A 230,686-nucleotide genomic window follows, 5' to 3' on the forward strand; every position below is an offset into this window, starting at 1 on the left:
GGGGCTGTACTCACGAGCGATCTCCGCCGAGTACGACGGCGAATGGACCTACGACACGGAATGGCGCTCTGACCAGGGGAGACGACCGACACCAGCCTGGATGGCCGCGATCCTCAAAGGGCACGACCAGGTGGCGCACGGGCTGGCGATCGACGCGCCCGTCCTGGTGCTGCTCTCGGCGAGGTCCTCGATGCCGACCCGCTGGACCGAGGAGACGCAGCGCACCGACACGGTGCTCGACGTCGTCGGCGTGGCGCGCCGGGTGCCAAATCTCGGCCCGGTGACCACATTGGTGCGGGTGGACGGCGCGTTGCACGACGTCACGCTCTCGGCGGCACCGGTGCGCGACGTGGTGTGGCGCGAGACGGCGCGCTGGTTCAGGGGCTACGTCGCGCCTGACGTGGTCCGGCGGGACGCGGCCGAGGACATCCTTCCCCGCATCCCGTGGTGGCGCGGCGTCGTCGCACGCATCGCGCCCCGCCGGAGCAGCGCGGCGGTGTGACGTCACGCCGCCGGTGCCACGTCGTCCCTCCGCGTCGCCCTGCCCTGCCTTGGCAACCTCGCCGACGTCAGTGCCTCGGGTCCCCGATCGCGGCCAGGAAGAGCGGCCAGGACGTGTCGGTGTGGGCGATGCGCAGCAGGTAGGGGCGGTCGACGGTCATCTCGACCTGGCCGAGCGGCATCGATGTCTCGGCCATGCCGAGTTCCGTGACGGCGGCGGCGACCGTGCCCTCCGCGTCGACCTGCAGCACCACCTGCTGGAACGCCTGGGTCAGGGCGAGATCCTGGTCCGAGATCCCGGACAGGTCGGGCAGCTGGTACAGCTCACCGAGACCGGCGTCGTAGAGGGCGGCGCACAGGTCGACGGGGCCCGTCTCGACGTCGAGCGAGGGCATCGTCAGTTCGACCGGTCGCGGTTCGGCGGAGGTGAGGGCGGCATCCAGGGCGGCCCAGGTGTCGGCGTCGGGCGCGGCCGGGGCACCGTCGCCGGACACCGCGGTCGTGTCGGGCGGCAGGAGCACGTCCGCGTGGAACCCCTCGGTGTACGGCAGGCGTGCGGCTTGCCAGCCGTCCTGCGAGGTGTACGGGACCCCGAGCGTGCCCCAGACGGCCTCGGCCTGGATCCCGGTCCCGTCGTCGAGGGTGAACGGTTCGGCGTCGCGCGTCTCGGTGAAGGGCTGCTGCCATCGTGCGGCCAGCAGGACGGCGTTCTGCAGCACGAGCCGGAGGCTCGGTTCGGGCGTGATGGCGCTCTCGTCGATCAGCCCGCCGGTGTGCTCGTTCGTCCAGGCGTCGAGGATCGCCTTGCCCTCGTCACCGCCGAGGTCTGTGTGCTGCACGCCGGCGCCGAAGCCCTCGGCCAGGGCGTCGAGGTAGCTGTCCAGCGGGGTGAGCTCGTCGTCGATGACCGCCTGGTTGGCCAGGTGGAGGACGGGAGGGTCCGGAAGCTCGTCGTCCTGGACGACGGCGGGATCGCCGTCGTACTCCCCGACGGCCCGGGACAGCGCGTTGAACGCGTCGGTGCGGTCGTCGCCGCCCGCGCCGAGGGCTTCGTCGAGAGCGGCGAGCGTGCTGGCGTCGGCGCCCTCCGTGAGCATGGCCAGGGCGACGGCGAGCGACGCGGGGGAGGCGACGGCGTTGGGGCCGTCCGGACTCGTGCAGTCGGAGCCCGCGGGCGGAGCGGCCGGGCCGACCATGACCCGGCCAAGCTCGTCCGTCGCGGCGACGACGTCGGGAACCGCGGAGGCGTCGGCGACCGTGACGGTTTTGCGCTCGACGTCGGAGCGCACGGTCCCCGCGTCGGGGTTGGCGCCGCCACATGCCGCCAGCGTGAGGGAGAGCGGGAGAAGTGCGACGACGGCGACGCGTGCGGCGGGTCTGCGTGAGGTGCGGTACATCAGAACCTCCTGGGGTGACGGGCGTGCCGGCGGTCGGGCCGGTGCCGCACCGAACCTGATGAGGGGCCCGTGTCCGGGCCGCCACGTGCCCGGGCCGCCACGTGGCGACCAGCGACCGGCCATCGTGTTTCACCAGGTTTGTGTCCCGTCGGGACGCACGCTTGCAGGACGAGACCGCGGAGGCCGGGCCGCACGGCTTGAGACCGTGCCACCCGGGACCGCGCTGCCCGAGGTCGTGCCATCTGGGATCGCGCCGCCCGAGGCCGTGCCACCTGAGGCCGCGCCACCCGGGACCGCGCCGCCCGCAGCCCGCGACCCGAGGCCGCGTAGCCCGGGACCGCGCGGCCCGAGGGTTCAGTTCCCGAGGAAGAACGTCGTCGCGACGAGTGCCAGCGCGACCGCCGGCAGGATCAGCGCCGGCCAGGCCCGTCGCCGCGCGGCGACCACGATCGCCGCGACGAGGAACGGCATGCTCACGATCCGGCTGATGGCGTACGCCGGATCCAGTTCCGCGAACCGGTCGAGGAGCACTCCGGTGATCAGGACAGCGCCGGCGAGGGCGATCATGTTCGTGACCGTCAGGACCTCGCCCTTCGGCTCGGCGTAGGGCCCGTCGTCGGGGTAGTCGGTCACAGTTCTCCTCTGTAGTGAACGTCCAGGTCAAAACAGGTGACGATGGTTCACGGACAGTGTTCGGCCTCTCGCCTGCCGGGTCAAGGAAAGTCGTGCGGTCCACTGGTGCGCCGGCACGAGGATCGTTCCATGTCTGGAGCGATCCCGGCAGGGGCGGCAGGAGGCGGTGCCGAGGCAGGCGCGATGTCAGGCGCCGTCGCGGCGGGTCCTGCTGATGACCACCCCGCCCAGCAGGCAGGCGATCAGCCCGAGCACGACCGCAGCGATGGATCCGACGATCCCGTTTCCCGTCCCTGGGCCACCACCGGCGGTCGCCGTGAACACCGCGCCTGAGACCATCGTGACGAGGCCGAGCACGACGGCTGCGATCGCGCCGCGGCGTCCCTCGCGGCGACGGGCGACCGCCCCGCCGCCGATGACGGCCGCGGCCAGCGCGACCAGGGCGGCGATGGTGGGACCGACACGGCCGGCGGTCAGGCCGTAGACCGGCGCGGCGGTGTCGACCGCCGTCGTGAGTGCTGCCAGCGCTGCGCTGCTCATGATCTTCTCCTCGCGGTGGGGTGCGGTGTCACCGGCAAGCCTGTCGTTCCCGGGCACGCTGGTCGTCCCGCCACCGCGGTCACTTTCCGCTGCTGCGCACGGCCTACGTGCCCGGTGCCGAGGTCGTCGCGCGACGCCATGTACCGCGGATGCGGTACGGGACGGTTACCGCACGTGGCCGATTCCCCCACGGCGGCTTGCGGCTAATGTGCGAGAGCATGAGCGCACCGCGATTCCAGTTCCCGCCCCGGGTCCGGGACTGGATCGTCGCGCTCGGCGTCGCTGGTGCGCTGCTCGCCACCGCGTTGTCGGAGGAGCGTCCGTCCGGTCCGGCGGACCTGGCCGGCTACGCACTGCTGACGTCCAGCGGACTCCTGCTGGCCGCCGGGCGCAGGGCTCCCGTCCTCGTCCTGGTCACCACGGGACTGTGCGCACTGGGACAGCAGGCGCTGGGACTCGATGTACCGGCCGTCGCGTTCCCCTTCGCCATGTACGCGGCGATGCGTGCGGGCCACCGCCTGGTCTCCGTGCTCGCGGCCGTGGCCATGCTGGTGACGCTCCCGCTCGCGGTGCTGGCCGCGGGGCACGACCTGACCTCCGCCCTGGAGCAGTCCCGCGGCGCGCTCGAGATCGCCTGGCTGTTCGCGGCCGGGGCGGCCGGAGAGGCACTTCGCCAGGCGGAGCGGCGAGCCGACGAGGCGGAGCGCACTCGCGAGGAGGTGGCACGACGCCGGGCGGACGAGGAGCGACTGCATATCGCGCGCGAGCTGCACGACTCGCTCACCCACCAGATCTCGATCATCAAGGTGCAGGCCGATGTCGCCGTCCATGTGGCGCGTCGTCAGGGCGAACGGGTGCCGGACGCGTTGCTGGCGATCCAGGACGCCGGGCGCGAGGCCTCCCGGGAGCTCCGTGCCACGCTGCACGCCCTGCGCGACGACGACACCGCACCGCCGCGCGGGATCGACCATGTCCCCGACCTGGTGGAGAAGTCCCGAGCGATCGGCCTGGACGCGGCGCTGGTTCTCGAGGGCGACAGGCGTGACCTCCCCGCTGCTGTGGACCGCACCGCATACCGGGTGGTCCAGGAGGCGCTCACCAATGTCGCCCGGCATGCCGGCGCCACGACGGTGCGTGTCCGCGTCGACGTGTCTCCCGAGAACCTGGTGGTCCAGGTCGACGACGACGGCCGCGCGGATCCGGGCGTACCTCCGGTACTGGGGGTGGGCCTCCTCGGGATGCGGGAGCGGGTCGCCGCGCTGGGCGGACGGGTACGCGCCGAGCCTCGTACCGGGGGAGGATTCACGGTCCGGGCGGAGCTCCCGGTCCGTCCGTCGCCGACGGTGACCGGTATGGACACTGCCGTTCGCGCGGAGCCCGCCCCGTGATCCGGGTGCTGCTGGCCGACGACCAGCCGCTCCTGCGCAGCGGCTTCCGGGCGCTCCTCGAGACCGAGGCCGGGATCGAGGTCGTGGGGGAGGCCGGTGACGGCGACGAGTGCGTCGAACTCGCGAGGCGGCACCTGCCGGACGTCGCGCTCGTCGACATCCAGATGCCGGGCACGGACGGGATCGCCGCCACCCGCCGTATCGCCGCGGACCCCGACCTGTCCGGCGTGCACGTCGTCATCCTGACGAACTACGGATTCGACGAGTACGTCCTCGACGCGCTCCGTGCGGGCGCGGCCGGTTTCCTGGTGAAGGACATCGAGCCGGAGGATCTGCTCCACGCGGTCCGCGTCGCCGCGCGCGGCGACGCCCTCCTGGCTCCCGGGATCACCCGCAGGCTGATCGACAGGTACGTCACCCAGCCGCTGCCGCGCGACACCGCGCACGCGTTGCGGCAGCTGACGAACCGCGAGCGGGAGGTCGTCGTCCTCGTCGCGCAGGGACTGTCCAACGATCAGGTGGCCGAGCGTCTCGTGATCAGCCCGACAACCGCGAAGACGCACGTCAACCGCGCGATGACGAAGCTCCACGCGCGAGACCGCGCCCAGCTCGTCGTCGCGGCGTACGAGTCCGGACTGATGGCTACCGGGAGATCCTGAACCCGCATCCGCCTGACTCGGCGCCGACCAGGCATCATTGCCCCTATGAAGGTCTCCCGTCGTTCCGCCGTGCCCCCGTTCGCCGTCATGGAGGTTCTCGCCGCCGCGAATGCGCGCCGCGCCGCGGGTGCGGATGTGCTGAACCTCTGCGCCGGGGAGCCGTCCACCGGCGCGTCCGACGTCGTCCGTGAGCGTGCTGCCGAGGTGCTCCGCACCGGTGACATCGGCTACACCGAGGCACTCGGCGTCCCGGCCCTCCGCGTGGAGATCGCCCGGCACTACGGCCGCTGGTACGACATCGAGGTCGACCCCGGCCACATCGCCGTGACCACCGGGTCGAGCGGCGGGTTCCTGCTCGCGTTCCTCGCCGCGTTCGACGTCGGGGACCGGGTGGCGCTCGCTCGACCGGGCTACCCGGCCTACAAGAACATCCTGTCCGCGCTCGGGTGCGAGGTGATCGAGCTCGACTGCGGACCTGAGGCCCGCTACCAGCCGGGGGTCTCCCAGCTCATGGAGGCCTACTACGAGGGCGGGCTGGACGGCCTCGTGGTCGCCAGCCCGGCCAATCCCACCGGGACGATGATCACGCCGGACGAGCTGGACGCCGTCGCCGAGTGGTGCGCGTCGCACGAGGTCCGGCTGATCAGCGACGAGATCTACCACGGCATCGCGTACTCCGACGAGGTCACGCAGGCCACCGCGGCGCGGTACGCGGACCGGGGCGCCGTCGTCGTGAACTCGTTCTCCAAGTACTGGGCGATGACGGGCTGGCGCCTCGGCTGGCTCGTGCTGCCCGAGGAACTGGTCGCGCCGGTGGGTGCGCTGGCCGGGAACGTGGCGCTGTCGCCGCCCGCGCTCGCGCAGCAGGCGGGGATCGCGGCGTTCTCCGAGGAGGGGTACGCGGCCGCCGCGGAGAACGTGGCGCGGTACGCCGACTCGCGCGCTCTGCTGCTCGACCGGCAGGCGGAGCTGGGCTGGGACCCGGTGGCCCCGGCCGACGGCGCGTTCTACTTCTACGGGAACATCGCCGGGTTCGGCCTGGACTCGGTCACGTACTGCGAACGCCTGCTCGCGGAGGCGAACGTGGCGATCACGCCGGGCCTGGACTTCGACGGCGTGGGCGGGCGCGACTGGGTGCGGCTGTCGTTCGCGTCGGCGCCCGACGTCGTCGCCACGGCGGTGGACCGTATCGCCGCCTGGCACAAGACGCTCTGACGTGTCGATCCGTCTCGCCACCTTCAACATCCAGCACGGGCTCGGACGCGACGGCCGCGTCGACCGTGGGCGGCTGGCGGACGCCGTGCGCGCCCTGGATCCGGACATCCTGGCGCTGCAGGAGGTGGACCGGTTCCAGCCGCGCAGCGGGTTCGCCGACCAGGCACGGATCTGCGCGGAGGCGATGGGTGCCGTCGACCATCGCTACGTGCCCACCGTGGCGGGCTGGATGAGCGTCCCCGGCCTGCGATGGCGAGCGCGGGGGCAGGAGCGCTACCCCGCCTACGGGATCGCCCTGGCCTCACGGTTTCCCGTGCGGGCGTGGCGGAAGTGGCGGCTTCCGATGGCGAGCCGGTGGGTCGGGCCGGCGCAGCTGGGAATCGATGAGCCGCGCGCGGCCGTCGCGGCCGACGTGGAGACGCCGTCGGGCGGCATCACCGTGTGTGCCACGCACCTCAGTTCCCGCCTGGGCAACGCGTGGGCGCAGCTGCCGTGGCTGCGGGACGCCCTCGGGGCCGCGCCCCGGCCGCTCGTTCTGATGGGTGACCTGAACCTGCGCGACGGGGCGCCGGCCGAGGTGACCGGATGGCGGCCGCCGGCCGGGACGCGCACGTTCCCGGTCGGCGAGCCCCGCTTCCAGATCGATCACGTCCTGGTCGACGACGACGGTGCCCTGCGGGCGGACGGAGCGGCCCGTGCGCTGGACACGGGCGTGTCCGACCATCGAGCCCTGGTGGTCGACATCAAGCTCCCGCCGCACGACTGAGGTGCGACCCCAGGTCAACCGGGGTACGACCCCCCGGTTCAGCGGAGCGTCGACCGCACCGCCGACTGCGCGTCCATCGTGGGGGCGATGGCGGGGATGTCGGAGCCCTCGTCACGGGCCTTGCGGCCGCGTGCGCGGGCCACCATGAACAGCGCGTTCCCGCCGATCGCGATGGCCGCGATGTTCGACGCCGCCGACGGCCAGACTCCGTTGAGGGCGGCGACCGCCATGAGGATCGACGCCGCGGACACGTTGGTCGCCTGGAAGGCGATCGAGTCGGGACGCCATTTGCCCTGGCTCACCATCGCGTACGCAACGAGTCCAGCAACAGCACCGACCCACCCGAGGGCCGTGACGACGGTGGTCATGAGCGAGAGCACAAAGCACCTCCCGAATCGATTCGATAAGTGGTGGTCAAACCCCAACGACGACTGACGCTAGGGGGTGGTTCTGTGTGCCACCTGACGGGCACGTGTGAACTGGCGGCGCCGGGCGATCGGAGATGATCACGGACCGGTGCCACGGACCATTCTGAACCCTTCAGCGCCTTCAGCACAATCGAATGTTCGTGCACTCCCGGGTGTAGCATTGCTACATGGCTGCAGACCCTCGTCGACTCGCGTTCCTCTTGGCGGTACACCGTGCAGGCGGGGTCCTCGCCGCGGCCGATCTGCTCCACGTCACGCCATCGGCGGTGTCCCAGCAGATCGCCCGGCTGGAGGCCGAGGAGGGCATCTCCGTCCTCGATCGCGGCCCGCGCGGCGTCACGCTCACACCGGCCGGACGCGTCCTCGCCGAGGCCGGCGAGCGGATCGAGTCGGAACTCATCGAGGCACGCCAGGCGATCGCCGCCCTGGGCGAGGAAGTCACCGGGCGCGTGAAGATCGGCGCCTTCCAGACGGCGATCCGCGCCGTCGTCGCCCCGATGCTCGCACCCCTCGCCGAGAAGTTCCCCGGGATCGAGGTCGACGTCAACGAGCACGACCCGTTCGAGTCGGTCCGGAAGCTCCGCGCGGGCGACCTCGACGCCATCATCCTGGACCGGGACGTGGACATGGACGCCCCCGCACCCCGCGGCGTCCACGAGATCCCGCTGCTCGAGGAGCCGTGGTGCATCGTCGTGCCGCCCGGAACCGCCGAACCCGAACGGCTCGACGACCTCCCCGGCCTGCCCTGGGTGGGACCACTCGCGGACATCGCGGCCGACCGCGCGCTGCGCCGGCTCGCCCGCACACTCGGCACGGAGATCACCACCCGGCACTCCTACTACGACTTCGACACGGCGCTCGCGCTGGTCGCCGCCGGGCAGGGCATCGCGATGCTCCCCGCCCTCGCCCTGAAGGAGGAGGACGTGCCCGACGGCGTCACCGTGGTCCGGCTCGCCGGCCTCGGGTCCCGCCGGCTCGTCGTCCGGCATCGTGTCGGACGTCACGAACCGAGCCCCGCCGTACGAGCCGTCGTCGACGAGATGGTCGAGGCCGCACGCGGCATGACCCCCTGACCGTCCCGGACCGGCGCAGCCACCTCCTACCATCGGCGGCATGGACGTTTCCGTGGTCGGCGCGACCGGCGACATCGGCCGGCAGATCTGTACCCAGCTCATCGCCGACGGCCTGCTCACCCACACCTCGCGCCTCCAGCTCGTCGGCCGTCCCGACGGCGCCAGCGCCGCCACCGTGCACGGCCTGCGCGCCGACCTGATCGACGCGTTCGACGAGCGTGCCCCGCTGCTCGACGTCGCGCTGTCACCGCAGGACGTCGTGGCCGACGTCGTCATCCTCGCCGCAGGACGCACCGCACCCGCCCAGGTCGGCGCGAACACCGACCGCAGCGCGCTCGCACAGGACAACCGCGCCGTCTTCGAACAGTACGCCGACGCACTCGCCACCCATGGCTCCGGGCGCGAAGTCGTGGTCGTCGTGTCCAACCCGGTAGAACTCGGCGTCGCAGTGCTCGCCGAACGCCTCGGCCGCCACCGCGTGATCGGCATGGGCGCATGGCTCGACTCGCTGCGCTTCCAACGCGAGATCGCGATGTCCCTCGGCGTACGCCGACACCGCGTCGACGGGTACGTCGGAGGCCAGCACGGCGAGCAGGCCGTACCGCTGTGGTCCACCGTCCGGATCGCCGGACTCTCCCGGTCCGAACGCGCCACGGCCGTCGCACGCCTCCGGCAGGGCCGCACCCTGGACACGTTCTTCCAGGAGGTCGGTGGCGCCCGCAGGCAACTCGACGCCGCCTCGGCCGACCACGTGGGCGAGGCGTTCACCCTGGTCGACAGCTTCCCGCCCGACGTCCGCACCGTCGCACGCTCCTTCATGACACACACCAGCGGCGCCAAGACCGCGACCGGCACGGCCGCCGCCACCGTCGACCTCGTCGAAACCCTGCTCGACGGCCGGCAGATCGTCGTCGCCGGACAGGTGGCGCTCGCGGACGAGATCCTCGGGGACGACGGCGAACCCGTGCCCGGCCGGGTGCTCGGCGTCCCGGTCATCCTGGGACCGGACGGCTGGACGCGGGTGATCCTGGACCCGCTTCCCGGCGACGAGATCCGGGCTCTCGCGGAGTCGGGCCGGACCATCGACGCCATGCTGGACGCCCTGGACATCCCGGATCTGCGCACCGCCTCCCGCCGAGGCGCGAGCCCGCACGAGGTACCGGCCACCGAGGTGGCGGAGGGCGGACGAGCCGGTGATCCGATCAGGCGCTACGACGTCGAGGTCGAGGTCACCGACGCCTCGGATCCTGGCGTCGTCGCCACTCTGACCGGTGTCTTCGCCGACCGCGGGGTCGTGGTCGACGCCGTGGCGACGAACCCCCGCGGCTCGGTCGGGATCTCGTTCCGCGCACCGGCACGCCTGGCGCGTTCACTGGTCCGCACGCTGGAGCGCCTCGCGATGGCACGGAAAGTCGTAGCACACCGCGCGGACTAGACGTCGCGTCACATCGCGCTCCCGGCCCCCAGTAGGCTTGACCTACAACTGAATCGACGGCCCGGGGTTCCGACGTGTTCGTGTCCCTGGACCGTGCCGCCATCAGCCGCGACGGGAGAGTCCGGGTCGTGGCGTCGTCGCCCCTGTGGACGACGACGTCGGAGCCCGGCGCCGAAGGAGCAAACCCTCCCCGGGAATCTCTCAGGCCCCCTGTACCGTCGTGGCGAGGCAACTCTGGAAAGCGAGCCGCTTCGCGACCCGGTCACCGCCGGGCCATGAAGCCTCCACCGACGGTGCAAGCCGGCGCGCCCCGTTCCCGCGAGGGAGGGCGGACCGGCAAAACTCTCAGGTCGATGCCCGCCCCGTACCGGGGCCGGTGTCCGATGACAGAGCGGGGAGGGACCCCTTTCGTTGTCCCTCACGCCCTCCGGACCGCAGGAGCCTGCCCGTGAACCAGCACCACCCGGTATCGGCCGTCTTCGCCGACCGGCATCTCGGTCCGCGTGGCCGTGAGACCGCCGCGATGCTCGACCAGCTCGGTTACGACACCGTGGACGCCCTCGTCGAGGCAGCCGTCCCCAAGTCGATCCGCACGCAGCGCCCGCTCGGCGTCCCCGAGGCGCGCGGCGAGGCCGAGGTGCTCGCCCACCTGCGCGAGATCGCCGGCCAGAACCAGGTCAAGCACCAGATGATCGGCCAGGGCTTCTACGGCACCCACACTCCCGCCGTCATCCGCCGTAACGTGCTCGAGTCGCCCGCCTGGTACACGGCGTACACCCCCTACCAGCCGGAGATCAGCCAGGGCCGTCTCGAGGCGCTCCTCAACTTCCAGCAGGCCGTCGAGGACCTGACGGGCCTGGAGATCGCCAACGCGTCCCTGCTCGACGAGGCCACCGCCGTCGCCGAGGCCGTCGCCCTGATGTGGCGGGCATCGCGCGCCAAGAGCGGCTACGTCGTCCTCGACGCCGACCTCTTCGGCCAGTCGCTCGCCGTCGCCCGCGGCCGCGCGGAGGCTATCGGCCTCCCCGTCGTGGTCACCGACCTGAGCCAGGGCCTGCGGGCCGGTCTCGACCCGCACCGGTCCCAGGGCACGCTGCCCGACGGCGACCTCGTGGGCGTCGTCGTGCAGCAGGTGGGCGCGAGCGGCCGCATCCTCGACGCGCGTGACGTCGTCGCGGAGGCTAAGGACGCGGGCGCATTCGTCACCGTCGCCACGGACCTCCTGGCCCTGACCCTCCTGGTCAGCCCGGGCGAACTCGGCGCGGACATCTCGGTCGGCTCCGCGCAGCGCTTCGGCGTCCCCCTCTTCTACGGCGGCCCGCACGCCGCCTACATGTCGGTCCGCAAGGGCCTCGAACGCCAGCTTCCCGGCCGCTTGGTCGGTGTCTCGGTCGACGCCGACGGCGCCCCGGGGTACCGCCTCGCCCTGGCCACCCGCGAGCAGCACATCCGCCGCGAGCGCGCGACGTCGAACATCTGTACGGCCCAGGCGCTCCTGGCCATCGTGGCCGGCATGTACGCCGTCTATCACGGCCCGGAGGGCCTGAAGGCCATCGCGGAACGCGTCCACGCCCACGCGTCGACGATCGCCGACACCCTCCGCACAGCAGGCATCGAGATCGAGCACACCCACTTCTTCGACACCATCCGCGCCGTGGTCCCGGGCAAGGCCGCCGAACTCGCCTCCGCAGCAGCGGAAGCGGGCTACAACATCCACGTCCCGGACGCCAACCACATCCAGCTCTCCTGCGACGAGACCACCACCTCAGCGGATGTCGAGTCCGTCACCCACAGCCTCCTCACCACCCTGGGAAAAACCGCGCCGACAGCCGCAACCGCCACCCACGGCCCTTCCACCCCCCTGGGAGGAAACGCGACAACCGAGGCCGGGAGCGAGGAGGTCCCCTCCGCGACCGTATCCCCGAACGGAGGGCCCCCTGGGGCCCGTGAGTGTGTCGCGGAGGGGACCTCCCCGCTCCCGGCCGAACTCAGCCGAACAACCCCCTACCTCCAGCACCCGATCTTCCACACACACCGTTCCGAAACCAGCCTCATGCGCTACATGCGCAAACTCTCCGACAAGGATCTCGCGCTCGACCGCACGATGATCCCCCTCGGCTCCTGCACCATGAAGCTCAACGCGGCCGTCGAGATGGAGTCGATCTCCTGGCCCGAGTTCGCGAACATCCACCCGTACGCCCCGGCCGACCAGGCCGAGGGATACGCCGAGCTCATCTCCGCCCTGGAGTCCCAGCTCGCCGACATCACGGGTTACGCGGCCGTCTCGGTCCAGCCCAACGCGGGTTCCCAGGGCGAGTTCGCGGGTCTGCTCGCGATCAAGGAGTATCACCGCTCCCTCGGCCAGCAGGCCCGTGACATCGTGCTGATCCCGGCGTCCGCGCACGGCACGAACGCGGCGTCCGCCGCGCTGGCGGGCCTGCGCGTCGTGGTGGTGAAGACGGCCGACGACGGCGAGATCCTGCTCGACGACCTGCGCGCGAAGCTGGAGCAGCACGGTTCTCAGGTCTCGGCGATCATGATCACGTACCCGTCCACGCACGGTGTCTACGAGGAGCATGTACGGGAGGTATGCGATCTGGTGCACGGCGTCGGCGGCCAGGTGTACATCGACGGCGCGAACCTGAACGCGCTGGTCGGGCTGGCCCGGCCGGGTGAGTTCGGCGGCGACGTGTCGCACTTGAACCTGCACAAGACGTTCTGCATCCCGCACGGTGGTGGCGGGCCGGGCGTCGGGCCGGTGGCGGTGGCGGAGCATCTGGTCCCGTTCCTGCCGGGGAACCCGGTGGCGCCGTCGTCGGACGTCGTGGACGGCAGCGGGACGCGGGTGACCCCGATCAGCGGCACGAACCACGGTTCGGCCGGCATCCTGCCGATCTCCTACGCCTACCTCGCGCTCATGGGCCCGGACGGCCTGACCGAGGCGACCAAGGCGGCGGTGCTCACCGCCAACTACGTGTCGTCGCGGCTCGCCGACCACTTCCCCACGCTCTACACCGGCCCGAGCGGCCTGGTGGCGCACGAATGCATCCTCGACCTGCGCGATCTCACGGCACGGACCGGCGTGACGGCCGCCGACGTCGCCAAGCGCCTCCAGGACTACGGCTTCCACGCGCCCACGCTCGCGTTCCCGGTGGCAGGCACGCTCATGGTGGAGCCGACGGAGTCGGAGGACCTGGCGGAGCTGGACCGATTCGTGGACGCGATGATCGCGATCCGCGCGGAGATCGACGACGTCGCCGCGGGGCGCTGGGCCGTCGAGGACTCGCCCCTGCGGGGCGCGCCGCACACGGCGGCTTCGGTCAGCGCGACCGAGTGGGACAAGCCGTACTCCCGCGAGACCGCCGCGTACCCGCTGCCGGGCCTGCGCCACGACAAGTACTGGCCGCCGGTGCGTCGCATCGACGACGCCCACGGCGACCGCAACCTGGTGTGCTCCTGCCCGCCGGTCGAGGCTTTCGAGGGGAACTGACATGACCGACAAGAAGACGCCGCTCTACGAGGAGCACGTCGCGCTCGGGGCGAACCTGACCGAGTTCGGCGGGTGGCAGATGCCGCTGCGCTACACCTCGGATCTGGCGGAGCACCGCGCGGTGCGCGACGCCGCCGGGCTGTTCGACCTGTCCCACATGGGCGACATCGGCGTGCACGGTCCCGACGCCGCCGCCTTCCTCGACCACGCCCTGGTCGGCGCGATCTCCCAGGTCAAGCTCCTGCGCGCGCGGTACTCGATGATCTGTGACGACGACGGCGGCGTGCTGGACGACCTGATCGTGTACCGCACGGGCGAGTCCGAGTACTTCGTGGTGGCGAACGCCGCGAACACGGATGTCGTGCTGGAGGAGTTCCGGCGGCGCGCGGCCGGGTTCGACGTCGGGGTGACGCCTGTCCCCAGCGCGCTGCTCGCGGTCCAGGGCCCTCGCGCCGAGGAGATCCTGCGGGCCACCGAGGGGTTCGAGGAAGACCCCGAGGCGTCCGGCGGTGTCACGCTCGAGAACCTCAGGTACTACGCCTGCGCGCCGATGCGGTTCCGGGACGAGGCCGTCGTCGTCGGCCGCACCGGCTACACCGGCGAGGACGGCTTCGAGATCTGGGTCTCTCCCGACCGTGCCGTCGAGCTGTGGCGTGCGCTGCTCGCCGCCGGCGAGCCGCTCGGGCTGGTCCCGGCCGGGCTGTCGGCGCGCGACTCGCTGCGGCTCGAGGCCGGGATGCCCCTGTACGGGCACGAGCTCGACACGACGACGACGCCCTTCGAGGCCGGCATGGGCCGGGTCGTGCGCCTCGACAAGGAGACCGCGGACGGCGAGCCGTTGCCCTTCGTGGGGCGGGACGCACTCGCGTCGCGCAAGGGCGCGCAGCCCGCGCGGGTGCTCGTCGGCCTGCGCGGTGAGGGCCGCCGCCCGGCCCGCGCCGGGTACGACGTCGTGCGCCGCGGCGCCGACGGGACCGCGGGGGTGAAGGTCGGCTCCGTGACGTCGGGCGTGCCGTCACCCACGCTCGGGTACCCGGTCGCGATGGCCTACGTGACCCCGGAGGTGTCCGCCGAGGGCACCGAGCTGGCGGTGGACGTGCGCGGGCGGACCGAACCGTTCGTCGTCGTCCCGTTGCCGTTCTACCGTCGTACCAAGTGATCCCGAGCCACCCACGAGCAAGGAGCCCTCATGGCTGACTATCCCGCCACGCTGAAGTACACCAAGGAGCACGAGTGGGTGGACGGCGAGTCCCCCGCGACCGTCGGTATCACGCCGTACGCCGCCGAAGCGCTCGGCGACGTCGTCTTCGTGGAACTGCCGGAGGTCGGCGCCACGATCGAGCACGGCACCGTGGTCGGCGAGATCGAGTCCACGAAGTCCGTCTCCGAGCTGTACGCGCCGGTGAGCGGGACCGTCACGGAGGTGAACCAGGCGGTGATCGACGACCCCGAGCTGGTGGGCTCGGCTCCCTTCGAGGCGGGCTGGCTGTTCAAGGTCGACGTGAGCGGTGCCGGCGAACTCCTCAGCGCCGAGGAGTACGCGACGCACGCGGGCATCTGACCTGAGAAGAGTGCACTGGAAGGCTCGTGCGGTTCCCGCACGGGCCTTCCCTGTTGTGTTGCGAGAAGGTCACGAAAAAACTGCCTCGACGAAGTCGCGTCACAAAAGCCGTCCTGCGGGCTCTCTACCGGTAGCAGCACCCCTCAAGGCCGTAGCCCCAGACGCGGCCGCTGCACAGGAGGAGAACGCATGAGCATGGTTGTGGCCGACCGTCCCGCTCTGACCCGTCGTGAGCGCGTCGTGCTCGAAGGCCTGATGAACAAGGACGAGACCCTCGAGCAGATCGCGGACACGCTGTTCGTCACACGCAACACCGTGAAGTCGCAGGTGCGGAGCCTCTACCGCAAGCTCGGCGTGTCCAACCGGGCCGCCGCGGTGGAGCGCGCCGAGCGCCTCGGTCTCAACGACGACTGACCAGGCAGACCGTCAGCCTGGTGCCACCCTTCGCGGTGGCGTCCGTGTACCCAGGGCGGACGCCACCACGGCGGCACCGTCTGCCGAGGCTGACCTCCGTGGCGAGCCGTGCCAGGATGCTCCGCATGGCCGCCCCGATCCTGGTGGTCGCCGCCGCACTGGTGGACGACCTCGACCGTCCCGCACGTCTGCTCGCCGCCCGCCGCACGCGCCCGGTGGCGCTGGCGGGCCGCTGGGAGTTCCCCGGCGGCAAGGTGGATCAGGGCGAGGCGCCCGTCCAGGCGCTGCACCGCGAGCTGCGGGAGGAACTGGGTGTCACGGCCGAGCTCGGCCGTGAGGTTCCCGGGCCCGACGACGGCGCCTGGCCCCTCACGGATCGCTACCGGATGCGCCTGTGGCTCGCGCGGATCACCTCGGGGCGCCCGGAACCGCTCGAGGACCACGACGAGCTGCGCTGGCTCACGACGGCGGAGCTGAACGACGTCGACTGGATCGAGGGAGACCTGCCGATCGTGGCCGCGCTGCGCGACCACCTCACGCAGCAGTAGTCGGCTTCGCCCGCCGGGCGGCCGCGATCCTGTGCCCGAGCGGCACGAACGCGCCGTCCATGAGGACGGGCACGACGTCGGTCACATCCGTCTCGGACGCCATCATCACGTCCTCGTCGAACCCGCTGTCGACCAGCTCCCGCCCGCTCACCGAGCCCAGCAGCAGGTCGGCAGGCTCGGACGTGCCCTGCCACATCGCGATGGCCGCGCCGGTCTCGGCCGAGACGCGGGTGACGTCGTCGGGCAGCATCTCCGTCAGCCGCGCGGCGATCGCACCGGCGGCGAGCTGGTCCTCCAGCGCGGGGCGCATCGCGTCGTCGGACCAGTACTCACCGGCGGGCACGAGGACGATGTCGTGCTCCGGGTTGGCATCCAGGTGAGCGGCGGCAAGTCCCGCGACGGCGGAGGCGTTGCGCAGGCAGCCGACGATCATGAGCGCACCACGGCTGCCGATCGTGTGGGCGATCATCGACCCGTTCGGCGAGGGGAGCACGACACGCTCGGCGTCGAGGTCGCGCAGCGACGCGGGGGACAGGCTCACGCCCTCCTCGGCGCGCGGTCCGGCGAGCACGGCCCGCATGGTGCGGGCGAGTCGCGTCGCCCCCGCCACGTCCCGATAGGGGAACGGGTAGACGCCGGCGCCCGCCTCGCAGGCGACCGTCACGGAGGTCGAGAAGGAGAGGACGTCGATCACCACGACGAGCGACTGGCGCGCTCCGGACTCGGTCAGCGCGCGGGCGCCGGCCAGTCCCCAATCCGTGCGGACCCGGGCCGGGCGCTGGTCGTGTGGTGAAGCGTTCACGGACGCATCGTAGAGCCTCCAAGAGTGGTTCAGGTACCGGCATCCCAGGAAAATCGGTCACGATTCCGCGCGGTGTGGTCAGGCCTGCGGTGACGAGGCCTCGACGAGCCGTACTCGTCCTGCCGGTCTCACCGTCGTGCCCGGGATGCGTGTCGTGCGGCGAGCAGCGCGGTGAACAGGACGACGTACCCTGCCACCAGCCAGGTCATGACGTGGTCTGGTCTGCTGGTTCGAGTTCGTGGGTGGCCAGGCGTGCATGAGGGCTACTACCGGGGCGCCGTCTGCCACGGAGCCATCCAGATGCTGATCGCGCCGACCGGGCGCAGGATCACGGCTTCGGGCCTCCCTCGGACGCCGTTAGGCTTGGTGTCCATGACGAACTTCCAGGTTGCCCACCGTGACAAGCAGGAGCCGACGGCGGCCCTCCTGGTGCGTGTGATCGTGTGCTTCGCCCTGTTCCTGGGCGGCCTCGCCCTGATCGGCGTGGGGAGCCACGGTGCGCCGTCCGAGGATCTCGGCAGCGCGCTCACCTTCACCGCGGGAATCCTTCTGGTCTGCCTGGCCTTCGGCCTCCCGATGCTGGGCGCCCACGAACGCTGACACGTACCCGTCGCGGGCGCCCGTCCGTCACAGGCGGGTGAGCCGGATCGCGTCCGCGACGACGTGGGCCACGTCAGGACGGCTACATTCCGGCGACATCCCACCGACGTCATACTCTGGTGTGATCCCTCCGTCGTCACGGCCACGAGGTTGGCGTCGCCGGCACGAGGTTGCCTGCCGCGGATCTCGGACGATGCGCGTGAACCTCGTGCCGGCGCCGCCGACCTCGTGCCGGCGCCGCCTCTAGACGGACGCCCGGACCTCGCGGGCCGCGGCGACCAGGTTCGTCAGCGACGCCTTCGTCTCCTCATAGCCGCGCGTCTTCAGACCGCAGTCTGGGTTCACCCACACGAGCCGCGGGTCGATCTCGGACGCGGCGAGCTTCAGCAGGTCCGCGACCTCGCCGTCGGACGGGACACGGGGGCTGTGGATGTCCCACACCCCCGGCCCGATGCCGCGCGCGTAGCCGGCCGAGGCGAGGCCCGGCACGATCTCCATCCGGGACCGTGCCGCCTCCACGGACGTGACGTCCGCATCGAGGTCGTCGATGGCACCCACGATGTCGCCGAACTCCGAGTAGCACAGGTGCGTGTGGATCTGTGTCGAGGGGGCGGCGCCCGACGTCGTCAGCCGGAACGACCGCACCGACCAGTCGAGGTACGCCGGCTGCGCCGCGGCGTCGAGCGGCAGGAGCTCGCGCAGTGCCGCCTCGTCCACCTGCACGATGGCGATGCCGGCCGCCTCGAGGTCCGTGACCTCGTCACGCAGCGCGAGCGCAACCTGGTTCGCCGTGTCGCCCAGCGTCTGGTCGTCCCGCACGAACGACCAGGCCAGGATCGTCACCGGGCCGGTCAGCATGCCCTTGACTGGCTTGTCGGTCAGCGACGCCGCGTACGTGGCCCACGGCACCGTGATCGGCTCCGGGCGGGACACGTCGCCCCACAGGATCGGCGGACGGACGCACCGCGACCCGTACGACTGCACCCAGCCGTGCACGGTGGTCGCGAACCCGGCGAGGCGCTCGGCGAAGTACTGCACCATGTCGTTGCGCTCCGGCTCGCCGTGCACCAGCACGTCGAGTCCGAGCTCTTCCTGCAGCGCGACGACGCCGGCGATCTCCTCACGGATCCGCGCCTCGTAGTCGGCGTCCGGAAGGTCGCCGCGCGTCCAGGCGGCGCGGGTCGTGCGGATCTCCGTCGTCTGCGGGAACGAGCCGATCGTCGTGGTCGGCAGGAGCGGCAGGTCCAGGCGCTCGCGCTGCGCGGCGGCGCGGTCCGCGTAGGAGGCGCGCGCGAAGTCGGCGTCGGACAGCCCCGCGAGCCGGTTCCGCACGTCGGGGACGACGACGCCCGCCGCGTCGGCACGCCCGGTGACGGCCGCCGTCGCCTCGGCGAGCTGCGGCTCCACGGCCCCGCGACCTTCCTGCAGCCCGCGCGCGAGCGTGACGACCTCCCCGACCTTCTGGTCGGCGAACGCCAGCCATCCCGCCAGTGCCGGATCGAGCCGCGGCTCGTCGTCGACGTCGTGCGGGACGTGCAGCAGGGAGGTGGACGTGCCGACGGCCACGGCTCCGGCGCCTGTCGCCTCCCCGAGGGACTCAAGGACGTCGAGCCGCGCGGCGAGGTCGGCGCGCCAGATGTTGTGACCGTCGATCACGCCCGCGACCAGGGTCTTCGACGCGAGGCCGGCGACAGCGGACGGCGCGGTCCCGCGGATCAGGTCCAGCGCGATCGCCTCCACGCGGGTCCCGGCGAGCAGCTCCAGCCGGTCGCCCGAAGCGCGCCGCAGGTTGCCGAACGGTGCCGCGACGAGGATCTGCGGGCGCTCGTCCCCGGGCGCCGGGGCCGTGAGCGTGTCGTACGCCCGGCGGACGGCGTCGGACACCGCGTCGAACGGGACGCCGATCAGGTCGCTGACGAGCGCGGGCTCGTCGAGCTGCACCCATGGCGCTCCGGCGGCGGCCAGCGCGGCCAGCAGCTCGCGGTAGGCGGCGACGACGTCGTCCAGCCTGCTCAGCGGGGAGAAGCCCTCCGGCGCGCCGTCCTCGGGCTTGCTGAGCAGCAGATACGTCACCGGCCCGACGATCACCGGGCGCGTCACGACGGGTGTGCCGCCGTCGGACGGCCGGGCCGCCTCGACGAACTCGCGGACGATCCGGTCGTCGGCGAACCCGATCGGGGTGTCCGGACCGATCTCGGGGACGAGGTAGTGGTAGTTCGTGTCGAACCACTTCGTCAGTTCCAGCGGCTGCTGCTCCGCCGTTCCGCGCGCGAGCGCGAAGTACGTCTCGGCGGGCACCCCGTGCGCATCAGCATCGGCCACATCTCCGGGGTGCGTCACCCCGTCGAAGCGGGCCGGCACGGCACCCAGCGTGGCGGTGATGTCGAGGACCTGGTCATAGCGGGAGAACGAGTTCGGGACCGCGCCCGTGTCCGCGGCCAGGCCGAGGTCCACGAGGCGCCGTACCGTGGCGAGGCGCAGGTCGTGGGACGTTCGCTCCAGCTCGTCGGCTGTTGTCGTGCCCCTCCAGTACGACTCCAGCGCACGCTTGAGCTCGCGCCGTCGTCCGATCCGGGGATAGCCGAGCACGGTGGCGTGCGGGAAGTCGGGCAGGGTCTTGTCAGTCATCTCAGCTCCATCGCACCTGGCATTGAGCACCGTGCCCCGGGACGGGAGTGGTTGCTGCGGCGTCGTCGAGCCAGGTCTCTCGGCCGCTCTGGATGGTTGTACATGCCTCCGCGGAGGCGGGACCTCGGTGTGTCGCGCGGGCTGTCACGCCCTGCGCGACCTCAGGCCGAGGCGGTCGTGAGGCCCACGCCGGACAACAGGTCCAGCGCCGGCCGATGCTTGTTGAACGTGTAGACGTGGATTCCGGGCGCGCCCGCGTCCAGGACGGCCTGGGCGAGGCGCACCGTGTGCTCGATGCCGCGCTCGTGCTGGGCCTCGGTGTCGGGCGAGCCGTCGTCGAGCCGCAGGCCGTCGAGCTCCGCGAGCAGGGCCGGCGGCGGCACGACACCCGTCAGCTCCTCCACGCGGCGCAGGCGGCGTGGCTCGGACGCGGGAATGATCCCCGCGAGGATCGGGATCGTCACCCCGGCCCTGCGGGCCGCCTCCACGAAGCCCGTGTACGACTCGGCCTCGTAGAAGAGCTGGGTGATCGCGAAGGATGCACCCGCCTCCTGCTTCTCCAGGAGACGGACGACCTCCTGCTCACGCGTGGTGCCCGCGTCGGCGTTCCCGTTCGGGAACGTCGCCACCGCGATCGTGAGCGGCTTGGCCGCCCCGCGCAGCGCGGTCGCCGGGCTGGCGGCGCAGCGGCGTTCCTCGACGTCGCGCAGCAGCCGGACGAGTTCGATGCTCGAGTGCACGCCGTTAGCCGGCGGACGCCAGTCCGGCTGGTCCTTGGGCGGGTCGCCGCGGAGCGCGAGGAACGTGCGCACGCCGGCGTCGAAGAAGTCGTCGATCACCTCCGACACGTCCTCGCGGGACGCGCCGACACAGGTCAGGTGGGCGACCGGGAGGACCGGCGTGCCCTCCAGGAGCTTGGTCACGACGTCGCGGGCCGTGGCGCGGTCGCCGCCGCCCGCTCCGTAGGTGACGGAGATGAAGTCGGGTTGCGTCGCGACGAGCCGGCGGGCGGTCTCCCAGAACTTGGGCGCCACGTCCGGTCGACGCGGCGGCATGAGTTCGAACGAGATCGTCGGCCGACTCGGGTGCGGCGTCTCGACAGCCATAGGTGATGCTCCCATCGCGCCTGGCGTTAGCACCTTGTCCGCTCCGGCGCGGAGCGACAGGTTGCTGCGGTGTCATCGAGCCAGGACTCTCGACCGCTCTGGATGGCGAGCCCTCATCGTCACACATGCCCGCCATGCGATCCAGATTCGGCTCACGTGCTGAGATGCAGGTGCCCGCGCCGGTGTCGTGGCGCCCGGCGAGAGGGCCGCCACAGGCCGTAGGGTGGCAGTCATGGACAACGAAGAGCGCCTCGCCGTCTTCATCGACTACGAGAACCTGGCGCTCGGCGCCCGGGAACACCTGGGCGGCATGCAGTTCGACTTCGGTCCCATCGCCGACGCGCTCGCCGTGCGCGGACGGGTAGTGGTACGCCGCGCGTACGCGGACTGGTCGTACTTCGACGAGGACCGCCGCGCCCTCACCCGGCACCAGGTCGAACTCATCGAGATGCCGCAACGCATGGGCGCCTCCCGGAAGAACGCCGCCGACATCAAGATGGTGGTCGACACCATCGAGATGGCCTTCGAGCGCGACTACATCTCCACGTTCGTCATGTGCACCGGTGACAGCGACTTCTCGCCCCTGGTCCACAAGCTGCGCGAGCTGAACAAGCGCGTCATCGGGGTGGGCGTCGAACTCTCCACATCGCGCCTGCTGCCCGCCGCCTGCGACGAGTTCCTGTTCTACGACCGCCTGGAGGGCGTCGACGTCCCCGACGAAGGGCCCACCCCGAAGGCGGCGAAGACCCGTGCCCGACGACGGACCGCGGCGTCCGCGCCGAGCGCGCCGACCGGCGACGGCGAGAAGCAGGAGCCCGCCGCGACGGGCAAGGCCACCGGAACGGCAGCGGGCCGGAAGCGGAAGACCAAGGAGACGCCCCCGCCCGAGCCCGAGCCCGTCGTCGTCGTCGACGAGGACAGCGACGAACAGGTGGGCGAGCCGCCCACCATGGAGGTGCGGGTCGCGCAGACGCTCAAGGACCTGCAGGCGTCGTCGTCCGACTCCGTGACCGCGTCCATGCTCAAGCGGACGCTCGTGCGCAAGGACCCGACATTCAGCGAGTCCGACTACGGCTTCCGAACCTTCGGCGAGTTCCTGCGGTTCCTGGCGGACCGCGGGTTCGTGGTGCTGTCGGACGGGCCGTCGAAGGGCGACCCCGAGATCTCGCTCCCCGAAGCCGGAGACGCCGACGCCGCGTTCACGCTGCTGCGATCCGTCGTGCACGGAGCAGGCGGCAGCGCGGCACTGTCCGGACTGAAGAACGCCGTGCGGAAGGAGCGGCCGGACTTCTCGGAGAAGGCGCTCGGCTACCGTGGGTTCCTGCAGTTCGCCAAGGCGGCACAGGCCTCCGGCACGGTCGACCTGGCCTGGGACGACGACGCTGACGACTACCTGGTGACCACACGCTGACAAGGCCTTGGTCACATCCGGCGGTGATACCCGAGTCACCGCGAGGGTGAGGAAGCGGTGCACAATGTGCGGGTGACGTACCGGGTGCTGAAACTTATCGTGTCGATCCTGTCGCTCGTGCTGCTGCGGCCGCGCGTGACGGGCATCGACAACATCCCGCGCAAGGGCCCGGTCATCTTCGCGAGCAACCACCTGTCGTTCATCGACTCCGTGATCATCCCGATCACCGTCCCCCGCCACGTGACATTCCTGGCCAAGAAGGAGTACTGGACCGGAAAGGGCGTCAAGGGCGCGCTGTCCCGCTGGTTCTTCACCACCATGGAGCACATCCCGGTGGACCGTAACGACCCCCGTGCCGGCCAACGCTCCCTGGAGGACGCACTCGCCGTCCTCGAGAAGGGCGGCGCGTTCGGGATCTACCCGGAGGGCACGCGGTCGCGCGACGGCAAGCTGCACAAGGGACACACCGGCGCGGCCTGGCTGGCACTCACCGGGAAAGCGCTCGTGGTACCCGTCGGGCTGAAGGGGACCGACAAGGTCAAGCCCATCGGCAAGATGCCGCGCCTCGGCCGCGTCGAAGTGCACTTCGGCGCGCCGATCGACCCGTCGCGGCAGATCGAGACCGGAACGAAGCCGGCCAAGGCGCGGCGCGAACTCACCGAAGAGGTCATGACCGCGATCCAGAAACTCAGCGGACAGGAACGCGTCGACTGACCGCGCAGTCCGGGGCCGCCGGGCTCAGCCGGCCCGTGCGAGAGGCACGACTCGAACCAGCGTCGTCGACGTGGTGCGACGCGTCGTCCCTCGGCAGGGGGACATGCGTCGACACCGGATTCCGGCGCCGGCAGTCAGTCCACGTCCGCGGCCTTCGTGACAGCCGGGCACGTCGCCAGGTGATCGTCCACGAGCCCGCACGCCTGCATCGCGGCGTACATCGTCGTCGGCCCGACGAAACGGAAGCCCTCCTTCTTCAAAGCCTTGCTGAGCGCCTTCGACTCCGGGGTCTGGGCCGGGACCTCCGTCCACAGGGCGGGGCGCTCGCGGCCGGCGCCGTCCGGCGCGAACGACCAGAACAGTTCGTCGAGGGTGCGGTCGGCGGCATGGAGTGCGACGAGGACCCTGGCATTCGTCACGGTCGCCTCGATCTTCATGCGGTTCCGGATGATGCGCGCGTCCGTGAGGAGCCGTTCGACATCCCGCTCGGAGAAGGCGGCGACCGCCTCGGGGTCGAACTCGTGGAACACCTCGCGGAACGCGGGGCGCTTGCGCAGCACGGTGATCCATGACAACCCGGACTGAAAGCCTTCCAGCGCGATGCGCTCGAAAAGCTCCGCCTCGCCGTGCACGGGCAGACCCCACTCCGTGTCGTGGTACGCCTCGTACAGGGGATCGCCATCGCCGAAGCATCTGGCGCCCGCCGGCTGCTGCGGGACGGGTGGATCGTTGCGGTCCGTCGTGAGCTCGGTCATGGGGCAACTCTGCACCGGGACACCGACACCCAGCCGCGGTTATCCACAATCGCCAGGTCAGGGGCCTGCGGACGCGGCGTCGGGGGGCATGTCGGTGTCCGGTGTGATGCTGTGTGCATGAACGACTCCAGCAGCGCCGAGACCAACGAGGACTTCCAGAAGCGAATCCTCAAGAAGTACCTGCGCTCTGCCCGCGAGGCCCTCGTCTGGAAGGTCGAGGACCTGTCCGAGCGAGAGGCACGATGGCCGCGTGTCCCGAGCGGAAACAACCTCGCCGGCCTGGTGAAGCACCTGGCGAACGTCGAGGCCGGGTACCTCGGCGATGTCGTCGGCCGGCCCTGGCCCACTCCGGAGGAACTCGTCCCCGAGGACGCGATCGAGGCGGACCCGCAGGCCGACTTCTACCTCACCACGGACGAGACGCTCGCCGGGACGATCGACCTCTACAGGCGCGTGTGGACGTTCACCGAGCAGAACATCGACGACCTGCCGCTCGACACCCCGGGCATCGTCCCGTGGTGGCCCGACAACACCGACACCACGCTCTTCCGCCTCATCGTGCACACGCTCGAGGACCTGTCCCGCCATGCGGGGCACGCCGACATCCTCCGCGAGCAGCACGACGGCGCGGTCGGGCTGCGCCAGGGGAACACCAACATGCCGGACTGGGAGCAGGACGGGCCCGCAGCCTACGTCGAGAAGCTCAAGGAGATCGCGAACCGGTACCCGGACGACGCCTGAGCGACCGTGCGGATGGCCGCGGTGGTACGTGCACGTCACAGCCGGAACACTGGGTTCATGCACCGTCGTGACCGAGCGCTCCTGGCCGTCGGCGCTGTGCTCGCCGTGTCCCTGGTGACGGTTGGCCTGGTCGGGGGTGTGCACGAGAACCGCGCCGCGGAGGCGGAGCGTGCGGCCGGGCATGAGGAGGCCCGGGCCGCCGTCGTACAGCTCATCGCGGAGGGCGAGGCGGTACGTGCCGAGCTCGGTGCGCGCATCGTCGAGGGCCGCCGCGCGGCCGCCGCTGCCGCTGTCGATGGCGGGACCGCCGATGCCGACACCGCTGACGGCGGGACGGCTGATGGCGGGACCGCCGATAGCGGCACCGCTGATGCCGAGACCGCCGACGCCGGCGAGGCCGACGGCACCGGAGTGCTGCAGGCGCTGAACGAGACGCTGTCCACGGCCGAGGCGCACCACGTCGCTCCCGGGCCGGAGGTCCCGGACGCGACCGCCACGATCGAGTCCATCACGATGGCCCGCGCCGCGGCGGAGGACTGGGTCGGTGAGCTGCGCTGGATGTCGGACGAGCTTGCCCGCAACATTCGTGAGGTCGAGCGGGCTCGGGTGAAGCGGCGGTCGGTCCGGCGGCGAGGAACGTGTGCGGCACGGGACTACCCGACGCCGGTCCGGCGGATCGACCGGGGGCGAGGGCTTCGGCGGGTCGAACACGACGGACGGCCCGTGGGCGCCGGGTAGCCGGACGGCGCGAGACAATGGGCAGGTGCAGTGCCCACACTTCGACGCCGGCCGCTGTCACTCGTGCACCCTCCTGGAGACTCCGTACGCGACTCAGGTCGCGGAGAAGCAAGCTCACGTGTCCCGCCTCCTGGAGGGCGCGACCGCGCCGTCGGGCCGTGCCCAGTCCGGCCCTGCGACGACGATCGACTGGCTGCCGCCGGTGACGGGACCGGAGTCCGGCTTCCGCAACAAGGCGAAGATGGTGGTCAGCGGCACGGTCGACGAGCCGGTGCTCGGCATCCTCGACCGGGTGGGGCACGGCGTGGACCTCACCGACTGCGGTCTGTACCCGCCGGCCCTCCAGGCCGCCTTCGCGCCGCTGGCGGAGTTCATCCGGCGCGCGGGCCTCGAACCGTACCGCGTCTTCGGGCCGACTACGGCGGAGCGGGCGCGCAGCGGGAAGTCCCGCAAGGCCACGGCCGAGCGCGGTGAACTCAAGTACCTGCTGGTCACGATCTCGCCCGACGGCGAACTCATGGTCCGGTTCGTCATGCGTTCCACCGAGTCGCTCGCCCGCATCCGCAAGCACCTGCCGTCGTTGCGGTCCGCGCTCCCGAACCTGGCGGTCGCCACGGTCAACGTCCAGCCCGCCCACGCGGCGGTCCTTGAAGGCGATCGCGAGATCGCGCTGACGGACTCCGAGGCGCTGACGATGCGGGTGGACGGGATCCCGCTGGGCCTGCGGCCGCAGAGCTTCTTCCAGACGAACACCCGGGTCGCAACGGAGCTGTACCGGCAGGCACGCGAGTGGGTGGACGCCGTCGGCCCGGCGAGCCTGTGGGACCTCTACTGCGGGGTGGGCGGGTTCGCGCTGCACTGCGCGGCGCCCGGTAGGTCGGTCACGGGCATCGAGCTGAGCCGTGAGGCCGTCGCCGCGGCGTCGGCGACCGCCGTCGGCCTCGGACTCCGCGACGTGCGGTTCGAGGCGGGCGACGCGCGCGACGTCGTCGGGCGGCTCGCGGCGGACGCGCCGGAGATGGTGATCGTCAACCCACCCCGCCGCGGGATCGGGGCGGGCCTGGCGAGTGCCCTGGACGGTTCCGCCGTCGGCCACGTCCTGTACTCGAGTTGCAACGCCACCACGCTCGCCACCGATCTGTCGCACATGCCGGGCCTCCGGCCTGTCCGGGGCGTCCTGCTCGACATGTTTCCGCAGACCCAGCACTACGAGGTGCTGCTCCTGCTGCGGCGGCAGTAGTCAGCGCGCCGCCGCCTCGGCCACAGACCGCGCGTCCGGCATGGACACCGTACCCAGCCGGAGCATCGGGGGCGCCGCCTGCTGGAGCCAGTACGACTCCCGGACGTCCGTGAACGCGCGCGCACACTCCGCGCAGTCGACCAGGTGGTCCTCGAGCTCGCGGCGACGCCCTGGCAGCAGGCGGTGCCGGATGTAGTCGTGCATGGCACCGCGGGTGATCCGGCACCCGGCCGGGTCAAGCGGCGTCACGCTCGCGAGCCCGGGAACGGGCCTGTTCCCGGTCGGCCGCTGCCCGCGCCGTGCCGTGGCGGGCAGGCCGGCGGGGCGCGCAGCCGGTTCGATGGAGGGCGGAAGCTCCGAGCGTGCGGACCCCTGTGCGGTTCGCGCTGCCGGTCGAGGAGATTCCTCGCGGACGACGGCGGTCGTGGCCGGGGCCGTCCGTTCGGTCGTCGATGCCTCGGTGGCGGCGTCGATGGCGGCGTGATGCCAGAAGTCCACCGGGCGGTCGACGACTCCGTGCGCGGCGATCTCGCGGCACAGCTGTTCGAGGCCGCTGCTCGTGGCCAGTTCCGGGTCTGCCTCGGGCACCTGCCGTGACACGGCGAACACGACAGCCCGCCGCTGTGCGGCCAACTCGCTCAGATCAGTGCTGATCAGCGTGTGCAACCTCGTCCTCCAAATCCGCGGGGTGCCACGCTACCGGTCAGCGGCGTAGCACCACCGCCATGGTGGCACCTTGGTGTCCACGCATGGAAGCTTCGTCTGAAATATCGGAGATATCACTGGGAACGGTCCATCTCAGCGAGGTGCCACGCGACCCACCGGTGGGCGCACGAAGGGCCCGGGACCGATACCGGTCCCGGGCCCTTCGGTGATGATGCGGTCGGTCAGTTGCCCTGCAGGCCACCCGTGAGGTCGTCGACCGCCTCCGTGCCGCCGCCGAGCGCGTCGGCCAGATCGTTGAAGACCGGGAGGTTCACCACGTCGCCAAGGACGGGGACATCCTCCAGGCCGCCGATGACGTCCTGCAGGCCGCCCTCCAGGCCACCGAGGGGGAGCTGGCCGATCGCGTTGCCGAGACCGCCCGGGGGTTCCTCGGCGGGGGGGTCGGGCTGGCCGCCGCCCCCGTTGCCCGGGTCGCCGCCGTTCCCGTTGTTCCCGCCGTTGCCCGGTTCATCGCCGCCGCCACCACCGTTGCCCTGGCCGTTGTTGCCGGGTTGTTCCGGCTCAGGCTGCGGGGCCGGGGCGGGCGGGTCATCCGGTGCGGGATCCGGATCGGCCGCAGGATCGGTCGGGTCGGAGGGCTCCTCCGGCGACGACCGGTCCAGCGGCGGCGGGAACTCTTCCCGGGGCTGCGTGTCCTCGGGCGGGTCGCTCGGCGGGTCGGTCTCCTCGTCCGGTTCGGCCTCGGGCTCGGGATCCTCGGCGTCGGTCGCGGGATCGGCGTCGTCGTCGGCTCCGTCTCCTGTTCCGCCGCCGCCATCGCCCGTGCCGCCTCCGTCGCCGCTCCCGCCTCCGTCATCCGATGACGCCTCTGCCTGGGTGTCGGGCGTGGTCGCCATGTAGGCCCACGCACCGCCCGCGAGAGCGAGCAGCGCCAGGACGCTCGCGGCGACCGCCATCTGCTTCGCGTCCGGCCGCTTCTTCCGGGGATTCTGCTTCCTCGCCAAGGTGGCCGCCGTGCTCACGGCCGCTCCGCCGAAGAAGATCGCGACGAGGTGCTGGCCCAGCTCGCGGAGCATCCACGAGACCTCGCGGACGTCGACGAACGCGCGCGTGCAGTCCGCGCAGGTGTCCATATGCAGTTCGAGTCGCTTCGACCGCCGGGGAAGCAGGCGGCCCTTGAGGTAGTCGTGCATCGCGGCACGTGTGGTGCGGCACTCGGGCTCGTTGACCCGGTTCGCGTGCGCGGCCGCGAAGGCGCCGGCGAGTCGTTCCTCGGCGCGGCGCAGGCGCATCGTGACCGCATGGGGACGGACCCCGAGGTCGCCGGCGATGTCGGTGACCGCCATGTCATCGACGTGCCGGTTGAAGAGCAGCTTGCGATCGTCGTCGTTGAGGTCGCTGAGGGCGTCCCGCAGCATCGCGACGTCGGCCTCGCGCTCCACGTCGAGCTCTGCCCCGGCCACGGCCGGAGTGATATCGGCGAGAGCCATGTCCTCGACGGGGACGGCGCGGCCGGCCTCGCGGGTGATCGAGTACGCCTCGTTGAGCGCGGCGCGACGCCAGTAGGCAGCCGGGTCCGCGATCTCTCCGTCGTTGTTGACGATGCGGATCATCTTCTCGAGGGCGCGGCTCGCGGCCTCGTCGGCATCGACGCCGGGGACGCGCGCGGCGACCGATCGCACCACGTTGGGGCGGTGGATGACCCAGTCATCGATCTGTACGTCAGTGGTGGTCACCGATGCTCGCCCCCTTCAGCGCGTCGACCGTCGACACCGGATACGCCCGTACATGTTCCCACCGAGGTGGTGGGTGAATGCAAGCCCCTTGGCGGGATATATGGAGGCACGTCGTATTCCTTGAGCATGTCTGGGGTCATCCTCGCTGTCGATATTGCTGTTGTTGGAATGGTTCGTGACTCATTGCCGGTGGAACGCTTCGTAGACGGCGTCGACCCCGCGCGGTCCGGTGGTCGCGTTGAGGACCGCAAGAGCGACCTCACAGGCGGCCGCACACAGATCCGAGGCTCCCCAAGCGTCCGCCAGCCGGTACAGGCTGACGGCGTCGCCATCCGAGTAGGCGCGCAGATACTGCGCACCGAGCCGGACGAGCTCGGTGTGTTCGGTGCTTGTCATGTGCCCCTGACGCTCGAGGGGGTCGAATGTCACAGCACTCCAGCCATTTTGTCGGGGAGTATTGCTTGTCTGTCTGGGTTTGGGGCGGTTCTGCCAGCTGAGTGTGCCCGACAACACAGGAACTCGCCTCCCGAGCCCGTGGTGCTGGAGTGTGATGCAGGTCACACCGGACATTGGCGAGAGTGCTGTGACATCCGGGCCGCCCGCGCGTCTTTCCACCGACGCGAAGGTTCGGACCGCGCTGGGGGCGGGCCGAGCCTGGCTCGTCGCCGGGGCCGGCGTCGATCGGAGTGTGCTGGGAGCATGCCGATCGACGCCGACTCTGCACCTCCGGCCGAGCGCCGGATCGAACTGCGCAAGGGGCGGTTCGATCCGGCGCTCGTGTCCACCCGCACCCTGCCGCGACCCCCGCGAGTTCCGTCAGGCATGAGGTTGCTTGCGGAATCACGCGGCGAAGTGAAAGCAGCCTCATGGCCACTCCCGCCGCGCACGGTCGGCCGCCCACTCTCGCCGCCCATCTCGCCGCCCACTCCCGCCGTGCGCGGTCAGCTCTGCCCGGAGAGGGAGCGCTACCTCGCGTCGCCGGCGCCGGCGCCGGCCCGCACGTCCGCGTCGCCGGACCTCGCCTCCACAGGATCGGTCGCGCCGTTGCGCTCGGCGCGCAGGGCCGCCAGCTCGGCACGGACCGCCTGGATCTCCGTCATGAGCGCGGCGTTGGAGGCGTCGTCCTCCTTGTCGTGCTCGACGAGCTCCTCCTCGAGGCTCTCCATGCCGCTCACGATGACGGCGATGAACAGGTTCAGCACCGCGAAGCTGACGACGAGGATGAAGAGCACGAAGAAGATCCAGGCCAGGGGAATCCCGTCTTCACCGCCCATCACGTCGGCCGCCATGTCGGGCCACGCCTCGCCCGTCATCACCTGGAACAGGCTGAACAGCGTGGTCCCGAGGTTCCCGAAGTGCTGTGGCGCGACCACCCCGAACAGCTCCGTCGCGATGACCGCGGACACGTACAGCACCAGCATGAGCAGCGCGCCCACCGAGCCCATGCCGGGCACGGCGGCGACCAGGCCGTTCACCACGCGCCTCATGGACGGCACGGCGTCGATCACACGGAGCGCCCGCAGGATGCGCAGCGCGCGAAGGGCCTGGAGCGGACCTGTCGCGGGAATCAGCGCGATGCTGACGACCGCCAGGTCGAACAGGCTCCACGGATCGGTGAAGAACCGTCGGCCGTGCGCGAAGATCCGCAGCGCCAGCTCGGTGACGAAGATCCACAGCATCACGTGGTCCACGACGCGGAGCGCCGCGTCGATCCCCTCGTCCGCGATCGAGGTCTCCAGGCCGAGCACGACCGCGTTGGCGATGATCACCACGAGGATCCCGCGGGTGAACCACGTCGCCTCGACAAGGTTCCGCACGTGTCCGCGAATCGCCTGCACCTGTCTCACTCCGCTTCTCTGCCGGTCATCGGTCCGTTGGCCACGCGCAGCCTAGCGTTCCGGAGGCGTCCGGCATGACCGGCCATGGTGAGATTTGTGCCTCATGCAACGAATCGCCGTACACAGTGGGCGAAAGCGGCGGTTCAGTGCCAAGGTAGGTGCCGCAACACCCACTCTCACTGGAGGACCATCACCATGGGTTTCATTCCCTTCCTCATCCTCGGTCTGCTGGCCGGCATCATCGCGCGCATCATCCTGCCGGGCAAGCAGAAGGGCGGCTTCTGGCTGACCCTGCTGCTCGGTGTCCTGGGCGCCATGCTCGGCGGCTGGCTGGGCGGCCTGATCTTCAACATCTCGTTCGACCAGTTCTGGTCGTGGCAGTCCTGGCTGTTCTCGGTCATCGGCGCCCTGATCGTCATCGGCGTGTTCGAGATGATCTTCAACCGGAAGAAGGCCTGACGGCTGCTGTCAGCGAGAACCACTGACACGGGCGAGGGCCCGGGCCTAGGTTGGTGCGCATGTCACAGTGCGTACCGAGGGTCCGGGCCCTCACCGTGTCCGCGCTCGCCACGGTCGTTCTCCTGACCGGCTGCACAGCCGCCGGCGGCGGGAACACCGACCGGCCAGGCTCCGTGCCCGACGACGTCGCCGCGGACCTCACCGTCACGCTGCGGCAGGCGCGCCTCGACTACGCGGATCGCGTGGTCGAGATCGAGGTGGCCAACACGTCCGACACCGACCTCGTCCTGCTCGGCGGCGTGCTGGAGAGCGACAGCTTCGGCCCGTCGACCGAGACCGACGCGCGACCGTTCCGTCCCGAGACCCTGGCCGTCGGTGGGCGGCGGGGCATCTACGTCCAGCTCGGCGAGCCCACGTGCCCGCACGACCCGGCCGAGGACGCCGTCGTCGGCTCCGGACTGCGTGCCGCGGTGACCGTCGCGCTCGGCAGTCGCGGCGACCACGGCGAGCCGACCACCGTCGAGGTGCCGATCTCCGACGACGGCGGCCACCTGGCCCGCAACCTGGCGCAGGACTGCGCCGCCGCCGCGGTCGCCTCCGGCGTCACGCTCACCCAGGGCGCCGGCGTGCGCACCGAGCGCCGCGCCGGCGAGACCGTCGCGGTCCTCACCCTGACCGTCCGACCGGTCGACGGCGGTCCTGACGTCCGGATCACCCGGATCGACGGCTCGACCCTCATCGACCCGGCCGACGGCGAGGCGTGGACGGGCCGAGCCCTGGCGGGTCAGGACGACGGCGTCCTCGAGCTGGCCCTCGTGCCCACGCGCTGCGACCACCACGCCGTGTCCGAGGACAAGCGCGGCACATTCCTCCCCGTGCACGCGACGGTGGCCGGCGCGGCGCAGCCCGTCGTCTACGTCCCGATGCCCGACGCCGCGAAGCGCGACCTCTTCGAGTACATCGCGGACTACTGCGACTGGCCGTGACGTCCGCGGTAGGCGTCCTCGCCGAACAGTCGGTTGGTTCGTTTCCATCGCACCGATGCAGGCACAAGCGACTGCTCGGCGGCGCGGGACGGAGCCACCTGACGGGTGGCGGAGGCCGGACGGGGCCTGGCGTCAGCCGATGATCGGGGCGCTCTCGGGCCTGCGGTAGAGCCGTTGCCGACTGCGCAGCGCGAGTGCGGTACCCAGCGTGATCGGCCCGAGGCGGCCGATGAACATCAACGGGACCAGCGCGAGCTGGTTGAACCAGGCGAGATCGGCGGTGATCCCGGTGGACAGACCTGTCGTGGTGAACGCCGAGGTGACCTCGAACAGGATCTCGGCCACGCTGATGTTCGGCGTCGTCGCGGTGATCCACAGGGTCGGCACGACGATGATCGCGACCCCGAGCAGCGCCACCGTGAGGGCTTGGCGCTGCGTGCCGAGCGCGATCCGCCGGTCGAAGACGTTGACGTCGGGCTCGCCCCGTAGCTCGGACCAGATGACGATGCCGAGCACCGCGAAGGTGGTGACCTTGATGCCACCCGCCGTGCCCGCAGACCCTGCGCCGATGAACATCAGGATGATCGTGCCGAGCCAGGTCTCGTGGTGCATCTGCGAGGTGTCCAGGGAGTTGAACCCGGCGGTGCGCGGCATCACGGCCTGCGTGAACGCCGACAGGATCTTCTCCCCGGCGTTGAGCGGGCCCATCGTCCCCGGGTTGTCCCACTCCGTGACCAGGAAGAACAGCGTCGCGCCGACGAGCAGGACGCCCGTCATCCACAGGGTGATCCGGGAGTGCGTGCTCCAGCGGCGGGGCCGGCGGCGGGCTCGCAGCGCGCGCATCACCTCGACGATCACGGGAAGGCCGATGCCACCCAGGACCACGGCGAAGCTGATCGGGAGGTTGACCCACGGATCACCGACGAAGCCGATGAGCGAGTCGCTGAACAGAGAGAACCCGGCGTTGTTGTAGGCGGAGACCGCGTGGAAGACGCCCTGCCACACGGCCGTTCCGAGCGGCATGTCGTAGGTGACGAGGAATCGCATGACGAGGACGGCAGCGCACACACCCTCCACGACGAGCGCGATCTTGATGACCCGCGTGAGCACACCCCGCACGTCGCCGAGGCCGACGCTCCGGGTCGACGCGGCCGCCACGAGACGCGAACTCAGGTCCAGTCTGCGCGTCAGCAGGATGCCGAGCAGGGAGGCCAGGGTCATCACGCCGAGCCCGCCGATCTGGATGAGCACGGCGATCACGGCCTCGCCGAAGCCGGACCAGAACACCGGCGTATCGGTGACGATCAGCCCCGTCACGCACGTCGCCGACGTCGCCGTGAACAGTGCCTCGACGAACGTCGCGCGCTCACCCTCGGCGGCGATCGGCAGCGAGAGCAGCAGCGTCCCGACGGCGATGGTGGCCAGGAAGCCGAGCGTGACCATCTGCCCGGGACGACGACGGAGCGCCGCGGCGCTGCTCACTTCCCGCGAGGGGCGGGACTCGCTGTATCGCACGAGTCACGACTCTAGTCGCGGCCGACGGCAGGTGGACGACCGACCCGGCGTGCCGCCGTCGTCCACCGGATGCCGGGCGATGCCGATGCGGGACGCCGGTGAACACGGGACGACGACGAGCGCCGCGGACCGTCAGGCAGAGGAGCCGACGGCGCCGCGGCGCTCGCGATGCAGTATGCGTGCCGGACGCGACCGCGTCAGGCCACAGGTGTCAGATGACGCGGATGAAGACGGGGTTGTTCTGCCACATCTCGGTGTAGCGGCCGGGAAGCCCGGTCTGGTACCACTCCATGACCATCCCGTTGCCCGCGTACAGGGCCACGTGCCCGGGGCTCCAGACGATGTCGCCGGGCTGCGGGTCGTAGACCTGGTAGCCGGAGTTGAGCATCGCCGAGGAGGAGTGCGGCAGCGGGATGCCGTACAGGCCGTACACGTACTGGATGAAGCCCGAGCAGTCGAAGGCGCCGGGGGTGGAACCGCCCCAGACGTACGCACCCGAGAGGTAGTTGTAGGCCGTGTTCGTGATCTGGATGTTGAGCGGCGTGGGCGGGGGCTCGGGCGCCGGGGTCACCTCGACGAGTCCCTCGACCTTGGTGCTGCCGTCGGCGGTGACGGTGGCACCCTCCACGTCGAGCTTGACGTTGTGTCCGACCGAGACCATCCCGGCCTGACCGACCGCCTGGCCGGCGGTCTCCTTGAGCGCGTCCAGGTTCAGGCCGTCCATCTTCGCGGAGGTCTTGACGTCGCTGGATGCCGGGGCGGCGTGGGAGGTCGTGGCGAAGGTCGAGACCAGGACACCGCCGGCGGCGACGGCCAGGGCACCGCGGCGAGCGGCCGTGCTCGCGTTCTCGGAGGCGGTGCGGGCAATGATCGTGAGGGGGGTTGTGGCCTTGCGGTCCGCGCGATGGCGTCCGCGCTGGGTGGCGTTGGTCACCGTTGTTCTCCTGTACCCGCCTACGAAGTGAGCTGTCGGGTTCGGGTGGGAGATGCTCACCCGGCCGAGCAGATGTGGGGGTCCTGCTCGGCTTCACCCCTAGGACGTCGGCCCTTCGGAACTCCTGCGAGTTCCGCCGGTCCACCGTCCGGAGATGGTTCCCCCGTCCCTGCCATGGTCATCCTGGGTCACGATGCGGTGGCAGGGCTCGGCGTCCGCCTCGTGACTTCACCCGTTCAGGCGAAGCGTGACTCAAGGTACACACCTTCGGCGGAAAAGTCACGAACGTGTCACGCAGAGTGGGAATCGGCGCAGGATGGCCATTTTTGCCGGAAATTTCACCCGGTTCGGCGACACCTGTCACGCCGGTTCCGCTACGGTGCGCGCCATGTCCAACGGCGCGACCGACACGGTGACCGCAACGCTCACGTCGAACGACCTCCCCGCACGGGTCTCCGGATGGTGGATCCTGCCGATCAGCGCCGTCCTCTGGTGGGCCGTCGGCTTCCTGCCATGGATCCTGCACGAGGTGTCCCAGGCCCTCGGCATCCAGTCGGCCTCGCTCGAAGAGATCGACGCGTTCACGCCGATACCGCTCGCGGCCGAGGATGCCGTCGCCTCCCTGGTCACGATGAGCGTCATCGGAGGGGTGCTGGCCGGGGCGAGCGCGCGGCTCGCGCGGCACCGCGGAGGCGGGGCCGTGGCCGCTGTGTGCGGGACGTTGCTGGCGCTCGCCGCCGCGGGCGGGGGCGCCTGGTGGCAGGTCAATGCGGCCGACGGGGCCGACGAGGCCAAGGCCGACGCCCTGCTGGCCATCGCCGTGTGCGGGACGGTCCTGGGCCTGGTGCTCGGTCTGCTGGCCGCGCTGGCCCCGGCTCCGGTGCGCGCGGCGGCGTTCGCTCTGCCGGTCGTGCTCGCCGACGGATGGTTGTGGGGGCTGCTGCCCGGGCACTCGGCCGTCCCGCAGGGGACCTGGTGGATCTTCGCGGTGGCGCTCGGCATCGCGCTCGGGCTCGGTGTGGACCGCAACCCGTTGCAGATGCTCGGCTGGCTGCCCGCGGCCGGGCTCGTGTGGGTGCTCCAGGCCGCCGGACCCGTGCTCGACGCCGTGAGCGGGTACTTCGTACCCGGGGCGGCGCCGCTGTCGATCCCCGTGGTTCTGGACGCCGCCTGGGATCCCCTGCACCGGACGACGTTCTCCGCCGACGGGCACGATCTCGGTGGCTGGGTGGTGGGCCTGCTGCTCGGTGTCGCGGTCGCCGGGCTACGGCTGACCCGGGGGGCGGACGACGACGAGGAGGACTTCGACGAGCTTCGTGCCTTCGCGCCGAGGTGACGGGCCGGCCATACGGCCCGTCACCTCGGCTCCCACTCGGCGCACCGTCTCTGCGCTGCGCGTTTCCTCTCCGGCCTACGCGCTTCGTCGCGTCAGACCACCCGGACGAAGGTCGGGTTGGCCTGCCACATGGCGCGGTAGCTCAGCGGGGTGCCGTAGCTGATGGCCTCGACCACCATGCCGTTGCCGGCGTAGATGGCGATGTGGCCGGGTGTCCAGACGAGGTCGCCCGGCCGTGCCGCAGCCGCGGACACGACCGTGCCCGAGCCGCGCAGGGCCGACGACGAGTGCGGGAGCGAGACGCCGACCTGCGCGAAGGCGTACTTGACGAGCCCGGAGCAGTCGAAGCCGCCCGGGGACTCGCCCCCGTAGACGTACGGCGTGCCGACGAACTGCATGGCGATCGACACGGCACGCGCGCCGATCGATCCGTCCCCCGCTGGGACAGCCGCCTCCGTCCCGGCCGGCTCCGGCTCGGGCTCCGGCTCCGGCTCCGGTGCCGGCTTCACCTTGACCACGGGGGTCGTGACGTCGAGACGTGCATCGGGCGCCACCCTCACTGCCGGCGCCGTGTCGATGTGGGTACGCGCGGCGTTCAGGGCCTCGAGGTCGAGTCCCGTGACGCGCTCGTAGCGGGCGTTGCCCTCAGGAGTCGCGGCCGCCGTGCTCGACAGCGTCGTCGCGATGATCCCCGATGTCGCTGCGACGAGCGCGCCCTTGCGGGCGGCGTCCGCCGCGGTCTTCGACAGTGCAGTAAGCGGGGTATTGGGAGTGTGGTCGGCGCGGTGTCGACCGCACCTGACGTTGGTACTCACCAGTGGTTCTCCGAATCGCACCTAGGGTCTCCGGGCGCCGCGTACAGCTCACTACGGCTACCCGTGGCTGCGTCGTCCTATGACGCAACGGACTTGACGCTAGGTGAAGAAATCGTGCTTGTCTCGACCAGGCATGTGGTGACGCGGAATAACTTGACAAGGTCGGCCCTGTAACTTTTCGACCGTGATCGACACGCAGGTCGGTCCGGACATTCCAGGCGAGTCTCACCGCGACACAAGGCGTTGGACGTCGCACCCGTGTCACTTTCCGGCGTGTCGCGAAGATAGGTTTCCGGTATGCACGAGGAGTCAGAAACGTCATCTTCCAGCGCCCATGTCCGACGGCGGCGGACATGGGCCGGCCGTGCCCTGATCGCAGCCCTGGCCTCGGGCGTCGTCCTCGCGGTCCTCGCGATCCTCGTGTTCCGGGGCGTGCTCTGGCCCAACCGCCTGTTCGCCGCCGGGTACGACGTGCGTGGTATCGACGTCTCGCACCACAACGGAACGATCGACTGGGAGCGGGTCGCCGGGCAGGATGTCGACTTCGCCTACATCAAGGCCACGGAGGGGTCGGGCCACGTCGACGCTCGCTTCGCCGAGAACTGGGTCGGCGCGCGGGACGCCGGCCTGCCGGCCGGTGCCTACCACTTCATGAGCTTCGAGAGCCCGGGGGAGGACCAGGCGGCGAACCTCGTGGACACGGTTCCCCCGGAGCCGGACGCGCTGGCGCCCGTCGTCGACCTGGAACCGTACGGCGAGTACATGGGCGACCTGCCGCCGGCCGACGACGTCCGCGCGATCCTCGACCCGCTGCTCGCCGAGATCGAAGAGCACTACGGGCACCCCGCGACCATCTACACCACGACCGAGGCGTACGACGCCTACCTCGCCGGACGCTACCCCGACAACCCGGTGTGGATCCGCGGCGTCGTGCTGCCGCCCCGCCTCTCGGACGGGCGGGACTGGACGATCTGGCAGTACTCGCACCGCGACCGGCTGGAGGGCGTCGGCACCGACTCCGGGGCGGAGCCGTACGTCGACATGAACGTCGTGGACGGCACCCTGGCGCAACTCGCTACGGGAGCACGTCCCTGATGTCTGCGAGGAGTGGCTTGAGCAGCGTGGTCCGGCGGGTCCGGACGACGTGCTCCGTCACGGTCGCGACGCGTTCCAGCAGCGCGAGCGAGGTGGTCAGGCGGGGGTCCGGTGCGGGCTGCGGCACGTGGTGACCGGTGTCTGACAGCGTGTGGGACCACTGCTGGGCGGCCCCGGTCAGCATGGACGCGAGGTCGTCACGCTCGACGGGGCGTGCGGACATGGCGTAGGCGATCGCGGCGCGGTGCAGCCTGTTGCGCGCCTCGCCGACTCGGCGGCCCTCGCGGGCCTTCTCGAAGAATCCACCCGCGCTCGCCCGTGCGAGCACCGGCTGCAGCTGGGGCGCCTTCTCGATGACGATCGGACGTGGATCAAGCGGCACCTCGTAGCGGAGTCCGGCGGGAACGTCGGTGCCGGACAGGGACAACTCTGGGGCGGTCGTCATGGTTCGTTCCTGTTCTCGTGCATTCCATAATGCCCGTCGACAGGGGTTTATCAAGGAGCGCGGCCGCCCGCCTGTTGACGCGCCGCCCGCATCGCGCGGCGCCGCGATCGTGCGTTGGACGCAATCGAGAGTTCGCGCAGGTAGGCGCGTTGCCGCGCCGCCAGCTCGCGCGCCGCCACCTCCCGCGCGATCCTCATGCGTCGGCGCCGGGCATGTCGTCTGCCGTGGCCGGGCGTACCTCTCGCGCGGCGGCGATGATCGTCTCGCGCAGCATGGCCAGTGCGGCGTCCACGGCGGCCTCGCACCAGACGTCGGCGGGCCGGTCCACGGCGCCGTCGGCCACGATGCGTGCGCACAGCGTCGCGAGCCCGCGGCTCGCGGCGACCTCGGGGTCGACGAACGGCACGCGGCGCCTGACCGTGTGCACGACGGCGCGACGGTGGGCGGCCCAGGAAGCGATGTCCATCAGGTTGGTTGTCATGCACCTCAGACGCACGACACGCCCGGATGTCACACCACTTCGAGAACCGGGTGAAAATCAGGATGCGGTTCTGCCGCCCGAAGTCTGGTAATACTGCGCATGTGGCACTTTTGCCACGATGTACACCAGGCGGCCGGGTGTCGGCCCGGCCTCCTGTCACCTTCGAGAACGGATACCCATGTCCCTGCGCACGCGCACCGTCGTCCCCGTCGTTCTGCTCTTCACCGTCGCCGGCCTGACGAGCTGCAGCACCAACCCGGTCACCTCGCCGCCGGCGGAGGACACCGAGCAGCCGGCGCACGGCCAGGAGGACGTGCACTGGGCCTACGGCGACGGCGACCACGACCCCGCCCACTGGGGCGAGCTCGACGACGCCTTCGCGCTGTGCGCCGACGGCTCCCGCCAGTCCCCGGTCGACCTGCCGGCCGAAGCACCGGACTCCGACGACGAGATTCACCTCGAGATCGAGGACACCGAGGGCGTGGTCGCCGACACGGGACACACGTTCCAGCTCACCGTCGGTGAGGGCGACGGCACGAGCCTCACCTACGACGACGAGGAGTACCACCTGGTCCAGATGCACTACCACGTTCCGTCCGAGCACACCGTCGAGGGCGACCCGGCCGACGTCGAGTTCCACTTCGTGCACCAGAGCGAGGACGGCGGCGTGCTCGTCCTCGGCCTGATGGCGGAAGAGGGCGAGGCGACCCCCGCCATGCAGCCGTTCATCGACGCGGTCAACGCCGGTGACGAGACCGACACGGACGAGGAGGCCGACACCGACGACGAGGGGACCGAGACGGCACTCGACCTGTCGACGATCCTCCTCGACGACTCCTCCGCCTACTCCTACGGAGGCAGCCTGACCACCCCGCCGTGCACGGAGGGCGTGCACTGGCTCGTGCTCGAGGAGCGGATCACGCTCTCGCCCGAGCAGCTCGAGGTCCTGACCGACGCCGAGGACCACAACGCGCGTCCCACCCAGCCCCTCGGGGACCGCGAGATCGAGGGCACCGACGTGACGACCGACGGCGAGTGAACGGCGAGTATGAGGCAGCGCCCACCCGCGCGACCTCCGACCTCGGACCCACGCGTCTGACGGGCGGGACCACGGCGCGGCGCCGTGGTCCCGCCCCGCATACTCTCGCCGTATGGACGAGCGCAAGCCGCGGTGGACCCGTCGCACCCTCGACTGGCTCCGCACCGAGGTGGGCAGCGCGCTACTGCTCGTCGGCGTCGGCGTCGTCGTCGTGGCGCTGGCCTGGGCCAACTCGCCCTTCTCCGACGCCTACCAGCACCTCTGGGAGCTCCCGGTCCACGTCGACGCCGGTGACCTGCGCTTCGACATGGACCTGCACCACTGGGTCAACGACGGCCTCATGGTCCTGTTCTTCTTCGTCGTCGGACTCGAGGTACGCCAGGAACTCGCCGTCGGGGCCCTGCGCCAGCGCAACCGCCGCCTCGTCCCGCTCGTCGCCGGAGCCCTCGGGGTCCTCGCACCCGCGGGCATCTACCTCGCGATCGCCGGCCGCGACGCCCCCGCGGGCTGGGGCGTCGTCATCGGCACCGACACCGCCTTCCTCCTCGGCGTCCTCGCGCTCGTCGGCCCCGCGATGTCCAACCAGCTGCGCATCTTCCTGCTCACCCTCTCCGTCGTCGACGACTTCATCGCCGTCACCGTCATCGGCATCGTCTACTCCGACGACGTCCGGCTCGCCCCCCTCGCACTCGCCGCCGCCTGCCTCCTCGCCCTGTGGCTCCTCGGCCGGGCCCGCGAATGGCGCAGCACCCCCTACGTCCTGGTCGTCGTCGTCCTCTGGGGCGCGACCGTTCAGGCCGGAGTCCACCCCTCCCTCGCCGGCATGCTCGCCGGCCTCCTCGTCCCCGCCGCCACCCCCGTGCGCGAGGACGTCATCCGCGCCAAGCACCTGTTCCGGACCTACTGGCAATCGCCCAACGCCGGCGTCGCCCGCGACGTCGGCCTCGGACTCGCCCGATCCATCTCCGTCAACCACCGCCTCCACGAGCAACTGCGCGCCCCCGTGTCCCTCGTCGTCGTCCCCGTCTTCGCCTTCGCCAACGCCGGGATCGACCTGCGCGGCGGCGCACTCGGCGAAGCCTTCGGCTCCGCCGTCCTCTGGGGAGTCGTCGCCGGACTCGTCATCGGCAAACTCGCCGGCATCAGCCTCGGGGCCTGGGCCGCCGTCCGCGCCGGCCTCGGGAAGCTGCCCGACGGCGTCGGCCCCGGCAGCGTCGTCGGAGGCGCGGCCCTCTCCGGCATCGGCTTCACCGTCTCCCTCCTCATCGCCGACCTCGCCTTCGACGACGAAGCCGACGCCCAGGCCGCCGCCATCGGCGTACTCGTCGCCATGGTCCTCGCCACGCTCGTCGGCGCGCTCGCCTTCCGCATCGCCCGCGTGCGCTTCGGCGAGCACAGTGCCGACCTGCCCGTCACCCTCACGCCCGACGTCGACGTCGAACGCGACCACCTGCGCGGAGCCGCCGGAGCGCCCTACACCGTCGTGGAATACCTCGACTTCCAGTGCCCCTTCTGCGCACGCGCCACCGGGATGGGGAAAGACCTCGCCGACCACTTCGGCGACCAGATCCGGTACGTCGTCCGCCACCTCCCCCTCGAGGACGTCCACCCCCAGGCGTTCGGCGCGGCGCTCGCGGCGGAGGCCGCGCACCGGCAGGGGGCGTTCTGGGAGATGCACGACGTCCTCTTCGCCAACCAGGCCCGGCTCGAACCCGAGCACCTGCGCGGCTACGCCGTCGACCTCGGCCTGGACCTCGAGCGGTTCGACGCGGACCTGGCCGACGAGACGCTGGCCGACCGGGTGCGGGCCCACGCCGAGAGCGCCCGGGCGAGCGGCGCCCAGGGGACGCCGACGTTCTTCCTCAACGGCATCCGCAACCAGGGGTCGCACGACGCCCGGACGCTCATCGCGGGCCTGGAGGAATCCCTCCCGCAGGCGGCGGCACGACGGCGGTCCTGACCGTCGCTCGCGGACATCCCGGTTCCAGGGGTATCGCTTGAGTGTCGGTATCGGAATAATCGCCGGGTCAGGCAGGCAGATGACCGCGACGAGGGGAAACGTATGACTGTCACTTTCCGGCCGGACGACGAGTACGCGGTCCTGCACCGCATGAACTTCTGGGGCAGGCCCGGGTACAACAACGCGCTCGGGCACACGGCCTCGTGGGAGTACCGGAACGGCGTGGGGTGGTCGGTCCCCCGGCCCGCCGACGGCGAGGCCCCGAGGCGGGTCGAGGTCACCTGCGCGGTCTGCAAGAAGTCGCTGGTCTACCGCGTGCACTCCGCCGCGGACTCGGAGCGCCGGCGGCGGAACTACGGATGGTTCGCCCTGGCGGGCCTGCTCCTGATCCCGGCGGGGATCGTGCTGGTCACGGTCGGGGCGAACGAGGTCGACGCCGGCAACGACGACTGGACGGCGGCGGCCATCGCCGGAGTGCTCGTGGTCGTGCTCGGCATCGTGATCGCCCAGTCGTTCAACCTCGTACGGGAGGGCTTCGTCGGCGTGACGGGCTCGGGGGAGCCGTCCCCCGGATTCGCGAAACACGAGGTCAACGGGACCCGGAAGACGCCCTACCCGAACCCGACCTGTCAGAAGTGCGGCCACGAGGAGCCGTACCCGTGCGGCCTCGGCTTCACCGACGAACAGGTCGAGGCCCGGTATGCGCAGGCCGTGGCGCAGCTGGAGCGGCACGTCCACAACGCGCACGTCCGTGTCGTGCGGCACGAACTCCGACGGCGCGGGCGGTTCTGACGGCGCGGGAACTCCGACGGCGCTTCGGCCCGATGGGCAGGAGCGACCGGCGACCGTGAGCGGCCCGGCGAACCCCGTGGCTCGCCGGGCCGCTCCTGGCCCGGACGACCTGCCACGGCATGCGCTGGTGAACGTCCACGTACGTGGACATCGCGACGGTGTCCACGTACCTGGACATCATGAGTGGGGAGAGTGGGTCAGTTCAGGGACTGGAGTTCGATGTCGGGCATGTCGAGATGCCGTCACGCGAGTTCGTCGGCGATGCGTAGTAGGAGGTGGCGGGCGTCGTTGCCGGTGAGGGCGGCGGCTTGCATGGACTCGAAGACGGTGATGTAGGTCTGGGCTTCGGGGCCGGTGTGGCGGTGTTCGCGGGAGGTGGTCTCGACGCAGACGAGGTCGTCGAACATCTCGAACATGTGCAGGGGCATGTATTCGATGCGGGTTCCGAGCGGCAGGATGCTCAGGCGGGTGGTGGGTAGGCCGATGGCGGACTGGAGGCGGTCGATCTGGGCACGCATGACGCCGGGTTCGACCAATCCCCAGCGCAGCACGGGTTCGGCGATGACGAACTCGAACCGGCGGCCGGGTTCGTACAGGAATTTCTGGCGGGCCATGCGGGTGGCGACGGCGTCGTCGATATCGGGTACCGGGACGTCGTTGAGGCGAGAGACCGAGGTCAGCACGGCTCGGGCGTAGTCCGGGGTCTGGAGCATGCCGGGAACGATGGCGGTGTGGAACTCGCGGATCAGGGTGGATCGCTCGACGAGCGCGTTGTAGCCGGCCTGTACCGGGCTCTGTCCACGGTGGGTCCTTTGCCGGAAGGTGTGTTGGTCCTCGCGGGCTTGGTCGAGCAGGCCGAGCAGAGAGCTGCGGTCCGCTGGTGTGCCATCGGTCGCCGCGACCCATGCGGTGATGTCGGCCGGTGAGGCGTTCTGTCGGGCGAGTTCGATGCGGGAGACCTTGGACTGCTGCCAGCCGAGTCGCTCGGCGAGTTCCTTGCCTTGCAGACCGGCCTGCTCACGCAGGGCGCGCAGCTTGCGGCCCAGCGTGAGCAGGTGATCCGGGTGTTGCGGTGAGCTCATTCCTGTCCTGCGGCGCGCAGCGCGAGACGCCACCACGTGCGCGCCTTGTCGATCTCGGCGGGATCGGTCACGAGGTAGTTCGTGGCGACTCCCGGGGTCGGATATGTCATGCGGAGCAGACGGACGTCGTCCAGCAGCCACCAGTCATCGGGGCCCACAGCGGGCAGGAGATCGGCAGCGCGTGCCTGCTCCGGGGTGATGTAGTGCATGACCTCCCCGGTGTCCTCGTTCCACTTGCCCACCCAACGGACCCACCGCTGGTAGTCCGTGGGCGGGTCCTGATGGATCCGTACCCGCTCGAACCGGCGCCCGCGTCCGGTCAGGTCGCGGATCTGGTCGAACCAAGCCGCCAGGCTGGGCACCTGCGTGGGAGGCTGCTCGTCACCCGCGAGGAACGCGGCCAGATGGTCGGCTTCGTAGTCCATCGCGTAGGCGGGCTGCTGCTCCAGCCGGTACGCGGTCGACTCGATGCCGGCGAGCAGGCTCCCGAACTCGTCCCAGTCGATGCGGCGGGCGCTCAGAGGGCACCTCGCAGACGGTCGAGCACGTTCGCGGGCACGAACACACCATCCTCGCCGTCCGCGAGTTGGCGCAACTGAGCGCGGGTCGCGTCATCGAGCTTGACGCCCTGGACGACGTAGCCACCGTCGGCCTTGTACAGCGCGGGGCACCCGCCACCGCCAGAGTTGGTGTCCTTCCACATGAACTCGATCTCCATCGGTCCTCCATGGGTTGGTCCTGCTGGCATTCAGAGTCTTCCAGGACGGAAGGCTCGTGGCAATTGTCCTCGAACGGCCAAGAGATGTATTGCAGTTTGCGCCTATGCGCGCAATTGGACACCACCACACGCCCGGTGATGGGACGCTCGTGGACATGACAACCGCCGCTGGCGACGCCTCGCTCCCGATCCGTCACGTGAGCGAATCTGCGTGCTGCATGCGTGGCTGCGACCAGATCGCCGAACTGGGCGAGGCGTTGTGCTGGCAGCACGGAGGCGGCGAGTGGGTGGAGCAGCTCCGGGAGCGGCAGGCATGACGACCGGGGCAGAGGCGGACGCCACGCGGGTCCGGGTGCGCATCACCACGGGCCGGTTCGCGGGGCGGTCGGGTCTCCTGGTGGGCTCGGGGCCGGAGAGGGCGACGGTGGATCTGGGCGTGCCGGTCGATGGCGGAAGCGGCGTCGTGGTCGTGCCGGCCTCAGCGGTCCAGGCGGACGATCAGGCGTCGAAGTCGTAGCGCAGGACGTAGGCGGACGCGTCGGCGGTCATGATGTTGACCTCGACGGGTGTGCCGTCATGGGTGACCGCGGTCCTGGTGACGATGTAGACCGGGTCCTGGCCGGTCTTTGGGCTGGTCCAGTGGGAGGTAGGCGGCGGTGGCGTCGTCGGAGATCTTGTTGCGGGGCCATCGGGTCGCTTGGGGGTCCAGGGCTTCGGTTGCTCTGACCTGGTGGATCAGCTCGGCTGGCCCTGATTCTTCGAGGAGGGTCAGGATGTCGGGCCAGTCGTGGAGCTTGAAGGGGTCGACAGCTCGTGCGGCGCCGTCGGTGAGGGCGGCGGCGCGTCGTACCTGGGCCAGGGGGATGTGGCCGGTGAGGGCGTGCTGTGCCGCATCGGGTTCGGTGGCGGCGATCCAGTAGCCGCCGGGGGTGTTGCGGGCTGCGAGTTCGGCGTGCTTCATGCGCACGAGGGCTTGGGGCTTGGCCGGGTGGTTGTCGGGCAGGGCGTCGGCGGCGGCGCGTTCGGTGCTGGCGGTGTGGCTGATGCGCTGGTCGCTGATGATCTCCAGGCCGGTGGTGGTGTCGATGACGACGGTGACGTCGCCCAGGACGAGGTAGTGCAGTGCGTCAGCGTCGATGTGGATGATCGCGACGGCGGCCGACGGAGTGCCGGGATGGGTCAGGTCGCAGGTGTCGCGGTGGAGGTCGGCGGTTCGGGCGATCGCTTCGGCCAGCGCGCCTTCGGGGCCGATGTCGGCGTGCTTCTTGATGGCCTCGGCCAGGTGCTGGGCGAACCAGGCGACGCCGTGAACGCAGCCGCTGTCGGTTCTCTCGGTAGCGCCATCGAGTAGTACGAGCGTGTTGTCGCCGACGGCGGTGCTGTCCTCGTTGGCGGTGTCGGGGGATCCGGGCTGGGTGGCGATCTGCGCGTGCATGTCAGGAGCCGTCGGGCCGGTACAGGGGCGTGATGCGTTCGTGTGAGGTGATCTTGCGGTCACCGTCGGGTTCGAACGTGCTGGCGATGATGGTGGAGAAGCGCCTGGTCTTGAGTTCCTTGTAGAGCTCTTTGAGGTTGTCGGCCACGAACTGTGCGGCTCCGAGGGTGCCCTGGGCGTGGATGCCGGCGATGTACAGGAAGGTGCCCTTGCCGTCGGGCCGGGGCAGCCTGCCGAGGTAGGCGTAGTCGGTGGCCTGTCCGCTGTCGCGAGGTGATCGGTACTCGGTGCCCGTCGTCAGGTCGATCAGGTACCAGCCGTCCTGGTCGTTGGCGAACCGTAGGTGCGGGTCGGCGCCCATCACCTGCCCGACGAACGGCAGCAGCCTCGGGCTGGTCAGCACCACGAGGTTCGGGCGGTTCAGGTCCACCATGCCCGGCGGCGGGACCAGTTCACGCTCGGAGTCCAGGCCACTGGCTTTCGCGGCTGCGGCCAGCACTTCGTGCGCGCCGAGGGTTTCCGCGGAGAGCATGTTGCTCGGGTCGCTGCGCCCGATCTCCTGCTTGGCGCCGATCGCGAACGTCAGCTGTCCGGTGCCGAAGAACGCACGCTCGGGCCGGGAACCGGCTGACAGCATCATCGAGACGCGCGAGCGGGAAATGCCCAGCAGTTCGGCCAGCTGGGACTGCGTCCTGCCCGCCTCAAGCAGTTCGATCAGCGCTTCACGCCGCAGCCGTGCCAGTTCCTGCGCCACCGCCTGGGTCTCGTCGATCAGCGCCGAGACGGCCTTGGCCCGTTCCTCGGGATCGCTGATCTCAGCAACGGACGCGATGTCCAGCATCAGCCCTCCACCAGTCAATAGGGACTTCACCAGCCTACCCGTGTCAACCCGGGATGGACGAGGCTGTCATCTCCCGGCAACTCGATGTGTTCATAGGGGTTGACACTCTCAGTTCACCATGGTGTCGTAAGTCATACCCAATAAGTGGTCGAGTTAATACGGGTTGACAGCTTGCTCGGTGAGAGGGGAAGGCCATGGACGACATCGTGAACGAGCTGACGGTGTGGATGGTCGTGTACACGGCCATCGGCGTCGTCCTGGTGTGGCGGGCCGTGATCCTGTGGTCCCGCTGACCGACCCCGCCCCGCGCCCGGTCGCGGTCGGCTATGTGTCCGCATCCGCCCCAGCAATGCTCGACCGTCAGCGTGAGGTCGTCACTGCGTTCGCGCGGGCCGAGGGGTACGCACTCGCGCAGATCGTGACCGACCGCTGGGACGGCTTCACGATCAGCCAGATCCTCGACGCCGCGCGCCTGCACGAGGCCCGGCTCGTCATCGTGCCCGCCGGTACCACCCTTGCGACCTCGCATGCCCGTCTCGCTCACCAGCTCGAACCCGCTGGCGCGACCTGCGTCGTCATCCCCGATGCCGCTGGCGCGAGAGACGGCCTGGGCGTCATGCCTGCGCCCGCCACGCCCGTCGTCGAACCCGGAACGGCGACGAGCGCGCCTCGCCTGTCCGGCCCGCTCGGCCGCCACTCACTCCAGCCCCGCCACGCAGCAAGGACGCACTCATGAATAACACGAGAACCACCTGCACCTCCACCGCTACCGCGATCGGCGGCCTGGCCGACATCGATGGTCCAGGCTCGGCCGACGGTCCGATGCTGGTGGCGTTGGACATCGACGGGACCTTGCTGCCCGAGGGCACCATCGATGTGCCGCCGGTGACGGCCGACGCCGTGCAGGACGTCGTGGCCGCCGGGCATCACGTCGTGCTGGCCAGCGGCAGATCCCTGGTCGGGGTGCTGCCGGTCGCGGCCGGCCTCGGCCTGACCTCGGGTTGGCTCGTGGCCTCCGCCGGCGCGGTCACCGCCCGCCTCGCGCCCAACGCGCCGGGCGGCTACGAGGTCACCGACAAGTCCACTCTCGACGTGGCGCCGGTGGTCGCGCTGGTGCGCCAGTTCATGCCCGAGGCCGCGATCGCCGCCGAAGAGGTCGGCTACGGGTATCACGTCACCCGCGAGTTCGAGCCTGGGCTGCTCAACGGCCGTCAGACCCTCGTCGCCCACGACCGCCTGCCTCCCATCACCCCGCGCCTGGTTCTGCACGCACCCGGCATCGCGCCCGCGCTGCTGGATCACCTGCGTACCCTCGACGTGACCGCGACCCCGGCAGGCGAATCGTGGATCGACATCGGCCCGTCCCTGTTCTCGAAGGGGACGGCCTTGTACCGAGTGCGGCGACGTCTGGGCGTGCACCCCGGCCGCACCCTCGCGATCGGCGACTCGATCAACGACATCCCGGCCTTCAAGTGGGCCGCGATCGGCATCGCCATGGGCGGAGCGCCGGACGTCGTACGCGCTGCCGCCGACGCCACGACCGGCACGCTCCAGCAACACGGAGCGGCCTCCATTCTTGAGGCCATCGCCAGCGGCCGACCCGTCACCGCACCAGCCGACCGCGCCTGAACGAGCACCCGAGGGTCTTGCGGCCGGCGCACCCCGCCCCGCACAGGCCGCGAGCTCGCTACCCAGACCACTGGCGGGAGGCGGGCCGGGACCTACCCCCAGGTCCCGGCCGCACACCTTGTCTTCAAGCCCACCGAGGTCACCTCAGCCAACGAACGGACGAGCCGCGGCAAACCCGGCTGTGAAACCCACCACCAGGCCCGTGGCGACCTCGATCGGCGTGTGGTCCCTGACCCCGAGACGCGCGGCGCCGACCAGCACGCCGAGCGCCACGAGCGCCGCCGCGACCGGCCAGGAGAACATAGCGGAGATCCCTGCCGTCACCGAGAACACGCCCACGTGGATGCTCGCGCGGACGACAGGCGTCACCAGCGTCAGCGCCAGCACTCCGACCAGGTAGGCCGCCATCAGCTGAAGCATCAGCGGAGGAGCCCCGACGACGGCCATGACGAACAGCGCCGTCCCCTCGATGACGAGCAGCCCTGCGAGCGCCACCAAGCGCTGGACGCGCGGGCGGACATGCCGGGACTCCCAGACGCCGAGCCGCGCCAGCCCGTAGATGAAGAGGTACGGCACACCTGCCGCCAGCGCGACGAGCAGCGGTACCTGCCACCATGCCTGCGACGGAGCGGCCGACAGCAGGCCGATCGCCAGCACGCTGGCCGCAACCGTGTACGCGGGCGCGAATATCTCACTCACCACTCGGGCCCACCGTGGTTCGGAGTCTGTCGTGTTCATCGCGCTGGGGAACACTGGCAGGGCCTCTCAGGTCGGGCGGGCTGGTTCGTACGGTGGAGGTCGAGCGTCCGCCCCGTCGCGCGGCGCCGTCGACTACGAGAAGGAGCAGATCATGCGTGGTGTCGTCATGTACACCGCCCGCGACGTGCGGGTCGCGGACACCGCCCAGGGGTCCGGCAGGACCGGCCGTGGATCACCCTCCGAATCACCCTGCTGACCTGGACGGTCGCCCACCCCTGGCCGTAGTGTCCTACGCAAATCAGGACAGCTCCACCGACGTGCCAGGGGGTGCCCGCAGATGGTCGATGTGACCAGTTCCAGCCCGTCGCAGTGGCGGGACGACACTGCGACGCAGGCTTCCGACGAGGCGCTGCTCGCCGATCTTCGGGCCGGTCACGGCCAGGCGTTCGCGGAACTCTATGCGCGCTACTACCGCACCGCCGTCGGTGTCGCCCGGCGAGTGGTCGGGAAGGGATCCGCGGTCGACGACGTCGTCGCCGAGTCGTTCACCTCCTTCCTGTCCGCCGTGCGTCGCGGGGGCGGCCCGGCGAGCAACGTCCGCTCGTACCTGCTGGCCATCGTGCGAAACACCGCCATCGCGTTCCTGCGCGCGCAGGAACGCGCGGTCCCCGCCGAGACCGAGGCGGTCGACAGGCCGCACCACGACACCGACGGGCTCGTCACGGCGGACGACGACGACCGGGTGCGGCAGGCGTTCGCCGCGCTTCCCGCGCGCTGGCGCCGGGTGCTCTGGTACGTGGACGTCCACGATCTGCCGCCGGCGGAGGCCGGGCCACTACTGGGGGTGTCGCCGAACGCGGCCTCCTCGCTCGCCCGCAGGGCCCGCGAGCGGCTCCGGCGCGAGTACCTCCAGGCTCACCAGGACCGGGTGGCTCCCGGGTGTGAGGACTACGCCCCGCACCTTGCGCGATACGTCGAGAAGTCGCTGGCGGTCCCCGTGCACCATCGCATTCAGGCGCACGTTCTGGCATGCGAGTACTGCACGGCCGCCGTCGAGCAGATGCGGGATCTCAAGCGACGGATGCGTGCCGTGCTGCTCCCGCTGGGCCTGCCGCTCGCGGCGTCGCACCGAGACGGTTCGCGCGAGCGTTCCGAGGGAACGACGCCGGGCGCGGGATCGCCGGGAGCCGGTCTGCCCGGCGTGGGACCGCAGGGTGCGGGACTGCGAGGCGTGGGTCGGCCGGGCGCGGGACCGCGGGGAGTCGGTCTGCCGAAGGTGAGCCTGCCGCGAGCGGTCCTGCCGAAGGTGGGCCTGCCGAGGGTGGGTTTGCGCGATGCGCACGCCACGGTCCGACGGTGGTGGTGGGGGCGGCCGCGCGACGTACGGCGCCTGGCGATGCACGGTGTCACCGTCATGGTGGTGTGTCTCTTCACGCTGTCGAGCGTGGCGGCGTCGGACATCGTGCCGGTCAGCAGCGTCGAGGGCCTGGCGGGCGACGTGGACCAGGTGCCCACCGGGCCCCGCCCGGACGCGCTCCCGGAGCCGGCTTCCCCGCCGGAGCCCGAGCCCGAGCCGACGCCGACATCGACGCCCACGCCGACGTCCACCTCACCGCCGGCAACCTCTACCTCCACGTCCACATCCACATCGACGTCCACATCGACGCCTGCGCCGATGCCCGCACCGACGCCGCCAGCGGCTTCGACATCGCCGCCGACGGCACCGGCATCGCCACCGGCACCGGAGCCGACGCCGGACCCCGAGCCGGAGGAGCCCACGCCGACCCCGGAGCCGACGCCGACACCCCCGCTCATCGATCTCGAGATCGGGCCCGGCGGCATCCGCATCGACATCAACCTCGGCGACGATGCCGACGACGAGGAACCTCGTTCCGACGATTGAACTCGACGACCCGGACGACCTCGTGCCGGGGCGGCATGACCGCGATCACGACGGGACGCACGCCCGGAGCCGGGCGCGGACGATCGGGTCCAGCAGGCCCAGCTCCCGGGCGCGCTGGAGTGCCGCCGTCCGGTTGTGCACTCCGAGCCGCTGGTAGATCCCGCGGATCTGCGTCTTGACCGTGTTGTGCGAGACGAAGGACGCCTCGGCGACCTCGGCCGAGGTCAGGCCGTCGGCCAGCCGGTGCAGCACCACGAGCTGCCGGTCGGGGACGACGACGAACTCGGGCGTGACCGGCACACCTCGCCGGCTCAGCACCTGGGCGATTCGTTCCCGCACGGGCTCGGACGCGTCGCGCGCCACCGCCCGCAGGACCTCCGGCGAGGTGCTCCAGTAGGGGAGAGCGCCGCCGACCCGGTCCGACAGGGCGACCGCGCGGGCCAGCTCGCGCAGCGCGCCGGCCCTGTGGAGGTCCCCGTGGTCGTCCCCGAGGTCGGGCCCCCGGCCGAGAGCGGTGAGGGCCTCGGCCGCCAGGAGGTGCGCCTCGAGGCGTGCGCCGTCGGTCGAACCCTGGTGACCGACTCCGGTGACCGCCAGCAGCGCCTGGCGGGGCCGGCCCTGGGCGAGCCGGATCCGGCCGTCGAGCAGGGCACCCGCCGGAGCCCGCGTGGCCATCGCGGCGGCGATCACGGCGGCGTTCGTGCCCCGTCCCAGCGCCAGATAGAGCCGGCCGAGATCGAGGGCCAGGAGCGGGGGAATGCGGATGTGGTCCGCTTCCGGCTCCGTCTCGGACGGCGTCAGACCGTGCTGGGCGAGCGCGTCGCGGAGGTGGTCCACCGCGGGCTCCTCCTGCCGCCGCAGGACGGCCAGCATCGCCTCGACGTGCAGCCCGGCGAACCAGAGATCCGACCCGGCGGCCTCCCGCGCCGCGCTCAGCAGGTGCTCCGGCAGGTCGTCGTCCAGCCTGTCGAGGTGCGCGAGCGCGGCGACGAGAGCAGGCGGATCGCCGACGGCGTGCCGCCACCAGGCGGGCGGCTCGGGCAGGCCGTCCGCCTCGGCGGACCAGTTCGCCGCCGCGCGGACACTGGAATCGAGCGCGTGGACGAGCGCCGCCAGCTCCGCCGCCGCGGCGGCCAGCCGCAGCACGCCGGAGCGGATCGCCCCGTCATGAGCCGTTTCCGCGTACCGCAGGGCGTCGTGAAGCAGGCCCGCCTCGGCGGCGGTGACCGCGGCCTGAAGGCCGACGAGGACCTGTTCGACGACGGAACCTCCGTCGGCCGGGCCGAGCAGCCCGCGCGCCAGCCGCAGGGCGTCGTCGGGGCGGCCGGCTCGGCGGAGCCGCGCGATCCGGGTGAACGCGGCGAGCGGCTTCTCCGGCCCGTTCGGCTGCTCGAGCCCGGGCCGCCGGCCGGCCGACGGGCACGCGGCACCGCGCAGCCCGGGGGTGCGGCGGGTGGCGGACAGCAGGTCACGCAGTTCGGCGGGAACATGCGGAGCCGGCATCGTCGAGGCGGCGCTCCAGAGTTCCTCGTGCAGTGCCGGATCCTGACCGTCCACGATCTCGGTCCACATGTCCCGCAGCAGGTCGCGCATCAGTCCGACGTCGCCGGACTCGAGTGCGACCAGGAGCGCCCCGCGCGGGTCGCGCGCCTGCCTCCTCCTCCGCGCGACCTGCGCCGCCCGGGAACGCAGGTCGTCGCCGTCGCGGCCGTGCGCGTAGTCGAGCAGCGCGCGACGGATGTTCGGCTCCACGGCCAGCACGTCGTCCGGTGCGGCAGGGTCGTCGAGGACGACGCCGGTGTCCACGAGCCGGTCGACGAAGACGTCCGGGACCGTGGCGAGCAGACCGGTCGCCTCCAGGGAGTGCCAGGTGAACTGCGGGGCGAGGCTCGCCTCGACCAGCACGCCGATCGCCTCGTCGGACAGGGTGTCGTGCAGGAACGCGGCGCGGCGCGCGGCGGTGATCGCCGAGACGACTCCGTCCGTGACGGGGGTGCCTGTGGAGCTCGAACGGCGGAGTTCCGCCAGTGCGGGGTAGACCACGGCCGGCCAGCCCGCCGAAGCCGTGACCAGGAGGCGCGCCTGGGTGTCGCTGATGGGCACGCCGAGCGACGCCGCCGTTGCCTGCGCCTCGTCCGCGGTGACGCTCAGGTCGCGCATGGTCAGCTCGATATGGCCGGCTCCGGAGGAGCCCGGCCCGGACCCGCCGGGTCCCGAGCCGTCGGGTCGGTGCAGGGGCATCGTGGTGAGCGCGACGACGCGGCTCCGGCGCAGCAGACGTGCCACCCGGTCGAGGTAGCGCAATGCCCCGTCGGACTCCCGGCCCAGCCGGTCGACGACGAGCACCGTCTCGTGGGCGTCGAGCGCTGCGGCGAGGCCCTCGAGGGTCTGGCCCTGGTCGGTCGCCGGATCCGCGGGTGCTTCGCCGGTCATCAACAGAAGTCCGGCGCGGACGGCCACTCCGAGCATCTCGCCGTCCATGGCGTCGGTCTCGGGCACATCCACCCAGAGCACCGCCGTGCCCTCGCGGACACGGCGCCTGCTCCACGATGTGACGGCCGTCCGGCGGCCGGTCCCGCGCGGGCCGCGCAGCAGGACCATGCCGGTAGTGCTCGCGAGCAATGCGTCGTCGATCGATCTCTCGATCGCTGGTCTGGGTAGCGCGCCTGGTGGAGACGCAGGGAGATGGTCCTCGGCGTGCGATCGATTGTCCACACAGCCCCCTCTGGTCGAACGGCATGGTCGGGCGGCTCTGGCGCCCGTCTCGACAGGAGTTCCGATCACACTTGGGGGACGGCCCACCGCCGCCGACGTGTTGAGTGATCTGTGTCACACCACATGCCCTGCGGTCCGGCACCGGCGTCGAAGCGGTTGAATCGGCGTGCGGCTCTGCCCCAGACTCGTCTCACATTCGCGCGAAGGAGAGCAATGGTCGAGCAAGTCGCGGCAGACACGGCCGAGCGAAGGTTCGGTCGTTCCGACCTGGACTACACCCCGTGGGCCTTCTGGAGAGAGGCCGAGGACGCCGACAAGGTCCAGCAACAGACCCTGCAAGAAGTCCTGACCACCGAGCGGGGGTACACGTTCGGGGAGCGCTGCTTCGTCTCGGAGCTGTCGTCGGTGACGAACGAGACGCTCGAACTGGGCGACCGGAGCTACGTGGCAGCCGGTGCGTACCTCTCCGGGAGCCTGCGTACCGGGCGCGACTGCACGATCAACCCGTACACCGTGGTGCGTGGCGAGATCACGCTCGGCGACGCGGTCCGCATCGGCGCGCACACCTCGCTGCTCGGCTTCAACCACACCATGGACGACCCCGATGTCGAGGTCCATCGACAGGCGATGTCCATCAAGGGAATCACGATCGGTGACGACGTCTGGATCGGCTCGCACGTCGTGGTGCTGGACGGCACCGTCGTCGGGGACAAGGCCGTGCTCGCCGCAGGGGCCGTGGTGACGAAGGACGTGCCGGCCGGCGCCGTCGTCGGCGGGAATCCGGCTCGAGTCATCAAGTGGCGGACCGGGCCGGACCGGCCGCAGCGGCGACGGGACGGTGACCTGTCCGGTGCGCTGACAGACTTCGCGGGCGCGGCACGCGCTCAGGCGGGCGCGATCCTCGATCGATACCGGGACGACAGCGCCGGGCTGTTCGTGAACGTGCCGGGAGCCGCGCCGACGGTGCGCGCGCAATGCGATGCCGTCGAGGTCGCCGACCTGCTGCTCGGAGGCCCGCCCCCGCGGACGGACGCCGCGGAGCTCACAGAACTGCTGCGGTCGTGGCAGGACCCGGTGACCGGACTGGTGGGCGAGCTGGGCGAGGACCACCGGCCCGTGCCGCCGGAGGCCACCATCTTCGGTCCGTCGACCGGCTATCACGTCCTGTGCGTCGGCTACGCGCTCGACCTTCTCGGCAGTGCGTTCGCCCATCCCCTGACCGTCCTCTCCGAGGCTTCCGCGGCTGACGTCATCGCCGGCGTCGAGCGTCAGGACTGGGCGTCCAGGGCGTGGCGGTCCGGGAGCTGGGTCGACGAGTTCGGAACCGCCTTGCACTGGAACGCACGCATGGGCGCGACGAACAGCCCTGGAGCGCTCGAGGCCCTGTTCGGGTGGCTGCTGACCAACGCCGACCCGATGACCGGGATGTGGGGTCGAGCCGGCGGGCCGGACGGGTTGCTGCAGGTGGTGAACGGCTACTACCGGGCGACACGAGGTACGTTCGCCCAGTTCGGCCACCCCGTGCCCTACGCGGAGCGCGTCGTGGACACCGTCCTGGCGCATGCGCGCGACGCCCGCTACTTCGCGCCGTCGCGCCACACCGCCTGCAACGTGCTGGACATCGCCCACCCGCTGTGGCTCACCCGCGGGTCGGGGCATCGCGGCGACGAGGTCGCCGACCTCGCGCGCCGCCTGCTGTCCGATGCGCTGCGCCATTGGACGCCGGACCAGGGCTTCGGATTCCAGGCGCCCCACCCGACGACGGCGTCCGTCGGCGCGACGGCCCCGAGCCTGCAGGGCACCGAGATGTGGCTCGCCATCATCTGGCTGCTCGCCGACCTCGCAGGCCTGGCCGACGAACTCGGCTACCGGCCGCGGGGGATTCACCGGCCCGAACCCTCGATCGGAACCCGACCAGCGGCAGGGTTCCCGTAGGCGGTCCTCCGAGCGCACGGGATAGCGTGGCACCGAGGCGTCGGATGTTCGAGGGCCGAGACCTTGCGGCTCGCGCGAGACGACGCCTCGCCACGGCCCTGCGAGCACCGCGGAGTGGCCGGGCCGACGTCGCCGGTGCATCCCGTTCGCCGGAGGATCTCCCGTGACTACCCATCCGGAATCGACCGCCGAACCGTGGCCGGCGAGATTCCGTCGCGCACCGTGGTGGTGGATCGGCGCGTCGATCGTCCTCCTCGTCGCAGCCGTCGCCGTCGTCGCCGGGATCCTCGAGCATCGCGCCTGGGTCGAGACCGTCGAGGCTTACGACGCCGATGTCGCCCGCGTCACCGACGAGGCCGACAACTCCCGCGCCCAGGCGGAGGACGCGTACGCGACCAGCCTCGATGCTCTCGACGACGCGATCGACGACGGCCGGCCCGTGTACGCGGCCAGCGAGGGCCAGGTGGATGACTCGGCCGTCCGTGAGTCGCTCGCCGGCGCGCTCGACCACGCCGAGCAGCTGCACGACGCCGAGGTCACCTACCCGGTCGTGACACGCACCGTGGAGGAGATCACCCGACCCAACCCGTTCCGCCCGGAGACGCTGCCGGAGGTGGAGGCCGAGGTCGTGGAGGGATCGGATCCGGCACCCGACGACCTCGACGCGGCGGCGGCCGACGTGACCGAGGCGAGCGACGTCGTCGCCGAGGCGCGCCGGCAGTGGGCCTTCGACAGGCTGCGGGCCGCCGCGACCGAGGGGCAGGACGCCCTGGCCGACCTCCGTCCCCAGGTCGGTGCGGGCGCGCTCGGGGGGCTGGACGACGCCGTGACCCGGGCAGAGGCGATGCTCGACACCGGAGCGGACGCCATCGACCCTGACGCGGCCGTCCCGCTACGGAACACCGTGCTCGAGACGACGCGGTCCCTGTGGTCCGACCGGCTGGCGGAGATCCATGACAAGCGTCGCGCCGCGGCCCGCGCGGACGGCGTCGACTGCCGCGTGGCCAGGTGCGTCGCACTGACCTTCGACGACGGACCCGTCGCGGACACGCGGCGTCTGCTCCGGATCCTCGAACGGAAGGAAGCGCCCGCCACGTTCTTCCTCCTGGGGGACAACGTCGCGAAACGGCCCGAGATCGCCCGCGCCGTCGCCGACGGCGGGCACCTCGTGGCGAACCACTCCTGGGACCACCCACAGCTCACCACCCTCGACGACGCCGCAGTGCGCGACCAGCTCCGGCGCACCCAGGACGCGATCGCCGAGGCCACCGGATCCACCCCGTTCCTCGTGCGCCCGCCCTACGGCGATGTCGACGGCCGCGTCCGGTCGTTCGCGACACGCACCGGTCTCGACACCGTCCTGTGGAGCCTCGACACCGAGGACTGGAGGACCCGTGACGCGGCCGAGACCCGCCGTCGTGTACGAGCCCAGGTGGAGCCCGGCAGCAACATCCTGATGCACGACATCCACCCGTCCACCGTCGACGCCGTGCCGGAGATCGTCGACGACCTGCGCGAGGAGGGCTACGTGCTGGTCACGGCGGACCTGCTCGTCGAGTAGGCCCGGTGATCGCCAGGTCCGGTGATCGCGCCGTCGGGCCCGGGACGTCGTCGGCTCGGAGATCGCGCGTAGGTGCGGTCGGTCCGGTGTCGAGCCGTCGGTCCGATGTCCGTGGGGTCGGTCCCTCGGGGGGCCGACTTCTCGACATCGGACCAACCACTCGACATCCGGCCGACCACACCTACCCGCGCGGTTCGTACCTCCTCAGGAGCTCGTGCACGTCAGGGCCGACGTCGGTGGTGTGCCGCTGCCGAGCAGGCCGAAGGTCGTGGTGCCACCGGCCGGGAGCTGGCCGTTCCAGTCCGCGTTCCGGACGGTGAAGACGTCGCCCTGCGTGGTCGCAGTCCCGTTCCACACCTGGTTCACCTGCTCGCCGGACAGCTGCCAGCTGACGTTCCACGACGTCAACGCGGAGCCGGCCTGGACGGTCACCTCGCCCTGGAAGCCGCCGGGCCACGAGTTGACGGTGCTGTAGGTCGCGGTGCAGTCCCCGGCGGGGGTGGTGGTCGTCGGGGTGGGTGTCGGTGTGGGTGTTGAGGTCGGCGTGGGCGTGGGCGTGGGTGTCGGCGTCGTCGACGTCAGGGACGTGAAGAACTGCCAGATCTCACCAGGCACGTGCGACTGCGACTGCCCGCGGTCCCGTGCGTCCCACTGGTGGTCGCTGTCGTTCGCGATCCACACGACCGGGTAGCCGTCGCGGCACGTGTAGGTGGTCTTGATGTGCGTGCCGCTGCCCGCGGCGGGCTCGGGCGCCTGCTGGGCCTGGCACCCGTTGTTCTGCAGGAAGCGGTCGCGCAGTTCGCGGCCCCGCTGGATGTTCAGGACGCTGTCCACGACACCGTGGGAGCCGAGGTACGCAACGGGCTGGGTGCCGCCGGCGCACCCGGACAGCTGCGCGCCGTTGAGGACCGCGACCGCGCGGAACACGTCGGAGCGCGCGCACGCCAGGGCGTTGCTCATGCCGCCGCCGTAGCTGAAGCCGGTCGCGAACCGCTGGGTCGTGTCGATGCAGAGCGCGGACTCGACGGTGCGGAGCACGTCGTCGACGAACGCGACGTCCTGGCCGTTGTTGTTGGGCCAGGCGTTGTCGATGCCCTGCGGGGCCACGAACACCGTGCTCTCGTTCGCGAGTGGCTTCAGGCCGTAGAAGCCCTGGTTCACCACGTCCTGGGACGTGCCGTGCCACCAGTGCAGCCCCACGACGAGGCGGTAGGTGCGGTTCGGGTCGTATCCGGCGGGCACGTCGAGGCGGAACGTGCGGGACTGGCCGCCGCTCGTGATGGTGTGGTTGCCGGTTGCCATGCCCGCGGACTGGCCGCAGCCGGCGGTGGCGGCTGTGGCCGCCGGGGCGGCGTTCCCGGGCAGAGCCCAGGATGGCGCTGTCAGCCCGCCCAGGGCGAGCAGGGCGGCCGCGGCCGCCAGGAGGACCCGTCGGCTTCGGGACGGGGTGGGGTGTCGCATGGTGTCGCTCCCTTCAGCAGGGTCCCCGGCAGCGCTGCCGGGGACGCGTCCACGGGACAAAGCCCGCCGATTCGCCGAATATATCGTTAAACGTCGGCGAGCCGAACAGGGCTAAACGGTTCGCGACATCCGACGACGGCAGGCCGGACCGCCGGGCCCGATGATCGGCCCGTGCCCGGGTCGACGCGCCAGAGCCTACGGCTCTGGCACACGCGATCAGACGCTTTCGGGGCGCTTCTTGCGGGCGAACGACGCCGGCACGCCAGGGCCGTCCCACACCTGGATCGCGCGCCAGATCGATGCGGCGATCGGCACGGCGAGCACGGCGCCGGTGATGCCGGCGAGCACCGTCCCCGCGGTCAGGGCGAACAGGATGACGAGCGGGTGCAGGCGCAGGGTCCGGCCCATGACGATCGGCTGGAGGAAGTTGCCCTCGAGCTGGTTCACGGCGACGACGATCGCGACGACGACGAGTGCCTCGACGGGTCCGACCGCGACAAGGGTGACCAGAGCCGCGAGGATGCCGGCCAGGGTGGCACCGACCAGGGGGATGAAGGCGAGCAGGAAGACGAGCACGGCCAGCGGGATGACGAGCGGCACACCCACGATCGCGAGGCCGATCCCGATGCCGATCGCGTCGACGATCGCCACGATCGCCGTCCCGCGCACGTAGTTGCCGAGCGTGCTGATCGTCGCGGTACCGACGCGGCGGCCTCGCTCGTACCGGTGCCCCTCGAACGGCCGCAGCAGGAACTCCCACATCGCCGGGCCGTCCTTCAGGAAGAAGAACAGGACGACGATCATGATGAAGAAGCCCGCGACGAAGTTGGCGGTCTGGGAGACGCCGGCAATGGCGCCCGAGCCCACGGCATCGGACTGCAGCAGCCTCACGGCGGAGTCGCGGACCGACTCGAACTGTTCCTCGGTGATCTCGAAGGGCAGGTCCTGGATGTAGGTCTGCAAGGAGTTGAAGCCCTCGAGCGCCTGGTCCACCAGCTCGTCCCACTGGTCCACGACGGCCAGCACGACAAGCCACACGATCGCCGACAGCAGCGCGACCAGCGAAAGGAGCGAGATCCACGTCGCGAGCAGTGACGGCAGGCCCCGACGACGCAGGAACGAGACCAGCGGGGAGATCGCCGCTGCCAGCACGAGTGCGATGAGGATCGGGATCACGACGAGCGTCAGGCGCGTGCCCACGTACCCGAAAATGGCGATGATCGCGATCACGGCGAGGACCTGCAGTGACCGTGTAGCGATGCGGCCGAAACCGTCCGACCACATCCGGGACGTCCCGCTGTCGGCGGGTGCCTGCTGCTCGGCCGGAGGCTGTGCCTCGACGCTCGGACGGGTGGGCGGTGTGCGGCGGCCGAAGAGACCCATCGCCTGTCCTCCTTGTGCTCGGTCCGGCGGGCGCTGGACGTACCCGACGCTATTGCGACCGGGCCCGCACCGCTCGGCGGGCGACCAGGTCAGGGAGCCGCATGCAGCGGAGAGGGATCGTGGCGCGGGCCACGAGGGCAGGTCGCCGAGGGTACTCGACACGGGCCCATTCCGCTCCGGGTCGCGCCTGCGTACCCAAGTGCGCCCAGTGGCCTCAGTTGAAGCGGAAGCCGAACAATCCCCCGTCGTCGGTTGCGTCTGTGAGCCGTGTTGACATGATGTACGGCCCTGCATCAAAGGCTCCGTCGCTCTGAGTCTCGACGAGGTCAATGAAGTCAGAATTGAGCGTGACGACGTACTGAAAACCGTGCTGTTCGGCGAGGCGGGCACCGATGTTGAGACATGATGCGATCTGCCGCCCGTCGATCGCGTCGAAGAGATGGCTGTCGTGCACGACGATGCGCGGTGCTCGGGTGTTCTTGATCGCGGAGATCAGGCAAACCATGTCGAACATAAAGGTCTCGACGCTCTTGACGCCAGTGCTCGCGTCGCCCGACAAGTAAGGAGTGACCTTTAAGACGCCCCTATTGGTGGGCTCGACGAGCAGGTTGGCCTCGCGGTCGGTATAGATCTCCGAGCCCAGCTCCTCAAAGAGAGCAATCGGCGCTTCAAGCGATTTGGACCGCTCGTGGAGTTCTGCTCGGACGGAAGTCACTAGTTCCGCTGTCTTGAGCTTCACCTGGTCGCCGATCTGGCTGACCCGTGCGGCCGCATCGACACGCCGCTCCAGGTCTGCGACACCTGCCTCGAGTTTGGCGAGGTCACGTTGTACTGCAAGGAACGTGTCGAGCGCGACCGTCTCAGAGAGGAGACGCAGGACCTCGGAACGCTCAGAATCCAGATCGGAACGCTCATTGTCGATCTCTGCGAGGCGTGCGCCAACGGCATTCATTTCCTGCTGCAGGAACCCGCGACGGTTTCGGACGACCGATCGATGGAACTCCGCAACCTCCTCGTATCGGCGTGCGACCAACTCGGGTAGCACGACGCCGAGCTCCGTGTAGACGCGGGCCAGTTTGTCGCGCAGTTGAGCGTCTTCCGCAGGGTCTACTTCATTGCGCAATGCCTCGTGCAACTCGCGCGATCGGCGCTGGAGCGTCAGTCCCTCGTCGTTGAGTCGCTGGATCGAGGCGGTCAGCTGGTCCGCATGGCGCTGATGATCCGCGTATTTCTCGTCGACCTTGTATGCGCTGAGGGACTTCTGGGTTTCGTCACGCTGCCGGCGCGCAGAGGCCAGCCGCGCGCGAAGCTTCGGCTCATCAAGCGCGAGGTGCGGGAGGGCGCCCTCCTTGACCGCCTTGCGGATCGCCTTGCCCTGCTTGGTCAGCTGCTCAAGCTCGCCTGACTTGGCGAGGATCTCTGACGACAGCCCGAGAAGGTGCCCGATGCGAACGCCCGACTCCCAATCTGGCTCGGTCGGATGGACCTTGGTGGGGTTGGTGAAGACGTTACGTATTGCCTGTCCCCACAATTGACCAACCGTGGGTCGGCTCACACCATCCGGGATCTGGAACAGGTACTGCGCTTGCAGCGTCTTCCAATCGTCAACGTGGATCGACTGGCGATCAGTAACCACGGACCAACCGCTGATCGTCACGCGCGTTGTTGGAGACACAGCGCGCGTCACCGTGACCGTATCCTCTCCTGCGCCTTCGACCGACGGGAGTTGAAGTACAACAGTGAACTGATGCTCAGCAAGCTCAAGTGCCTTGAACTCCTTGGGTAGGTCGCCGCCAAGAACGTAGCGAAGAACCTTGACCGAGCTCGTCTTGCCAATGCTGTTGCGACTGTCGCCCTGTTCCGAAGTCTCAGTACGGTCCGCGACGAGAATGTTCAGGCCATCGCGGAAGCGGAGAGTCTTGAAGCGGCCGTCGGACGATCCGAGAGAGTTAACGAACATTGGCCCTCCTCAGATGTCCTGCCGGGGTCCACTGGACCAGATTGATGGCGAAGAGCGACGCCAGAGCAAGTGAGAACCAGTCGAACGTGATGCGGTCGGTGTCTTGAGGCTCGTTCGCGTGCGCAGCGTATTGCTCCCACAACGCGGATACTGACTTGGGCGTCCGCAAGAGATCGAGGAGTTCTGATCCGATCGTCATCAGAGCGCGCTCGGCCGAGACACCCTTAGTTGGCAGCAGCACCAGAGCTCCCAACGTCGATGGGTGGCATCTCGAAGATGTGGCACGAGTCGAAGAAGTACGCGACCACGGCGTACGTTGCGTTCGCCCGTTTGCGATCCATCCGGAAGTTCGGGCCCGCGACTGCTACGTAGACTCGTTCCAGGATCTCGCCCGGGTCGGAGACGACCTCTCGAGCGTTCCGATAGATCTCCGTGAATCGCTCCCCGTGCGCGTCGTAGGCCGCAGGGTCAGCGGACTCTGCATACCATCGATCGATCCGCGGGGCCATGGTGCGACCTGAGTTGAACTCAAGGCGCGCGCCCTCAGGGATCTCGTTGAAGTCCATCTTGCTCGGAGGTACCGGATGGATCGCAGACGTGAGGTCGTCCCCATCCGATGGCCCGCCAAGCGCCTCTAGAAGCGGGACCAAGTGCGCGAGTTCCAGATCGGCGATCCCCGGCGCGCCTGGGTACAGCTCATCGAGCGTCTCAGCTGGCAGTCCAGAGAGGACGGTGCGCCAAAGGTCGTCGGGTGTCCAGATCCGCATCGTGAGCTCGCGCGAGGCACCGGCCCCATGCAGCCGCTGGAGCGCGGTGAACTCGTTTGCGGTCGAGGGCCCGACGGGAGCGTTGGTCACGAATCGCCAGGTGTGAAAGTTGGGCCAGGAATCCCGGCCGCGGGCAAAGTCGTTCGCGAGCTTGCGGCGAAGCTCACCTTCCGCGTTCCGGCCCGGTCGCTGCCCGTAGCAAGCATAGAGCACTGTTCCGGCTTTCGCGAGACCGTCAGCACCGCCATCCCCGAGCGCACCGGTAGGGGCCGGGTTGATGAAGTCATCGTGGAATCGCGCCAGGACGCGCGTCACATAGTCCTCGAACTGGGCGCCGGAGGCGAAGCTCGCTTCCTTGTGGCGGAAGTGGTACCAGTCGCGCCAGTTGGAGTTAAGCAGCACCATCGTAGGTCTCCTCTCCCACGTCCCGGATAGCTGCCTTGCAGGGTATCGGTCGGCCGCCTCATGCTCCGCATTCTTTCGCGGGCGGCGCGGGTCGATTTTGACGTGATCAGGGCGACCATGCTAGGCGTGACGTGGTTGAGTCGGCAGTGAAGTGCCTACGGCGGTCTCGCGTGATCACCTACGCCCCGCCATTCGAAGCACTGCCCTGGCAGGTGGCTGCCGGTGGGTGCCCACCGCCTGCGTTGAGGAGTTACACCTGCATGTCGACGAAGCGTTGGTAGTGCCCCTGGAATGCCACCGTAATGACGTCCGTGGGGCCGTTACGGTGCTTGGCCACGATCAGGTCCGCCTCGCCGGCACGCGGGGACTCCTTCTCGTAGGCGTCCTCGCGATGCAAAAGTATGACAACATCCGCATCTTGTTCTATAGACCCCGATTCACGCAAATCAGACATCTGCGGTTTCTTGTCGCCACGCTGCTCTGGCCCTCGGTTGAGCTGGGAGATCGCGATGACCGGGACCTCGAGCTCCTTCGCCAGTAGCTTGAGCGCACGGGAGAACTCCGAGACCTCCTGCTGTCGGGACTCGACGCGCTTGCCGGACGACATGAGCTGGAGGTAGTCGATCACGACGAGCTTGAGGTCGTGCCGCTGCTTGAGCCGCCGGCACTTGGCCCGGATCTCCATGAGCGACATGTTCGGCGAATCATCGATGAACAGCGGCGCGTCCGAGATCTTGCCCATGGTGGCGGCCAGCTTCTGCCAGTCGCCGTCATCCATCTGCCCGGACCGCATGCGTGTCAGCGGCACCCGCGCCTCGCCGGCGAGCAGACGCATGGTGATCTCGTTCCGGCTCATCTCCAGAGAGAAGATCACAGCGGCCTTGTCGTGATGAATAGCAGCATGACCTGCGACGTTGATCCCCAGAACGGAGTTGTGCGTCGGCACCATCGACCGGCTCGCCAGATACAGGTGCGACGGATGCTCCACCTCGACGCACCGCACCGGCACGGACTCGACCGGCCGGACATCAACGATGAACCGCGAAGTGAGCTTCGCTGTGGGGGGTCGCCGTCGCTCCTTGTGCATGAGTCGCTTCCGTTCGAGACGGAAGGCGTCATCGTCTGTAGTGAACGTCATCGTGTAGGCGGTGGATGACGCTTCGCTGCGGCCCTTGACTGTCCTCTCAGACCAGCCGGTCCGGTAGCCAAGAGAGAGGATCAGTTCGCGAATGCCCAGCGCGAGCCGATGACTTGTCACTGTGATCTGGACACTGCCGTGCGGGTTGACCGTCCCGTCGGAGTCCAGGAGGCCAGCGAGCAACTCGCGCCGCTGCGACTCGCCAGCACGGAGGTACGACATAGGCACATGCTTGTTTTGCAGCACACCGAGCGCGCGAAGCCGCCCACCCATCGTGCCGTTCCTGTTGTGGCACTCCTGGCAGCGTCGGAATCCCCATCCGGGCTTCCCGCAGTCGGGGCACTTCGGCAGCTCGGGCCGCTCCATCCCGCGAGAGCGCGCTGCACAGGAGCTGCCGCAGGCAAGGAGCGTTGCCCGCACGGGGGTAAACGCGCTTCCGCACACTATGCACGCGCGAACGACTGGTTCGGGCTCTGGTAGGAGGAGGTTGTAAGTCCTCGCACGGCCTGTCTTGGACCCCTTTGCCTGTGCGGTGTAGCCGAGACCCTCGATCCGCGCGGCGATCTCGGGATCGGCCGAAGTGAACTCGGCACGCCGTGAGCTTCCGTCGCCCAACCAGATCCCGAGTGCGTACGGATGGATCGGAAGGTCGACGTCGGGGAGATCAATCGGCCGAGCGGTTGCGATCGAGTGGTTGGCGCGTCGGTCCGCAGTCTTGCAGCGTACTGTCGAGGCGATCTGCTCGGTCGTGTGGACGGTGGTCTCAGGCGTTTCGCCGTCCTTCACCTTGCGACGCTGCGCACGAGTGCTCGTGACCCACTGATGCTGCGCATCGGCGACGATCACCGTGCCGTCGTCGAACTCGACCTCGTAGCAGGGGCGGCCGGTCATCATCTCGGTGGCAGCGACGACCTTCGTCGGCGTTCCGTCGGCCGCGATCAGTTCGTCGCCCACGGCGACGTCGCCCATCGTGGTCCAACCTGACGGCGTCGGCAGCGGAGTGTCCAGCGCCAGCGCCTTGCCAATCGCAGGTCTGGCCGCGACCACGATCATCTGGCCCGGGTGCAGGCCGTTCGTCAGCCTGTCGAAGTCGGAGTAGCCCGTCGGGACGCCCACCATGCCCTCGCCGCGACCCTGGGCCGCGTCGATCTCGTCGAACGTCGGGCCGATGATCTCCGACAGCGGCAGGTAGTCCTCGCTGGCCCGGCGCTCGGTCACCGCGTAGACCTCGGCCTGGGCGTTGTTCACGACGTCGTCGACCTCGCCGCCGTCCGTCGAGTACCCCATCTGCACGATGCGCGTGCCCGCCTCGACGAGGCGCCGCAGGATCGCACGCTCGCGCACGATCCTCGCGTAGTAGCCGGCGTTCGCCGCGGTGGGCACGCTCGCCATGAGGTCGTGCACGTACGGCGCCCCGCCGATGCGCGCGAGCTCGCCGCGGCGGTTCAGCTCGGCGACGACCGTGATCGCGTCAGCCGGTTCGCCCCGCCCGTACAGGTCGATGATCGCGTCGTAGACCTGCTCGTGCGCGGGCCGGTAGAAGTCGTTCCCGCGGATCTGCTCGATCACGTCCGCGATGGCGTCCTTCGACAGCAGCATGCCGCCGAGCACGCTCATCTCCGCCGCGATGTCCTGCGGCGGTGTGCGGTCGAGACCGGGCCCGGGCCCGGAGTACTCTGCCTCGAGTTCGTCGATCGACATCCGGGCCTCCTCTCTGTGTGTCTCGCCGCGTCCGTCACGGTCGATCTGGCCGCCCGTTGAACATTCCGTCCAGGGCGTTGGCTCCAGTTGTACTCCGGGACACTGACACGGCCGAGCGACACCCCGCAACGCGGCCTGTGGACACACCTGTGGATAGCGGTGTGGAAAAGTGGCCAGGGCTGTGTACACCGGTGGACAAGTCTGTGGATAACTGTGGACAACACCTGTGCATAACATCGCCAAGGGCCGTCTGACCTGCATGAATACTGCCCCCAGCCTGTGGAGGAAGAAAAGTTGGGCGAGTCCCGTCACGCCACGCCGACACCTGATGACAACACTCCCGACGCCGTGAGTTCAGACACCACGGCCTCTCATGAGCGATCCAACGCACCGTTATCCACAGGCGCGACGTCGTCGGGCGCCCACCGCCCACCACACCCCACCTGCCACAGCACGCCCACGGCCCGCCGTCGTGCACCACATCATCCCGGCACGGGACGTGGCATCGACCGGGAGATCCTCGCCCTCGCCCTGCCCGCACTCGGCGCGCTGATCGCCGAACCGCTGTTCGTCCTCGCCGACTCCGCGATCGTCGGACACCTCGGCACCGCACAGCTCGCCGGCCTGAGCCTCGCCGCGAACATCCTGCTCACCATCGTCGGCCTGTGCATCTTCCTCGCCTACACGACCACCGCCCAGGTCGCGCGCCTCACCGGCGCCGGACGCGAACGCGACGCCCTGCAGGCCGGGATCGACGGCATCTGGCTCGCGATCGGGCTCGGCGCTGCCCTCGCCGTCGCCCTCGTCGCGACGGCCGACTGGACGGTCACGGCCCTCGGCGGCCGGGACGACGTCGCGCGCCACGCCGTCACCTACCTGACCTGGGCCGCCCCCGGCCTGGTCGGGATGCTCATGGTGAACGCCGCGACGGGGGTGCTGCGCGGCCTGCGCGACACCCGCACCCCGCTGATCGTCGCCTCCGCCGGCGCCGTGACCAACATGATCCTCAACGTCGTGCTCGTGTACGGGGCCGGCATGGGGATCGCCGGCTCGGCGCTCGGCACCGTGCTCACGCAGTTCGGCATGGCCGCCGTGTTCGGCGTCATCGTCGTGCGAGGCGGCCGCGCCCGCGGCGCCACCCTCCGCCCGCACGCCCGCGGCATCCTCGCCGGCGCCCGCGCCGGCCTGCCCCTCGTGATCCGCACGCTCAGCCTGCGCGCGGCGATCCTGCTGACCGTCTACGTCGCCACCGGCCTCGGCGCGGTGGCGCTCGCCGGGCACCAGATCGTCAACAGCATGTGGGGACTGGCCGCGTTCGCGCTCGACGCCCTCGCCATCGCCTCCCAGGCGCTCGTCGGGCACGGCCTCGGAGCTGGCGACGTGGGGCACGTCCGCGCCGTGCTGCGCCGCTGCCTGCGCTGGGGCGTCGGATCCGGCGTCGGGATCGGGCTGGTCATGGCGGCCGGCGGGTGGTGGATCGCGCCGCTCTTCTCGTCCGACGACGGCGTGCGGGTGGCCGCCGCGCTCGGCCTCGCCGTCTGCGGGGTGACGATGCCCATGGCCGGCTGGGTGTTCGTGCTGGACGGCGTCCTCATCGGCGCAGGCGACGGGCGCTACCTCGCGTGGGCCGGGATGCTGACACTCGTCGCGTACGTGCCGTTCGCGCTCGCCGTGCACGTGTGGGCGCCCGACGGCGGCGCCGGGCTGGCCTGGCTGTGGGCCGCGTTCGCGGGCGTCTTCATGGCGGCCCGGGCCCTGACGACGGGCCTGAGGGCACGGGGGAACCGCTGGCTGATCACCGGGGCGTGACGGCCGAGGCAGGGATGTGACCGGCCGGTTGCGAGGTGGTCGGTCCGATGTCGAGCAGTCGGTTCCCCGGGCGACCGATCATTCGACTTCCGGCCGATCGTTCGGCGTGCCCTCCTACTCGGGGACCCGAAGCCGATAGCCGACCCCGCGGACCGACGCGACCTCCAGGCCGCGCACACGGGGCAGCCTGCGGCGGAGCCGCTTGATCGCGGAGGTCACGGCGTCCGCGTCACCGAGGTACCGGGTGCCCCACACCTGCGCGGTCAGCTCGGCGAACGTCCACACGCGGCCGGGCTGGCACGCGAGCGTCGCGAGCAGGTCGAACTCCTGGGCCGACAGGTGCACCTCCTTGCCCTGGACCCGGACCTCGCGTGCGGCGAGGTCCAGCGTGAGCGGGCCGCGGGCGACCGGAGCGCCCTCGGCGGGCGGAACGACGGGAAAGGCTCCGCTCACCGCGGGAACGGCTCCCGTGGCGACGGGAATCTGGCCGGTGCGCGCCGCCCCGCCGGACCACCCCGCCCCGCCGGCGTGCGCCGCACCGTCGGACCACGCCGCACCGTCGGCGTGCCCCGCCGCGTCGGCCCGCGCCGACTCGGCGAACGGCTCGGAGTGTCTCCTCGTCGGTGCCCGGAACCCGTGCGAGCCGCGTCGGGGGAAGGCGAGCACGCGGCCTCCGTCCGGCGGAGTCGGTCGGGGCTCCTCGGGCTCGGCGGCGGGCGCGGGATCGTCGTCCGGCCGGTGGTGGGGTGACAGGAGGCTGACTGCGCTGTCGCTGTCCGGCACCACGAGGACGGCGTGCTGCCCGCCGAGCGCGTGCACCACCTGAGCGACGATCTCCGTGGGAAGCCCGACGCAGACGATGTAGGCGTCATTGCCCGGGCGAGGTGCGATACGTGTCACGTTGGCCTCTCTGGGGATGCGGCCGGTGGGTCTCGGGGGTACGTGCGTTCACTCGGAGCCTGTTCGACGGCGGTCGCGCGTCCTTGCCTTGACCGCGTACCGCCGACGCGGGGGGCAGGATTTGGGCCATTCTGCCGTTTCCTGGCGCCTCGCGCGTTAATTCCGTGTTTCAGTATGCCCCCGTACAAAGCCGTCATGTCGCATTTACGCCGATCGCTGAGCGCGTCGCGAGAATTCACCCCCGCGGGGTGGGTGAATTCTGCCTCTACCCCTTGACGCCGGGGCCCGACCGGATGTCGACCGAGTTCTGGCCGTGAATCGACCCCGCCATGACCTGGAGTCGCCGACGCCCCGTCCTTGTTGCCCCGAGCATCAGGAACGACTGTGGTTACCGGCCCGTAACCGCGGGCCGATATGTGCCCCCGCCACACGGGCGGAGGTGCCGAACCATGGAGGCTCCATGCAACGTCGCAGAATTGCGCGACGCGCGAGCACTGCCGTCACCGCGGCAATCGCGCTTCTCGCAACTTCAGCGGTGACCGCTGCCCCAGCAGCGTTCGCCAGTCAGCAAGGTTCCGACCTGACCGCCGCCGTCGCCGATGACCCGGAGAACAAGTTCACCTCCGCCGCGCGCGAGCAGCTCGAATCGGAGAAGACCGCAGCGTTCTGGATCGAGTTCGCCGACCAGGCGGAACTCGAGCCGGCCAAGGACATCGCCGGCTGGGCCGAACGCGGCCAGTACGTCGTCGACGCCCTGCAGGAGACCTCCGAGGCCGCGCAGGCCGGCGTGATCAAGCAGCTCGAGGCCGCCGGGGCGGACTACGAGTCCTACTGGATCAACAACTCCATCTACGTGGAGAGCGGCACGCTCGCCCTCGCCGACTCGGTCGCGGCGAGCAGCGCCGTCGAGAGCATCCACGAGCAGTTCGAGATGCTCGAGACCACGCCGGTCGAGAAGGCGCCGGCGGACGAGAAGCTCACCACCGCCGTGGAGTGGGGCATCAACGAGATCAACGCCCCGGAGGTGTGGGACCGGGGCTTCACGGGGGCGGGCGTCACCGTGGCCAGCTTCGACACCGGCGTCGACGGGAGCCACCCGGCCCTCGCCGACCAGTACCGCGGCATGGGCGCGGACGGCAGCGTCGACAACGACTACAACTGGTTCGACATCCCGGGCGGCTGCGGGGGCAGCCCGTGCGACACCCAGGGGCACGGCACGCACACCACGGGCACCATGGTGGGCGACGACGGCGCCGGCAACCAGGTAGGTGTCGCGCCGGACGCCACGTGGATCGCGGTCAACTGCATCGACAACGCCGGTTGCACGCGTGACGACTACCTCGCCGACGCGCAGTGGTTCCTCGCCCCGACGCGTGCGGACGGCAGTGATCCGGACCCGGCGATGCGCCCGCACGTCGTCAACAACTCGTGGGGCATTCCGCCCGGCGCGTCCGATCCGTACGGCTGGATGCGCGACGAGACCCTCGCGTGGGACGCGGCGGGCATCTTCGGCGCGTGGGCCGCGGGCAACGAGGGCTCCGCGTGCGAGACGTCGCGGTTCCCCGGCGACTACGAGAACACCTACGCCGTGGGCGCTTATGACGTGAGCGGGAATATCGCGGACTTCTCGTCGCGCGGGCCGGGCGAGAACGGCGTGACCACGCCGAACATCGCGGCTCCGGGCGTCGACGTGCGCTCGTCCGTCCCGGGTGGCGGGTACTCGAACTTCAGCGGTACCTCGATGGCGACCCCGCACCTGGCGGGCGCCGTCGCGCTGTTGTGGAGCGCGGCCCCGGCCCTGGTCGGCGACATCGAGGGCACGAAGGCGGTCCTGAACCAGACCGCCGTGGACACCGAGGACCTGCAGTGCGGCGGGACGGCCGAGGAGAACCACGTCTGGGGTGAGGGCAAGCTCGACATCGCCGCGGCGATTGACGCCGCCCCCACCGCGGGGACCGGCACCGTCGAGGGCGTCGTCACCGACGCGGACGAGGCGCCGATCGACGGCGCCACCGTGCTGCTCGACGGCGAGCGTGACCGCACCGTCACCACCGGCGAGGACGGCGCCTTCTCGGCGACCGTGGTCGCGGGCGACTACGACGTGTCGGCGTCGGCGTTCGGTTACCTGGACTCCACCCCGGAGCCGGTGACCGTCACCGAGGACGAGTCCGTCACCGTACCGATCACGCTGGAGGCCGCCCCGTGGCACACCGTGTCGGGCGTGGTGACGTTCGCCGGCGGCGGTCCCGTGGCGGACGCCCCGGTCAGCCTGGGCAGCCACTTCGACGACACCACGACCGCCGAGGACGGCTCGTTCGCGTTCACCGACGTGCCGGAGGGCACCTACCCCCTCTCGGTGGAGACAGGCGGCTGCGCCTCGTCGTTCGCCGAGGACGTCGTCGTCGACGGCGATCTGGACGTGCCGGTGACGATCGAGGCGCTGGTCGACGAGCGCGGGTACTCCTGCTCGGTCGCGACCGGCGAGTACCTCCAGGGCGACACGGACACCGGCCTGGCCGGCGACGACGCCTCGACCACCGTCTCGCTGCCGTTCGACTTCACCTTCTACGGCGAGTCGTACGACACCGCGTACGTGACGACCAACGGCCACGTGAACTTCCTGGCCGCCAGCACGTCGTTCTCGAACACCTCGATCCCGGCGGCGTCCGAGCCGAACGCGGCGATCTACCCGTTCTGGGACGACCTCTACTTCGTCGCGGGCGAGTCGGGGCTCTACGAGGGCACCGCGACGGTGGACGGCACCGACGCGTACGTGCTGGAGTTCCGCGACGTCGCCCTCTTCGGGGACCGGGACGCCCGGCTCGACTTCTCGGTCACGCTGCTCGCGGACGGTGACATCGTCCTCGGGTACGGCGAGCTCGCCGGCAGCGGCGACACCGCTGCCGGGTCCTCGGCGACGGTCGGCATCGAGGACGAGGCGGGCGAGGTCGGTCTCGAGTACTCGTTCAACTCCGCGGTGCTGTCCGAGGGGCTGTCCATCACGTACGCCGCGCCGCCGCTGGCGACGCTGTCGGGCATCGTGAAGGACTTCAACACCAAGGATCCGGTCCCCGGTGCGACCGTCACCATGACCGGCGCGGACGGTGCCGCTGACACCGTCACGACCGGCGACGACGGCCGCTACACGGCGGTCGTGGCGCTGGGGCGGTACGACCTGGAGTTCTCCGCCGACGACTACGTGTCCGTCGACAAGCGGGTGAACCTGCTCGAGGACGGCGACTCGAAGACCCGGAACGCCCAGCTCAAGGCGGGCCTGCTGACGGTCAACAAGGACGCCGTCTCCGTCGAGAAGCGGCTCGGTGGCGCTCCGGCGACGCGGGGCTTCAGGGTGACGAACGAGGGTTCGGCACCGGCCGACCTCTCCCTCGGAACCGACGGCGGCGACTTCGACATGCTCGGCCTGGGTTCCTCGACCGGTGGCGTGATCAACCACGTCGAGGGTGATGCCACGGAGATCTCCTCGCGGGAGCCGGGGGTCTCGATCGGGGGTTCCCGGGGTAACGACCCCGACGGCGCGCTGAGCACCTCGTCGCTCACGGCCGGCACCTCCGCCTTCCCGGCGGTGTCCGTCCCGCAGGCCGAGACGACCATCACCCACTCGGCGTCGCAGGAGGTCGTCGCCCTCAACTCGGCGTCCTGCGGGAGCGACTTCGGCACCTCGGAGAACCGCTTCCTGCGGACGTTCACGCTGGGCGACTTCGGGATCGACGGGTCGTTCGCCGTGTCCGAGGTGTCGTTCGGCATCGAGGAGGCGACGGCGCAGACCCTGACGGTCAACCTCTACGAGTTGGTCGGGGAGGACTTCGTCTACGCGAACCTGGAGCCGCTCGGCTCCGCCGACGTCGATATCGAGGAGCAGTCGCTCTCCATGGTCACCGTTCCGGTGGAGGGAGAGATCGCGGGCGGCACCCTGGTCGTCGAGGTGGTATCGCACGACCAGCGGGACACGGGCGGCGTGTTCTTCGTCGGGTCGAACCCGGACGGTCAGACCGCGCCGTCGTACCTCGCGGCGGACGAGTGCGGGATCAGCGAGCCGACCGCGACCGACTCGATCGGCTGGCCCGACATGCACATCGTGATGAACGTGTCCGGCAGCACCGGCGGCGGTGGCGGTGGCGGCGACGCGGCCTGGCTCGACGCGCAGCCCGGCGCGGTCACGCTCGATCCGGGGGAGTCGGTCCGGATCGTCGCGACCATCGACCCGCGCGCCGTCGACCAGCCCGGCACCTACACCACCGACGTGGTGCTGGGGGCCGACACGCCCTACGCCGAGCCCTCCGTCGCGGCGACGCTGGTGGCGAACCCGCCGGGGAGCTGGGGCAAGGTCGCCGGCACGATCTCCGGCACGGCAGGCGCTCCGCTCGACGGCGCCACCGTGCACATCGACGGCCTCGAGAAGGACGTCACCCTCGTCACCGGTGGGGACGGCGCCTACGAGTACTGGATGGGGGTGTCCAACAACTCGCTGAACATCATCGCCGCCAAGGACGGATACGTCCCGGAGGTGAGGACCGGCACGATCGTGCGTGGCCAGACCGTCGTGTACGACTTCGCACTCGACGCGCTTCCCTAGCCTGACCTGCCCGTAAGGGGCAACCATCCGGCCCGGTCGTACGTCCTTGGGGGTACGACCGGGCCGTCGTCGTGCCCGGTTCGGGATGCGTCGGGTGAGCCGAAGTCTAATTTGCGCATCGTGTGAAGGTTGAGCGCTTAAGTCATAGACTTTCCTTGCCGCGGGCCTCGAACTGGGACACGGTGTGACCCAACCGTTATCCAACGAGTTGCCAACGCGCCCGCGGCCCGCGGGCGCCGTATCGCAGGAGGCTCCATGCGACGTCGCACCATGCCCGGAAGGAGAGCCGCTGCCGCCATCGCGACAGCGCTCTCCTTCGTGGCCGCCTCGGCGGTGAGTGCCGCACCAGCACTCGCCGGCCAGCCGGCCGGGCTGCCGAGCACTGCCGGCACAGTCACCGCCGATCGCACCACCGACGACACGGCCGGCCTCTCGGCCGCCGGGACGAAGAAGCTCACCGACACCCTCCGCACCCGACTCGGGACCGGGAAGTCCGGTTCCTTCTGGATCCGCTTCGAGCAGACCGCCGATCTCGGGCCCGCCGCCGCCATCACCGACTGGGACGAGCGCGGCCGGTACGTCTACGACGAGCTGACCTCGGCCGCGAAGAAGTCCCAGGCCGACGTCGTCGCCGACCTGCGCTCCGCCGGCGCGGACTACGAGACGTACTGGATCAACAACTCCATCCTCGTGACCGACGGCGACCTGGAACTCGCCACGCGGCTCGCCGCCGAGCCCGAGGTCACGAAGGTGCACGAGCGCGTCGCCGTCGAGCCGATCGAGCCCGTGGAACAGCGGACGCCGGGCGACATCGAGGCGACCTCGGTCGAGTGGGGCGTCGAGGCGGTCAACGCCCCGGCTGCCTGGGACCTCGGCCACACGGGCGAGGGCATCACCGTCGCCACCGTGGACTCCGGCGCCGACCTGGAACACCCGGCGCTCGCGCCCCACTACCGGGGAGCGGCCGACGACGGCGGCGTCGACAACGACTACAACTGGTTCGACGCCTCCGGGAGCTGCGGCGGCGACCCGTGCGACAACGCCGGCCACGGCACCCACGTGATGGGCACGATGGTGGGCGACGACGGCGCCGACAACCAGATCGGCGTCGCGCCCGGTGCCGAGTGGATCGCGACGAACGGCTGCGACACCTGCTCGGACGCCGACCTGCTGGCCTCGGGTCAGTGGCTCCTCGCGCCGACGCGCACGGACGGCAGCCAGCCGAACCCGGCGCTGCGGCCGCACGTCGTGAACAACTCCTGGGGCTCCCAGCTCCCGGGAGACATCAACGACTTCTTCGCCGACGAGGTCGCCGCCTGGGAGGCCGCGGGCATCTTCGGTGTCTGGGCCGCGGGCAACGCGGGCGAGGCCGGCTGCCAGAGCACGTCCTCCCCCGGGGCCAACACCGCGACGTACTCCGTGGGCGCCACGACCTCGGAGGGCGAGATCGCCGCGTTCTCCTCGCGAGGCCCCGGCGAGGACGGCATCGTCCAGCCGAACATCGCCGCACCGGGTCAGGAGGTCCGCTCCTCCGTCCCCGGCGGCGACTACGAGGTGGCGTCCGGCACGTCGATGGCCGCACCGCACGTCACGGGTGCCGTGGCGGTGCTGTGGTCGGCCGTTCCGAGCCTCATCGGCGACATCCCGGCCACGCGGGACCTGCTGGACGCCTCCGCCGTCGACCACGCCGACGACGAGTGCGGCGGCACCCCGGAGAACAACAACGTGTACGGCGAGGGCGATCTCGACGTTCTCGCCCTGGTCGAGGCCGCGGGCGAGGAGGAGCGCGGCTACATCGCCGGGTCCGTGACCGACGCCGACGGTGAGCCCGTCGACGGCGCCACCGTGACCGTCGGCGAGCGTTCCACCGCTACCGACGCCTCCGGCGCGTTCCGCATCCTGCTGCCGGCCGGCATCTACGACGTCGGCGTCGAGGCGTTCGGCTTCGTCGCGAGGAGCGTCGAGGGCGTCCAGGTGTCGGACGGCGAGACCGCGGCGGCCGACGTCGTCCTCGAGCGCGCGCCCCTCACCACCGTCACCGGCACCGTCACGGACGGATCCGGGCACGGCTGGCCGCTCGCTGCCGAGGTCCGGATCGCGGGGGCTCCCGCGAGCTTCTCGGCCTGGGCGGACCCGTTCACCGGCGAGTACACGCTGGACGTTCCGGAGAACGCGACGCACACCCTGGTCGCTGACCCCACGTCCGACGGCTACACGACGTCGCGCGAGGAGGTCGAGGTGGCCGCCGAGCCCGTCGTGCACGACGTCGCCGCGCGGGTCGCCGCGACCTGTGTCGCGCCCGGCTACGAGTTCGGTGGCGCGGGCATCCCCGTCGAGGACTTCGAGTCCGGCGAGGTGCCCGAGGGCTGGAGCGTGGAGGACCTCGCCGGAACGGGCGAGGTGTGGACGTTCGACGACGCCTTCGGCTACGGCAACATGACCGGCGGTGAAGGCCTGTTCGCCGAGGTGAACAGCGACGCCTACGGCCCCGAAGGGCAGCAGGACACGACCCTGACGACCGCGCCGCTCGACTTCTCCGGGCTGTCGGCGCCCGCGCTGACGTTCGACCAGGCCTTCGACACCATCCAGGAGTTCGCGAACGTCGACCTGTCCGTCGACGGCGGCGAGACCTGGGAGACAGTGCTGCACCAGACCACCCCCGCACAGGGCCGGATGCTCGTGGACCTGCCGGGTGCAGGCGGTCAGAGCGACGTCCGCGTCCGCTTCCACTACGGCGACGCCTTCTGGGGCTTCTGGTGGCAGATCGACGACGTCGGCTTCGGCGAATGCCTCCCCGTCGAGGGCGGTCTCGTGTCGGGCCTGGTCACCGACCTGAACACGAGTGAGGGCGTGGTCGGTGCGACCGTGTCCGACACCGAGTTCCCCGACGACGGCGTGCAGACGACCGACGCCGCCAACACCCAGGTGGGACCCGGCTACTACTCGCTGTTCACGCCCGCGGGCGAACGGACGGTCGCCGTGGACGGCAAGGGGTACGCCTCGAGCGAGTCGTCGGTGGCCGTCGAGGCGGACGCGATCACGCGGCACGACGTCGAGCTCGCCGCGCCGCGGCTCTCGGTGACGCCGGACCGGGTGTCCGCCGAGACGAAGCTCGGCGGGAGCCGATCCGGCAGGTTCACCGTGACCAACGAGGGCACCGCGCCCGCCGACGTCGAGGTGTACCCGGGGTCGTCGGACTTCGAGATCCTGTCGTCCGGCGCGTCCGGCGGCGTGATCAAGGGCGTCAAGGGCGAGGCGACCGAGGTCGCGACCGCGCCCGCCTCGCCGTCGGGCACGATGGGGACGGCCGACGCCACGCCGTCGGACCGGAACGCCGAGCGCGGCTACGCGCGGAACGGGCAGGGCGGGGAGACGGTCACGCCGGCCCCGACGCCGTCCCTGCTCGCCGCCGAGGGCACCACGATCACGCACTCCTCGTCGCAGGAGATCGCGCCGGGGAACTCCGTGGCCTGCCCGGCCGCGGCGACACAGGTGCTGCGCACGTTCACGCTGGAGGACTTCGAGATCGGCGGGGAGTTCGCCGTGACGAACGTGTCCTTCGGCGTGGAGATCGCGGACCCGGGGACCGAGGTGACCGTCAACCTGTACACGCTGGACGGCGAGCTGCTCTACGAGAACATGGAGCTCCTCGGATCGGCGACGACGACGCTGGAGGACGCGGATCTCACGCTCGTCGACGTCCCGGTCGAGGGCACCGCGCCCGCGGGCAGCACGCTCGTGGTCGAGGTGGCCGTGGACGACGGGCCGCAGTTCTTCATCGGGTCCAACGCGGAGGGGGAGACCGCCCCGACCTACCTCGCGAGCGAGCAGTGCGGGAACCCCGAGCCGACCGAGGTGGCGGACCTCGGCTTCCCCGACATGCACGTGGTCATGAACGTGACCGGCGAGACCGCGGTGGACGTGCCGTGGCTCGACGTGCAGCCGCCGGAGTTCTCGCTGGAGCCCGGTGAGTCGGCGACCGTGCACGTCACGATGGACAGCAGCCGGGTCGACCAGCCGGGCACGTACGAGTCGGCGGTCGTCGTGAACGGTTCGACGCCGTACGAGGCGCCCCGGGCGACCGTGTCGATGTCGGTGAAGCCCCCCAAGAACTGGGGAAAGATCACCGGCACGGTGACGGGGCAACCGTGCGAGGGCGATCCGGCGCCGCTCGAGGGCGCGTTCGTGACCCTTGACGGTTCCGAGTACGACATCACCCTCGTGACCGGCCCCGACGGCGGTTACGCACGGTGGATGGGGGTGTCGAACAACCGGCTCACGCTGCTGAGCTCGGCGGACGGCTACCCGCCGGAGATGAAGTCGAACGTCCGCATCATCAAGGGCAGGACCGTGGTCCACGACTTCCTGCTGACGGAGTACTGCGGCTGAGTCGCGGTGCGGCCCGCTGGTCGGTCATCGGATGACCGACCAGCGGGGCCGTCAGGCCGTCTCGTCGCCCCGGATCCACGCCTCCAGGCGGGTGCGGCCCTCGGTGTCCTCGCGCTGCTCGGGCGGGGACTTCATGAAGTAGGTCGACGCCGGGTGGATCGGGCCGCCCTCGCCGCGGTCCTTCGCGATCTTCGCGCAACGCACCGCGTCGATGATGATGCCCGCCGAGTTCGGCGAGTCCCACACCTCGAGCTTGTACTCCATGTTCAGCGGGACCTCGCCGAACGCCCGGCCCTCCAGGCGCACGTAGGCCCACTTGCGGTCGTCGAGCCAGGCGACGTAGTCCGACGGCCCGATGTGCACGTTGCGGTCGTCCTTCACGCCGGCGAGCGGCCCGTCGGTGAGGTTCGACGTGACCGACTGGGTCTTGGAGACCTTCTTGGACTCCAGCCGCTCGCGCTGCAGCATGTTCTTGAAGTCCATGTTGCCGCCCACGTTGAGCTGGTACGTGCGGTCCAGGACGACGCCGCGGTCCTCGAACAGCTTGGCCAGCACGCGATGCGTGATGGTGGCGCCCACCTGCGACTTGATGTCGTCGCCGACGATCGGCACGCCGGCCGCCTCGAACTTCGCAGCCCACTCCGGGTCGGAGGCGATGAACACGGGCAGCGCGTTGACGAACGCGACGCCGGCGTCGATGGCGCACTGGGCGTAGAACTTGTCGGCTTCCTCGGACCCGACCGGCAGGTAGGACACGAGGACGTCCACCTCGGCCTCGCGGAGGGCGGCGACGACGTCGACGGGCTCACCGTCGGCCTCGTCGATGGTGTCCCGGTAGTAGGTGCCGAGCCCGTCCAGGGTCGGGCCGCGCTGCACGGTGACCCCGAGCGGCGGCACGTCGGCAATCTTGATCGTGTTGTTCTCCGACGCCGTGATCGCCTCGGCGAGGTCGAAACCCACCTTCTTCGCGTCGACGTCGAACGCCGCCACGAACTCGAGGTCGCGTACGTGGTAGTCGCCGAGCCGGACGTGCATGAGGCCCGGGACCTTGTCCTGTGGATCGGCGTCCTTGTAGTAGTGCACGCCCTGGATCAGTGACGACGCACAGTTCCCTACGCCGACGACCGCGACGCGGATGGAAGTCATCCTCGCTCCTTACTCTGAGGTGTGTTCCCTGTGGACTTGGGGGTGGGCGCCGTCCGCGGTGTCCACGCGGCCGCGTTCGGCGCGGATCAGCCGGTCGATCCAGTCGACCTCGTGCTCGACCTTCTCCTGCCCGAAACGCTGCAGCTCGCGGGTGTATTCGTCCGTGCGGTTCCGGAGCAGGGCCGCGGCGTCACGGACCGCCTCGAGCTGCTCGGCGAGGCGGGTGCGGCGCCCCTCCAGGATGCGGAGGCGCGTCTCGGCGTCCGTCTGCCCGAAAAGGGAGAACCGGACATCGAAGTTCTCGTCCTCCCACGCGGCCGGCCCGGCATTCGTCAGGAGGGTGTGGAGATGTTCCTTGCCGTCGGCCGTCAGCTCGTAGACGATGCGGCCGCGCCGGCCGAGCTTCGCCGGCCTGGACCTGTCCGCCGCCGCCGACGACGGCCGCGGGCTTCCTTCCACCGCCGTGATGAGCCCGCGCTGTACGAGCTTGCGCAGAGCCGGGTAGAGGCTGCCGTACGACAGGGCGCGGAACGTGCCCAGCGCCAGGCTGAGCCGCTTGCGCAGCTCGTAGCCGTGCAGAGGTGCCTCGTTCAGGAGACCGAGCGCCGCGATCTCCAGCACTTCCGTGCGACTACGCATGCGGGCCTCCTGTCACGTGATGTTCATCTTCAGTTGGTTGCGCCCGACCTATCGAGTCGATACATCGCGAGGATAGGCACGTGCGGTCGACGGGCGCAACGGATGGAGGCTCAAATGTGATGAACACGTGAAGGCGCGGGACGAGGGCTGCGCGAGCCGTGGGGGAACTGCGTCGCTCTCCGTGGGATTCCGCCCTCATCGTTGCAGGACGCCGAGGCAGTGCCTCTATTGTGTCCGATGGTTCGATGTGCCCTCGACCGTGCGGTTCCCCAGACCCCGTTCGGGCACCGGCCCTCACCGAACGAGAGGAAGAGGCAGGACGTGGCTACTTGGAATGCCCCGCAGATCCCGCCCACCCGTCCGCGTGCGCGTACCCTGTTCTGGAACTACCCACGGCCGTACCGCACCGGATGGAAGGCATGGCTGCCGTCATGGCGGTTCATCATCGGAGTGATGCTGGCCGGCACGTCGCTGGTCGCCGGTGTCGTGATTGCTGCCTGGATGAACATCACCATCGACGGTGAGGTCGCGAACGCGAGTATCGAGACGTCGATCGTGAAGTACGCGGGCAAGGGCGGCACGCTCGGTGAGTTCAAGGCCGAGGAGGACCGCAAGATCGTCACGGTCGACGACCTGCCGATCTGGGTCGCCAACGCGCCGGTGGCTTCGGAGGATCGCGACTTCTACGCCGCCAACAACCTCGGCATCAGCCCGACAGGCATCGTTCGCGCGGCGATCACCGGTACCGGCGGTGGCTCGACGCTCACGCAGCAGTACGTCGAGCAGTATCTGATGGGCTGGAACCCCAGCCCGACCTACGCCGACAAGTTCACCGAGATGATCATGGCGATGAAGGTGCGCCAGGACGAGGACTACCCGCCGGAGAAGATCCTCGACGGATACCTGAACGTCATCAACCTCGGGCGGAGCTCCTTCGGGATCCAGTCGGCCGCGCAGTCGTACTACGGAAAGAACGCCAAGGACCTCACGCCGTCGGAGTCGGCGTTCCTTGCCGGCATCATTCCGTCCCCGAACTCCTACGACGAGACCGAGTGGGGGCCGGACTGGGCGGAAGGCCGCTGGGGACGCACGCTCAGCCTGATGCACGCGGACGGTTACATCAACGACGAGCAGTACGACGAGGCGGTGGACGCGGGCTTCCCGACCCCCAAGGAGCGGAAGGCGTCGTCCGCGTGGGGCGGACCGAAGGGGTACATCCTCAGGGAGATCGAACGCGAGCTCCAAGGCCAGGACTTCGACATCTCGAGGCTCTCGACCGACGGCCTGGAGATCCACACCACGCTGAACAAGAAGCTGCAGAATGCCGCCGCGAAGGCGGCGAAACTGCCCGAGGACGCGAACACTCCGCATGCCCGGTCGTCGCTGGTGTCGATCGATCCCGCCTCGGGTGCGATTCGTGCGATGTATGGCGGACCCGATTACGCGGACCCCGTCTATTCCAAGAACGCGGCCACCGATGAGTGGCTGCAGGGAGGGTCGACCTTCAAGCCGTTCACCCTCATCGCCGCCCTGGACCAGGGCATCCCGTTGGGGACGAGGTACAACGGCAACGACTCGCAGACCTTCGACTACTACACCGACAAGGTCGACGGCGTCGAGGTGCCCAAGCCGGTCACGAACTTCGACAACTACAACCCTGGCGAGATCGATCTGCTTCAATCGACGATCCACTCCGTCAACGCGTCCTATGTCCAGCTGAATCACGAGGCGACACCGCAGGCGTCGCAGCGAGTGGCCAAGGAACTCGGGCTCGACGTGGAAGGGTCGATCGCCTACAGCAAGTGGAACGCACTCTCCGATGAGGAGAAGGAGTCGAGGCCGTCGCCGGGCGAAACGTCCGCCCAGGTCTCCAACGTCCTCGGCACGTCCTCCGTCTACGCGGTCGACCTGGCACGCGCTTACGCGACCATCGCGAACGGCGGAGTCCGGACGACGCCGCACCTGGTCGACAAGATCGTGGACCCCGACACGGGCAAGACCGTCTACGAGGCGGACTTCCCCGGGGAGAACGCCGAGATCGATCCGGAGGCCATCGCGGCTGCCACGTTCGCGATGTCCCAGGTGGTGGACGATCCCCAGGGGTCCGGACACTTCGTGCGGTCCATGATCCCGGATCGGCCGATCGCGGGAAAGACGGGAACGTCGAACGACAACAGGTCCGCGTGGTTCGCCGGATTCACTCCGCAGCTCGCCACGGTCGTCGGCGTCTACGAGTGGAACCAGGAATCGCAGGTGATCGATAGGATCACGGCGTTCGGCGGGTTCGAGGCGATCACCGGCGGGTCGTGGCCCGTCCAGGCGTGGACGACGTACATGGCGACCGCCACCGAGGGGATGCCGATCGAGCAGTTCCCCGAGTACACGTTCGAGCCGTTGCCGTCACCTACTCCGACACAGTCCGAGGAGCCGGAGACGGTCACGGTCCCGACCGGGCTGGAGGGCAAGAGTTGGAACGAGGTGCGCAAGGCACTCACGGATATCGGGCTGAACCCCCAACCCCAGGACGTCGAGAGCGAACTGCCGCCGGGAACGGTGATCACTGTCCAGAACGCGGGGCAGGAAGTTCCTGCGCTGTCGACGATCACGGTTGAGAGATCCCGTGGGCCCGGGCAGAACATGTCTCCGGTGCCGAGCGTCGTCCAGATGGATCAGCGGCAGGCGGAGAGCACGCTGCGCAGTGCTGGCTTCGGGGTGAACGTCCAGACGCAGCCGTCCGACCAGCCGGAGGGGACGGTGGTGCAGCAGGACCCCGGTCCTGGCGCACAGGCACAACGAGGCTCGGATGTGACGATCTGGGTCTCCGACGGCTCACTGGCTGTTGAGCCGGACCCCACCGCGACCTGTGGGATCTTCCAGCGCGATCCGTGTGACGAGCCCACCGACGGGGCCAGCGAGGAGCCAGGGCCCGGTGGTGGCGGCAACGGCAACAACAGCGACGGCGGCTGAGGTCCTGCCGGGCTCCGCCGATCGTCGTCGGTGACCCGCGCCACCCCGCTCCGGCTTCGGCCGGGCGGGGTGGCGCGGTAGACTCGGCCCTTGCTGTGCCCGGCGTTGTCGGGTGCAGCGACGATGAGAACCCTCCTGTCACGGAACGACCGTGACCGCTGAGACCAGAGGAGGTGGGTATCGACATGCGTCAGTACGAACTGATGGTGATCCTGGACCCGGAGGTCGAGGAGCGCACCGTTCAGCCGTCGCTCGAGAAGCTGCTCACGGTCGTGAAGACCGATGGCGGCACCGTCGACAAGATGGACATCTGGGGTCGTCGCCGCCTGGCGTTCGACATCTTGAAGAAGTCCGAGGGCATCTACGCCGTCGTCGACTTCACGTCGACGCCGGACACCGCGAAGGAGCTGGACCGCCAGCTCGGCCTGAACGAGGCCGTGCTGCGTACCAAGATCCTGCGCACGGACGCCCGCTGAAGTAACCGCAGAGCTGAGGTCCCCTCGTGACACGTTCGCCGGATGCGCGAATGTCAGTGTCTCGTGATGGGATGCGGCATGAGAACGGCGTCGAGACGAATCGAGGAACTTGGTAATGGCTGGTGAGACCGTCATCACAGTGGTCGGAAACCTGACCGGTGACCCGGAGCTGCGCTTCACCCCATCGGGTGCGGCAGTAGCCAACTTCACGATCGCTTCCACGCCGCGCATCTTCGACCGCCAGAGCAACGAGTGGAAGGACGGGGAAACCCTGTTCATGCGCTGCTCGCTGTGGCGGGAAGCCGCGGAGAACGTCGCCGAGTCGCTGACCAAGGGCATGCGCGTCATCGCGCAGGGCCGCCTGGTGCAGCGCTCGTACGAGACCCGCGAGGGGGAGAAGCGCACCGTCGTCGAGTTGCAGGTGGACGAGATCGGTCCGTCCCTGCGGCGCGCCACGGCCAAGGTCACCCGGGCCCAGCGGTCCGGTGGTGGCGGCGGCTTCGGAGGCGGCGGGGACTTCGGCGGAGGCGGCCAGAACTCTGGTGGCTTCGGCGGAGGTTCCGGCGGAGGCTTCAGCTCGTCCGGTGGTGGTCAGCAGCAGTCCGACCCGTGGGCCACAGCAGGCCCCGCGTCGTCCGGTGGCGGGTTCTCGGAGGACCCGCCCTTCTGACCGGCACCCAACCCAGACAACATCTTGTCGTGCCCGGTGGCACGGCCTGTGCGCGAAGCGCGCCGGCCGGCCGGGGGCGCGGCTCCGCACCTGAAGAAGGAGCAACACCATGGCGAAGCCTGTGGTGCGCAAGCCCAAGAAGAAGACCAACCCGCTCAAGTCCGCGAAGATCGACAACATCGACTACAAGGACACCGCCCTGCTGCGTAAGTTCATCTCGGACCGCGGCAAGATCCGTGCCCGTCGTGTCACCGGCGTGACGGTGCAGGAGCAGCGTCAGATCGCGAAGGCCGTGAAGAACGCCCGCGAGATGGCCCTGCTGCCGTACACGTCGACGGCTCGCTGAGGAAGGGATCGAGAATCATGGCAAAGCTGATCCTGACCCACGAGGTGACCGGCCTGGGTGAGCCCGGCGACGTGGTCGAGGTGAAGGACGGGTACGCCCGGAACTTCCTCATCCCGCGTTCGCTGGCCACGCCGTGGACCAAGGGCGCCGAGAAGGACGTGACCGCGATCCGTCGTGCCCGCAAGGCACGCGAGATCGCCACGCTCGACGAGGCGAAGGCCCTGGCCGACTCCATCGCCGCCAAGCCGGTGACGGTCACGGCGAAGGCCGGCCCGGGTGGCCGCCTGTTCGGCGCGATCACGACCGCGGAGATTGCCTCCGCCGTGGCCGCCCAGGGTGGCAAGTCCGTGGACAAGCGCAAGATCGAGATCGGTCAGCCGATCAAGTCCACCGGCGACCACACCGTGTCGATCCGCCTGCACCCCGAGGTGTCGGCCAAGATCAACGTCAAGGTCGTCGCGGGCTGACCTGGCCCACGCGCAGGAGGGGCCCCGGATCCTGAGGATCCGGGGCCCCTCTGTGCGTTCAGCCGCTCAACAGCGGCACGTACCGGCGGTATCGCGTAGTGCTTCCGTGACCTGTGCTCTGTCCCTCACTGCCTACCTGGCCGCGCATTGTGCCTGTTCGCAGGCATGTCGCCGGTAGCATCGAGCCACCTACCGGATAGTGAGGGGCCAGCGGATGCGGTCGGACGTCAGTACGCGCCGTCGTGCGCGATCGGTCACGTACGGCACGCTGGGTCTGCTGCTGGTGTTCGCCCTGGTGGGCGTCGACTTCTGGCCCTTCTCGGCGTACCGCCTGTTCAGCAACGTCCGCACGGCAGAAGGCTCGGGCCAGCGGCTCGTGGTGGGCCTGAACGACGGTACGGAACAGGTCGTCGGGTGTGTCAGCCATCCCGTGCTGCGCAAGACCATGCGATTCGTTCCGAGGCTGCCTGCCGCCGACCCGGAGACCCGGGACATCATGCTGGGCGCGTGGTTCGCCGACTGCGGTATCGACGGCGACGACGTGGCCTGGGTCCGGATCGACCAGGTGGATCGGGTGACCGATCCGGTGACCCTCGAGGCCACGGAGACCGCCGTCACCACCGTCTGGGAAACGGACCTGTGAGCACCCTCGTCCGTGCCGCGATCGGGCGCGCCCGATCGCTGAGCAACCGGTTCGACGCCGCGCTCGTGGCCCCGGGGCGTCCCGGACCCGTGGTCGTGCTGCAGACAGGGCTCTCCCTGGTGATCGCGCTGCGCCTGCTGGTGCACGACTGGGCGCTGGTCGCGGACCGGCCGGCCGAGCTGACCTACCGGCTCTGGACCCTCGGCTGGTTGCCGCACCTGCCGGTGCCGGTGCTCATCGCGATCCAGGTGGCAGGACTTGTCGGTGTGGGCCTCGTCCTCGCTCGCAGGGCGCCCGGCGTGGGATTCGCGCTGTCGTGGTGCGCGCTCCTGGTGCTGGCCGGGCTGTGGGGCGCCTCGGGAAAGTTCATGCACAACGACGTCCTGCTGCTCACCGCGTCGGTTCCCGTCCTGTTCGCGCGACTGCCGGCACTCGGCGGGCGCCCCGGCCGGACGTCCGAGGCCGTGCCGCGGCAGGTCGCCTGGGGATGGCCGCCACGTGCCGCGCTGGCGGTGGTCGCCTGCGTCTACTTCCTGACCGGCCTGCAGAAGCTGCGGCACAGCGGCCTGGCCTGGGTCTTCTCCGACAACATGTCCTGGGTGCTGCGCCAGGGAGCGGGTTCGTCGCCGGTCAGTCCCGACTTCGTGCGCTGGCTGGCCGAGACACCGGTTCTCCCTCAGCTTCTCGCCGGGGGCGCACTGGCGCTGGAACTCGGCGCGCCGCTGCTGCTCCTGTGGCGCCCCACGCGGCTCGTGTTCGCCGCCGCCGTCACCGCCATGCACCTGTCGATCTGGGCCTGCCTGGGACTCGACTACTCACCGTGGTGGCTGACCGTGTGGGTGGTCGCGATCGCGACCGGGATCCCGACCGGATGGGCGGCCGTACGCAACAGGATCGCGCTCCGGCGCGCCGCAGCTCCGCTCGACGAGGACGAGGCAACAGAACTGGCACGCGGATGACCGACGGTGTGGCGGTCGGGCCTTCGTGATCGGTCCGTCCTCGAACGATCGGCAGTTCAATCTGCCGATCACTCACCGACGAACCGACCACCTGCGGCGGCACATGTCAGAGCGGCCGCGTCTGGCGCGCGCGTTCCTCGATCGCCTCGACGAACCGCTTGCCGACCTCTGGGGCGATCGCGTCGCCGGCGTCGGCCACGGCCTTCGCGAACGCCTCCGGCATCGCCGCGTGCATCTCACGACCACGCGCTACCAGCCAGTCGGCGTCGACCTGAAGTTCGACAGCAGCCTTCTCGATCTCCGGCCATCCGATCCGGCGCAGTTCGTAGCGTCCCGCGATCTTCATGGCCAGCTTGCCCTTGAAGTAGACGCGCTCGGCGTCCTCCACAAGAACTGCCGACATCAAGTCGTACAGCGGCGCGAGCTCGGTTCCGCTGGGCACATGGAGTAGCGCGAAGTTCTTGGCATGAGCATCGGTTCCGGCGGCGAGCCAGTTGAAGAGGGCAGCTTCCGCAAGGCGGAGCCGGGCCCCTTCGACGCGGGGTGCGCGAACAGTGTCCCCGATCAGCGTCGAGACGTCGGCGAAGGAAGGCCCGCCGTCGGCCTGGTACTTGAGCGATCTCGACAAGCCCAAGGCCTGGCACACGTCTTCCTGATGGATCCGCGCGGGTGGCCATGAGCCGGCATGCCTTCTGTCGAACCGTTCGACGACGACGGCAGGCTCGCCACTGAACGCACGGAGTTCCACGCCCGCCACTCGCAGTCCGAGCGTCTGGGCGGCGCGCATGCTCACGTACTCGGCGGCGTCGCTCTCGCCGAGGTGAGCGATTCCGATCTTGAAGATATGGGTGCTGGGGACGCGGCCCGTGGGCAGGCCCCACGTTCGCTCCTGGCCGAGTGCCAGCGCGAACTTGCCCTGCTGGCCGCCGAGAGACCAACGCCCACCAGACTCCTCGAAGGTCCAGGCGCTGTCGTCCTGCCGCAGCGCACGAAGGTGTGCTGCGATGTCATCGTTCGACAGCGGTACGAACGCGCCGTACGTGTCAGCGGTCTCGCCGTCGGGAAGGAACTGCACGGCGCCTGCGCAGTCGGCACCCATGTGCTTGAGCAGATTGAACGGGGTGGCCCGGCGTTCATCGAACATCGTTGCCCATCGATGGCGTACGACGTCGTTGTCGGGGAGAAGGTTGTCGATCCAGTACTCGACCACCTCGCCACGATGAACTGCGTCCGTGAGCGGAAGTGAGGTGGACAGCGGTACCGCTCCGTCGCGGAATCGGTATTCGTCGTGATAGCGGAGGGACAGGCCGTCGCTCCGCCCTCGATCGATCTCGCCGGCCCGGATTCCGTCGAGGTGGATCGTCAGGCGGTCAGCCACGGTCGATCCCCACCATCTCGTCGACGTATTCGTCGGGCGGGACCGGCCGCACGTCGACGGCAAGGTCTACCCACTGCAGCAGCTGTAGCACTTTGTCGAGGCTGACGTTGGCCTTGCCGCCCTCGACGCTCTGAACCCAGTTGCGGGAAGCGCCCACCGCGTCTGCAAGGTGTTCCTGCGACCAGCCCTTCTGGCGGCGGGCGTCACGAACGAGTCGTCCCAGTTGGGATGCGTTCATCACCAGCATGGCTCCACCTCCGTGATGCCCACGATCATTGGCATCCTAGAATTGCCCACGATCGTTGGCAACTGCGGATATGCCCACGATCGTGGGCAGAACTGTGGATGCCGGCGGGCGACGACACCAGGTTGCGTCAGACCAGCCCGTGCCGATGTGCCAGCACCACTACCTGGACGCGGTCTCGCAGGTGAAGTTTGGACAGCAGGTTGGAGACATGGGTCTTGACCGTCGCCTCGCCCAGCCAGAGGCGCTCGGCGATCTCGCCGTTCGACAGACCCGTGCCCACCAGTTCCAGGACTTCCCGCTCGCGAGGGGTGAGGGTGGCGATCGCGCCGTCGGCCGTGGCGTTCGACGCCGCTGCCCCGGTCGGCGCTGCCGACCCGTTCGAGGTGGGCCGCCCGTCGGGGGCGGCGATCCCGCTCGCCCTGCCCGATCCGTGAGATGTCGGCACTCCGTGCGGCGACGCCGGCAGCCCACCGGAACCCGCACCCGCACCCGCCCCGCCGTCGACCATCTGCCGGATCACCCGCCGGGTGATCTCCGGCGCGAGGAGCGCGTGGCCCGCCGCGACGGTGCGGACGGCCTCGACCATGCGTTCCGCATCGGAGTTCTTCAGCAGGAAGCCGCTCGCCCCCGCAGACAGGGCCTGGAACACGTACTCGTCGTTGTCGAAGGTGGTCAGGACCAGCACCCGCGCGAGGTCGTCGGCCACGAAGCGGCGGGTCGCCTCGATCCCGTCCATGACGGGCATCTGCACGTCCATGAGGGCGACGTCGGGCCGTAGCTCCCGGGCGAGCTCGACGGCCTCGGCGCCGTCGGCGGCCTCGCCGACCACCTCGATGTCGTCCTCCACCGAGAGGATGAGGGAGAAACCGGACCGGACGAGCTGCTGGTCGTCCACGAGCAGGACACGGATCACGAGTGGGCCCCCTCGGCCTCGGAGGATTCGGAGAGTTCGGCTGCCGGGAGGCCGGGCAGGGGCAGCCGGACCCGGACACGGAACCCCACGGTCGCGCGTGGTCCGGCCTCGACCTCCCCGTCGTGCGCGGTGGCACGTTCGCGGATGCCCACCAGTCCGAGGCCGCTCCCCGATGTCCCGGGACGCCGGTGGCCGTCGTCGAGCACCTCGACCTCGGCCCAGCCGTGCGGCATCGCGGAGTCCCCGCGCCGGTCGACGCGGAGCGTGACCGACGCGCCCTGCGCCGTGGAGTGCTTCCGCACGTTGTTCAACGCCTCCTGGGCGGTGCGGTAGAGCGCCGCACCGATCGGTCCGGGAACGGTCGCGCTCGCCCCGCCCGGTTCCTCGACCAGCCGGTACACGCAGGTCAGGCCGTCCGTCGCGTCTTCGGCGAGCACGGCGATGCCGGCGAGGTTCGCGGTGCTGGCGGAATCCGCCGGCGAGATGTCGCCCGGCCGTGTCCCGTCCACCTGCCGCAGGGTCCCGACCAGCCCGCGCATCTGCTCGACACCCTCCCGGGACGACTTCTCGATCACGCTCAGCGCCTCCGTGGCCTTGACCGGATCCTTGGTCAGCACCCGCCGGGCCGCGGCCGCCTGGACGCCGATGACGGAGACGTGGTGCGCGACGACGTCGTGCAGCTCGCGCGCGATCCGCAGCCGCTCCTCCAGGACCGCGTGATCCCGGAGCACCTGTGCCTGTCGTTCGATCGTGGCGGTCTGCTCGGCGACCTGCCGTCGGCGGCGGGCGCCGTGCCAGGCGAGCTGGCCCAGGATGATCGCGCCCCCGAAGTAGGCGACGTTCAGCAGGAGCTGGTAGAGCGTCACCGCCACCCACGGGGAGACCAGTCCGGGGCTCTCACCGCCGACCTGCTCCAGGAATTCGTCACGCACGGCGGCGTCGCTGATCTGGACCGCGATCCAGCCGAACATCGTCAGCAGCACCACGCCGACCGCGATCAGCATCGCGCGGCGGTCCCGGGCCCACGCCACCCCCGAGTACAGCGCCATGAAGTAGGTGACCTGAAGCGGGGCGACCTGCGTCACCGCGTTGTTGAACAGCCCCGTCCCGAGAAAGAACGCATACACGGTCAGCATGGCGATGATCGGGTACCGCCGCCGCCACGCCAGCGGAACCGCCGTCACCCCGGCGAGGAGGTGGGGGAGCCACTCGGGGCTCCGGGGCGTGCCGCCCATCTCGAACATCCCGGCGCTGCGCCCCAGCTCGGTCGCCGCGACGGTCAGCGCGACGATGCAGGCTCCGACGATGAGGTCGTTCCGGTAGGCGCGGCTCGGGTCGTCGGGGACGTGCTCCCAGTCGTCGTCGACGCCGAACCATCGCGCGAGTCGGGCAAGGCTGTTCACGGACCCCACCCTAGATGTCCGACGACGCCGGCGGCCTCCCCCTGCGGTCGGAGCCGCCTCGGGGCGGGGTGGCTTCTGCCGTGCTCCGGATGCGTGCGCCGCCGCGCACTGCGGGGGTTCGGCGACGTGGCGCCGTGTCTCCCCGCCCGGCGGTCGCGGCACGGGTACGTGGCGACGTCCTGCGGCCCGCGCTCCCCTGGTCAGAACCCGCCGAAGCGGGCCAGGGCGTCCTCGCCGACGACGTCGTCCGCGAGCAACTCGGCCTCGGCACGCGGGACGTCACCCAGTGCCTCGTCCAGGACTCGCAGGTGCTCCTCCTCCCGCGCGCGGCGGGCGTCCAGCAACGCGCCCGCGCCCGCCGGGGAGCGCTTGTTGACGACCAGCGCACCGACGTCGACCCCGAGCTTCGTCAGGTGCTCGTGCAGCTCGATCGTCTCCAGCACGGGAAGCCGTTCGGCGGCGAGGACCAGCACGAACGACGTCGTGGCCGGGTCGGTCAGTACCTCGCGCAGCCGCTCGAACCGGGTCCGGCGGCGGAGCAGCACGCGCCGGATCTCGTCGTCGCGTTCGGCTCGCGGGTCTCGCCGGCCGACGAGCTCACCCACTCCGTCGTCGTCCGCGTCGTCGCGCGTCAGGCCGCGGAGCGCGGCCCCGAATCTCGCGGACCGCTCCTGCCTGCGCAGCAGGCCCTCGGTCCAGGCGGACATCGTCTCGGGCAGCGCCATCAGGCGGGCCGTATGACCCGAGGGCGCGGTGTCGAAGACGACGAGGTCGTACTCGGCGAGGCCGGTCTCGACCGCGTCGGCGATGCGTTCCAGGATGGCGGCCTCGTGCGTGCCGGGCGCCTCCCGCGCCAGCTCCAGATGCCGCGTGACCTCCCCGGACAGCCGCTCCGGCATGAGCCGCCGCAACGTCCGCCCGACCTCGTCAAGATGCTGTTCTACGGTGCCGCCGGGATCGATCTCGACCCCGTCGACATGCCCGCCTCCGCCGCCCATACCCTCACCGGCCGGCGTCGACCACGCCATTTCTGTCGACCACGCCATTCTGCCTGGTGGCTGCGCTCCCACGGGGCGAGATGGCGTGGTCGCGCGCGGGCGCAGGCGTGGGTGGGGTGTGGTGGTGAGGCGGGTGGGGGTGTCGGCGAGGGGGCGGCCCCACAGGTGGCCCAGGTTGTGGGCCGGGTCCGTCGAGACCAGGAGGACCCGGCGTCCCGCGCGGGCCTGGGCGAGCGCCAGTGCGGACGCCACCGTCGTTTTCCCGACGCCGCCCTTGCCGCCCGCGAACAGCACGCGCACCCGCGAGGCGACGCCCCGCAGTGTGTTCCCGCCAGGTCCGCTCAGAAGCCCGCCCGCACCACCGCCGTCGGGCCGCCGGCCCGTGCTCGTGGCCGGGTCGGCGGGCAATCCGCGACCGCCGTCGAACCGTCCGGTCATGTTCGGCCTCCGGTCAGCAGCACGACACGTGTTCCAGCGGCGAGCGGTCCATCCCCATGCGGGTGTGCCACTCGTGGACCCGCTCGTGGACGAGCGGCAGGAGCTCGATCGTGTAGTACGACGCCGGGTTGGGCACCCCGAGCGCCTCGGACAGCACGATGAGGGTGAACAGGTCGTCCTCCTCACGCTGCGCACGCGTGAAGGTGCGGCGGTAGGGCGCGACGTAGAACTCCCGGAGTCCCTCCGAGAGGCCGCGCCACCACCGCCGCGCCGTGCTCACCGCGTCAGTTCTCCGAGCCGCTCGCCGACGACGGTGCTGCCGCGGTCTCGGCGTCGTCCGTGATCTCGGGCCCGCGCCACGCCTTCACCATGGCGATGGCGGCCTCGAGGGCGACCCAGAGGGAGGCGACGAGAATGATCACGTCGAGCACGAGCTGCAGCCACTGGCCGTTCGCGGCGAACGCACCGAGCTGCACGATCAGCGCGTACACCGACATGATCAGCACGAACACCAGCGGCACCAGCGCCGGCAGGGGGTTCCGCTTGCGCTGCAGCAGGATCACCGCGATCACCGCGAGGGTGAGGGACGCGAGCAGCTGGTTCGTGGTGCCGAACAGCGGCCAGATGACCTGCAGACCGCCCTCGCCGCCGGCGCCCATGCTGAACGTGATGCCCATCGCGACGGCCACGGCCACGACCGTGCCGACGATCTTGTTGACGCGCAGGCCCATGAGGTCGCCCGCCTCCTGCACCACGAAGCGGGACAGGCGCACGCCCGTGTCCATCGTGGTCGCGGCGAACAGGATCGCCGTGGTCGCGAGGATGGTGGCGGACAGGCCGTCGGGGATGCCCAGGCCCGCGTTGACGATCGTCGCGCCGCCGGAGACGAACGCGCCCACGCCGCCGTTGCCGAACTCGGCGTACGTCTCTTCCCAGTTGGCGAGGGTCGCGAAGCCCGCGGTCGCGGCGATGATCGCGCCGAGCGCGAGCAGACCCTCGCCGACGGCGCCGAAGTAGCCGACGAAGCGTGCGTCCGTCTCCTTGTCGAGCTGCTTGGCCGACGTGCCCGACGACACCATGCCGTGGAAGCCGGAGATCGCACCGCAGGCGATGGTGACGAACAGCAGCGGGACGAGACTCGGGGTCCCCTCGGGCAGGTTCGAGTTCACCGCCGGAGCGACGACGGCAGGGCTCGCGATGAGGACCGCGCCGTAGAGGATGCCGAGGGCGATGAAGAGCTGGACGCCGTTGATGTAGTCGCGCGGCTGCAGCAGCACGTGCACCGGCAGCAGCGAGGCCACTCCGGCGTACAGGAACAGCAGCGTCAGCCAGAACGGTGCCGCGGAACCCTCCGGCAGCACGATCGGGACCGCGTCACCCAGCAGGATCAGCGCGTACAGCGCGACGACGCCGAGCACCGTGGTCAGCGCGAGGTTCATGCGCCAGCGGTAGATCATCTGGCCCACCACGATCGCCACGACGATCGCGCCCCAGGTCGGGATGACGGCCGTGGGGGTGGCGATGAGCAGGTTCTTGATGACCGTCGCGAACGCGGCGTTCACCATGAGCAGCAGCAGGAAGATGACCACCAGGAACAACGAGCGGCCACGCGCGCCGATGTAGCGGCCCGACAGCATGCCCATCGACTGGCCGCGGTTGCGGGCCGACGCCCACAGGGCACCCATGTCGTGCATGCCCGCGAAGAAGACGGTGCCGATGGTGACCCACAGGAACGCCGGCAGCCAGCCCCAGATCACGGCCACGGCCGGGCCGACGATCGGTGCCGCGCCCGCGACGGAGGTGAAATGGTGGCCCCACAGCACGAACTTGTTGGTGGGGACGTAGTCCACGCCGTCGTTCATGGTGTGCGCGGGTGTGGCGTATTCCGGGTCCAGCCGGTACACGCGGCTCGCGAGGTACTTCGAGTAGAGGAAGTACCCCCCGAGCACCATGGCGATGCCGATCACCGCCAGGAGAAGGGAGTTCACGGGTTGCTCCGATCTGTCGTCGTTGACATCCGATGCCCGGCTGCGACGCTGCACCCAAGCTTGGACCAAACGTTACCGATCACGAACTGTACGACAACACAACATGTTCCGGATTCACGGCTTCCCACAAGGTGAAGGCCGATCAGCCGTCGGACATCCTGGACTTGGGGGTAGTTTGCTTCCTGTGACGACCATCGCCGCTCCCACACGGACCACAACCCACACCGTGCTGAGGTATGCCGCCGCGTTCCTGGTCTGTTCCTCCGCGATCCTGCTGTTCGCCGTGCATATCAGGCCCGTGGCGTACGTACCGCTCGTCCTGGGTGTCGCCCTGGGCCTGTGGATCGACCGCGCCCTCGGGAAGGACCTGGCCCTGATCGCCGTCGGGCTCGGCATCATCTCGACGATCTCCCTGGCCGCGGAGCTGTCGAACGTCAGGATGCTGCAGTTCACGCTCGCGCTGGGCGGCGCGGTGCTCGTGCCGTGGTTGCTCGCCCGGTACGTGGTGGGGCACGACGCCGTGAAATTCCCCGTCGCGACCGGGCAACGCTGGGGGCGAGGACAGTGGGCGTACCTCGCCATCGTCGTCGTGGTGGGGTACCTGATCCTGCCGCCCTACTTCCTGGGATCGGGGGCGTACCTCAACTGGCCCGACCTCGAGGGCGACCAGGACATCTGGCGCCTGTTCATCGGGGTCAACGCCGTCGGGATCTGGGACGAGCTGTTCTTCATCTGCGTCTGCTTCGCCCTGCTCTGCCGGCACTTCCCCGTGTGGCACGCGAACGTGCTCCAGTCGCTGATCTTCGTGTCGTTCCTGTGGGAGCTCGGCTACCGCGAGTGGGGCCCGCTGCTGACGATCCCGTTCGCGCTGGTCCAGGGCTGGATCTTCGCGAAGTTCAAGTCCCTGCCGTACGTCGTGACGGTCCACCTGCTGTTCGACGCCGTCGTCTTCGCCGTCCTGGTCCACGGGCACCACCCGCACCTCTTCGACATCTTCCTCACGGCGCCGTAGGGCCACATGCGCCGGGTGACGTGGGCAGGAGGTTGCTTACGGGCCAGGAGCCTGCTTGCATTTCAGCGGCTCGAGCCGTAAGCAACCTCATGGCTGGCCTCACAGCTGCCCCAGCACCTCCAGCAGTTCCTCCACCTCGCCGCGGATCCGCTGTCGTTCCGCCGTCGCGAGGGCGATCGCGTCCGGGTCCATGCCGTCGGCGATCTCGTCGTCGACCGGCTGGAGGCCGCCGTAGTGGTGCTCGATCAGCGCGCCGATCAGCGCCGCGTCGAACGCCGCGCCGTCCAGCCGCGCCATCTGCGTGACCTGCTCGGGCGTCAGCATGCCGTGGTCGGTTTCGGTGCCGTGCACGTGGGTCAGCCCCGCCGGCGCGCGCGGGCCGGACCCGTCGCCGTTGCCGTCGTCGCCGGCCCCCTCCAGGCCGTCGGCTTCGTACAGCGCCAGCGCGGTCGTCGCGGAGGCGGGCACCGGCACCATCCGGTCGCGGAGCCAGCTGGCCAGGGCATCGGTCTGCTCGGCCGACGTCGTCCCGACGTCGTGCGCGAGCTCCAGGACGTGCGCGTTCTCGCTGCGGTTCGGCGCGAGCGACGCCAGTTCCACCGCCTGCGCGTTGTGCTCGGCCATGACCTGCGCGTAGATCCGGTCCGTGTCGTTGTAGCCCTCCGCCGCCTGCTGTGCGGGAACCGCGATGCCGAGCCAGTATGCGAGCGCGAGGGCCGCGGCGAAGCCACCCGCCACGATCGCGCCCATGATGCGCAGGCGCTTGCGCAGGTCGTAGTCGCCCGACGACGGAGCGGGGGGAGAGTCGCCACCCGGCGCGCCGTCGTCGAGCAGGGCGTCGGAGGACGGCACGGGACTCATACCGGGAGAATCCCACACAACGCGGCAGGGCCGCCATCACCGCGAGGTGATGACGGCCCTGCCGGGCAACGGCTCAGAATCGCTGCTGAGCCTGCGGGTTGAGCGACCACAGGCGCCTGGCCCTGCGGTCGATGGACGGGTCGAGCTTGAACGTGTCGAAGCCGACCGACAGGTCGTTCGAGTACACGTAGCCGTTGTAGTAGTACGACGACCACGTGCCGCCACCGCTGAGGCCCGCACCGCGGTCGAACCACGCGAGCTCCTCGGGGTTCTCGGAGTCCGTGAAGTCGAACACCGAGGTGCCGCCCTGGTACCAGGACTGGACCATGAGGTCCTTGCCCTTGACCGGGATCAGCGACCCGTTGTGCGCCACGCAGTTCTCGTTCTCGGTGTTGGTGCGCGGGATCTTGTAGTACGACTTGAAGACGAGCTCCTTGCCCCACTTCCAGTGCTGGCCCTTGCCCTTGCCGTGGCCCCAGGTGCGCTCGATGTCGTAGATGCCGTTGGCGCCCTGCTCCGGCCGGAACTCGTCCGTGCAGGTCGCGAGGCCGCCACCACCGAGCTCGTCCGTGAAGACGACCTTGGTGCCGTCGTTGTTGAACGTGGCCGAGTGCCAGAACGCGAAGTTCTCGGTGTCACGCACGCTGCTGATGACCTTCGGGTCCTCCCGGTCGGAGATGTCCAGGAGGATGCCGTCACCCATGCACGCGCCCGCCGCGAGGTCGAGCTGCACGTAGGTGGTGATGTCGTGGCAGCCCGACGTCGAGTAGTAGCTGTCCGGGCCCGACGGCGACTCGTAGCCACCGTCCGGGAACAGGACCGGCTCGGCGACGACCTCCGCCGCCTCCAGGTTCCGCGTCGGGATCTTGACGACCGAGATCAGGTCGTGCGGCGGCTGGCAGTTCGCGAGCTGGTCGCTCGGGAAGTACGACGAGACGTAGACGTAGAGGTCCTTGCCTCGCTTGGTCGGCGCCAGGGAGTGGGTGTGCGAACCGCAGTCCGTCGCCACCGACTTCACGTACTGGGGGTCCAGCGGATCCGAGATGTCCCAGATCTTGATGCCCTCCCAGTAGTTCTGCAGGTCGGACGTGGGCTCGCTGTCGCACGAGTCGTCCGTGCGGCGCGAGTCGGTGGACAGCACCAGGATGTCCTTGTACACCGAGATGTCGTTCTGGCCGCCCGGGCAGTACACCTGGAGCACCTGGACCGGCTCGGCGCGGTTCGACAGGTCGTAGACGGTGAAGCCGTCGTAGTTCCCGGCGAACGCGTACTTGCCCTGGAACGCGATGTCGGAGCCGGTGCTCTGGATCGATCCGTTCTTCGGGACGTTGCTCGTGTGCTCCATGTTGAAGCTCTCGACCTCGCCCGGCGGAACGTCGGGGTCGACGGCCACCTCGGACGTCGTGGACATGGCCGCCTCCGAACCGGCTCCATCACCGGGTTCGGCCGACGCCAGCGGTGCCACCGTTGCCACGGCCGCAGTCGCCAGGGTGAGCGACAGAGCAGCTCCAGCGGCGCCCCTCAGGTGGGATCTCTTCAGGGTTGATCGACGCACGCGCGTCACACCTCCTTGCTAGGGTCGTTTGTGAGTCTTGCGCCCTATCAAGGTTTCGTCCAGCATTCGCGGATATTTTTTACACGCCGGTGACAGAGATCGCGAGATGATCTTCCCGTGACACGAGGCAACACGAACAATTCTCCAGTTCGAGGACGACGTCGGCCGTGGTGGCGCCGGGCGGCCGGGGCCGGCCTGCTCGCGGCCGCGCTGGCACTGCCGGCCGCCTGCACTCCCGCGGCCGACGATCCGGAGGCAGTCTCGACGCCGTCGTCGATGGTGCTCAAACCCGGAAAGCCGGGAGAGCCCGCCGAGACCGTGGCCCCCGAGGACTTCGACGGCGTCCCCGTCGAGGACGGCTGGAACGAGGCGGACGCAGAGTTCATGACCGGGATGATCTACCACCATGACCAGGCGGTGGTGATGACCGCGTGGGTGCCGGAACAGGCGGCGTCGGAACAGCTCAAGAGATTTGCCGACCGGATGTACAACACGCAGAGGGCCGAGATCAGGTTGATGTCGGACTGGCTGACCGATCGCGATCAGCCCGTGCCCGTGATCGCGGAGAACGAGGACGGCACCGGGCCGCGCCTCCCGGAGGGCTCGCACGACCACGAGCCGGTGCTCCAGCCGGGCATGCTGACCGACGCCGAGATGGCCGAACTGGAGGCCGCCTCCGGCGAGGAATTCGATCGCCTGTTCCTCGAGGGCATGATCAAGCACCACAAGGGCGCGATCTCCATGTGCTCGGACGTGGCCGGCACGGGCATCGACCAGATGATCCAGGAGCTGGCGGCCAACATCGGCGTCGACCAGGCGGCCGAGATCGACCGCATGGAGGACATGCTGACGGAGCTGTGAAGCGATGAATGAGTGAACCAGGAGGTTGCTTTCGCCATGAACGGCCGAAGCGAAAGCAACCTCGTGGCGCACCTCTCTCCGCTCACGTCAGGTGGTCGAAATCCCCTCGGGTCCACGCCGCGTGGCGTTCCGCCGAGCGGTGCACGACGGCGCGGGCGTCGGAGGCGATGATCCCGTCGAAGTTGTTGTAGAGCCGGTCGAAGTCGAACCGGCCGACGTGGTCCGCGATCCGCAGCACCACGTTCCCCGACAGCGGGAGGCGGTTCGGGTAGCTGCGCATGAACGAGACCGTCTTCCGGTCCGGGTTGGCGAAGATCGTGTCGCCGGTCAGCAGCACGCCGCGCCCCTCCGCGCCTGCCGCCCAGTACGCCACCGCGTTGCCGGGGAAGTGCCCGCCGGGCTGCGTGATCGTGACACCGGGCAGGATCTCCCGGTTCTCCTTCCAGGTCTCGACCGCCGCGTCCGGCCGCGCCACCCACTCGGCGTCGGCCTCGCTGACCAGCACCGGGACGCCGCCGAACCGCCGGCTCCACTCGACCTGCACGCCGTACATGTGCGGGTGGCTCGCCACGATGAAGGCCAGCCCGCCGAGCTGCTCGACGGCGGCCACGGCGTCGTCGTCGATGTAGCCGGGGACGTCGAACATGAGGTTGCCGCCCGGCGTGCGGACGATCTTCGGGGTGGGGCCGATGCCGACGTCGGGGACGGTGTGCAGGCCGAACAGGTCCGGCTCGAACTCGAAGACCTCGATGCGCTGGCCGACGGCGGACAGCTCGTCGAGGGTGGTCCAGTGCTGCCCGTCGGCGGGGACCCACTGCCGTTCGTCGTCGCAGATCGCGCAGACGGCGGGTCGCTCGGCGTGCTCGACGCCGCAGGTGCTGCAGATCCAGAAGGTCATGCTCGCCACGTTACGACCTCGACAGAGGTTGAGGTCAACGGGTCCCGCACCGGCGGCCTGAGAATCGCGCGGGTGTCGAGCGGTCGGTCTGTTGTCGGACGATCGGTCGCTCGGGGAGCCGACTTCTCGACATCGGACCGACCGCTCGGCACTCGGCCGACCGCATCGCCGCTCCACGCCGCCGTCCGCCGGCGGAACCCGTCGGCAGGGGGAGGCGACTCCGTCTCGCGGACGATCCCCTCCGTCGCGTCGTCGCCCTAGCGTGAGGTGCATGAGCACAGCACACCAGGGGGACGACCTCGAGGTCAGGTCCCTCGTCCGCGTCTTCGGGGCGGGTGACCGCGCGGTCCGCGCGGTCGATGGCGTCTCGTTCCGCGCACCGGCCGGCCGGCTGACAGGGTTCGTGGGCGGCAACGGGGCAGGCAAGACGTCGACCATGCGGATGATGATGGGGGTCCTGGCGCCGACGTCGGGCGAGACGCTGTTCGGCGGCCGGCCGATCACCGCGGCGGACCGCCGAGCGTTCGGCTACATGCCCGAGGAACGCGGCCTCTACCCGAAGCAGGCCGTGCTCGACCAGCTCGTCTACCTCGGGCGGCTGCGCGGCATCCCCGCGGCGACCGCGCGGGCCGAGGTCCTCGACCAGCTGGCACGGCTCGGCCTGGCCGACCGCGCGAAGGAACACGTGGAGAAGCTGTCGCTCGGCAACCAGCAGCGCGTGCAGATCATCGCGGCGCTCATGGGGTCGCCCCGCGCCCTCATCCTGGACGAGCCGTTCAGCGGTCTCGACCCGGCAGCCGTCGACGGCATGGCCGACCTGCTGCGCGAGCACACCGCGCGCGGCGTGCCGGTGCTGTTCTCCTCGCACCAGCTCGACCTCGTGGAGCGGTTGTGCGAGCGGCTCGTGATCCTGCGGCGAGGCGAGGTCGTCGCCGACGGCACGCCCGCCGAGCTCTCCGTGCGCGGCACCGTGCGCCATCGCCTCGTGCTGTCGGGCGACGCCGGCTGGGTGCGGAGCGTGCCCGGCGTCCGCGCGGTCGACGTCGACGGCTCCGTCGCACTGATCGAGGTGTCCGACGACGACGGCGTCGGCCGCCGGCTGCTGCACTCCGCCCTGGAGCGCGGGGACGTCCGCGAGTTCTCCCCCGTGCGCCCGAGCCTGACCGAGATCTACCGAGAGGTTGCTGCCTGATGCGCGGACGAGACGAATCCCCCGCCTGGCTGATCGTCATGCAGCGCGAGATCGTCGCGCGCGTGATGAACAAGGCATACCTGTTCGGGCTCCTGGTCACGGTGCTGCTCATCGCGGGCATCGCCGGGTTCTTCGCGTGGCAGGCCCAGCAGACCGACACCTATGACGTGGCCGTCACCGCCGGTGACGAAGCGGCCGTTGCCGCCGTCGACCAGGCCGCGGCCGAGGTGCGGGAGGCCGGTGGCGAGCTCACCGCGCACGAGGTCCCGGACGCCCGCGCGGCGCGCGCCGCGCTCGAGGACGAGACCGCCGACGTGTGGCTCAGCAGCGGGCAGGACGGCTGGACCCTGTCCGGCTGGCGCGAGCCGAGCGGGGGCCTCACGCGGCTCCTCACGCCCGTCGTCGAACGGGTGACGGTGACGGAGCACGCACAGGTCCTGGGGACGAGTTTCGACGAGCTCGCCGCGGGTGGCGAACTGGTCACGGAGCGGCTCGACGGTAGCGCCGTCGAACCGGGCGTGGTGCAGTTCGCGAGCTTCGCGCTGGCGTTCCTGTTCTTCATGGGGGCCATCGGCTCCGGGCAGATGATCGCGGCCAGCGTCGTGGAGGAGAAGCAGTCGCGGCTCGTGGAGATCATCGCGTCGGCCGTGCCCTTGCGGCACGTTCTCGCGGGCAAGGTGCTCGGCAACTCGGCGATCGCGCTGGCGCAGAACGTGCTGTTCGCGTCGGTGGGACTGGTCGGGCTGGCCCTGACGGACTTCAAGGCCGCGGTGCCGACGATGACGGCATCGCTGGGCTGGTTCGTCGTGTTCTTCACCGTGGGCTTCGTGGCGGTCGCGTCGCTGTACGCGATGGGGGGCGCGCTCGCGTCCCGCACGGAGGACCTGCAGGGCACCACCGCGCCCATGACCGTGGTGCTCATGGCCGTCTACCTGACCACGTTCGGCGCCGACGGGACCCTGGAGCGGGTGCTGTCGTTCGTCCCGGTCACGTCGATCGTCTCGATGCCGGTACGCGTGCTGTCCGGGGGTGCGGCCTGGTGGGAGCCGGTCGTGTCGCTCGTCCTGCTCGCGGCGTTCGCCGCCGGGGCGGTGCTGGTCTCCGAGAAGGCGTACCGCCGGGCGTTGCTGCAGACCGGCGGGCGCATGGGCTGGAGGCAGGCGCTGCGCGCGGGGTGAGATGAAGGTAGGTCACGAGACTGTCCCGTGGTGGCAACACGGGTGAAACTCCTGGACTCCAGCATGGGAACGCGTGGGCGAACAGCCCGCAGTTGCCACCTGAGGAGGCCGACATGGATGCCGTGACCCGGATGAAGTCAATCGTCTCAGCCGCCGAGCGTTCCCGGACGCGGACGCCGGAACACGATCGCGAGCTCGCGGTCGCGCAGGATCGGCGGAACGCCGGCGACGCGCTGACCTGCGACCCGCAGGACCGCAAGCGCCGTGCCAACGCCGCCCTGCTGGACCTCGTCGTGGAGACGGCGGCGAAGCGGGGCCTCTGACAGGCGATGCCTGCCCGCACAGCGGCGAGGAGCGGCATCGGCGGCAGGGCAGTGGACCCCATGGCCTGCGGGGCCACCCGTGTGGAAAACTCCGGGCCATGCCCAAGCAGGAGGACGCCCCGCGCGATGCCGACGGTGTGCTGCTCGACAGCGTGCCTGAGCACATCAAGAACCCGTCCGTGTCGGATGCGGACGGACTCGGGGACGACACGCCGAGGAAGGCGGGACCCGGTCCGCTGGGACGGGTGCGCCGACGCGCCGGTGCGGGCGCGGCCCGCGCGGGTTCGGTGATCCGGCGCACCGCGTCTCGTGGCGCCGGTGCCTTCGGCGCGGCCGGCAGGTCGGTCCGCTCGGCCTTCCCTGCAAGTACGAAGGGCAGGGCGATCCTGCTGGGCGGTACCGCCGTGGTCGTGGCCGGTGCGGTGGCCGGCGGGCTCGCGCTGCAGGCTCACCTGCGCGACGAGCGGCTGCGCGTCGCGCCCGGCGGCGTCCTGACCCTGGCGGGGGCGCCCGGCGAGGCCTGGCACGTCGATCTGGGCGCAGCCGTCCAGCCGCGCATCGTCCCGGTGGGCGACCTGGCGGCGGTCACGGCCGGCGGGAACGTGCTCGGACTCGATCCCGCGACCGGTGAGGAACTGTGGACCGTCGAGGTCCTGGAGCCGGGGGCCGTGGCCGACGGCGCTCGCCTGCGCTGTGGCCCGTCGCGGCGCGCGGTCGGCTCGGTCGCGGTGCGCACGGCGACGCCGTCGGACCCGCTGGTGTGCGTGACGGAGGGGGTCGCGCCCGAGGTCGTCGTGATCGGCGCCGGGGGTGACACCGAGCGTCGCACGCTCGAACCGGGCGACGCGGACGCCGAGGCCGGCACCGCGCCCGTGTATGCCCCGCTGCCCGACGGCGGCCTCGCGGTGCTCGGCCGCGACGAGACCCCCGTCGATCTCGGTGACGCGCGCGTGGTCGAGAACGACGACGGGGTCGCCTCGCTGAAGGGCGCGATCGAGTCCGCCCCCGGCCTCACGGTGCGTGTGGAGGACGCCGCGACGGGCGAGCTCCGCTGGGGCCCGCACACCGTGGCGTTCGATCCGGAGCTGGAGAGCACGTCCTGCCTGATGTGGGGCGCCGACGGCCCGGAGCTGGACGTGCTCGACGACCTGACCTGGTCCGCCGACGAACGCAGGATCAGTGCGACGGCCTGCGGGATCTCGGCGCGCCTCGCGACCGCCGACGGCGAGCCGGTGCCGGACGCCGGGTCGCAGGGCCGGGAGCGTGTGCCGTGGGCGACCGACGACCCCGAGCTCGATCCCGGGCTGGTTCCCGAGCGGGAGGGCACCAAGGACGTCCTGGTGCAGACGGCGGACGTGGTCGTGGCGCTCACGGAGGAGGGCCGGGCCGAGGCCTACGACGCCGACACCGGAGACCGTCGCTGGACCGCCGACGTGCTGGGGGAGGATGCCGCCGCCGTCGTGGGGAGCGCGGTCTTCGGCGCGTACACCGACGGCCGGTCGGCGATGCTGGTCGTCGACGGCCCGTCGACCGGCGGCGAGGGGCAGCTCCGGCTCGTCGGGCTCGACCTGAGTACGGGGGAGATCACCTGGGACGTGCACCAGGACGAGCCGTATGCCCAGGTCGCAAGCGTCGACGGACGTCTCGTCCAGATGACGGGCACCGGGATCACGGGTCTCCTCGCGGCCGAGTAGCCCGGACGGGCCGAACCCCAGGCTGTCGCGCACCGTCGTCCCGCCGTCGTCCCGTCGTCCCGTCGTCCCGCACAACCCTTTGCGGGTCGGGTTCGTCGAGAGGGTCATGAAGCCAGGGACGGGAGCCCGCGATGGGTTGGCATGAAGAGCTGGAAACGCTCGCGCGAGAACGCGGGAGTGCGCTGACCGGCTACGCGTACACGCTGTGCGGCGACGTGCGGCAGGCCGAGGACCTGGTCCAGGAGGCTCTGGTGCGGTACTGCTCGCGGCTGGTGACGCCGCGCGCGGTGCGCGGCGGGCGCACGTCCGGCGACCCGCGCATGCGCACGGTGTCGCTGCACGACGCCGCTGCCGGGCAGCCCGAGCCGCCGATGCGGGTCGAGAAGGTCGAGGCGTTCGTGCGCCGCACGATCCTGAACCTCTACCTGGACGGCTGGCGGCGGAGGAAGCGCTGGGACGCGCTCGAACCGCGGATCGCGGATCCCGCGCACGTGCGGTTCCCGGACTCGGGCATCACCGCCCGCGCCGACGTCGTGCAGGCGCTGAACGAACTCACGCCGCGGCAGCGATCCGCCGTGGTGCTGCGCTACTTCGAGGACATGACCATCTCGCAGGTCGCGGAGACGCTCGGCACCGCGCCGGGCACCGTGAAGCGCTACCTGCACGACAGCATGCACGTCCTGCGGGGCGTCCTGGCACCGACGACGAGTGCGGCCGAAGGAGGCCACCGATGAGCCACGAGAGCGACCGGACCCCGGACCACGGCTGGATCGACCCGGACGGGAGCCGTGTCCTGGCCGAGACCCTCACCGCCATGGCGGAGGGCGTCGATCCCTACTCGCCGACCGGACCCGCCGCCGGGCTGGGCCACATGGCGGGCCGCGTGCGGCGGCGGCGGACCGCGAAGCTGGGTGCCGCCGGCGGTGGTGTGCTGGCCGTCGTCGGCGTGCTGGCCTTCGGCACGACACAGTTCGCCCCGCTCCACGACACGTCGCCGGTGCTCCCGGGGGGGCCGTCGTCGTCGGCCTCGGCCTCGGCGGGGCTCGAGCCGAGCACTCCGGCGGAGGACCTCGCACTCGACGAGGGCTACCAGCCCGAGATGCTCGCCGCCACGAGCCTGGCCTGCGGCGTGCCGTGGTCCGAGGTCGCCGTGGCCGACGACGTGCGGCTCGTGTACGGCGACGACATCCGGACGACGGCCGCGATCGGCGACGACGGTGAGTGGGGCTACTCCCAGTCGGTGCCCGTCCAGGTGTTCGATCCCGAAGGCGAGGAACTGCCGGCGGACGACCTGAACTGGCCGACGCTCGTCTGGACGGACGCCGACGGCACGGTCGTCGACATCGGCGGGTGGTCGCCCTTCCCGTTCGGCAACACGGAGAACATCTCGGGCGTCACCGAGGCCACCTCCACCGGCTTCAACGAGTGCGCGCCGGAGGGGTCGAGCGGCGAGCTGCCGGACGGTACGTACGAGGTCCGGGCCATGACGATTCGCGGAGCCGACGGTGCCCTGATCGCCGGCCCCCTCGAACAGATGGTGATCGCCGACGGCGAGCGCACGGCGGTCAACGGCGCGGGCAGGGCCGACGTGACCGAACCGATCGAGCTCCCGGAGGGTCCCGACGATGCGATCGTCGCGCAGCGCGGCATCAACAGCGTCATCCTCGACCGCGTCGGCGAGCGGGAACGCTGGGTCTCGTACCTCGGCGACCTGGGGACCGCGGAGCAGCTGGCGGCCGGGGGCACGGCCTTCGAGGTGAGGAGCCGCTGCACGGCGACGGCCACGGAGCCCGTGAGCGGCGACTACTTCGCGCTCCTGACGCTCCACGGTTCGTGGGCGGTTCCTCCCGGTGCGGAGCCCGCGACCCTCAGGTGCGACGGCGAGGAGCACGTCGACATCTCGAGCCTCGAGTACACCGGCGACGCGTTCTCCGTGGACGGCGAGGTGGGCATCGAGCTGGAGGCCGTCGACTCCACGGTCGCCCAGGTGGAGGTCCGGCTGGTGCCGGTGACCGAGTGATCCGGGGCCGCGCGGGCGGACCACCGGCCCGCGCGGCCTCAGCCGCGGTGGCCCACCAGGGCGCCGTCGGCGGTGACGGACAGGAGCTGTCCGTCGACGGCGAACCAGTTCAGGTCCTGGTGCTCCGCCTGCCACCGGGTGCGGCCGGTGTCGACGTCGACGGCGACGAGGTGGATCCCGCCCGGGTCGCTCGACTCGACCGTTCCGTCGTCATAGATCGCGGTCATGTGTTCCGACCCCAGCAGGGCCAGCATCACGGAGGAGCCGTCCGTGAACGTCGTCGGCCGAGGCTGCGTCCTGGGGGCTCCCTCGTCCGCGGCGTTCCACTCCCAGAGCTGGCGTCCCGTGCGCAGATCCATACCCACCGCCGTTGTGGCGGACCGGAAGATCCCGGTGTCCCCCACCCTGGCGACCATGCCACCGGGGCTCTCCGTCTCCCAGACCCGCGTTCCGTCCCGGCGGTAGCCCTGCGTCCAGCGACCCTGGCCGTCCTCGACGATGATCAGGTCCGACGGCGTGCCGTCGGTGGCCTCGGCGCTGGCGACCCAGCCGTCCGTTGCCAGGACCTCCTGCCCGGCGGTGGTCCGGACGGTCGTGGAGGACTCCTCTGTCTCGTAGTCGTAGACATACTGGGTGACCAGGTCTCCCAGCATCGCGGTGCCGCCCGGGAACACGGTCCCGTCGGGTCCGAACGTCGCGGCGACGCCGCAGCTCCGCACCTCGATCAGCGACGCCCAGACCGATACGCCCAGCTCGTCCTCGCCGGGAGCCGGCTCGTCGTCGGGAACCGGCATGTCGTCGAGCCTCAGCGAGCACATCTCGAGATCACCGTTCCATGGCACGACCTCCCGCCATACCTCGTCACCGCTGCGGGCCGTTTCGGCGCGAACGACGATCGCCCGATCCTCGGGGACGTCCGGCACGACGCATCCCTGGGGATAGACGTCGGCCCCCGAGCAGTCGACCTCGGGGACGTCACCTTCGAGGTGAACCCTGACGACGAGCCCGTCCCACGCGGGCACCACCTCGCCGGGCATTGCGTCGCCCGGATCCAGCCGCCGCGCCTCGGATGCCTCGCCCGCGGCGGTCACGGCCACCGCGCTGCGTTCGCCTGGCCGTCCCACCAGGCACACGATCTCGTCCAGCGCCCGGGCCGCCCCGCCCGCCCCCGGCGGCGTGCACTCCGGATCCACGCCGAGCGGGACCCGCCAGGACTCCTCGCCGGAACGGACGTCCACCGCCACCAGATCGGCATCGCTCCACCGCAGGCGCGGGAACGAACCATCGAGACCCGAGCGATTCAGCTCGCTGTGCTCGCCCTCGAGGAAGACGACGTTCCCGCCCATCGCCACGGCGTTGATGCCGAGCCCGTACCAGCTCACGAGGCCGGTGGCGCCGTCGGGCACGTACCGCCAGGCCTCCGCGGGCGGCCCGGCCAGCGACTCGACGCCGCCGGGCGCGGTCCTCAGCAGCTCCACGCGTTCCCGGTCCCGCACGGTCCCTACGGCAGCCGTGCCCAGGACGACGGCGGCCGCGACCCCCGTCGCGACCAGGCTCACCACGCGATGCCGGGACACCCAGCCGCGCGCCCGCACCATGCCGGCGACGACCGCCGCACCGAGGTCGCGCAGGAGCTCACCGCCCTCCGACCGCGGCGGGCCTCCCTGCCCGCCACGACCGCCGTCGGCCACATCGATCTCGTGCTCGCCCTCGACCAGGTCGAAGACGATCTGTTCCCGGTGCCGTTTCTCCACGTGGTCTCCCTCGCCGCGAACGTTTCGCGTGAACCCGTCGCTGCGAGGCAACATATCTGGCGGAGGTGACATCTTCCTGAGAACGAACGGTCAGCGCAGCCCGACGAGCATGCCGCCGTCCTCCGCCACCAGGTGGCCGTGCACGGCCCGGACCTCCCACCCGTCGGGCACCTCCTGGGTCCACCGTTCCTCGCCCGACCTCACGTCCAGCGTGACGGCGCGGCGGCCACCGCTCGCTTCCTCGATCACGACCGTCACCCGCCTCCCGTCCGTGAACGACACCTCGTCCTCGTAGCCGTTCCACGCCGCCTCGCCCGGCAGGCCCACCTCCGTGCGCCACAACGTCGCACCCGAGCCCAGGTCGATCCCGGTCGCCACGCCGTCACGGCCGAGCAGCACGCCCTCCCGCTGCGTCCGCGCCAGGAACAGCTCCGCACTCTGCTCGACATCCCACACGATCCGGCCCTCCGGCCCGACGCGCAACAGCCGGGCGCCGCGCTGGACCAGGGTGACCCCGCCCTCGGTGCCGTCGGTGGCGATCGGATCCAGCACCACGCCCGACGCGTCCCGCTGCCCGCTCGCGTCCGGCGCGAACATCAAGGTCAGCCCCGTGCCGATGGCGCCCTGCCGGGCCCAGGCGCGGTAGCCGCCGTCGGGGCGGGCCAGCACCTCGACGTCGCCGCGCACGGTCCGCGCGCGTTCGAGCACCCGCCCGTTCGAGGCCACCCAGGCGTCGATCCCGCACCCCTCCACCAGGACGGTATCCGCGGTGGCCGTGAGCGTGACCGAGTCGACGTCGAGCTCGTTCCCGTCGGCGCAGTTCTCCGCCCGGCCCTCCGTCCGGAACCCCACGGTGCGGCGCCACCGGACCTCGCCGGTGGTGGCGTCCGTGGCCTCCACACGCACGTCGCGGCCGTCCGTGATCGCGCCGAACCACTCGCACACGCCGCCCTCGCACGCCGAGCTGGCCGGCGACTCCGCCGGCTCCGGACCGATCCGCTCCGCCGTCAGGTACGTGCCGGCAGGCCCGGGGGTCCGCTCAAGGGACACGCACACCGGCACCTCCGGACGGCCTATCTCAGGACCGCACCGCGTCGTGGCGGCGGGCCCGAACTCCTGGACCACCTGCCCCGACGCGGGATCGATGCCGACCACCGCGCCACGCAGCGTCGCGACCACCAGCTGCGCCGACGGCCACGGGTCCTCGACCCCGGTGACCTGCCACCGCGCGTCCGGCGGGTCCGCCAGGGAGAGCACACCGCCGGGCGCGGCCGCCAGCCGCTCCGTCCGCTCGCGGTGCTCGTTCACCTCGTCGACAACGGCCACCGTCACGAGCCCGAGCACGACCGCCGCCACGAACCACCACCGCCGGCGCCGCCACCACGGCCGGAACGGCACCGAGAGCTGCACCGGACCCTCTCCGTCCCCGAACCCCGGCTCCGCATCGGGGCCGTCCGGAGGCGCGGGCGACTCGTCGTCCTCGAGCTCGAAGACGACACGGTCCGTGCTCTCGGGCCGGCCCATACCCCCATCATCCCGGGTAAGACGCCGTGCGGGTAGGTGCGGGCAGGTGCTGTCGCACCCGCGCGACCCCTCAGGCCGGAGGAACGAGAGGTCGTCAGGCGGGCAGGCGCTCGCGGAGCCAGGCGATGTCGGGCGCCATGTCGCCCTTGGTCTCGCAGATCACGGGCGCCCCGGCCGTCGCGATCACGGTCGCGAGCTGCTCCTCCGGGATGCTGCCGTGCCCGAGGTTGGTGTGCCGATCCGCACCCGACCCGGCCTGGTCACGGGAGTCGTTGGCGTGCACCAGGTCGATCCGCCCCGTGATCGCGCGGATCTGGTCGGCGGCCTCGGCCAGGTCGAGCCCGCCCGCCCAGGCGTGGCACGTGTCGAGGCAGAATCCGACGACGTCGGAACCGTCGGCCTGCTGGATCGCGGCCCAGAGCTGCTCGATGCGCTCGAGCCGGCGGGCCATGGAGTTCTCGCCGCCGGCGGTGTTCTCCACGAGCACGGGGACGTCGGTCTCGAGCGCATCGACGGCCTTGCGCCAGTTGTCGAAGCCCTTGGCCGGGTCGTCCCCGGCCCCGATGTTGCCGCCGTGCACGACGACGCCGCGGGCGCCCACCTCGGCGGCGCGATCCATCGTCTTCTGCAGCAGCTTGCGACTCGGGATCCGGATGCGGTTGTTCGTGCTGGCGACGTTGACGATGTACGGGGCGTGCACGTACACGTCCAGCCCGGCCGCCTCGACGTCGGCCCGGAACGCCGCGGGGCCACCCTCGTATCCGAGGTCCGGGGCGATCTTCCACTGCTGCGGGTTGCTCAGGAACACCTGTACCTGGTCCGCCCCGAGCTTCTTCGCCTCGGACACGGCTTCGGTCAGGGGCACGTGCGCACCGATCTTCACCATGCGTCCCAGCCTAGGAGGTCTGTCGGACAAACGCCGCTGCCGAGCCCTCGACCACGAGGTTGGCGCCACCACCACGAGGTTCCGTCGCATCGGCCGAGCGATCTTGTCGCCGACCTCGTGGTCCCGTCGCCGACCTCATGGTCCCGTCCAACGTCGTGGTCCCCTCGCCGCCTCGTGGTCGAGCGACGCCGTCGTGGTGGGGTTGCCGGCCCGCGCGACCTCCTACGATGTCGCTCGTGACCGGATACGACGCCGAGTTCATCGGCCCGGGCGGCCTCGCCGTCCCGCTTCCCGTACCTGCCCAGGAGACCCGCCGGCTCGACTACACGCACTTCACCGTGCTGCTGGACCCCGCCCGCCGCCTCGCGTCGGTGACCGCCTGCGTCGTCGACGGCGGCAAACTGGTCGACCTGCCCCGCACCGGCGGCTGGCGGCTCGACGCCCGTGTCCCGGCCGCCGAGCAGGCCGGGAACGGCCTGTACGAGAGCAACGCGCTGGACCGCGGGCATCTCGTGCGCAGGCTCGATCCGGTCTGGGGCGACATGGCGTCCGCGGAGCAGGCGAACAGGGACACGTTCACCTTTACCAACGCGGCACCGCAGGTGGGCGCGTTCAACCAGTCGAAGGACCTGTGGAACGGGCTCGAGGACCACGTCCTGGAGTACGCGAACTCCCATGACCACCGGATCGTCGTGTTCACCGGTCCGGTCCTGGACGGCGAGGACCCGGTCTACCGGGGCGTCGCGATCCCTCGCATGTTCTGGAAGGTGGTCGCCTGGGCCTCGGCCGACGACGGTGAGGACGCACGCCTCTACGCCGCCGCCTTCGTGCTCGACCAGACCCCGCAGCTCGACGACGTCGACCTCGAGGCGATCACCGCCCAGGCACTCGCCCGGGACCAGGTTCCGCCGCTCGGGCCCTTCCGCACCTACCAGGTACCCGTGGTCGACGTGGGATCCCTCACATCGATCGACCTCGGCCCGCTGCTCACCGCGGACGTCCTCGGCATCGAGCCGGAACCGCCGTCGGGCAACGAACCCGCCGGGATCCTCATACAACGGGTGCCGCAGGCACGGCGCTGGGCGGAGCTGACCGTGCGCGGCCAGATCCACCTGCGGAGTGGTTCGTGACCGTTCGGGGTTCGGACGCAAAGTTCGTCTCAACGCCGGTTACCAATAGTCTCTAGATCGTGAGTGACACAACGACTGCCCGCGGCTCGGCACGTCACGAGATTCCCGACCCGCTGCGCGACGACGTCCGACTGCTCGGTGGCCTCCTCGGCGACATCCTGCGCGAGGCCGGCGGGCAGGAGCTGCTCGACGACGTGGAGCGGCTGCGCGAGCTGACCATCGACGCCTACGGCAACGGCCAGGACGGAGCGCTCGCCGAGGCGGCGTCGCTGGTCGACGGCTTCACGCTGGAGCGCGCCGAACAGGTCGCACGAGCCTTCACCTGCTACTTCCACCTGGCCAACCTCGCCGAGGAGTTCCACCGGGTACGCGTGCTGCGTACCCGTGAGGCAAAGACGGCCAGCGGCCCCGCCGTCCTGGAGGACACCCTCCCGGAGGCGTTCGCGCGGCTCACCGAGGAGGTCGGGCGGGACGAGGCGCTGCGCCGCCTCGACGAGCTCGAGTTCCGGCCCGTCCTGACCGCCCACCCGACGGAGGCTCGCCGTCGTGCCATCAGCGGCACGATCCGGCGGATCGGGAACCTCCTCGCCGAGCGGGACGCGCAGCGCCTCGGCGGCGTCTCCCGTGCCGAGAACGAGCGCAAGCTGCTCGCCGAGATCGACACCATGTGGCGGACCTCCCCGATCCGGCAGTCCAAGCCGTCGGTGCTCGACGAGGTCAAGACCATCATGGGCGTGTTCGACACCGTCATGGTCGATGTCTTCCCCGACGTGTACCGCCGCCTCGACGACTGGCTGCTCGCCGACGACGCCGGCAAGGTCGCCCCGGTGGCCAAGCCCTTCGTGCGACTCGGGTCCTGGATCGGCGGCGACCGCGACGGGAACCCGAACGTCACCGCCGAGGTCACCCGCAAGGCGGCCACGCTCGCGTCGGAGCACGCGCTCACGGCACTGGAGCGCGTCGCCGTCGAGGCCGGCCGCCGGCTGACGCTCGACGAGGGCGACACTGCGCCGTCGGCGGAGCTGAACAGCCTCCTGCTCCGCCAGAAGCAGATGTCGGGCGAGCTCGCCGACAAGGCCGCGGCGGCCTCTCCGCGTGAACCGCACCGGGCCGCGATGCTCGCCATCGCCGACCGGATCGCCGCCACGCGCACCCGCGACGCCGACCTCGCCTACGCGGACGCCGAGGAACTGGAGCAGGACCTGCGGGTCGTGCAGGACTCGCTCGTCGCGGCCGGCGCGCCGCGCGCCGCGTACGGCGACCTGCAGCGACTCATGTGGCAGGTGCGGACCTTCGGCTTCCACCTCGCGGAACTCGAGATCCGGCAGCACTCCCAGGTGCACGCCGCGGCGCTCGAGGAGATCCGCGAGAAGGGCGTGCACGGCGACCTGAGCGAGCGCACCGCCGAGGTGCTCGACACGTTCCGTGCGCTCGGCGCGGTCCAGAAGCGCTTCGGGAAGCGCGCGGCCCGGCGCTACATCGTCTCCTTCACCCAGGAGCCGGAGCACCTGGCGGCCGTCTACGAGCTCGCGGCGCTCGCTTTCGACGGCTCGGACGACGCCCCCGTCATCGACGCCATCCCGCTCTTCGAGACCTTCGCCGACCTGCGCAACTCCGTGGACATCCTGGAGTCGATGCTCACACTGCCGGTCGTGCAGAAGCGCCTGGCGGACAACGGGCGCCGGGTCGAGGTCATGCTCGGCTACTCCGACTCGTCGAAGGACGTCGGGCCGGTCTCGGCCACGCTGGCGACCGATCAGGCGCAGTCACGGATCGCGGAGTGGGCCGAGCGGCACGACATCACGCTCACGCTGTTCCACGGCCGCGGCGGCGCGCTCGGCCGCGGCGGCGGCCCCGCGAACCGCGCGGTGCTCGCGCAGCCGCCGCACTCGGTGGACGGCAGGTTCAAGCTGACGGAGCAGGGCGAGGTCATCCTGGCCCGCTACGGCGACCCGGTGATCGCCGCCCGACACATCGAGCAGGTCGCCGCGGCGACACTGCTGGCGTCGGCACCGTCCGTCGAGAAGCGCAACGCGGACGCCGCGGCGGAGTTCACCGGGCTCGCCGAGCGCCTCGACGCCGCTTCGCGGGGACGCTTCCACGAGCTCGTGAAGTCCGAGGGCTTCCCGCAGTGGTTCGCCGAGGTCACGCCGCTGGAGGAGGTCGGCATGCTGCCGATCGGCTCCCGGCCGGCGAAGCGCGGCCTGTCCGTGAACAGCCTCGACGACCTGCGGGCCATCCCGTGGGTGTTCTCCTGGTCGCAGGCCCGCATCAACCTGGCCGGCTGGTACGGGCTGGGCACGGCACTCAAGGAGTTCGGCGAGGCGCCCGACGGCGGTCTGGACCGCCTCCGGGAGGCGCGTGCCCGGTGGCCGCTGTTCGCGACGCTGGTGGATAACGTCGAGATGTCGCTCGCCAAGACGGACGAGCGGATCGCGGAGATGTACCTGGCGCTCGGCGACCGTGACGACCTTGCGCGGATGGTGCTCGACGAGCTCCGCCTCACCCGCGAGTGGGTGCTGAAGATCTCGGGCAACGCCTATCCGCTGGCCGACCGCCGGGTGCTGGGCCGCGCCGTGCAGGTGCGTTCGCCCTACGTCGACGCGCTCTCGCTGTTGCAGGTCCGCGCGCTGCGAGGCCTGCGTACGGGCGCGGACGGCGATTCGACCGTCGACGAGCACTACCGTGGCCGCCTGCAGCACCTGCTGCTCCTGACGGTCAACGGCGTCTCGGCGGGCCTGCAGAACACCGGCTGAGGAAGGGGCTTCTCGAATGGCGCCAGTACTGGTGGGGACCTCCCACGGGACGGACGACGACGCGGGGCGCGCCGCCGTGCGCGCGCTGCTGGACGGCGTCCGCGCCGCGCGGCCCGGCCTCGACGTGCGCGAGGCGTTCGTCGACGTGCAGACGCCCGAGGTCGGCGAGGTGCTGGCGGGCGCGGTGACCGATGCCGGTGCCGCCGTCGTCGTCCCCCTGCTGCTGTCGACGGGGTATCACGTGCGGCACGACATCGCCCAGGCGGTTGCCACGCGGGGAGACGCGGCGGTCGCCGCCGAGCCGCTCGGTCCGGACCTGCGACTCGTCGACCTGCTGGCGGACCGGCTCGCGGAGATCGACGACGGCGCGGGTCTTCGGACGGACGACGTCGTGGTGCTGGCCGCCGCGGGCTCGTCGGTGCCTGCCGCGGCCGTCGCGGTCGAGGAGGTCGCGGCCGGGCTCGCGGGGCGGCTTGGCCGTCCGGTGACGCCGTCGTACGGGGCGGGTGCCGAGCCGCGCGTGCCGGCGGCGGTCGCGGCGGCACGGGACGCTGTGCCGGACGGCGAGCCGGTTCGCGAGGTCGCCGGGCCGGGCCTCGGTGCCGGCGAGCCGGACGGCGGGTCCGGTGGTGGTGCCGGCGGCACGCCGGGTTCCAGCCGGCGCGGATCGGGCCGTGTCGTCGTCGCTTCCTATCTGCTCGCGCCGGGATACTTCCACGACCGCGTCCTGGAGGCGGGTGCCGACGTCGTCACCGCCCCGCTGGCGCCGTCGGACAAGCCTGACGAGCGCCTTGTCCGGATCGTCCTTGACCGCTACGAGGCGGCGGTGGAGCGCATGACGCGCTCGCGCGCCAGGTGAACTGTCGAGAGCCTCAACGGTATGAGGACTCCCAGCGGGGCTGTGGTCGGGGGTTTGGCGTGTGGTCGGTCAATCACTTGACCGACCACACGCCAAACCCCCGACCACAGCCTGATGGCTCGACGAGCATCATGAGCCGAGGAGTCCCGGAGCCCGTCAGGGGGACTCGTGGGTCAGCAGGGCGTTGCGGATGCGGGTGATGCTCGACTGGAGGCCCCAGCGGGTCGTGAGCTCGGCCAGAGCTCCCTCGTCCGCCGGCTCGGCGGGAAGGGAGTCGTCGAAGGGCGGGAGCGGGGCGTCCCGGGCGACCTGGACCACGCGGGGAGCTGCGGCGAGGTAGTCGGAGGCATCGACGAGACGCTTGCGCTGGGTCGCGGTGAGGCCCTTGTCGGACTCGTCGTCGCGGGCCCGCAGGATGCCGGCCAGGTCGCCGTAGCGGTCGAGCAGCTTGGCGGCGGTCTTCTCGCCGATGCCGGGGACGCCGGGCAGGCCGTCGGACGGGTCGCCGCGCAGGGTGGCCATCTCGGCGTAGGCCTGGCCCGTGGGTACCGCGTACTTCTCGGCGAGCTTCGCCTGGTCGATCACGTCGGGGTCGCGCACCCCGCGCGTCGGGTACAGCACGCGGACGCCCGCGGCGTCGTCGACGAGCTGGAAGAGGTCGCGGTCCCCGGTGACGATGTCGACGCCGGACGACGAGGCGCCAGGCGCCGGAGCACTGGGCGCCGGGGTACCGGACGCCGAGGTGCCGGACAGCACCGCGCCGGGCGAGACCGCGCCAGATGCCGCTGCGTCGTGCCTCCGCCGCACCTCGCGGTCGGTCAGGGTGCCGATCACGTCGTCGGCCTCGTAGCCGGGCACTCCGACGCGGGCGATCCCGAGCGCCGCGAGCACCTCCATGATGACCGGGACCTGCGGAGACAGGGCCTCGGGCACGACCTCCGTTCCGGCGGCCTCGTCGGCGACGCGGTGTGCCTTGTACGAGGGGATCGCCTCGACCCGGAACGCCGGGCGCCAGTCGTCGTCCCAGCAGGCCACCATGCGGTCCGGCCGGTGCTCGGTGATCAGCCATGCGATCGTGTCGAGCAGGCCGCGGACCGCGTTGACGGGCTCGCCCTGGGGCGACCGCAAGGAATCGGGCACCCCGAAGAAGGCGCGAAAGTACAGGGAGGCCGTGTCGAGGAGCATCAGGCTCATGGGCTCAGCCTGCCATCCGACACTGACATCGCGTGTCGTTCGGTTGGTCGGTCGGTCGTCGAGCGGTCGGCCCGATGACCTTGCAGTCGGTCGCCCGAGGGACCGACTTCTTGACGTCGGACCGACCTCTCGCGACGTCGGACCGACCTCTCGCGACGTCGGGCCGACCGGCAGGCGCGGGGCTCCCTTCGCGAAAGTGCACGAAACTATCGAAATTCTGTGCTTAAACGTTTGAAACATTGACACCACCATCAAGCGACCCGAAAACTGCCGACTGCGGGAGCCTCGCCCCGCGGGTTTAACCATCGACGACCGCACGAAGGAGTGCACAGCATGTCGAAATCGTTTACCACCATCAGATCCGGGCCAAGACGGCGCCGCCGTCTGGCCCAGGTGCTCGCCAGCGCGGGCGCCGCGCTCGCGCTGGTCGTGACCGCCGGCAACCCCGCGGCCGCCGTCGACACCAACGAGGAGGGCAACCACGGCGGGTACTTCTACTCGTTCTGGACCGACACCCAGGGCAGCGTCTCGATGGACCTCGGGTCCGGGGGCAGCTACTCGACGCAGTGGAACGGCACCAACAACTTCGTGGCCGGCAAGGGCTGGAACCCGGGCTCGAGCAGCCGCGTGGTGAACTACTCGGCCCAGTACAACCCGAACGGGAACTCCTACCTGACCTTGTACGGCTGGACGCGGAGCCCGCTGGTCGAGTACTACGTCATCGAGTCCTGGGGCTCCTGGCGCCCGCCGGGCAACGCCAACTACTACGGCACCGTCAACAGCGACGGCGGCACCTACGACATCTACCGCACCCAGCGGGTCAACCAGCCGTCCATCGACGGGACCGCGACGTTCTACCAGTACTGGAGCGTCCGGACGTCGAAGCGGACGAGCGGCACCATCACGTTCCAGAACCACGCGAACGCCTGGGCGCAGAACGGCCTGAACCTCGGCAGTCACTACTACCAGATCATGGCGACCGAGGGCTACCAGTCCAGCGGCTCCTCCAGCGTCACCGTGAGCGAGGGCTCAGGCGGCGGCGGTGGCGGCGGGGGCGGCGGCGGTGGTGGCGGTGACGTCACCCGGCTGCAGAATGTCGACACCGGCCAGTGCCTCGACCTCCCGGGAGGCAACACCGCGGACGGCACCCAGATGCAGACCTATTCCTGCTACCAGGGCGACAACCAGCGGTTCACGTTCACCTCGTCCGGTGAGCTGACGGTTCACGGCAAGTGCCTGGACGCTCCGTCGGGCTCGAACGGGACGCGCTTGCAGATCTATTCGTGCAACGGGGGCAACAACCAGAAGTGGACCCGCGAGTCCAACGGCGTGATCCGCAACCAGCAGCACAACGTGTGCCTCGACGTGTGGAGCGGCGAGAACGGCTCACCCGTGCAGCTGTACAGCTGCCACGGCGGCGACAACCAGCGCTGGAACCGCATCTAGCGGTCCGCGCCGCCGCGGCGGGCCGCTCGGCACGCCGGAGCCGCACCTGATGAGGGGCGGGGTGCTTGACGGGCACCCCGCCCCTCATCGTGCCCGCCTCACCGGATCGCGATCCTGCGGGGCCGGATGCGTCCCGGACGGTCAGGAGAACAGGCCGACGACGGCGATCCCTGCCACTGCCGCGGCGACCGTGGCCACGAGGGTGCCGATCGTGCTGATCAGCGCCCACCGGACCCGGCTCGACCGGGCCAGGCGGACGGTCTCGACCATGGCGGTGGAGAAGGTGGTGAACCCGCCGCACAGCCCGGTGGCGAGGGCGAGTCGCCACGGTTCGACGGCGTCCGCATCGGCGCCGCCGAACAACACGAACCCGGCGACGACGCCGATGACGAGGGAGCCCAGCACGTTCACCACGAACGTGCCCCACGGGAACGCCCCGTGGTGCCGGGAGCGGATCGCGCCGTCGAGCACGAAGCGGGCGGCGGCCCCGACCGCACCGCCCCCGGCCACGAGGAGGAGCCCGATCACTCGTCCGTCTCCGCCCCCGCGGCACGGGACCGCCGCAGGTACGCGGCCCCGGCTCGCTCTCCGAGCAGGACGCCCGTGAGGCAGCACAGCACACCCAGGACGAGGGTGACCAGGACGTAGGCGACGGCCATGCCCGCCTGCCCGCCGGACAGCAGGCGCTCGGTCTCCAGCGCGAGGGCCGAGTACGTCGTGAACCCGCCGAGGAAGCCCGTGCCGCCCGCGAGGCGCACGTTGCGCCGCACCGGAGTCTCCCGGCCGAGCCGGGCCAGGGCCTCCAGCCCGAGCCCGAGGGCGAACGCGCCGACGAGGTTGACGGCGAGCGTGGCGAGCGGCCAGCCGCCCGTCGCGCCGGCGGCGGGCAGCAGGACTTCCGTGCCGTACCGCGCGGCGGAGCCGACGGCGCCGCCGACGGCGACCAGGCCGATCAGCGAGGGGCGCAGGTGGGCGGGCAATCTCCGGCGGCCGCCCGGGCCGGGCGCCGGCGCCGCGGGCGGTTCGGAGATCGATGCGTTCATCGAGGACCACGATGCCGCATACGTGTCCGTGCGCGCGACGGTGTTCATGCCGCGCCCTCGCCGTCGAGCGGGTGTTCCGGCAGGACCACCACGGGGCGGCGCTGGTCGTGGACCAGGTGACCCGCCACCGTGCCGCCCACCATGCTCGTCGCCCAGCCGCGCAGACCGGCCCGGCGCGCACCGATCACGATCATCGCGGCGCTGACCTCGTCGGCGACGCGCGCCAGTTCGCGCGCCGGGTCGCCCGCGCCGCGCACCGCGGACCAGGGCAACCCGACATCCGCCATGGAGCGGTTCAGACCGTCGAGCACGTCGGCGGCGTAGCGGTCGTCGGACATCACGATGTCGGGGTCCACCGACACCGCGAAACCGTTCGGCTCGGTCACCGCGGTCTCGTCCACCCAGAGGCAGACGATCTCGACGAGCGATCCCCCCAGGCTCTGCACGAGCGACGCGGCCCGGCGAGGGAGGTCCGGCTGCTTGTGGTCCACGCCGACCACGATGGATCTCATCGTCACGCCCTGAGGCTATCGGTCCGCTGTGAGCCACGTCACGAGTTTGCCCATCCGGTACCGTCGGAGTCAGGCCCCGGAGAACACGGCGTCAGTCCAGGTGGTCCGCCAGACCGAACAACGGGAACAGCCGCTCGGGGGAGCGGAACGTGGTGATGCCGGTGATCTTGTCCCCGTCGTTCTCCAGGACGGCCAGGCCCCAGGGGAACCAGCCGCCCGCCGGATCGGGCCGGTACTGGCCGTAGGCGAGCGACCCGTTCGCGCGCACCGGTACCAGACGCGAGCCCCGGCAGCCTGACCCGACGCCGAGCATCCAGGCGCGGATGTCCTCCACGCCCTGGAGCCACATGGCGTACGGCGGCATGTTCATGATGGCGTCCTCGCGGAGCAGGGCGCTGAGGCCGTCCATGTCGTACCGCTCGAACGCGTCGATGTAGCGCTCCAGGAGCGCGCTCTCCTTGTCGGACGGCGGGGTGGCCGGAGTGGAGGTCGCGGCGTCCAGATCGAGCGCGCGGTCCGACAGGGTGGCGCGCGCCCGCTGCAGGGCGCTGTTCACCGAGGCGACCGAGGTCTCCAGCAGCTCGGCGACCTCCTGAGCCGGCCAGCGCAGCACCTCGCGCAGCACCAGCACCGCGCGCTGCTTCGCGGGGAGGGTCTGCAACGCCGCGACGAACGCCAGCCGGACCGACTCGCGCGCGATCGTGGTGTCCGCGGGGTCGCCCGGCCCGGGCAGCACACGGTCGTCCGGGACGGGCTCGACCCACCGTTCCTCCGGTAGCTCGGCGGCGAGGGACTCCACCTCCGGGGGCGACGCCGCGCCCAGGCCCATGGGGCGCTCCCGCTTGGCACGGCTCGAGCCGAGCATGTCGAGACAGACGTTGCCGGCGATGCGGTAGAGCCAGGTGCGGAGCGACGAGCGCCCCTCGAAGCGGTCGTAGGAGCGCCACGCACGCAGCAGCGTCTCCTGGACCGCGTCCTCGGCGTCGAATGCGCCGCCGAGCATGCGATAGCAGTATCCGGTCAGCTCGCGGCGGTGCTTCTCGAGGCCCGCGACGAGCTCCGGATCGATCTTCTCGGCGTCGGGCGCGACGCCTGTCGACTGTGCCATGGCCCACACGCTACGCCGAGGGTCTGACACTGACGAGAAATGGCGGATTCTCAGGGCTCCCGGTCGATCTCGAACCAGACGGTCTTGCCCCGTCGGCGCGTCCGGGCGCTGCCCCTCGTCTCCTCGTCGAGCGTGGTGTCGTCGTCCACGTGCCGCTCCACGCCCCAGCGCGACGCCAGCCGTTCGAGGAGCTGGATCCCGCGGCCCCCGAACTCCCGCACGTCCGGGTCCCTCAGCCGCGGCTGCACGGACGACCCGTCGCGCACGCCGACGTGGACCCGCGTGGGGTCGATGTCGAGCTCCGCGCCGATCGGCGCCCGGCCGTGATCCAGCGCGTTCGTCAGGATCTCCGACGCGAGCAGCGTGATGGTGCGGCGCTGGGCGAGCGGAACGCCGCAGGTCTCGAGCATGTCGTCGATCCAGAGCCGGGCCGGTGCGAGGTCCGACAGATCGTCCGCCACCTTGCGCTCCACGCGCGCGGTCCCGGGCTCCGAGCGGTTGCTCGGCATGGCGGCCATCCGCACGCGCACGGCGAGGACGGCGACGTCGTCGTGCTGGTGCTGGCCGATCAGCCGCCGCACGAGGGTGACCGGGAGCGCCGCGGTCGCCGTGTGCGCGAGGCCCGCGAGGGTCTTCTCGAGGCCGGAGAGCGCCTCGTCGTCGGAGGCGGAGTGCTGTTCGGTGAGCCCGTCGGTGTACAGCAGCAGCGTCTCGCCCGGGCGGAGCAGCGTCGCGTGATCCGTGCGGCGAATGGTGGGGACGACGCCGAGCATCATGTCGCTGCGCGCGTCGAGCCGGTCCACGCCACCGTCCCGGCGGAGCACGAGCGGCGGCGGGTGCCCTGCGCTCGACCAGGTCACCTCGTACGTGCCGCCGCCGCGCTTGACCCGTTCCAGACGCACGAGCACGGCCGTGCCGGAGGCGTGCAGGCCCAGGCCGTCGTTCGCCTTGTCGAGCAGCCGCAGCAGCTCCGACGGCGCGGCGTCGTGGCTCCACGCGAGGGCGCGGAGCAAGGAACGAAGCTGGCCCATCGTGGCGGCGGCGTGCATGTCGTGCCCCGTGACGTCGCCGACCATGAAGATCGATGCGTCGTCGTCCAGCCGGACGGCGTCGTACCAGTCGCCGCCCACCTGGTCGGACCGGGTCGCCGGCGAGTAGGTGCAGGCGAGGTCGAGGTGAGCGATCTGCGGCAGGCGGCTGAGCATGGACCGTTGCAGGGTGGTCGCCGCCCGGCGGCGCTCGTCGAGCAGCCACGCGCGTTCCAGCGCGTCACCGGCGTACTGCGCGAGGGCCGCGCCCAGCGCGAACATGTCCTGGTCGTTGCGCGCCTCCCGCTCCCAGACGAAGATCACGACGCCGACGACGCCGCCCGGCCGGATGCCGAACGCCGTGCCGCTCGGCGAGAGCACGGGGAGAAACGCGCGTGCCCCCAGACCGTGGTTGCTGTACGGAGCGACCTCCGGGAACGCGGTGATCAGCTCCTCGTCCGACGCGTAGTAGAGGGGCTTGCCGGTCCGGACGACCTCGCAGACGGGGCGGGCGTCGGTGAGCCGGGCGTGCCGGAACGACGCCGGGAAACCCGGTTCGACGTGGGCCAGCGAGGTGTAGGTGATCCCGCGCCGATCGGTGTCGACGAGCGCGAGGCCGCAGTAACGGGCACCGATGCCGGTGGTGCCGATGTCGGCGATCACGGCGTCGATGTCGTTCACGGACTGCGCGCCGGCGAACGCCTCGCTGAGGGAGAGGAGGAAGCGGCTGCGCCGGTTCGCGCGGACCGCGGCGTGCTGCACGCGGCGGGCACGTTCGCGCTCGGCCTGGAGGCGGGACTCCGCACTGCAGGCCGCGGCGAGGTCCTCCAGGGTGGCGAGCGCCTCCGGGGTCCAGCGCCGCGGCCGCTCGTCGACGGCGACGAGCGCGCCGATCGGTCGCCCGCGCAGGTCGTGCACCGGGAACGCGGCGTAGGCGACGACGCCCAGCTCGCGCACGACATGGCCGGGGGCGAACGTCCGGTCGTCGCGGACGTCCTCGATCACCAGCGGCTTGTCCGCCTCGATCACGGGCATGGCGAGCCCGGTCCGGAGGCGGAGCAGTTCGTCGCCCGACGGCGTCGCCGCGGCGCCGGCGCGGTCCGGGCCGTCCCCGTCCGAGGGCGTGACGCCGTCGTCGGACAGGATCACGACGGCCGCGGCGGGCACGGCGAGATGGCGGCGCACCAGTCGGGCGAACCGCTCGAAGGCTTCATCGGCGGCCTGGGTCCCGAGGCCGACGTGCGCCAGGTCGTTCAGGGCCTGGAGGTCCGTCGGCATCTTCCCAGTATCACGGGAAACGTCCGGCCACGCCCGTCGACGGCGGATATCGGCGGGATGACGCGGCAGAACGGCCCTCCACGACGGCGCCTCCACGGGGCGAAGGTATGTGTAGGTATTGCGATCCACGTCACACCGCGCGCACACTGGACGAAGCATCGAACCCACAGTGGGGGTGGATCGTGACCGCAAGCGCTGGAACCTTCGACATGTTGCCGCTGCTCGGACGCGGCAAGCACCGGAACCCCAAGAAGGGCGCCTGCTTCATGGAGCTCGCGTCGTTCCTCGCGGGTGAGAGATGGAGCGACCACCCGTCGTGCACTCACCCGTTGGTGGCCATGCTCGCCCGTGCCGTCAACGACCTGACCTCGGATCACGCGCGTCCGCAGCTCGCACCGTTGATCCCGTCCGTGATCGGTCTGACCAGCGACGACCAACGCTGGGACGTCCGGATCGCGTTGCGCGCGGCTCAGGCCGCGCTGCCCATCTCACCCGCCGACCGGCAGCAGACCCTCGCCGTGGCGATCTACGGCGCCGAGCGCATGCTCGACGTGCTGGACGACAGGCCGTCCGGGACCCTCGCGCCGGAATCGGCCGAGGCTCTCGCGTCGGTTCCCAAGACGGCCGCCTGGGCCGAGCGGTTCTGCGCGGGAACCACGGTACGTCCCAAGCGATTCGTGCGGGACGCCGCACCGAGTGTGGTGTCGACAGCGGTCCAGGGAATCTCCGAGGCGTTCGTGCCCGACGTCGATGCCCGGCTGCGCAACCTGCTCGCCGACACGATCGACGACGCGCGCCGGTGGGCCGGCAGGGAGGACGGCGCGGTGCTCGATCCCGCCGCCTGGCGCGAGGTCGTCAAGGAGGCGCCGGTGGGGTGACGCCCACCGTTTCACCCGCGAATCTGCGAGATTAGTGCATGACGTGAGCGGAGGGCTCTACTAGCCTCGCAGGGGTGCAGCCCGAATCCGGACCGAACATCCCGCCGTACGCCGAGCAGGTTCCGCCCGTCGCCGTGCCTCCGGCGGCGGCCGTCCCGAGACGTCGCCGCACGGGCGTCGTGCTCGGCGTCGTGGCCGTCGTGGCGCTGGCGGTGGCGGGTGTCGCGCTGGCCTGGTTCCTCCTCCGGGAGCCGCCCGTCCCGCCCCACGACCCGGTCGCCGAGGAGTTCGGCGCTGCCCTGGGGTCGGGTGAGCTGGCGAACCTCCCGATGACCACCGAGACGTCCGTGGTTCCGGAGAAGCAGTACGAGGCCGTCTTCGAGGGCCTTGTCGGGTCCACCGACGGGTTCGACGTCTCGCTCGCGGAGACGACGCCGGTCGAGGAGGCCGACGACGGGACGGCGTCGTTCACCGCCACCTACGCCTGGTCCTGGCCGTTCGGCGAGGACGACGTCTGGGAATACACCACCGACGTCGAGTTCACCTACCCGGGGCCGGACGGGCGCGAGCCCGGCGTGTGGCAGGCGGCGTGGACCCCGGCGATCCTCGCGCCCGAGCTGGAGTCCGGGGAGCGGCTGGCCGTCGAACGCGTCGAGCCGCAGCGCGCGGACATCGTCGGTGCGGGCGGCGAGACGATCGTGACCGAGCGTGACGTCCTGACCGTGGGTGTGGACAAGTCGCGCGTCGAGGCCTCCGAGTGGACCGCGACCGCGCGGACCCTGGCCGACCTGCTCGACTTCGACGACGACGCGCGCGCCGACCTCGTGGCGCGCACCGAGTCCTCCGGCGACAAGGCCTTCGTGCAGGCGATCATCATCCGCGTGAGCGATCCCGACTACGACCGGCAGGCGCTCGAGGAGACCCCCGGCGTGCTGCTCATCCCGGGGACGCGGGCGCTCGCGCCGACCCCGGACTTCGCCCGCCCGATCCTCGGTACCACCGGCGAGGCCACCGCGGAGATCATCGAGGAGTCCGACGGGCGCATCGAGGCGGGCGACGTCGTCGGCACCTCCGGGCTCCAGGCCGTCTACGACGAGCAGCTCGCCGGCACGCCGGGGATCCGCGTCACCGCGACGAAGGCCGACAGCGACGACGAACCGCGCGAGCTGTGGGCGAACGACGGGAAGGACGGCGAGCCGGTCGAACTGACGCTCGACGTGGCGATGCAGCAGCACGCGGAGCAGGTCCTGGCCGACTCCGGCGAGGATTCGCCGAGCGCGATCGTCGCGGTCGACGGCACGACCGGCAGCGTGCTGGCGGCGGCGTCCGGCGAGGGGAGTCAGGGATACAACACGGCGATGCTCGGGCAGTACCCGCCCGGGTCCACGTTCAAGATCGCCTCCGCCCTGGGGATGCTGCGCAACGGGCTCACCCCGGACAGCACGGTCTCGTGCCCCGAGCGGATCGTCGTCGGCAAGGAGTTCGACAACGTCGACGGCTACCCGGCCGGTGCGCTCGGCGAGGTGCCGTTGCGTACCGCGTTCGCCCACTCGTGCAACACCGCGATGGTGGGGCAGCACGAGCTGGTCTCGCAGCAGGACCTGCACGACGCCGCCGCGTCGCTCGGCCTCGGGCTCGAGGCGTCGCGCCTCGGGGCGGCCGGCTACCTGGGCGAGGTTCCCGCCGAGGACATCAGCGAGGCGGACCACGCGGCGTCGTTCATCGGGCAGGCGCGGGTCCTCGCCTCGCCGCTGGCCATGGCGACGGTCGCGGCGAGCGTCGCCGGCGGCAGCACGGTGAGCCCGATGCTCGTGGTCACGGACGAGACCGAGGACGGCCAGGCGCCGTCGGGCACGTTGCAGGAGGACGAGGCCGCCACGCTCCGCGAGCTCATGGGCGGCGTCGTCCAGGAAGGGTCGGCGAAGGACGCACTCGCCGGCGTGTCGGGCGTGGTCGGGGCGAAGACCGGTAGCGCCGAGGGCAACGACGGTAAGACGAACGTCTGGATGGTCGCGATCAAGGGCGACATCGGGGTCGCCGTCTTCGTCGAGGACGGCGACTTCGGCTCGACCACCGCCGGCCCGATCATGCGCGACTTCCTGACGGGAAGCTGACGGATGCGCCTGGCCTGCCGGGACCCGGGTCCCGGCAGGCCAGGCGCATCCGTCAGGCCAGGCAGGGCCCGCTAGGCGCCCTTGACCCAGCCTTCCTCGGCGCACCTGGCCTTGAACGACTCGATGCCGGTCACCACGTCCTGCGGCCGGGCGAGGCTGCCCTGCTTGGCCTGGTCGAACGGTGTGCGGATGCGTTCCAGATCCGTGGTGACGTTCTCCGGGGAGAGCCCGATCAAGGACGAGATCCGATGGCTTATCGTCGAGACCTGGCCCTTCGTGGTCGAGGGGTCGAGAGGCTGGGCGACCGCCGGCGCGAGGGCCCGGACCTTGCCGGCCAGCGGGTTGCTCCCGCCGAAGAAGGCGTCACAGGACCCGATGACGTCGTACTCCTGGCTGAGCCCGACCTGGGTGTCCGGTGCCTGGAGATCGATCCGGCTCTCGCCGGAGGGGGTGGCGGCAGGGGTGCCCGCCGACTCGCCGGCTTGGGCGCCGGCCACCGAACAGCCGCTCAGCAGGAGTACGCCCGCGACGGCGGCAGCAATGATGGGGGTACGCATGGGAAGGATCTTTGTCGTTCCACGTAACGTTTCCAAACTTGTGATATGGCGGGTTTATGCCATCTGGGTGGCATAAACCCGCCACGTCTTGGTCCGGCTCAGCCCTTTCCGTCGCCCGGATCCGCCACGCTGCGGAGAACGGCCAGGCGGCTGCGGTACTCCGACTCGTCGATCTCGCCGCGGGCGTAGCGCTCGCCGAGGATCGCGACCGGGTTCGCCCCGGCCTGCCGCGCCCACGGCGGGCCCTGGCGGAACCCGCGCCGGGCCGACCGGGCGATCAGCACCACGATCGCCACGACGAGCAGGAACCACAGGATCGGGAAGATGATGAACCAGCCGGGTCCGCCGCCCCAGCCGTCGTGCGGCATGTGGGCGGCGACCTGTGCCAGGGTGTTCATGTCGGACTCCTCCGGTGTCGCGTTCGTGGCCGGTCCTTCCGGCCGCATCGCCAGTCTTCTCCGGGGACGTCCGGCCGTCGTCGGCCCGGCGTACCGTCTCCGCTACCCCGTCCGTACCGGTCAGAGCTCCCCGTCCCAGCCCGGCCGGACCAGTCCCGACTCGTACGCGACCACGACGAGCTGGGCGCGGTCCCGTGCCGCGAGCTTCGTGAGCACACGTGACACGTGCGTCTTCACCGTGGACTCCGAGAGGTAGAGCCTGCGGGCGATCTCGTCGTTGGCCAGCCCGCCCGCGACCTCCACGAGCACCTCGCGCTCGCGCGGCGTCAGATCGTCCAGACCCGGATGAGCCGGGACGTCCCGCGCCGCCCCGGCGACCCGCGCGAGCAGCCGACGGGTCACGCTCGGCGACAGCAGCGCCTCCCCCGACGCCGCGACACGCACCGCCCGCACCAGGTCGGCGGGGTCGGTGTCCTTCACGAGGAAGCCCGCGGCCCCCGCACGGATCGCCTCGGTGACGTACTCGTCGAGCTCGAACGTCGTCACCACCACCACGTGCACGCCGGACGCGCGCGCGTCCGCGGCGATCCGGCGGGTCGCCGCCAGGCCGTCGGAGCCGGGCATCCGGATGTCCATGAGGACGACGTCGGGCAGGTGCTCCAGCGTCAGAGCGACGGCGTCGTCGCCGGTGGCGGCCTCCGCCACGACGCGCATGTCCGGCTCGGAGTCCACCAGGGCACGGAACCCGCCGCGGACCAGAGCCTGGTCGTCGGCGAGCAGGACGTCGATCATGCGGGCTCTCCTCGGGGTTCGTCGTTCGTGTGGCCGGGCGGAGCGTCCGTGTCCTGGGCGGGCGGAGCGTCCGTACCGCGGGCGGATACGGCGTCCTTGCCGTCGGGCGCGGCGCCCGTGCCCGTGGCGGGCGCGGTGCCGGGCAGCGGGAACGCGGCACGGACCAGCCAGCCGACGTCGTCCGGCCCGGCCTCGAGCGTGCCGCCGAGTGCCTCGACCCGTTCGCGCATCCCCCGCAATCCGTATCCGCCCCCGTCGGCGCCGGACGCGCCACGACCGTCGTCGGACACTGCGACAAAGCATGACGTGCCGCTCCGGCGGACCGAGACGGCGACGCGGGTGGCGCCGACGGCGTGCCGGCGGACGTTGGTCAGCGCCTCCTGCACCACACGATGCACGGCACCGGCGACGCGGTCGGGAAGCCCGTGCGCGTCGACCTCCAGTGTCACCGTGAGTCCCTCGGCGCGGGTCTGCGAGGCGAGCCGCTCCAGCCCCGACAGGTCCCAGGTCGGGACGAGCGGCGGGTCGGCCATGTCCGCGGACGACGGCGGTCCGGGGCTCCCGGGTGGTCCGGCGCGTTCCGTGCCCGTGTCCGACGGCGGTCCGGGGTTCCCGGGTGCACCGGTGCGGGCGGAGCCCGCGGCCGTCGTGGTCCGCCCCTCGCCGGCCTCCATGCGGACGATCCCGAGGACCGTACGGACCTCGGCGAGGGCGTCGCGGCTCGTGTCGCGGATCGAGGTGAGGGCGGTCCGGGCCTGGCCGGGATCGCGGTCGAGCAGGTGCAGGCCGACGCCCGCCTGCACGTTGATGCCGGACAGGGAGTGGGCGAGGACGTCGTGCAGCTCGCGGGCGATCCGCAGCCGCTCGGCCGTGACGGCGGTGCGCTCGCGTTCGGCGGCGGTCTCGCGGGCCGCCAGCCGGGCGGCCGTCCGCCGGGTGGCGCGGTCCCGGATCGCGCTCGACACCAGGAGCGCGACCGCGGTCCAGGCGGCGCCGGCGACGAGGCTCGCCGGTGAGAAACCGCTGGCGAGTTCCCGCAGCCCGCCCTCGCCGGGGCCGCCGTGCGGCTCCCACCTCGAGTGGCCCGGCGGCCCGCCCCAGCTCGGTTCCTGGAAGACGGGCGGGGCGATCGCCCCCGCCGTCGCGACCATGCCGAGCAGCAGCGCGGCGCCGGCCCAGGCGATCATGCGACCTCGCCGGGCCGGTCCGCAGAGGATGACCACCGCCAGCAGCACCACCGGCTCGAGGATCGCCGGTCCCCAGGGATAGCCCGCGAGGAGATAGGCGCCGGTGGCGCCGACCGAGGCCGCCACCGCGGTCGCGGGACGCCGGGGCAGGAGGAGGACGATCGCGAGGGGGGTGACCAGGAGCAGGGCGAGCGCGCCGACGTCGAACGTCCGTGCCTCGGGCTGGGCGAACCCGGATCCGATGCTCCCGAGCACGGCCACACCCAGCGCCGCGGTCGCGACGAAGATCCGCGCGCGCCGCCGGCCCAGCGGTCCGCGGTCCGCCATGGCCGGAAGCGGGCGGCCTGCCTGCTCGAGCGACATGCTCGCCACGCTAGCCGGGCGCGGCGCCGGGCGCGTCCACCCGGGGTGCCGTATGCGACGGCACCCCGGACCCAGGGATGGCTGGTGGGCAGGGTGACCGGCCCGTCGTCGGAAGATCGGTCGCTCGGGGAGCCGACCACTCGACATCGAGCCGACCACTCGACATCCGGCCGATCGCTCGACGACCAGCCGACCGTGCCCGCCTGCGACGTCAGACGAAGCGGTCCATGCGGTCCGCGACGCGGCGGGCGCCACGGCCGCCGTCGGCCTCGTGGTCCCAGCGGTAGACCTGCGTGCCCGTGATGAAGACCCGCTCGGCACGCTGGGTGGCGTCGAACGGGTCGCCGGACCACAGGACGACGTCGCCGTCGAGGCCGGGCCTGACGGCGCCGACCCGGTCGTCGAGCCCCAGGAACGACGCCGGGTTGGTGGTGATCGCGGCGAGCGCGGTCTCCCGCGGGAGGCCGTCGCGGGCCGCGAACGACGCCTGGTGAACCAGGAAGTCGATCGGGATGACGGGGTGGTCCGTGGTGATCGCGACGCGGACGCCTGCCGCCGCCATCCTCGCGATGTTCACGTTGGCGCGCCGGCGCACCTCGACCTTGGAGCGGGACACGAACATCGGGCCGTAGATGACGGGGATGTCCTTCTCGGCGAGCAAGTCGGCGATCAGGTGCCCCTCCGTGCCGTGGTTGACCACGAGGCGGTAGCCGAACTCCTCCGACAGGCGGATGGCGGTGGCGATGTCGTCCGCGCGGTGGGTGTGCTGGTCCCAGGCGAGCTCGCCGGCGAGCACCCGCGCGAGGGTCTCCTTGCCCAGGTCGCGCTCGAACGGTTCGCCCTTGGCCTCGGCGGCGTCGCGCTTCGCGACGTAGTTCTGCGCGTCGACGAACGCCTTGCGGATCACGTGCGCGGTGCCGAGACGGGTGGACGGCAGCTTCTTCTGGTCGCCGTAGACGCGCTTGGGGTTCTCGCCGAGCGCGGACTTCACCGACACCGAGTCGCTGATCACCTGCTCGTCGATGGTCCGGCCGCCCCAGGTCTTGATCGCGATCGTCTGGCCGCCGATCGGGTTCCCGGAACCGGGCTTCAGGACCGCGCTCGTCACGCCGCCTGCAAGGGCGTCGTGGAAACCCTCGTCCTCGATGTTCACGGCGTCGAGCGCGCGCAGCGCGGAGCCGTCCGGGTCGGTCATCTCGTTGGTGTCCTGCCCGGCCCAGCCCTCGCCCTCCTCGTGGGTGCCGATATGGCCGTGCGCCTCGACGAAACCGGGGAGCAGCCACTTGCCCGAGCCGTCGACGGTGGGCGTGTCCTCGGGGATGTCGACGTCCTGACCGACGGCGGTGATCACGCCGTCCTCGATCAGGACTGTGCCGTTCTCCAGGGGTTCGGAGGCGACCGGGACGACGTATGCGCCGGTGATGGCGACGCTGGAGCGAGTTGTCATGGGCAACATCATGGCGCAGGCCCGGGGGCGGTCCGTCACGATTTCTCGCCCGGCGACCCAGTAGGCTCCTGGCGGACGTTCTACGCTAAGGAGACTCGACGTGGCATCCCGAAACCTCAGCAGGTTCCTCGGCGACACCTGGGGAACGCGCATCATCCGGATCCTGTTCACGATCGGGGCTGTCCTGACCGTGGCGTCCCTCGCGCTCATCCCGAGTGCCATGGGCCAGGCCGCCGACGCGGAGAGCCTGCTGTCCGACGGCGACCGTGCCACCGCTACCGGCGCCGAGGGGCGCGCCGAGGTACGGGAGCGGCGCCGCGACGGCGCGGACCGGCGCGAGGTCATGGACCCGGAGGTGCGGGCGACGGTCACTCTCCCGGACGGGGCGCAGCAGCTCGCCCTGAACGACCCGGAGGGCGCGCCCGAGACCGCGTACCTGGAGGACTGGGGCCCGGCACCCGCGCCCTACGAGGGCTCGTTCGAGGTGGTCTACGACCCGTCCGACCCGGCGGGCACGGTCATGGCCGTGACCGACGCCGAGGAGCAGGCGGCCTACACCCCCGCCGGGAACGTGGTCATCGCGGTGTTCTTCCTCGTGTGGACGCTGGCCTTCGCCTACCCGTTCTACCGCAGCTTCAAGAAGAAGCCGGAGGAGGCGCGGGCGTAGCCACGGGGCCGGCTTCAAGCAGGAGCTTGCTTACGCTTCAACGGGCTTTGGCGTAAGGAACCTCCTGGCGGCCTGTCCGGAGCCCGGCCGTCACCCCGCCGGGACGTTGCGCTCCAGCTCGGCCAGCCACGTCGTCGCCCGCGCGTCCGACGGCATCCGCCAGTCCCCGCGCGGCGACAGCGTGCCGCCGGCCAGGACCTTCGGACCGTTCGGGATCGCGGACCGCTTGAACTGGTTCGCGAAGAACCGGCGCAGGAAGACCTCCAGCCAGCGCCGGATCGTCGCGAGGTCGTAGTCCGTCCGGTCGGCGTCGCGGTAGCCGGGCGGCCAGGCGCCGCTGTCCGGGTCCCGCCACGCGTGCCAGGCCAGGAACGCGATCCGGCTCGGCCGCATCCCGTAGCGCAGCGTCCAGAACAGCGAGAAGTCCTGCAGCGCGTACGGCCCCACCGACGCCTCGGTGGACTGGGGAGCCTCCCCCTCGTGGGCCGGGATGAGCTCCGGCGTGATCTCCTGGTCGAGGATCTCGGCGAGCACCGCGTTCGTCCCGGAGCCGGCCTCCCCGAGCTGCTCGGTGTCGATCGCCCACCGGATCAGGTGCTGGATCAGCGTCTTCGGCACGCCCGTGTTGACCGCGTAGTGCGACATCTGGTCGCCGACGCCGTACGTCGCCCAGCCGAGCGCCAGCTCCGACAGGTCGCCCGTGCCGAGCACGATGCCGCCCCGGCGGTTCGCCAGCCGGAACAGGTAGTCCGTGCGCAGTCCGGCCTGCACGTTCTCGAAGGTGACGTCGTACTGTCGCGTGCCCGCCGAGTACGGGTGGTCGAGGTCCTTGAGCATCTGTTCGGCGGCGGGCTTGATGTCGAGTTCCTCGAACGTCACGCCCAGCGACCGCGACAGCCGGGTGGCGCGCTCCTTCGTCTCCGGCGACGTCGCGAAGCCCGGCAGCGTGAACGCGTGGATGTCGCCGCGTGGCCGGCCGAGCCGGTCCATCGCCTTGGCCGCCACGACCAGCGCGTGCGTGGAGTCGAGCCCGCCGGAGACCCCGATGATCACCTTGGGTGAGCCGATCGCCGTCAGCCGCCGCTCCAGGCCGCTGACCTGGATGTTGTACGCCTCGTAGCAGTCCTGCGCGAGCCGGTCGGCGTCGTCGGGCACGAACGGGAAGCGGTCGACGGCGCGGCGCAGTCCGACGTCGCCCGACGGCGGAGCCGCCGTGAACGTGACCTCCCGGAAGGCGCCCGACGACGCGGCGCTCCGCACGGCAGCCGCGCCTGCCGTGTTGCCCGTGCCCGCCGCACCGTCCGCACCCGCCGCGCCACGGCCGCCGTCGTACGCGATCCCGAGAGCCCGCGCGTTGTCGTCGAAGGACCCCTGGCGCTGGCGCTCCTGGCGGATCCGGTCCAGGTCGACGTCGACCACCGTGCGCCGCGGCCCGTGAGGGAAGCGCTCGGTCTCGCCGAGCAGGTCACCGCACTCGTAGACCATCGTCTGGCCGTCCCAGGACAGGTCCGTGGTGGACTCCCCCTGGCCCGCCGCCGTGTAGACGTACGCGGCGTTGCAGCGCGCGCTCGCGCTGCGCACCAGCAGGCGCCGCTCCTCGGCGCGCGACACCAGGACGGGGCTGGCGCTGAGGTTGAGCAGCACGGTCGCCCCGGCCAGGGCGGCGCGGGCCGACGGCGGCACGGGGATCCACATGTCCTCGCACACCTCGACGTGGATCGCGAGCCCGGTCACGTCGTCGGCCCGGAAGACGAGGTCCGTGCCGAGCGGTACGTCCGCGCCGAGGAGGCGCGTCGTGGTGTCCTCGATGCCGGCCCCGGCGGCGAAGTGCCGCGTCTCGTAGAACTCGCGGTAGTTCGGTAGGAAGGACTTGGGCGCGACGCCCAGGACGCGCCCGCGATGCACGACGACGGCGCAGTTCAGCAGCCGGTTCCCGTGCCGCAGCGGCGCGCCGACGACGATCACCGGCGCCAGATCCGCGCCCTCGGTGAGCAGGTGGCGCAGGGCGTCCAGCACGCCGTCGAGCAGGGTGTCCTGCAGGAGCAGGTCGTCGATGGCGTAGCCGCTGAGACACAGTTCGGGGAACACGGCGACCGCGACGCCCTCGTCGTGGCAGGCGCGCGCCTGCTCCAGGACGGCCGCGGCGTTCGCGGCCGGATCGGCGGGCGTGACCGGGATGGTGCAGGCCGCGACGCGGGCGAAGCCCTGGGCGTACGCGTTGTAGAAGTCCACGCCTCCGAGTCTAGGTTCGCGGTTCTTCGGCCGAAGCGCGGATCCGGCGTGGCGGCATGGGTACGCTCGCGAGCATGGATCCCATCGCTGGTGTCGATGTGAGGTTGCCGTCGCCGCTCGAGCCGCTCGACGACGGCCGGCTGGGGGCGGTGGGCGTGCGGGTCCTGCTGAAGCGTGACGACCTGATCCATCCGGACCTGCCGGGGAACAAGTGGCGCAAGCTGCACCGGAATCTTGATGCGGCGCGCGAGCAAGGAGCGTCCCGGTTGCTCACGTTCGGCGGGGCGTACTCGAACCACATCCGTGCTGTAGCCGCGGCTGGTGCGTTGTTCGGGTTCGAGACGGTCGGCGTGATCCGTGGTGAGGAACATCTCCCGCTCAACCCATCGCTGCGATTCGCCGTGGATCGTGGGATGCGGCTGGCGTACATGGACCGCACGACGTACCGGGTCAAGACATCGCCCGACGTCGTTGCCTCCCTCCGCGACTCGTTCGGGGACTTCTACCTGATCCCGGAGGGCGGCAGCAATGCTCTGGCCGTGCAGGGGTGCGCCGACCTGCCGGGAGAGATCGACCAGGCCTTCGATGTGATCGCGTGCGCGGTCGGGACCGGCGGAACTCTCGCGGGCATCGGTGCCGGCCTGGGGCCTGGGCAGCGTGCGATCGGGTTCTCGTCGCTCAAGGGCGGGGATTTCCTCCGCGATGATGTCGCTGCGTTGCAACGTGACGCACTCGGGCACACGACCGGCAACTGGTCGATCGAGACCGGATACCACTTCGGTGGGTACGCCAAGCGCAAGCCCGAACTGACGGAGTTCATCGACGATTTCGAGGCCCGGCACGGGATACGGCTGGACTGGGTGTACGTGGCCAAGATGATGTACGGCCTGTTCCACCTCGCCGAACGGGGCCGGTTCGCGCCCGGCACTGTCGTGGTCGCGGTCATCACTGGACCGGACTTCGAGGCTCAGACAAGATCGTGATAGCGCCGCTGCGTCGTCTTGCCGGTCGCGCCTTCTTGCCACGTGAGGGCGCAGAGCTGACAGGGCTGGGGTGTCATTGCCGCGTTCGGATCGCTCCGTCCGGCCAGACGATGTCGACGGGTACTCCGGCGGCTCGGGCTTGGGTGACCGTGTCTGCGGTGCCGCCCTTGCTGGTCGGTGGTTGGCCGTCCCAGACGGCGACGAGGTGGTCGGCTCGTTCGATGAGGATCTTGTTGGCTGCCTCGTAGGCGTCTCGGTTGGCTGAGGCGTACGGCAGCACTGCGACGTCGTCGGCGGCCTCGATGAGTTTGTCGAAGGTGGGGGCGTGATCCGGCTTCACCTTGGTGTGCCGGTAGTCCTGTGAGGGGATGATCGCCAGGAGGCGCCCGCCTGCGGCCAGGACGGCTTGGGCGAACAGTGTGTCCGCGCCGCGCGCGATGCAGGACACGCCGGTGAGCTCGCCTGCGGCCGCTAGCGGGGTGAGCATTTCGTCGAGTGCCGTGCGCACGAGGGGGATGCTGTCGGGGGAGAGGTCTATGTGGCCGGTCACGGCGATCGTCACCACGGGAGGCGTCCTTCCGGTCGGAGTGGACAGATTCATCCTAGGCTATTCGATCTGAGACGTGATTGTTGTACGGTGGTGTCGTTTCGACTGGAGAGTGGAGTCAGATATGCCTGAGATCCTGCGTTCGACGTGCGACAACGGACACACCTGCCCGACGATCCATCGTGCCGACGACGGAGCGTTGATCGTCCAGGGGTACCGGACGGTATCCGACCGGACGGTGCGTATCCCTGCATGGCTCGCGACCGAGTGGGACGCTCCCGTGCGTCGCGACGGTGATGATCTGCTCATCCCGGGGCGGCCGGTGACCGACCCGGACACGATCGCCTACCTCGACCTCCCGGCCGGAGAGGCTGCCGTGATCGTGGACCCGGCGGTCGTTCCTGCTTTGGAGGGTTCTCGATGCTGAGTGCGGACGAACTCGGTGAGTTCATCACCTCTCGTCACGAGACGGATCTGTTCCGCCTGGAGACGCGTGACGTGCTCAACGTTCCCCAGGACGCGGACCGGCTGCAGCGTTACCTGAACGGTGAACCCGGGCCGGGGCATCGGCCGTGGGCCGACGTGATCCGCAAGCAGGTCGCCCAGGGGCAGATCACCCGAAGGGTCCTGGCTCTCACCGAACCGCTGACCGACTATCGCCGCAGCTCGATCGAGTGGGGCTACCTGGACAACGTCGCCGCGGGCGAGCGCTGCCGGGTCGTGAGCAAGTCCGATACCCCGGAGGTCGGAGCGCAGGACTTCTGGGTTGTCGAGCGCCGTCATGTCCTGCTGATGCACTATGACAACGAAGGGCGTTTCGTCGGCGCTGAGCCGGTGAACGATGAGCAGGCTGTGGGACACTGGACCGCGATCGCAGACCTGGCATGGGACGCGGGTACTGATCTCGTCACCTGGTGGGATGAGCATCCGCAGTACTGGCGCGACTCCCGCGACCCGACCCCTCGGAGTGAATGACCACCGACCTTCCCCCGCTCGCCGCGGCGCTTCGCGCATTGCGCGCGGACGCCGCGATGAGCGGCGTCAGCGCGGCCAAGGCGGCTGGTATCAGCCAGGCCAAGCTCTCGAACATCGAGCGCGGAAAGACTCCGCCGACCCCGGCGGATGCTGAACGGCTCGCCGAGGTCTACGGCGCGTCGGTCAAGACTCGTGACCGGCTCGTCGAGCAGGCACGCGAGGCGAAGGCGCAGGCGTGGTCGGCGAAGGTGGTGCTGCAGCGCGGCGGCTGGCTGCTACAGGATCGCATCGGGCGGCAGGAAAGTTCGGCCGGCTCCATCCGGTACTTCTGCCCGTCCGGTGTGATCGGTCTGTTGCAGACGCCGGGCTACGTTCGGGCGATGTGGGGCGACGAGATGCCCGCCGAGAACGTGGACAAGTTCGTCGAGTCCAGGATGCGCCGCCAGCAGATCCTCGGTAGTGACCAGCGCGAGATCGTGGCCATCCACACGGAAGGCGCGCTGCGCTGGAACTTGGGCGGCCCGGATGTGATGGTCGAGCAACTCGACCGACTTCTCGACGAACTGGACCGGCCGCATCTGCGGCAGGGCATCATCCCGTGGACGACGCCAGTCGGCTGGCCCGCCCTGCACCAGTTCACCATCTATGACGACACGGCGGCTCTCGTGTCGACGGTTCCCGGCACGTCGCTGGTGACCGACGCCGAGAACGTCCAACAGGTCGTCCGGGAGTGGGAGCACCTGGAGCGGTACGTCGCGTGGGGCGAGAACGCTCGGCCGCACTTGGAGCGAATCAGAGCGGAGTACGCCGCGCTGTGACAAGGCTTCCTGCTTGTTGCTTGCATCTATCACGTCTGAGACGTAATACTTGCTCGCGTGAGTAGTCCGCATCTCTCCCGGGTCTCCGTCGGCGCCACCGTCTCGGGCCCGAAGGCCCAGGGCCGCCGTCGCATCTCGACGGTCACGACAGGCCAAGACGAAACAGGAAACGACGCGCTTCGGCACGAATCCGCCGCACAGTAAGGACGCATCCATGACCACTACCCACACCATCGCGATGACCCGGCACACGATGGCCGGCCTCGTCGGATGTGACATCGATTTCACGTTGCTGGTGACCGGGTGCGCGCCCACGCCCAGGGTGGTGGAGGCGGTCGGTGATCTGCGTGCGGCGGGGCATCATGTGGCGCTGGCGACAGGCAGGTCCCTGGTGGGCGCGTTGGCGGCGGCGGTGGATCTGGAGATCCGAGAGGGGTTCGTGATCGCGTCCAACGGCGCGGTCACGGCGCGGATTGCCGACGGCAAGGCGAAGGTGATCGCGAGGCGTGATGCCCCGGCGGAGATGGCGTTGCGGCATGTGGTGCGTGCGATCGTTGCCGGTCGGCTCAAGGCGGCCGCGGAGGTGGTCGGGTACGGCTACAAGGTCACCTCAAGGTTCCCGGACGACGAGCTGCCCGGCGTGCAGATTCCTTCGAACGTGGAGGGGTTGTGGGCCGATCCCACCCCGAGGATCGCGCTGCACGGGGACGGCGCGGCTGGGTTCGTGCAGGGGTTGCGCGCGCTGGGCGTGACCGCCCACGCCACCCGCCCGGACTGGATCGATCTGACGGCCGGTGGCCTGTCCAAGGCAAGCGCGCTCGAACACGTGCGCGCCACGCTCGGCGTGCACCCGGGCCGCACGGTCGCGGTGGGTGATTCCGGCAACGACCGCGAGATGCTGGAGTGGGCCGCCGTGCCGGTCGCGATGGGCAACGCCACCGAGGAGATCAAGGACACGGTCGCCGCGCGCCAGGGTGAGACCACCGGCTCGGTGTGGCAGGACGGCGCCGCCCACGCCCTGGACGCCGCCTCGGCCTGGATGACCGACTCGGCCCGCTGCCAGTGGTGGACCGACCGCGCCGGCCGGCACCGCTGCACCCGCCCCGCGATCGACAAACTCGGCGCCTACTGGCGCTGCACCGTCCACACCGACGAAGAACTCCGCCGCCGCGACGACATGGAGCAGTGGGCCTCCGAATGGGAATGAGCAACGAGCCTGAGCGTTCGCAGGCTGCCCTCTGTTTGACCGTCACTCTTGACGCGCCGCGCCGCCCACCGGACGCGACGAGATGACCGTGCGCATGATGGCCGCCGGGAAGGAAGGCCCGGGTGGGTTCCCTGCTCCTATCCTGCCGGTCGAGAGCGGATGGGAAACGTACCCCTGGATCGCCGTCCGAGGCTGGTTCAGCCACCACTTCCCTGACCAGCACTTCGAGGTGGACCGCCAGGCTGACGTCGCCAACCTCGTCCTACGTGCCCGCAACCTCACCCGAGGCGAACACACCCCCACCTGGACACGACTCCTGAACAGCTGAGAACCATGGGCTCGCGAGAATCCGCCGGTATGAATGAGGTTGGCGTCCCTGGCACGAGGTTGGCGACCGCAGCTCTCGGGCCATGCGCGCAAACTTCGTGCGAGGGACGCCAACCTCATTCGTAGGCCGACATCATGGCCCGAGGCGGTGGGGTGACCGGCCGGTCAGCGAACCGCAGGTGTGCCGTTCCGGGTGTGGCTTCGGGCAACGAGTGCGACGGCGGCCGGCACCAGCAGGATCGCTCCTGCGATGTTGACGGCCTGGAACCCGCCGAATGCCAGCACCGGCCCGGCCAGCGCAGCGGCGCCCGCGCCCGCATAGTTCATGAGGGCGTCGCAGGCGCCCTGGAGCGGGACCCTGACGCGCGTGTCGCCGACTCCCGCCAGCAGGGCCGACGTCGCGATGACGGATGCCGACCAGCCGAGTCCCAGCAGTACCAGGGCGACCGCGGTCACGACGCTCGCCGCGGGATCCGGCCCCGCGGCCGCATGCCCGGCCGCAGTCGCGTGGCTGGCAGCCGCGTCGTCGGCCACGACCGCGGCGGCGAAGCCGAGAACCACCGCCACCGCCTGCACTGCCAGGCCGAGGACGGCCGTCCGCACGGCGCCCCAGCGGTCGGCGAGCCAGCCGAACACGGGGCTGAGCCCGAACATACCCAGCACGTGCAGGCTGATGACGATCCCGACCAGTTCCAGCGACATCCCGCCGTGCTGCATGTGCAGCGGCGTCATCACCATCACCATGATCATCACGGAGTGCGCGACGGCCATCGTCACCACCGCGAACCGCGCTCGGCCATGGCTCCAGGCCCAGGCGAGCGCGCCGAGCGCCGAGGCGGGCCGGTTATCCTGAGCTGCGGTGTCAGGGCTCCGAGTCGTGGTGGCGTCCGTTGCCGGAGCCGTGGCGGCCGGGACCTGACGCCCGGTGTCCGTGGCCGCTGCGTCCGGGACCGGTGCCGTGGCGTTGATGGCCGGGGTCGTACCGTCGACGACCGCCACCGTGGAGGGGCTCGACGGCGCCACCGGGTCGCGGTAGAGCAACCTCACGGCAAGCCCGGCCAGCACGTACCCGGCGACGGCGAAGAAGTACGGCCCGGACAGCACGGGCACGCCGAACTCCCGGCCCAGTACCGCTCCCGGCGCGGCGAGGTTCGGGCCCGCCACCGACCCGACCGTCGTCGCCCAGACGACGACCGCCATGGTGCGGGCACGGGTCGCCGTGCTCGCGTTGTCCGCGGCGGCGTACCGGGACTGCAGGTTGGCGGCGTTGGCCACGCCGTACAGCGCCATCGCGATCAGGAACAGCAACGCGAGGTGTAGCACCGCCGCCGTGACGATGAGTACCCCACCGACCGTTGCCAGACCGTATCCCCAGGTCAGGGCCAGCCGTCGGCCGCGCCGGGCGGCAGTGCCCGCGAGCGGCACGGCGGCGACCGCGGCACCGAGCACGCTCGCCGCCTGGGCCAGGCCGCCCATCGAGGTGCCGCCCAGGTGCTCCGCCAGCAGGGCACCCACTGCAGCTCCGGACGCGACGCCGATCCCGCCCAGCAGGTTGCTCACGACGAGCACGGCCGTGTTGCGGCGGCCGTGGGGTGGTGCGACGGGGGTGTCGTGAGGCATCTGCTCGCTCTCGGTGGGTTGATCTTTCGAACACCGTAGACGGAGACACCGACACCGCCCGGCGCCCGCCGGCGGGCCAGGGTGCGAGCTGTTGCGCCGGGGTCGCACGACGTGCCCGGGCACGTGCGGTGACGTGGCGAAGCGCACGGTCCGAAAGGCTGTGGAAGTGTCAGCGTCCCGGAGTAGTGTGCGGAACATGCCTGAAGTTGTTTCCTCGGCCGATCTGCGCGCCGCCACCGCTCCGCGCACGGGTGTCCGGATCGCCGTCCTGATCGCCGCGTCGTTGGTCGCCTGCCTGAGTGTCGCGGGGATGTTCCTGATCGCCTCGCCGTCCGCGTCCGCGCACGACCAACTGCTGTCCAGCGACCCCGCGGACGGCGACGAGCTCGACGCCATGCCTGCCACGATCGTGCTGACGTTCTCCGGCGAACCGCTGGAGACCGGCGCCGAGGTGGTCATCACCGGCGAGGACGGCACCAGCGTGGGTCTCGAGGACCTCACCGTGGACGGTGCCGTGCTCACCGCGTCGGTCCCCTCCACGCTGCCCGGTGGCACGTACGACGCCGCCTGGCACATCGTGTCCGGGGACGGGCACCCGCTGGAGGGAACGTTCTCCTTCGCGGTCGACGCTCCCGAGCCCTCGGCGACACCCGAGGACGCCGAGCCGACGGAAGAGCCCACGGAGGCGGCGTCCGAGGCCGCGGCCGACGGCAGCGAACCGACGGAGGCCATCGAGGAGCCGGCGGACGCAGGTGACGACGCCGATGCTGCGGGTTCCGACGCGTCACCCGAGACGTCCGCCGGGATCCCGAGCGGGGCTGCAGGGCTCGCGCTCATCGGTGGGCTCGCCGTGGTCGTCGTCATGCTCGTGGTGAGGTGGCGCAGGATGGAGAACGAGGCGACGACGCGCAGGCGGGACAGCGGCGACGCCGCCGCAGGTACCGGCTCTGCGGGCGGCAACTCCGACGACGGGGACACGTCTGGTTCCTCCGGCGGCGACAGCGGCTCCGGAAGCGGCGGCGACTCGGGTGGTGGCGGCGGCGATTGACCTGCGCCCCACGGTGCCCCACGGTGCCGGCGATCCTGTCTCAGGAGACCGTCACGAACGTGTGTTCGGAGATTCATGTCTGTGTCCGGCGGGCGTCACCAAACCGTTGGTGAGGTCTTCGTCACGTGACGACTCGCGGCAGAAATGCCGTTCTTCGCGATTTTCTGCCGATCTGCTGGCATGATCGGACATCGACGTCGGCGGGACGGCCGACTCTGTGTCCGAAGAAGGGAACCGCATGTCGCTCAACAAGACCGAGCTCGTCTCGGCCATCGCAGGCAAGTCCGGCCTCACGAAGGCTGACGCCGACAAGGCGCTCGACGCCTTCCAGGAGGTGCTGATCGAGTCGCTCGGCAAGGGCGAGGCCGTCAAGGTGACCGGCCTGTTCTCGGCCGAGCGCGTCGAGCGCGCTGCCCGGACCGGCCGCAACCCGCGGACGGGCGAGGAGATCCAGATCCCCGCCAACTTCGGTGTGAAGATCAGCGCGGGCTCGCTCCTGAAGAAGGCTGTCGCCAAGTGACGCGACGCCGACTCGCTCGGTGATTGCCGAGCTGATCGGCGCAAGGAGGCCCGGCACACCTCGAGGGTGCCGGGCCTCCGGCTTGTCCGGGGCCCGCTACAGGTCCCCCTTGCGCTCCAGGTACCGCATCGCGACCCAGCCCAGCGGGATGCGCCCCCAGTAGGTGACCGCGCGGTACAGCAGGGCGCCCGACACCGCCAGCACCGGCGTGAGCCCGGCCGCCGCGAGCCCGGCCGTCAGCGCCCCCTCCACGCCGCCGAGGCCGCCCGGCGTGGGCAGCAGGGCACCGAGCGCGTTCCCGACCAGGTACACCAGCGCGACGTCGACCAGCGGCAGCGACTCCCCGAACGCGCGCAGGCACGCGTCGAACGTGAGGGCGTAGCCCAGGGTCATCACGAGGTTCCCCGCGACGCCCACGGCCAGCCGCCCGGGGTGCGACAGCATCGACGCGAGCCGTGGCCACACCTGCCGCACGCGCGGCCGGACGTAGTTCAGCGACCGCCGTCGCACCCCGGGAACCAGGAGCACCGCCACCACCGCGACGGCCACGCAGCCCAGGGCGATGAGGATCGACGCCGAGGGCAGTTGGACCAGCACGCCCTCCCCGGTGAACACCGACATCACGATCAGCAGCAGCACGGTCACCACGAACTGCGACACCTGCACCAGCGCCACCGTCGCCACCGCCATCGACAGCTGCACGTTCCGCTGCGTCAGCAGGCGCAGGTTGAGGGCCGCCGGCCCGATCCCCGCCGGAGCTGCCAGTGCCACGAACGAGCCGGCTGCCTGCGTCATCGTGGCCCGGAACAGCGGTATCCGGACGGGCGAGAACGCCACGAGCGTCAGGGCGGCGCCGAACCAGGTGATGAGCCCGAAAACGTAGGCGACGGCCACCCACCAGGGATTCGCCCCGCGCACGGCCTCGGCGATCTGCTCGAAGCTGATCGTGCCGACCACCACCGCCACGGCCACGATCGTCAGCGTCAGCATGACGACGGTGCGCGCGCTGAACCGGGTGATCCGCTGCGGCTGGATGTCCGCCTCGGGCAGGTGCTCCACGATGGCGTCCCGCAACTCGCCGATCAGTCCCTTCTGCGCGCGCAGGGCCTCCCGGGTGGGCCGCGGCAGCGCGATGCTCTGGATGAGCGGGCCGATGGCGGCGATGTCCTCGTCGGGCAGCGCGCGCACCGCCGACGCGACCGCGCGCCGCGCGCCCACCTTGACGGACAGCAGCGCGAGCAACTGCACCAGGTCGAGGCGTCGCGAGAGCGGGCTGGAGACGATGTCACCCTGTTCCCAGCCGGTGAGCCACACGTGCGGGTCCCCGTCGTCGTCCCGGTGCACGAGCAGGACGTCGGGGGCCAGGGCGCGGTGCGTCAGCCCCGCCCCGTGCGCGCGGCCGAGCTGGTCCCACGCCTCGGCGAGCACCTCCGCGTCGATGTCGTCCGCGGGCACCTGGGCCAGCGGCGTCGCGCCCTCGGGGTGCTCCAGCACGAGCGCCACGGAGTCGCCGGCCTCGCCGATGCCGTGCAGCCGCGGCGTGCGCACCCCGGCGGCCATCGCGGCGTACGAGAGCAGCGCGTGCCGCTCGGCCACCGCCTTGAGCGAGATCGCGGCACGGCCCTCGATGCCACGCAGCCGCAGCGCCCGCCAGAGCCGGGTCACCGTACCGACCACCTGGCGGTCGCCGTCGAGCACGACGACGTCGCGGCGCACGCCGTCGTCGGTGAACAGCGCGTACACGCGGGTGTCGCGGGTCCGGGCGAGGGCCAGCGTGGCGGGGTCCGACGGCGGCGCGGGCCGGCCAGGTCGCGAACCGGCTTCGCGTGGTGCTCTCAGCACGCTGAACGGGACGCGGGTGGTGGCCGCGCCGGTCTCGTCCACCTCGGTGACCGGTTCGGCCGTGAGCGGGGCGGCGTCGTCGTCGCCCTCGGCATGGTCGGACACGGCGCGGACGCGGACCACGGCCTGCGGGCGGAACCCCGCGCGCCGGACCGCCGTGACGAGGTCCGGGCCGTACGCCCGTTCGCTCCGGACGCCCGAGACGTACTGTCCGGCCTGGCCCACGGCCCGGCCGAGGAACAGCGCGACGAGTACCCCGGGCAGCGACACCTGCCCGGTGATGAGGACGACGAGCAGCGCGGCGAAGAGCAGGTTCCACGTCCACCGCACGGTACGACGGCGGGTCGCGGGCCCGGCAACGGTGAGCAGCGCGGTGAGCGCGACTGCGTAGGTGGGGATGACGAGCTGGTAGCCCTCGCCGGGTACCAGGACCGACATGCCGCGGACCAGCTCGTCGCTGCCCAGGTAGCGCACGCCGAGCCCGAACAGGATCCCGATGAGCAGGCCGCTGATGCCGACCACGATCGACTCCACGACCTGGCGGCCGAGCCTGCGCAGGCCGAGTTCCATGAGGACCGCGATGGGGCCGAGGATGGCCACCACGCCCTGCAGCACCACGACGGGGATGAACAGGATCTCGGCCACGAGGTCGTTGAAGTTCCGCACGTCCTCGGTGACGCCCTCGGTGGTGCCGTGCGCCGCCACCGACATCACGAGGACGAGGACCACGCCGAGCGCGCTGACGACCAGGCCGAGCAGATCGCGCGGGTGCCGCACGCGGACCTCAGGGGTGTCCACGACGCGGACCACGCTCACGGGGTCGGCGGCCCGCTCGGTCGCGTGGGACATACTCGCGAGTCTATGGCTGTGGCCTGCCACGCGAGGGACAACCCGGCTACGCGGCGCCCATGGCCGCCAGCCACGCCGCGGGAACCAGCGCATAGCCGACGAACGCGACCACGTCGAGCAGGGTGTGCGCGACGACGAGCGGCACGATCCGGTGCCGGCCGCCGTGCTGGAACCTCGGGGACGTGTAGAACCACGAGAACACGATGCCCATCACGACGTTCCCCAGGAACGGCCCGATCCCCTGGTACAGGTGGTACGAGCCGCGCAGCAGCGAGCTCGCCACGACGAACCGGACGCGTCCCCAGCCCAGGTCCCGCGTGCGCTCGTACAGGTAGGCCACCGTGATGATCTCCTCCAGGAGCCCGTTGTAGAGCGCGGACAACAGCAGCACCGGCACCGTCCACCAGTGCTCGTTCAGCGCGCTGGCCTGCACCTCGACGGTGATGCCCAGCGCGCGCCCGAGAGAGTAGAACGCGAGACCCGGGATGCCGATCAGCGCCGCCAGCCCCACGCCCCACACCAGGTCGCGGCCGGGCCGGGCACGGTCCAGCCCGATCCGGGCGAGCGCGCCCCGGCCGCGGGCGCTCAGGAGGTAGAGCGCCAGCGCGACCGGGACCAGGCCGAACCCGATGCCGAGCAACTGGTACGTCAGGTCCAGCCACGGCCGTTCCGACTGGCTCGCGTTGAGCGTGGCGGTCTGCTCGGCCAGCGGGGTGCCGTCGGTCAGGCGCGCGGTGATGTTCACGACCGAGTAGAGCGCCGCCTTGCCCAGGCTGAGCCCCAGCACGATCCAGATCTCGGCGCCGATCCGCCGCCGGCTCTCCACAGTGCTCACGCGCCGATCCTCACCCGCCTGGCTGGGTGTGCGCTGGGACGCGCCGGATCACCGCCCGGACGCCCGCTCGACGAACGCCGCCAGGTCCGCGGACTGCTGGATCCGCGCCTCCGGGTGCACGTACATCATGTGCCCGGCCGGGTACGTCCTCGTCTCGATGCGCTCGCGGGCCTCGCGCGGGATCGGCATCTGGTCGAGGCTGTACTCGATCGCCTCGACCGGGACGCCGCCGTCGTACCGGCCCATGGCGACGTGCACCCGCAGGTGCGGGTTGACGATCATGGCCTCGGCGAGCTTGTCCGCGACGTCGACCGCACGGCCCTCGAACTCCTTGTACGACCACGGGTGCACCGCACCGGTCATGACCTCGTACACCGCGTCGTTGCCGTATTCGAGCTCGCCGCGCAGGTAGTGGTGCAGCGCCGCCGAGTACGGCCCCAGGATCGCGGTGAGGAAGGGGTCGCTCGGCATCTTCTCGTGCACGTAGTGGTCCGCAGGGCCGGTGAACCGCGTGTCCAGGCGGCCCGTCACGAGGCGCCGCGACCGCAGCAGCTCCGCGTACGCCCGCAGGTGCTCCGGGCGGAGGTTCGCGCGGTCGACGTAGTCCTCGCTGAGCCCGGTGATCGCGGAGACGCGGGCGACGGCGGCGGCGCGGGCGTCGTCGTCCAGTGCCTGGCCGCGGGCGAGGACGGCGCGGTACTCGTCGGCGTAGGCGCGGGCGTCGGCGACCACCTCGTCGAGCGACCGGCCGGGGTGCAGCCCGTGGTAGTGCGCCGTGGCGGCGTAGACCGGGAGGAAGAGCGGGTTCGGCAGGTCGGAGCCGTCGGCGTGGTAGAGCGTCTCCAGGTTCAGGGCCGGCGCGATCAGCATGACGCCGTTGAGGAACATGCCGAACCGGCGCTGCAGGTACTCCGCCAGGGACGCACCTCGCGTGCCACCGTAGGACTCGCCGATGAGGAACTTCGGACTCATCCACCGGTCGTGGCGGGACGTCCACAGGCGGATGACCTCGCCCACGGACTCCAGGTCGCCCGTGAAGCCGTGGTACGGCCTGGCGTTCTCACCCGTGGCGGCGCGGGACCAGCCGGTGGAGATCGGGTCGATGAACACGAGGTCGCTGACGCGCAGCAGGGTCTCATGGTTGTCGAGCAGCCCGTAGGGCGGCGGGGTCAGGTCCCCGACGTCGCCCGAGTCCACCCGGCGCGGTCCCAGCAGGCCCAGGTGCAGCCAGACCGACGACGATCCCGGCCCGCCGTTGAACGCGAACGTCACCGGGCGTCGCGTCACGTCCCCGTCGTCGAGCGTGTAGTACGTGAGGGACATCTCGGCCTTCGGCTTGCGGCCGTCGTACCTGTCGTCCTTGGTGACCTCCTCCCGCAGCACGATGCGGCCCGTCGTGGCCGTGTAGGCCAGGTCGCCGTCCGGGGTGTGCAGCGTGTGGCGGGTGGTGACGAGGTCGTCCTGGGGCTCGGCCCGCAGCCTTCCGGTGCTGCTGTCCGCCCCGGTGTCGCTGCCCGACGGCGGCCCGCCCGTGCTGTTGGTCTCGGGTGCGGAGTGGCTGGTGGACTTGGGAGTGTCGCTCACCCGCGAAAACCTACCCCACCGGCTGGCGCCGGCTGACCTGCGTTCAGTAGGGATTGAATCCCTTCAACACGGGCCTCAAAGGTCTGCGGGACCCTGCTGAACGGACCTCAGCAGTGTGAAGCCTTGTGCCGGGCCTGCGAGGTGAGGCAAACTGGTTTGCATAGCAAACCAGTTTGAGGCCAGGAGGTCACGGATCATGTCAGCGAACCACGACTCGCCGTCGGGCACGGAACCGGGCGGCGGCGACACGTTCGACGCCGCCGCGCGCCTCCGAATGATCGACGACCAGCAGGAACGCACCCGCAGCGGCCTCGAGCCCGACGCGCGCCTGCTGTACCTCGCCTGGGGCGCCGCCTGGATGACCGGCTACCTCGCGATGTGGTTCACCTCGCAGGACGGGGGCCGGCCCGCGAACTGGGCCGGCTGGACACTGGCCGTGGCGATCACCGCGGCGATGGTGTTCACGATGGTGCACTCGATCCGGCGGACATCGGGAACCCGCGGCACCTCGGCACGCGTCGGGGCGATGTACGGCTGGGGATGGATGCTCGGCTTCCTGACGCTGTGGGCCATTCTCAACGGACTGATCCGCGCGGGCGCCGGCGAGGAGATGATCGCCATCGCCGCGAACGGGATCGCCTCCCTCATCGTCGGGCTCATGTACCTCGGCGGCGGCATGGTCTTCCAGGAGAACGGCCTCTACGCGCTCGGCGTGTGGATGCTGGTCACGGCCGCCGTCGCGACACTCGTCGGGCTGCCCGGCACCAATCTCGTCATGGCGCTGCTCGGCGGCGGCGGGTTCCTCGTGATGGGGGCGGTGACCGCCGTCGTCCAGGCGCGACGACGGGGCGGCCATGACTGAGAACGATCTCGACGCCGTCATCCACGCGCCCGCGCGCCTGCGGATCGTCGCCACGCTCGCCACGCTCGACCCGGGCGACGAGATCGGGTTCCCCAAGCTGCGCAAGCTGCTCGACATGACCGCCGGAAACCTGTCCACCCACCTCCGCAAACTTGAGGACGCCGGATACGTCGAGGTCACCAAGACCCACGAGGGACGCACCCCGGCGACCTATCTCAAGCTCACCGACCGTGGCCGCACCGCGTTTCGCGACTACCGCACCGCGCTGGCCGGCCTCCTGAAGGGAACTGGAGCATGAACCTGAACCATGACGGCGCACCCGTCGTCTCCGTGACGGACGTGACCCGCACGTTCGGCGACATCGTCGCCCTCGACAACGTCTCGCTGGACGTAGGCCCGGGTGAGCTCGTCGGGCTGCTCGGCCCGAACGGCGCCGGGAAGTCCACGCTGCTCTCCCTGGTCAGCGGCCTGCGCCGGCCCGATGCCGGCACCGTGCGGCTGCTCGGCCAGGACCCGACCAGCCCCGCCGCCCGCACGACGCTCGGCATGACCCCGCAGGAGACCGGGCTCCCCGCGACACTCCGCGTCGGCGAGGTCGTGGACTTCGTGGGCGGGCACTACCCCGACCCCGTGCCCACCCCGGAACTCCTGGCACAGTTCGGCATCGAGGACCTCGCCCGGCGGCAGACGGGGTCGCTCTCCGGCGGGCAGAAGCGGCGGCTCGCGGTGGCACTCGCGATGGCCGGGCGGCCGCGCGTCGTACTGCTCGACGAGCCCACCACGGGGCTCGACGTCGCCGGCCGCACCGCGCTGTGGGACGCGATCCGCGCCTGCCACCAGGCCGGGGTGACCGTGCTGCTCACCTCGCACTACCTCGAGGAGATCCAGGCACTCGCGGAGCGGGTCGTCGTCATCGACCACGGCCGCGTCCTCGCGGACGACAGCCTGGCGGCGATCCTCGAACGCGTCGGCGCCAGCCGGGTCTCCTACACGGGGCCCGGCGGGGTGCGGCAGGAGCACGTCGTCTCCGACTCCGACGCGTTCGTACGCGACCTGGTTCGCTCCGGGGCCGAGTTCACCGGCCTGGAGATCCGGCACGCCTCGCTGGAGGAGGCGTTCACCGAGCTGACGAAGGGTGCGGAGGACGGCGCGGGCCGAGGTACGAGGCTTGCGCCGGGAGCGGAGTCCGGCGCCGCCCCGGGGAACGCCGATCTTACGACCGAAGGAGCGAAGCGATGACCACCTCGACGACGCGACCCCGGCCCACCGTCCAGGGCATGCGGCCCTTCTGGACCCTGGCCTGGCTGCACCTCAAGTACCAGTTTCTCGAGACCGTGCGGATCCCCATGGCCGTGATCGGCAACATGATCTTCCCGGCGCTCGCGATGGCGTTCTTCGTGGTGCCGCAGGAGGAGGTGGCGGGGAACCCGGAGTGGGCCACGATGGCGGTGGCCGGGCTCGGGCTGTTCGCGGTGTGCTCCGCCAGCCTGTTCACCTACGGACTCGGCGTCGCCGAGGACCGGCAGCTGCCGTTCTACCCCTACCTGCGTTCCCTGCCCACAGGGCCGGGGCCGCAGATGGCAGGGCGCGTCCTCAACGGCGCGATCTTCGCGCTGTTCGGGCTGATCCCGCTGATCCTGGTCGCCGTGCTGTTCACCGAGGCGACCGCGACGCTCACGCAGCTGGCCGCGGGCATCGGCACGATCCTCGCGGTGGCGGTGCCGTTCGTGCTGCTCGGGCTCGGCGTGGGCTACGCCCTGCCCGCGAAGGCGGCCCTGCCCGTGGTACAGGTCATCCTCTTCCCGCTCGCGTTCGCCGGCGGCCTGTTCATGCCGCCGGAGATCTTCCCGAGCTGGCTGGATGCCATCTCCATGGGAACCCCCACCCGCGCCGGCCGCGACCTCCTGGTCCAGGCCCTCACCGGCAACGACGCCTACACTCTGGCGCTCCCGGTCCTGGTGGGCTGGGCCATCCTGTTCGCGGCCCTGGCGGCCTGGTCGTACCGGAGGGACGAGGGCCGCAGGTTCCGCTGAGGTCTCCTCGGACCTGCCGGGGCGGTGGCGGAGAGACCGGCCCACCGCCCCGGCGGGTGTCCGATCGCACGGGCGGACGCTGGACTGCAACGCGACGAACCGGTTGCTATGGCCCGAGCAGTGCGGCAGGTATGACGGCGATCCCGTCCTCGCGCCGGTACGCGGCGGGTCCCGTCGTAACGACTGCCGCGTCGAGGAGGTCGTCGCCGATCTGGTCGCGGAGCCATTTGAGGTGCTTCATGTCTCCGTTGTCCGGCCTCGCGGCCAGCTTGACCTCGATTGCGACCACGCGTCCGTCGGGCCGTTCGACGATGAGGTCGATCTCACGATCTCCCTTCCTCGTGCGGAAGTGGCTGACGCGCGCACCGTTGGCATCGGCGTACACCTGGACGGATAGCGTCACGAGACTTTCGAACAGAGCGCCTACGAGAGGCGTCGAGCGTGGAAGGGGAACGTCGGTCGGGTTCGGCCGGTGGAGGAGCGTAGTCGCGTCGACGTTCAGGAGGCGTGCTGCCAGTGCCGGATCACACAGGTGATGCTTCGGCGCTGTTGCCAGTGCTTTGAGCACACTTCCGAACCCGGTCCAGGCCGGAACCTCCTCGACGAGCCACATGCGTTCCAGCGTCTCTCGGTAGGAAAGCGTCGTGGAGCGCGCGGGCTTGTCCGCCTCGCCCGCCGTCGCGGCATCGGTGATCGACGCGTAGTCCGCCGTCGTCGCCGATGCAGCGGCGAACGCGCGGAGCCACGCTCGCAACGTCCGCGGGCGCCGGACATTGTGACCTGCCTCGGGGAAGTCTCGCTCGACGACAGCGTCCAGGTAGCCGTCGAGCAGATCATCTCGGGAGCGTCGCGCCACGGTCCGTACACCCGGTAGGCCTGATGCGACGATCTCATCGACGTAATCGGACAGGCTTACCGATGACTCGCCGCGGATTCGGCCTCTCTCGCCCGTGAGAAGAGCCGCCAGTGAGACAGCGGGAGCGGTCAGCCCGCGTTCGACAAGCGAAAGCGGGCGCATCCTGACCTGCACAATGCGCCCGGCTCCGGAATGCATCGGCCGCTTCGCCGGGGCCGCGGAGCCCGTCATGATGAACGTACCCGGAGCCACGCCGCGGTCGACCGCGCGTCGTACCCTGTCCCATACCGGCGGATGCAGCTGCCACTCGTCGATCAGCAGCGGATACGGGCCCTCGTCCAGACGCTCGGGATCGCCCTTGACGAGGTCGAGCTCGAACTCGTCGCCGAGATCGATCACCGCCTTGGCCCGTCGTCGCGATGTCTCGGTCTTGCCCACGGCCTTCGGTCCCACGACCGCGACCGCAGGGACGTCTTCGAGCAACCGATCCAGCCGGTCGTCCAGCACCCTCGGGAGATACATGCCGCCACGCTACATCTGCTCCCCTTCCTACGCTACATCTGCTCCTATTTCTACGCTCCACTTGGTCCAGACTCTATGCTTCACCTGATCCAGTGTGGAACCTTGCGGCTATCGTCCTTTGCTTGATGATCTGGAGAGTCTGGCGCGACTACCGCACCGCCGCCCAGGCCGATCGCAGGTCCCCGTGCACGCAGGCGTCAACCGGTTGGCCGCGCCGCGGGCGGCGGCCGTGCCGGCGCCGTGGATTGCGCGGCGCGGATACGCTCGGGCCATGTCGAACACTCCCGGCGAAGCCCAGCTCGTGCAGCTAGCGACCACCTTCGACGCCGAGGAGGAGGCCGGGGACCTCGCCGTGTCGGCGGTGGAGGCGCGGCTCGCCGCGTGTGCGCAGACCGAAGGGCCGATCACGAGCGTCTTCCACTGGGACGGCGCCGTCCAGAAGGAGAGGGAATGGCGGGTCACGTTCCGGACGACCGCCGCCCTCACCGAACGGCTGACCGAGTACATCGTGCGCGAGCACTCCTACGAGGTCCCGGAAGTCGTGGTGACGCCGGTGATCGGTGGGCACCAGGAGTACCTGGGGTGGGTGGCGGACGAGACCGGGCAGGACTGAGGCTGGACCCACGTCTCGACCACGGCCGAGTTCGGGCACGGCTGAGGTGGTGGACGGAGACCGGCCCACCACCTCGGCTCTAGTACTCAGCCCGCGCGCCGAAGGCGCAGGCTGTTGCTGACCACCAGAACCGAGCTCGCCGCCATCGCGGCGCCCGCGATCATCGGGTTCAGCAGCCCCGACGCCGCCAGCGGGATCGCCGCGACGTTGTACGCGAAGGCCCAGAACAGGTTCTGCTTGATGATCCGCAGAGTCTGGCGCGAGAGCCGCACCGCCGACCCGGCCGCGCGGAGGTCCCCGCGCACCAGCGTGATGTCGCTCGCCTCCATCGCGACGTCGGTCCCGGTGCCCATGGCGAGCCCCAGGTCGGCCGTCGCCAGCGCGGCGGCGTCGTTCACGCCGTCGCCGACCATCGCCACCGTGCGGCCCTCCGACTGCAGCCGGGAGACGACCGCCGCCTTCTCGTCGGGCAGCACCCGCGCGATCACGTCGTCGCCAGCGATGCCGACGTCGCGCGCCGCGTGCCGGGCCGCGCCGTCGTTGTCGCCGGTCAGCAGTATCGGCCGCAGGCCGAGTTCCCTGAGCTCGTCGATCGCCGCCGCCGACGTCGGCTTGGCCGGGTCCCGCAGCACCAGCACCCCGCGCGCGGTGCCGTCCAGCGCGGCCACGACCGCCGTCGCACCCGACGCCTCCGCCCGTCCGACGGCGGCCGCCACCTCGGCGGGGACCGTGACGCCCTGACCCTCGAGCCAGCCGGCGCGCCCGACGGCGACGCGGCGGGTGTTCAGGCCCGTGCCGCCGACGCCGGGTCCGTTGCCCAGGCCCGCGTGCGACCTCCGCACGAGGCCCTCGACCCCGCCCCCGGGATGCGCGACGAAGCCGCTGACCTCGAGGCCGCCGTCGTTCGCGGAGCCGTCCGACCCGGGGCCGGCCGATCCATCGTCCGCAGAGCCGTCCTGCTCCGGCCCGCCGGACTCCGGCCTGCTCGGTTCCGACGTGCCGGCCCGGAGGCCGGCTCGGGCGACGGCCTGGGCGATCGGGTGCTCGCTGAGTGCCTCGACGGCCGCCGCGTAGCGGAGCATCTCGACCGCCTGCCCGTTGCCCGAGCCGTCGCGCTCGGGCGTGTCCGCGGACCCTGGTTCCGACGTTCCCGAGGCGCTCGGCACCAGGACCTCCTCCAGCGTCATGCGGCCCTCCGTCACCGTGCCGGTCTTGTCGAGCACGATCGTGTCCACGCGCCGCGTCTGCTCCAGCACCTCCGGCCCGCGGATCAGGACGCCGAGCTGGGCGCCGCGACCCGTGCCGACCAGGATCGCGGTCGGCGTGGCCAGACCCAGGGCGCAGGGGCAGGCGATGATCAGCACCGCCACGGCGGCGGTGAACGCGGCGTCGGGGTCCCCGGTCGCGAGCAGCCAGCCCACCAGGGTCAGCGTCGCGATGACCAGCACGATCGGCACGAACACCGCCGAGATCCGGTCCGCGAGCCGCGCCACCGGGGCCTTGCCCGTCTGCGCCTGGCTCACCAGCCGGCTGATCCGCGCCAGCGTCGTCTCCTCCCCGACCCGCGTGGCACGGACCAGCAGGTGACCCGAGGTGTTGACGGTCCCGCCGACGACGGCGTCCTCCACGGTCACGTCCACCGGCACCGGCTCGCCGGTCACCAGGGACGTGTCGACCGCCGACACGCCGTCGACCACGACGCCGTCGGTGGCGACCGTCGCGCCCGGCCGGACGGTGAAGACGTCCCCGACACGCAGGTCCGACACCGGCACGGAGGTGGTGCGCCAGCGGCCGTCGTCGGACCGGAGCGGTTCGCCGTCCGGGCCGAGTGCCACCCGCTCCGCGTCCTTCGCGCCGAGCGCGAGCAGCGCCCGCAGGGCGTCACCGGCGCGGCGCTTGCTGCGCCACTCGGTGTAGCGGCCGGCGAGCAGGAAGGTCGTCACCACGGCGGCCACCTCGAAGTACACGTGCGGCTCACCGCCCGGCATGGGCGCGAGCGCGTCCGCGACCAGTTCCCACAGCGACCAGACGGTCGCCGCGATCACGCCGAGCGAGACGAGCGTGTCCATCGTGGACGAGCCGTGCCGTGCCGCGCGTGCGGCCGCGGAGTGGAACGGCCACGCCGCCCAGGTCGCGACGGGCAACGACAGCGCCGCGACCAGCCACAGCTTCCCCGGGAACTGGATCGCGGGCACCATCGACAGCACGAGCACCGGAACGGCGAGGATCGCCGCTACGCGCAGCCGCCGCAGCAGGTCGGTACCCCGGTACTCCGCGTGATCGTGCCCGCCGCCTCCGCCGCCGTGCTCGCCGTGCTCGCCGTGCTCGCCCTGCTCGCTGCCGTGTGCGCCGTGTTCGCCGGCGTCCCCGTCGGGCTCGCTCGCGTGAGGTCGGGGGGTTTCCGTGTAGTCGGGTGAGTGCTTGCCCGACTTCGCGGAAATCCCCCGACCAGCCACCGCGGCACCGGCATGCCCCGGCGCGCCCGCGGTCTCCGCAGCACCCGCAGCACCCGGAGCGCTCGCGGTCCCCGCTGAGTCCGCGGCGTTCGCGGAAGGGGTCGTCCGACGGCGGGAGCGCGTCACGCGTGCCCGGTAGCCCGCCGACTCGACGGCCTTGAGCAGCGTGGCGTCGTCGACGTCGTCGGACAGCACCACGTGCGCGGATTCCAGCGGCAGGTTCACCGTCGCCTCGACGCCCTCGACCTTGTTGAGCTTGCGCTCGACCCGCGCCACGCACGACGCGCAGGTCATGCCCTCCACGGCGAGCTCGACCTCGCCCCCCGTCCGTGCGGGTTCCCGCCGGACTTCCGACCTGACGTCGCTCACGATCCCGTCCTCCTCACTCCGTGCCTCAACTCGCTGCCTCGACCCGCTGTGCTTCAGCCCGGTCTCATATCGCGCCGCCCGGTGAGAGCGACGTGCCGAGCACGAGGTTGCTTTCACTTCACCGCACGATTCCGCAAGCAACCTCGTGCCCCACGGCCCGGCCCGGCTCGGCTCGGCCCGGCCCGCTACTTCGAGACGATCGGGAGCGTGTGGCTCGCCTGGCGTGCCGGCGCCTGCGCGCTCGACTCGGCGGCCACCGCGTTCTCCAGGACCTCGACGCTCTCGACGGTGTATCCGGCCTCGTCGACGGCGTCGCGCAGTGGTGCCTCCGTCAGCGGCAGCTTCGAGACGACGGCGACCCGGGAGGTGCCTCCGGCGTGCAGCTCGATGGACACGTCCTGCACGTCGTCGAGGGCCTTGAGCTCGCTCGTCACGGAGGACGCGCAGTGCCCGCAGGTCATGCCGGTCACGTTCAGGGTGGTCACGGTGGTCATCTTGTTCTCCTTCGAGTGGGGCTACTTGTCGGGTGGTCGGCCGGATGGCCGACGGCCGGTCGTGCAGGGCCGACGGCCGGTCGGCGGCGGTGTCACATACGGACCAGGCGGCCGATGGCATCCGCCGCCTCGCGGACCTTGGCGGCGGCCGCGTCGTCGTCCCCGGCCTTCGCGGCGTCGACGACGCAGTGGCCGAGGTGGTCCTCGACGAGCGCCAGGCTGACCGCCTGGAGAGCCTTGGTCACGGCCGAGACCTGGGTGAGGACGTCGATGCAGTAGGCGTCCTTGTCGATCATCTTGGCGATGCCGCGCACCTGGCCCTCGATGCGGCGCATGCGCTTGAGGTAGGCCTCCTTGTCGGAGGCGTACCCGTGAGGTCCGTCGTGCGGGCCGAGGCCGTGCTCCCCGTCCGGCCCGACGACGGCGGCCGGGGTGGCCTGGCTGCCGTGCGTCTCGTTCTCGCTCATGTCTTCACCATACCCCTCGGGGGTAGCCAACGCGCAACTCGGCGGCACCATTCCCGACGAGCACCCGAGAAGCAGCCCGGAATTTCAGGGCTCCTGCCAGCTCCTACCTGATCTGCGTGAACCCCCTGGTGTTCACCCCGAGAAACCGGTATCTTGCGTGGAAAGCGATATCCAGGCAGATGTCGCGGAGCCCCACCTTCAACGACGAACGTGAGGAAGACGATGAGACGACCAGGAGCACGACTCATAGCGGGGGTCGCCACGGCGACCCTCGTGGCCACCATCGGGGTGGCGGCGCAGTTCATGCCGGAGGCCCAGGCCGTCGGGAACGCGACCGGTTACGCGACCCAGAACGGCGGGACCACCGGCGGCGCCGGCGGCGCGACGGTGCGGGCCACCACGGGGACCGAGATCCACGAGGCCCTGTGCTCGCGCGCGAGCAGTGACACGCCGATCACCATCGAGGTCGAGGGGACCATCAACCACGGCAACACCAGCAAGGTGTCCGGCGACAGCTGCAACACGGCCGAGGACAAGATCGAGCTCAAGCAGATCAGCAACGTCACGCTGATCGGCGTCGGCAGCGGCGCGGTCTTCGACCAGCTGGGCATCCACGTGCGCGAGTCCAGCAACATCATCATCCAGAACCTGACGGTGCAGAACGTCAAGAAGTCGGGCTCGCCCACCTCGAACGGCGGCGACGCCATCGGCATGGAGTCCGACGTCCGCAACGTCTGGGTCGACCACGTGGACCTGCGCGCCTCGGGCGGTGAGTCGGAAGGCTACGACGCCCTCTTCGACCTGAAGAACAACACGCAGTACGTCACGCTGTCCTACAGCACGCTGCGCAATTCCGGCCGCGGCGGGCTCGTGGGATCGAGTGACAGTGACACCAGCAACACGTACGTCACGTACCACCACAACATCTACGAGAACATCGAGTCGCGGACCCCGCTGCTGCGTGCCGGCACCGCCCACACGTACAACAACCACTTCGTGGGCCTGGTCAAGTCCGGCATCAACTCGCGCCTCGGCGCGCAGGTGAAGGTCGACAACAACTACTTCGAGGACTCGGCCAACCCGCTGGGCACCTTCTACACCGACGAGCTCGGCTACTGGGAGGTCAACGGCAACATCTGGGACAACATCACCTGGAACAGCGAGGACCACCCGGCCGGGCCGAACCCGACGTCGAACACGTCGGTCAGCATCCCCTACGGCTACGACCTGGACGGCGCGGAGTGCGTGCCGAACCTCCTGCAGCAGACGGCGGGCTCGCACACCAACCTGGCCGTCTCGGACGGCAGCTGCTCGCCGACCGAGCCGGACCCGGAGCCGACGGACGACCCGACCGACGACCCGACCGATCCGGGCGACCCGGGTGAGCCCGACGGCGAGAACCTGAGCATCGGCGCGGGCGCGGACGGCTCGAGCAAGGCGAGCGGTACCAGCTACGGCAACGTGATCGACGGCGACATGAGCACCTACTGGTCGCCGAGCGGCTCGACCGGCCGGATCTCGGTCAAGTGGGGCTCGGACGTCACGGTGTCCTCCATCGTCATCCGCGAGGTCGCGGGATCCGAGGGCAACATCGGCTCGTACGACGTCGTGAACCACGACAACGGCGACATCCTGACCAGCGGTAGCGGTGCGGGCGTCGTCACCTTCTCCCCGACGACGCTCAGCAAGATCAACTTCGTCGTGAACAGTTCCTCCGGCACGCCGGCGGTCGCCGAGTTCGAGACGTACGCGGGTACGCCTGCCGGCGACGGCGGTTCCGACGACGATCCGCCGGCGAGCAGCACCGTGCGCTACGAGGCCGAGGCCGCGTCGTCCACGTGTGACGGCACGATCGACTCGAACAACGCCGGGTTCTCCGGGACCGGGTTCTGCAACACCCCGAACACCAACGGAACCGGCGCCGGATTCACCATCGAGGGTGCCGAGGCCGGTTCGGCGACCCTGACGTTCGGCTACGCCAACGGCACGACGTCGGCCCGTACCGCCGACCTCGTGGTCAACGGCACGACCGTGGGATCGCTCCAGTTCGGCCCGACCGGCTCGTGGACGAGCTGGTCCACCGAGTCCGCGACGGCGAACCTCGACGCCGGAACCAACACGGTCGAGCTGGTCGCCACCAACTCGGCGGGGCTCGCGAACATCGACTACCTCGACAGCTCCACGGGCGGCGACCCGGGCGATCCCCCGGTCGGGGACGCGCTGTACGCCGCTCCGAACGGCTCCGGCGGCGCCTCCGGCACCGAGAGCGATCCGACGACGCTGACCGCCGCGATCGCGGGCATCGAGCCCGGCGGCACGATCTACCTGCGCGGCGGGACCTACTCGCTCTCGGACACCGTCCGCATCGAGCCGGGCCACGACGGCATCTCGGGCAACCGCACCGAGCTGTTCGCCTACCCGGGCGAGACGCCGGTGCTGAACTTCTCGGCCCAGAGCGAGGACTCGGCGAACCGCGGGCTCGCGATCGGCGGCGACTGGTGGCACGTGCGCGGCATCATCGTCGAGCACGCAGGCGACAACGGCATCCTGCTGGGCGGCAACGACAACATCATCGAGCGGGTGGTGACCCGGTTCAACCACGACACGGGCCTCCAGCTCTCCCGGTACACCGCCGGGGCGCCCAGCAGCGAGTGGCCCTCGAACAACCTCATCGTGTCCTCGGAGTCGCACGACAACGCCGACTCCGACGGCGAGGACGCCGACGGGTTCGCCCCCAAGCTGACCGTCGGTCCGGGGAACGTCTTCCGGTACACCGTGGCCCACAACAACATCGACGACGGCTGGGACCTCTACACGAAGTCCGACACCGGCCCGATCGGTGAGGTCCTCGTCGAGGACTCGCTCTCGTACGAGAACGGGACCCTGTCCGACGGCTCCCAGGCCGGCAACGGTGACCGCAACGGCTACAAGCTCGGCGGCGAGGACATCGGCGTCGACAACACCGTGCGGCGCAGCATCGCCTTCGACAACGGCAAGCACGGGTTCACCTACAACCGGAACCTCGGGTCGATGACGATCGACAGCAACCTGAGCATCGGCAGCGAGGAGCGCAACTTCAACTTCGACGGCGGCTCGTCGACGTTCCGCGACAACACGTCCTGCGACAGCGGTTCGACCGACCGGATCATCGGCAACGATGCCGGCGGGAACCAGTGGTGGTCCGGCTCGAACGGTTCTCGGTGCTCGCAGTACGGCGGCTCCCTGGACTGGAGCTTCGACTCCGCGGGCCGCCTCGTGGTGACGATCGGCGGCACCGTCGTCGACCTCTCCTGACCCTTACCCCGACCCGCCGTCGTCGGCCGTGACTCCTCCGGCCGACGACGGCGCCACATCTGCGCAACGGCGCCTCGTCCGAGCCGCTGGCCCACCCCTCGCCGCAGCCGCCGCGCGAGGTGACCACGTGGCCGGCCGCGGGGTCTATGCCTCCGCCGCGGCCGCCGCCCGCGCCGCCCCCGGCAGCGCCTCCAGGATGCGGTTCATCGCGGCGTCGTCGTGCGCCGCCGAGACGAACCACGCCTCGAAGACCGACGGCGGCAGCGCCACGCCCGCTTCCAGCATGGCGTGGAAGAACGCCGTGTAGCGGAACGACTCCTGCGCCCGGGCCTGCCGGTAGTCGCGGACTCCGGACACCGCGGCCAGCGGGCCGAAGAACACGCTGAACAGCGACCCCGCACGCTGCACCACATGCTCGACCCCCGCGGCGGACAGCGCCTCGCCCGCCGCGTCGGCCAGTGTCGCTGCCGTGCGGTTGACGCGCGCGTACACGGCGTCGTCGGCGAGACGGAGCGTCGCCAGGCCGGCGGCCACCGCGACGGGGTTCCCCGACAGCGTCCCCGCCTGGTACACGGGACCCGACGGCGCCAGGTGGCCCATGATCGACGCCGAGCCGCCGAGCGCGGCCACCGGCATGCCGCCCCCGATCACCTTGCCGAACGTGAACAGGTCCGGGGTGTAGCCGGCCGCGCCGGACTCCCGGATGGCGGTGTCCTCCAGGCCCCACCAGCCCGCCGGTCCCACGCGGAACCCGGTGAGCACCTCGTCCATGACGAACAGTGCGCCGTGCCGGCTCGTGATGCGGCGCAGCCCCTCGTTGAAGCCCTCGTGCGGCGGGACCACACCCATGTTCGCCGGGCTCGCCTCCGTGATGACCGCCGCGATCCGCGACCCGTGCTGGGAGAACGCCGCCTCCACGGCAGCCAGGTCGTTGTACGGGAGCACGAGCGTCTCCGCCGCCGCAGCCTCCGTCACACCCGCGGACCCCGGCATCGCGAGCGTCGCGACCCCCGACCCGGCCTCCGCGAGCAGCGCGTCCACGTGCCCGTGGTAGCACCCCGCGAACTTCACGATCAGCGGCCGGCCCGTCACCCCGCGCGCGAGCCGCACCGCCGTCATGGTGGCCTCGGTCCCCGTGGAGACGAGGCGGACGTGCTCGGCGGCCGGGACCCGCCGTCGTACCTCCTCGGCGAGCTCGACCTCGCCGAGCGTCGGCGCCCCGAACGACAGCCCGCGAGCCGCGGCCTCCTGCACGGCCGCCACGACCTCCGGGTGCGCGTGCCCCAGCAGCGCCGGGCCCCACGAACAGACCAGGTCCACGTACTCGCGCCCGGACACGTCCGTGACGTACGGGCCGCGGGCCGAGACGAGGAACCGCGGGTCGCCGCCCACACTCCCGTACGCCCGCACCGGCGAGCTCACACCACCGGGGATGGCGGCCTGCGCCCGCAGGAAGGCGGCATGGTTCGGATCCTTGCGCGCCGCCTGGGCCTCGATCTCACTCACGTCAGATATCTCTTCTCGGTGTCGGGGGATCGGTGTGTGGTCGGTCGTTCTGCGTGTGGTCGGTCAATCACTTGACCGACCATGCGCCATTCCCCCGACCACGCGTGGTCCATACCAGCCCGCGCGATCTCCTGGCCGGGGCGGCGGTGAGGGGGAGTCAGCCGAGCCAGCCGGCGATGTCCAGGGCGTAATAGGTGAGCACCAGGTCGGCGCCCGCGCGCCGGATGCTCGTCACCGACTCCAGCGCCGCCGCCCGCCGGTCGATCCAGCCGTTCGCGGCGGCCGCCTCGATCATCGCGTACTCGCCCGACACCTGGTACGCCGCCACGGGCACGTCGCTGCGGTCCGCGACCGCGCGCAGCACGTCGAGGTACGAGCCCGCCGGCTTCACCAGCACGAAGTCCGCGCCCTCGGCGAGGTCGAGGTCCGCCTCGCGCAGTCCTTCCCGGGCGTTGCCCGGATCCATCTGGTAAGCACGCCGGTCACCCTGCAGCTGGGAGTCCACGGCGTCCCGGAACGGCCCGAAGAACGCGCTCGCGTACTTCGCGCTGTAGGCGAGGATCGCCGTGTCCTCGAACCCGGCCTCGTCCAGCGCCTCGCGGATCATCGCGACCTGGCCGTCCATCATCCCGCTCGGCGAGACGACGTCGACCCCCGCACGAGCCTGCGCCACCGCCATCCGCGCGTAGCGGTCGAGCGTGGCGTCGTTGTCCACGCGGCCGTCCTTCGTCACGACGCCGCAGTGGCCGTGGTCCGTGAACTCGTCGAGGCACGTATCGGCCATGACGACCGGCTCCGGACCGCCGTCCACCCCCGCGACCGCATGCCGCGCGATCCGGATCGCACGCTGCAGGATGCCGTTCTCGGCGTCACCCTGCGACCCCGTGGCGTCCCGCCGCTCCGGGATGCCGAACAGCATGACGCCACCCAGCCCGGCCTCGGCCGCCTGCGCCACCGCCTTGCCGAGCGACTCCTCGGTGTGCTGCACCTGCCCCGGCATCGACGCGATCGGCCGGGGCTCCAGCAGCCCCTCCTTCACGAAGAGGGGCAGGACCAGATCCGCCGGGTGCAGGCGGGTCTCGCTGACAAGGCGGCGCATGCCCGGCGTCGCCCGCAGACGGCGTGGCCGGTACACGATCCCGGAGGTGCTCACGGGGTGACTCCTTCGTGATGGTCAGGTCGGACGGAACTCATGCTGACAGGTCCAGCGCCTGGACGACGGCGGTCGCGAGCGCGTCGTCGCTCGGTGCCGCGGCGACGGCGACGACCTCGTGCCCCGCGTCCCGCGCGGCGCTCGCGGACGGCTCGCCGATCGCGACGATCCGCTGGGACCCGATCTGCTCGGCGAGCTGCCGCGCGGCAGACCCCGATGCGACGACGACGGCGTCGTACCCCGCGCCCTTCGCGTGTTCGACGACGTCCCGGGGCAGCTCCCGAGCCACGGTGCGATACGCGGTGACGACATGCGGCTCCCACCCCTTGGCCCGCAACCCGTCGGGCAGGGTGGGCGCGGCCAGATCCCCGAGCGGCACCAGCACCCGGCGCTCCGAGAGCACCCCGGGAACGCCGCCCCGTTCGCCGGGTGGGGCGTCGGGGAAGGCGTCGACCAGGGCGGCCGCTGTCATGCGGCCTGACGGCATGAGGTCGACGACGAGGCCGTTGGCCTCGACCGCGCGCCGCGTCGCCGGCCCGACGCAGGCCCAGCGCGATGCTGCGGTGACCGCGGCGACGGCAGCCGACGGGGCACGGTGCACACCCTCCGGCGCGTTCGGCAGGCCTCGAGGGAGCGCCGTCCCGGACGGGACCGTTCCGGCGGTCGATTCGGTACCGGGTATCGGCGTGTCCTGGCCCCCACTGGGTGAGCTCAGCAGGGCATCCACCGCGTTCACGCTGGTCACCGCCACCCAGGTGTAGTCGCCGCGAGCCAGTGCTGCGCGGGCGCGGGCCAGCTCGGCGCGTTCCGCCGGATCCTCGACCGGTGCCCGCTCGATCACCGGCACCGTCACCGCCTCGATCCCCGCCGTACGCAGGCGGTCGATCAGCCCGGCCGCGCGTTCCGGTGCGCGGGCCACGAGAACCGTCGGGGGAGCCGGCAATCTCGTGGTCACGCCCTCTCCGGCGTGCCAGGGGTGCCGGGCCGCTCAGCGGTGCCCGGAGCCGGCGCGATGCCCGGGGCGGCCACAGAGCCAGAGTCTCGCCCGGCGATGTCCGGGCCGGCGGTCACCGTGACCGGCGTCCCCAGCGGGGCGAGCTCGTCCGCACCGGCCTCGAGGAGCGACTCCGCCATGCGGATGCCCAGGTCGCGGGCGATCGCATCCAGCTCGGGATCCGCGCACGCCCGGTCGCCGACGGCGTAGGGCCCGAGGTCCGCGGTCAGGGTCCGCGTGATCCGCCCCGCCCCGCTGACGGCGGCGACCACGGACTGGAGGCGCAGGTCGCCGTCGGACAGCACGGCGTACGCGCCGACCGGCGCGGCGCAGCCCGCCTCGAGGCGCGCGAGCACCGAACGCTCCGCCAGCACGGCCAGGCGGGTGGCGGGGTGGTCGAGGGCGGTCAGCGCGTCGGTGAGGCCGGGGTCCGGAACCGTCCCGGAGGCGTCGGGGACGACGTCGGCCGTGCGGACCTCCACGGCCAGCGCGCCCTGTCCCGGGGCGGGCGCCATCGTCTCGACCGGGATGTACTCGCTGATCACGTCCGTCCTGTCGACCCGCTTCAGGCCGGCCGTCGCGAGCACGACGGCGTCCAGGTCCGCGTCCGGGCCCAGTGCCCGGTCCAGCCGGGTGCCCACGTTGCCGCGGATGTCGACGACCTCGAGGTCCGGGCGGGCGGCGCGGACCTGCGCGGCCCGGCGGGGCGAGCCGGTCCCGACGCGCGCGCCGGTCGGCAGGGTGGCCAGCGTCAGACCGTCGCGGGCGCAGAGGGCGTCGCGGGGGTCCTCGCGCTCGGGCGTGACGTAGGTGAGGTCGGGGTGGGGCGTCGTCGGCAGGTCTTTCAGGGAGTGGACGGCGACGTCGCAGCGGCCGTCGAGCAGGGCCTCGCGCAGGGCGGTCACGAAGACGCCCGTGCCGCCGAGACTCGCGAGCGACCCGGTCTTCACGTCCCCCTCGGTCTTGATCCGGACGAGTTCCACGGGGCGCCCGGTCAGTTCCTCGATCCGGCGGGCGACCGTGCCGCTCTGCGTCATCGCGAGGGCACTGCCGCGGGTGCCGAGGCGGATGAGGGTGCGGCCGGGCGGCGTGCTGACGGGGTCGGGCGTCGAGGTCACCAACCCAGTTTCCACCCTGGAGGGCGGCGAAACGAATTCGGCCTTGCTCCGCCGGTCAATCTCACACCGGAGCGTCACATCCCTGCCCGGGCACCGCAGCGTCAGTGGGCGGGACGGTGTGCCGCCCCGGCGGTGCGGGTGATCGACTCCGCGCTCTCGATCACCGCGGCCTCCTGCGCCTTCGCTCGGGCGCGTGCCTCCGCGCGGACCGCGACGATCCGCGGGTGGAGGTCGGCGTGGATGCGGCGGCGGACGCCGCGGGCGATGCCGTCGACATCCTCCGGCGTCGGTCCCGGGGCTCCTGCGGCGGACCGCTCCGCCACGAGCCGGGCGACGGTGTCGTCCACCTCGGCGCGTACGCGCACCTCCGCCTCGTCCAGCAGCGCGACCACCGCCGCGTCCGCCTGGCGGCCGAGCCGGGTCTCCTCGAACGTGCGCGCGGCGTCGTCCACGATCGCCCGCGCGTGGCCGACAACGTCCCGCGCGACCGCCGGCGCATGGGCCTTCAGGCTGGCGAGGTCGTAGAGCAGCACGCCTTCGACGTCGGCCACCTGCGGGTCGACGTCCCGGTGCAGCGCCAGGTCCAGGACGACCAGCGCGGTCGGCTCCGGCTCGTCGCCCGCCCGGTCGGCCGCGCGCTCGCGGGCGCGGACCACGGCCGCGGCGTCGAGCACGTGTCCCAGGCTGGCCTCCGGCGCGGGGCGGTCGTGCGATTTCGTCGGTCCAGGAGCGCCGGCGTCCCGAGCCGTCGTGCGGGCCGGTTCCGCTGCGGCGAGCCCGGCCTCCAGCGCCGTGGCGATCGGGGCCGCGTCCGGTTCCGCCTCCGGCGTCGCCCGCGGACCCGCGACCGCCGTCGTCCCCGGATGCGGGCCGCGGCCGCGGGCACCACTGCACGAGACCACGACGTCCGCATCCGCCAGGGCTGCGACCAGGTCGTCGACGGCGTCGACGCCGTGCGACTCCGCGAACAGCGCCGCGCGGCCCGACTGCGAGTACACGCCGATGTCCGCGCACCCCCGCGCCCGCAACGCCGCGACCGACGCGCCCGCGTACGACCCGGTCCCGATCAGCACGGCGCGCACGCCGTCCCAGCGCGGCACCTCACCCTCGGCCAGGTCGAGCGCGAGCGACACCACGGACCTGCCCGCGGCACCGAGCTCCGTGTCGGTCCCGACCCGCTTGGACGTGCGGGACGCCGTCTGGAAGAGGAGCTCGAGAGTCTTGGAGGTGGTCTCCTGCTCGCGCGCGACGGCGAGCGACCGCTTCACCTGGCCGGCGATCTCGCGCTCGCCCACGACCATCGAGTCAAGCCCCGCGGCGACGGCGAACAGGTGCTCGGTGACCTCAGGCCCGGTGCGGACGGTGAAGGAGTCGACGGCGGCCTGCGTCGTGACGCCCGACTCGCCCGCGACCAGCTCGGCGACGTGCCGGGTGGCGTGGCCGACGGTGTTGCCGTCGAGCGGCGCGTCCACGTCGAGGTACAGCTCGAACCGGTTGCACGTGGAGATCACCACTGCCCCGACGACCGGCCGGCACGTGCCCACGACGGTACGTCCCACGGACGCGGATCCCATGGACAGGCGTTCCAGCGCATCCAGGTCGAGCTCGCGGTGGGAGGCGGTGAGGGAGAGGAGAACCACAGTCCCCCGACTTTATGGGGTGGCATGCCGCAAGGCACAATCGGTAAGCGTGAACCTCGCCACCTTCGCTCCCTCCGCGGGCGCCGCCCTTCCGGCCGACCATCCGCTCGTCGACGGGCGGACCGCCTCGGCCCTGCTGGTCCGTGCGCTGCGGGGGGACCGGCCGGACCACCCGCCGGTCTGGTTCATGCGGCAGGCGGGCCGGTCGTTGCCGGAGTACCGCGAGGCGAGGCAGGGCGTGGGGATGCTCGACTCCTGTCTGCGGCCCGAGCTCGCGTCGGAGATCACCCTGCAGCCCGTGCGGCGGCACGGCGTGGACGCCGGGATCTTCTTCAGCGACATCGTGGTGCCGCTCCGGCTGGCGGGCGTGGGTGTGGACATCGTCCCCGGCGTCGGGCCGGTGATGGATCAGCCGTACCGGACCGCCGAGGACGTCGAACGCCTGGTGGCCAGTTCGCTGGACGACGACGCCCTGGCGCCGATCCGCCAGGCCGTGGCGCTCACCGTCGCCGAGCTGGGCTCCACGCCGCTGATCGGGTTCGGCGGCGCGCCGTTCACGCTGGCCGCCTATCTCGTCGAGGGACGCCCGTCGCGGGACCATCTCGCGGCGCGGACGATGATGCACGCCGCCCCCGAGACGTGGGACCGGCTGGTGTCGTGGACGGCGGACCTCACCGGGGCGTTCCTCCGGGCGCAGGTGGAGGCGGGCGCCTCGGCGGTGCAGCTCTTCGACTCGTGGGCCGGGTCGCTCTCCCACGCGGACTACACGGGGCGGGTCGCCGGGGCGTCGGCGCGGGCGCTGGCGCACGTGGCGGACCTGGGGGTGCCCGGGATCCACTTCGGGACCGGGACCGGCCACCTGCTGGGCGCGATGCGGGACGTGCTGGTCACGGCCGGGGTGGCGGAGCACGCGGTGGGAGTCGACTACCGCACGCCGCTGGACGAGGCCGCCGAGGCGCTGCCCGGGGTGCCGCTCCAGGGCAACGTGGACCCGGCGCTGCTGGCCGCGCCCTGGCCGGTGCTGGAGGCGCACGTGCGCGACGTCGTCGCGCGGGGCGGGGCGGCCCCGGCCCATGTGCTGAACCTCGGCCACGGTGTCCCGCCGGAGACCGATCCGGCGGTGCTGACGCGCGTCGTGGAGCTGGCGCACTCGCTGTGAGCGGGGCAGCACGAGGTTGCTTTCGCTTTGCCCGGGCGAAACGCAAGCAACCTCCTGGACGCCTGCCGAGGTTGAGCCGGAGGTGAGGAACGTGGCAGTGGACGTGGATGCCGTCGTCGTCGGTGGGGGGATCGGCGGGCTGGTCGCTGCCTGGGAGCTTGCCGGGCGTGGGGTGCGGGCCGTCGTGCTGGAGGCGGACGAGCGTGCCGGGGGACCGATCCGCGGCGCGGTGTTCGGCTCGCTGCCCGGCGTGCCGGTCGACCTCGGTGCCGAGTCGTTCGCGGTGCGGGGAGGCGCCGTCGAGCGGCTCGTGGAGGAGCTCGGGCTGCGCGTGGAGGCGCCCGCCGCGTTCGGGGCCTGGGGGTTCGCCGCCGGGAAGGCGTTCCCCCTGCCGGCGGCCGGGGTGCTCGGCATCCCGTCACGGCCGTGGGCCGCCGACGTCCGCCGGGCCGTCGGTTGGCGGGGCGTGCTCCGGGGCTCGCTGGATCGGATGCTGCCGCGCCGCTTTGCCGACTTCGACGACCTCGGGGCGCTGGCGCGCTCGCGGTTGGGCCGGCGGATCACCGACCGGCTGGTCGGGGCCGTCGCGGCCGGAGTCCACTCGGCGCCCCTGGACCGGCTCGACGTCGATGCCGTCGCCCCGGGACTCCGCCGGGCGTTCGAGGAGTCCGGGTCGCTGTCCCGCGCGGTGGCGCGGCTGCGGGCCGCCGCGCCACCGGGAGCGGCCGTCCGGGGGGTCGACGGCGGTGTGCACTCGCTGGTGGATGCCCTGGTCGACCGCCTGGACGTGCGGGTCGGGCACCAGGTCACGGGGATCGACGTGGGGTCCGATGAGGGAGAAGGGCCGGGGCGCGGGGGAGCCGGCAGGAGCGGAGCCCCAGGCGACGGCGGGGACTCGCCCGGCGGCGCTGGGGTCGCCGGCGAGTGGCTGATCACCGCGGACACCCCCGACGGGCCCGCCACGTTCCGCACGGGCCGGCTCGTGGTCGCAACAGGAGGCGTGGCGCCGCTGCTCGCCCACCGGTGGCAGAGCCTCTCGGCGCCCGTCCCGGAGCGGGGTGCGGACATCTGGCTGGCGAGCCTCCTGGTGGCGGCTCCCGAGCTGGACTCCGCGCCTCGCGGGACCGGGATCCTGGTGGCGCCCGGCGCCGCCCGGCCAGGCGACCGTCGTCGGACATCGGTGCGGGCGAAGGCGCTCACCCACGCCACCGCCAAATGGCCGTGGCTCGCGGCGCGCGTCCGCGACGCGGCCGGGCCCGGGGCGCACGTGGTCCGGCTGAGCTACGGCCGGATCGGGGAGCCGACGGCGGCGCCGACGCCCGAGGAAGCGGCTCGCGACGCGTCCGCCCTGCTCGGCGTGGACCTCACCGGGCGCGTGCGGGACTTCATGACGCAGCACTGGGACGGCGCGCTCCCTCCGCCCACGCCCGCGTACCGCGCCCAGGTCCGCGAGTTCCTCGACGCCGCGGAGCGCGTTCCCGGGCTGGCCGTCACGGGCGGCTGGGTGGCCGGCACGGGGCTGGCGGCGATCGTCGCCCATGCCCGCGCGGCCGCCGCTCGCCTGCCCTCGACCACGTAGGCGGCGTAAAAATGTGACTCTCGTCACGGAACCTCGGGGCGGCTGAGATCGTGACCCGGCTCGAACGGCCGGGTTGGTGGGATTTGGTGTGTGGCGAACCACAAGTGCGATGTCGCACTTTTGCTCTCGTTGCTTAATTTCGGCGACACGCAAGGGGTTCGAATTCGCGCACCGCGCCTGATCCAGGGGGTTAGTTCCTTGAAGCACGCAGCACCGAAGAAGAAGGCCGGGTCCGTCCCGGTCTCGCGCACCATCGCGACCGTCGCCATCGCGACCGCGGCGGCCGGCGCGGCCACGCCGGCCGTAGCAGCCGAGCTTCCCCACCCGGACCTCGGCCTCGGTGACCTGCCCAGCACCGACATCGTCGACCTGCCCGACCACGACGCGCTGATCCAGGATGTCGTTGCCGGTCCGCGGGGTGTCGACCTCCCGGGCACCGAGGTTCCGGGGCTCGTTCCGAGCGCTCCCGCCGATCTGACGGACCTCGCCGACGCCGGAACCGTCGTCGACACGGCCGGGGAGCTCGCCGGCGAGGCCGAGGCGCTCACCGGGGGCGCGATGCCCGCGTCGATTCCTCCGGTCGAGCAGGTGGCGCCGAACTACACCCTGCCCGGGTTCGCGGGGCAGGGCGACGTCGTGCCCGGCGCCCTCGAGGCCGCCGAGGTGGTCAAGGGTTCCGCCGAGAGCGCGGCGCACGGCGCCCCGATGATCGCGACCGACGCCGCGGAGCCGGCGATCGAGGGTGCGACGGGTGAGGTCGACGGCGTGACCGGCGTCGTCGGCGGCGCGACCGAGGCGACCGACGTCGTGGACGGCGCGACCGGCACGATCGACGACGTGGCGGCGGTGGCCGGCGGCGTGCCGGGCGACGACATCGTCGGCGGCGTGACGGCTCCGGTCGAGGACGCCGTCGACGGTGCGGCGGGGACGGCCGACATGGGCGGTGTGCTGGACACGGCCACCGGTCTCGCCGGATGACCCACTGAGTCACGGACGCCCGGTCCCGCGTGCGCGCGGGACCGGGCGGCTCGGTCTCACGACGGCGGTCTTCCCCGCGGCTCGTGGTCCGGCTCGGCTCGCGCCGTGACCGCTGCCCGGTGAAACCGCTGATGAGCGATATGACGCCAGAAAAACTGTGATCTTCGTCACGGAACCTTGGAACGGCCGATTTCGTGCCCCTGTGTGAACTGTCGGATTGATGCCGGTTGCTGAACCCATGCGTCGCGAAGGGGACTTTTTTCACCTCCTCTCCGCCGCTAGCTTCGGCGGCACGCAAGGGAAATTCGAGCTCGCGCACCGCGCCTGATCCAGGGGGTTAGTTCCTTGAAGCACGCAGCACCGAAGAAGAAGGCCGGGTCGTCGCCGGTCTCGCGCACCGTCGCGACCGTCGCCATCGCCACCGCCGCGGCCGGCGCGACCGCCCCGGCGATCGCCGTCGACCTGCCTCAGGCCGACCTCGGCGACCTCCCCACCACCGACCTCGTCGACCTGCCGGACCACGACGCCCTGGTGTCGGAGCTCCCGGCCGCCGAGCTCCCGGCTGCTGAACTCCCGGCCGCCGAGCTGCCCGACGTCGACCTGCCGGTCTCCGAGCTGCCCACCGCCGAGCTTCCGACCGAGCTCCCGGCCGGCGTGCCGGGCGCCGACCTGGTCGCCTCGGACCTGACGGGCGCGTCCGCGGGCCTGGCGGACCTCGGCGATGCCGCGGCGGTTGTCGACGAGGCCGGTTCCGTCGCCGAGAACGCCATGCCCGGAGTGATCGCTCCGACCTCCTACCTCGCCCCGGACTACTCCCTGCCGGAGTTCTCGGGCGAGGGCGCGACCGAGGCGGTCGAGCAGGCGGCCGACACCGCGCTCGGCACCGCCGGCACGGCCGGGCCGGGGGCCGTCGCGGCCGTGCCGTCCCTCCTCGCCGAGGTCACGACGCCGGCGGCGAACATCGTGTCGAACGTCCCGGGCATCATGTCCGGCGTGTCGCGCCTCGCCGCGAGCATGCTGCGCGGCCTGCCGGCGACCATCGCCCCGGGGACGGGCGTCGCCGCGGGCGCCGTGTCCACCGCGGTGAACGGCGTCGTGCCCGGCGTGGCCGGCCCGGTCACCGACTCGGTCGTGCCGAACACGGTCAGCGCCGTGACCGACGGCGTCGTGCCCGGTGCCGTCGGCCCGGTGACCGACGACGTCGTGCCGGGCACGGTGGGCCACGTCAAGGGCGACATCGCGCCGGGCGCACTCGCCGCGGCCGACGCAGTCAAGGCCACCGCCGAGAGCACCGCGAAGGGCGCTCCGGGTGCCGCCACCGACGCCGTGGAGCCGGCCGTCGACGGCACGGTGGGCGAGGTCGACGGCCTCGGCGTCGTCGACGGCGTCACCGGCACCGTCACCGACCTGACCGGTACGGGTGACGTCGTGGACGGCGTGACCGAGAAGGTCGGCGGCGTGACCGGCACCGTCGGCGGCGTGACCGGTACGGGTGACGTCGTGGACGGCGTGACCGAGACGGCCGGGGACGTGACCGGCACGGCCGGTCTGGACGGTGTGCTGGGCACGGCCACCGGTCTCCTCCAGTGACGCGATGAGCACCACGGCCCGGTCCCGCGTCCGCGGGGCCGGGCCGGCGCGTTCGCCGGTAACTTCCCTGCATGGCCCGCATTTCGGCATTCACATGACCGACTTGACCCGTTGTTACACCATCGTTATGGTGCGCCGCATAGATCGCCCGTTCCGGGGTATAAAAGTCAACCTGGAGCGATAGCGTCCTGAGGCAAGCGCCGAAGGGCCCACGAACCGCCTCTACGGGGGAAGCAGCTGATGAAGCAGGCAAGGACGACTCGCACGAGTACAGCCACGAAGCAGGTCAAGCGCGTTGTCGCGACCATCGCGTTGGCAACGGCCGCGGGAACCGCGACGGCACCGGCTTTCGCCGCCGACCACGACAGCGACCGCGGTGGCGACGGCATCGGCCGCGCGTTCGGGTCCGACCGTCCCGGTGCGAAGTTCGGCGGCGCCGAGCGCGGCGTCGAGGTCAAGGACGACGGCACGGTCGAGGTGCGGCCCGGCGGGCTCCTCGGCGGCGCGGGCGACCTGGTGTCGGACGTCGTCGACGGAGCCGGCGACGTCGTCGAGGACGTCACGGAGGACGTCGTCGACGAGCCGGCCGACGTCGTCGAGGACGTGACCGAGACCGTGGACACGGTGACCGACCCGGTCGAGGACGTCGTGGAGGATGTGACCGGCGCGGCCCCCAAGGGTGAGCAGGAGCAGTCCGGGAAGGGCGCGGAGGGCGACGCGCCGGGCAACTCCGAGGGCAAGGGGCGCGGCTCCGGCACGGAGACCGGCTCCGGCACGGACGCCGGGAAGGCGTCCGGCTCCGGCGAGAAGGCCGAGGCCGAACCGGTCAAGGACGCTCACTACTTCGCCTCCGCCGACATCGACTACAGCGCCGACGCCAAGGGCCTCGCGCCCGAGACGCCGGTCGCCGTTCCCGCGGACGGCGTCCCGGTGAGCGGAGAGCTCGTCGCGTTCGAGGCGACGGCGAAGGCGCTCGGTTTCGGCCCGGAGACCTTGTCCGGCGATCGTGAGCCGTCCGGCGACCACGAGTGGTCGGAGGACTTCGTGCCGTCCGGCGATTCCGAGCGATCCGGCGACTACGAGCCGCGGCACATGAAGTCGGAGTCGTCGCACGGCGGCGAGCAGGACTCGTCCGACATGCGACAGGCGACCGAGAGCTCGGGTCCGTCCATGTCCCTCTCGTCCTCGGACCTGCTGGCCGGTATCGGCATCGGCAGCGTCGATCTCCAGGTGTTCGCGTCCGACGAGGGCGTCGACCTCCGGGTCGGGGCGGGTGACGTCAAGGCGGAGGTCACGGCCGACCGGAGGGGCGTCTCGGTCGACGCCGGCGTCCCGAGACTCGCCGACGTCTCGGCCGGCGCGGATGCGCAGGGCGTCGAGGCGTACGCCGACGCGGCCGGGTTGGCGACGGTGGACGCCGAGGTCGCCGTCACGGGCGACGCCGCCGACGGGGCGGACGATGCCGGCGCGAGGGGCGTGGAGCAGGACGTGTCCGGGCTCGCCGAGCGCGGGGGCCAGCCGCCGCTCCAGAACAGTGCGTACAGCTACCTCGGGCAGGACGCGCGTGACGCGCTCGCGTCCTCGGGAGCCCAGTTCCTGTCGTACCAGCCGACGGCGGTCGACCAGGTGGCAGAGGACGCCGACGCGGCCACCAGGGAGGCGACGATCGACGCCCCGTTGCGGGTGGCGACCACCGGAACCGAGGCGGCCGCGCTGACCGGCCTGGCGGGTGCGCTGGTCGTGGGCGGTGCGGGTGCGCTCCTGCTCGCCAACCGCACCGGCCGGAACGGCGAGCCCGTTCCGGTGAAGGTCCGGAACACCACCTCCTGATACCCAGGGGCCCTCGAAATGGTGAAGCGCTACCAGCCCGCAGCCGCTGTGACATTTCCGTACCAGGTGTGACAGTTACTCCGCACGGATAGACTGCCCGCATGGCTCAGAACGACTTCGTGCTCCGCCCCTTCGAGGGGCTTCCCGGCGAACCTGACTGGGTCGCGTTCCGCGAGGTGGTGCCGTCGGCGACGGGGACGGCGCGCACCACCTCCGAGTACGGCTCCCGTGACGTTACGGTCGTCACCAATCTCCCGGCAGGCTGGGTCGCGCTCCACCGGGCCGATGGCGCCGTCCTGCTCGCGGTGCAGGGCATCGTCGGCTCCGGTGACGTCAGCCGTGACCTCGCCGCCGCTCTGCTGACCGCGCTCGACGCCGAGCCGGGGACGCCGGTCGAGCCGGCGGGAGTGCCGGCGTCGGACGCGCCGCGCCTGCAGGACGTGCTCGACGCGTCGGTGCCGTTCGAGGTGACCGTGCACGAGGGCTTCGACTACTGGCTGGCCCCGGACGCCGAGGCCACGCCCGACGTCGAGGCGTCCCTGGAGGAGGCGTCCGCGAGTGCGATCCCCACGGTGAAGCTCGACGGCGTCGAGGCGGCCTACTGGTGCCGGATGACGCGTGAGTTCGTGCGCTGGGCGCGTCCCGAGCCGGAGGACGAGGTCATCGCCGCGCTTTCCCGTCTGCACGCCAAGCGGGAGTCAGGACTCGCCGGTGGGCGCTTCGTCGGCGCGTTCCGCGCGTCGGGGCTGATCGTGCCCGTCTGGGAGCTGCCGCCCGGGACCGAGGCGGACGACGTCGTGGAGCCGATCGCCGAGCTCTCGGAGCGGCTCACGAAAGCCCTTGCCGCGGATGGGCCGCTCGATGCGAACGAGCGACGCGCGAGAGCGGGTATCGTCTCGCGGCAGGTCACCTTGCGGTGAGAGGGGCGACGCTCAATATCACCGGGTGTTCACGGTAATTCCCCAACTCGTGGAGTAGGATCCCCAGGGTAAACCTTTGCACTCTGTTGTGCGGGGCTTGCCCCGATTTCACGCAGACCAACGCTCTAGGCAGGACAGGTGTGAACGCTCTTCCGGTCGCGAAGACACGGCGTCCAGGCAGCACACGACAAGGGAAGAACGTCCAGCGGGTCGCCGTGATCATTCCCGCCAAGGACGAGGCCGAGCGCATCGCGTCGACGGTGCGCTCGGCCCGTGCCATCCCTCACGTCGATCTCGTGCTCGTGGTCGACGACGGGTCCGAGGACGACACGTCGAACGTGGCCCGCGGCGCGGGCGCGGTGGTCGTGCGGCACTCACACAACCGGGGCAAGGCCGCCGCGATGGAGACGGGCGCCGCCGTCGTGGCGATGCGCGACGCCGACGGGCGCCCGCCGCGCCTTCTGCTGTTCATCGACGGCGATCTGGGTGACACGGCCGTCAACACCGCGCCGCTCGTGCGGCCGGTCCTGGAGGGCGTGGCCGACGTCGCGATCGCCCTCCTGCCGAAGCAGCCAGGAGCCGGCGGGCGCGGGATCGTCGTGGGAACCGCCCGCAAGGCGATCCAGGCGATGACCGGGTGGAGCCCCAAGCAGCCGCTGTCCGGCATGCGATGCATCACGCGCGAGGCGTTCGAGGCCGCCACTCCCCTGGCCAAGGGCTGGGGCGTGGAGACGGGCATGACCATCGATCTGCTCCGCGGCGGCTATGTCGCCGTGGAGGTGCCGTGCGACCTCAGGCACCGGGCGTCGGCCAACGACCTCAAGGGCCAGATGCACCGCGCCGCCCAGTACCGCGACGTGCTCGTGGCGATCAACTTCCGCAAGATGCGGGGTGCGATGGACTCGGTCCGTCACACCACGAACCAGGTCCGGCACTGAGCCCAGGCTCTCCCGCCGTCCCCGGCCCGGCGGAACCCCGGCCCGGCGGAACCCCGGCCCGGCGGCCGCGCCCGGGCCCACGCCTCAGCCCTTGACGGGCTCGAGCACCTCCGCGCCGCCCAGGTAGGGGCGCAGCGCCTCCGGAACCCGTACCGAGCCGTCCTCCCGCTGGTGGTTCTCCAGGATCGCGACGATCCACCGGGTGGTGCCCAGCGTGCCGTTCAGGGTGGCCACCGTTCGGGTCGAGCCGTCCTCGGTGCGCTCGCGCACGCCCAGCCGGCGCGCCTGGAACGTGGTGCAGTTCGACGTCGACGTCAGCTCCAGGTAGCGCTCCTGGGTGGGCAGCCACGCCTCGCAGTCGAACTTGCGGGCCGCGCTCGAGCCCAGGTCACCCGCCGCCGTGTCGATCACGCGGTACGGCAGTTCGACCTTGGCCAGCATGCTCTCCTCCCACGCCAGCAGCCGCTCGTGCTCGGCCGCCGCGTCCTCCGGACGGCAGTAGCTGAACATCTCCACCTTGTGGAACTGGTGGACGCGGATGATGCCCCGCACGTCCTTGCCGTGCGATCCGGCCTCGCGCCGGTAGCACGCGCTCCAGCCGGCGTACCGCAGCGGTCCGCCCGTCAGGTCGACGATCTCGTCGGCGTGGTAGCCCGCGAGGGCCACCTCCGAAGTACCCACCAGGTACAGGTCGTCCTTCTCGAGGCGGTAGATCTCGTCGGCGTGCTTCCCGAGGAACCCGGTGCCGCGCATGGTCTCCGGCTTGACCAGCGTCGGCGTGATGACCGGCGTGAAGCCCTCCGCCACCGCCTGGTCCATCGCCAGGTTGAGCAGCGCCAGCTCGAGCCGGGCGCCCACCCCGGTCAGGTAGTAGAACCGCGAGCCCGACACCTTCGCGCCGCGCTGGGTGTCGATGGCGCCCAGGCCCTCACCCAGGTCGAGGTGGTCGCGCGGGGCGAAGCCCTCGGCGGCGAAGTCGCGCGGCGTGCCCTCGGTGCGAAGCACGACGAAGTCCGCCTCACCGCCTGCCGGTGCGCCCTCGGCGATGTTCGCGATCTCCCAGAGGATCTCGTCGAGCCGCTCCTGGGCGGTGTTCGCCGTCGCCTGATGATCCTTTACCTGCTGTGCGAGCTGCTTGGTGCGGGTCAGCAGCTCCGCCTTCTCGTCGCCCGAAGCCTTCGCGACCTGCTTGCCCAGCGCCTTCTGCTCGGCGCGCAGGGACTCGAACGCCGTCAGGGACGACCGCCGGGTCGCGTCGGCCCCCAGGGCCGCGTCGACGAGGGCGGGGTCGTCGCCGCGGGCCGTCTGGCTCGCGCGCACGACGTCAGGGTTCTCGCGCAGCTGCTTCAGATCGATCACGCGCCCAGCCTACTGGCGCGAGGCGCGAGGGCCGTGGCGTCGTCGCGCACCGCCCGCCGGGGATAATCACCCTATGGAATGGCAGGTGTGGCTCGGAGCCGCCGCGATCGTCATCGCAGTGACGGCTCTCGGGGTCGCGCTGCGGATCTCGGCGCGCGTCGCGGTGATGCGCCGCCGCCTCGGGCCCGCCGCCGAGCGCGCGCCCGAGGGGCAGGGCCCGAGCCGGATCGCCGTCGTCCTCAACCCCTCCAAGGCCGGCACCGTCGGCCTGCGGAACCGGGTGCGCGCGGCGTGCGTGGAACGCGGCCTGCCGCCGCCCGCCTTCTACGAGACCACCGTCGAGGACCCCGGTCAGGGCCACGCCCGTCGTGCCGTCGCGGACGGGGCCGACGTCGTCGTCGCCGCGGGCGGGGACGGTACCGTACGGGCGGTCGCGGAGGCCCTGGTGGGCAGCGACGTCCCCATGGGCGTGATCCCCGTCGGCACGGGCAACCTGCTGGCCCGCAACCTCGACGTGCCCGTCGCCGACGTGGAACGGGCCATCGCCGTCGTCCTCGACGGCCGGACCCGGGCGATCGACGTCGGCTGGCTGCGCGTCGCGGAGTTCGCGCGCGACGACGACCCGACCGACCCCGCCGAGCCCCCGCACGACACCGACACCGAGCACATCTTCCTCGTCATCGCCGGCCTCGGGTTCGACGCCGCGATGGTGGCCGGCGCCGACCCCGCGCTGAAGCGGAAGGTCGGCTGGATGGCGTACTTCGTCGCCGGCCTCCCGCACCTGCGGGGGCGGCGGCTCAGGGCACGGATCTGGCTCGACGACGGGCCTCCGGCCGACGCCCGGCTGCGCAGCCTCATGATCGGCAACTGCGGGACGCTGCCGGGAGGCATCACCCTCCTGCCGGACGCCGTCCTGAACGACGGCGTGCTCGACGTCGCGGCCGTCGACGCCCGCGGGGGCGTGCTGGGCTGGGCGCAGCTCACCGTGGAGGTCGCGATGCAGGGCCTCGGCGTCCGGTCCGACCTGCCGGAGAAGCTCGGCCGGATCGACCACGCCACCTGCCGCCGGGCCCGCGTGCGGGTGAGTGGCGGCGACGAGGTGCAGGTCGACGGTGACCCGCTCGGCCGGGCGGTCGAGATCTCGTCGCGCGTGGACCCCGCCGCGCTGCGGGTCCGGGCACCGTGAACCCGCACGGCGTCGATGTCGGTGCCCCGACGTAGGCTGACGCGGTGATTCGACAACCGGCCGCCGTGGCGGTGATGCTCGCGGCGCTGGCCGCGATCCTCATCGTGCCCGGTGCGTCCGGATTCGGTGCGGCCGGCGGGAGCGTCGCCGTCGTCGGATCGAAGGAGCAGGCCGTCCCGGAAGGGCCGGTCGTCCTCGTCGGCACGACGGGCGTCCGGTGGACCGACCTGAAGGCCCCGGTCGACGGTGTCGCGCAGGAACTCGTGGGAGGGCAGCCCGGCGACCCGCCGCTCACCCCCTACCTGGCCGGCCTGCTCGACGAGGGCGTGCTCGACGATCGTCCCGGAGCGGACGCGACGGGACTCGCGCTCACCACCGGCGCCGCGGCGCGCTGTGCCGTCGGGGGCTGGCTGGCCCTGTCCGCGGGGGGACTCGCGGAGTCCGCGTCGTCCCGGGACGCGGCGTGCGAGGAACCCGAGGTCCAGCCCGCGTTCGGCAGGGACGCGGAGGCCGTCGTCGCCGGATGGGCTGACTGGCAGGCACTGCAACGCGGGTCCGCCTACGGCGCGCACCTCGGCAGGCTCGGCGACGCCCTGGCAGGCGTGTGCACGACGGCGGTCGGGCCGGGCGCGGCGGTCGCCGTGGCCCGGGGCGACGGCGCGGTCGAGCGATACGCGGACGACGTCGGGCCGGAGGCGTTCGGTTGCCCCGTCACCGTGGTCGACGCCGGAAGCGCCCTTCTCGCACGCGACGAGCTCGACCGGGCCGACGCCCAGGAACTGCGCGCCGCGCGGGTGGCCGCCGTTGACGCCGAGGTCCGGAAGGTGCTGGAGACCGTCCCGGCGGACGCGACCGTCGTCGTCGCGGACCTGGCGAACCAGCGCGGTCAGCAGCCGGAGCTCGGGATCGGGCTGGTGCTGCGCGCCGCCGGGGCGGACGACCCCGGGCCGCGGTATCTCACGTCGTCGGCCACCCGGACGACGGGCGTGGCGCGCGCGGGCGACCTGCCCGCGACCCTGCTCGCCGCGGCGGGACCGGCGGCGACCGGCGGCCTCCAGGACACGCCGCTGGTCCGGGGCGCGGACCGGCCGGAGACCGCGGCGGAGACGATCGACGCGCTCACCGACCTCACCGAGCGCGACCACGGCCGCCGCGCCGCCTACACCGTGCTGGTGGAGGGCGGATTCTGGGCGGCCCTCGCGCTCGCGGGACTGTGCTGGTGGGCGGGGGCCCGGGGGCGTGCGGGCAGGGCCCGGACGGCCGCGGTGGGCGCCGCGCTGTTCCTGAGCGCCGCGCCGGTGGCGGGCTTCCTCGCGTCACTGACGGGATGGTGGCGGTTCCCCCTGCCGGGCCTCGCGCTGGGCACCGCGGTGGTCGCGATCGCGGGCCTGCTCGCGGGCCTCGCCGCGGTCGTCCCGGCGCGGCCGACGTGGGCCCGGCCCGGCTTCCTCGCCGGCGTCACGTTCGCCGTGCTCACGGTGGACGGACTGGCCTCCACGGTGCTCAACCGGGCCGCGCCGCTGGGCGCGGCGCCCACCTACGGCGCGCGGTTCTACGGGTTCGGCAACCCGACGTTCTGCGTGTACGCGGTGGCCGGGGTCGTGTTCGCCGCGGCGCTGGCGCAGTGGCTCGTGTCCCGGGGCCGGCGCGGACTCGCCGCGGCGGCGGTGGGCGGCATCGGGCTCGTGGCGGTGATCGTGGACGTCCTGCCGGGGTTCGGCGCGGACCTCGGCGGCGGGCCGGCGCTCGTGCCGGCCTTCGCCGTGCTCGGCATCGCGGCCTACGGCGGAAGGCTCAGGGTCCGGCGCGTCGTCGCGGTCACCGCGGCCGGTGCCGTGCTCGTTGCGGCGATCGGCGTCGCGGACTGGCTGCGGCCGGCTGTTCAGCGGTCGCACCTGGGCCGGTTCGTGGCCGACGTGATCGAGGGCGAGGCATGGTCCCTCCTGGCGCGCAAGGCCGCCTATGCCGCGCGGTCGGTGCTGGCCGGGCCCTCCGTGTGGGTGACGGTGCTCGTGCTGCTGGCCGTGGCCCTCGTCGTGTTCACGCCCCTGCTGGGACGGAGGCTGGAGCCGGCGTGGTCCGACCCGGCCTGCCGTGCCTGGCCCTTGCTGCGACCGGCCGTGGCCGCGGTCTGGCTGGTGGCGGTGATCGGGTCGCTGATCAACGACTTCGGTCTCCGTATCGGGATGCTCTGCCTGCTCGTCGCCGTCCCCCTGGTGACGCTCGCGGTCCTCGGCGCCGGCGGCCGAGCCGAGGAGCGCCCCGTGGATCCGGCCGGCGGTCTTCCGGCGGGCCGTGGTGCGCGCGGGACGCGCGGGATGTGACCGCCGGGCCCGCGGCTCCGGCGTTCGACTGCTCGCCATGTGGTGTTCCAGCGCGCGGCAGGCCGGTGGTCGTACAGTGCAGGGCGTGACTACTCCGGAACTCGAGGCGGCCGCCACGACGCCGCCGGGCGGCGCGGGTGACTGGCTCGTGGCCCTGGACATCGACGGGACCCTCGTCACCTATGACGAGGAGCTCTCGGACGCCGCGCGCGACGCGGTCGCCGCCGTCCGGGCAGCGGGCCACTACGTGGTCCTGTCGTCCGGCCGATCACTGATCGCGATGACGCCCCTGGCCGCGGAACTGAAGATCGACGACGGCTGGATGGTCGCCTCCAACGGCGCCGTGGTGGCCCGCCTGGACCCGAACGCGCCCGAGGGCTACGAGCTCGAGCACGTCGAGACGTTCGACCCCGGCCCCGCGCTCCGCCTCCTGCGTGAGGAACTGCCCGATGCCCGCTACGCGGTGGAGGACGTCGGTATCGGTTTCCGGCTGACCGAGCACTTTCCCGACGGGGAATTGCAGGGCCAGCACGAGATCGTGGATTTCGAGGAGCTGTGGTCGGCGGACGTGACACGCGTCGTCGTGCGCGCGCCGGGCAGTTCCAGCGACGAGTTCCACAGGCTCGCCGAGGCGGTCGGGCTTGAGGACGTGACGTACGCGGTCGGCTGGTCGGCGTGGATGGACATCGCGCCGATGGGCGTCACGAAGGCGTCCGGCCTGGAGCGGGTGCGCCAGGAACTGGGCGTGCCGGTGGAGCGCACGCTGGCGGTCGGTGACGGGGCGAACGACATCGACATGCTGCGCTGGGCGGCGCGTGGAGTCGCGATGGGGCACGCCTCGGAGCGGGTTCGTGACGCGGCCGACGAGACGACCGGAGGTATCGAGGACGACGGTGTCGTGGCGGTGCTGCGTTCACTGTTGGACGGGCGTCCGTGACGTGAACGGTATTCCCACTTTCGCCTGAATCACGGACATCGCTATGTGCAGTCGCATCAATCCGGTAGCTTGTGACCAGTCTCACCGGTGGGTGAGATTTTATTGCGGCGACATCGGAGGTCTGCGGCATGCAACTGGAGCCACTGTCCGCCACGCGGGCTACCCAGAGCGTGACCGCTCATACCGTCCCCGGATCCCTCGGGGAACCGGCGCTTGTCGCCCTCGACATCGACGGAACGATTGCCACCTCCGGGACCCTGGAGATCACCGAGAACGTCCGCGAGGCCGTGGCGCGCGTGCGGGCCGCCGGACATCACGTCGTCCTCGCCTCCGGGCGCTCGCTCGTCGGCATCCTGCCCGTCGCGGACCAGTTGGGGATCCAGACCGGCTGGGTGGTCGCGTCGAACGGCGCCGTCACCGCGCGGCTGACCCTGGGCGCCGCGGGCGGCTACACGCTCGAGGACGTGCGAACCTTCGACCCCGAACCCGTGCTGCAGCGCGCGCTCGCCCTCGTACCGGAGGTCAACCTCGCCGTCGAGGAGATCGGCTGGGGCTACCGCGTGCTCGACAGTTTTCCCCAGGGGAAGGTGAACGGGCAGCAGGAAGTGGTGCCGCTCGCCGATCTCTGGTCCGTTCCGGTCACGCGCGCCATCGTCAAGGGACCGCGCGTGGTCGAGCGGCTGCTCGAGCCGCTGCGCTCGCTCGACGTCACCGCGGTCCCCGCCGCCGACGACTGGATCGACGTCACGCCCACCAGTCTGAGCAAGGCGACGTCGCTGGAGATCATCCGCCGGACGCTGCGCGTCGCCGCCCACCGCACGATCGCGGTGGGCGACGGCGTGAACGACCTCGAGATGATGGCCTGGGCCTCGCGGAGCGTCGCGATGGGGCATTCCCCGGACGACGTCAAGGCCGGCGCGGACGAGGTCACCGGAACCCTGGACGACGACGGCCTGGTTCCGGTGCTGCTGTCCGTGTGATCGGCTGATCGACGCCGGTCGGTCCGACGCCGATCTGAGACACCGATCGGACTGGACGCCGGTCAGTCCCGCGCGGTGAGGACCACCGGGCCGGCCTCCGTGATCGCGATCGTGTGCTCGCTGTGGGCGCCGCGGGAGCCGTCCTGCGAGCGGAGGGTCCAGCCGTCGGGGTCCGTCCAGATCTCGTCGGTGGTCTCCAGGAACCACGGCTCGATCGCGATGACCAGGCCGGGCTTCAGCGGGAACCCGCGCCCGGCGCGCCCGTCGTTCGGCACGTGCGGGTCGCCGTGCATGGTGCGGCCCACTCCGTGGCCACCGAAGTCGGTGTTGATCGAGTACCCGGCGTTGCGCCCCACCTTGGCGATGGCCGCCGAGATGTCGCCGACCTTGTTGCCCACGGTGGCGGCCGCGATGCCGGCCTGGAGGGCGACCTCGGTCGTGCGGATGAGCTTCGCGCTGCTCTCGTAGGTAGAGCTGTCCAGACCTCCGGAGCGGGGCTGTCGCCCCAGGTCGGCCAACTCGCCACGGCCCGGCACGGGATTGCCCACCACGAAGGAGAGCGCCGAGTCCGACACCCAGCCGTTCACCGCCACCGCGAAGTCGATCGACAGCAGGTCGCCGTCGCGCAGCACGTAGTCGAACGGGAGGCCGTGGAGCACGGCGTCGTTCACGGATGTGCAGATCACCTTGCCGAACGGCATCGCGCCGAACGACGGGTGGTAGTCGATGTAGCAGGACTCGGCTCCACGGTCGCGGATCATCTTGTGGGCGATCTCGTCGAGCTCGAGCAGGTTCACGCCCGGCTTCGCCGCGGCCTTGACCGTGGTGAGCACCTCGGCCACGAAACGCCCGGCGGGCCGCATCTCGTCGATCTCGCGGGGGGTCCTCAGCTCGATCATGTCCGTCCTTCTGGCGGCGGGGGAATGGTGGCGGCGCCCCCCACGGTGGGCGGGGCGCCGGGACAAGCCTACGTCGCCGGACTCGCCGGAGGTACCGAGCCGCCGCGGCGATCCGTGCCTATGCTCGGTACGAAGAGGCTTCAGGAGATGCCGAAGCGATCGCAACGGTTTCGTAATCTTGCAACAACGTTGAAATGGTTGCGTACAGCCGCGAACCGGGGTTCCGTTGGTCTCGGGTCCCCTTGGCCATGGGCCAGGGCGTACCTGCACGTCAGAATCGTTTACCACATGGCAGTGGAGGAACCGATGAGGATCCAGAAGTTCGGCGGCCGCCGCCGGGGCCTCGCCCTGGCAGCCGGCGTCGCAAGCACCGCGCTCGTGCTCGGCGCCTGTGCCGACACAGACGAAGGATCCGGAGGCGACGACGGCGACGTCGGGGCGTTCGAGATCGACTGCTCGGCCTACGAGGAGTTCGGCGACCTCGAGGGCACCACGGTCTCCGTGTACACCACGATCGTCGAACCCGAGGCGGTGACACAGGAGGCGTCGTACGACCCGTTCGAGGAGTGCACGGGCGTCACGGTCGAGTACGAGGGGTCGCGCGAGATGGAGGCGCAGCTCCCCGTCCGCGTCCAGGCCGGCAACCCGCCGGACATCGCGATCCTGCCGCAGCCGGGCCTGCTGAACACCCTCGTCACGGAGTACGACGCCGTACTGCCGGCGCCCGATTCGGTCGAGGCGAACACGGACGAGTTCTGGGCGGAGGACTGGAAGGAGTACGGGACGGTCGACGGCACGTTCTACGCTGCCCCGCTGGGCTCCAACGTCAAGTCGTTCGTCTGGTACTCCCCGGGCATGTTCGCCGACGCGGGCTACGAGATCCCGGAGACCTGGGACGACATGCTCGCGCTCACCGAGACCATCGCCGAGGGGACCGAAGGTGCCGCCAAGCCGTGGTGCGCGGGCGTGGAGTCCGGTGACGCGACCGGCTGGCCGGCCACGGACTGGATCGAGGACGCGGTGCTGCGCAGCGCCGGCCCCGAGGTCTACGACCAGTGGGTCTCCCACGACATCCCGTTCAACGACCCGCAGATCGTCGAGGCGTTCGACATGGCGGGCGAGATCCTCAAGAACCCGGACTACGTGAACGGCGGCCTCGGCGGCGTCGACTCGATCGCCACCGCCTCGTGGACGGACGCGGGCTACCCGATCCTCGAGGGGAACTGCTGGATGCACCGCGCCGCGAACTTCTACGCGACGCAGTGGCCGGAGGGCACCGAGGTGGGTCCCGACGGTGACGTCTACGCGTTCTACCTGCCGGCACTGACCACCGACGAGAAGCCGACGCTGGTGGCCGGCGAGTTCATCGGCGCGTTCGCGGACCGTCCTGAGGTCGTGGCGTTCCAGACCTACCTGTCCAGCTCCGACTGGGCCAACGCCAAGGCGGTGGCCACGCCCGCGGGTGGCTGGGTCAGCGCGAACAACGGTCTCGACCTGGACAACCTGGCGAGCGACTTCGACAAGCTGTCGGGTGAGATCCTCGCCGACGAGGCGACGGTCGCCCGCTTCGACGCGTCCGACCTGATGCCGGCTGCCGTCGGCACCGACTCGTTCTGGTCGGGCATGACCGAGTGGTTCGCGAGCGACCGGTCGACCGAGCGAGTCACCGGCGACATCGAGCAGTCCTGGCCGTAGGACTGATCGCACCTGAGGTCGTGCGGGCGGGTGGCGTCGCCGGCCCGCACGACCTCCCCGCTCCGGCCCGGCGATGACGCGACCTCGTGTGCGTCACCGCCGGGCCGTCTCAGCAGATCAGGGTCCCCGATGACGCGGACCGCACCCCACAAGTCAGGAGAACTCCCTTGGACTGGCTACTGCACGCCGGTGACGACCCGGTGCACAAGCTGCTTCTCATGCTGCTCGCGATCGGGCTGTTCGTGGCACTGATGGCGATCATCCTCTTCGTCGTCGACCGCCCGCGGAACCCGTCGCGCTGGTTCGTCGGCTTCGGTTTCACCGGCATGGCGTTGTTGCTGCTGCTGGCGGGGCTGGTGTATCCGGCGGTGCGCACCATCTGGACGTCGTTCCTGCGCCGCAACTCCGGCGATTTCATCGGCCTCGACAACTATGTGCGGGCCTTCACCGAGCCCCAGTTCCTCATCGTGCTCGGGAACACGGCCCTGTGGGTCCTCGTGGCGCCGCTCGTCGCCACCTTCCTCGGCCTCGTCTACGCCTACCTCGTGGACCGGAGCCGGTTCGAGAAGTTCGCCAAGGGCCTGGTCTTCCTGCCGATGGCGATCTCCATGGTGGGCGCGTCGATCATCTGGAAGTTCGTCTACGAGTTCAAACCGCAGGGCGTCGACCAGACGGGCCTGCTCAACCAGGTCCTGGTGTGGCTCGGCGGCGAGCCGCAGCAGTGGCTGCTGAGCAGGCCGCTGAACACCTTCCTGATCATGGTCGTGTTCGTCTGGATCCAGACGGGCTTCGCGATGACCCTGCTGTCGGCGTCGATCAAGGCCATCCCGACCGACATCACGGAAGCCGCCCGGCTCGACGGCGTCAGCGGGTTCGGCATGTTCTGGCGCATCACGATCCCGAGCATCCGCCCGGCGCTCATCGTCGTGCTCACCACCATCGCCATGACCACGCTCAAGACCTTCGACATCGTGCGGACGATGACGGCCGGGCAGTTCGACACGTCGATCGTGGCCCTCGAGTTCTACGACCAGGGCTTCAGACAGCAGGACGCCGGCATGGCCGCGGCGCTCGCCGTCCTGCTGTTCGTCATCGTCGTCCCGGTGGTCGTGTACAACGTGCGCCAGCAGCGCAAGGTGGAGGAGATCCGATGACCGCAACGGAGACGACGACGCCGGCGTCCGGGCCCGTCCGGCCTGGGGTGCCGTTGGGAATCGGCGGCCGCGCGCGCAAGGCGCGGAAGGCCCTGAGCAACCCGTGGGCCAGCACCCTCGCGATCGTGATCGCCATCCTCTGGACCGTGCCGAGCCTCGGCCTGCTCGTCACGTCGTTCCGTCCGGAGCTGGACATCCGCACGAGTGGGTGGTGGACGGTCTTCGGCGACGCCGCCGCGGGCGAGGGCGTCTTCTCGCTGCGCAACTACGAGACGGCGCTGTATGGTTCGGCCGACCTGGCCGAGTTCTTCGTGAACTCGTTCGTGGTCACGCTGCCCGCGGTGTTCATCCCGATCACCATCGCGCTGCTGGCCGCCTACGGTTTCGCGTGGATTGACTTCAAGGGGCGCGACATCCTGTTCATCGCGGTGTTCGCGCTGCAGATCGTACCGATCCAGATCACGCTCGTGCCCCTGCTGTCGGCGTACGTGGACCTCGGCGTCAACGGCACCTTCTGGACGATCTGGCTGTCGCACTCGATCTTCGCGCTGCCGCTGGCGATCTTCCTGCTGCACAACTTCATGAAGGACGTGCCGAGGTCGCTCGTCGAGGCGGCGCGGGTCGACGGCGCCGGGCACGTGAAGATCTTCTTCCAGGTGATGATGCCGCTGCTCACCCCGGCGATCGCGGCGTTCGCGATCTTCCAGTTCCTGTGGGTGTGGAACGACCTGCTGGTGGCCCTCGTCATGGGTGACCTGCGGACCTTCCCGCTCACCGTGCGCATCGCGGAGCTCGCGGGCTCGCGCGGCGGCGACTGGCACGTCCTGTCGGCCGGCGCGTTCATCGCGATGGTGGTGCCGGTGATCGTGTTCCTGGTGCTGCAGCGCTACTTCGTGCGCGGAATGCTCGCGGGGGCGGTCAAGGGCTGACAGGTCCCCGACGCCGCCTGGCGGGCGAGCTCGCCCGCCAGGCGGCCTCTCGGTCACCCACTGTCCTTCGCATGGATGGACGGGGCACCTCGGCCCTGGCCCGCGATCAGCGACTCCGGCATGCGGTTCGGCGACCGGCAACAACGGGCCTGGTCACGGTGTGGACTGCGGGCCCTCCCGGCGGAGCAGGCTCTCCTTGATGTCCAGGCCGTAGCGAAAGCCGCCCAGCGTGCCGTCCGTGCGCAGCACGCGGTGACAGGGCACGAACAGTGCCGCCGCGTTCATCGCGCAGGCCCCCGCCGCGGCGCGCACCGCGGCGGGCCGGCCGGTCCGGGCCGCGTACTCCGTGTAGGTGAGCCGCTCGCCGGGGGCCACGTCGCGCAGCACGTCCCACGCGTGCGTCCGGTACTCGCCGCTCGCCTGCCGGACCGGCACGCGTGAGGGGGCGTCGTGGTCGCCGTCGTAGTAGGCCACGACGGCTGCAGCGGCTGTAGCGAGGAGGTTCGCGGACGGCGGCATGTCGTCCCCGGTACTCATGGTTCCGGTCCGTCGCGAGATGGCGGCGGCCGTGAGATCGGCGGGCCGCGACGAACGCCGTGGGCGTACGGCGGGCGACGTCCGCAGGGAACGATGGATCAGGGCGAGGAGGGAGTCGGCGTCCTCGGTCCAGCCGGAGGCGAGGACGGCGGCGTCAGGCGCGGCCGGACTCGTCGGGGACTCGGACCCGATGATCGTGAACGGCCCGTCCGGGGTGTCGAGGGTGGTGGCGTGCATGGTGAGTTCCTTCCGCGAGAGTGGGTGTCGGGCGGGTTTCGCCGGCCGGAGGATCAGCGCCGTCGGCCGGGGCGTACGAGCCGGCGGATGCGACGCCGGGTCAGACCGCACGCCAGAGATGCATGGCGGCGTAGGAGCGCCAGGGAGCCCAGGCCGCGCCCCGCTCGGCGAGCGCGCGGAACTGGCGGGACCGCGTGACCTCGCCGTCGAGCAGGCCCAGCGTGCGCGCGCCCGCCAGCAGGGCGACGTCGCCGTCCATGAGGATGTCCGGGTCGCCGAGCACGCGCAGCGCGACGTAGCCCGCCGTCCAGGGACCGATCCCGGGGCGCGCCACGAGCCGGCGGCGCAGCTCCGCCGGATCGTCGCCGACGGTCACGACGAGGTCACCGGTGGCGAGGGCGCGCATGGTCGACTCGATGGTGTCGACGTTGCGGGCGGGGAGCCGCAGGTGGTGGCGTGCGCCGTCGGCCACCTGCTCCGGCGTGGGGAACAGCCGCGCGAGCCCGGCGATGCCCGACACGTACGGCGTCCCGGCGGCGCCGACGAGCCGGCGCAGGTGCGTCCGGGCGGCGGCGACGCTGATCTGCTGTCCGACGATCGCCCGCACGAGCAACTCGGCGGCGTCCACCGCGCCCGGCACGCGGATCCCGGGGACGGCGGTGACGCTCGCGGCGAGGACGGGATCGCCGGCCAGGGCGCGGTCGACGGCGACCGGGTCGGCATCAAGGTCCAGCAGCCGCCGGATCCTGGACACGGCGACCGGTACGTCGGCGAGATGGGTCACCTCGACGGTGACGGGGACGCTCCCGGTGCGGTCCGCGTCCGGAGGGCTCCCCGGCACCAGGTCCTCCTGCCCGTCCGGCTCGCGGTAGCGCACCTCGAAGGCGCCCGGGCCGTGCGGGAGCGTGAGGGTCCGGGCGTAGCGGAGCTCCGGGCCGGTGAGGTCCGCGGACTCCACGCCCTCGACAGCACGGGCGGCGAGGAACTCCAGCACCCCGCGTGCGTCGAACGGCAGCCGCACCGGCAGGCTGAGCCGGAGCGACTGCCGCTCCGCGCCGTGGTCCACGGCGTCGGGCAGGTCGCGGTGCGGATCGTGGTCGGGCGTTTTCCACGTGGTCGGGTGAGTACTTGCCCGACCACGCGGAAAACCCCCGACCACACCACCATCGGTACCGGTGCGCCGCCCGCGCGCCCGCGCCCGGATCTCCGACGGCGTGGCCGCGAAGATCTCCGCGATCGTGTCGTTGAACTGGCGGATCGAGCCGAAACCGGCCGCGAACGCGACGTCGGCCAGCTTGAGGTCCGTGCCGGTCAGCAGCGCCCGCGCGGTCTGGGCGCGCTGTGCGCGTGCCAGCGCGAGCGGGCCGGCGCCCAGTTCCGCGACGAGCAGCCGGTTGATCTGCCGCACCGAGTAGCCGAGCTGGACGGCCAGTCCGTCGACCCCGTCGCGGTCCACGACGCCGTCGGCGATCAGCCGCATCGCCCGGCCCGCCAGATCCCGGCGCAGGTTCCACTCGGGTGTGCCGGGCGTCGCCTCCGGGAGGCAGCGCTTGCACGCCCGGAACCCGGCGTCGTGCGCGGCCGCGCTGGTCAGGTAGAACGTGACGTTCGCCGCCTTCGGCGTCCGGGCCGGGCACGACGGGCGGCAGTAGATCCCGGTGGTCCGGACCGCGGTGAAGAACTGTCCGTCGAACCGCGCGTCGCGTGCCGCGATCGCGCGGTACCGCTCGGCGAAGAGCGAGCCGTCCGGTGTGTCCCGGGCGACGGGGGAATCGTGTACGACGTCGGTCATGAGTCCCATCCTGCGCCGCCGTCCCGCGAAGCGGCTAGCGGGATTCGGACGCGACGATGCGGGGCCATGACGCCCGCCCGCGCCGCGCGATTCCGTGACGCCGCGGATCGGTACCTGGGGAGACCCTGGGAAGATTCCGGTCGGAGCCCGACAAATCCTCTTGAGCTCGCCAGGGCTCCGCCACGCTGGCCGCATGACCGAGACCAGGAGTCCCTGGCATGACATCGCGCGCCGGCTCGAGGACACGTGGAGGTGTCCCGACTGCGGGTCCGCACTCGACCGGCCGGTGTGCGGTGCCTGCGGCCTCGATCTGAGCGTCGAGCGCGCGCACGAGGTGCGGCGGCTGTCGTTCGAGGCCGCCCAGGTCCTGCGGCGGCGCGCCGAGGTGATCACCGGGATGCGGACCGCCCAGGAGCGGACGCGGAACGAGCGGCAGGCAGGACACGGCCGGCCGGCCCCGGCCCGGCCGAGCGATCGGCAGCGCGACCGGCAAGAGTTCCCGGCCCCGACCGTCTCACCGACCCGGCCGGAGCACCCGGCCCGCCCGGAGGGCTCCGTCGGGGCAGATCCGGCGACACCAGCCGTCCCGGCCGGACCGCCACCCGCCGGCCTGCGTCTCGCCGCCAAGGTCGCCGTCCCGGCCGGACGCAGCCGCTCGGCACCCCGGCCGCCGTCGCCCGCCCGTCCCACGGCACCACCCCGGCCCCCCGCCAAGCCGTCCCGCCCCCGTCCGACCCCGGGCGGAGGCGTGTCGCTCCAGCCCATCCTCGCCGGCGCCGGCGCGACACTGCTCGCCGTCGCGGCCATCGTGTTCGTCTTCTTCACGTTCGGCGACAACCTGGCGCTGCGCGCGATCGTCACCGGGATCGTGACCGTCACGGCCGCGACGGTCGCGGCCCTCCTGCGCCGCGGCGGCCTCCGGACCACGAGCGAGGCCGTCGCCGCCCTCGCGGCCGTGCTGTGCTGGGTCGACGTCGAGCTGGCGATGCAGGCAGGACTCCTCGGCGGGCTCGACCCGGCACTGGCGCGCGCCGTCGTGCTGGCGGTCCTGGCACCCGCGTTCATCCTGGTCGGGCACCGACTGCGCGTGCGGACGTGGGCGTCGGCCGGCCTCGTCGCGGCACTCGCGGTGCCCCTGTCGGCCGCCGCGGGCCTGCCCGGCTCCGCATGGTCGTCCTGGTGGTGGGTCGCGGCGTGGACACTCGTCGCGTTCGTGGCGTGGGCGGCGACGCGGGTCCTGCCCGCGATCACGAAGCGGCTCGGCACCCGCCTCGGCGTGGAGCGCAGGGCGCTCCGGATCGTGCGGGCGGCGGCGCTCCCGGCCGCGCTCGCGGTGTCGTTCACCACGACCGAGATCCTCCCGCTCACCCGCACGGGCGCCACCGCGGTGCTGTGGTCCGCGGTCGTCGCCGTGGCGCTCGCGGGCGGCTACCTGCTGCGGGTCCGGTCCTGGGCGTCCGTCGCCGTGCTGGCGGCGCCGGTGGCGCCGGTCCTTGCCACCGCGGGCGTTCCGGCGGCCGCGTGGACGACGTCGGCCCCGTGGCCGGCCTGGTGGTGGACCCTCGCGTTCGTCCTGGTGGCGCTCGTCGCGTTCGGGGCGATGCGCGCTCTGCCGGCGCTCGGAAACCGGCTCGGTGCCGGTTCCGGCGGCCCGTTCGCCGTCGAGGCGCGGATCCTGCGTGTCGTTCGCGCCGCGGGCGTCCCGGCCGCGCTCCTCGCGTCAGTCGCCGCGTCGGTGGGAGCGGCCGGCGCGCCGCTGCCGTCCGGCTGGGGCGCGACGTCGCTCCTCTGGTCGGTCGTCGTCGCGGCGGCGCTGCTCGGTGGCCTGCTGCTGCGGGTGCGCTCCTGGGTGACCACCGCCGTGCTCGCGGCACCCGCGTTGCCGGCACTCGTCGCCGCCGCGCTGCCCGCCTCGCCGTGGACCGCGTGGTGGTGGACGTGCGCGTGCGTGGCGACGGCCTTCGTCGCCCTCGCGGCCGTGCGCGGGCTCCCCGCGATGGCGCGGCGGCTCGGCGACGGGCTCGGCCGGCCGTTCACCGCGGAGGCCGATCTGCTGCGGGTGGTCCGCGCCGCGAGCCTCCCACTCGCGCTCCTGGCCTCCTGCTTCGCGGCCGGGGTCCCGCCGCTGAACGGCTGGGGCACGACGACGCTGCTCTGGTCCGCGGTCGTCGCCGTCGCATTCGGCGGGGGCTGGGCGCTCCGCGCCCGCTCGTGGACCTCCACCGCCGTGCTGGCAGCCCCGGCGGTGCCGCTGCTGGCCGTGGCGGGCCTGCCGCGCGGCGAGTGGTCGGCCTGGTGGTGGGTGTCGGCGATCGTGCTGGTCGCGTTCGTCGCGCTCGGCGCGATGCGTGGCCTGCCCGCGATCGCCCGCCGCCTCGGCGACCGGCTCGGACACCCGTTCACGCCGGAGTCCCACCTCCTCCGGGTGGTCCGCGCCGTTGCCCTGCCGGCCGCCCTGGCCGTCTCGCTGGCGGCGGCCGAGGCCCCGGGATGGACGAAGATGGGCGCGACCGCCGCGCTCTGGTCCGCCGTGGCCGCCGTCGCGCTCCTGGGCGGGGCGCTGCTGCGGGTGCGCTCGTGGGTCTCGGCAGGACTGCTCGCGGTGCCGCTCGTGCCCGCGCCGGCCGTGGCGGGCCTGGCCGTGTCGGAGTGGTCCGCGTGGTGGTGGACGGGCGCCTCCGTGCTGGTCGCGTTCGTCGCGTGGGCGGCGGGACGCGTCGCGCCGGCGCTCGCCGCGCGCCTCGGGGAACACCTCGGCGTGCCGTTCACGCCGGAGGCCGCGTACCTCCGGATCGTCCGGGCGACGGGAATCCCTCTCGCCCTGTGGATCTTCCTCACGGCACCGGTCTTCCTCTGGTCCCTCGCCCCGCCCGCGGTACTCCCGGGAACGAACCACCTCGGCACGACGACGGCGGTGTGGACCGCCGTCGTGCTCGCCGCGGCGGTCGCGGGGCACGCGCTACGGGTCCGGGCGTGGATGTCGGCCGCCGTGCTGGCGGTGCCGGGAATCCCGCTGCTGGCGCTCTCCCCCGCGGAGCCGCCGTCGGCGTCGTGGCTGCCCGCCGTGGCCTTCCTGGGCGTCGCGCTCACGACGCTGCTCGTCCGGGCGGCCGGCCTCGTCTCGGGAACGCGTATCGGCTCCCGCCTGGCGCCCGAAAGGACCGTGCTGGACGCGGTGGCCCTCCTGGCCGTGTCGTTCGCCGTCGTCCTGTCGGTCGACGTCGCGCAGCCGGACGGGCTCCCCGGCCTGGGCGGCACCGCCGCGCTCGTGGCACTCACCGCCGCCGTCGTGGCCGTACTGCGCCGCGTCACCCACCACCGCCACTGGCTGGTCATCGGCGGTGCCCTCGTCGTCGGCTCCGGCGGGCTGTGGGGCCTCGTCGCCGACGACTCGGCCGTTGGCTGGGTGCCGCTCGGCGCCGCCTGCGCGTGGACCGCGCTGGCCGTGCTGACCGCGCCGCGCCTGCTCCGGGCCTCCCGGCTCGGATCCGTGAACCGCGCACTCGCCCCCCGGACCCGCGACGACCTGCTGCTGAGCGGCTGGGCCGTCGCGGCGGTCGCCGCCGTACCCGCGGCGATCTTCGTGCTGGGGCGCGTGCTCGACCTGTCGGCCGCCGCCGTGTCGGCCTCGCGAACCGGCTGGCTCCTGGCTCCGGACGGCGTCGTCGGCCCAGTGTTCGACGTCGGCACGGCCGCCGCCGGCTCGGCCCTCCCCGCCTGGGCCGGCCTGGGGACAGCCGCCCTGGCGGTGGCCACCCTCGCCGCGGCCCGGCTCGCACCCGGCGACGGCGCGGCCCGGCCCGAGCGCTTCTCCGCACCGTTCCTCGCGCTCCTGGCGGCGGTCGGCCTCGCCCTGCACCCGGGGCTCCCCGCCGTCGTATCGCTCCTCCTCCTGGCGCTGCTCGGTACCGTGCTCGTCGCCGCGACCGCCGACCGGCACTCCGCATGGCCTCGCCTCCGCCCCGTCGTGGACGCGATCCAGGAAACCGGCGGCGCCCTGGCCCGCGTGGCGGGAAGCCTGCGCGTGATCGGCGGGCGCCCGGTGACCGCCGTCGAGCACCGGCTCGCGCGGCACGCCTCGCTCACCGGCGCCGCCGCCGTGATCGTCCTGCTCGGCGTCTGCTCCTGGCTCTCCCGCCCGACGACGGCCGCCGGCGCACTCGCCGTCTGCGCCCTCGTCCTGGCTCTGCGCGGCACCCTGCCGCGCCCCACCCATCCCTGGCTGGTCGGCATCGCCTACGTGTATCCGCTGGTGGTACTGGGCGTCGTGCTCGCGTGGCTCGACCTGTCGCTCGTCGCCGCGGTCTGCACCGTCTCGGCCGCCGCCTCGCTCGTGGCGATCGCGGTGACGCTCGGCAGCCGCACGCCGCGGGACGAGTGGTACGTGGTGCTCGGCGTGACCGCGACGCCGTTCCTCGCGGGCGTCGTCACCGTCGTGTTCGAGCGCACCTGGTGGTCCGCGGGCGCCGCCGCCTCGATGCTCGTGCTCGAACTGGTGCTGCTGCTCACCGTCCGGCGGGGCCTGCCCGTGCTCGTCCGCGCCGGATCGGCGTTCCTGCTGCTCCCGACGGCGTCGGTCATGACCACCAGCGCGGGCGCGATGATCTTCGAGGTCTCCGGCTCCCCGTACGTGCTGCCCACCGCCGCCACGTTCGTCGCGGCCGTGGCCGGCGGCGCGGCACGCGTCGCCGAACGGATCGACGCCCGCGTGCCCGACGGCGGCGACACCCTCGCCCGCACCCTCCGCAGCACGCTGGAACGCTCCGCCCTGCTCACCGGATCGATCACGATCCTCCTCGCGTACGCCCGCCCCGCCGCCGGGCCCGACATCGCCGTCGCCGTCCTGCTCATCCTGGCGGCCGGTGCCGCGCTCGTCGCGCGCGAGCCGGGGCGGAGGCGCGTCTGGGCACTCGCCGGCGCGCTGCTGCTCGCGGCCCTGTGGACGGCCCTCGCGTCGAGCGGGATCCGGCTGGTGGAGGCGTACACGTTCCCGCCGGCCCTGGGCGCCGTCGTCGTCGGCGTCCTCGTCGCCCGGCGACTGGGCAGGTCCGGAAGACGCCACGAGCCGGACTCCCTGGACGACGACGCGCACCCGGGCCCGCCCGGAGCCGGAGGCGCCAGGAACGCCTGGGCGCTCGCCGGCGCGGGTGTGGCGCTCGCCGTCGTGCCGAGCTTCATCGTCTACCTGACCAGGTCCGACGCCGGTGACTGGCGCGCCTGGGCCCTCGTGGGCGTGGCGTTCGCCGCGCTCGGTGCCGCCCTCCTGGCCGGGCGCCACGCGTGGGCGCGCATCGCGCGGACGGGGCTGGCCGGAATCGCCGCTCTCACGTCGCTCGCCGGCGTGATCGAGTCGTGGCGGGTGGCGCCTGTGCCTGGTGCCTGGCCCGGCGACCGCAGGGCGTCGTCGTACACCACCGACCGGATCCAGGATCCGTTCACCGGCATCCCGGCCGCGACCGATGCGGCGTTCGTCATCGGGCTGGCCTGGGCGGCGGCCGCCGTCGCGGTGCTGGCGCTGAGCGTGCCGGTGGTGCGGCCTGCGGCGGGGCCCCGGCTGACCGGGCTGCTGCGGCGCCACGGGTTCGTGCCGGCGCTCGTGCTGGGCACCGTGTCGGTGCTCGCCCACATGGAGCCGGCGTGGGGCGCCGTGATCACGCTGTTCGTGGTGGAGCTCGCGCTCCTGGCACTGCTCGTACTGGGGGTCCGCAGGCTGGCCGCGGGCCGGGCGATGGGTGCGGCACCCTGGCTGGTCTGGGTGTGTGCCGCGCTCGTCGCGATCGCCGCGTGGTCGCCCCGCGAGCTGCGCGTGGAGACGTTCTCGGCGCCGCTCGGGGTGGCGCTGATCCTCGCGGGGTGGGTGGCGCTGCGGGACCGGATCCGGCGGGACCACGAGGCGCCGGCGATCGCCACCTGGCCGGTGGGCTTCGCCGGGTCGTGGCGGACGCTCGCGCCGGGCGTGCTCGCGCTCGTCGGGCCGTCCGTGCTGTCCACGGCCACGGATCCGCTCACCGTCCGCGCCTGCGGCGTGGTGTTCGTCGCGCTCATGGCGGTGCTGGCGGGGTCGCGGCTGCGCCTGTCGGCGCCGTTCTGGCTCGGTATCGTCACCCTGGGCGTGGAGGTCCTGGTGGTGTTCGCCAAGCTCGGCGTGGGCGTCTCGCCCCTGCCGTGGATCCTCACCCTGGTGCCGGCGGCGCTCGTCCTGCTGATCATCGCCACCCTCGACGAGCGCCGCACCGCGGCGTCGGGCGGCACGGCGGCCTACCTCCGCGACCTGCGCTGACGAGGCCGACGGGCGGTCGTCAGAACCGCTCGTCGAGCCAGTCGGTGATCGTCTTGAGGTACTGCTCGCGCGCCGGGGCGGGCGACAGGGCGAGGTCGTGGGCGCCGCCGGGGATGATCTCGACCTGGACGTCGTCGCCCAGCCTCGGCGCGCGGTCCCACATGTGCTTCACGTCGAGCACGGAGTCGGTGGTGGTGTTCTCCTCGCGCGTGCGGCCGGGGGACGTCGCGTCCGACGTCGTCACCAGCACCGGCACGTCCAGCGACAGGCCGCGGGCCAGGCGCGCGTGGGCGCGGCGCACCGAGTTGAGCCACCCCGCCCGGACCGGGAACTCCGTGTCGGGCTTCCACCGCAGGTCGAAGGCCCACTCGCCGTCGTGGTCGCGGTGCATGTCGGTCGCGTAGCCGGCGCCCAGCGCGCTGACCCGGGCCCGCGGCGCGGCGACACCGATCCCCCGCAGCAGCTGCGTGGTGACCACGCGGTCGAACCAGCCGCTGTTCAGGTCGAACCACGGCGAGTTGAGCACGAGGCCGACGACGGCGCCCGGCCGCGCGGCCGCCCACAACGAGGCGATGAGGCCACCGGTGGAGTGCCCCAGGACCACGATCCTGTCGTGCCCCGCCGCGCGGAGGGCCTGTGCGGCGGCGTCCAGGTCGGCCGCGTGCTCGTGCACCAGGGGGACGTGCGTCGGGTCGTCGCCCTCACGCAACGAACGCCCGTATCCCCGCAGGTCGACGGCATAGAACGGGTAGCCGGCAGCGGCCAGGTGCTCCGCGACATGGGTCTGGAAGAAGTAGTCGACGAAGCCGTGCACGTACAGGATGGCGGGCCTGGCCGTGTCCGCCCCGGTCGACGCCGCGTGCCGGACGAGCGTCGCCGGGCGGTCGTCATCGGGTACGGCCAGCGATCGCGCCTCGAAGCCACTGCCGAGGACGTCGGGGGACCAAGAACTCATCGGGCGGCTCCGTTGCGACAGGGATGAGGGTTGCGGCGATCGTACTCACGCCGTCCATGAGGTTGGCGGCGCAACCATGAGGTTACCGCCCCTCCTTCTCGGGCGATGCGCGGCAACCTCGTGCTTGCGTCGCCAACCGCATGCCGGTCTGCGCGCGCAGGGGTCGTGGGGCTGCCTTCTTGTGATGGCCGCCCCCGGTCAGCTTCCTGTGATGGCCGCCCCCGGTCAGCCGCGTGGCGGGATGCTGGGCGGGCGGTTCGGCGTGGTCGGAGCGACGTCCTGCTGGGGGTAGGCCTGTCCCGGCGGCGGAGATCCCGGCTGGGCGTAGTCCTGCGGAGGGTAGCCCGGTTGTGGGTAGCCCTGTTGTGGATACGCCTGCTGCTGATACGGGCCGCCTGGCAGGTCGGCGTCGTCCCGGGTCCGGACGCGCAGCGCCTGCCAGACGACGATCGCCAGGAGCAGCAGGATCACCAGGCCGCCGATGCCGATCAGAGCGACGAGCCAGTCGGGGACGCCGGACGCCGGCGTGGCGTCCGGTTCCGTTCCGGTGGCGTCCGGCGTCGGGGACGGCTCCGCCGGGTCGACGGCGGAGCCGCGGGCGTGGATCTCGTACGGCGCGCCGAGCGGTGGGTCCCAGTGCACGCTGTTGCCGCTGATCGTGCCGTTCGACTCGGTGACCGGACCGGGGAACGAGATGTCGACGGCGAAGTCCACGTCGTCGAGCGATGCCTGGCCGCCCAGCCCCAGCCCCTCGGCCGTGAGGTCGAGCGTGCCCGTCACCACGTACTCGCCGCCCTCACGGACGACGTTCACCGGAAGACTCGTGGCCGCGCCGACCTGGCTGGTGTTGACCTCGCCGTACACGTAGCGCTCGCCGGTGTAGCCGTCCGCGGACCAGTCCTCGACCCGGACCGCGGCATCGGCGGGGTCGTTGCCCCGGACGATCGCGTCGATGAAGTCCTCGGCGGACTGTCCGGTGTTGTCCAGGACCCGGTCCTCGACGGCGAGGACGAGGCTGGGCCGGGCGACGTCGTCGGGCGCGAGCTCCAGCTCCAGGCCCATGCGGACGCACCCGGAGAGCACGAGCGCGAGCACGACGGCGGTCGCCGCGGCGAGGCGGCGTGCGGTTCTCGGGCGACGAGTCACGCGGGCCAGTGTGCCGCAGGACGGCGCACCGCCCAAGACCCGCGGTCGGAAGAAGCCGCACGGGCGCGCCGGCATCGGATCGCGATACCGGCGTGCCCGTGCGATGCGACGGTGCCTGGAGGTCGCGCGGGTCAGTCCGAGGAGGACGGCGTGCTGCTCGCCGTACCGGCGTCGGCCGTCGCCCCGTCTCGGCCGGTCGCATCGCGGTTGGTCGCGTCGGCCGAGTCGCCGGAGCCGTCCCCGGGGGCCGCGTCGTCCGCGGTGGCCGCGGTCGCAGTGGTCTCAGCCGCGGTGGTCTCGGCCGCGGTGGTCTCGGCCGCGGTGGTCTCGGCCGCGGTGGTCTCGGCCGCGGTGGTCTCGGCCGCGGTGGTCTCGGTCGTGGCCGTCGAGGCGCCCGCCGGGTTCTTGCGGCCCGCGCGCCTCCCGAAGAAGATGCCGAGGGCCACGAGGACGGCCGCGCCAAGGGCGACCCCCACGCCGATGGTGATGTTCCGGATCAGCGCCTGGCGCTCGGCGGCGGCCTGGGCCTCCGCCTCGGCGCGCGCGATCTCGTCGAGTTCTTCCTGCGTCAGGGCGCTGGCGCGGGCCTCGATGGTCAGCGGCTCGCCGCCGGTGGATTCCCAGCTGACCGTGGTGCCCTCCACCTCGCCGTCGGCGTAGGCGACGGGTCCGGGGAAGGTGATGGAGACCTCGTGGCGCATCGCGGCGAGCATGGCGTCGAGCTCCGGCATCCCCGAGTCCGCCGAGTCCTCGAAGTCGTCTTCCGCGACGGGCTCGCCGTGGACGACGAACTCGTCCCCCTCGCGGTCGATCGTCAGGTCGATGGTGTCCTCGAGCTGGTCGAGCGGAGCGTCCTCGAAGGTGGCGGTCATTCCCGAGTAGCCGCCCTCCGCGTAGGGCTCCGTCTCGTACTCGGAGACGTCGACCGAGCTGTCGGACATCATCCCCTCGAGGAACTCCTCGGGGGACATGTCCATCTGCTCGAGGACCTCGTCGGAGAAGGCGATGACGACATCGCCCGAGAAGGTGTCGTCGCCGCTGAGCGAGACATCGGCGTCGAGCTTGACGCATCCGGTCAGGGCAAGGGTTGCCGCGATGGTGGTGGCGCCGATGGCGGTCCGCAGTGCGTAGTTCACGGGCCGAAGTCTGCATGACATCAATGGCGCCAAGAGTCGATATCGGGGCTTGTCTCCGGATTGTGACTAAAGTTCACCCGGCCTGCCGTAGGTCCTCTGGAGTGGTGGTGCCGTAGAGGCGGTCTAAGGTTGAGCGGAATAGACTCAACTTTGAGATAGTTGGATCGGACGCGGTCGGATCGCGGACCGCAGCGGGCCGGTCGACGGCAGCAGACAAGCGAACGGCGGACGGAGGACCCATGGAGACGAAGTTCACGACGAGGTCGCAGGAAGCGATCGGCGACGCCCTGCAATCGGCGTCCGCCGCGGGCAATCCCCAGCTCGAACCGGTCCACCTGCTCGCGGCGCTCCTGGCGCAGCGGGGCGGCGTCGCCGTCGGCCTGCTCGAAGCCGTCGGGGCGGACACGGCCGCCGTCGGGCAGCGGGTGCGCGCCGCCCTCGTCGCACTGCCGCAGGTGAGCGGCGAGAGCACGGCCCAGCCGGGCGCGAGCCGCGCCATGGGAGGCGTCCTCGACCTCGCCGGCAAGGAGGCCCAGGCGCTCGGCGACGAATACGTCTCCACCGAGCACCTGCTCATCGGCGTCGCCGCCGGCCGCTCGCCGGCCGCGCAGATCCTGTCCGACGCCGGAGCGGGCGCGGACGCCCTGCGTGCCGCACTGCCCGCCGTCCGCGGCTCCGGCCGCGTCACCAGCCCCAACCCCGAGGGCACCTACAAGGCGCTGGAGCAGTACGGCACCGACCTCACCCAGCGCGCCCGTGACGGCGCCCTCGACCCGGTGATCGGCCGCGACTCCGAGATCCGGCGCGTCGTGCAGGTCCTCAGCCGCCGCACCAAGAACAACCCCGTGCTGATCGGTGAGCCCGGCGTCGGCAAGACCGCCGTCGTCGAAGGACTGGCGCAGCGCGTCGTCGACGGCGACGTGCCCGAATCCCTCAAGGGCAAGCGCATCGTCGCCCTGGACCTCGCCGGCATGGTCGCCGGCGCGAAGTACCGCGGCGAGTTCGAGGAACGGCTCAAGGCCGTCCTCGAGGAGATCACCGCGTCCGACGGCGAGGTCGTGACCTTCATCGACGAGCTGCACACGGTCGTCGGCGCCGGAGCGGGCGGCGAGGGCGCCTTGGACGCGAGCAACATGCTCAAGCCCATGCTCGCCCGCGGCGAGCTCCGGATGGTCGGAGCCACCACCCTCGACGAGTACCGCGAGCACGTCGAGAAGGACCCTGCCCTGGAGCGGCGGTTCCAGCAGGTGTTCGTCGGCGAGCCGTCGGTCGAGGACACCGTCGCGATCCTGCGTGGCCTCAAGGAACGCTACGAGGCGCACCACAAGGTGACCATCGCCGACAGCGCGCTCGTGGCCGCCGCGGCGCTCTCCGACCGGTACATCACCGGCCGCCAGCTCCCCGACAAGGCGATCGACCTGGTCGACGAGGCCGCCTCGCGGCTGCGCATGGAGCTCGACTCCTCGCCCGTCGAGATCGACGAGCTGCAGCGCGCCGTGACCCGGCTCGAGATGGAGGAGGTCGTGCTGTCGGAGTCCGAGGACGCCGCCTCCCGCGAACGCCTCGACAAGCTGCGCGCCGACCTCGCCGACAAGCGCGAGGCGCTCGCGTCCCTCACCGCGCGCTGGGAGGCGGAGAAATCGGGCCGGAACCTCGTCGGTGACCTGCGGGCCCGGCTGGACCAGCTGCGCACCGACGCGGATCGCGCCGAGCGCGAGGGCCGCTACGAGGACGCCGGCCGCCTGCGGTTCGGCGAGATGCCGGTCGTCGAGCGGCAGATCGCGGAGGCCGAGGCCGCCGAGGAGTCGGAGGGCGCCGAGGAGGCCGCCCACGCCGAGGCGCCGCTCGTCGCGGACAAGGTGTCCGCGGACGAGATCGCCGAGGTGGTCTCCGCGTGGACGGGCATCCCCGCCGGCCGCCTCCTCCAGGGCGAACAGGAGAAGCTGCTGCACATGGAGGAGGTGCTCGGGAGGCGTCTGATCGGCCAGCGGTCGGCGGTCGCCGCGGTCTCCGACGCCGTCCGCCGCTCCCGGGCGGGCGTCGCCGATCCGGACCGGCCCACCGGCTCGTTCCTCTTCCTCGGGCCGACCGGCGTGGGCAAGACCGAGCTCGCCAAGTCGCTCGCGGACTTCCTGTTCGACGACGAGCGCGCCATGGTGCGCATCGACATGTCGGAGTACGGCGAGAAGCACTCGGTCGCGCGGCTCGTCGGTGCGCCCCCGGGGTACGTCGGGTACGAGGAAGGCGGTCAGCTCACCGAGGCGGTCCGGCGTCGTCCCTACTCCGTCGTGCTCCTGGACGAGGTGGAGAAGGCCCACCCCGAGGTCTTCGACATCCTGCTCCAGGTGCTCGACGACGGGCGCCTCACCGACGGCCAGGGCCGCACCGTGGACTTCCGGTCGGCGATCCTGGTGCTGACGTCGAACCTCGGCTCGCAGTTCCTCGTGGACCCGACGCTCGACGAGCCGGAGAAGCGAGACTCCGTCATGACGGCGGTCCGCGCCGCGTTCAAGCCGGAGTTCCTCAACCGGCTCGACGACGTCGTGATCTTCGACGCGCTCACCCTCGACGAGCTCGGTCACATCGTGGACCTACAGGTCGAGGCACTGACGAAGCGGCTCGCCGACCGGCGGATCACGCTCGAGGTCACTGCGGCCGCCCGCGAGTGGCTGGCGCTGGAAGGCTACGACCCCGCCTACGGGGCGCGGCCGCTGCGCCGGCTGGTGCAGCGTGAGATCGGTGACCGGCTGGCCAAGCGCCTGCTGGCGGGCGAGGTCACGGACGGCGACACCGTCGCCGTCGACCGCACCGAGGGCGCGACCGGCCTCACCCTCACAACGACACCGGTCCCGGCCTGAGGCCGGTCCCTGTCGGGTGGTCGGTCCTTTGTCGGATGATCGGCCGCCCGAGCGGCCGATCATCCGACAAAGGACCGACCACCCGACAGCCAGCCGACTACGCCAGCCCCAGGTCCTTCAGGCCGATCGGGAAGTGGTACTCCAGCCCGAGCGCCTCGATCTTCTCCTTGGCACCCGTGTCGCGGTCGACGAGCGTGGCCACGCCGGCGACCTCGGCCCCCTCGGCCCGCACTGCCTCGATGGCCTCGAGCAGGGAGCCGCCGGTCGTGGTCGTGTCATCGACGACGACGACCCTGCGCCCCGCGATGCCTGGGCCCTCGACGCGCCTGCCGGTGCCGTGCGACTTGGCCTCCTTGCGGATCACGAACGCGTCGAGGTCCTGCCCACGTGACGCCGCCGCGTGCAGCAGGGCCGCGGCGATCGGGTCCGCACCCATCGTCAGGCCACCCACGGCGTCCACCTCGGCCGTGCCGAGTCCCGCCTCCTCCAGGTGGTCCAGCAGCACGTGCCCGATCAGCGGTGCGGCGCGGTGGTGCAGCGAGACCCGGCGCAGGTCGACGTAGTAGTCCGCCTCGCGGCCGGAGCTCAGCGTCACGCGACCGTGCACGACGGCGAGCTCCTTGACGAGTTCGATCAGCTGCTCGCGGGGTGTGGGGGAGAAGTCAGCGCTCACGGAGCAAGCGTACGTGGCGGTGTCGCGCCGGTGTGGTCGGTCCTTTCGTGAGTGATCGGCAGTTCCGATTGCCGATCACTCACGAAGGTGCCGACCGTGTTGCCGACCGCCCGCCGGGGCGCGCGTCAGCGGACCTTGCCCACCGCCCGGACCGCCCAGCGCGGCGCGGCCCGCAGCAGTGCCGAGGCCACCTTGTAGCGGACGGACGGCGTGGAGATCACGACGCCACGACGCACGTCCGCGAGCGCCTGCCGGACCACGGGCGGAGCGTCCAGCCAGGCCCAGCTCGGGACGGCGGTCTCGGGGATGCCGGCGCGCTCGTGGAACTCGGTGTGCGTGAAGCCGGGGCAGAGGACCGTGGCGGTGACGCCGGTGCCCTTGAGGTCGACGGCGAGGCCTTCGGTGAACGACCGTACGTAGGCCTTCGCGGCCGCGTAGGTGCCGCCGGCGGTGAGGGCGGCGACGGAGGCGACGTTGAGGATCGCGCCCCGTCCGCGCGGCACCATCTGCTGGACGGCGGCGTGGCTGAGGCGTACCAGGGCGCGGATCATGACGTCGATGCCGCGCATCTCGCTGGTCGCGCGCCCGCGGACGAAGTTGCCCGGGGTTGCGAACCCGGCGTTGTTGACCAGTAGCCCGACGGCGGGAGGGCCGCCGGCGGCGCCTGTCGCGGCCAGGCGGTCGGCGACGCGTTCCACGTCGTCGGGCACGGACAGGTCGGCCGGCAGGACCTCGACCTGTACGCCGGTGACGGTGCGGATGTTCTCCGCGACCTCGTTCAGTCGTTCCTCGTTCCGCGCCACCATTACCAGGTCGTGCTGCGCCGCGGCGAGCTGCCACGCGAACTCCAGTCCCAGCCCGGCGGACGCTCCGGTGATCAGTGCGGTACCCATGGGGCGCAGCGTAGGGGTATTGGCCGACGGCGGTCACCGGGCGCGGTCATACGTGCGGGTTCCGACAAGGCGCCGGTGGTGCCCACGGAGCCGCTCCCACCGGGTATCGATCTCGATGTCGTCACACGTGAGTAGTGTCCGGCCGAGCGCGACCGTAACTGCCGAACCTGTGCCGATGTGGCCGATCTGCTGGTGGGAGGCGGCGTCCCTATGGTGGCCGGGCGGTTCTCAGTCCGTGTGCGGCGGGGCGGCCAGGGGGTCCGGGGCCGGCTGGACCGGGCCGGAGGGCGTGTCGTAGGCGAAGCCCTCGCGCACCCAGTACTCGAAGCCGCCGAGCATCTCCCTGGCCTCGTAGCCCTGCTTGGCGAGCTCGTGGGCGGCCTTGGTCGCGCCGTTGCAGCCGGGGCCCCAGCAGTACACGACGACGGGCTTGTCGCGAGGGATGGCCCGTTCGGCGCGCAGGCGGACCTTGCCGCCCGGCAGGTGGATGGCGCCGGGAAGGTGGCCGGCGTCCCATGCGTCGGTGGTGCGGACGTCGACGAGCGTGAAGTCGGTCTGCTTGCCGGCGAGTGCGGCGTGAACGTCGGCGACGTCGGTCTCGAAGGCGAGCCGGGTACCGAAGTACGCGACGGCGGCCGTGGTGTCGTAGGTGGTGATGTCCGGGGTGATCGTCATGGCTCGATCCTCGCCGCGGGACGGCCGTGGGCGGGAGAGGCAGGAACGACCGGGATCGCTAAGATCCTGCCATGTCTGTTCCTGACGGGGGTGCCGCTGGCGTGCTTGCTCCTGATGTGGTCGGTCCTGGCGCGGCGGCTCCTGTCGTGGTCGGTCCTGTCGACGTCGCCGCTCCGTCCCGTCCGCACCGCATCGCCGCGCTGGTCACCGAGGGCATGGCGCCGTTCGAGCTGAGTTCCGTGGTCGAGGTGTTCGGGCTGCCGCGGCCGGAGATCGAGGGCCCTTGGTACGCGTTGGACGTGTGCAGCGACCGGCCGGGTACCCCGCTGCGTATGACCGGCGGATTCACCCTGTCGGCCGAGCACGGTCTCGACGTGCTCGCCGGCGCGGACACCGTGATCGTCCCCGCCGTCGTCGACCCGCGGACCGGCCCCGGGGACGACGTCGTGCAGGCGCTCCGTGCCGCGCACGCCCGCGGGGCGCGGGTGGTCTCGATCTGCTCGGGCGCGTTCGCCCTCGCGGCGGCCGGCCTGCTGGACGACCGCGAGGCGACCACCCACTGGCAGTACGCGAGCCTCCTCGCCGAGCGGTTCCCGGCGGTCTCGGTCCGCCCCGACGTGCTGTACGTGGACCACGGCGACGTCATGACGAGCGCGGGCAGTGCGGCCGGTCTCGACGTGTGCCTGCACGTGGTGCGGACCGACCACGGCCCGGCGGTCGCGAACATGGTCGCCCGCCGCCTCGTCGTTCCGCCGCACCGCGAGGGCGGCCAGGCGCAGTTCATCGAGGCGCCGGTGCTGCCCGTCGAGGAGCGGGACGACGTCGGCGATGCGCTCACCTGGGCCCTCGACCATCTGGCGGAGCCGATCACCGTGGAGGCGCTTGCTCGTCGTGCCCATATGGCCCCCCGCACGTTCGCGCGGCACTTCGTGCGCCGTACGGGCACCTCCCCGATCCGCTGGCTCGTCACTCAGCGGGTCCAGGCGAGCCTCGCGCTGCTGGAGGCCGGGGAGTCGGTGACGCGGACGGCGTCGCTGGCGGGGTTCGGCAGCCCGGTGACGTTCCGCCACCACTTCACCCGCGCGATGGGTACGAGCCCGGCCTCCTACCGGAGGGCGTTCCACGGGTAGACCCGGGACGGACGCCGGACCTGCCGGGGCCACCCGATTCACCGCGCGTGCGGCGACGCGGGGGGGCAGATAGAAGTCACCGGCCGGACCGGGTGCCGGGGCGGACGGCGTTCCGCCAGGGTGCGAGGGTGAACGCGTAGCCTGGCCGTCGTGCGGATCGCCACCTGGAACGTCAACAGCCTTCGCGCGCGGGTCGACCGCACGCTCGCCGTCCTCGAGCGCTGGGACCTCGACGTCCTGGCGATCCAGGAGACCAAGTGCCGCGCCGAGCAGTTCCCGCTCGATGCGTTCGCGGACGCCGGGTACGAGGTGGCATGCACGGGCTGGAACCAGTGGAACGGTGTCGCGATCGCCTCCCGGGTCGGGCTGGACGACGTCGCGACGTCGTTTCCCGGTCAGCCCGGGTTCCGGAAGCCGGACGTGGACGGCGGCATGCTCGACGTGGAACCTCCCGTCGAGGCCCGCGCCATCGGCGCTACCTGCGGCGGGATGCGCGTCTGGAGCCTGTACGTACCGCACGGTCGCGCGCTCGACGATCCGCACTACCAGTACAAGCTCGCCTGGCTGGAGCGGCTGCAGGATGCGGCGCGCGGCTGGGCGCACGATCCGGAGGCGCAGGTGGCACTCCTGGGCGACTGGAATGTGATTCCGCTGGACACGGACGTGTACGACGTCGCCGACTTCGCCGGGAAGACCCACGTGTCCGCGCTGGAACGCGCCGCGTTCGGCGCCTTCGCGGACGCGGGCTACACCGAGGTCACGCGCGAGCACGTACCGGCCGAGCACACCTACACCTACTGGGACTACCAGCGCCTCGCATTCCCCCGCAATCAAGGACTGCGCATCGACTTCGCCTGGACGACGGCGGCCGTGGCGGAGCGGGTGCGAGACGTGCGGATCGACCGGGAGGAACGCAAGGGCAAGGGCGCCAGCGACCATGTGCCGGTGGTCGTGGAGCTCGCCGACTGACCTGGCGACGACACGTCGCCTCGATGGGCTCCGACAGCCCTGCGGCGAGCGTGGGGAGATCTGGTGTGATGTGACGCGAGCCACCAGCGGATTCACCCGATCGTGGATGAAATCGATAGGTTGGCCCCCATGACGTCGCCCGACCAGCCCGAGGTCAACGAAGAGGTCAACGAAGAGGTCAACGAACCGGTCGAGTCGACATCGGCCGCGAAACCGGTGAGACGTGCAGAGCCTGCCGTCGTGGACCATACGGATGGGGCTGGTGTGACCGCCGCGGCTGATGGGAATGGTGGGACCGCCGCGGCCGCCGATCAGGACGGTGAAGTCGTGGCCGCCGACCGGGACCATGAGGACGACGCCGCCGACCGGAGCAGCCAGAGCGACGAGCCCGACCGGAGCGACGAGCCCGACCGGATCGGCGAGGAAGACCTGGACAGTCGTGACGGAGCGGGCGATCCGAATGCCGTGGACGAGATCGCCACCGATGGTGAGGCCGATCCCATACGGGACGCAGGCACCGACGGCGTGACCGAGCCCGGCGACGGTCAGGCTGGCGACGTCCTCCCGGCCGCTGGTGCCGCTGCTGACCCTGCGGCAGCCGAGGGCAGCGCACTCGGTGACCCCGCCGGCGACGAGGAGTCTGCCGATAATCGGGCCGATCCGACGGGCCAGGCCGCTGAGCCGGACAACCAAGGCGCTGTCGCCACAGCACACGGGGACGAGAGCGAGGCCGGAGCCGAGCAGTCCGAGGCGCAGGACGTCGGCGACGACGCCGCCCCTCCGGCGGTGCCCGCCGTGGCAGCCTCTTCGGGAGGGGAGCCGGAGCCCACGCCGACCCCCGAGCCGACGCCGGAACCGGAGCCGACTCCGACGCCGGAAACGACACCGACGCCCGAGCCGACGCCGACGCCCGAGCCGATCCCGACCCCCGAGCCGATCCCGACCCCCGAGCCGATCCCGACGCCAGAGCCGACGTCAGAGGCAGATCCGGCCACACCCGCTGACCGGCCCGCGCCGACCGCACTCAGCACCGCCCACCCGGCTCCTCCCGTCCCCCCGGCACCCACCGACGAACCGGTGTTCGCATCGCCGAGCGGACCCACGCCCGCCGTCGGGCCGACACCGCCTGCATCGACACCGCCTGCATCGACGCCACCCGCATCGACGCCACCCGCCGAGCAGGCGCCGCCACCTCCCCCAGCGCAGCAAGCCCCGCCGTCCCCGCCGCCCGCATCCGCACCGCCCGCCCAGCAGGCACCGCCGCCACCTCCCCCGCAGCAGGCCGCCCCGCACCAGCCGGCTCCCGCGCAGCACGCGCCAGTCCAGCCGTCGTTCTCGCCCACCGGTACCGGTACGCCGCCTGGGCCCGGCGCGTTCGCGCAGCAGGCGCAGTTTCCCCCGACCCGGGACCAGTCCCAGGACTACGCGTCCGAGACGTCGTACGCGGGGTGGGACCCGGCCGAGATCGCCGCCGCCCAGAAGCGCCGTCGGAGGAACCTCGGCCTGGCCGGCGCGGCGATCGTGGGCCTCGCGGTGATCGCCGTCGTCCTCACGGCGATCGGGAACGCGATGAACGACCGGGGCTGGGAGCCGATCACGGCAGACGTCGCCCAGGCCAGGGAGGTCAACTCCGTGCAGCTCGTGCTCGGATCGTGCATCGACAAGATCCCGCTGGACGGAGCGGTGAACTCGGTCCGCGCGGTCCCGTGCGACTCGCCGCACGAGGCCCAGGTGGTGGGCCGCACCGACTTCGGCGAGGATGCGACGTGGCCCGGCGACGGCGCCGCCGGACAGAAGGTCGCCCAGGTCTGCGGCGCCGAGCAGCTCAGCGCCGAGGCCCGCGAGAGCGACCAGGCGAAGCGGCTCCGCTACGTGGTCTGGGCGCCCAGCGAGTCGTCCTGGGACGACGGCGACCGGACCGGACTGTGCGTCGCGGTCAGCAACACGGCTCTCACGGAGAGCCTGCTGAGCTGATCCGGTGGGGACGCTTGTCGAGGGCCCACAGCTGGTAGCCGCGCAGGTGAACGACCTGCACTGATATTGCCGCAGGTGAGGACATGGGCCTCGCTTGACGATACATTTACGCCATGGAGCCTTTTGTCCTATTCCTGGCCGTGGCCGTGGTGCTCGCCGTCGGCATCCTGGCCACCCGGCCGTTGCGCGATCGCCGTCGCGTGAAGGACATCGCCGAGTGGGCGGACATGAACGGGTGGGAGCGCCCGGACGCCGCGTCCGACCCCGATCTGGCCGGCCGCTGGCAGGGCGGACCGTTCCTGCAGGGTGTGCCGCAGCCGGCCACGGACGTGCTGTACGGCGAGGTCTCGGGCCACCGCATGATCTCGTTCACCCACACCTGGCAGACGGGCACCCCCGAGTCCAGGTTCTCCCGGAAGCGGTACGCCCATGTCATCGTGCTCGACGAGGAGCCGTCGGAGCCGCGCCTCGAACTCACGCCCGAGGGCTGGAGGGACAAGCTGCAGAAGGCGTTCGGCGGACAGGACGTGCAGGTGGGCAATCCCGCCTTCGACGACGCCTGGCGGGTCCGCGCCTCCGACGACGGCTTCGCGCGCCGCGTGCTCGACCCGCGCTTCATGTCGATACTCATGCTGCCCGACTACCAGACGACCCGGATCCGCGTGGACGGCCCGTCGGTCATGCTCTGGACGTCGGGCCGCACCAGCGCGGAGAACCTCGGTCAGCTGTCGTCCCGGCTCGTCGAGGTCGCCCGCCTGACGATCCCGCTGGAGAAGGGGCAGCCCATCTTCGAGCAGGGCGGGGACATCGACCTCCCCGGGATGGGCTTCGAGAAGATCTGACCGCCTCGACCGCCTCGACGGCCGCGAGTCCGGTCGGCGGGACGACACGGACCGCGGGGCGGGTGTTCCGGTCCGAGTGTCAGAGGAGGCCAGTACGCTGCGTGTCGTGACTACCCAGCACGACGCATCGTCTCCTCGCCATGCCACGTCGCCCGCCGGCCGTGGGACGACGTGGTCGTCCGCCCCGTTGAACGCCGTGCGGGGCGGGCTCGTCGGCGCCGCCGAGTCGGTGCCCGGCATCTCGGGCGGCACCATTGCACTCGTCGTCGGCCTGTACGACCACCTGATCGACGCCGCGAGCCAGCTCGTCCACGCGGCCCGCGAGTTGGTGACGGGCATCGCGCGCGGTCGCGGCGCGGGTGCGGGCATGCGCGCGCTGAAGGAGGTCAACTGGGCACTCCTGCTGCCGGTGATGGTCGGCATGGTCGTGGTGCTGCTGCTGTCCCTCAAGCTGATCGCCCCGCTCCTCGAATCGAACCCCGTGCCGACGCACGCAGTCTTCTTCGGGATGATCGCGGTCAGCATCGCGGTGCCGCTGCGCATGATGCCGCGCCGGTTCGGAGCACTCGACGCCGTCCTGTTCCTCGCGGGCGCCGCCGTGGCGTTCGTGCTGACGGGCCTGCCGGAGGCCCAGGTCGGCGAGCCTGCACTCTGGTACGTGTTCATCGGCGCGGCCCTGGCGATCAACGCGCTCGTACTCCCCGGCGTCTCGGGCTCGTACCTCCTGCTGGCGATGGGCCTGTACATCCCGGTGCAGCACGCGCTCGAAACTCTCGACCTCGGATTCGTCGCGGTCTTCCTCCTGGGCGCCGTGGTGGGCCTTGCGAGCTTCGTCAAGCTGCTGCGGTGGCTGCTGCACAACCGTCGTCAGGGCACGATGGCGGTGCTCGCCGGCCTGATGCTGGGCTCGCTGCGCTCGCTCTGGCCGTGGCAGGGCGAGTCCAACGAGCTGCTCGCGCCGACGGGGTCGGTGGCCGGCCCGCTGCTGCTCGCGCTGGCCGGCGCCGGGGTCGTGCTGCTCGCGATGCTGTGGGAGTCCCGGATGGCCCGTGACGCCTGACGGTGCCGCCGTCGTCGGCGTCGGGCCGTGGCCCGGCGGCCCGGAGGCGTGGCCCACGGTGGACGACGGCGTCGGGCCGCGGCCCGATCCTCGCTACGACCCCGAGCTGCTCACCGCAGGGGACCGGCGGAACGTCGCTGACCGGTACCGGTACTGGACCGTCGAGGCGATCGTCGCGGACATGGACGCCCGCCGCCCGGCGGACCGGCAGCTGCACGTCGCGATCGAGAACTGGTCGCACGACCTGAACATCGGGTCGGTGGTGCGCACCGCCAACGCGTTCAACGCCGCGGGGGTGCACGTGGTGGGCCGACGGCGATGGAACCGCCGGGGAGCGATGGTCACCGACCGCTACCTGCACGTCCATCACCATCCCGACGCGGCCGCGCTGGCGGCGTGGGCCGCGGGACAGGCCACCGCCGACCACGGTCGTCTCCCCGTCGTCGGGATCGACAACATCCCGGGCTCCGTCCCGATCGAGGGCCACGTTCTCCCACCGCGCTGCGTCCTGCTGTTCGGGCAGGAGTCCACAGGGCTGACGCCCGAGGCGCAGGCGGTGTGCGACGTCGTCCTGCACATCACGCAGCACGGCTCGACCCGCTCCGTCAACGCCGGTGCCGCGGCGGCGATCGCCATGCACAGCTGGGCCGCCCAGCACCTGTGACCCGGACGGTGGCCGGGAACCGCAAACCGCGACCGGGGTTCTTGTTGTGGACGGCCACGCCGCGGGGCCTTGGCGTGCATAAGATCGTGGGTGCATACCCGGGCGGACCTGGAAGCGACGGCCGCCCACACCACGAGTTACTTGGAGCTGGAGCAGATGCCCATCGCAACCCCCGAGGTATACGGCGAGATGATCGACCGCGCCAAGGCCGGTAAGTTCGCCTACCCCGCGGTCAACATCACGTCGTCGCAGACCATCACCGCCGCCCTCCGCGGCTTCGCCGAGGCCGAGTCGGACGGCATCATCCAGGTGTCGGTCGGCGGCAGCGAGTACGGCTCGGGCGCCACGGTCAAGGACCGCATCGCCGGTTCGCTGGCTCTCGCCGCCTACGCCACCGAGGTCGCGAAGAACTACCCGGTGAACATCGCGATCCACACCGACCACTGTGTCAAGGAGAACCTCGAGTCCTGGGTGAAGCCGCTGCTCGCGATCGAGGCGGAGCAGGTCAAGAACGGCCAGAACCCGACGTTCCAGTCGCACATGTACGACGGCTCGACCGTCCCGCTGGACGAGAACCTCGTCATCTCCGCCGAGCTCCTCGAGCTCTCGCAGGCCGCGCGGACGATCCTGGAGATCGAGGTCGGCGTCGTCGGTGGCGAGGAGGACGGTCACGAGGCCGAGATCAACGAGAAGCTGTACACCACGCCCGAGGACGGCCTGGCCACGGTCAAGGCGCTCGGCGCGGGCGAGAAGGGCCGCTACCTGACGGCGCTGACCTTCGGCAACGTGCACGGCGTCTACAAGCCGGGCGCGGTGAAGCTGCGCCCGTCGATCCTGGCCGACATCCAGAAGGCCGTCGGTGCCGAGATCGGCAAGGAGAGCCCGTTCGACCTGGTCTTCCACGGCGGCTCCGGTTCGACCGAGGCGGAGATCGCCGAGGCCGTCGACAACGGCGTCATCAAGATGAACATCGACACGGACACGCAGTACGCGTTCAGCCGTCCGGTCGCCGACCACTTCTTCAAGAACTACGACGGCGTCCTGAAGATCGACGGCGAGGTCGGCAACAAGAAGGCCTACGACCCGCGCGCGTGGGGCAAGCTCGCCGAGGCCGGCATGGCGGCCCGCATCATCGAGGCGTGCCAGCAGCTCCGGAGCGCCGGCACCAAGATGTGAACCGGACCGTGCCGAGGTGGCAGGCTCCACGGGTGCCGCCACCTCGGCACGTCGCGGCCTCGGTCACGAGCCCCTTCCGCGACCTACTTCGCCTGGTCGCGGAGCTTGGCCCAGACGAGCTTTCCCGTGCCCGACGGGCGCCAGCCCCACTCGGCCAGACGATCCACGATCTGCATGCCGAACCCGCCCAGCCGGTTCGGGTGCCCGTCCGTCGCGACCGGGGGCGCCGGGTTGGAGTCCTCGACCTCGATCCGCAGCCCTTCGCCCGTGTCGTAGAGCCGTAGGGCGATGTGTCCCCAGCCGTGCAGCACGCCGTTGGCCACGAGCTCCGACACCACCAGTTCGGCCTGCGCCGACTCCTCGATGCCCCACGCCTGGCAGGTGCGCAGCACCGCGTGCCGCGCCCGTCCGATCGACGACGGCTCGCTCGGCAGCATCCACCGCCGCCACCGCGGCGACAGCGTGGGCTGGGTACGGTCGCCCTCGGGGTCGGGAACCCGCACGACGACGATCGCGACGTCGTCCTCCGGCTTGTCGGCCAGCCGCGCCAGCAGTTCCTCGCCGACGCCGGCCGCGTCCTTCGCCTGGATCGCCGCGGCGGTCTCCAGCAAGGCCTCCAGCCCGAGACGCAGCGGACGGTCGCGCCGCTCGATCAGGCCGTCGGTGTAGAAGAGCAAGGTGTCACCCGGGCGCAGGTCGTGCGTACCGGTGGTGCGCTCGCGTGAGCCGAACCCGACCAGCGCGCCACCGCCCTCGTCCAGGGTGATGACCTCACCGGCGCGCAGCAGCAGGGGCGGCAGATGCCCCGCCCGGGAGTACTCGATCGCCTCGCACTCGGAGCCCTTCCTGCGCAGCGCCGCGTACACCATGCTCGCCGAGCGGGGGATGCCCATCCCCGCGACGAGCTGGTCGACCTTCTCCAGCACCTGACCGGGGGAGAACAGCTCGAACGCGTAGGAACGCACCACCGAGCGCAGCTGGCCCATGGTGGCGGCGGCCTCGACGTCATGCCCGACGACGTCCCCGATGACGAGGCCCACCACCTCCTCCGAGATCTGCAGGATGTCGTACCAGTCGCCGCCCACCTGGGCGTGCTCCGCGTTGGGCGCGTAGTAGGTCCACACGTCGAGGCCCGGGACATCGGCCTGCTCCGGCAGCATCGCGCGCTGCAGGGTCTCCGCGAGGCGGTGCTCACGGGCGTAGAGGCGCGCGTTGTCGATGGCGTTCCCGGCCCGGCGCGCGACCACCTCGAGCACGCCCCGGACCTCCTCGGACTCGTCCGTGCCCGCGTAGAACAGGACCTCGTCCTCGCCCACGTCGGCCAGCCAGACCACCAGCAGGCCCAGCGTGCTCTTCCGCCCGGCCACGGGATGGACGACGACGCTGCGGGGCACCCCGCCCATCTCGTCCGTGAGGCGCCGGTTCAGCTCTCGTTGCAGCCAGCCGGACGCGGAGTACTGCGCGTGCGGGATGTCGAGGTGCAGGGTGACCGGTTCGTCGCCCTTGCCGTCGAGGAGGTCCTGGACGTTGTCGACCACCTCGAGGAGCCGGCCCGGGGCGACGGTCGTCGCGTCGCTCGCGGCGGTGGGGTCGCCGAGCTGGTCCTGGACGCCGCGATGCGGGCCGCTGCGCGGCTGGTCGTCCCCGGCGACGTACCGCGCGTGCCGGCGTCCGCGGCCCGACGGCGGGTTGGCGACGTCGATGCCCTCGGCGGGCTTGAGGCCGTCGTCGTTCACGTAGAAACCCGCCCACCTCACGACGTGACCGAGCAGCTCGGCGATGTCGCGCAGCACGTACGGGTACTCGAGGTCCGCCAGCAGCTCGGTGGTCTGCGCGATGAGGTCGCTGTCCTCACGCTGCCGGTTCTCCATGGTGAGGCTGGCGAGCTGGGCCGCCTGGCGCTCCATGTGTTCCGAGACGTCGACGCTGATCCCGATCCAGTGCGTCACCCGGCCGTGGTGGGCCGCGCGGGCGGGTGTCAGGGTGAGCTGGACCCAGCCCGAGACCCCGCCGCGCAGCGCGGAGCGGGCCATCGTCTGCACCTCTTCACCCGCGGCCAGATGGTCCCGCAGCCTGCTGAAGTCGTCGGAGTCGCCGAGCTTGTCGCCCAGCACGGCCAGCTTGCGCCCGGCGAGATCGGTGAACCTCACGTCCGCGTACTTCTCGAACGCCTCGTTGGCCCACAGCAGCGGCAGCCCGTCCTCGAAGGAACCGGTGAGGAACACCGGGACGCCGATGCTCGTGGCGCCGCGCAGCACGAGATCGCCGACGGACGGCGGCATCGGACGCCGCGCCTGCGGCGGGTCGGTACGGCGGGGTGCGGGGAGCGGCTCGGCCGGCGACACGCCGTCGCTCGCCCCCGACGAGTTCGAATCCATGGCCGACGTCATCGGGGCGGCGGGCAGCGGCGGAACACGCGGTGTGCGACCCTGACCTGGGCCGTCAGGGGGGACCGACCAGGACAAGTTGCCTATCATCCGGTCCCCCTTTCGACAATCTCTGCGTTGCCTCTGTTCCAACAGGACATTCAACCGTAGATTGGGACAGTCCGAGAGGTGAACTCCCGACCTCTATCATCTCAGTGACATATCAGAGCCGATGGCGGCCCCGGCCAACAGCGTGAGACCGCAGCCGATCGCCTCGGAAGGAGAACCGTGCAGGACGACCGGAACGACTTGACCCGCGAGCCGCAGGCCGCGGACTCGCGCGACCAGGCTGCCACGCCCGAGCCGCAGCAGGACGCGCCCACCTATCCCGACCTGGGTGAACCGGCAAGCGTCCACGTTCTCACGGTCAACCAGCGGTCCCGGCTCGTGCTCGCCGGGGAGATCGACGCGAAGATCGCGGGTGACCTGCAGAACGCCATCAGCGAGGCCGAGGGGTCCCGGCTCCCGGTCGAGATCGACGCGCACCACGTGACCTTCATGGACTCGTCCGGCGTCGCGTTCCTGGCCCGGCTTGCCAGCCGGAGCCCGCACAAGGTCCGGGTGCTCCGGGCACCGCCGACGGTGCGCTTCCTGCTTGAGGTCACGCGCATCGGTGACCTGCTCGAGATCGTGGACGAGGACCTGGCCACGAACTGACTGTGTTTTCCCGAGCCGCCGGGCTCCGTCGTCCTCGGCTCCTGCGTCGCCTGCGGGCGCCGTCGCGACGCTTCGCATCCGGCGGCCGGGGACCGGTTGCGTGCGCGGGGTCCGTCGGGTTTCCCGAGCCGCCGGGCTCAGCCGCGCAGCCTGCTACATCGCGCGGCGGTCCGCCCTGTCGGCCGCGATCATCCGGGGCGTGACCACATGGAACCCGGTCGCCGGCGTCGCCGGCTCGCAGCGGTGCTCGTTGTCGATCCGGAACAGGTCCATCGCACCGCACACCTCGAGCACGAAGAGGTCCCGCTCGTCGGCACCCCGGATCACGGTGGCGCCGCCGCGCTTCGCGCCGGAATCCGCCAGCGAGATGAGGAATGCCGCGCCGGTCGAATCCATGAAGGTGACCCGGCACATGTCGATCACCAGGAGTTGACGGCGTAGACCGACGACGCGAGCCGCGATGCCTGGAAACTGGTCCCGTTCCTGCAGATCGAGCTCTCCGGCGATCACGAGAGTCGTCGTCGTCGGTGACGTCGCGATCTCGATCATGCTCACGAGAGTAACCACAGATCGACGATCCCACCGGTTGAGTGGAAGGATTCGCCCGGATCGGGCCCTTCCGGGAAATGTGGAACACGACAGAGGCCAGCAGGGGAGAATGTCCACATGAGCCACGACAACCTGCTCGCGGGCCCCGCCCCGGTCGAGCTTCCCGATGACTTCCCCGACGTCCGCACCCGCCTCGCCGCCGGGGACGACCCGGCAGCCGTGGCGGCGGGAAACCCGGCGTCCTCCCTGGCCTGGGCGGTGCTCGCGGAACGCGTCCTCGCGGGCGACAGTGCGGGCAACGGTGCGGGCAACACCCCCGGCGCTTCGGGCAACACTCTCGCCGCGCCCGTCGAGGCGTACGCCTACGCGCGCACCGGCTACCACCGCGGCCTCGACGCGCTGCGCCGGGCCGGGTGGCGTGGGCAGGGCCCGATCCCTGCCGCGCACCTACCCAACCAGGGCTTCCTGCGGGCGATGCTTGCCCTGTCCGACGCGGCCGGGCTGATCGGTGAGACGGAGGAGCGCGACCGCTGCCGCACGTTCCTCGCCGACTCGGGCACCTCCGTCGACGAGGTGCGAGCGCTGGCCGGCACCAGCAGCTGACGGCCCCGGGTCCCGCTCCGCGCACGCTCTTCGTCGATGTCGGCGGTCGCGGGTAAACTCGCCGTCGCTCAACAAACTCCCGAGAAGGTGGGAAATCCATGCCAGGCGTGGTGCTCGTCGGTGCCCAGTGGGGCGATGAGGGCAAGGGGAAGGCAACCGATCTTCTGGGTTCGCGTGTCGACCATGTCGTGAAGTTCAACGGCGGGAACAACGCCGGTCACACCGTCGTCGTCGGCGACGAGAAGTACGCGTTGCACCTGCTCCCGTCCGGCATCCTGTCGCCGGGGGTCACGCCCGTGATCGCGAACGGCGTCGTGGTGGACATCGACGTCCTGTTCGAGGAGCTCGACGCGCTGGAGGCGCGCGGCGTGGACGTCTCGCGGCTGCTGGTCTCCGGCAGCGCCCACGTCATCGCGCCGTACCACCGCACCATCGACAAGGTGACGGAGCGGTTCCTGGGCAAGCGACGGATCGGGACCACGGGCCGTGGCATCGGTCCCGCCTACGCGGACAAGATCAGCCGCGTGGGCCTGCGGATGTGGGACCTGTTCGACGAGAAGATCCTGCGCGCCAAGATCGAGGGCGCCCTCGACCAGAAGAACCACCTGCTCGTGAAGGTCTACAACCGTCGCGCCGTGGACGTGGACGAGACGGTCGAGGAACTGCTGAAGCACGCCGAACGGCTCCGCCCGATGGTCACGGACACGTCGGTGGAACTGAACCGCGCGCTGGACGAGGGCAGGAACGTCCTGTTCGAGGCCGGCCAGGCCACCATGCTCGACATCGACCACGGCACCTACCCGTTCGTCACGAGCAGCAATGCGACGGCGGGCGGGGCGGTCACCGGCTCGGGCGTCGGCCCCACGCGGATCGACTCGGTGATCGGCGTCATCAAGGCCTACACCACGCGCGTCGGCGAGGGGCCGTTCCCCACGGAGCTCTTCGACGACAAGGGCGCGTTCCTCGCCAAGACCGGCCACGAGTACGGCACCACGACGGGCCGCCCGCGCCGCTGCGGCTGGTACGACGCCGTCATCGCCCGCTACGCCACGCGCGTCAACGGCCTCACCGACCTCGTGCTGACCAAGCTCGACGTGCTGACCGGCCTCGAGAAGGTCCCGGTCTGCGTGGCGTACGACGTCGACGGCGTCCGCCACGACGAGATGCCCACCGACCAGACGGCGTTCCACCACGCGAAACCGATCTACGAGGAGTTCGACGGCTGGTGGGAGGACATCTCCGGCGCCCGCACGCTGGAGGACCTCCCGCCGAACGCGCGCGCCTACGTGGACGCGCTGGAGCAGATGTCGGGCACGCGGATCTCGGCGATCGGCGTCGGCCCGGCGCGCGACGCGATCATCCCCATCCACGACCTGATCCACGCGCGCGCTCACTGAGTCCCGTACCTACACTGGAGCCCCGTGAAGATCCTCGTCGTCGGTCCCGGTGCCCGTGAGCACGCCATCGTCCACGCACTCGCCGCGGAAGCGGTGAGCGGCGAGGCGCACGAGATCCACGCCGCGCCGGGCAACCCGGGCATCGCCGCCGGGGCGACGCTGCATCCGGTCGACGTGCAGGACGGTGCCGCCGTCGTCGCGCTCGCCCGCGAGATCGGCGCGGAGCTGGTCGTCGTCGGCCCCGAGGCACCGCTGGTGGCCGGCGTCGGCGACGCCCTGCGCGAGGCGGGATTCCCCGTGTTCGGTCCGGGCGGCGAGGCCGCGCGCCTGGAGGGCAGCAAGGCGTTCGCCAAGGAGGTCATGGCCGCGGCAGGCGTGCCGACCGCGATGGCGCACGTGTGCACGGACCTCGACGAGGTGGCCGCCGCTCTCGACGCGTTCGGCGCCCCCTACGTCGTGAAGGACGACGGCCTGGCGGCCGGCAAGGGCGTCGTCGTCACGGAGGACCGCGACGCGGCGCTGGAGCACGCGCGCGTCGCGCTCGGCGCCCGCGACGGCGCCGGCCGGGTCGTCGTCGAGGAGTACCTCGACGGCCCGGAGGTCTCGCTCTTCTGCGTGTGCGACGGGACGACCGTCGTCCCGCTCGCCCCGGCCCAGGACTTCAAGCGCATCCACGACGGCGACGAGGGCCCGAACACCGGCGGCATGGGCGCGTACAGCCCGCTCCCGTGGGCGCCGCCGGGCCTGGTGGACGAGGTGGTGTCCCGCGTCGCGCAGCCCACCGTCGACGAGATGGCCCGGCGCGGGACCCCGTTCAGCGGCGTCCTCTACTGCGGGCTGGCGCTCACGTCACGCGGGATGCGCGTGGTCGAGTTCAACGCGCGGTTCGGGGACCCGGAGACGCAGTCCGTGCTGGCGCGCCTGGTGACGCCGCTGAGCCGCGTCATGCTGGCCGCCGCTCGTGGCGAGCTCGTGGACCTGGGGCCGCTGCGCTGGCGGGACGAGGCGGCGGTCACGGTCGTGCTTGCGTCCGCCGGGTATCCGGCGTCGTCCCGCTCGGGCGACCCGATCGCGGGGATCGAGGAGTCCGAGGCGCTCGCCGGCGTGCACGTCCTGCACGCGGGCACGGCGCTGTCCGACGACGGCGCGCTGGTGACCGCGGGCGGTCGGGTGCTGTCGGTGGTCGCGCTGGGCCGGGACCTGCGGGAAGCCCGTGAGAGGGCCTACGAGGCGGTAGGAAGGATCTCCCTGCCCGGCTCCCAGCACCGCACGGACATCGCCGCCAAGGCGGCCGCGGGCACGCTCACGGTCCCTGCCTGAGGTCTCGACGAGCCCGGCCACCGACGGCGGAACCCGCCGGTCCCCTGCTGGACGCGTTCGAGACGAGGTCTCGTGTACGCGGCCACCGGGTACCGACGGGTCCCTCTCATGCCGGTGCGGGATGTTGCTCCGTCAGGTCTCGATCAGGAGCAGGTCACCGTCGCCGAGCTCGGGGCGGTGCCGTTGGCGGTGAAGCCGAACGACGTCGACTGGCCGGCGCCCAGGGTGCCGTTCCAGCCCACGTCGCTCGCGGTGATGGTGGATCCGCTGACGGTGTAGTCGGCGTTCCAGAGGCTGCCGATGGTGGTGCCGGCGGGCAGGGTGAACTGGGTGGTCCAGCCGGTGGTGCCGCCGGAGCCGGCGGTGACGGTGATCTGGCCCTGGTAGCCGCTGCCCCAGTCGTTCACGACGTCGAACTCGGCCTCACAGGTGCCGGGATCGGTCGTGGGGTCGTCGGTCGGGTCATCGGTCGGGTCGTCCGTTGGGTCGTCGGTGGGGTCATCCGTGGGGTCGTCGGTCGGGTCGTCCGTGGGGTCGTCCGTAGGGTCGTCCGTAGGGTCGTCCGTCGGGTCCGGCGTGGAGCCGTCCCCGATCGGCGGGTAGGCGTTCGCCACGAGCATCTCGAACTGGTCCTGGAACCACCAGCCCGACAGCGGGGCGTCGGGCAGCGCGCCGGTGTAGTTGCCGTCGAGCTTGTCCGCCTGGTAGGTCGGGTCGCACATGCGGTCGAAGCCCTTGCCCTCGTCGTTCGGGATCTCCTCGGAGGCGCCGTCGGACTCGCCCGGCGGCTTGACCCACACGAAGGCATGCAGGTGCGACTCCGCGTAGCCGGCCGGGGACACGGTCGGCCGCTCGCCGATACCGGCGCCGTCGGGGTTGCACCAGGCACCGCGGTGGGTGCGACGGTCCACGCGGGACTCCTCCACGTAGGTGTTGAGGTCGTTCGACGACGACGCCGACGTCGGGCGCTCCGAGCCACCCCAGCCGTTACGGGAGGTGTCGATCAGCATGCCGATGCGCGACGGCGCACCCGCGGCCACCATCCGGTCGTACAGGTCCGCGGTCCAATCGATCTCGTCGAAGTCCGGGTTCCACTGGTAGTACTCCGCCGAGCGCACCTGGCCGCCGCCGACCTGCAGGTTCGGATCGGTCAGGAACGGCTCCTCCAGCGGCGTCGAGTTCGCCGTGTTGGTGACGAAGCCCGCCACGGCGTCCCAGCCGTAGGTCGAGCCCCCGACGACGTTCGCGAACTCCTGCGCGCTGCCGCTCGCGTTGTCCGGCCAGCCCAGCCAGCCCGAGTGCGCCGCGTCGATGTACGAGTAGACGTTGCCCACCTCGTACAGCTTGTCGAGGGCGTACTGCACGCCCTCGCGGTAGTACGGCGCGGACTGCTGGCAGGCCGGGTGGGACGAGTTCGTCACCATGTTCGGCAGCGAGTCCGGCTCGATCACGGCCGAGATTCGCAGGTTCTCGTACTCCGGGCGGTCCAGGATCTCGGCGATCGCGTCGATGTACTCGGTCTTGTAGCGCTCCATGCCCTCGTCCGTGGCGGGCAGTTCGCCGTTCGACGCCAGGGCGAAGCAGTCACGGCCGGGCAGGTCGTAGACAACCATGTTGAACACCAGCGGGCTGCCACCGGCCTGTGCGACGGCCTGATCGAGGTGCCACACCAGACCGTGCTGCCGGTCGATACCCTCGATCGCCTGGATGCGGTCCATCCACACGTGAGTCGGCTCGTTCGCGATGGCGCGCATGTCGTCGCCGAGTGAGCCGCCGGCGATGTCGGCGGCCTCCAGCACGTCCTCCCGCCAGTCGGGGTTGACGTACTGCGTCGCACCTTCATACGGGTTGCCCACGGCCGCGGTGGCTGACGGCGCCGCCGCCAGCGCGACCAGGGCCGACGCGGCGACCAGTGCCCCCGTCGCTCCGGCCGCGATTCCTGCGCGCACCTTCTTCTCTCGTTGCACGATGCCCTCCCGGGTCGTCCTCTTGGCGCGTGCCTTCCGGCCCTCCTCGGCGGTGGGGCCGGCGGCACCCGCACCCCCGCAGGCCTTTCTGCGGCGGCGGGTGAATCGTTGCCCGGGCGATGACTTGGACGACACCAGACGAATCGTTTAACAGGGACTCGCTGTCGCCAGGCCTCTCAGCGAGGGTCGGGCGGTGCGGTGGAGCCCCGGACCACCAGTCCGCCGGCCGCGACCGTCGTGGACGGCGGCGCCTTCTCGCTCTTCGTGCCGTCGGCGTGCAGCACGCCGAGCAGCACGTGCCCGACGGCGTTCCCCAGGCGTTCCACCGGATACGGCACGGCGGTGAGCGAGGGTGTGGTGAGCCGGCACGCGGCGGCGTCGGTCCCGGCCACGACGGAGAGCTCCCAGGGCACGGTGATGTCCAGGCGCCGCGCGACGTCCAGCACGACGCCGGCCGTGACGTCGTCGTCGGTCACGACGGCGGTGGGGTGGCTCCCCGAGGAGAGGAGCGAGCCGACCGCGGCCGCCGCGCGGTCGACACCGTCGCCGGAGACCGCTTCGAAATCGATTCCGTTCTTGCCCAGCGCACCCGCGAGCGCGGTGGCTCGTCGCCGCGTCGCCAGCAGGCCCTCCGCGCCGGTGAGCATGGCGACCCTGCGGTGCCCCAGGTCGGCGAGGAACTCGCCGACCTGCGCGAACGCCGTCGCGTCGTCGAACACGACGCTGCGCCAGGCGGGCGGGGCGGGGGCGGACGGGTCGCCCACCATGACCGCGGGGGCGGGCAGATGGCGCAGGGCGGCGAGGCGGGCGTCGTCGGACCGCAGGCCCGTCACGACGAAGCCGGCGTACCGGCGCTCCGCCCACCACCGCCGCATGAGGTGCGCGGCCTGCTCCACGGTGGTCGCCGTGTGGACCGCCAGGGTCACGTCAGCGGCGTCGAGCACCTCGGACGCGGCGGTGACCAGGTCGAGCGTCGATGCGGCGCGCGACCCGGCGGCGCCGTCGTGCACCACGATGAGGGCGGCGGCGCCGGGGCCGGCGCGCAGCGAGCGTGCTGCCGTGGCGGGCCGCCAGCCGAGTTCGTCGGCCACCCGGAGCACGCGCTCGCGCGTCACATCCGCCACGCCGCGCCGTCCGTTGAGGGCGTAGGAGACCACAGCCGTCGAGACGCCGGCCGCGCGGGCGACGTCGACGATCGTCGGTCGTCGCGCGCCGTCGCCGGAACGTGACCGGCCACCCCGGGGTGAGGCGGGAATTCCGTCCTTCCCGGACCGGCTATCTGGATCTTCGTGATGATTCGGTCGCGCCGTCGAGACCATTCCCGTAGCATGCCCTGTTAGCCCATACTTTGCACAGCGTCGACGAGGACGGGGTGTGAGCATGACATCTGTAAGGGGCAAGTACTCATTGGCGGTGCTGTCGCCGGTGGTCGGTGGTCACTACTTCGGCAAGGTGCTGGCGGGGGTGTCCCGCGCGGCCCGGGCGGGAGGCCACCGGGTCGTCGTCGTACAGACGTACCCGGCCGACCTGGAGCGCGCCCAGTTCCCGGAGGAGCCTCCGGTCGGCGTGCCGGTCGGGCTGGACGCCGCGGACGGCCTGATCGTGGTGACGACCGCGGTCGACGCCGAGACCGTCGAGCGCCTCGGCGCGGAGGACCGGCCCATGGTGCTGGTCGGGGAGCACTCACCTGGCGCGCAGGCGCCCGCCGTCGCGCCCGACAACGCCGGAGGTGCGCGCGCGGCCGTCGAGCACCTCATCTCGCACGGCCACATCGAAATCGGTTTCGTAGGGAGTCTGCGGCAGTCCGACATCGTCGAGCGCTACGAGGCGTACCGGGCCACGCTGCGCGACCACGGCATCGAGCCGCGGGACGAATGGGTCTACCAGGCCGCGGACAACCAGGAGGCGGCGGGGGCGGCGGCCGCGCGGCAGGCGCTGAGCTCGGGCCTGCCGACGACCGCGACGTTCGTCGCCACCGACCGCAACGCCGCCGGCTTCACGAGGATGCTCCAGGTCAGCGGGCTCGCCCTGCCGAAGCGGCAGGCGGTGGTCGGATTCGATCACTCCGACCTCGGCGCGCGCATGCGCCCCCGGCTGGCGACCGTGGACCCGCACCACGACGGCGTCGGCGAGCTCGCCGTCTCGCTCCTCGTCGCGCAGATCCGCGGCGACCGCCCGCGGGGCCGGCACCTGTCGGCCGCGAGCCTGATCACCCGCGAGTCGTGCGGCTGCCGCGAGGCGAGCGTGGGTCCGGTGCAGGGCACCGGCGGCGGGGAGTCGACCTCCTGGGCGCGCCTGGCGGGCGTCGCGGGGATCGTCCTGGACGGCGCGGGGGCCACGCCGGGCATCGATGCATGGATGCGCAGCGTGCAGCGGATCGTGCGCGGTGCCGACGCGCTCGCCGTGCTGCCCGACGCCGACGCGCTCGCCTCGCTCGTGGACATCACCCGGGCGCTGCGACCGCATCCCGAGGCCCTCGAGCAACTGGTGCCGGCCCTCCGCTCGGTCGAGGAGGAACTGGCCAAGGCCCGCAGGGGCAAGACCCGCGCCCCCGGGGAACCGGGGCCGACGGCGCGGCGCCGCGCCGTGGCCCGCGCGATCACCGACGTCATCGTCGCGCTCAGCACCGGGTGCACGCAGACGCTCCTGGCGCGGGCCGGCCGCCTCGAACGCACGATCGGCGAGCAGTACGAGCTCGACCTGGGCCTCCTGCACGCCGACGCACCCACCATCCGGACGCTGCGCTGGCTGCCCAAGGGCCACCGCGGGCCCGCGACCCTCGCGCTCTGGTCCGACGCGGCCGAACGGCTCGCCCATCCGCCGGTGCCCGACGACGTCCCCAGGCCCGGCCTGCGGGACTACGCGGGGGAGATCGACAGCCCCGCCCCGCGGCCGCCCGCGGGTACCGCGGCGGACCCGGCGCGCGAGCTCACCGTGGTCGGCACGACGGCGACCTCCCCCCAGGCCCGGGCGCTCGTCGGGACCAAGCTGCCCGTCGCGTCGTTCCCCACGCGAGCCCTGCTGGACTCCGCGGACGGGATCGCGTTCGTCATCCCCGTCACCTTCGACACGAGCGACTGGGGACTGCTGCTCATCGGCGGCGCCATCGACACGCACACCACCAGCGCCCGCGACAAGTTCGACCACTGGGCTGCCATGCTCGCCGTCGCGCTGGACCGCGAGGCCCGGCACGTGTCGCTGCGCACGCAGCGCGCCACGCTCGCCGACATGGCCGCACGCGAGCGGGCGCTCGCCCTGGACCTGCGGGCGGGCCAGGTGCGGTACCGGCTCGTCGAGGAGGTGGCGCTCGAGGGCACGTGGGACTGGGACATCACCACGGGTCACGTGTACTACTCGCGCACCTGGAAGTCGCTGCTCGGCCTGGGCGACGACGAGGTCGGCGCGAGCATCGAGGAGTGGACCAGCCGCGTGCACGCCGACGACCAGCGCGCGGTGCGGTCGGCGATCGCGCGGCAGCTCGCGGGGGCGTGCGTGCCCCTGGACCTGGAGCACCGCCTGACGGCGGCGGACGGCCGCGAGCTGTGGGTCCGTGCCCGGGCCACGACGGTCACCGACGACGCCGGTGTGCGGGCCCGGATGGTCGGCGTCCTGATGGTCCTGGGCCTCGAGGGATCGGCGGGCGGGACGCCGTGGCGCACCTCACGCGTGCGTCCACAGGCGGATGCCTCGCCGTTCTCCGCCTCCCAGTAGACTCGGCACCGGAATCCGCTCGTCATTCAAGGAGCCCCCGTGGGACGCGTCGTCGTCGAGGTCATGCCCAAGCCCGAGATCCTGGACCCCCAGGGCAAGGCCGTGGTCGGGGCGCTGCCGCGCCTCGGGTTCACGCAGTTCACCGGTGTCCGCCAGGGCAAGCGATTCGAGCTGGAGGTCGACGGCGAGGTCACGCCGGAGATCCTGGAACAGGCTCGCAAGGCGGCCGAGCAGGTGCTGTCCAACCCGATCATCGAGGACGTCGTCGCCGTGGCCGACGCTTCGGAGGGCGCCGGGGCTCCCGCCCCGGAGCGCGCCGGGCTCGCCTGATGGGCACGCTGAACAGCGCCCGGATCGGCGTCGTCACCTTCCCGGGCACGCTCGACGACCGCGACGCGGCACGTGCCGTCCGCCTTGCCGGTGGTGAGCCCGTCGCGCTCTGGCACGCGGACGCCGACCTGCAGGACGTCGACGCCGTCGTGCTCCCCGGTGGCTTCTCCTACGGCGACTACCTGCGGGCCGGAGCGATCAGCAGGTTCGCCCCCGCGATGGCCTCCGTGATCGACGCCGCGCGGGGCGGCATGCCGGTCCTCGGCATCTGCAACGGTTTCCAGGTCCTCACCGAGGCCCATCTGCTGCCCGGGTCGATGATCAAGAACGATCACCTGCACTTCGTCTGCCGCGAGCAGACCCTGGTGGTCACCAACGCGAACACGGCGTGGACCAACGAGTTCGCCACGGGGCAGCGGATCACGATCCCCCTGAAGAACCAGGACGGCCAGTTCGTCGCGGACGACGCCACGCTCGACCGACTCGAGGGTGAGGGCCGCGTCGTGTTCCGCTACGACGGCTGGAACCCGAACGGCTCGCGCCGCGACATCGCGGGCATCACCAACGAGAAGGGCAACGTGGTGGGGCTGATGCCGCACCCGGAGCACGCCGTCGAGCCGGGATTCGGTCCGGCCGGCGCGGACGGCCCGCGCGCGGGCACGGACGGGCTCCCGTTCTTCCGGTCCGTCCTGGCCTCGCTCGTCGGGGCGTGACGATGGCGGTCGGGGCGCACGACGGCGCGCTCGCCGAGGCCGAGCACGGGCAGGTCGTGGTCGAGCGGGTCCCGTTCGAGCATCCGGAGGCCGTCGAGCTGCGCCTCGCCGCAGTGGCCGAACTCGCCGAGCGCTACGGGGACGACGGCGACGCGGCCGAATACTTCGACCCGGCCACGATCGTCGCGACGGTCGTGATCCGAGTCGGCGGCGTCGCCGCCGCGGGCGGCAGCGTCCGGGACATGTCCGGCGCCGACGACGGCGTGGGCGGGCGGCATCCGCAGGGGACCGGCGAGGTCAAGCGGGTGTTCGTCGGACCCGGCTTCCGCCGCCGCGGTCTCTCGACGCGGATCATGGGGGAACTCGAACGGTCCGCCCGTGAGGCGGGCCTGACCCGGCTCGTCCTGGAGACGGGTACCGAACAGCCCGAGGCGATCGCCCTCTACAAGAAGCTCGGCTACGAGCGGATCGCGCCCTACGGCAAGTACGCGGGCGAGGAGGACCAGCGCTGCTACGGCAAGGCCCTCTGCTCTGCGTCGAGATCGTCCACGAGCCGGCATGAGGTTTCCGCCCTAGTTAGGTAGTGTTGGTGCAGGTCACAAAGTGTCTGCTCCGCGTGGGCGGAGGCCAGTCAGCGAGTGAGGCGTCCCTTCGGGTGCAACAGCACGGCGAGGGCCAGAGCAGAGACCGCGAATTTCGTAGCGCCCCAGTTCCGCGGAATCGGCGGCAGCCACCTGCTGGGTCAGGTACTTATACCCTGACCTGAAAGTGGGGTCATCTGCGGGAGTGCTTGCCGCGCGTGGCGTCGAAGTCGCGCCGCGGCATGACGCGTTCGAGTGCAGCCCGGGCCGGGGCGCTCGGGGCGCCGAGCACGACGCACCTAGCACCGACACTCGTCAGTTCCTTCTCCAGCCGCTTGCGGGCGGCCGACAGGATCGCGTCGCCGGGCAGGATGACGAGATCGGCGCCTTGGTCCATGGCCTGTTTGGTGAGCTGGCTGATCGTGGCGGCATCGCGACTGTCGTCGATCACGTGGGCCAGCAGGTAGCCGTGGTCGTGGGCGTGGGTTTGCACGACGGCGAGTTGCGAGGCGTCGCGGGCGTAGCCGAGCGCGACGGCGTTCTGGGACATGTCGCTCGTCATCTCCGGGTTTTCGGTCGTCGTCGGTGGTGCCTGAGGTGCGGGTCGGGACCGAGGGGCGTCGGTCCCGACCTGCCTGGGTGCCCGCCCGGGGGTGGGCGGGTTTGCGGGGGACGCTGTGCAACCAGGTGCACGGGTTCCGGGGGTGCGCGTCCGGCCGCAAGACGGGAAGGTTAGGAAGGCTAGGACGGGGCGTCTATCGCCGTGCCCGTGAGGCGCACTGCATGCTGAGTAGTACGGCGAGCAGGGCGATGTACCCGATCAAGACCCACGTCACGATGTCGCCTCGTCCGCAGGCTCGAGTTCGTGCGGGGCCAGGAGCGCCCGGTCGAACCCGCCGCGATCGATGTGCACACGCACCTCCCAGGCGCCGGGGCGATCGATCTCGACGACCGTTCCGGTCGCACCGAGCAGCAGGCGGGGTCCGTCCACGACCCGGACCCGGTCACCCACCCGCCACTGCGCCGGGCGGCGTGCTGGGCCATGGGCGTGCTCGGCGGCAAAGTCTTCCTCGCCCTCGAATATGCTCATCGTGCTCCCGCCCCGGTACTCGCCGGCACCGGCCGGGACTCTCGGGTGGACAGGGTCAGGGTGTCCAGTGCGGCGGCGGCGCCGTGGTGGTCGATCGAGCCGGTGATGTAGTCCGCGGCATCCTTGACACTCTGCGCTGAATGCCCCATGGCGAAACCGTGCCCGACCTGGCGCAACAGCCGGATATCGTTGGCGCCGTCGCCGATCGCGGCGGTGTCGTCGGGGTGGATCCCCAATCGCCGGCGCAGCGCACCTGCCTGGGTCGCCTTGGACAGGCCGCGTTTCGTAATATCCAACCAGTCGGTCCCGTTCGGTGTCGCGGTGCAGCCCGTGCCCTCGATCTGCGGGGCGTACTGCGCGATGCCCGGCGCATGCACGACGGCGCGGGTCACGTGCTCGGACCACAACACCTTCTCGTGCACGACGTGCTGCAGACCGTTCAACCGACCCTCCGGGAACGGCCGGTTCACCCGCCACCCGACCCCGACCTGCTCCACCGCCATGGACACCTGGGGTTCCACGGCCATCGCCACGGTAAATGCGGCCCACGGGTCGAACACCCGGGTGTGCAAGACCTCGAACGGATGACGACGGTTCCCCGTCAGCTCCCCGGTGACCGCACCGTTCGACGCGATGAAGAAGCTGCCCTTCACCAGCCGCAACTGCTCCGCAATCGGGAGAATGCCGACGACCGAGCGGCCCGTGCACGGCACCACCAAGATGCCCTTGGCCACCGCTGCGGCCACCGCTCGGCGCGCTGGCTCCGGCACAACATCGCCCCCCGCTGGGAGAAGCGTGTCGTCTGCGTCGACGAAGGCCACCTTCACCGGACGGCGTGGGGTGGCGGCTCTCCTCGCGCTGTTGTTCTCCGGTATCGGGTAGGGGGTCTGGGCTGTCATGGGTGCCTCCTGGTGACGCGCTGCTGGTTCGTGACCTCAGCGTCCTGTGCGCCGGGAAGCCTCGACCACGAACGGTTGTCGCACTTGCGCTGACATTTCGTGGAACCATGAGTTGCCGCGACTGGCGCGAATCGGGGGTGGGTACGTGAAGCACTGGACCGGGCACGAGAGCAGGGCACTTCGCGAGGCGTCGCGCATGAGCGTGCGTGATTTCGCTGCTCACCTGGGCATTTCGGATCGGATCGTGTCTCGCTGGGAGGCCGCTGGTTCGGCGATGACCCCGCGGCCGGTGAACCAGGCCGCGCTCGACACACTCCTGGAATCCGCATCCGAGCACGTGCGAGAGCGTTTCGCCGCCGCCGTTCGTGGTGGCACGATCGATGGAGAGGGTTCCGTCGAGTCGGAGGAAGACGTGCGACGTCGTGAGTTCCTGCGCCTGGCCGGTCTTTCGGCCGTGACCGCGTGGGTACCGCACGCTCTGAATGACGGCGACAGCACAGACCTGATGGCTGCGGTCGTGGGTCCGACAGCGCACTACCGCCGACTTGAGCAGACCTTCCCCACCGCACCCCTGTCGGACGTTGTCCGTGGGCATACGGCACTCGCCGAGACCGTTGTCCGCGACTCCCTGCCGACACCCTCCGGGTACGCGGCATTGGCCGAGCTCGCCGGATTCAGCGCGTGGCTGCACCTGGACCAGGGCAACCACGGTGCAGCGCGCGTCCAGTACCTGACCGCAGTCGGTCATGCCGAGCGCGCAGAACATCAGTTGCTGACCGCGTACATGCGGGCCTCGCTCGGCGCGTTCGCGACCGAGGCCGGTGACACCAGGGCCGGACTCGCACTGCTGGAACAGGCCAGGACCGAGGTGAGGGCGGACGTTCCCGCACCCGCGCACGCGTGGCTGTCCGCACAGCTCGCCGTCGCCCACGCCATGCTCGGTGAGCACAGGGCGGCCCGCGCCGAACTGCGCACGTGCGAACGCCTCGCCGCAAGCAGCAACGAACAGGCACAGTGGCCATGGATGTTCCGGTTCGACGCGGCCAAGGCAGCCCGCTACGGAGCGCAAACACTTGGGGCGCTCGGCGACGTCGCCGGTGCGCGAGAGACCTACGCCCTCGCCGCGCCATCACTGACAGCGCCCAAAGCTCGGGCCGTCGCGCAGGTCGACCACGCCGCAGCGCTGGCGGACGCCGGTCACCTGGCCGAGGCATGCACACTGGCCACTGACGCCGTTCGCACCGGGCGGCGGTTCGGCTCGGAACGGATCATCGGCGGTGTACGCCGCTTCCGGTCAGGGCTCCCGGCACGGTGCACGGCCGCCACCGACCTCGACGATGCCCTGGCGGGTCTATACGCAGGGTAGATACGCTCCAGCACCATGACTCACGTCGCGTTCGCCGGCCACCGAGGACTACCCGACGACGTCGTTCCCCTCGTCGACCGTGCTCTCCGCCAGGTACTCACGCGGTACGACGGCGAACTGGTCGGGATCTCCTCGCTCGCCGACGGAGCGGACACGCTCTTCGCCCGCGCCGTGCTCGACGCCGGTGGCCGGCTCCGGGCCGTCATCCCGGCCACCAACTACCGCGAGGCCCTGCCCACCGAGCACCGCCCGGTCCTGGACGATCTGCTCGCCCATGCGGCCGACGTCGTCCACCTCGACCACCGCGACTCGACCAGCGAATCCCACATGGCCGCCGCGCAACGGATGCTCGCCGACGCCGACGAACTCATCGCCGTCTGGGACGGAAAGGCCGCACGCGGCTACGGCGGAACCGCCGACATCGTCACCGAAGCACGACGACGGCGAGTCCCGGTGGAAGTGGTCTGGCCAGAAGGAGCGCGGCGCGATTGACAAAGGGCGCGGTCTCCTCGACACCGTAGTGGAGCGCCTCACTCACCACCGCCGACGCAGAGCAGGTGGCCGTCGTACATCACTCCACGGTGGGTGTGAGCTCTGCCCGGGCGCGTCAGACCGTCACTACGATGCGGAGTGCTGGCCCACGGCCGATCTGCAAGCCCTGAGATGGCTGAGCTGGACCAGAGGGCCGCCGCGTACCTCGCGACAGCTTGATCCGACCTGAGCTGAGGAGACTGATGGAACCGATCGAGATGATCCCCGTTGCGCGCGTGATCGGCGGGGGACGGAGCCGACCGATGACTTCTGGGGAGGGACCCGGTCGATCATCCGGATCGACGGCGACCGGTTCCCGGTCGAGGCGACCAAGGGGCTGGAGGATTTCTCCCACCTGGAGATCGCGTTCCATTTCCACCTAACCGACCAGACTGACCTGCACCCTGGCGCGCGTCGTCCGCGCAACAACCCTGACTGGCCCGAGGTCGGGACCTTCGGGCATCGCAACATGCGCCGTCTGAACTGGCTCGGCGTGAGCAGGTGCCGGCTCATCGACGTCGACGGCCTCGATCTGCACGTCGAGGACCTGGACGCAGTCGACGGAACCCCGGTGCTCGACATCAAGCCGTGGTTCACCGAGTTCGGCCCGCGTGGCGAAGTCAGGCAGGCGGCGTGGGTGACCGAGATGCTCACCGACTACTTCGCCGAGGGCGCCGACTCAACCTCGCGATGACCACGGGCGGGCCGAGCGCAGTCTTGCCGCGATGCAACACATGAGCGGAGCACTCCGGGGCCGGCGCGTCCTGCGCGATGGCCACTAGCGGCTTCGCCTGGACGGTGGTGCTCGCTCCTACTCCCCGCGCAGGTACCTCAGCTGCGCCGTGACGCTCTGCCGGGCCGCGCCCAGGACGCTCGGGTCCACGTCGGTGTAGACGATCCCGACCACCGCGTCCGCGAGCTCCGAGATGTCCGCGCCCCGGCCGTCGTCGGGCACACCGAGCCGGTCCAGCGCCCCGCGCACCTGCTCCAGCCGGTCGATCCGGTGGGCGCGGTACAGGCGCGCCGCCGTCGCCAGGTCGCCGACCGGACCGCCGTGCGCGGGGAGCCCGAGGGTGTCGGCGCCCGCCGACTCGAGGACGTCGAGGCTCTCGAAGTAGTCACGCAGGGAGCCGTCGGGCTCGGCGATGACCGTGGTGCCCTGGCCGAGCACCGTGTCCCCGGTCAGCACGACGGTCTCCGTGTCCGCCGACGCCGGTCCGCCGCCCGGATTCCCGTCATCTGCCGCTCGGCCGCCGGCCGCGCCGGATCTCGGCCCGCTGACCACGAACGACACGGAGTCCCGCGTGTGCCCGGGCGTCGTCAGCACCTCGATGCGCACCCCCGCCACGTCGAGCACCTCGCCTCCGCGCAGGGGGTCCCCGCCCAGGCAGAACTCGGGGTCGCGCGCCCGCACGGGCGCGCCGGTCCGTTCCCGGAGCCCGGCGGACCCGGCCGTGTGGTCCGGATGCCGGTGCGTGATCAGGACCAGCTCGACCGGCCCGGCGGCGGCCAGCGCGTCGAGATGGTCGTCCAGGTCCGGCCCGGGGTCCACCACCACGCACTCCCTGACGCCGGGCGCCCGCAGCACATACGTCCGGGTCCCGTCGAGCGTCATCGGCCCCGGGTTGCCGGCCCGCAACATCGACACGAACGGCGTCAAGATCCTCACGCGCCCACGCTACGCGCTCGCGACCGCGATGCCTGCCGGGAGGGAAGCCGCGTACGCGTCGGCCGTGTGTCCCCGTGAGGCGGTCGGCAGTTCCGTGAGTGATCGGCAGCCGGAACTGCCGATCACTCACGGACGGACCGATCAGACGTCTGGCCGGATCGGCACTTGCCTCACCACGGCCACTTCTTCACGGTGTACGCCCGCTCCACCGTCTCCCTCAGGCTGTTCCCTGCCGCGTCCGTCACCTCGGCGCGGAGTGACACCGCCTCGGTGCCCCACGGGGCGTTCACCACGGTCACCCCGTTCCTGACCCGGGCCTCCTTCCAGGTTTCGCCGCCGTTCGCGGACCACCACAGGCGCACGGTGGCGTCATCTTCGGCGCCGGCGACCTCGACCTCGACCTTCGTGCGCCGCGGCGCGGCGCCTTGCAGACTGATCCCAGCGACGTCGTACCGGACGTCGGGCAGTTCCTTCCTCACGAGCTCGTCCTCGCCGACCGGCTCGGCGTGGAACGTCCACTCACCCGTGACGCGCGTCGCGGTGTACCACCGTTCGGACGCCGGGATCCCTTGGTAGGCGACCCGGTAGTCCGCGCCGCCGGGCGGCATCGTCAGCTCGGCCCATCCGGGTGCGTCGTCCACGACGACCTCGCCGTCCTGCCACACGGTGAGGCGCTCGTCGTCCCCGCCCCAGCCCAGGAACGTGTTCCCGGCCGAGTCCGACCAGCCGCTCGGGAAGACGGCCAGCAGGTCTCCCCACTGCAGCACGTTGCCCTGCGGGGTGCGGGGCGCCCCGCCGATCGTCGCGTCGACGGTCGATCCGGGCTCGTACGCGGTCAGGGGCGAGTCGTAGCCGCCCAGCATCTCCGTCCCGTCGGGTGCGTCGTAGAACGTGCCATGGAACCAGTTCACGTCCCGCGCGCTCACGTACTCGGTCCGGATCCCCGGGTCCACGGGGATCAGCAACGCGGAACCGGAGAACCGGCCTTCCGGCAGAGCGCCGCGGCCCGCCGAGATCACGACGTCCCGCGCCGGTTCCGCATACGTCATGTTCACGGCCGCCAGGTCCGAGCGGCGTGCGGTGAACGTCCCCGTTGTCACCGGAGACTGCTGGAACACCAGGTCGTAGGTGTACGAGCGTGCCTTCCCGCTCGAGGTCGGCCGGTCCAGGTGCGCCAAGGTGACGTGGTCGAACTCACCGATCGTCACCGGCAGGGTCGGCGTGATGAAGGCATCGATGTCGTCGACGAGGAACCCCGTCGACAGGCTGAGCCCGTTCGCGTCGGTCCGCTGCTCTTCCAGGCCGAGTTGCGCCGTCGTCGCCCTGCGCGGCGTGTCGATCGACACAGGCAGGGCCTCACGCGCGTCGAGCGCAACGGTCTTGTCGGCAGTGACGGTCACCTCGGGCGCGAACGCGTCGGTGAGCTGTGTGAACGTGCCGTTCAGCATGCTTGCCGCGACCGAGTAGTGCCCCGCGGGGACGCGCAGGGTGTGCGTCGTGTCCTCGATGAGGTCGAAGGACAGGAACTGCTCGGAGTCGTCGACGTTCATCACGGCGAGGT

The 230,686-nt window shown here is 71.3% G+C and carries 196 protein-coding genes and 4 riboswitches (2 of these 200 cut by a window edge); of the genes, 105 read left to right on the plus strand and 91 right to left on the minus strand.

The annotated features are described in order from the left end of the window. Positions 1-502, plus strand: partial view of an alpha/beta hydrolase gene (locus ACYVK5_RS01205; protein WP_460701462.1) — the end only. 557 nt of this gene lie to the left of the window's left edge; only the last 502 of its 1,059 coding nucleotides appear in the window; the start codon falls outside the window, past its left edge; it ends in the stop codon at positions 500-502. A 67-nt stretch (positions 503-569) separates the two neighbouring features. Here the strand turns inward: ACYVK5_RS01205 and ACYVK5_RS01210 are convergent, their stop codons facing one another. The 3 genes from ACYVK5_RS01210 to ACYVK5_RS01220 form a co-directional block, all read right to left on the minus strand. After that, a complete protein-coding gene (locus ACYVK5_RS01210) occupies positions 570-1,898 on the minus strand; it encodes a serpin family protein (RefSeq protein WP_460701463.1) in 1,329 nt (442 codons plus the stop codon). 354 nt (positions 1,899-2,252) lie between these two features. Then, positions 2,253-2,531, minus strand: coding sequence for a hypothetical protein (locus ACYVK5_RS01215; protein WP_460701464.1), 279 nt, complete (start codon positions 2,529-2,531; stop codon positions 2,253-2,255). A gap of 186 nt (positions 2,532-2,717) precedes the next feature. After that, positions 2,718-3,071 (minus strand): DUF6223 family protein, encoded by a 354-nt coding sequence (locus tag ACYVK5_RS01220; RefSeq protein WP_460701465.1) that lies wholly within the window; start codon positions 3,069-3,071, stop codon positions 2,718-2,720. 218 nt (positions 3,072-3,289) lie between these two features. On the opposite strand from ACYVK5_RS01220, the gene ACYVK5_RS01225 reads away from it, so the two are divergent. The 4 genes from ACYVK5_RS01225 to ACYVK5_RS01240 are packed head-to-tail and all read left to right on the plus strand — an operon-like array spanning position 3,290 to position 7,099. Further along, on the plus strand, positions 3,290-4,459 hold the full coding sequence (locus ACYVK5_RS01225) for a sensor histidine kinase (RefSeq protein ID WP_460701466.1): 1,170 nt from the start codon (positions 3,290-3,292) through the stop codon (positions 4,457-4,459). Then, on the plus strand, positions 4,456-5,118 hold the full coding sequence (locus ACYVK5_RS01230; protein ID WP_460701467.1) for a response regulator: 663 nt from the start codon (positions 4,456-4,458) through the stop codon (positions 5,116-5,118). Before ACYVK5_RS01225 ends, ACYVK5_RS01230 begins: the two co-directional genes overlap by 4 nt. A 45-nt stretch (positions 5,119-5,163) precedes the next feature. Next, positions 5,164-6,333, plus strand: a complete 1,170-nt coding sequence (locus ACYVK5_RS01235) for a pyridoxal phosphate-dependent aminotransferase (protein WP_460701468.1) — start codon at positions 5,164-5,166, stop codon at positions 6,331-6,333. A gap of 1 nt (position 6,334) precedes the next feature. After that, entirely contained in the window at positions 6,335-7,099 is a 765-nt protein-coding gene (locus tag ACYVK5_RS01240) for an endonuclease/exonuclease/phosphatase family protein (protein WP_460701469.1), read from the plus strand. Between the two features lie 38 nt (positions 7,100-7,137). On the opposite strand, the gene ACYVK5_RS01245 is transcribed toward ACYVK5_RS01240, so the two are convergent. Next, positions 7,138-7,467, minus strand: a complete 330-nt coding sequence (locus ACYVK5_RS01245) for a CBU_0592 family membrane protein (RefSeq protein WP_460701470.1) — start codon at positions 7,465-7,467, stop codon at positions 7,138-7,140. A 227-nt stretch (positions 7,468-7,694) separates the two neighbouring features. On the opposite strand from ACYVK5_RS01245, the gene ACYVK5_RS01250 reads away from it, so the two are divergent. The 7 genes from ACYVK5_RS01250 to ACYVK5_RS01280 all read left to right on the plus strand — a co-directional run bounded on the left by ACYVK5_RS01250 (position 7,695) and on the right by ACYVK5_RS01280 (position 16,048). Next, positions 7,695-8,600: a LysR family transcriptional regulator gene (locus ACYVK5_RS01250; RefSeq protein WP_460701471.1), complete on the plus strand. Its 906-nt coding sequence runs from the start codon at positions 7,695-7,697 to the stop codon at positions 8,598-8,600. Positions 8,601-8,640: 40 nt separating this feature from the next. Continuing rightward, on the plus strand, positions 8,641-10,035 hold the full coding sequence (locus ACYVK5_RS01255; protein ID WP_460701472.1) for a lactate/malate family dehydrogenase: 1,395 nt from the start codon (positions 8,641-8,643) through the stop codon (positions 10,033-10,035). A gap of 102 nt (positions 10,036-10,137) precedes the next feature. Next, a riboswitch (glycine riboswitch) is annotated at positions 10,138-10,263 on the plus strand. A gap of 295 nt (positions 10,264-10,558) precedes the next feature. Further along, positions 10,559-13,525: an aminomethyl-transferring glycine dehydrogenase subunit GcvPB gene (gene gcvPB / locus ACYVK5_RS01260; protein WP_460701718.1), complete on the plus strand. Its 2,967-nt coding sequence runs from the start codon at positions 10,559-10,561 to the stop codon at positions 13,523-13,525. Between the two features lies 1 nt (position 13,526). Continuing rightward, positions 13,527-14,684 (plus strand): glycine cleavage system aminomethyltransferase GcvT, encoded by a 1,158-nt coding sequence (gcvT, locus tag ACYVK5_RS01265; protein ID WP_460701473.1) that lies wholly within the window; start codon positions 13,527-13,529, stop codon positions 14,682-14,684. Between the two features lie 30 nt (positions 14,685-14,714). Next, positions 14,715-15,086 (plus strand): glycine cleavage system protein GcvH, encoded by a 372-nt coding sequence (gcvH, locus tag ACYVK5_RS01270; RefSeq protein ID WP_460701474.1) that lies wholly within the window; start codon positions 14,715-14,717, stop codon positions 15,084-15,086. A 189-nt stretch (positions 15,087-15,275) separates the two neighbouring features. Further along, positions 15,276-15,500: a LuxR C-terminal-related transcriptional regulator gene (locus tag ACYVK5_RS01275; protein ID WP_460701475.1), complete on the plus strand. Its 225-nt coding sequence runs from the start codon at positions 15,276-15,278 to the stop codon at positions 15,498-15,500. A 125-nt stretch (positions 15,501-15,625) separates the two neighbouring features. Then, positions 15,626-16,048 carry a (deoxy)nucleoside triphosphate pyrophosphohydrolase gene (locus ACYVK5_RS01280; protein WP_460701476.1) on the plus strand — a complete coding sequence of 141 codons (423 nt, stop codon included), beginning with the start codon at positions 15,626-15,628 and terminating at the stop codon, positions 16,046-16,048. Here ACYVK5_RS01280 and ACYVK5_RS01285 read toward each other — a convergent pair. After that, entirely contained in the window at positions 16,035-16,850 is an 816-nt protein-coding gene (locus ACYVK5_RS01285; RefSeq protein ID WP_460701477.1) for a 2-phosphosulfolactate phosphatase, read from the minus strand. The two genes, ACYVK5_RS01280 and ACYVK5_RS01285, sit on opposite strands and share 14 nt — an antisense overlap. Positions 16,851-17,222: 372 nt before the next feature. On the opposite strand from ACYVK5_RS01285, the gene ACYVK5_RS01290 reads away from it, so the two are divergent. Further along, positions 17,223-17,450 (plus strand): hypothetical protein, encoded by a 228-nt coding sequence (locus ACYVK5_RS01290; protein ID WP_460701478.1) that lies wholly within the window; start codon positions 17,223-17,225, stop codon positions 17,448-17,450. Between the two features lie 243 nt (positions 17,451-17,693). Here ACYVK5_RS01290 and metE read toward each other — a convergent pair whose 3' ends face one another. Further along, positions 17,694-20,078: a 5-methyltetrahydropteroyltriglutamate--homocysteine S-methyltransferase gene (gene metE, locus ACYVK5_RS01295; RefSeq protein ID WP_460701479.1), complete on the minus strand. Its 2,385-nt coding sequence runs from the start codon at positions 20,076-20,078 to the stop codon at positions 17,694-17,696. Continuing rightward, positions 20,072-20,177: riboswitch (SAM riboswitch) on the minus strand. It overlaps the preceding gene by 7 nt. A gap of 62 nt (positions 20,178-20,239) precedes the next feature. Beyond that, entirely contained in the window at positions 20,240-21,184 is a 945-nt protein-coding gene (locus tag ACYVK5_RS01300; RefSeq protein WP_460701480.1) for a methylenetetrahydrofolate reductase, read from the minus strand. 8 nt (positions 21,185-21,192) lie between these two features. Next, positions 21,193-21,294: riboswitch (SAM riboswitch) on the minus strand. Between the two features lie 122 nt (positions 21,295-21,416). Between ACYVK5_RS01300 and ACYVK5_RS01305 the strand changes: the two genes are divergently transcribed. Both ACYVK5_RS01305 and ACYVK5_RS01310 read left to right on the plus strand, forming a co-directional pair. Further along, a complete protein-coding gene (locus ACYVK5_RS01305) occupies positions 21,417-22,595 on the plus strand; it encodes an NYN domain-containing protein (protein WP_460701481.1) in 1,179 nt (392 codons plus the stop codon). A gap of 72 nt (positions 22,596-22,667) precedes the next feature. Beyond that, complete coding sequence (locus ACYVK5_RS01310; RefSeq protein ID WP_460701482.1) at positions 22,668-23,309, plus strand: lysophospholipid acyltransferase family protein; 642 nt, start codon at positions 22,668-22,670, stop codon at positions 23,307-23,309. A gap of 134 nt (positions 23,310-23,443) precedes the next feature. On the opposite strand, the gene ACYVK5_RS01315 is transcribed toward ACYVK5_RS01310, so the two are convergent. After that, on the minus strand, positions 23,444-24,064 hold the full coding sequence (locus ACYVK5_RS01315; RefSeq protein ID WP_460701483.1) for a DNA-3-methyladenine glycosylase I: 621 nt from the start codon (positions 24,062-24,064) through the stop codon (positions 23,444-23,446). 117 nt (positions 24,065-24,181) lie between these two features. On the opposite strand from ACYVK5_RS01315, the gene ACYVK5_RS01320 reads away from it, so the two are divergent. From ACYVK5_RS01320 to rlmC, 3 genes are read left to right on the plus strand one after another with little or no spacing between them, the layout of a single operon-like run. Then, on the plus strand, positions 24,182-24,805 hold the full coding sequence (locus ACYVK5_RS01320) for a DinB family protein (protein WP_460701484.1): 624 nt from the start codon (positions 24,182-24,184) through the stop codon (positions 24,803-24,805). Between the two features lie 57 nt (positions 24,806-24,862). After that, the gene (locus tag ACYVK5_RS01325) at positions 24,863-25,543 is read left to right on the plus strand and encodes a hypothetical protein (protein WP_460701485.1); all 681 of its coding nucleotides are present in this window, start codon (positions 24,863-24,865) and stop codon (positions 25,541-25,543) included. A gap of 25 nt (positions 25,544-25,568) precedes the next feature. Further along, complete coding sequence (gene rlmC, locus ACYVK5_RS01330) at positions 25,569-26,783, plus strand: 23S rRNA (uracil(747)-C(5))-methyltransferase RlmC (protein ID WP_460701486.1); 1,215 nt, start codon at positions 25,569-25,571, stop codon at positions 26,781-26,783. Here the strand turns inward: rlmC and ACYVK5_RS01335 are convergent, their stop codons facing one another. From ACYVK5_RS01335 to ACYVK5_RS01350, 4 genes are all read right to left on the minus strand, one after another. Further along, positions 26,784-27,449, minus strand: a complete 666-nt coding sequence (locus ACYVK5_RS01335; RefSeq protein WP_460701487.1) for a zf-HC2 domain-containing protein — start codon at positions 27,447-27,449, stop codon at positions 26,784-26,786. It lies immediately after the preceding gene. A 221-nt stretch (positions 27,450-27,670) separates the two neighbouring features. Continuing rightward, the gene (locus tag ACYVK5_RS01340) at positions 27,671-29,185 is read right to left on the minus strand and encodes a zf-HC2 domain-containing protein (protein WP_460701488.1); all 1,515 of its coding nucleotides are present in this window, start codon (positions 29,183-29,185) and stop codon (positions 27,671-27,673) included. A 180-nt stretch (positions 29,186-29,365) separates the two neighbouring features. Further along, on the minus strand, positions 29,366-29,581 hold the full coding sequence (locus ACYVK5_RS01345) for a hypothetical protein (protein WP_460701489.1): 216 nt from the start codon (positions 29,579-29,581) through the stop codon (positions 29,366-29,368). Between the two features lie 569 nt (positions 29,582-30,150). Continuing rightward, complete coding sequence (locus ACYVK5_RS01350; RefSeq protein WP_460701490.1) at positions 30,151-31,023, minus strand: ion transporter; 873 nt, start codon at positions 31,021-31,023, stop codon at positions 30,151-30,153. Positions 31,024-31,218: 195 nt separating this feature from the next. Here ACYVK5_RS01350 and ACYVK5_RS01355 point away from each other — a divergent pair, with 195 nt between their 5' ends. Next, the gene (locus tag ACYVK5_RS01355; RefSeq protein WP_460701491.1) at positions 31,219-31,482 is read left to right on the plus strand and encodes a GlsB/YeaQ/YmgE family stress response membrane protein; all 264 of its coding nucleotides are present in this window, start codon (positions 31,219-31,221) and stop codon (positions 31,480-31,482) included. Positions 31,483-31,541: 59 nt separating this feature from the next. Continuing rightward, positions 31,542-32,468 carry a hypothetical protein gene (locus tag ACYVK5_RS01360; RefSeq protein ID WP_460701492.1) on the plus strand — a complete coding sequence of 309 codons (927 nt, stop codon included), beginning with the start codon at positions 31,542-31,544 and terminating at the stop codon, positions 32,466-32,468. Between the two features lie 132 nt (positions 32,469-32,600). Here the strand turns inward: ACYVK5_RS01360 and ACYVK5_RS01365 are convergent, their stop codons facing one another. Together ACYVK5_RS01365 and ACYVK5_RS01370 are read right to left on the minus strand one after the other, a co-directional pair. Next, on the minus strand, positions 32,601-33,983 hold the full coding sequence (locus tag ACYVK5_RS01365) for a TrkH family potassium uptake protein (protein ID WP_460701493.1): 1,383 nt from the start codon (positions 33,981-33,983) through the stop codon (positions 32,601-32,603). A gap of 211 nt (positions 33,984-34,194) precedes the next feature. After that, positions 34,195-34,917, minus strand: coding sequence for a C40 family peptidase (locus ACYVK5_RS01370; RefSeq protein ID WP_460701494.1), 723 nt, complete (start codon positions 34,915-34,917; stop codon positions 34,195-34,197). A gap of 2 nt (positions 34,918-34,919) precedes the next feature. Next, positions 34,920-35,128, minus strand: a riboswitch (cyclic di-AMP (ydaO/yuaA leader). A gap of 177 nt (positions 35,129-35,305) precedes the next feature. On the opposite strand from ACYVK5_RS01370, the gene ACYVK5_RS01375 reads away from it, so the two are divergent. Further along, on the plus strand, positions 35,306-36,253 hold the full coding sequence (locus tag ACYVK5_RS01375) for a hypothetical protein (protein ID WP_460701495.1): 948 nt from the start codon (positions 35,306-35,308) through the stop codon (positions 36,251-36,253). A 92-nt stretch (positions 36,254-36,345) separates the two neighbouring features. Here the strand turns inward: ACYVK5_RS01375 and ACYVK5_RS01380 are convergent, their stop codons facing one another. Beyond that, on the minus strand, positions 36,346-37,068 hold the full coding sequence (locus tag ACYVK5_RS01380) for a C40 family peptidase (protein WP_460701496.1): 723 nt from the start codon (positions 37,066-37,068) through the stop codon (positions 36,346-36,348). A 297-nt stretch (positions 37,069-37,365) separates the two neighbouring features. Here ACYVK5_RS01380 and ACYVK5_RS01385 point away from each other — a divergent pair, with 297 nt between their 5' ends. Beyond that, positions 37,366-38,163 (plus strand): GH25 family lysozyme, encoded by a 798-nt coding sequence (locus tag ACYVK5_RS01385; RefSeq protein ID WP_460701497.1) that lies wholly within the window; start codon positions 37,366-37,368, stop codon positions 38,161-38,163. Here ACYVK5_RS01385 and ACYVK5_RS01390 read toward each other — a convergent pair. Next, positions 38,144-38,608: a hypothetical protein gene (locus ACYVK5_RS01390; protein ID WP_460701498.1), complete on the minus strand. Its 465-nt coding sequence runs from the start codon at positions 38,606-38,608 to the stop codon at positions 38,144-38,146. The two genes, ACYVK5_RS01385 and ACYVK5_RS01390, sit on opposite strands and share 20 nt — an antisense overlap. Positions 38,609-38,801: 193 nt before the next feature. Next, positions 38,802-39,089: a hypothetical protein gene (locus ACYVK5_RS01395; RefSeq protein ID WP_460701499.1), complete on the minus strand. Its 288-nt coding sequence runs from the start codon at positions 39,087-39,089 to the stop codon at positions 38,802-38,804. Positions 39,090-39,267: 178 nt separating this feature from the next. On the opposite strand from ACYVK5_RS01395, the gene ACYVK5_RS01400 reads away from it, so the two are divergent. The 3 genes from ACYVK5_RS01400 (at position 39,268) to ACYVK5_RS01410 (ending at position 42,880) form a co-directional block, all read left to right on the plus strand. After that, positions 39,268-40,128: a carbonic anhydrase gene (locus ACYVK5_RS01400; RefSeq protein WP_460701500.1), complete on the plus strand. Its 861-nt coding sequence runs from the start codon at positions 39,268-39,270 to the stop codon at positions 40,126-40,128. A gap of 112 nt (positions 40,129-40,240) precedes the next feature. Continuing rightward, positions 40,241-42,088 (plus strand): Na+/H+ antiporter NhaA, encoded by a 1,848-nt coding sequence (nhaA, locus tag ACYVK5_RS01405; RefSeq protein WP_460701501.1) that lies wholly within the window; start codon positions 40,241-40,243, stop codon positions 42,086-42,088. 102 nt (positions 42,089-42,190) lie between these two features. Beyond that, a complete protein-coding gene (locus tag ACYVK5_RS01410) occupies positions 42,191-42,880 on the plus strand; it encodes a hypothetical protein (protein WP_460701502.1) in 690 nt (229 codons plus the stop codon). A 242-nt stretch (positions 42,881-43,122) separates the two neighbouring features. Here the strand turns inward: ACYVK5_RS01410 and ACYVK5_RS01415 are convergent, their stop codons facing one another. The 3 genes from ACYVK5_RS01415 to ACYVK5_RS01425 are packed head-to-tail and all read right to left on the minus strand — an operon-like array spanning position 43,123 to position 44,680. After that, positions 43,123-43,962 (minus strand): helix-turn-helix domain-containing protein, encoded by an 840-nt coding sequence (locus ACYVK5_RS01415; protein WP_460701503.1) that lies wholly within the window; start codon positions 43,960-43,962, stop codon positions 43,123-43,125. Continuing rightward, complete coding sequence (locus ACYVK5_RS01420) at positions 43,959-44,483, minus strand: DUF6879 family protein (RefSeq protein WP_460701719.1); 525 nt, start codon at positions 44,481-44,483, stop codon at positions 43,959-43,961. Before ACYVK5_RS01420 ends, ACYVK5_RS01415 begins: the two co-directional genes overlap by 4 nt. Continuing rightward, positions 44,480-44,680: a hypothetical protein gene (locus tag ACYVK5_RS01425; protein WP_460701504.1), complete on the minus strand. Its 201-nt coding sequence runs from the start codon at positions 44,678-44,680 to the stop codon at positions 44,480-44,482. The genes ACYVK5_RS01420 and ACYVK5_RS01425 overlap by 4 nt, the downstream gene beginning before the upstream one ends. 155 nt (positions 44,681-44,835) lie before the next feature. On the opposite strand from ACYVK5_RS01425, the gene ACYVK5_RS01430 reads away from it, so the two are divergent. Together ACYVK5_RS01430 and ACYVK5_RS01435 are read left to right on the plus strand one after the other, a co-directional pair. After that, positions 44,836-44,997 (plus strand): hypothetical protein, encoded by a 162-nt coding sequence (locus tag ACYVK5_RS01430; protein WP_460701505.1) that lies wholly within the window; start codon positions 44,836-44,838, stop codon positions 44,995-44,997. Next, positions 44,994-45,197, plus strand: a complete 204-nt coding sequence (locus ACYVK5_RS01435) for a hypothetical protein (protein WP_460701506.1) — start codon at positions 44,994-44,996, stop codon at positions 45,195-45,197. The genes ACYVK5_RS01430 and ACYVK5_RS01435 overlap by 4 nt, the downstream gene beginning before the upstream one ends. 57 nt (positions 45,198-45,254) lie before the next feature. On the opposite strand, the gene ACYVK5_RS01440 is transcribed toward ACYVK5_RS01435, so the two are convergent. Together ACYVK5_RS01440 and ACYVK5_RS01445 are read right to left on the minus strand one after the other, a co-directional pair. Further along, positions 45,255-46,115, minus strand: a complete 861-nt coding sequence (locus ACYVK5_RS01440; protein WP_460701507.1) for a hypothetical protein — start codon at positions 46,113-46,115, stop codon at positions 45,255-45,257. Between the two features lies 1 nt (position 46,116). Continuing rightward, complete coding sequence (locus tag ACYVK5_RS01445) at positions 46,117-46,956, minus strand: helix-turn-helix domain-containing protein (protein WP_460701508.1); 840 nt, start codon at positions 46,954-46,956, stop codon at positions 46,117-46,119. 349 nt (positions 46,957-47,305) lie between these two features. Between ACYVK5_RS01445 and ACYVK5_RS01450 the strand changes: the two genes are divergently transcribed. Both ACYVK5_RS01450 and ACYVK5_RS01455 read left to right on the plus strand, forming a co-directional pair. Further along, complete coding sequence (locus ACYVK5_RS01450; RefSeq protein WP_460701509.1) at positions 47,306-47,692, plus strand: hypothetical protein; 387 nt, start codon at positions 47,306-47,308, stop codon at positions 47,690-47,692. Beyond that, the gene (locus ACYVK5_RS01455) at positions 47,689-48,585 is read left to right on the plus strand and encodes an HAD family hydrolase (protein ID WP_460701510.1); all 897 of its coding nucleotides are present in this window, start codon (positions 47,689-47,691) and stop codon (positions 48,583-48,585) included. The genes ACYVK5_RS01450 and ACYVK5_RS01455 overlap by 4 nt, the downstream gene beginning before the upstream one ends. A gap of 144 nt (positions 48,586-48,729) precedes the next feature. Here the strand turns inward: ACYVK5_RS01455 and ACYVK5_RS01460 are convergent, their stop codons facing one another. After that, entirely contained in the window at positions 48,730-49,284 is a 555-nt protein-coding gene (locus ACYVK5_RS01460) for a hypothetical protein (protein WP_460701511.1), read from the minus strand. Between the two features lie 346 nt (positions 49,285-49,630). On the opposite strand from ACYVK5_RS01460, the gene ACYVK5_RS01465 reads away from it, so the two are divergent. After that, the gene (locus ACYVK5_RS01465; RefSeq protein WP_460701512.1) at positions 49,631-51,187 is read left to right on the plus strand and encodes an RNA polymerase sigma factor; all 1,557 of its coding nucleotides are present in this window, start codon (positions 49,631-49,633) and stop codon (positions 51,185-51,187) included. 45 nt (positions 51,188-51,232) lie between these two features. On the opposite strand, the gene ACYVK5_RS01470 is transcribed toward ACYVK5_RS01465, so the two are convergent. Then, on the minus strand, positions 51,233-53,809 hold the full coding sequence (locus ACYVK5_RS01470; RefSeq protein ID WP_460701513.1) for a helix-turn-helix transcriptional regulator: 2,577 nt from the start codon (positions 53,807-53,809) through the stop codon (positions 51,233-51,235). Between the two features lie 306 nt (positions 53,810-54,115). Here ACYVK5_RS01470 and ACYVK5_RS01475 point away from each other — a divergent pair, with 306 nt between their 5' ends. Both ACYVK5_RS01475 and ACYVK5_RS01480 read left to right on the plus strand, forming a co-directional pair. After that, positions 54,116-55,837, plus strand: a complete 1,722-nt coding sequence (locus ACYVK5_RS01475; protein ID WP_460701514.1) for an acyltransferase — start codon at positions 54,116-54,118, stop codon at positions 55,835-55,837. A gap of 163 nt (positions 55,838-56,000) precedes the next feature. After that, the gene (locus tag ACYVK5_RS01480; RefSeq protein WP_460701515.1) at positions 56,001-57,398 is read left to right on the plus strand and encodes a polysaccharide deacetylase family protein; all 1,398 of its coding nucleotides are present in this window, start codon (positions 56,001-56,003) and stop codon (positions 57,396-57,398) included. A 204-nt stretch (positions 57,399-57,602) separates the two neighbouring features. Here the strand turns inward: ACYVK5_RS01480 and ACYVK5_RS01485 are convergent, their stop codons facing one another. From ACYVK5_RS01485 to dnaB, 6 genes are all read right to left on the minus strand, one after another. Beyond that, positions 57,603-58,859 (minus strand): CE1 family esterase, encoded by a 1,257-nt coding sequence (locus ACYVK5_RS01485; protein WP_460701516.1) that lies wholly within the window; start codon positions 58,857-58,859, stop codon positions 57,603-57,605. A gap of 216 nt (positions 58,860-59,075) precedes the next feature. Beyond that, positions 59,076-60,242: an AI-2E family transporter gene (locus ACYVK5_RS01490; RefSeq protein ID WP_460701517.1), complete on the minus strand. Its 1,167-nt coding sequence runs from the start codon at positions 60,240-60,242 to the stop codon at positions 59,076-59,078. Positions 60,243-60,456: 214 nt separating this feature from the next. Beyond that, on the minus strand, positions 60,457-62,202 hold the full coding sequence (locus tag ACYVK5_RS01495; protein ID WP_460701518.1) for an ABC-three component system protein: 1,746 nt from the start codon (positions 62,200-62,202) through the stop codon (positions 60,457-60,459). Continuing rightward, a complete protein-coding gene (locus ACYVK5_RS01500; protein ID WP_460701720.1) occupies positions 62,192-62,401 on the minus strand; it encodes an ABC-three component system middle component 6 in 210 nt (69 codons plus the stop codon). Before ACYVK5_RS01500 ends, ACYVK5_RS01495 begins: the two co-directional genes overlap by 11 nt. 25 nt (positions 62,402-62,426) lie before the next feature. Then, on the minus strand, positions 62,427-63,374 hold the full coding sequence (locus tag ACYVK5_RS01505) for an ABC-three component system protein (RefSeq protein WP_460701519.1): 948 nt from the start codon (positions 63,372-63,374) through the stop codon (positions 62,427-62,429). 250 nt (positions 63,375-63,624) lie between these two features. Beyond that, on the minus strand, positions 63,625-66,213 hold the full coding sequence (dnaB, locus tag ACYVK5_RS01510) for a replicative DNA helicase (RefSeq protein WP_460701721.1): 2,589 nt from the start codon (positions 66,211-66,213) through the stop codon (positions 63,625-63,627). Positions 66,214-66,717: 504 nt separating this feature from the next. Here dnaB and ACYVK5_RS01515 point away from each other — a divergent pair. Beyond that, positions 66,718-68,022 carry an MATE family efflux transporter gene (locus tag ACYVK5_RS01515; RefSeq protein ID WP_460701722.1) on the plus strand — a complete coding sequence of 435 codons (1,305 nt, stop codon included), beginning with the start codon at positions 66,718-66,720 and terminating at the stop codon, positions 68,020-68,022. Positions 68,023-68,136: 114 nt separating this feature from the next. On the opposite strand, the gene ACYVK5_RS01520 is transcribed toward ACYVK5_RS01515, so the two are convergent. Continuing rightward, positions 68,137-68,922, minus strand: coding sequence for a winged helix-turn-helix domain-containing protein (locus ACYVK5_RS01520; RefSeq protein ID WP_460701520.1), 786 nt, complete (start codon positions 68,920-68,922; stop codon positions 68,137-68,139). A 535-nt stretch (positions 68,923-69,457) separates the two neighbouring features. On the opposite strand from ACYVK5_RS01520, the gene ACYVK5_RS01525 reads away from it, so the two are divergent. Both ACYVK5_RS01525 and ACYVK5_RS01530 read left to right on the plus strand, forming a co-directional pair. Then, entirely contained in the window at positions 69,458-73,516 is a 4,059-nt protein-coding gene (locus ACYVK5_RS01525) for a S8 family serine peptidase (RefSeq protein WP_460701521.1), read from the plus strand. A 255-nt stretch (positions 73,517-73,771) separates the two neighbouring features. Further along, positions 73,772-77,905 carry a S8 family serine peptidase gene (locus ACYVK5_RS01530; protein WP_460701522.1) on the plus strand — a complete coding sequence of 1,378 codons (4,134 nt, stop codon included), beginning with the start codon at positions 73,772-73,774 and terminating at the stop codon, positions 77,903-77,905. A gap of 51 nt (positions 77,906-77,956) precedes the next feature. On the opposite strand, the gene ACYVK5_RS01535 is transcribed toward ACYVK5_RS01530, so the two are convergent. Together ACYVK5_RS01535 and ACYVK5_RS01540 are read right to left on the minus strand one after the other, a co-directional pair. After that, a complete protein-coding gene (locus tag ACYVK5_RS01535) occupies positions 77,957-79,051 on the minus strand; it encodes an inositol-3-phosphate synthase (protein ID WP_460701523.1) in 1,095 nt (364 codons plus the stop codon). A gap of 9 nt (positions 79,052-79,060) precedes the next feature. After that, a complete protein-coding gene (locus ACYVK5_RS01540; RefSeq protein WP_460701524.1) occupies positions 79,061-79,690 on the minus strand; it encodes a PadR family transcriptional regulator in 630 nt (209 codons plus the stop codon). A 321-nt stretch (positions 79,691-80,011) separates the two neighbouring features. On the opposite strand from ACYVK5_RS01540, the gene ACYVK5_RS01545 reads away from it, so the two are divergent. From ACYVK5_RS01545 to ACYVK5_RS01575, 7 genes are all read left to right on the plus strand, one after another. Then, positions 80,012-82,657: a transglycosylase domain-containing protein gene (locus ACYVK5_RS01545; RefSeq protein ID WP_460701525.1), complete on the plus strand. Its 2,646-nt coding sequence runs from the start codon at positions 80,012-80,014 to the stop codon at positions 82,655-82,657. A gap of 185 nt (positions 82,658-82,842) precedes the next feature. Continuing rightward, positions 82,843-83,133 (plus strand): 30S ribosomal protein S6, encoded by a 291-nt coding sequence (gene rpsF / locus ACYVK5_RS01550; protein ID WP_207275716.1) that lies wholly within the window; start codon positions 82,843-82,845, stop codon positions 83,131-83,133. A 115-nt stretch (positions 83,134-83,248) separates the two neighbouring features. Further along, on the plus strand, positions 83,249-83,803 hold the full coding sequence (locus tag ACYVK5_RS01555; RefSeq protein WP_460701526.1) for a single-stranded DNA-binding protein: 555 nt from the start codon (positions 83,249-83,251) through the stop codon (positions 83,801-83,803). 109 nt (positions 83,804-83,912) lie between these two features. After that, positions 83,913-84,149 carry a 30S ribosomal protein S18 gene (gene rpsR / locus ACYVK5_RS01560; protein WP_460701527.1) on the plus strand — a complete coding sequence of 79 codons (237 nt, stop codon included), beginning with the start codon at positions 83,913-83,915 and terminating at the stop codon, positions 84,147-84,149. A gap of 17 nt (positions 84,150-84,166) precedes the next feature. Further along, on the plus strand, positions 84,167-84,616 hold the full coding sequence (rplI, locus tag ACYVK5_RS01565) for a 50S ribosomal protein L9 (protein ID WP_460701528.1): 450 nt from the start codon (positions 84,167-84,169) through the stop codon (positions 84,614-84,616). A 214-nt stretch (positions 84,617-84,830) separates the two neighbouring features. After that, positions 84,831-85,259 carry a hypothetical protein gene (locus ACYVK5_RS01570; protein WP_460701529.1) on the plus strand — a complete coding sequence of 143 codons (429 nt, stop codon included), beginning with the start codon at positions 84,831-84,833 and terminating at the stop codon, positions 85,257-85,259. After that, positions 85,256-86,218: a hypothetical protein gene (locus ACYVK5_RS01575; RefSeq protein ID WP_460701530.1), complete on the plus strand. Its 963-nt coding sequence runs from the start codon at positions 85,256-85,258 to the stop codon at positions 86,216-86,218. The genes ACYVK5_RS01570 and ACYVK5_RS01575 overlap by 4 nt, the downstream gene beginning before the upstream one ends. Before the next feature lie 106 nt (positions 86,219-86,324). On the opposite strand, the gene ACYVK5_RS01580 is transcribed toward ACYVK5_RS01575, so the two are convergent. The 7 genes from ACYVK5_RS01580 to ACYVK5_RS01610 form a co-directional block, all read right to left on the minus strand. Further along, a complete protein-coding gene (locus ACYVK5_RS01580; RefSeq protein WP_460701531.1) occupies positions 86,325-87,596 on the minus strand; it encodes a type II toxin-antitoxin system HipA family toxin in 1,272 nt (423 codons plus the stop codon). Next, positions 87,589-87,843: a helix-turn-helix domain-containing protein gene (locus tag ACYVK5_RS01585; RefSeq protein WP_460701532.1), complete on the minus strand. Its 255-nt coding sequence runs from the start codon at positions 87,841-87,843 to the stop codon at positions 87,589-87,591. Before ACYVK5_RS01585 ends, ACYVK5_RS01580 begins: the two co-directional genes overlap by 8 nt. Positions 87,844-87,970: 127 nt before the next feature. Beyond that, the gene (locus ACYVK5_RS01590; RefSeq protein ID WP_460701533.1) at positions 87,971-88,756 is read right to left on the minus strand and encodes a response regulator; all 786 of its coding nucleotides are present in this window, start codon (positions 88,754-88,756) and stop codon (positions 87,971-87,973) included. After that, the gene (locus tag ACYVK5_RS01595; protein WP_460701534.1) at positions 88,753-90,159 is read right to left on the minus strand and encodes a sensor histidine kinase; all 1,407 of its coding nucleotides are present in this window, start codon (positions 90,157-90,159) and stop codon (positions 88,753-88,755) included. The genes ACYVK5_RS01590 and ACYVK5_RS01595 overlap by 4 nt, the downstream gene beginning before the upstream one ends. A 200-nt stretch (positions 90,160-90,359) precedes the next feature. Beyond that, positions 90,360-91,595: an ArsA family ATPase gene (locus ACYVK5_RS01600; RefSeq protein WP_460701535.1), complete on the minus strand. Its 1,236-nt coding sequence runs from the start codon at positions 91,593-91,595 to the stop codon at positions 90,360-90,362. Positions 91,596-91,608: 13 nt separating this feature from the next. Beyond that, entirely contained in the window at positions 91,609-91,875 is a 267-nt protein-coding gene (locus ACYVK5_RS01605) for a cory-CC-star protein (protein ID WP_460701536.1), read from the minus strand. 4 nt (positions 91,876-91,879) lie between these two features. Then, a complete protein-coding gene (locus ACYVK5_RS01610; protein ID WP_460701537.1) occupies positions 91,880-93,583 on the minus strand; it encodes a carbon starvation CstA family protein in 1,704 nt (567 codons plus the stop codon). A gap of 184 nt (positions 93,584-93,767) precedes the next feature. Here ACYVK5_RS01610 and ACYVK5_RS01615 point away from each other — a divergent pair, with 184 nt between their 5' ends. Beyond that, entirely contained in the window at positions 93,768-94,595 is an 828-nt protein-coding gene (locus ACYVK5_RS01615) for a CPBP family intramembrane glutamic endopeptidase (RefSeq protein WP_460701538.1), read from the plus strand. Positions 94,596-94,694: 99 nt separating this feature from the next. Here ACYVK5_RS01615 and ACYVK5_RS01620 read toward each other — a convergent pair whose 3' ends face one another. Both ACYVK5_RS01620 and ACYVK5_RS01625 read right to left on the minus strand, forming a co-directional pair. Beyond that, positions 94,695-95,456, minus strand: coding sequence for a DUF305 domain-containing protein (locus ACYVK5_RS01620; RefSeq protein ID WP_460701539.1), 762 nt, complete (start codon positions 95,454-95,456; stop codon positions 94,695-94,697). A 73-nt stretch (positions 95,457-95,529) separates the two neighbouring features. Next, positions 95,530-96,867 carry an LVIVD repeat-containing protein gene (locus ACYVK5_RS01625; protein ID WP_460701540.1) on the minus strand — a complete coding sequence of 446 codons (1,338 nt, stop codon included), beginning with the start codon at positions 96,865-96,867 and terminating at the stop codon, positions 95,530-95,532. 261 nt (positions 96,868-97,128) lie between these two features. Between ACYVK5_RS01625 and ACYVK5_RS01630 the strand changes: the two genes are divergently transcribed. Then, entirely contained in the window at positions 97,129-97,872 is a 744-nt protein-coding gene (locus ACYVK5_RS01630; RefSeq protein WP_460701541.1) for a DUF305 domain-containing protein, read from the plus strand. Between the two features lie 82 nt (positions 97,873-97,954). Here the strand turns inward: ACYVK5_RS01630 and ACYVK5_RS01635 are convergent, their stop codons facing one another. Beyond that, positions 97,955-98,770 (minus strand): MBL fold metallo-hydrolase, encoded by an 816-nt coding sequence (locus ACYVK5_RS01635; protein ID WP_460701542.1) that lies wholly within the window; start codon positions 98,768-98,770, stop codon positions 97,955-97,957. 271 nt (positions 98,771-99,041) lie between these two features. Here ACYVK5_RS01635 and ACYVK5_RS01640 point away from each other — a divergent pair, with 271 nt between their 5' ends. The 6 genes from ACYVK5_RS01640 (at position 99,042) to ACYVK5_RS01665 (ending at position 105,177) form a co-directional block, all read left to right on the plus strand. Then, positions 99,042-99,962 (plus strand): ABC transporter ATP-binding protein, encoded by a 921-nt coding sequence (locus ACYVK5_RS01640; protein ID WP_460701543.1) that lies wholly within the window; start codon positions 99,042-99,044, stop codon positions 99,960-99,962. After that, positions 99,962-101,140 carry an ABC transporter permease gene (locus ACYVK5_RS01645; RefSeq protein WP_460701544.1) on the plus strand — a complete coding sequence of 393 codons (1,179 nt, stop codon included), beginning with the start codon at positions 99,962-99,964 and terminating at the stop codon, positions 101,138-101,140. The genes ACYVK5_RS01640 and ACYVK5_RS01645 overlap by 1 nt, the downstream gene beginning before the upstream one ends. A gap of 113 nt (positions 101,141-101,253) precedes the next feature. Continuing rightward, positions 101,254-101,463 carry a hypothetical protein gene (locus ACYVK5_RS01650; protein ID WP_460701545.1) on the plus strand — a complete coding sequence of 70 codons (210 nt, stop codon included), beginning with the start codon at positions 101,254-101,256 and terminating at the stop codon, positions 101,461-101,463. Positions 101,464-101,561: 98 nt separating this feature from the next. Continuing rightward, positions 101,562-103,157, plus strand: a complete 1,596-nt coding sequence (locus ACYVK5_RS01655) for an outer membrane protein assembly factor BamB family protein (RefSeq protein WP_460701546.1) — start codon at positions 101,562-101,564, stop codon at positions 103,155-103,157. Positions 103,158-103,288: 131 nt separating this feature from the next. Beyond that, positions 103,289-103,891, plus strand: coding sequence for a sigma-70 family RNA polymerase sigma factor (locus tag ACYVK5_RS01660; RefSeq protein WP_460701547.1), 603 nt, complete (start codon positions 103,289-103,291; stop codon positions 103,889-103,891). Beyond that, on the plus strand, positions 103,888-105,177 hold the full coding sequence (locus ACYVK5_RS01665; protein WP_460701548.1) for a hypothetical protein: 1,290 nt from the start codon (positions 103,888-103,890) through the stop codon (positions 105,175-105,177). The genes ACYVK5_RS01660 and ACYVK5_RS01665 overlap by 4 nt, the downstream gene beginning before the upstream one ends. Before the next feature lie 38 nt (positions 105,178-105,215). Here ACYVK5_RS01665 and ACYVK5_RS01670 read toward each other — a convergent pair whose 3' ends face one another. The 3 genes from ACYVK5_RS01670 to ACYVK5_RS01680 all read right to left on the minus strand — a co-directional run bounded on the left by ACYVK5_RS01670 (position 105,216) and on the right by ACYVK5_RS01680 (position 109,341). Further along, complete coding sequence (locus ACYVK5_RS01670; RefSeq protein ID WP_460701549.1) at positions 105,216-106,931, minus strand: PQQ-binding-like beta-propeller repeat protein; 1,716 nt, start codon at positions 106,929-106,931, stop codon at positions 105,216-105,218. 90 nt (positions 106,932-107,021) lie between these two features. Next, a complete protein-coding gene (locus ACYVK5_RS01675) occupies positions 107,022-108,455 on the minus strand; it encodes an outer membrane protein assembly factor BamB family protein (protein WP_460701550.1) in 1,434 nt (477 codons plus the stop codon). Between the two features lie 94 nt (positions 108,456-108,549). Then, positions 108,550-109,341, minus strand: coding sequence for a deoxyribonuclease IV (locus tag ACYVK5_RS01680; RefSeq protein WP_460701551.1), 792 nt, complete (start codon positions 109,339-109,341; stop codon positions 108,550-108,552). Positions 109,342-109,568: 227 nt separating this feature from the next. Here ACYVK5_RS01680 and ACYVK5_RS01685 point away from each other — a divergent pair, with 227 nt between their 5' ends. The 3 genes from ACYVK5_RS01685 to ACYVK5_RS01695 are packed head-to-tail and all read left to right on the plus strand — an operon-like array spanning position 109,569 to position 114,086. Beyond that, positions 109,569-110,471 (plus strand): DNA/RNA non-specific endonuclease, encoded by a 903-nt coding sequence (locus ACYVK5_RS01685; protein WP_460701552.1) that lies wholly within the window; start codon positions 109,569-109,571, stop codon positions 110,469-110,471. 59 nt (positions 110,472-110,530) lie between these two features. Next, positions 110,531-113,227: a phosphoenolpyruvate carboxylase gene (locus tag ACYVK5_RS01690; protein ID WP_460701553.1), complete on the plus strand. Its 2,697-nt coding sequence runs from the start codon at positions 110,531-110,533 to the stop codon at positions 113,225-113,227. A gap of 16 nt (positions 113,228-113,243) precedes the next feature. Then, positions 113,244-114,086, plus strand: a complete 843-nt coding sequence (locus ACYVK5_RS01695; RefSeq protein WP_460701554.1) for a sirohydrochlorin chelatase — start codon at positions 113,244-113,246, stop codon at positions 114,084-114,086. 156 nt (positions 114,087-114,242) lie between these two features. Here the strand turns inward: ACYVK5_RS01695 and ACYVK5_RS01700 are convergent, their stop codons facing one another. Next, entirely contained in the window at positions 114,243-115,280 is a 1,038-nt protein-coding gene (locus ACYVK5_RS01700; protein WP_460701555.1) for a 5'-3' exonuclease, read from the minus strand. Between the two features lie 333 nt (positions 115,281-115,613). Here ACYVK5_RS01700 and ACYVK5_RS01705 point away from each other — a divergent pair, with 333 nt between their 5' ends. Next, positions 115,614-116,726 carry a glycoside hydrolase family 11 protein gene (locus ACYVK5_RS01705; protein ID WP_460701556.1) on the plus strand — a complete coding sequence of 371 codons (1,113 nt, stop codon included), beginning with the start codon at positions 115,614-115,616 and terminating at the stop codon, positions 116,724-116,726. A 141-nt stretch (positions 116,727-116,867) separates the two neighbouring features. Here the strand turns inward: ACYVK5_RS01705 and crcB are convergent, their stop codons facing one another. The 5 genes from crcB to ACYVK5_RS01730 form a co-directional block, all read right to left on the minus strand. Then, positions 116,868-117,254 (minus strand): fluoride efflux transporter CrcB, encoded by a 387-nt coding sequence (gene crcB / locus ACYVK5_RS01710; RefSeq protein WP_460701557.1) that lies wholly within the window; start codon positions 117,252-117,254, stop codon positions 116,868-116,870. Continuing rightward, a complete protein-coding gene (locus ACYVK5_RS01715) occupies positions 117,251-117,817 on the minus strand; it encodes a fluoride efflux transporter FluC (RefSeq protein WP_460701558.1) in 567 nt (188 codons plus the stop codon). Before ACYVK5_RS01715 ends, crcB begins: the two co-directional genes overlap by 4 nt. After that, entirely contained in the window at positions 117,814-118,281 is a 468-nt protein-coding gene (locus ACYVK5_RS01720; RefSeq protein ID WP_460701723.1) for a universal stress protein, read from the minus strand. The genes ACYVK5_RS01715 and ACYVK5_RS01720 overlap by 4 nt, the downstream gene beginning before the upstream one ends. A 91-nt stretch (positions 118,282-118,372) precedes the next feature. Continuing rightward, positions 118,373-119,389, minus strand: coding sequence for a sigma-70 family RNA polymerase sigma factor (locus ACYVK5_RS01725; protein WP_460701559.1), 1,017 nt, complete (start codon positions 119,387-119,389; stop codon positions 118,373-118,375). 50 nt (positions 119,390-119,439) lie between these two features. Continuing rightward, complete coding sequence (locus ACYVK5_RS01730) at positions 119,440-121,695, minus strand: SpoIIE family protein phosphatase (protein WP_460701560.1); 2,256 nt, start codon at positions 121,693-121,695, stop codon at positions 119,440-119,442. A gap of 182 nt (positions 121,696-121,877) precedes the next feature. On the opposite strand from ACYVK5_RS01730, the gene ACYVK5_RS01735 reads away from it, so the two are divergent. Both ACYVK5_RS01735 and ACYVK5_RS01740 read left to right on the plus strand, forming a co-directional pair. Beyond that, complete coding sequence (locus ACYVK5_RS01735) at positions 121,878-122,573, plus strand: hypothetical protein (RefSeq protein ID WP_460701561.1); 696 nt, start codon at positions 121,878-121,880, stop codon at positions 122,571-122,573. Positions 122,574-122,647: 74 nt separating this feature from the next. After that, positions 122,648-124,687: a penicillin-binding transpeptidase domain-containing protein gene (locus ACYVK5_RS01740; protein WP_460701562.1), complete on the plus strand. Its 2,040-nt coding sequence runs from the start codon at positions 122,648-122,650 to the stop codon at positions 124,685-124,687. A gap of 71 nt (positions 124,688-124,758) precedes the next feature. Here ACYVK5_RS01740 and ACYVK5_RS01745 read toward each other — a convergent pair whose 3' ends face one another. The 5 genes from ACYVK5_RS01745 to ACYVK5_RS01765 all read right to left on the minus strand — a co-directional run bounded on the left by ACYVK5_RS01745 (position 124,759) and on the right by ACYVK5_RS01765 (position 129,431). Next, the gene (locus ACYVK5_RS01745; protein WP_460701563.1) at positions 124,759-125,244 is read right to left on the minus strand and encodes a hypothetical protein; all 486 of its coding nucleotides are present in this window, start codon (positions 125,242-125,244) and stop codon (positions 124,759-124,761) included. Between the two features lie 98 nt (positions 125,245-125,342). Further along, positions 125,343-125,642: an SHOCT domain-containing protein gene (locus tag ACYVK5_RS01750; RefSeq protein ID WP_460701564.1), complete on the minus strand. Its 300-nt coding sequence runs from the start codon at positions 125,640-125,642 to the stop codon at positions 125,343-125,345. A 120-nt stretch (positions 125,643-125,762) separates the two neighbouring features. Further along, a complete protein-coding gene (locus ACYVK5_RS01755) occupies positions 125,763-126,434 on the minus strand; it encodes a response regulator (protein WP_460701565.1) in 672 nt (223 codons plus the stop codon). Beyond that, positions 126,431-127,984 carry a sensor histidine kinase gene (locus ACYVK5_RS01760; protein ID WP_460701566.1) on the minus strand — a complete coding sequence of 518 codons (1,554 nt, stop codon included), beginning with the start codon at positions 127,982-127,984 and terminating at the stop codon, positions 126,431-126,433. Before ACYVK5_RS01760 ends, ACYVK5_RS01755 begins: the two co-directional genes overlap by 4 nt. A 211-nt stretch (positions 127,985-128,195) precedes the next feature. Then, positions 128,196-129,431, minus strand: coding sequence for an amidohydrolase (locus tag ACYVK5_RS01765; protein ID WP_460701567.1), 1,236 nt, complete (start codon positions 129,429-129,431; stop codon positions 128,196-128,198). A 100-nt stretch (positions 129,432-129,531) separates the two neighbouring features. Between ACYVK5_RS01765 and ACYVK5_RS01770 the strand changes: the two genes are divergently transcribed. Beyond that, positions 129,532-130,098 (plus strand): hypothetical protein, encoded by a 567-nt coding sequence (locus tag ACYVK5_RS01770; RefSeq protein WP_460701568.1) that lies wholly within the window; start codon positions 129,532-129,534, stop codon positions 130,096-130,098. Between the two features lie 90 nt (positions 130,099-130,188). Here ACYVK5_RS01770 and ACYVK5_RS01775 read toward each other — a convergent pair whose 3' ends face one another. Continuing rightward, positions 130,189-132,330 carry an NAD(+) synthase gene (locus ACYVK5_RS01775; RefSeq protein WP_460701569.1) on the minus strand — a complete coding sequence of 714 codons (2,142 nt, stop codon included), beginning with the start codon at positions 132,328-132,330 and terminating at the stop codon, positions 130,189-130,191. Between the two features lie 74 nt (positions 132,331-132,404). On the opposite strand from ACYVK5_RS01775, the gene ACYVK5_RS01780 reads away from it, so the two are divergent. Beyond that, a complete protein-coding gene (locus tag ACYVK5_RS01780) occupies positions 132,405-133,313 on the plus strand; it encodes a 1-aminocyclopropane-1-carboxylate deaminase/D-cysteine desulfhydrase (RefSeq protein ID WP_460701570.1) in 909 nt (302 codons plus the stop codon). 73 nt (positions 133,314-133,386) lie between these two features. Here the strand turns inward: ACYVK5_RS01780 and ACYVK5_RS01785 are convergent, their stop codons facing one another. Further along, positions 133,387-133,878 carry a hypothetical protein gene (locus ACYVK5_RS01785; RefSeq protein ID WP_460701571.1) on the minus strand — a complete coding sequence of 164 codons (492 nt, stop codon included), beginning with the start codon at positions 133,876-133,878 and terminating at the stop codon, positions 133,387-133,389. 106 nt (positions 133,879-133,984) lie between these two features. Here ACYVK5_RS01785 and ACYVK5_RS01790 point away from each other — a divergent pair, with 106 nt between their 5' ends. The 5 genes from ACYVK5_RS01790 to ACYVK5_RS01810 all read left to right on the plus strand — a co-directional run bounded on the left by ACYVK5_RS01790 (position 133,985) and on the right by ACYVK5_RS01810 (position 137,188). Next, positions 133,985-134,287, plus strand: coding sequence for a hypothetical protein (locus ACYVK5_RS01790; protein WP_460701572.1), 303 nt, complete (start codon positions 133,985-133,987; stop codon positions 134,285-134,287). Beyond that, positions 134,281-134,835 carry a DUF6879 family protein gene (locus ACYVK5_RS01795; RefSeq protein WP_460701573.1) on the plus strand — a complete coding sequence of 185 codons (555 nt, stop codon included), beginning with the start codon at positions 134,281-134,283 and terminating at the stop codon, positions 134,833-134,835. Before ACYVK5_RS01790 ends, ACYVK5_RS01795 begins: the two co-directional genes overlap by 7 nt. Beyond that, positions 134,832-135,653: a helix-turn-helix domain-containing protein gene (locus ACYVK5_RS01800; protein ID WP_460701574.1), complete on the plus strand. Its 822-nt coding sequence runs from the start codon at positions 134,832-134,834 to the stop codon at positions 135,651-135,653. The genes ACYVK5_RS01795 and ACYVK5_RS01800 overlap by 4 nt, the downstream gene beginning before the upstream one ends. A gap of 214 nt (positions 135,654-135,867) precedes the next feature. Next, entirely contained in the window at positions 135,868-136,860 is a 993-nt protein-coding gene (locus ACYVK5_RS01805; protein ID WP_460701575.1) for an HAD family hydrolase, read from the plus strand. An 82-nt stretch (positions 136,861-136,942) separates the two neighbouring features. Then, on the plus strand, positions 136,943-137,188 hold the full coding sequence (locus tag ACYVK5_RS01810; protein WP_460701576.1) for a hypothetical protein: 246 nt from the start codon (positions 136,943-136,945) through the stop codon (positions 137,186-137,188). A gap of 164 nt (positions 137,189-137,352) precedes the next feature. Here the strand turns inward: ACYVK5_RS01810 and ACYVK5_RS01815 are convergent, their stop codons facing one another. Continuing rightward, positions 137,353-138,807 (minus strand): MFS transporter, encoded by a 1,455-nt coding sequence (locus ACYVK5_RS01815; RefSeq protein ID WP_460701577.1) that lies wholly within the window; start codon positions 138,805-138,807, stop codon positions 137,353-137,355. Between the two features lie 196 nt (positions 138,808-139,003). Between ACYVK5_RS01815 and ACYVK5_RS01820 the strand changes: the two genes are divergently transcribed. Continuing rightward, complete coding sequence (locus ACYVK5_RS01820; RefSeq protein ID WP_460701578.1) at positions 139,004-139,855, plus strand: copper resistance CopC family protein; 852 nt, start codon at positions 139,004-139,006, stop codon at positions 139,853-139,855. 238 nt (positions 139,856-140,093) lie between these two features. Further along, positions 140,094-140,375, plus strand: a complete 282-nt coding sequence (locus ACYVK5_RS01825) for an HU family DNA-binding protein (RefSeq protein WP_460701579.1) — start codon at positions 140,094-140,096, stop codon at positions 140,373-140,375. A 96-nt stretch (positions 140,376-140,471) separates the two neighbouring features. Here ACYVK5_RS01825 and ACYVK5_RS01830 read toward each other — a convergent pair whose 3' ends face one another. Genes ACYVK5_RS01830 through ACYVK5_RS01840 form a run of 3 tightly spaced genes read right to left on the minus strand, consistent with a single transcriptional unit; the run spans position 140,472 to position 145,485 of the window. Then, a complete protein-coding gene (locus tag ACYVK5_RS01830; protein ID WP_460701580.1) occupies positions 140,472-143,066 on the minus strand; it encodes a flippase-like domain-containing protein in 2,595 nt (864 codons plus the stop codon). 46 nt (positions 143,067-143,112) lie between these two features. Further along, positions 143,113-143,901, minus strand: coding sequence for a CPBP family intramembrane glutamic endopeptidase (locus tag ACYVK5_RS01835; protein WP_460701581.1), 789 nt, complete (start codon positions 143,899-143,901; stop codon positions 143,113-143,115). A 48-nt stretch (positions 143,902-143,949) separates the two neighbouring features. After that, positions 143,950-145,485, minus strand: a complete 1,536-nt coding sequence (locus ACYVK5_RS01840; RefSeq protein ID WP_460701582.1) for a S10 family peptidase — start codon at positions 145,483-145,485, stop codon at positions 143,950-143,952. A gap of 196 nt (positions 145,486-145,681) precedes the next feature. Between ACYVK5_RS01840 and ACYVK5_RS01845 the strand changes: the two genes are divergently transcribed. The 4 genes from ACYVK5_RS01845 to ACYVK5_RS01860 are packed head-to-tail and all read left to right on the plus strand — an operon-like array spanning position 145,682 to position 148,380. Next, a complete protein-coding gene (locus ACYVK5_RS01845) occupies positions 145,682-146,347 on the plus strand; it encodes a hypothetical protein (RefSeq protein WP_460701583.1) in 666 nt (221 codons plus the stop codon). Further along, positions 146,340-146,645, plus strand: coding sequence for a transcriptional regulator (locus tag ACYVK5_RS01850; protein ID WP_460701584.1), 306 nt, complete (start codon positions 146,340-146,342; stop codon positions 146,643-146,645). Before ACYVK5_RS01845 ends, ACYVK5_RS01850 begins: the two co-directional genes overlap by 8 nt. Next, a complete protein-coding gene (locus tag ACYVK5_RS01855; protein ID WP_460701585.1) occupies positions 146,642-147,586 on the plus strand; it encodes an ABC transporter ATP-binding protein in 945 nt (314 codons plus the stop codon). Before ACYVK5_RS01850 ends, ACYVK5_RS01855 begins: the two co-directional genes overlap by 4 nt. Beyond that, positions 147,583-148,380, plus strand: coding sequence for an ABC transporter permease (locus ACYVK5_RS01860; RefSeq protein WP_460701586.1), 798 nt, complete (start codon positions 147,583-147,585; stop codon positions 148,378-148,380). The genes ACYVK5_RS01855 and ACYVK5_RS01860 overlap by 4 nt, the downstream gene beginning before the upstream one ends. Before the next feature lie 106 nt (positions 148,381-148,486). Here the strand turns inward: ACYVK5_RS01860 and ACYVK5_RS01865 are convergent, their stop codons facing one another. Next, positions 148,487-149,758 (minus strand): ATP-binding protein, encoded by a 1,272-nt coding sequence (locus tag ACYVK5_RS01865; RefSeq protein WP_460701587.1) that lies wholly within the window; start codon positions 149,756-149,758, stop codon positions 148,487-148,489. 271 nt (positions 149,759-150,029) lie between these two features. Here ACYVK5_RS01865 and cutA point away from each other — a divergent pair, with 271 nt between their 5' ends. Then, the gene (gene cutA / locus ACYVK5_RS01870) at positions 150,030-150,371 is read left to right on the plus strand and encodes a divalent-cation tolerance protein CutA (protein WP_460701588.1); all 342 of its coding nucleotides are present in this window, start codon (positions 150,030-150,032) and stop codon (positions 150,369-150,371) included. An 86-nt stretch (positions 150,372-150,457) separates the two neighbouring features. On the opposite strand, the gene ACYVK5_RS01875 is transcribed toward cutA, so the two are convergent. From ACYVK5_RS01875 to ACYVK5_RS01885, 3 genes are all read right to left on the minus strand, one after another. Beyond that, the gene (locus ACYVK5_RS01875; protein WP_460701724.1) at positions 150,458-153,121 is read right to left on the minus strand and encodes a heavy metal translocating P-type ATPase; all 2,664 of its coding nucleotides are present in this window, start codon (positions 153,119-153,121) and stop codon (positions 150,458-150,460) included. 260 nt (positions 153,122-153,381) lie between these two features. Beyond that, entirely contained in the window at positions 153,382-153,690 is a 309-nt protein-coding gene (locus ACYVK5_RS01880; RefSeq protein WP_460701589.1) for a heavy-metal-associated domain-containing protein, read from the minus strand. Positions 153,691-153,782: 92 nt separating this feature from the next. Beyond that, positions 153,783-154,157 (minus strand): metal-sensitive transcriptional regulator, encoded by a 375-nt coding sequence (locus ACYVK5_RS01885; protein ID WP_460701590.1) that lies wholly within the window; start codon positions 154,155-154,157, stop codon positions 153,783-153,785. A gap of 222 nt (positions 154,158-154,379) precedes the next feature. Here ACYVK5_RS01885 and ACYVK5_RS01890 point away from each other — a divergent pair, with 222 nt between their 5' ends. Continuing rightward, positions 154,380-157,451 carry a pectate lyase family protein gene (locus ACYVK5_RS01890; protein ID WP_460701591.1) on the plus strand — a complete coding sequence of 1,024 codons (3,072 nt, stop codon included), beginning with the start codon at positions 154,380-154,382 and terminating at the stop codon, positions 157,449-157,451. Between the two features lie 144 nt (positions 157,452-157,595). Here ACYVK5_RS01890 and hemL read toward each other — a convergent pair whose 3' ends face one another. From hemL to ACYVK5_RS01915, 5 genes are all read right to left on the minus strand, one after another. Next, positions 157,596-158,957, minus strand: a complete 1,362-nt coding sequence (gene hemL / locus ACYVK5_RS01895) for a glutamate-1-semialdehyde 2,1-aminomutase (RefSeq protein ID WP_460701592.1) — start codon at positions 158,955-158,957, stop codon at positions 157,596-157,598. Between the two features lie 157 nt (positions 158,958-159,114). After that, positions 159,115-160,056: a porphobilinogen synthase gene (gene hemB / locus ACYVK5_RS01900; RefSeq protein WP_460701725.1), complete on the minus strand. Its 942-nt coding sequence runs from the start codon at positions 160,054-160,056 to the stop codon at positions 159,115-159,117. A gap of 91 nt (positions 160,057-160,147) precedes the next feature. After that, positions 160,148-161,065: a uroporphyrinogen-III synthase gene (locus tag ACYVK5_RS01905; RefSeq protein WP_460701593.1), complete on the minus strand. Its 918-nt coding sequence runs from the start codon at positions 161,063-161,065 to the stop codon at positions 160,148-160,150. Beyond that, positions 161,062-162,141, minus strand: a complete 1,080-nt coding sequence (gene hemC / locus ACYVK5_RS01910) for a hydroxymethylbilane synthase (RefSeq protein ID WP_460701726.1) — start codon at positions 162,139-162,141, stop codon at positions 161,062-161,064. Before hemC ends, ACYVK5_RS01905 begins: the two co-directional genes overlap by 4 nt. 182 nt (positions 162,142-162,323) lie before the next feature. Then, positions 162,324-163,862: a glutamyl-tRNA reductase gene (locus ACYVK5_RS01915; RefSeq protein WP_460701594.1), complete on the minus strand. Its 1,539-nt coding sequence runs from the start codon at positions 163,860-163,862 to the stop codon at positions 162,324-162,326. A gap of 49 nt (positions 163,863-163,911) precedes the next feature. Here ACYVK5_RS01915 and hemE point away from each other — a divergent pair, with 49 nt between their 5' ends. The 7 genes from hemE (at position 163,912) to ACYVK5_RS01950 (ending at position 172,856) form a co-directional block, all read left to right on the plus strand. After that, entirely contained in the window at positions 163,912-165,021 is a 1,110-nt protein-coding gene (gene hemE, locus ACYVK5_RS01920; RefSeq protein WP_460701595.1) for a uroporphyrinogen decarboxylase, read from the plus strand. A gap of 91 nt (positions 165,022-165,112) precedes the next feature. Beyond that, positions 165,113-166,600 (plus strand): protoporphyrinogen/coproporphyrinogen oxidase, encoded by a 1,488-nt coding sequence (locus ACYVK5_RS01925; RefSeq protein ID WP_460701596.1) that lies wholly within the window; start codon positions 165,113-165,115, stop codon positions 166,598-166,600. Positions 166,601-166,798: 198 nt separating this feature from the next. After that, positions 166,799-167,578 carry a hypothetical protein gene (locus ACYVK5_RS01930; protein ID WP_460701597.1) on the plus strand — a complete coding sequence of 260 codons (780 nt, stop codon included), beginning with the start codon at positions 166,799-166,801 and terminating at the stop codon, positions 167,576-167,578. 345 nt (positions 167,579-167,923) lie between these two features. Next, on the plus strand, positions 167,924-169,168 hold the full coding sequence (locus ACYVK5_RS01935) for a hypothetical protein (RefSeq protein ID WP_460701598.1): 1,245 nt from the start codon (positions 167,924-167,926) through the stop codon (positions 169,166-169,168). 240 nt (positions 169,169-169,408) lie between these two features. Continuing rightward, entirely contained in the window at positions 169,409-170,998 is a 1,590-nt protein-coding gene (locus ACYVK5_RS01940; protein ID WP_460701599.1) for a hypothetical protein, read from the plus strand. A gap of 101 nt (positions 170,999-171,099) precedes the next feature. Further along, positions 171,100-171,918 carry a DUF5926 family protein gene (locus ACYVK5_RS01945; RefSeq protein WP_460701600.1) on the plus strand — a complete coding sequence of 273 codons (819 nt, stop codon included), beginning with the start codon at positions 171,100-171,102 and terminating at the stop codon, positions 171,916-171,918. 140 nt (positions 171,919-172,058) lie between these two features. Beyond that, entirely contained in the window at positions 172,059-172,856 is a 798-nt protein-coding gene (locus tag ACYVK5_RS01950; protein WP_460701601.1) for a glycosyltransferase family 2 protein, read from the plus strand. Positions 172,857-172,940: 84 nt separating this feature from the next. On the opposite strand, the gene serS is transcribed toward ACYVK5_RS01950, so the two are convergent. Then, on the minus strand, positions 172,941-174,215 hold the full coding sequence (gene serS, locus ACYVK5_RS01955; protein ID WP_460701602.1) for a serine--tRNA ligase: 1,275 nt from the start codon (positions 174,213-174,215) through the stop codon (positions 172,941-172,943). 73 nt (positions 174,216-174,288) lie between these two features. Here serS and ACYVK5_RS01960 point away from each other — a divergent pair, with 73 nt between their 5' ends. The 4 genes from ACYVK5_RS01960 to ACYVK5_RS01975 all read left to right on the plus strand — a co-directional run bounded on the left by ACYVK5_RS01960 (position 174,289) and on the right by ACYVK5_RS01975 (position 179,642). Continuing rightward, positions 174,289-175,401, plus strand: a complete 1,113-nt coding sequence (locus tag ACYVK5_RS01960) for a diacylglycerol/lipid kinase family protein (protein ID WP_460701603.1) — start codon at positions 174,289-174,291, stop codon at positions 175,399-175,401. Between the two features lie 44 nt (positions 175,402-175,445). Beyond that, entirely contained in the window at positions 175,446-177,725 is a 2,280-nt protein-coding gene (locus tag ACYVK5_RS01965) for a hypothetical protein (protein ID WP_460701604.1), read from the plus strand. An 85-nt stretch (positions 177,726-177,810) separates the two neighbouring features. Next, positions 177,811-178,662, plus strand: coding sequence for an HAD family hydrolase (locus tag ACYVK5_RS01970; RefSeq protein ID WP_460701605.1), 852 nt, complete (start codon positions 177,811-177,813; stop codon positions 178,660-178,662). Between the two features lie 128 nt (positions 178,663-178,790). Next, positions 178,791-179,642: an HAD family hydrolase gene (locus tag ACYVK5_RS01975; RefSeq protein WP_460701606.1), complete on the plus strand. Its 852-nt coding sequence runs from the start codon at positions 178,791-178,793 to the stop codon at positions 179,640-179,642. Between the two features lie 62 nt (positions 179,643-179,704). Here the strand turns inward: ACYVK5_RS01975 and ACYVK5_RS01980 are convergent, their stop codons facing one another. Beyond that, entirely contained in the window at positions 179,705-180,541 is an 837-nt protein-coding gene (locus tag ACYVK5_RS01980; RefSeq protein WP_460701607.1) for a type I methionyl aminopeptidase, read from the minus strand. Positions 180,542-180,847: 306 nt separating this feature from the next. Between ACYVK5_RS01980 and ACYVK5_RS01985 the strand changes: the two genes are divergently transcribed. The 3 genes from ACYVK5_RS01985 (at position 180,848) to ACYVK5_RS01995 (ending at position 184,319) form a co-directional block, all read left to right on the plus strand. Further along, on the plus strand, positions 180,848-182,236 hold the full coding sequence (locus ACYVK5_RS01985; protein ID WP_460701608.1) for an ABC transporter substrate-binding protein: 1,389 nt from the start codon (positions 180,848-180,850) through the stop codon (positions 182,234-182,236). 167 nt (positions 182,237-182,403) lie between these two features. Next, positions 182,404-183,390, plus strand: a complete 987-nt coding sequence (locus ACYVK5_RS01990; RefSeq protein WP_460701609.1) for a carbohydrate ABC transporter permease — start codon at positions 182,404-182,406, stop codon at positions 183,388-183,390. After that, on the plus strand, positions 183,387-184,319 hold the full coding sequence (locus ACYVK5_RS01995) for a carbohydrate ABC transporter permease (protein ID WP_460701610.1): 933 nt from the start codon (positions 183,387-183,389) through the stop codon (positions 184,317-184,319). Before ACYVK5_RS01990 ends, ACYVK5_RS01995 begins: the two co-directional genes overlap by 4 nt. 153 nt (positions 184,320-184,472) lie before the next feature. Here ACYVK5_RS01995 and ACYVK5_RS02000 read toward each other — a convergent pair whose 3' ends face one another. Then, on the minus strand, positions 184,473-185,093 hold the full coding sequence (locus tag ACYVK5_RS02000) for a methylated-DNA--[protein]-cysteine S-methyltransferase (RefSeq protein WP_460701611.1): 621 nt from the start codon (positions 185,091-185,093) through the stop codon (positions 184,473-184,475). Positions 185,094-185,193: 100 nt separating this feature from the next. Beyond that, entirely contained in the window at positions 185,194-186,885 is a 1,692-nt protein-coding gene (locus ACYVK5_RS02005) for an Ada metal-binding domain-containing protein (protein ID WP_460701612.1), read from the minus strand. Between the two features lie 193 nt (positions 186,886-187,078). Between ACYVK5_RS02005 and ACYVK5_RS02010 the strand changes: the two genes are divergently transcribed. Beyond that, positions 187,079-193,165, plus strand: a complete 6,087-nt coding sequence (locus tag ACYVK5_RS02010) for an SCO7613 C-terminal domain-containing membrane protein (protein WP_460701613.1) — start codon at positions 187,079-187,081, stop codon at positions 193,163-193,165. Positions 193,166-193,184: 19 nt separating this feature from the next. Here the strand turns inward: ACYVK5_RS02010 and ACYVK5_RS02015 are convergent, their stop codons facing one another. The 3 genes from ACYVK5_RS02015 to ACYVK5_RS02025 form a co-directional block, all read right to left on the minus strand. After that, on the minus strand, positions 193,185-194,120 hold the full coding sequence (locus ACYVK5_RS02015) for an alpha/beta hydrolase (RefSeq protein ID WP_460701614.1): 936 nt from the start codon (positions 194,118-194,120) through the stop codon (positions 193,185-193,187). Positions 194,121-194,345: 225 nt separating this feature from the next. Then, positions 194,346-195,266: an LppM family (lipo)protein gene (locus tag ACYVK5_RS02020; protein WP_460701615.1), complete on the minus strand. Its 921-nt coding sequence runs from the start codon at positions 195,264-195,266 to the stop codon at positions 194,346-194,348. A 131-nt stretch (positions 195,267-195,397) separates the two neighbouring features. Continuing rightward, positions 195,398-196,402 carry an LppM family (lipo)protein gene (locus tag ACYVK5_RS02025; RefSeq protein WP_460701616.1) on the minus strand — a complete coding sequence of 335 codons (1,005 nt, stop codon included), beginning with the start codon at positions 196,400-196,402 and terminating at the stop codon, positions 195,398-195,400. A gap of 239 nt (positions 196,403-196,641) precedes the next feature. On the opposite strand from ACYVK5_RS02025, the gene clpB reads away from it, so the two are divergent. Next, complete coding sequence (gene clpB / locus ACYVK5_RS02030; protein WP_460701617.1) at positions 196,642-199,260, plus strand: ATP-dependent chaperone ClpB; 2,619 nt, start codon at positions 196,642-196,644, stop codon at positions 199,258-199,260. Between the two features lie 97 nt (positions 199,261-199,357). Here clpB and pyrE read toward each other — a convergent pair whose 3' ends face one another. The 3 genes from pyrE to ACYVK5_RS02045 all read right to left on the minus strand — a co-directional run bounded on the left by pyrE (position 199,358) and on the right by ACYVK5_RS02045 (position 201,501). Continuing rightward, positions 199,358-199,933, minus strand: a complete 576-nt coding sequence (gene pyrE / locus ACYVK5_RS02035; RefSeq protein WP_460701618.1) for an orotate phosphoribosyltransferase — start codon at positions 199,931-199,933, stop codon at positions 199,358-199,360. 125 nt (positions 199,934-200,058) lie between these two features. Beyond that, the gene (locus ACYVK5_RS02040) at positions 200,059-200,826 is read right to left on the minus strand and encodes an SDR family NAD(P)-dependent oxidoreductase (RefSeq protein ID WP_460701619.1); all 768 of its coding nucleotides are present in this window, start codon (positions 200,824-200,826) and stop codon (positions 200,059-200,061) included. A gap of 228 nt (positions 200,827-201,054) precedes the next feature. Next, on the minus strand, positions 201,055-201,501 hold the full coding sequence (locus ACYVK5_RS02045) for a rhodanese-like domain-containing protein (protein ID WP_460701620.1): 447 nt from the start codon (positions 201,499-201,501) through the stop codon (positions 201,055-201,057). 71 nt (positions 201,502-201,572) lie between these two features. Here ACYVK5_RS02045 and ACYVK5_RS02050 point away from each other — a divergent pair, with 71 nt between their 5' ends. The 7 genes from ACYVK5_RS02050 to fbaA all read left to right on the plus strand — a co-directional run bounded on the left by ACYVK5_RS02050 (position 201,573) and on the right by fbaA (position 209,316). Continuing rightward, positions 201,573-202,631, plus strand: coding sequence for a helix-turn-helix domain-containing protein (locus tag ACYVK5_RS02050; RefSeq protein ID WP_460701621.1), 1,059 nt, complete (start codon positions 201,573-201,575; stop codon positions 202,629-202,631). Positions 202,632-202,781: 150 nt separating this feature from the next. Beyond that, positions 202,782-203,600: an exodeoxyribonuclease III gene (locus ACYVK5_RS02055; protein ID WP_460701622.1), complete on the plus strand. Its 819-nt coding sequence runs from the start codon at positions 202,782-202,784 to the stop codon at positions 203,598-203,600. Positions 203,601-203,729: 129 nt separating this feature from the next. After that, complete coding sequence (locus ACYVK5_RS02060) at positions 203,730-205,574, plus strand: septum formation family protein (RefSeq protein WP_460701623.1); 1,845 nt, start codon at positions 203,730-203,732, stop codon at positions 205,572-205,574. 113 nt (positions 205,575-205,687) lie between these two features. Then, entirely contained in the window at positions 205,688-206,416 is a 729-nt protein-coding gene (locus tag ACYVK5_RS02065; protein WP_460701624.1) for a hypothetical protein, read from the plus strand. A 106-nt stretch (positions 206,417-206,522) separates the two neighbouring features. Next, positions 206,523-207,476: a DUF368 domain-containing protein gene (locus ACYVK5_RS02070; protein WP_460701625.1), complete on the plus strand. Its 954-nt coding sequence runs from the start codon at positions 206,523-206,525 to the stop codon at positions 207,474-207,476. Next, the gene (locus ACYVK5_RS02075) at positions 207,466-208,140 is read left to right on the plus strand and encodes a TrmH family RNA methyltransferase (RefSeq protein ID WP_460701626.1); all 675 of its coding nucleotides are present in this window, start codon (positions 207,466-207,468) and stop codon (positions 208,138-208,140) included. The genes ACYVK5_RS02070 and ACYVK5_RS02075 overlap by 11 nt, the downstream gene beginning before the upstream one ends. A 156-nt stretch (positions 208,141-208,296) precedes the next feature. Continuing rightward, positions 208,297-209,316, plus strand: coding sequence for a class II fructose-bisphosphate aldolase (fbaA, locus tag ACYVK5_RS02080; RefSeq protein WP_460701627.1), 1,020 nt, complete (start codon positions 208,297-208,299; stop codon positions 209,314-209,316). An 83-nt stretch (positions 209,317-209,399) separates the two neighbouring features. Here fbaA and ACYVK5_RS02085 read toward each other — a convergent pair whose 3' ends face one another. Further along, the gene (locus tag ACYVK5_RS02085; protein ID WP_460701628.1) at positions 209,400-211,694 is read right to left on the minus strand and encodes a SpoIIE family protein phosphatase; all 2,295 of its coding nucleotides are present in this window, start codon (positions 211,692-211,694) and stop codon (positions 209,400-209,402) included. A 276-nt stretch (positions 211,695-211,970) separates the two neighbouring features. Between ACYVK5_RS02085 and ACYVK5_RS02090 the strand changes: the two genes are divergently transcribed. Beyond that, positions 211,971-212,399 carry an STAS domain-containing protein gene (locus tag ACYVK5_RS02090; RefSeq protein ID WP_460701629.1) on the plus strand — a complete coding sequence of 143 codons (429 nt, stop codon included), beginning with the start codon at positions 211,971-211,973 and terminating at the stop codon, positions 212,397-212,399. A 153-nt stretch (positions 212,400-212,552) separates the two neighbouring features. Here ACYVK5_RS02090 and ACYVK5_RS02095 read toward each other — a convergent pair whose 3' ends face one another. After that, positions 212,553-212,948, minus strand: a complete 396-nt coding sequence (locus tag ACYVK5_RS02095; RefSeq protein ID WP_192860991.1) for an STAS domain-containing protein — start codon at positions 212,946-212,948, stop codon at positions 212,553-212,555. Positions 212,949-213,065: 117 nt separating this feature from the next. On the opposite strand from ACYVK5_RS02095, the gene ACYVK5_RS02100 reads away from it, so the two are divergent. The 3 genes from ACYVK5_RS02100 to purD all read left to right on the plus strand — a co-directional run bounded on the left by ACYVK5_RS02100 (position 213,066) and on the right by purD (position 216,268). Next, the gene (locus ACYVK5_RS02100; protein ID WP_460701630.1) at positions 213,066-213,551 is read left to right on the plus strand and encodes a DUF3151 domain-containing protein; all 486 of its coding nucleotides are present in this window, start codon (positions 213,066-213,068) and stop codon (positions 213,549-213,551) included. A 98-nt stretch (positions 213,552-213,649) separates the two neighbouring features. Further along, positions 213,650-214,948, plus strand: coding sequence for an adenylosuccinate synthase (locus ACYVK5_RS02105; RefSeq protein ID WP_460701631.1), 1,299 nt, complete (start codon positions 213,650-213,652; stop codon positions 214,946-214,948). Positions 214,949-214,972: 24 nt separating this feature from the next. Next, positions 214,973-216,268, plus strand: coding sequence for a phosphoribosylamine--glycine ligase (gene purD, locus ACYVK5_RS02110; protein ID WP_460701632.1), 1,296 nt, complete (start codon positions 214,973-214,975; stop codon positions 216,266-216,268). 143 nt (positions 216,269-216,411) lie between these two features. On the opposite strand, the gene ACYVK5_RS02115 is transcribed toward purD, so the two are convergent. Further along, entirely contained in the window at positions 216,412-218,370 is a 1,959-nt protein-coding gene (locus ACYVK5_RS02115) for a glycoside hydrolase family 6 protein (RefSeq protein ID WP_460701633.1), read from the minus strand. Positions 218,371-218,411: 41 nt separating this feature from the next. Further along, positions 218,412-219,491, minus strand: coding sequence for a LacI family DNA-binding transcriptional regulator (locus tag ACYVK5_RS02120; protein WP_460701727.1), 1,080 nt, complete (start codon positions 219,489-219,491; stop codon positions 218,412-218,414). A 124-nt stretch (positions 219,492-219,615) separates the two neighbouring features. On the opposite strand from ACYVK5_RS02120, the gene ACYVK5_RS02125 reads away from it, so the two are divergent. The 4 genes from ACYVK5_RS02125 to ACYVK5_RS02140 are packed head-to-tail and all read left to right on the plus strand — an operon-like array spanning position 219,616 to position 223,573. Beyond that, entirely contained in the window at positions 219,616-221,946 is a 2,331-nt protein-coding gene (locus tag ACYVK5_RS02125; protein ID WP_460701634.1) for a substrate-binding domain-containing protein, read from the plus strand. 39 nt (positions 221,947-221,985) lie between these two features. Beyond that, positions 221,986-222,276 carry a phosphoribosylformylglycinamidine synthase subunit PurS gene (gene purS, locus ACYVK5_RS02130; RefSeq protein ID WP_460701635.1) on the plus strand — a complete coding sequence of 97 codons (291 nt, stop codon included), beginning with the start codon at positions 221,986-221,988 and terminating at the stop codon, positions 222,274-222,276. Then, on the plus strand, positions 222,276-222,989 hold the full coding sequence (purQ, locus tag ACYVK5_RS02135) for a phosphoribosylformylglycinamidine synthase subunit PurQ (protein WP_460701636.1): 714 nt from the start codon (positions 222,276-222,278) through the stop codon (positions 222,987-222,989). Before purS ends, purQ begins: the two co-directional genes overlap by 1 nt. A 2-nt stretch (positions 222,990-222,991) precedes the next feature. Beyond that, positions 222,992-223,573, plus strand: coding sequence for a GNAT family N-acetyltransferase (locus ACYVK5_RS02140; protein ID WP_460701728.1), 582 nt, complete (start codon positions 222,992-222,994; stop codon positions 223,571-223,573). 190 nt (positions 223,574-223,763) lie between these two features. Here ACYVK5_RS02140 and ACYVK5_RS02145 read toward each other — a convergent pair whose 3' ends face one another. The 3 genes from ACYVK5_RS02145 to ACYVK5_RS02155 form a co-directional block, all read right to left on the minus strand. Continuing rightward, the gene (locus ACYVK5_RS02145) at positions 223,764-224,120 is read right to left on the minus strand and encodes a hypothetical protein (protein ID WP_460701637.1); all 357 of its coding nucleotides are present in this window, start codon (positions 224,118-224,120) and stop codon (positions 223,764-223,766) included. Positions 224,121-224,402: 282 nt separating this feature from the next. Then, a complete protein-coding gene (locus ACYVK5_RS02150; RefSeq protein WP_460701638.1) occupies positions 224,403-224,660 on the minus strand; it encodes a hypothetical protein in 258 nt (85 codons plus the stop codon). After that, on the minus strand, positions 224,657-225,481 hold the full coding sequence (locus tag ACYVK5_RS02155) for an HAD family hydrolase (RefSeq protein ID WP_460701639.1): 825 nt from the start codon (positions 225,479-225,481) through the stop codon (positions 224,657-224,659). Before ACYVK5_RS02155 ends, ACYVK5_RS02150 begins: the two co-directional genes overlap by 4 nt. Before the next feature lie 322 nt (positions 225,482-225,803). Here ACYVK5_RS02155 and ACYVK5_RS02160 point away from each other — a divergent pair, with 322 nt between their 5' ends. The 3 genes from ACYVK5_RS02160 to ACYVK5_RS02170 all read left to right on the plus strand — a co-directional run bounded on the left by ACYVK5_RS02160 (position 225,804) and on the right by ACYVK5_RS02170 (position 228,150). Beyond that, a complete protein-coding gene (locus ACYVK5_RS02160) occupies positions 225,804-226,925 on the plus strand; it encodes a hypothetical protein (RefSeq protein WP_460701640.1) in 1,122 nt (373 codons plus the stop codon). A 15-nt stretch (positions 226,926-226,940) separates the two neighbouring features. After that, positions 226,941-227,417 (plus strand): hypothetical protein, encoded by a 477-nt coding sequence (locus ACYVK5_RS02165; RefSeq protein WP_460701641.1) that lies wholly within the window; start codon positions 226,941-226,943, stop codon positions 227,415-227,417. Positions 227,418-227,748: 331 nt separating this feature from the next. Next, on the plus strand, positions 227,749-228,150 hold the full coding sequence (locus ACYVK5_RS02170; protein WP_460701729.1) for a TrmO family methyltransferase domain-containing protein: 402 nt from the start codon (positions 227,749-227,751) through the stop codon (positions 228,148-228,150). 117 nt (positions 228,151-228,267) lie between these two features. On the opposite strand, the gene ACYVK5_RS02175 is transcribed toward ACYVK5_RS02170, so the two are convergent. Together ACYVK5_RS02175 and ACYVK5_RS02180 are read right to left on the minus strand one after the other, a co-directional pair. After that, a complete protein-coding gene (locus ACYVK5_RS02175; RefSeq protein WP_460701730.1) occupies positions 228,268-229,098 on the minus strand; it encodes an MBL fold metallo-hydrolase in 831 nt (276 codons plus the stop codon). A 197-nt stretch (positions 229,099-229,295) separates the two neighbouring features. Then, positions 229,296-230,686: the 3' portion of a S8 family serine peptidase gene (locus tag ACYVK5_RS02180; protein WP_460701642.1), read on the minus strand. 1,915 nt of this gene lie beyond the right edge of the window; 1,391 of the gene's 3,306 nt are visible here — the last part of the coding sequence; the start codon falls outside the window, past its right edge; the stop codon is at positions 229,296-229,298.

Source organism: Myceligenerans halotolerans (assembly GCF_054782975.1).

Bases quoted from the DNA above. Each gene is read 5' to 3' on its own strand.
- ACYVK5_RS01210 (WP_460701463.1), bottom strand. From the start codon at position 1,898: ATGTACCGCACCTCACGCAGACCCGCCGCACGCGTCGCCGTCGTCGCA.
- ACYVK5_RS01220 (WP_460701465.1), bottom strand. From the start codon at position 3,071: ATGAGCAGCGCAGCGCTGGCAGCACTCACGACGGCGGTCGACACCGCC.
- ACYVK5_RS01225 (WP_460701466.1), top strand. From the start codon at position 3,290: ATGAGCGCACCGCGATTCCAGTTCCCGCCCCGGGTCCGGGACTGGATC.
- ACYVK5_RS01235 (WP_460701468.1), top strand. From the start codon at position 5,164: ATGAAGGTCTCCCGTCGTTCCGCCGTGCCCCCGTTCGCCGTCATGGAG.
- ACYVK5_RS01245 (WP_460701470.1), bottom strand. From the start codon at position 7,467: ATGACCACCGTCGTCACGGCCCTCGGGTGGGTCGGTGCTGTTGCTGGA.
- ACYVK5_RS01250 (WP_460701471.1), top strand. From the start codon at position 7,695: ATGGCTGCAGACCCTCGTCGACTCGCGTTCCTCTTGGCGGTACACCGT.
- ACYVK5_RS01255 (WP_460701472.1), top strand. From the start codon at position 8,641: ATGGACGTTTCCGTGGTCGGCGCGACCGGCGACATCGGCCGGCAGATC.
- gcvPB (WP_460701718.1), top strand. From the start codon at position 10,559: ATGCTCGACCAGCTCGGTTACGACACCGTGGACGCCCTCGTCGAGGCA.
- gcvT (WP_460701473.1), top strand. From the start codon at position 13,527: ATGACCGACAAGAAGACGCCGCTCTACGAGGAGCACGTCGCGCTCGGG.
- gcvH (WP_460701474.1), top strand. From the start codon at position 14,715: ATGGCTGACTATCCCGCCACGCTGAAGTACACCAAGGAGCACGAGTGG.
- ACYVK5_RS01275 (WP_460701475.1), top strand. From the start codon at position 15,276: ATGAGCATGGTTGTGGCCGACCGTCCCGCTCTGACCCGTCGTGAGCGC.
- ACYVK5_RS01280 (WP_460701476.1), top strand. From the start codon at position 15,626: ATGGCCGCCCCGATCCTGGTGGTCGCCGCCGCACTGGTGGACGACCTC.
- ACYVK5_RS01290 (WP_460701478.1), top strand. From the start codon at position 17,223: ATGACGAACTTCCAGGTTGCCCACCGTGACAAGCAGGAGCCGACGGCG.
- metE (WP_460701479.1), bottom strand. From the start codon at position 20,078: ATGACTGACAAGACCCTGCCCGACTTCCCGCACGCCACCGTGCTCGGC.
- ACYVK5_RS01300 (WP_460701480.1), bottom strand. From the start codon at position 21,184: ATGGCTGTCGAGACGCCGCACCCGAGTCGGCCGACGATCTCGTTCGAA.
- ACYVK5_RS01305 (WP_460701481.1), top strand. From the start codon at position 21,417: ATGGACAACGAAGAGCGCCTCGCCGTCTTCATCGACTACGAGAACCTG.
- ACYVK5_RS01315 (WP_460701483.1), bottom strand. From the start codon at position 24,064: ATGACCGAGCTCACGACGGACCGCAACGATCCACCCGTCCCGCAGCAG.
- ACYVK5_RS01320 (WP_460701484.1), top strand. From the start codon at position 24,182: ATGAACGACTCCAGCAGCGCCGAGACCAACGAGGACTTCCAGAAGCGA.
- ACYVK5_RS01325 (WP_460701485.1), top strand. From the start codon at position 24,863: ATGCACCGTCGTGACCGAGCGCTCCTGGCCGTCGGCGCTGTGCTCGCC.
- ACYVK5_RS01345 (WP_460701489.1), bottom strand. From the start codon at position 29,581: ATGACAAGCACCGAACACACCGAGCTCGTCCGGCTCGGTGCGCAGTAT.
- ACYVK5_RS01355 (WP_460701491.1), top strand. From the start codon at position 31,219: ATGGGTTTCATTCCCTTCCTCATCCTCGGTCTGCTGGCCGGCATCATC.
- ACYVK5_RS01360 (WP_460701492.1), top strand. From the start codon at position 31,542: ATGTCACAGTGCGTACCGAGGGTCCGGGCCCTCACCGTGTCCGCGCTC.
- ACYVK5_RS01375 (WP_460701495.1), top strand. From the start codon at position 35,306: ATGTCCAACGGCGCGACCGACACGGTGACCGCAACGCTCACGTCGAAC.
- ACYVK5_RS01385 (WP_460701497.1), top strand. From the start codon at position 37,366: ATGCACGAGGAGTCAGAAACGTCATCTTCCAGCGCCCATGTCCGACGG.
- ACYVK5_RS01390 (WP_460701498.1), bottom strand. From the start codon at position 38,608: ATGACGACCGCCCCAGAGTTGTCCCTGTCCGGCACCGACGTTCCCGCC.
- ACYVK5_RS01395 (WP_460701499.1), bottom strand. From the start codon at position 39,089: ATGACAACCAACCTGATGGACATCGCTTCCTGGGCCGCCCACCGTCGC.
- ACYVK5_RS01400 (WP_460701500.1), top strand. From the start codon at position 39,268: ATGTCCCTGCGCACGCGCACCGTCGTCCCCGTCGTTCTGCTCTTCACC.
- nhaA (WP_460701501.1), top strand. From the start codon at position 40,241: ATGGACGAGCGCAAGCCGCGGTGGACCCGTCGCACCCTCGACTGGCTC.
- ACYVK5_RS01410 (WP_460701502.1), top strand. From the start codon at position 42,191: ATGACTGTCACTTTCCGGCCGGACGACGAGTACGCGGTCCTGCACCGC.
- ACYVK5_RS01415 (WP_460701503.1), bottom strand. From the start codon at position 43,962: ATGAGCTCACCGCAACACCCGGATCACCTGCTCACGCTGGGCCGCAAG.
- ACYVK5_RS01425 (WP_460701504.1), bottom strand. From the start codon at position 44,680: ATGGAGATCGAGTTCATGTGGAAGGACACCAACTCTGGCGGTGGCGGG.
- ACYVK5_RS01430 (WP_460701505.1), top strand. From the start codon at position 44,836: ATGACAACCGCCGCTGGCGACGCCTCGCTCCCGATCCGTCACGTGAGC.
- ACYVK5_RS01435 (WP_460701506.1), top strand. From the start codon at position 44,994: ATGACGACCGGGGCAGAGGCGGACGCCACGCGGGTCCGGGTGCGCATC.
- ACYVK5_RS01440 (WP_460701507.1), bottom strand. From the start codon at position 46,115: ATGCACGCGCAGATCGCCACCCAGCCCGGATCCCCCGACACCGCCAAC.
- ACYVK5_RS01445 (WP_460701508.1), bottom strand. From the start codon at position 46,956: ATGCTGGACATCGCGTCCGTTGCTGAGATCAGCGATCCCGAGGAACGG.
- ACYVK5_RS01450 (WP_460701509.1), top strand. From the start codon at position 47,306: ATGCTCGACCGTCAGCGTGAGGTCGTCACTGCGTTCGCGCGGGCCGAG.
- ACYVK5_RS01455 (WP_460701510.1), top strand. From the start codon at position 47,689: ATGAATAACACGAGAACCACCTGCACCTCCACCGCTACCGCGATCGGC.
- ACYVK5_RS01475 (WP_460701514.1), top strand. From the start codon at position 54,116: ATGGTCGAGCAAGTCGCGGCAGACACGGCCGAGCGAAGGTTCGGTCGT.
- ACYVK5_RS01485 (WP_460701516.1), bottom strand. From the start codon at position 58,859: ATGCGACACCCCACCCCGTCCCGAAGCCGACGGGTCCTCCTGGCGGCC.
- ACYVK5_RS01490 (WP_460701517.1), bottom strand. From the start codon at position 60,242: ATGGGTCTCTTCGGCCGCCGCACACCGCCCACCCGTCCGAGCGTCGAG.
- ACYVK5_RS01495 (WP_460701518.1), bottom strand. From the start codon at position 62,202: ATGTTCGTTAACTCTCTCGGATCGTCCGACGGCCGCTTCAAGACTCTC.
- ACYVK5_RS01500 (WP_460701720.1), bottom strand. From the start codon at position 62,401: ATGACGATCGGATCAGAACTCCTCGATCTCTTGCGGACGCCCAAGTCA.
- ACYVK5_RS01505 (WP_460701519.1), bottom strand. From the start codon at position 63,374: ATGGTGCTGCTTAACTCCAACTGGCGCGACTGGTACCACTTCCGCCAC.
- dnaB (WP_460701721.1), bottom strand. From the start codon at position 66,213: ATGTCGATCGACGAACTCGAGGCAGAGTACTCCGGGCCCGGGCCCGGT.
- ACYVK5_RS01530 (WP_460701522.1), top strand. From the start codon at position 73,772: ATGCGACGTCGCACCATGCCCGGAAGGAGAGCCGCTGCCGCCATCGCG.
- ACYVK5_RS01535 (WP_460701523.1), bottom strand. From the start codon at position 79,051: ATGACTTCCATCCGCGTCGCGGTCGTCGGCGTAGGGAACTGTGCGTCG.
- ACYVK5_RS01540 (WP_460701524.1), bottom strand. From the start codon at position 79,690: ATGCGTAGTCGCACGGAAGTGCTGGAGATCGCGGCGCTCGGTCTCCTG.
- rpsF (WP_207275716.1), top strand. From the start codon at position 82,843: ATGCGTCAGTACGAACTGATGGTGATCCTGGACCCGGAGGTCGAGGAG.
- ACYVK5_RS01555 (WP_460701526.1), top strand. From the start codon at position 83,249: ATGGCTGGTGAGACCGTCATCACAGTGGTCGGAAACCTGACCGGTGAC.
- rpsR (WP_460701527.1), top strand. From the start codon at position 83,913: ATGGCGAAGCCTGTGGTGCGCAAGCCCAAGAAGAAGACCAACCCGCTC.
- rplI (WP_460701528.1), top strand. From the start codon at position 84,167: ATGGCAAAGCTGATCCTGACCCACGAGGTGACCGGCCTGGGTGAGCCC.
- ACYVK5_RS01570 (WP_460701529.1), top strand. From the start codon at position 84,831: ATGCGGTCGGACGTCAGTACGCGCCGTCGTGCGCGATCGGTCACGTAC.
- ACYVK5_RS01585 (WP_460701532.1), bottom strand. From the start codon at position 87,843: ATGCTGGTGATGAACGCATCCCAACTGGGACGACTCGTTCGTGACGCC.
- ACYVK5_RS01600 (WP_460701535.1), bottom strand. From the start codon at position 91,595: ATGACCGGACGGTTCGACGGCGGTCGCGGATTGCCCGCCGACCCGGCC.
- ACYVK5_RS01620 (WP_460701539.1), bottom strand. From the start codon at position 95,456: ATGAGTCCCGTGCCGTCCTCCGACGCCCTGCTCGACGACGGCGCGCCG.
- ACYVK5_RS01625 (WP_460701540.1), bottom strand. From the start codon at position 96,867: ATGTCCACGACGTCCGAGGTGGCCGTCGACCCCGACGTTCCGCCGGGC.
- ACYVK5_RS01635 (WP_460701542.1), bottom strand. From the start codon at position 98,770: ATGACCTTCTGGATCTGCAGCACCTGCGGCGTCGAGCACGCCGAGCGA.
- ACYVK5_RS01640 (WP_460701543.1), top strand. From the start codon at position 99,042: ATGAGCACAGCACACCAGGGGGACGACCTCGAGGTCAGGTCCCTCGTC.
- ACYVK5_RS01645 (WP_460701544.1), top strand. From the start codon at position 99,962: ATGCGCGGACGAGACGAATCCCCCGCCTGGCTGATCGTCATGCAGCGC.
- ACYVK5_RS01650 (WP_460701545.1), top strand. From the start codon at position 101,254: ATGGATGCCGTGACCCGGATGAAGTCAATCGTCTCAGCCGCCGAGCGT.
- ACYVK5_RS01655 (WP_460701546.1), top strand. From the start codon at position 101,562: ATGCCCAAGCAGGAGGACGCCCCGCGCGATGCCGACGGTGTGCTGCTC.
- ACYVK5_RS01660 (WP_460701547.1), top strand. From the start codon at position 103,289: ATGGGTTGGCATGAAGAGCTGGAAACGCTCGCGCGAGAACGCGGGAGT.
- ACYVK5_RS01665 (WP_460701548.1), top strand. From the start codon at position 103,888: ATGAGCCACGAGAGCGACCGGACCCCGGACCACGGCTGGATCGACCCG.
- ACYVK5_RS01675 (WP_460701550.1), bottom strand. From the start codon at position 108,455: ATGGGCCGGCCCGAGAGCACGGACCGTGTCGTCTTCGAGCTCGAGGAC.
- ACYVK5_RS01680 (WP_460701551.1), bottom strand. From the start codon at position 109,341: ATGGTGAAGATCGGTGCGCACGTGCCCCTGACCGAAGCCGTGTCCGAG.
- ACYVK5_RS01685 (WP_460701552.1), top strand. From the start codon at position 109,569: ATGTCGCTCGTGACCGGATACGACGCCGAGTTCATCGGCCCGGGCGGC.
- ACYVK5_RS01695 (WP_460701554.1), top strand. From the start codon at position 113,244: ATGGCGCCAGTACTGGTGGGGACCTCCCACGGGACGGACGACGACGCG.
- ACYVK5_RS01700 (WP_460701555.1), bottom strand. From the start codon at position 115,280: ATGAGCCTGATGCTCCTCGACACGGCCTCCCTGTACTTTCGCGCCTTC.
- ACYVK5_RS01705 (WP_460701556.1), top strand. From the start codon at position 115,614: ATGTCGAAATCGTTTACCACCATCAGATCCGGGCCAAGACGGCGCCGC.
- ACYVK5_RS01715 (WP_460701558.1), bottom strand. From the start codon at position 117,817: ATGAACACCGTCGCGCGCACGGACACGTATGCGGCATCGTGGTCCTCG.
- ACYVK5_RS01720 (WP_460701723.1), bottom strand. From the start codon at position 118,281: ATGAGATCCATCGTGGTCGGCGTGGACCACAAGCAGCCGGACCTCCCT.
- ACYVK5_RS01725 (WP_460701559.1), bottom strand. From the start codon at position 119,389: ATGGCACAGTCGACAGGCGTCGCGCCCGACGCCGAGAAGATCGATCCG.
- ACYVK5_RS01730 (WP_460701560.1), bottom strand. From the start codon at position 121,695: ATGCCGACGGACCTCCAGGCCCTGAACGACCTGGCGCACGTCGGCCTC.
- ACYVK5_RS01745 (WP_460701563.1), bottom strand. From the start codon at position 125,244: ATGCGTACCCCCATCATTGCTGCCGCCGTCGCGGGCGTACTCCTGCTG.
- ACYVK5_RS01750 (WP_460701564.1), bottom strand. From the start codon at position 125,642: ATGAACACCCTGGCACAGGTCGCCGCCCACATGCCGCACGACGGCTGG.
- ACYVK5_RS01755 (WP_460701565.1), bottom strand. From the start codon at position 126,434: ATGATCGACGTCCTGCTCGCCGACGACCAGGCTCTGGTCCGCGGCGGG.
- ACYVK5_RS01760 (WP_460701566.1), bottom strand. From the start codon at position 127,984: ATGTCGCTCGAGCAGGCAGGCCGCCCGCTTCCGGCCATGGCGGACCGC.
- ACYVK5_RS01765 (WP_460701567.1), bottom strand. From the start codon at position 129,431: ATGACAACTCGCTCCAGCGTCGCCATCACCGGCGCATACGTCGTCCCG.
- ACYVK5_RS01780 (WP_460701570.1), top strand. From the start codon at position 132,405: ATGGATCCCATCGCTGGTGTCGATGTGAGGTTGCCGTCGCCGCTCGAG.
- ACYVK5_RS01790 (WP_460701572.1), top strand. From the start codon at position 133,985: ATGCCTGAGATCCTGCGTTCGACGTGCGACAACGGACACACCTGCCCG.
- ACYVK5_RS01795 (WP_460701573.1), top strand. From the start codon at position 134,281: ATGCTGAGTGCGGACGAACTCGGTGAGTTCATCACCTCTCGTCACGAG.
- ACYVK5_RS01800 (WP_460701574.1), top strand. From the start codon at position 134,832: ATGACCACCGACCTTCCCCCGCTCGCCGCGGCGCTTCGCGCATTGCGC.
- ACYVK5_RS01805 (WP_460701575.1), top strand. From the start codon at position 135,868: ATGACCACTACCCACACCATCGCGATGACCCGGCACACGATGGCCGGC.
- ACYVK5_RS01810 (WP_460701576.1), top strand. From the start codon at position 136,943: ATGACCGTGCGCATGATGGCCGCCGGGAAGGAAGGCCCGGGTGGGTTC.
- ACYVK5_RS01815 (WP_460701577.1), bottom strand. From the start codon at position 138,807: ATGCCTCACGACACCCCCGTCGCACCACCCCACGGCCGCCGCAACACG.
- ACYVK5_RS01820 (WP_460701578.1), top strand. From the start codon at position 139,004: ATGCCTGAAGTTGTTTCCTCGGCCGATCTGCGCGCCGCCACCGCTCCG.
- ACYVK5_RS01825 (WP_460701579.1), top strand. From the start codon at position 140,094: ATGTCGCTCAACAAGACCGAGCTCGTCTCGGCCATCGCAGGCAAGTCC.
- ACYVK5_RS01830 (WP_460701580.1), bottom strand. From the start codon at position 143,066: ATGTCCCACGCGACCGAGCGGGCCGCCGACCCCGTGAGCGTGGTCCGC.
- ACYVK5_RS01845 (WP_460701583.1), top strand. From the start codon at position 145,682: ATGTCAGCGAACCACGACTCGCCGTCGGGCACGGAACCGGGCGGCGGC.
- ACYVK5_RS01850 (WP_460701584.1), top strand. From the start codon at position 146,340: ATGACTGAGAACGATCTCGACGCCGTCATCCACGCGCCCGCGCGCCTG.
- ACYVK5_RS01855 (WP_460701585.1), top strand. From the start codon at position 146,642: ATGAACCTGAACCATGACGGCGCACCCGTCGTCTCCGTGACGGACGTG.
- ACYVK5_RS01860 (WP_460701586.1), top strand. From the start codon at position 147,583: ATGACCACCTCGACGACGCGACCCCGGCCCACCGTCCAGGGCATGCGG.
- ACYVK5_RS01865 (WP_460701587.1), bottom strand. From the start codon at position 149,758: ATGTATCTCCCGAGGGTGCTGGACGACCGGCTGGATCGGTTGCTCGAA.
- cutA (WP_460701588.1), top strand. From the start codon at position 150,030: ATGTCGAACACTCCCGGCGAAGCCCAGCTCGTGCAGCTAGCGACCACC.
- ACYVK5_RS01875 (WP_460701724.1), bottom strand. From the start codon at position 153,121: ATGACCTGCGCGTCGTGCGTGGCGCGGGTCGAGCGCAAGCTCAACAAG.
- ACYVK5_RS01880 (WP_460701589.1), bottom strand. From the start codon at position 153,690: ATGACCACCGTGACCACCCTGAACGTGACCGGCATGACCTGCGGGCAC.
- ACYVK5_RS01885 (WP_460701590.1), bottom strand. From the start codon at position 154,157: ATGAGCGAGAACGAGACGCACGGCAGCCAGGCCACCCCGGCCGCCGTC.
- ACYVK5_RS01890 (WP_460701591.1), top strand. From the start codon at position 154,380: ATGAGACGACCAGGAGCACGACTCATAGCGGGGGTCGCCACGGCGACC.
- hemB (WP_460701725.1), bottom strand. From the start codon at position 160,056: ATGCGCCGCCTTGTCAGCGAGACCCGCCTGCACCCGGCGGATCTGGTC.
- hemC (WP_460701726.1), bottom strand. From the start codon at position 162,141: ATGACGCAGAGCGGCACGGTCGCCCGCCGGATCGAGGAACTGACCGGG.
- ACYVK5_RS01940 (WP_460701599.1), top strand. From the start codon at position 169,409: ATGAAGCAGGCAAGGACGACTCGCACGAGTACAGCCACGAAGCAGGTC.
- ACYVK5_RS01945 (WP_460701600.1), top strand. From the start codon at position 171,100: ATGGCTCAGAACGACTTCGTGCTCCGCCCCTTCGAGGGGCTTCCCGGC.
- ACYVK5_RS01960 (WP_460701603.1), top strand. From the start codon at position 174,289: ATGGAATGGCAGGTGTGGCTCGGAGCCGCCGCGATCGTCATCGCAGTG.
- ACYVK5_RS01975 (WP_460701606.1), top strand. From the start codon at position 178,791: ATGCAACTGGAGCCACTGTCCGCCACGCGGGCTACCCAGAGCGTGACC.
- ACYVK5_RS01980 (WP_460701607.1), bottom strand. From the start codon at position 180,541: ATGATCGAGCTGAGGACCCCCCGCGAGATCGACGAGATGCGGCCCGCC.
- ACYVK5_RS01985 (WP_460701608.1), top strand. From the start codon at position 180,848: ATGAGGATCCAGAAGTTCGGCGGCCGCCGCCGGGGCCTCGCCCTGGCA.
- ACYVK5_RS01995 (WP_460701610.1), top strand. From the start codon at position 183,387: ATGACCGCAACGGAGACGACGACGCCGGCGTCCGGGCCCGTCCGGCCT.
- ACYVK5_RS02000 (WP_460701611.1), bottom strand. From the start codon at position 185,093: ATGCACGCCACCACCCTCGACACCCCGGACGGGCCGTTCACGATCATC.
- ACYVK5_RS02005 (WP_460701612.1), bottom strand. From the start codon at position 186,885: ATGACCGACGTCGTACACGATTCCCCCGTCGCCCGGGACACACCGGAC.
- ACYVK5_RS02010 (WP_460701613.1), top strand. From the start codon at position 187,079: ATGACCGAGACCAGGAGTCCCTGGCATGACATCGCGCGCCGGCTCGAG.
- ACYVK5_RS02015 (WP_460701614.1), bottom strand. From the start codon at position 194,120: ATGAGTTCTTGGTCCCCCGACGTCCTCGGCAGTGGCTTCGAGGCGCGA.
- clpB (WP_460701617.1), top strand. From the start codon at position 196,642: ATGGAGACGAAGTTCACGACGAGGTCGCAGGAAGCGATCGGCGACGCC.
- ACYVK5_RS02040 (WP_460701619.1), bottom strand. From the start codon at position 200,826: ATGGGTACCGCACTGATCACCGGAGCGTCCGCCGGGCTGGGACTGGAG.
- ACYVK5_RS02045 (WP_460701620.1), bottom strand. From the start codon at position 201,501: ATGACGATCACCCCGGACATCACCACCTACGACACCACGGCCGCCGTC.
- ACYVK5_RS02050 (WP_460701621.1), top strand. From the start codon at position 201,573: ATGTCTGTTCCTGACGGGGGTGCCGCTGGCGTGCTTGCTCCTGATGTG.
- ACYVK5_RS02060 (WP_460701623.1), top strand. From the start codon at position 203,730: ATGACGTCGCCCGACCAGCCCGAGGTCAACGAAGAGGTCAACGAAGAG.
- ACYVK5_RS02065 (WP_460701624.1), top strand. From the start codon at position 205,688: ATGGAGCCTTTTGTCCTATTCCTGGCCGTGGCCGTGGTGCTCGCCGTC.
- fbaA (WP_460701627.1), top strand. From the start codon at position 208,297: ATGCCCATCGCAACCCCCGAGGTATACGGCGAGATGATCGACCGCGCC.
- ACYVK5_RS02085 (WP_460701628.1), bottom strand. From the start codon at position 211,694: ATGGATTCGAACTCGTCGGGGGCGAGCGACGGCGTGTCGCCGGCCGAG.
- ACYVK5_RS02095 (WP_192860991.1), bottom strand. From the start codon at position 212,948: ATGATCGAGATCGCGACGTCACCGACGACGACGACTCTCGTGATCGCC.
- ACYVK5_RS02100 (WP_460701630.1), top strand. From the start codon at position 213,066: ATGAGCCACGACAACCTGCTCGCGGGCCCCGCCCCGGTCGAGCTTCCC.
- ACYVK5_RS02105 (WP_460701631.1), top strand. From the start codon at position 213,650: ATGCCAGGCGTGGTGCTCGTCGGTGCCCAGTGGGGCGATGAGGGCAAG.
- ACYVK5_RS02125 (WP_460701634.1), top strand. From the start codon at position 219,616: ATGACATCTGTAAGGGGCAAGTACTCATTGGCGGTGCTGTCGCCGGTG.
- purQ (WP_460701636.1), top strand. From the start codon at position 222,276: ATGGGCACGCTGAACAGCGCCCGGATCGGCGTCGTCACCTTCCCGGGC.
- ACYVK5_RS02140 (WP_460701728.1), top strand. From the start codon at position 222,992: ATGGCGGTCGGGGCGCACGACGGCGCGCTCGCCGAGGCCGAGCACGGG.
- ACYVK5_RS02145 (WP_460701637.1), bottom strand. From the start codon at position 224,120: ATGTCCCAGAACGCCGTCGCGCTCGGCTACGCCCGCGACGCCTCGCAA.
- ACYVK5_RS02150 (WP_460701638.1), bottom strand. From the start codon at position 224,660: ATGAGCATATTCGAGGGCGAGGAAGACTTTGCCGCCGAGCACGCCCAT.
- ACYVK5_RS02165 (WP_460701641.1), top strand. From the start codon at position 226,941: ATGACTCACGTCGCGTTCGCCGGCCACCGAGGACTACCCGACGACGTC.
- ACYVK5_RS02175 (WP_460701730.1), bottom strand. From the start codon at position 229,098: ATGTTGCGGGCCGGCAACCCGGGGCCGATGACGCTCGACGGGACCCGG.